The organism is Streptomyces sp. NPDC088762 (assembly GCF_044750905.1).
GTDB lineage: Bacteria > Actinomycetota > Actinomycetes > Streptomycetales > Streptomycetaceae > Streptomyces.
This window is the reverse complement of record NZ_JBIVKT010000002.1, coordinates 1-224,927: the sequence shown is the minus strand read 5'-3', so window position 1 is coordinate 224,927 and position 224,927 is coordinate 1. Positions and strand designations below refer to the sequence as shown.

The window sequence follows — 224,927 nt, the reverse complement described above, 5'->3', positions numbered from 1 at the left end:
TGCCACCTGGCACGGCGCGCCGGTCGGGGTGTGGGTGAAGAACCAGCGGGCCGCGGCCCGCCGCGAGGGGCCGGGGGGACTGTCGGTGGAGCGCCGGGAGGCCCTGGAGGCCATCGACGCGTCCTGGTGTCCCGCGTGGGAGATCTCCTGGCAGCGGGCCTTCCACCTGACGCGGGTCCACCTGGACGGCGGCGGCCGGCTGCCGTCGGGCCCCGGCGAGGTGGTGGTCCAGGGCGAGGACCTCGGCAGGTGGGTCCGCGCGCAGCGGCTGACCTGGGAGCGGCTGTCCTGGGCACAGCGCTGGCTGCTGGAGCACACCCTCGGCGTGACCCCGGCGCCGGAGGCGGAACGCCCGCCGCCGCGCCGGAGCCACGCCGCCGCGTGGGCGGAGCACCTGGAGGCGGCGCGGCGGTTCCACGCCCGCGAGCAGCACCTCAGGGTGCCCCGGACCCATGTCGAGCCGGTCGGCGACCGGGAGCTGCGCCTGGGCGCCTGGATCGCCAACCAGCGCTCCCGGGCGGCCTCCCTCACCCCGGAACGGGTCGCGGCCCTGACGGCCCTGGGAATGCGCTGGTCGGCGCCCCGCGGCTAGGGCCTGTTCTACGGGTCGGGCCCGAGACCTCCCCTAGTGGTGGAAGCCGGGCTGTGGGGTGGCGCTCCGTGCCGGCGGGGGCGCGGCCGTGAGGTGCTCGACGGCGCGGCGCAGGTCCGTGACGAGCAGGGCGATCTGGTCGCGGGTCACGCCGTGCCGGACGAGGACGCGCTGGATGACGGTGTCGTCCCGGTCGGCCGGCAGCGGGTACGAGGGCACCTGCCAGCCGCGCATGCGCAGCCGGTCGGAGAGGTCGTAGAGGCTGAAGCCCGCCGCGGCGGGGTCGGTGAGGGTGTACGACACGGCGGGCAGGGCGCCCCGGCCGTCGTAGAGGAGGGTGAAGGGGCCCATGGTGGCGATCTCGCCGGCCAGGTACTGGGCGGTGTCGGCGCAGGCCTGCTGGACGCGGCGGTAGCCGCCCCGGCCCAGCCGGAGGAACAGGTAGTACTGGGCGATGACTTCGCCGCCGGGGCGGGAGAAGTTCAGGGCGAAGGTCGGCATGTCACCGCCCAGGTAGTCCACGTCGAAGACGAGTTCCGCGGGCAGCAGGTCGGCGGTGCGCCAGACGATCCAGCCGACGCCCAGGGGCGCGAGCCCGTACTTGTGGCCCGAGGTGTTGACGGAGGCCACGCGCGGCAGCCGGAAGTCCCACACCACTCCGGGGTGGAGGAAGGGCGCGACGAAACCGCCGCTGGCCGCGTCGACGTGGACGGGGACGTCCCAGCCCCGCTCGGCCTGGATCCGGTCGAGTGCGGCGGCGATGTCGGCGACGGGCTCGTAGTCGCAGGTGTAGGTGACGCCGAGGATGGCGACGACGCCGATGGTGTTCTCGTCGACGTACGCGGCGAGCTGGTGGGGCAGCAGGCCGGTGGCGCCGGGCTCCAGGGGGATCTGGCGCAGTTCGACGTCGAAGTAGCGGGCGAACTTCTCCCAGCAGATCTGGACGGGGCCGCACACCAGGTTGGGCCGGTCGGCGGGGAGGCCCGCGGCCTGACGGCGGGCGCGCCAGCGCCATTTGAGGGCGAGTCCGCCGAGCATCGCGGCCTCGCTGGAGCCGGTGGTCGAGCAGCCGGTGGCGGCCGTGCCGGCGGGGGCGTTCCACAGGTCGGCCAGGATGTTGACGCAGCGGGCCTCGATCTCGGCGGTCTGCGGGTACTCGTCCTTGTCGATCATGTTCTTGTCGAGGCAGTCGTTCATCAGGCGGTGGACGCCGTCGTCCGACCAGGTGGTGCAGAAGGTGGCGAGGTTCTGCGCGGCGTTGCCGTCCAACAGGAGCTCGTTGCGGAGGAGTTCGTAGACGACCTCGGTCGGCGAGTGGTCTTCCGGCATCCGGTGTTTGGGGAGGATCTGGCCGCTGAGGGCGGACGCGAACACGTCCGACGTGGCGTCCGGGCCGGATACGTCCTTCGTCTCATGAAGAGGCATATCGGGACTATAGGTGACAAGACGTCCGATTCACTCCGGAAACTTCCGGCCGACTCCGGGATGTGACCCCCTCCATAGCGACCCGGCTCCTCCGAAGAAATTACTGTCGAGTAGGCTCACGTCCGCAGATCTTCCCGTTCGGGCCACTGGAGCCGGTCCGGACGGGAAGATCATCCAATTGGTTCTACGGGCAACTTATCCGCACATGTCCGGATACCGGCCAGGCCTCCCTCCCGCCCTGATACCTCTCGGGCCATGAACAAGATCACCCGCCGGCAGGCTTTGGGTACCACTGCCGGTGCTCTCACCGTCCTGGGCCTCACCGCCGCTGCCGCCACGAGCGCGAACGCCACCCCGGCCTCCGCCGCGACCACACCCACCGCCGCCGGCACCGTCGACGAGGTCTACCAGGGCCGCCGCATCCAGATCACCCCGGGCGCGGGCGGCCACCACGGCGGCCACCACTCCCCCGGCCTGCCCACCGTGCGAATAGACGGCCGCGAGCTCCACGTGATGCGCAACGCCGACGGCAGCTGGATCAGCGTCGTCAACCACTACGAGACGTACCCCGACCCCACCTCGCTCGCCCGCGCCGCCGTGCGCGAGCTCCAGGGCGCCACCCTCGCGCCGTTCGCACCGATGGGAGGCGCGGCATGACCGTCCGCAAGAACCAGGCCGCGCTCACGCCCGAGGAGAAGCGGGCCTTCACCGCGGCCCTGCTGGAGCTCAAGCGCAACGGCAGCTACGACCGCTTCGTGACCACCCACAACGGGTTCATCATGAGCGACACCGACTCCGGCGACCGGGTCGGTCACCGCTCCCCCTCCTTCCTGCCCTGGCACCGGCGCTTCCTGCTGGAGTTCGAGGCGGCGCTGCAGAAAGTGGATCCCGCGGTCTCGCTCCCGTACTGGGACTGGACGGCCGACCGCACCCCCCGCTCCTCCCTGTGGGCCGCCGACTTCCTCGGCGGAACCGGACGGGCCCGCGACGGGCAGGTGCTCGACGGGCCGTTCTCGTACGCGGCGGGCAAGTGGAACATAAACGTACGCGTGGACGGGCGCGCCTACCTGCGCCGGGCGCTCGGCACGGGCGTCGCAGAGCTGCCGACCAAGGCCGAGGTGGACGCCGTGCTCGCCATGCCGGTGTACGACATGGCCCCCTGGAACAGCTCCTCGAACGGTTTCCGCAACAACCTGGAGGGCTGGCGCGGAGCCAACCTCCACAACCGGGTGCACGTGTGGGTCGGCGGCCAGATGGCCACCGGGGTCTCCCCCAACGACCCGGTGTTCTGGATGCACCACGCCTTCGTGGACAAGCTGTGGGCCGAGTGGCAGGCCCGCCACCCGCAGTCCACCTACCTGCCGGCCGCCGGCACGCCGAACGTCGTGGACCTGCGCGACACGATGCGGCCGTGGAACGACGTGACCCCGGCCGACATGCTGGACCACCGGAAGTTCTACACCTTCGACACCGAGCCGGCCGGGGCCGTTCCCGCCGCCAGCCAGCGGTAGTGCAGTTCGGGGCGGCCGACCTGGCCGTACCGGGGGGTGCGGTCCGCGCGGCCGGTGTCCACCAGGTGCTCCAGGTAGCGGCGGGCGGTGATCCGGGAGATCCCGGCCGCCCCGGCCGCCCCCGCCGCGGTCAGCCCCTCGGGCGCCGCCCGCAGCAGGGCGGCGACCCGGTCCAGGGTCGGTGCGCTCAACCCCTTGGGGAGGGCGGCCGGCCGCGGTGCGCGCAGGGCTGCCATGGCGCGGTCCACGTCGTCCTGGCCGGCCGCCTCGCCCGCCGTCGCCCGGAACTCGGCATACCGCAGGAGCCGTTCGCGAAGCGTCGGGAAGGCGAACGGCTTCAGCACGTACTGGACCACGCCCAGCGAGACGCTCTCGCGGACCACGGCGAGGTCCCGCGCCGAGGTCACCACGATGACGTCGACGGGGTGTCCGGCGGCCCGCAGCCCGCGCGCGAAGCGCAGGCCGTGCCCGTCGGGCAGGGTCAGGTCGAGCAGCAGCAGGTCCACACGGGTCCGCTCCAGGGCCCGGGTGGCCTCGGCGAGGGAGTGCACGGTCCCGACGGCGGTGAACCCGGGCACCCGGTCGACGTAGAGCGCGTGCGCGTCGGCGGCGACGGGATCGTCCTCGACGATCAGCACCCGCACCTCCGCGGCGCTCACGCCTGACCTCCGACGGTGGGCAACGGGGTGGCATCGAGGCGGGCCGGGGTACGGTCCGCGGCCCCGGCCGAGCCCTCGCCCCCGGGCGCCGTGGGGCTCGGGTCAGGGTGCGGCGCGGCCTGCCCCGCCTCCGGCAGGGAAAGCGGCAAGCGGACCGTGAACTCAGCTCCTCCGGCCCGGCCTTGGCCTGCGCTCACGCTGCCGCCGTGGCGTTGTGCCACCTGGCGGATCAGGGCGAGGCCGAGGCCGCGGCCCTCGCCCTTGCCGGACCAGCCCCTCCGGAAGACGTCCACGCCCTCCGGGAGTCCGGGGCCGTTGTCGGCGACGCGCAGGAGCAGTTCGTCCCCGTCCGGCCTCAGGGTGACCGCGATCCGCGCCCCCTGGACGGCCGCGACCGCGTCCACCGCGTTGTCGATGAGGTTGCCCAGCACCGTGACCAGGTCCCGCGCCGGAGGCAACCGCAGCCCTCCGCCGTCGGAGAGACGGCGGCTGTCGGGGGTGACGACGAGCTCCACGCCCCGCTCGTGCGCCTGGGCGGCCTTGCCGAGCAGCAGGGCCACCAGCACCGGCTCCCCGACGGCCGTGACCACCTCGTCGGTGAGGGCCTGCGCCAGTTCCAGTTCGGCCGTGGCGAATTCCACGGCCTCGTCGGCGCGGCCGAGTTCGATGAGCGAGACCACCGTGTGCAGCCGGTTCGCCGCCTCGTGCGCCTGGGAGCGCAGCGCCTGGGTGAAGCCCCGTTCGTGGTCCAGCTCCCCGGTGAGCGCCTGCAGTTCGGTGTGGTCGCGCAGGGTGACCACGGTGCCCCGTCGCCCGCCGCCCGCGACGGGCGAGCTGTTGACGACGAGCACCCGGTCCGCGGTCAGGTGCACCTCGTCCACCCGGGGCCGGTCGGCGAGCAGGGCGCCGGTGAGCGGCGCGGGCAGCCCCAGGTCCGCCACCCCGGTGCCCGTCATCCCGTCGCGCAGGCCCAGCAGCTCGCGCCCGGCGTCGTTGATCAGGGTGATCCTGCGCTGTCCGTCGAGCATCAGGAGCCCTTCGCGCACCCCGTGCAGGGCCGCCTGGTGGTAGTCGTACATCCGGCTGAGCTCGGCCGCGTTCATGCCGTGGGTGTGGCGGCGCAGCCGGGCGTTGACGATGTACGTGCCCGCGCCGCCGAGGGCCAGGGCCCCGGCCGCGACCCAGGCGAGGGCGGAGAGCTGTTCGGCGAGGCGCGCGCTGACCGCGCGGACGGTGATGCCCGCGCTGACCATGCCGACGACCCGGCCGCCGTCGGTCAGCGGGGTGACGACGCGGATCGAGGGGCCGAGGGTGCCGGTGTAGGTCTCGCTGAAGGTCTCGCCGCGCAGGGCGGGGGCGGTGTTGCCCATGAAGGGCTCGCCGATCCGGCGCGGGTCCGGGTGCGTCCAGCGCCGCCCGGCCGGGTCCATGATCGTCACGAAGTCCACCCCCGAGTCGACGCGCACCCGCTCCGCGTACGGCTGGAGCCGGACCGTGGGGTCGCTCCCGCGCCCGCCGTCCCGTACGGCCTCGCGGACCGACGGGGAGTCGGCGACGGCTCGGGCCACCGCCCCGGCCTGGCGCCGGGCGGCCTCCTCGGCCTGGCCGCGCGCGGTGGCGTACGCGAAGACGGCACATCCCGCGACGACCACGGCGACGAGCAGCACCTGCATGGCGAAGAGCTGGCCGGCGAGGCTGCGCGGCGGCCGGGGCAAACGGAACATGGCGCTCAGTGTGCACCCGGCCGTGAACTCAATGAACGCAAGGGTGACCGGGGTCACAGCGCCGGGTGATGGTCCTCCCGGGACGTATTCACCACAGGAGGCATCGTGGCCGCCAGGCGCGACAGAACGCACTATCTCTACATCGCGGTGATCGCCGCGGTGCTCCTCGGCATCGCCGTCGGCTTCGCCGCACCGGGCGTGGCCGTGGAGCTCAAGCCGCTGGGCACCGGCTTCGTCAACCTCATCAAGATGATGATCTCGCCGGTGATCTTCTGCACGATCGTGCTGGGCATCGGCTCGGTCCGCAAGGCCGCCAAGGTGGGGGCGGTGGGCGGACTCGCCCTCGGCTACTTCATGGTGATGTCCACGGTGGCCCTGGCCATCGGCTTGCTGGTGGGGAACCTGCTGGACCCGGGCAGCGGTCTGCACCTGACGGAGGCCGCGCGGCACGCGGGCGAGGCACAGGCCAAGGCGGGCGGGGCGCAGAGCACCCCGGAGTTCCTGCTCGGCATCATCCCGACCACGTTCGTGTCCGCCTTCACCGGGGGCCAGGTGCTCCAGACCCTGCTGGTGGCGCTGCTCAGCGGGTTCGCCCTCCAGGCCATGGGCGCGGCGGGCGAACCGCTGCTGCGCGGGATCGGGCACGTGCAGAAGCTGGTCTTCCGAGTGCTGGCGATGATCATGTGGGCGGCGCCCGTCGGCGCCTTCGGGGCGATCGCGGCGGTGGTCGGGGCGACCGGCATCGACGCGCTGAAGTCCCTCGCCGTCATCATGATCGGCTTCTACACGACCTGCCTGCTCTTCGTGTTCGTGGTCCTGGGCACGCTCCTGCGGGTGTGTACCGGGGTCAGCGTCTTCGCCCTGCTGCGTTACCTGGGGCGGGAGTTCCTGCTGATCCTGTCCACCTCCTCCTCGGAGTCGGCGCTGCCGCGGCTGATCGCGAAGATGGAGCACCTGGGGGTGTCGCGGCCGGTCACCGGGATCACCGTGCCGACCGGGTACTCCTTCAACCTGGACGGGACCGCGATCTACCTGACGATGTCCTCGCTCTTCGTCGCCGAGGCGATGGGCAAGCCGCTGGCGCTCGGCGAGCAGATCTCGCTGCTGCTGTTCATGATCATCGCCTCGAAGGGCGCCGCCGGGGTGACCGGCGCGGGGCTCGCCACGCTCGCCGGCGGACTCCAGTCGCACCGGCCGGAACTGGTGGACGGAGTCGGTCTGATCGTGGGCATCGACCGGTTCATGAGCGAGGCGCGGGCACTGACGAACTTCGCGGGCAACGCCGTCGCCACGGTGCTCATCGGGACGTGGACCAAGGAGTTCGACCGCGAGCGGGCCGGTGAAGTCCTGGCCGGGCGACTGCCGTTCGACGAGACCACGCTGATCGACGACGGGCACGGCGCGCCGGAGGCCGCCGTACCGGTCCAGTCGGCCGGCGACAAGGACGGCGTACCGGTGTAACCGGGACGCCCGTACGGGCCGGCCGGGCAGGGTTCGCCCCCACGGTGCCCAGCCCGGCCGGTCCCGACTCGTCCCGAGAGGGGCGGTTTTCGGCCACGCCCGGGAGAATGGGCGTGCTGTAAAAGGTACTTCCATATCGGGGCACGCGTCTGACATCTTGCGTCCACCACTCGTTTCGTACGGCCCGGTAGGTGCCACCCGCACCACCGGTCCATCGGAGGACGCATTGATACCCCACATATCCAGCCGACCTCGACGCACCCTGGTGCTGGCCGCCACGCTCGGCGCCGCCCTGGCTTTCGGAGCGCCCGCCGCGCTCGCCGGCACCGCCCCGGTCTCTCCTTCCGGTTCCCCCGCCTCCGCGCCCGCCACGGCGGCGCCCAAGGCCGCGGCCCCGACTTCCCAGAGTGCGACCTGGGTTGCCGGCACCCGCTCCTACCTCGTCATCACGGCCCCCGGTGACAGCACGGCGGTGCGCAACGCCGTCGTCGCCAACGGCGGCACGGTCTTCTCGAACTTCGACGCGATCGGCGTGATCGTCGCCCACTCCTCCTCGGCCGGCTTCGCCGCGACGATGCGCGGGGTCAGCGGGGTCCAGCAGGTCGGCGCCACCCGTACCTCGGACGTACCGGCGGACGCCTACAACCCGGCGCTGCCCGCCAACCCGGCGCAGGCGACCACCCCGGCCGGCGAGCCGGTCCGCGCCGACATGAGCCAGATCAAGGCCGATCAGGCCTGGGCCGTCACCACCGGTTCCCCGACCGTCAAGGTCGGCATCCTGGACACCGGTGTGGACGACCAGCACCAGGACCTGGCGCCGAACTTCAACGCGGCCGACTCGGTCTCCTGCGCCTACGGCAAGCCCGACACCCGTACGGGCGCCTGGCGGGACGTGGACACCCATGGCACGCACGTGGCCGGTACGGTCGCGGCCGCCAAGAACGGCAAGGGCGTCATCGGTGTGGCCCCGGGCGTGAAGATCTCCTCGGTACGGATCGCCGAGCCGAACTCGACGCTCTTCTTCGCGGAGAACACCGTCTGCGGTTTCGTGTGGGCCGGTGACCACGGCTTCAAGGTCACCAACAACAGCTACTACACGGACCCGTGGCAGTTCAACTGCCCGGACAACGCCGACCAGGCCGCGATCATCGAGGGCGTCAAGCGCGCCCAGGAGTACGCGGAGGGCAAGGGCTCGCTCCAGGTCGCCGCGGCGGGCAACGAGAACTACGACCTCGCGCACAAGACGACCGACACGGCGAGCCCGAACGACTCGACCCCGGTCACCCGCACGATCACCAACGCGTGCATGGACATCCCGACCGAGCTCCCCGGCGTGGTCACGGTCGCGGCGAACGGCACCGGCGTCACCAAGGCCTCGTTCTCCAACTTCGGCCAGGGCGTCATCGACGTCGCGGCCCCGGGCAGCAACGTCTACTCCACCGCGCCCGGCGGCGGTTACAGCACCAAGAGCGGCACCTCGATGGCCACCCCGCACGTCGCGGGCGTGGCGGCGCTCATCGCCAGTGCCAACCCGGGCATCACGCCGGCGCAGATCCGCGACAAGCTGGCCACCCAGGCCAACGACATCGCCTGCCCGTCGGACAGCCGCTGCACCGGCACCACGGCCAACAACGCCTTCTTCGGCGAGGGCCAGGTCGACGCCCTCAAGGCCGTCGGCGCCACGCCGCCTCCCGGCAAGTACTTCGAGAACCTCGGGGACTTCGCCATCGGCGACAACACCACCGTGGAGAGCCCGATCACCGTCAGCGGTGTCACCGGCAACGCTCCGGCCACCCTCAAGGTGGGCGTGAACATCGTGCACACCTACATCGGTGACCTGAAGGTCGACCTGGTCGCCCCCGACGGCTCCGTCTACACCGTGCACAACCGGGCCGGCGGCAGCGCCGACAACATCAACACCGTCTACACCGTGAACGCCTCCTCCGAGGTCGCCAACGGCACCTGGAAGCTCCGGGTCAACGACAACGCCGGCGGCGACACCGGCAAGATCGACTCCTGGAACCTCACCTTCTAGGACGGGACCGGCCCCGGGCGGCCATCGGGGAGCAGGCGACTGCGCCCCGGTGGCCGCCGTGCGTCCGGCCTGATCCGCACGACACCCCCTGGCTAGCGGGTGCGCAGCACGCAGTCCCCGCAGAAGCCGCCCCCGGGCACCCGGTAGTACAGGCAGCAGCTGCGCCGTACGAAGGCCACCCCGAGCCCCTCCTCGTGGAGGAAGGTGCCGGTGCCCGCCAGGGCTCCGCCGTCGGCCAGCAGGGCGGCCGCCGCCTCCACGGCAGGGCCGGCCGGCACCCGGTCGATCAGCACGCGCAGGGCCCCGACCAGGCCCGAGGCGGCGTTGCCCCGCAGGACCTTGGACGAGACCCCGAACCGCTCCCGCAGGCCCGCGTCGAGCACGGCCAGGTTCCCCAGGACCGTCTCCCCGAGCGCCTCGGCCGGCAGGTCCGCCGGCTCGGGGAGCCACAGTTCCAGCGATCCCGCGCCGGGCAGCCGCCACCACACCCGGTCGGGGGACAGGTCCGGCACCCGCCCGGCGAGGGCGGCGCAGCCCAGCCCGAGCGACCAGAGCCGCGAGGCGATCCCGAGCTGCGCGGTCGAGGCGGCCACCCGGCCGGGGCCGCTGCCGACGCGCCGCCCCACCTCCGCGACGTACGGCCCGAGTTGCTCCCCGTACAGCACGCTGAGCGGCCGGAATCCGGGCCCGGGCGGCTCCTTCCCGTACGGCACGGTGAAGAAGGGCCCCACGGAGGCGAGTCGCCGCAGTACGTCGTCCACGTCAGGCACGGTATCCACCGGCGGCGCGCCCGTCCGCCCCGGGGCACCCGGGGCGGACGGGCGTCCCGGTTCAGGCGGGGTCCGGGGTCGCTCCTTCGAGGATCTCCAGGTAGTGCGGGTTCTGCATGATCCCCAGCACGTTGCCGAAGGGGTCGGTCACCGAGGCGGTCACGAATCCCGCATCGCCCCAGGAGGTCACCGGCTGGTACTCCTCGGCCCCCAGGTCCAGCAGCCGCTGCCGGACGGCCGCCACGTCGTCCACGTGCCAGTACGCCACCGCCCCCGACGGGGCTGCGGTGGCGGCCCGGGGCGGGGCGTAGGCGGCGTCGATGATGCCGAGCTCGTGCTGCTGGTCGCCGATGCGGAACTCGATGTACCCCGGACGCTCGAAATACGGCGCGAAGCCGAACAGCTCGGTGTACCAGCGCTTGGCGGCGGCCAGGTCTGCCGCCCAGAAGCTGATCGTGGCGAGGCCTCGCAGCATCACGTCTCCCTTGTCAGGTGCATGCATCCACGACGACCGTACGTCGGCCCGGACGGGGCCGCCGCCCGAACGCACCCGACTCCGCCCGCCGCACCGCGGGCCCGCCCGACCGGCCACGGCCCGGGAGGCCCGGAGAGCGGTCAGAGGCCGGCGAGGAACTCCAGCAGCACCCGGTTGAAGGCCTCCGGCTGCTCGACGCCCGGCAGGTGGCCGGCTCCCTCGATCACGGCGAGCACGGAGTGCGGCATCAGGGCGTGCAGGGCCTCGGCCTCCGCGACCGGGGTGTAGACGTCGTCCGCGCCGACCACCACCAGGCAGGGCTCGGCGGCCGCCGCCAGCACGGGCCGGTAGTCGGGGCGCTCGGCCCGGCCGCGCAGCGCGGCGGCCGCGCCCTCGGGAGCGGTCGCGCACATCATGGCGATCACCCGCGCGGCCGCCTCCGGCATGCCGACGACGTTGTACGGCGCCAGCATCTTGTCGATGACCTCTTCGGCATAGGGCCGCATGCCCTCCGAGAGCAGCCGTTCCGCGAGTTCCCGGCGGAACTTCTGCCCCTCCTCGGTCTCCGGCACCGGAGAGGTGTCGGAGAGGACGAGGGCCCGTACCACACCCGGGTGGCGCAGCCGCATCTCCATCGCGATCTGCCCGCCCATGGACACACCGCCGACGACCACGTGTTCGATGTCCAGGCGGGCGAGGAGAGCGGCGATGTCATCGGCGAGATCGGCCAGCAGGGCCTTGCCCGGAACCACCGGACTTTCCCCGTATCCCCGCAGGTCAGGGGTGATCACACGGTAACCGGCGGCCGTCAGGGCGGCCGTCTGCGGGGCCCACATCGTGCGGTTGAACGGATGTCCGTGCACGAGGATCACGGGCGTTCCGCGGCGGGGACCGGAGTCGTCGAAAAAGAGGTTCACGCCATTGCCAAATTGGGGGTTCATGAGAGGACTTTAAGGGGCTACATTGAGCCACTCGCGTTCACCTGACAGCCCGTTGCCTTTCACCCGTGTTTTGCACGGGGGGCGACGTCAGAGACGCAGACTGTGCAACCACCCCACCGCCCAGAAGGACCGAAGGCTCCGTGCCCGTACCCGTACTCCTCGCCGGCCGCTCCGTGCGGCTCGAGCCCCTCGCCCCCCACCACACCGAGGCCTTGGCCCTGGCCGGGGCCGAGGATCGTACGACTTACGCCTTCACCCCCGTACCCCACGGCGTGCAGGCGTCCCACGAGTACATCGACCGCGCCCTCGCCGATCAGGCGGCGGGTCGATCGCTCCCGTTCGCGGTGGTCAGAGCCACCGACGGCCGGGTCGTCGGTTCGACCCGGTTCCTCGAGCTGGACTACTGGCAGGGGCCGCTGGTGTGGCCCGCCGTGCCGGGCGTCCCGTTCGGTGATCCGGCGACGGCGATCCCCGATGCCGCCGAGATCGGCAATACCTGGCTGTCCCCGGGCGCCCAGGGGACCGGCATCAACACCGAGGCGAAGCTGCTCATGCTCCGCCATGCCTTCGAAACCTGGGGCGTCCGGCGGATCTCGCTGCGCGCGGACGCCCGCAACGGGCGCTCGCGGGCCGCGATGGAGCGCCTGGGCTTCACCTGTGAGGGGGTCCGCCGGGCCCATTCGCGGGGGCTCGACGGCGCGGTCCGCAGTACGGCCTTCTACTCGATCCTCGACGAGGAGTGGCCGGCCGTGCGGTCGATCATCGAGCTGAGGCTGTCGGCCGGCACGCCGCGCAAGCGGCGCCGCAAGACCCTCATCCCCGCCTAGGCCGTCTCGTCTCCTCCCGCCCGTCCGGCGTAACGGTCCTTCGCACGTCCTTCGCTCTGTCCTCCCCCGGCCTCCTCGGCCCGCTCATCCGAGGAAGGCCGGGGCGAGGGCCGATGCCATGAGCCGTGCGGGGGCGCCGCTCCCGTCGGCCGGTACGGAGTAGAGGTCGGCCCCGAAGTCCCCGGGCAGGGAGTAGACGACGGTCCGGTCGTCCGTCCACACCACCTGGTCGTCCACGCTGCGCTCCTCGGCGAGCGGGATCTCCGCGCCGGAGGCCAGGTCCAGCGCGTACAGCCGCCACGGTGCCTCGGCCGGCAGGCCGGGCACCCGCTTCTTGAACACGACCCGGGTGCCGTCGGGCGACAGCGACGGGCACTCGACGTTCTCGCGCAGCGTGGTCACGGTCCGCTCGGCCAGGTCCCCGCGGACCAGGTGGGTGCGGCCGCCGGTGGCCAGCGTCGCGTAGAAGGTCCGCTCGTCGGCGGCGAAGGTGACCCCCCAGAAATTCACGTCGGCGCTGCGGTACGGCTTGCCGTCCTTCAGGACCGTGAAGTCCTCCAGCGAGGCGTCGAGCTTCCCGGTGCGCAGGTCGAGCACCGAGGTACGCGTGGAGAAGTCCGTACCGGCGTAACTGTCCCCGCCGACGAAGACCGTCCAGGCGGCGAGGTGCCCGCCCGGCGAAACCCGGGCGCGGGTGGGGATGCCGGCCAGCGGGTGGGCGGAGACCTCCTTCAGGCCCGCGTCGAGGACCACGGCCCGGTACCCGTCCTGGACCCCGCCCTTGTCGGCCTGGAGGCATATCCCGGCGCCCGCCGCCGCGTGGAAGCGCAGGCAGTTCACCCCGGAGGCGGTACGCGCCCCCTCGGGCCCGGCGGCGGGGACGGTGGCGAGCTCGTCGCGGTGCGGACCCCAGGCCATGTTGCGGAACACGATCCGGCGGCCGCCGTCGCCCGGCTTCAGGGACACCTCCCCGCGGGTGATCTGCGGTCCGCCCGCCTGGGCCCGGTTCTTCTCGTCGGCCCGGGAGGAGGCCCGCAGCACGGCGAGCACCCCCACGGCGGCGAGCAGGACGACGGCGGCGGTGAGGATCAGGATCCGGCGCTTCAGGGTCATGGGGGGCCTTTCGGTCGGGCCGGGACGGGGATCAGTCGGCGGCGGGGCTCAGCCGTACGCACACCGCGGCCGCCGCGGCGAGCAGGACCGCGGCAACGGCGAGGGCGGGGCGCGCGCCCCACACGGTCCAGACGGCGCCGAAGCCGAGGGAGGCGGCGAAGCGGGCGAGGGCCTGGCCGGTCTGGACGAGGGCGAGGCCGCCGCCGCGGTGCTCCTCGGGCACGGCTCCGGCGGCCGCGGCCATCAGCACCCCGTCGGTGGCGGCGTAGAAGCAGCCGTGCAGCAGGAGCACCGCGTAAGGCAGGGCCGGATGGTGTCCGCCGGCGAGGAGGAGGCCGTACGCGGCGAGCAGCGCGAGGTGGCCGCCGAGGAAGACGCGGCTGCGCCCGATCCGGTCGGCGAGCCGGCCGAGCGGCAGCGCGAGGAGGAAGAAGGCGGCGGCCGTGCCGAGCGGCAGCAGGGCGAACCATCGGTCGGCGATCCCGGTGGCGCGCTGGAGCAGCAGGAAGAGGAAGCCGTCGCTGACCGTGCACAGTCCGAGGAGCAGCGCGCAGAGGCCGACCCGGCGCAGGTCGGGCCGGCGCAGCAGGCCGAGGGCGGCCCGCAGGGACACGGGCTCGGCGTCCAGGGCCGGCCGGGCGCGGCGGCCGGGGACGAAGAGGACGAGCACCAGCACTCCGAGGGCGGCCACGCAGGCGCTGACGGTGAAGACGGCGTCGTAGCCGTCGGCGGCGCCGCGCAGGATGAGGAAGGCGAGGACCGGCCCGATCAGGGCGCCCGCGGTGTCCATCGCCCGGTGGGCGCCGAACGCGCGGCCGCGCTGCTCGGGGGCGACGGCCAGGGAGATCAGCGCGTCGCGCGGGGCGGTGCGCAGTCCCTTGCCGGTGCGGTCGAGGGCGAGGACCGCGCCGATGGCGGGGAGCGTGTGGGCGAGCAGCAGCAGCGGCTTGCACAGGGCGGAGAGGGCGTAGCCCAGTCCGGCGAGGGCCTTGTGGCGGCCGAAGCGGTCGCCGAGGTGGCCGCCGGTGAGCCGGACGAGGGCGCCGACCCCGTTGTAGAGACCGTCGAGCAGGCCGAATCCGAGCGGGGAGAGCCCGAGTCCGGCGACGAGGTAGAGCGGGAGCACGGCCGTGACCATCTCGGAGGAGATGTCGGTGACGAGGCTGACCGTGCCGAGGGCGAGGACCGTGGGCGCGAGCGCGGCGCGCCGCCCGGGGCTGGTGCCCGGGGCGACGGCCGGCGGCTCGGGGGTCACGGCGGGCGCGGGGGCTGCGCGACTGTCCGCAACGTACATGGTCAGGAGGCCCAGATCCCCGTGATGTCCTTGGCGGTGGCCGCGTTCCCGGCGTGGGTGGTCAGGCCGGCCAGGCCCTCCAGGGTGCGCAGCATGTCGTAGTGGTTGTAGGTGGTGCCGGAGGTGGATCCCGGGGTCACGGGCTGCCCGTAGAGGACGGTCGGGATCTTGTTGCCGGCGAGCCGGTTGTCCTCGTCGAAGGTGACGACGAGCAGGCTGTTGTGGGTCTTCGCCCAGTCCGCGTAGGCCTTGAGGTGGTTCTTGAGCCAGGTGTCGCCGGTGCCGACGGAGCAGTCGTGCATGTCGTTGCAGAGGTTGGGGACGACGAAGGAGACCCTGGGGAGGGTGGTGAAGTCCGCCGGGAACTGGGTCATGGTCTTCGCGGTGCTGGTGGGCACGTTGGAGAAGGCGAACCAGGGGTTGTGCTTGCGGGCGTAGTTCCCGCTGCTGCAGGTGGTGGAGCCCTGGCTGGGCAGGGTTTCGTTGTAGCTGGCCCAGCTCTTGCCGGCGGCCATCAGCTCGGAGGCCAGGTTGGGCGCGGAGCTGAAGCCGGGGGTGTAGCAGCTGTCGCCGGTGACGCCCTGGTTCGAGCCCGAGAAGAGCTGGAGGTAGTTGGGCTGGCTGGGGTGCGTGATCCCGTACGACTGGGTGAGGTTGGCGCCCCCGGACTTCAGGGAGTTGATGTAGGGCGCGCTGGAGCTGCCGATGACCTGGCTGTACGCGTGGTTCTCGAAGACCACGACGACGACGTGGTCGGGGGCGGGCAGGGCGGCCGCGTGCGCGGGCTGGGCGGCGCCGGTTCCCGCCCACAGGGCGGTGCCGGCGGCGGTGAGGCCGAAGGCGGTGGCGAGGGCGGCCTTACGGCGGAACCTTGGCAGGCGCATGCCAAACATGGGGCACCTCCGGTGCGGAGTGGGGGTTCTGGTGGCGGCGCGGACGCACGATACCCAGCGGCATGTGCAGGGGCCAGGGACAGTCGGCGAACAGAACGGGAACTCCCCGGGCCGTTCCGGCTTCGGGCAACGGCCTTCTCCAGATCACCCCAAGAGAAGGAAAAATTCGGAACCCTGGCAGACTTTCGTTCATCCTTCGAACGGAAGGATCATGCAGCCAGACCACCCGCCCCTCTGGGGGCAGCAGCAGCCGGAGAGCCACCGCACATGTCGTACGCACCCGACGGGCAGCAGTACCAGCCGTACCGGCCGGAAGGGCAGCAGCCGCAGCAGCCCCACGGCGACCAGTACGGCCGGCCGTCGTACGGACAGCAGCAGCCGTACGAGTCCCGGGGCGGGTACCAGCCGCCCTACGGACAGCAGCCCCCGTACGGGCAGCAGGATCCGTACGGCCAGGAGCCGGAGCACGAGCCCCGGCGCAGGTCACGCGTCAAGCGCTGGGTCATAGCGGGTGTCTCCGTCCTCGCGCTCGCCGGCATCGCGGCCGGAGTCATGACCTACTACGAGATACCCCCCTTCACCGACAAGGGCGCGGCGGTGTCCTTCGGGAAGCCTCCGGCCGGCGGTGCCAAGAAGGGTGACACCCCCCAACAGCCCGCGAGCTCCAAGATGCTGATGCCGACCGGGCCGGCCGCGGACTTCAAGAATTCGATGACCCTGCCCGACGGGACGCACGTCGCCGTCACCACGCTGGACGGCAAGAAGTCCGGCTTCAAGGGCAAGGTGTGGGTGTGGGCGCCCAAGGAGTACAACGACCCGAAGTTCGCCAAGAGCGGCTTCCCGGTCATGATCGCCCTGCCCGGCGGCGCCGGCTACCCGAGCAACTACTGGATGGGCACCGACCTCGGCCTGCAGACCAGCATCGCCAAGTGGTACACGGAGGGGAAGAGCAAGCCCTTCATCCTGGCCATGCCGGTGCTCAACCCGGAGCCGGACGACAAGGGCATCTACTGGGACGGCTCCGACATCCCCGGCCAGCCCAAGATGGGCACCTGGCTCACCGAGGACGTCCCGGACCTGATGAAGGCGAACTTCCGCACCGTCAAGTCCCGTGACGGCTGGGCCTTCATGGGCTCCTCCACCGGCGGGTTCGCGGGCCTCAAGGCCGTCCTCAAGCACCCGGACAAGTTCAAGGCCGTGATCGCCTCCGGTCCCGACATCGTCCCGGACTCCTCCCTGTGGAAGGGCCACGACAAGGAGAAGGCCGAGAACAACCCGGAGATCCTCGCCAAGCAGCTCATCGACCGCAAGGGTCCGGACGTGTACCTGGCCTTCCAGGTCGGCGACAGCGAGAACAACAAGAAGACCCTGCCGGACGTGCAGAAGTTCATCGCCACCTTCGGCAACAAGGGGCCGGTCCACACCGACCTCAGGATCATCAAGGGCGGCCAGCACAACGCCAAGACCTACGTCCCGAACATGGGCGAGGGACCGATCCAGTTCATCAGCAAGGTCATGGAAGGACCCGTCGAGTAAGCTCCGGCGCCTCCCCCACCTCCTCGCGCTCGCGCTCCGGCCCGCCGAACACCTTCGGCGGGCCGCTGCCGTCCCAGGGCTCCCAGCCCGGCTCCCCCTTCACGGCGAAGCGGACCCAGGCCGCGTGCATCTCGTCGGCCAGCGACTGCGGGGCGTCCGGGCCTGCCAGCCAGGACGCCTCCGGCACCCGGAGCGTGTCGAACACGAAGCCCAGCTCCAGCGCGTGGCAGGCGCCGAGCCCCGGTACGCCGGAGGGCCAGGCGAACTCGTACAAGAAGCTCGGCGCCGCGCGACCAGACCCGGCGAGCCTGCGCAGCGGATCGCGCAGCATCCGGTCGGTGAGCAGCTGCCCGGCGATGTCCGCCGGGCCGGCGCCGGGCAGGGCGGCGCTCAGCTCCCGGACGGCGGCGCGGTCCTTGCCGCTGCGGCGCAGGGCCAGTGCCACGGCCAGCGGGCCCAGCCGGTCCAGCAGCCGCATCCCGCCGCTGGGGGCCAGCCACAGCCGGTACTCCTCGGCGGTCCACCCGAGCAGCAGGGGCACGTCGGCGGCGGCGCAACCGACCGGGTCGGCCGGGACCGTGGCGGGATCGGCGACCAGCCCGAAGGCGGGCCCGCCGAGCAGGGCGTTGGACCTGCGCAGCACGGCGGCCTGGGCGGCCAGCAGGGTGGGCAGGGGAACGGCGGCGAAGGCCCCGGCCGTCGCGGGCACCTTCAGCAGGGAGGCCATCCGCCGGACCATCGTGCGCACCCGGTCCCGGGGCAGCACCTCGGGCGCTCCGCTCTGGAGGACCGCGCGGGCGAAGAGCCCGGCGGCCTTCGGGGCGGCGAGCAGGGCGCCGATGCTGATGGCTCCGGCGGACTCGCCGAAGACGGTGACCCGGGCGGGGTCGCCGCCGAAGGCCTCGATGTTGTCCCGGACCCACTCCAGGGCGGCGATCTGGTCCAGCAGGCCCCGGTTGGCGGGGGCGTCGGGGAAGAGCCCGTACCCGAGGACCCCCAGACGGTAGTTGAAGGAGACGAGCACGACCCCGTCGCGGGCGAAGGCGGAGCCCTCGTACACGGGGACGGCCGAGGAGCCGCGGGTGAGCGCGCCGCCGTGGATCCACACCATGACCGGCAGCCCGGCTCCGGGCGTCGGATCGGGGGTCCAGACATTGACGTTCAGGCAGTCGTCGCCGGGGATCTCCGGGTCGGGCAGGAGCCTCGCGTAGGGGCCGGCGTAGGGGACCTTGGGCGCGGTGGGGCCGTACGCGCCGGCGTCGCGCACACCGTCCCAGGCCGCCGGGGGCGCGGGCGGCGCGAAGCGGAGGGCGCCGACGGGCGGGGCGGCGTACGGGATGCCGCAGAAGACGGCGGTCCCGTGGGCTCCCGTGCGGCCCTCGACCCGGCCGTGCGCGGTCGCGGCCCGCGGGCGGGGCCGGCGGTCGGCGTCCCTCGTACCGCTGCCGTCGGGGTCGCGGCCGCCCTGGCCGCTGCCGCCCGTTGCGCTCATGCGTCCTCCTGGATCCGGTGCTGGGCGCACCGTCGCACAGCCGTCCAACGGGTGACAAGGCGTGACCGTTCCAGGGCCGGGCCGGTGCGGGGCGCGATCACCCGAGTGGGCCCGTCTGTCGTCTCCGTGGTCATTCGTCGTCACCGGGTAGGCCCAGCGGCCGTGACCCCTGGGCCGCCACCGCGTTGTACGCCATGTCAAACGCTGCAGATTCTGTGGCCCCCATATCTCATGAGGAGATCTTGATGTCGCGTCTCGCGAAGGCATTCGCCATCACCGCCGTCACCGGTACCGCCGTGGCAGCCGGTGCGGGTCTGGCCGTCGCCGATGCCGGAGCGCACGGTGCGGCTGTCGGCTCCCCCGGTGTCCTGTCCGGCAACCTGGTCCAGGTTCCGGTCCACGTCCCGGTCAACGTCTGCGGCAACACCGTCAACATCATCGCGCTGCTGAACCCGGCGTTCGGCAACACCTGCGTCAACGCGTCGGGTGAGGGCGGCCACCACACCGAGGGTGGGGACTACGGCCACTGATCGCCTGAGTGACGGAAGGGCCTCCACCGCAGGGTGGGGGCCCTTTCCGTGTGCCCTGCGCGCACCGTACGGTGCGCGCGGGGCGGTCTCACCCGTGTCTCATGCGTAGCGGTAGATGCCCTGGTGGCCGAACATCTCGCGCGGGGTCACGTTCCAGGGCGGCATCGGCTCGTCGAGGGCGAGGACCCGGCCGCGCTGGGCGTCCCCGGGCCCCGGCGGTACGGCGGGCAGGTAGCCGGAGCGGGGGTGCTTCTGCTGCCAGCGGTCCCAGATCAGGTCCACGAAGGCGTGGTGGAGCCAGAACGCCGGGTCATTGGGGGCCGTGCCGCCCGTCATGTGGCCGCCGATCCACTGGTGCACCTTGTTGTGGTTGCGCCAGCGCTCGCTCTTGGGAGCCGCCCAGCCCTCCAGCTTGTTGCGGAAGCCGGCGGCGGTGGAGTCCCAGGGCGAGGCGTCGTAGACCGGCTCGTCGATGGCCCACTGGAGTTCGGCCCGGGTGGGCAGGGAGATGGGGTTCTGCGGTCGGCCGAGGTTGCGGGTGAGGTAGGCGGCCTCCATGACGCCGACCGTCACCGTCCAGTTCCCCTTGTCGTAGGCGAACGGGCCGGTCATCACCCGGCGGTCGCCGGTCCGGCCGGTGCCGCCGAGGAAGTCCTCGGCCCACAGGGAGGAGACCGGGCTGGAGTCGGTGGTCCAGTCCCAGTACGGGACGGACACGCTCGGGTCGATCTCCCGCAGCTCCCTCTCGAACGCCAGCAGATAGCACCGGTGCCACGGGAAGAAGGACGGGGACATGTGGCCGACGCGCAGCCGGCTGTCCCGGTCGGGCACGAAGTACTTGTCGTGGGTGCGCACGAGGCTGTCGTAGGTGCCGTTGCGCTTGAGTTCCAGCACGGCCGCCGTGAACCGCTTCTTCTGCGCGCTGGTCAGGTCCCTCTGGTTCTGCCTGGTGTACAAGGTGCTCCCCCCGTCAGCCGTGGTGGACGGAAGAGGCCGGCGCCAGCTGGCCGGTGCCCAGTTCGTCCACCGCGGCGCGGGCGAGTTCCAGCGGAGTCCCGAAGGACTGGAAGTGGTTGATCCCGCTGAGGTAGCTGCCGTCGGCCCGGCGCATGACGTGCAGCGGGCGGCCGTCGATGCGGACCCCGGCGGAGTCGACGGCGATGTGCCGGCCGCGGTACGTCTCCTCCTCGGCGAGTGGGGCCGGGACGAGGATCTGACGGGGGCGCCGGGCGCGCAGTAGGGGCGCCAGGGCAGCGGCCGTGCCGGCGAACACGGCCGCGGTGAAGGCCGTACGGAGAATCCCGCGGCGGGTCGGAAGTACGGCGGCGGGTGCGTCGGACATGCGGTCTCCCTCGCTCGGTGGCCGGTGACTACGGTCTAACGCGGCGCGGCGGGCGAGGTCACTCTTGTGGGTGCTTGTAGAAGAGGGTGGTGGGGCGCAGGCGGCCGGCCGGGTCGGTGGCGTAGTCGGGGATGGTCCCCACCTCGGTCCAGCCGGCGGAGCGGTAGACGTGCTCGGCGCCGCTGCCGGTCTCCGTGTCGAGGAAGAGCAGCACCACCCCGGCGCGGGCGGCGGCCCTCTCGGCCTCGGCGAGCAGGGCGCGGGCGGTGCCGCGGCCGCGGGCGGCCGGGTGGACCATGAGCTTGCGCAGCTCGGCGCGGTGGCGGCCGTTGGGCTTGGTCTCCCGGTACCAGCTGACGGTGCCGTCGATCCGGCCGTCGTGGCCCCGGGAGGCCCAGAGCGCGAGGGAGCCCTCTTCCACGGCCGGCAGCAGGGAGTCCCACCAGGCGGCGGCCTCTTCATGGCCGAGGCCGGCGAGGAAGCCGAGTGAGGAGCCGCCGTCTACCACGTCGCACAGCAGGGCGGCCAGTTCGTCGCGGTGGGTGCGCAGCCCGGTGGCGGAGAGCGGGGTGATCGTTGGCGTCATGCGGCGAGGATAGGGACCGGCCGGCCGCGCTCCGGGGGCGGGGCGGACGGAGGCCGTGGAAGACCGCGGCCATCCGGAGCGAGACCAGCCCGGCGCAGACGTCGCCGGCGCGGTCGAGCGGGGGCGCGAACGCTTGCGCGCGCCGCGACAAGTAGGGGGTGAGGGCCGCGACGACGCGCGGCCGGGGAGGGGAACGCGCGTGGACGCGGACGACGAAGAACTGTTGACGGGATCGACTCGGGACCCGGAGGCTTTCGAGGCTCTGGTCGTGCGCCTGTCGGGGGTCCTGCACGGCTATCTGGTACGGAGGGCGCCGGACGCGGCGGACGACCTCCTGGCCGAGGTATGGCTGCGGGCGTTCACCGGCCGGGCGGGCTTCGACGCCGGCCGGGGCACGGCGCGGGCCTGGCTCTTCGGCGTGGCCAGGAACGTACTCGCCGAACACTGGCGGCGGATCGCCCAGGAGCGGCCCGACGGGCACCGGCGCACGCCCGACACCAGCGATCCCTGGCAGGCCGTGGACCAGCGGCTGGACGCCGCGGCCCTGGCACCGCGGCTGCGCGACACCCTGGCCGGTCTGCCGGCCGTGGAGCGCGATCTGCTGCTGCTCATCGCCTGGGAGCAGCTCACCCCCACCGAGGCGGCGGACGTGGTCGGGGTACCGGCCGGCACCGCCCGTTCCCGCTTGCACCGCGCCCGCGGCCGGCTGCGGGACGCGCTCGGCACCACCAACCCCCTTCACCTGTCGGGAGAGCTGGCATGACGGACCGTACGACGGACTTCCTGGACTTCCCCGATGCCGACCGGCTGCGCAGGGCGGGTGAGGTGCCCGGGCCGGCCCCGGCGGTCGTGGAGGCCGCCCTGCTGGCCGTACGGGCGGCGGCCTCCGCCGAGCGGAAAGACCCCGCGCCCGTTGCCGCGCCGCGGCGCCTGCGCACCCGCCGGCTCCTGGTCTCGGCCGCGGCGATCGCGGCCATCGCGGCGGGCGTGAGCGTCTACCCGGTCAGCAGCCTGCGGGGCGCGCCGCCGGCGGCCACCGCCGGCGCCGCCGACTTCCTGAGGCAGGTCGCCGCCACGGAGGCGAAGTCGCCCGCCGTGGACGCGCCGTACTGGAAGGTCCACAAGGTGACGAGCAGCTGGGTCGGATTCGCGTCCCCGTACCTCGAGAGTCCGCAGGTCCACGACGAGCGTTCGTGGGTGGGGCCCGACCTCTTGCTCAGCCAGGACGGCGACGGTGAGGTGTTCAAGACCAACTTCCCGTCGCTGAGGTGGCTGCGGGTTCCGGGGCAGTTCGAGGGGTTCACCTGGGAGCAGTTGAAAGGGCTGCCCACGGACGCCGCGGCCTTGAAGGCCTTGCTGGCGCAGTCCTACACGAGGAGCCACGAGTCCGGCGGATTCGGAGATCTGTTCTACCTGCGCGACCTGGAGAGCCTGCTTCAGGACGCGCCCCTGGAACCGCGGCAGCGGGCCGCCGTGTACGAGGCCCTCGCGGACATGCCTGGACTGCGGCTGATCGGACCGGTGAAGGACAGCAAGGAGCGTGCCGGAACGGCCGTCGAGGTGGACACCCCCCACACGCGCGTCCGGCTGATCATCGATCCGCGGACGGGCGGGCTGCTGGAGAAGACCATCCACTTCCTCGACGGCCCGAACGGCGGAAAGATCGCGGAACGCGTAACGGTCCTGTCCTCCGGCCCGGAGCAGAGCCTGCCTCCATACCGGCAGGAGCCGTCGATCCGGCCCCTGCCGGCCGAGAAGCCGAGCATCATCCTGTGGTAGGCCTACGGCGCCGGCAGCTCGGCGAAGTCGGCCACCAGACCCCGGTGGTGGCCGGCCGTGCCGAGGGCCAGGGAGTCGGCCTTGGCCCGCTTGAGGTAGAGGTGGGCCGGGTGTTCCCAGGTCATGCCGATGCCGCCGTGCAGCTGGACGCACTCCTCGGCGGCGCGGACGGCGACGCCCGAGCAGTAGGCCTGGGCGACGGCGACCGTGAGGGGAGCGTCGGGGGCGGAGCCGGCGAGGGCGTCGGCCGCCGCCCTGGCCGCCGCGCGGGCGGAGGCCACGTCGAGCCAGAGTCGCGCGAGGCGGTGCTTGAGGGCCTGGAAGGAGCCGACGGGCCGGTTGAACTGGTGTCGGTCCCGGACGTACCCGACGGTCTGCGTCAGGCACCATTCGGCGATCCCGAGCTGCTCGGAGGCGAGCAGCCCGGCGCCGGAGAGCAGGGCTCCGGCGACGGCCGCCCGGGCCGTGGCGGGGTCGGCGAGCAGGGTGCCGGCGGCGGCGTCGAGGGTGACGGCGGCCAGGGGGCGGGTCAGGTCCAGCGGGACCTGCGCGGTCAGCCGGGCCGAGGCGGCCGGGACGGCGTACAGCCCGGTGTCGGCGAGGACCAGCAGGACATCGGCGGCCACGGCGTCCGCGACGGCGGTGACCCTGCCGGTCAGGACGCCTCCCCCGGAATCCCGGAACGCGGCGGGCAGGGGCGCGCCGGGCGCCAGGGTCAGCGGCACGGCCGGCACGCACACCCGGCGGCCCGAGGCCATCTCCCGCAGCAGCGGGGCGACCTCCGCGCTGTCCGCGGTGTCGCAGCCGAGCAGGATCTCCGTCGCGAGCACCGCGCTCGTCAGGTACGGGACGGGCGCCACGGCCCGGCCCAGCTCCTCCAGGACCACGGCCGCCTCACGGTGGCTCGCGCCCTGGCCGCCCAGCTTCTCCGGTACGAGGAGTCCGGCGGCGCCGATGCCGGAGGCGAGGGTGTTCCAGACGGCCGGGTCGTGCGGACGGCCGGTCTCGGCCCGGGCGAGGACGCCCGCGCTGTCGGAGCGGTCCGCGAGGAGGGACCGTACGGCGGAGCGCAGTTCCTCCTCGGTCTCGGAGTACAGCAGATCGGTCGGTGCCGTCATCGGGCCAGGTCCTTCCAGGCGAGGTCCTTGTCGTCGCGCGGCTCGGGGGGCAGGCCCAGGACGCGTTCGGCGACGATGTTGAGGAGGATTTCGCTGGTGCCGCCCTCGATGCTGTTGCCCTTGGCGCGCAGGTAGCGGTAGCCGGCGTCGCGGCCGGTGAAGTCGACGAGTTCGGGGCGGCGCAGGGTCCAGTCCTCGTACAGGAGGCCCTCTTCGCCGAGGAGTTCCACCTCCAGGCCGCTGATCTCCTGGTTGAGGCGGGCGAAGGTGAGCTTCATGCCGGATCCCTCGGGGCCGGGCTGCCCGGCGGCGAGCTGCTGGCGCAGCCGTTCCCCGGTGAGGCGGGCCACCTCGGCCTCGACCCACAGTTCCAGCAGGCGCTGGTGGAGGGCGTGGGTCCGAAGTTCCGGGCGTTCGCGCCAGGCGGCGGCGACCGGGGCGATCATGCCGCCCTCGCGGGGGATGCGCATGCCGCCGATGGAGACGCGCTCGTTCATCAGGGTGGTGCGGGCGACGGCCCAGCCCTCGCCGATGGCACCGAGGCGGTGGGCGTCGGGGATCCGGACGCCGGTGAGGAACACCTCGTTGAACTCGGCCTCGCCGGTGATCTGGCGCAGTGGCCGGACCTCGACGCCGGGGGCGTGCATGTCGCAGAGGAAGTAGGTGATGCCCTGGTGTTTGGGCAGCGCCGGGTCGGTGCGGGCGATGAGGATGGCCCAGCGGGCGGTGTGCGCACTGGAGGTCCACACCTTCTGGCCGTCGACCACCCATTCGCGGGTGTCCTCGTCGAGGACGGCGCGGGTGCCGAGTGCGGCGAGGTCGGAGCCGGCGCCGGGCTCGCTGAAGAGCTGGCACCAGACCTCCTCGCCGACCCACAGGGGGCGCAGGAAGCGCCGCTTCTGCTCGTCGGTGCCGTAGGCGAGGATGGTGGGGGCGGCCATGCCCAGCCCGATGCCGATGCGGCGGGGGTCGTTGTCGGGGGCTCCGGCTGCCTCCAGTTCGGCGTCGACGACGGCCTGGAGGGTGCGGGGGGCGGCGAGTCCGCCCAGGCCCACGGGGTAGTGGACCCAGGCCAGGCCGGCGTCGAAGCGGGCCCGCAGGAAGTCGGTGCGGGGGGTGGCCGCGGGCGGGTGCGCGGCGAGCAGGTCCCGGGTGCGGGCGACCAGGTCCTCGGCGGTGACCGTCATCGCGAGGCACCTCCGTCCAGGGCCGGTACGACGACCAGGCGGCCGGTGGTGGCCCCGTCGGCGAGGCGCTGGACGGCGTCGGCGGCCGCCGCGAGCGGGACGCGTTCGCTGACCAGCGGTTTCACGGCCCCTTCGGCGGCGAGCCGGGTGAGCTCGGCGTGGCAGGCGAGGATCGCGGCGGGCTCCTTGGTGGCGTACAGGCCCCAGTGCAGGCCGAGGACGGAGTAGTTCTTCACCAGCGCGTGGTTGAGCGCGGGGGTGGGGATGGTGCCGCTCGCGAAGCCGACGACGACGATCCGGCCCTCGAAGGCCACGCATTTGGCGGAGGCGGTGTAGGAGTCCCCGCCGACCGGGTCGTAGACCACGTCGGCTCCGCGCCCGGCGGTGAACTCCTTGACGCGCGAGGCGATGTCCTCGGCGGTGCGGTCGATGACCAGGTCGCAGCCGAGTTCTTCGGCGGTGCGCGCCTTGGCCTTGCCGCCGACGACGCCGATGACCGTGGCCCCGGCGGCCTTGCCGAGCTGGACGGCCGCGCTGCCGACCCCGCCGGCGGCGGCGTGCACGAGGAGGGTCTCGCCCGCCTGGATGCGGGCGCGGCGGTGCAGGCCGAACCAGCCGGTCTGGTAGCCGATGTGCAGGGCGGCCGCCTCGGCGTCGTCGAGGCTGTCCGGGGCGGGCAGCAGGGCGCGGGCGGGCGCGGTGACGTATTCGGCGAAGCCGCCGTGCGGGAGGCTCGGGTTGGCGATGACGCGGCTACCGTCCTCGTTCTCGGCGCAGATCTCGACGCCGGGGGTGAAGGGGAGCGGCGGGCGGATCTGGTACTGGCCGCGGACGAGCAGCGCGTCGGGGAAGTTGACGTTGGCGGCGAGCACCCTGAGCCTCACCTCGCCCTCGCCGGGGACGGGTTCGGGAACCTCTTCGAGGCGCATGGCCTCACGGGGTTCGCCGGGGGTATGTACTCGCCATGCCTGCATCCGGGGCCTCCAGCCGCCGTCGGGGAACCGCGCTCCGCGGGCATACTAAGCGGTCGCTTGCCCTTCTGTGAACCACCGGGACGCGCGGGAAGGGAAGCGGCCCTTCCGGGGCCGCGGGCTTAGCATCAACGGGCAGGTGCCACAGGGCATATGACAGGATCAACGGGGGGACCGTCCGATGAACAGAAGCCGTATGAGAGGCACCACGTCCGCCGCCGCGGCCGCCGCCGTCCTGGCGGGGCTGATCACCGCCGCGGGGCCGGCCTCGGCGGCCGACGCCACGGCCTGCAGCCCGGCCGTCGCGCGGCTGCCCGCCCTGCCCGGGCTGAGCGGGGGCACCGTGACCGGCTTCGGCGGCGGGGGACTCGCGGTCGGCGCGAGCGGCGGCCGGCCCGCCTACTGGACCGGCGCCGAGCACACCGTCCACGCCGTCCCGCTGCCCGCCGGCTTCGACGAGGGCGAGATCAAGGCCGTCAGCGCCACCGGCCTGATGGTGGGCAGCGCCACGCGCACCTCGGACCGCGCCGCGGTCGCCTTCACCCACCAGATGGGGGCCGCGACCTCCGCGGCGCTCACCGCACCCGCCGCCGGGCGGTACGAGGTGCCCGTCGACATCAACGCGGCAGGCCGGGTCGTCGCCGTGGACGACGGCGTCGCCAAGGAGTGGGAGGGCGGCGCGGTCGTGCGCGAACTGCCGGTCCCGGCCGACGCGATCCCCGGCAGCAAGGTCGTCGCGCTGAACGGCATCAACAAGCGCGGCGACATCGTCGGCACGGTCAGCGGCTCGTACTTCGACGCCGACAACGACATCGAGGTCACCAAGACCTTCCCGGTGGTCTGGCCCGCGGGGGGCGGCTACCCGCCCTACAGCCTGGAGGTGTGGAACGGCTACCACCGCTCGTTCGCGACGATCGGCCGGGACATCGACGACCGGGGCCGGGTGGTCGGCCTGGAGGACTACCACTACCGCAACGACCCGAAGCTGACGCCGGCGGTCTGGAAGAAGCCGTACGACGCCCTGCCCACCGACCCGGGCCGGCTGAACGGCTACCACGACCTGGAGCTGTCGGGCAGCAGCCCGACCACGAACGTGGCCGTCGGCACCGCCACCACCTTCGAGGAGAGCTGGCCCAGCTACTTCCAGGCCGTCTACTGGTCCGGCACGGGAGCCCTGAAGGCCCTGCCCTTCCCGGCGGCCGCCCCGGGCGAGGTTCCGCTCACCCGCGCCTTCGCCGCCACCGACGACGACCGGGTCGGCGGCACCGTCGTCGACCGGGAGACCCGGGCGAGCAGCGCCGTGATCTGGACGTGTGCGAGCAAGCAGGCGTACACGCCGCAGAGTTGACCCCGTCGGGGGCATGGTGATCTCGGCGTCCGCGCGCTATCGATGCCCCCATGAAGGACGAGATCCCGCGCGGCCTGCCCGCGCCGCCGCCGCTCGGCTCCGCCGCCCTGCCACCCGGTACGTACGCGGGGCAGGTGGTGCTCGTGACCGGCGGCGGCACCGGGCTGGGCAAGGCCATCGCCGCCGAGTTCGCCCGGCTCGGCGCCGATCTGGTGATCGCCGGCCGGCGCGCCGAGCAGCTCCATGCGGCGCGCGAGGAGCTGGCGGCCGTTCCCGGCGCGGGCCGGGTGACGGCGGCCGTCTGCGACATCCGGGACCCCGAGCGGGTCGCGGAGGTCTTCGACGCGGCGCAGGCGGCGCTCGGCCTGCCGGACGTGCTGGTCAACAACGCGGCCGCCAACTTCCCCTCGCCCGCCGAGGACCTCTCCCCCAACGCCTGGCGGGCGGTGGTCGACATCACCCTGACCGGCACCTGGTTCATGACGCGCGAGTTCGGCCGCCGCCACCTCGCGGCGGGCACACCCGGTTCGATCGTGAACATCGGCGCCTCGTACGCCTGGACCGGCGGACCGGGCTTCGCCCACAGCGCGGCCGCCAAGGCCGGGGTGAAGAACCTGGTGGAGACGCTCGCCGTCGAGTGGGGCCCGTACGGCATCCAGATCAACGGCCTGGTCCCGGGACTGTTCCCGCACGCCGATATGACCGGGGACATCCGCACCGGCCTGGACCGCGCCGCGCCGGACGCCCTCGACGCGCGCCAGCCCGCCCTGCGGGTCGGTGCTCCGCGCGAGCTGGGCTGGGCGGCGACCTTCCTGGCCTCCCCCTACGCCCGGTTCGTCACCGGCCACACCCTGGTGGTGGACGGCGCGAACTGGCAGCGCCGCGCCCTGGTCAACCCGGAGGTCGTGCCGGTACGGGAGCAGCTGGGCCGCGGCCCGTTCAGCGGGTGAGCGGGTGAGCGGTGAGGCCGGGGGTTCATCCGCGGGCGCGGAGGTACGCCTCCAGTTCGGCGGCCCCGGTCAGCAGGGCCCGCCCGCGGGCGGAGAGCCGGGCGTGCCAGTCGCCCAGGGCGGCCTCGAGCGGCTCCAGCCCGCCGGCCGCCCGTACCTGGGTGAGCAGCGGGGCGATCTGCGCCGGCAGGTAGCCGCCCCGCCTCAGCTGGTGGGCCAGCCTGGCGTCCCGTACGTCGGCCTCGTCGTAGACGCGGTACCCGGTCAGCGGGTCGCGGCGCGGGCTGAGCAGCCCTGCGCGCTCCCATTTCCGCAGCGTCGCGGGCCGGATCCCGAGCTCCCCCGCCAGCGGCCCGATGAAGGTGCCGCCGCGCCCGGACGGTTCGGGGGCGGGCAGGGGCGCCAGGTCGCGCAGCGCGTTCTCGACGGCCCGGAGGGTACGCCGGTCGTCGAGCAGCCGGGCGTGGCTCTCGTCGATGAGGCGGAACGCGTCGTCGACCGCGCCCCGGTTCACGTGCTGCATGATCGCCGTCGCCGTCGGGTGGCCGTGCCCGGGCACGAGGGCGAGGAACGCGCCCAGCGCCCGCGCGTGCAGCGGGGTGTAGGTGCGGTATCCGGAGGGGGTGCGGGCGGCGACCGGAAGGATGCCGGCCTCCTCGTAGTTCCTGATGGCCTGGGTGGACAGACCGTGCCCCCGGGCCAGGTCAATCGGCCGGAGCTGTCCCCCGGTTTGAAGGTTTCGCGCCACGGAGCGGACGATATCGCGGAAAAGTTTCCACCGAAGGTTCAACGATAGCGTTGAAGGCATGCCACCTGACATCAAGGACACCGCCCGCGCCGTCGAGGCCGCCGCCGTCATGGAGCTGCTCCCCTCCCGCCCGCGGCTGCTCGCCCTCGGCGAGCCCACCCACGGCGAGGACACCCTGCTCGACGTGCGCAACGACCTGTTCCGGCAGCTCGTCGAGCAGGAGGGCTACCGGACGATCGCGATCGAGAGCGACTGCCTGGGCGGCCTGATCGTGGACGCCTACGTCACCTCGGGTACGGGCACGCTCGACGAGGTCATGGAGCACGGCTTCAGCCACGGCTTCGGAGCGTCCGCCGCCAACCTCGCACTCGTGCGCTGGATGCGGGCGTACAACGACGGCCGGCCCGCGCCCGAGCGGCTGCGCTTCGCCGGTATCGACGGCCCGCTGGAGATCACCGGCGCCGCGAGCCCCCGGCAGGCCCTGACCGCGCTGCACGGCTACCTCTCGGCCCGGGTGGACGCGGCCCTGCTCCCCTGCACCCCGCACACGCTCGACCGTCTGCTGGGCGCCGACGACCGGTGGACCGAACCCGCCGCGATGATGGACCCGGCCCGGTCGGTGGGGCGGTCGGCCGAGGCGGCGGAGCTGCGGCTGCTCGCCGACGAGCTGGAGGCACTGCTCGACGAGCAGACCCCGCACCTGATCGCGGCGACGTCGCGGGACGACTGGGACCGGGCCCGCCTGTACGGGCGCACCGCCCGCGGGCTGCTGCGCTACCACCACTGGATGGCCGACACCTCACCGGCCCGCATGACCCGCCTGCTGGGCGCCCGGAGCCGAATGATGGCCGACAACCTCCTCGCCGTCGCCGCCCGGGGCCCGGCGCTCGTCCACGCCCACAACGCCCATCTCCAGCGGGAGAAGAGCTCGATGCGGATGGGCGGGGCGCCGCTGGAGTGGTGGAGCGCGGGCGCGCTGGTGGACGCCCACCTGGGCGAGGAGTACGCCTTCGTCGCCACGACCCTGGGCACGATCCGGCACCGGGGAGTGGACGCGCCGCCGCCGGACACCGTCGAAGGTCTCCTGTACGCGCTCCCCGAGGACCACTGCCTCGTCGACGCCCGGCAGCTGGCCGCCGCCCTCGGCGACACGCCGCCCGCGCCCCGCGTCTCGCCCTGGTTCGGCTACGCGCCGTTCGACCCGGCCCATCTGGCGGGCACCGACGGGATCGTGTTCGTCAAGGACATGCTCGAACCGCCGTTCAGCCTCCCGTGAAGCGGGGCGGGCGGCGGGCCGCCTTGGCGGTGTAGCCCTCGCGGCAGTCGTCCGAGCTGAGGGTGAGCGCCGCGGTCATCGCGACGCGGTCGAGGGCCGCGGGGAGGGCGGCGTCCGCGTAGGCGTCGACCGCGCGCTTGATGCCCTGGACGGCGAGGGGGGCGTTGGCGGCGATGTCCGCCGCCAGCGCCCTGGCGGCGGAGTCCAGTTCGGGGCCGGGGACCACCAGTTGGACCAGGTTCAGGCGCTGTGCGGTCGCCGCGTCGATGCGGCGGCCCGTCAGAGCCAGGTACTTGGCCCAGCCGGCGCCCGCCTCGCGGGCGATGCGCAGGTCACCGCCCGCGTCCACGGCCACGCCCAGCTGTGCCTCCGGCAGGGCGAAGACGGCGTCCTCGGCGGCCACCCGGATGTCGGCCATCAGCGCCAGTTCGAAGCCGAAGCCGAGGCAGTAGCCCTGGACGGCGGCCACCACCGGTTGCGGGAGGCGGGAGAGGACCGCGAACCGCTCGTGAACCCAGCGGATGCCCTCGTAGTAGTTGCGGGTGCGCTCGGCGGCGGATCCGCCGGTGATCGCGCCGCCGGGGGCGGTGACGTCGATGCCCGCGCAGAAGGCCCGGCCTTCGGCGCGCAGCAGCACGGCCCGTACCGAGGGGTCGAAGCGGATCCGGTCCGCCAGCAGACCCAGCTGGCGGGTGGACTCCCAGCTCCAGCCGTTGAGTTGGTCGGGCCGGCACAGGGTGAGCACCGCGATCCCGTCCGCGACCTCCAGCCGGATCCGCTCCTCCCCCTCCGCGATCTCCGTGGAGATGGTGTCGATCACCCTGTCCGCACCCCCGCCCGATAGCTGACGAGCCGTCAGCTTAGGGGTGGCCGGTCAGCGGGGGAAGAGCTCGAACGCGACCGCCGGGGAGCCGCCGAACCGGGCCGCCACCCGCTGGACGTTGCCGTCGAGGAAGGTGCGTACGTACTCCTCGGGGTCCTGGTCCGTCAGCACCTCGATGTAGGCCTTGTGCTCCAGCAGGGACTTCACCGAACGCTCGAAGCCCGGGCGCGCGTCGGCCGCGTGCGTGGGCGTGCTGGTGCCGGCCACCGCGACCCAGCGCACGCCGTTCCACGGCTCCAGGCCCTGCTCGGAGATGAGTTCGGGGAAGATCCACCGGTTGCCGGCGTCGGCGGCAGCGTCGAGCGTGGCCCGGCCGACGGCTTTGTGGTCGGGGGTGTTCCAGTAGCCGCCGCCCTCGTCCCCGCCCCAGGTGTCACGGTGGTTGAGGGTGATGACGAGCTCGGGGCGGTGCCGGCGGATGGCCGCCGCGATGTCCCGGCGCAGGTCGAGGCCGTATTCGACGATGCCGTCGCGGTGGTCGAGGAACTCCACCCGGGACACGCCGACGACGGCCGCGCTCGCCCGCTGCTCCGCCTCGCGCAGCGGGGCGCATTCGGCGGGGGCGATGGTGTCGATGCCCGCCTCGCCGCGGGTGGCGAGGAGATAGACGACCTCGCGGCCGCCGTCCGTCCAGTCCGCGATCGCGGCCGAGCAGCCGTACTCCAGGTCGTCCGGGTGGGCGACCACGGCGAGGGCGCGCTGCCAGTCGGTGGGCATGGGCTGCAAAGAGGCGCTCTGTTCACGTTGTTCGGTCATGCACCGCACCCTAGGCGAGGACCCGGGCCGGGCGGCGTACCCGGCCCGAGTCGCCCGGGCCGCCGCGGAACGGTGCCGTCTCAGGCCTCGTCGCGGACGAGGGCCAGGAGCCGGTCCAGGACGCGCGGGCCGCCCGCGCGGACGCCGTCGTGCTCGAACTCGTCGGTCACCCAGGTCCGCAGGCCCCGAACCGCGCGGGCGGTGTGCAGGGAGTGGGCGGTGTCGACGTACATGTCGTCGTGGTAGACGGCGGCGGCCACCGGCACCTCGTTCGCCGCGAGCCGCTCCGGGTCGTAGAGCGGTCCCCAGCCCGTGCGGGCGGCCAGGAGATCGGCGGTCTCGCGCAGCGGGGCGAGGGAGGGGTCGGCGGTGAAGTGCCAGGGGTGGATGGTCTCGCCGGTGAAGAGGAGCGGCTCGTCGCCCGCGAGGGTCTTGGCGGCGTCGAAGCGCGGGTGGCGGGCGCGCACCCGTTCGGCGGCCCAGGCGGTGGGTGCGGCAGGGTCCTGGGCGTAGATCGCCTCGTGGACGAGTGCGTAGAGGGGGTGCCCGGCGAAGGAGAGCAGTGCGCGGGCGCCCTCAAGGAAGGCGTCGGAGAGGGCGGGGCCGGCGGGGGTCGGGACGAAGGCGTCCTCCAGCAGGTAGTGCAGCTGGTGGCTGCCGTCCCCGGAGCCGAGGACGAGGCCGAGGGACTGGAAGGCCTCGACGGTGAGGCGGTAGCCGCCGGGGAGTTCGGCCGGGCGCTCGGCGAGGTGGGCCGCGATGCGGCGGGCGCGCTCGACGTCCATCGGGTACCGGGCGTAGTGGGCCAGGTTCTTGCGCTCGATGCGGGGGTACGCGGCCTCGTACACCTCCTCGGCCGTGGCGGTCAGCGAGGGCAGGCCGCCGGTGATCAGGGCGGCGGCGAGGCCCTCGGGGGCGGTGGAGAGGTAGTGGGTGGCGCAGAAGCCGCCGAAGCTCTGGCCGAGCACGGTCCAGGGGGCGCCGCCGGTCAGGCCGGGGCGGATCGCTTCGGCGTCGCGCACGATCGAGTCGGAGCGGAAGTGCGCGAGGTACTCGGCCTGTTGCGCGGGCGTGCCGCGCAGGGGCAGGGTCTGCCGGTTCACCGGGGTGGAGCGGCCGGTTCCGCGCTGGTCGAGCAGGAGGACGCGGTAGTCGGCCAGGGCCCGCTCCAGCCAGGCCTGCCGGCCGATGAACCGCCGGGCCCCGAAGCCGGGGCCGCCCTCCAGGTACAGCAGCCAGGGCAGGGACTGCGGGTCCTTGCCGGAGGCGACGACCTCCCGGGCGTACAGCTCGATCCGTTCGCCGTCCGGGCGCGTGTGGTCGAGCGGGACGGTGAACCGGTGGTCGGTGAGGACCGTACCGGGCTGGCGGTAGCTGTGGGCGATGGTCACGGACGGCCCCTGGGGTACGAGGTGCGGTGACCCGCGCCCCGGCCGGATCGCGGCCGGGGGCGGGTATGGCGGTCCGTCGGAGTCTAGGCCGTCTCCTTCGGATCTCGTACGGGCCCCGGCGCCGGTCCGGGGCTTACGGGAACTCGACCACGGAGCGGAGGACCTCGCCGCGCTCCATGCGGGCGAAGGCGGCCTCGACGCCGTCGAGGGGGATGGTCTCGGAGACGAAGGCGTCGAGGTCGAGCCGGCCCTGGAGGTAGAGGTCGACGAGGAGCGGGAAGTCGCGCTCGGGCAGGCAGTCCCCGTACCAGGAGGACTTCAGGGCCCCGCCCCGGCCGAAGACGTCGAGGAGCGGGAGTTCGAGCTTCATGTCCGGGGTCGGTACGCCGACCAGGACCACGGTCCCCGCCAGGTCGCGGGCGTAGAAGGCCTGACGGTAGGTCTCGGGGCGGCCCACGGCGTCGATGACCACGTCGGCGCCGTTCCCGCCGGTCAGGCCCTGGATGGCCTCGACCACGTCCTCCTTGCGGCCGTTGACGGTGTGGGTGGCGCCCAGGCCGCGCGCCCACTCCAGCTTCCGGTCGTCGAGGTCGACGGCGATGATGCGCGAGGCGCCGGCCAGCCGGGCGCCGGCCACGGCGGCATTGCCCACTCCCCCGCAGCCGATGACGGCGACGGAGTCGCCCCTGCCGACGTTGCCCGTGTTCAGGGCCGCGCCGAGACCGGCCATCACCCCGCACCCGAGGAGTCCGGCGGCGGCCGGGGAGGCCGCCGGATCCACCTTGGTGCACTGGCCGGCCGCGACCAGGGTCTTCTCGGCGAAGGCGCCGATGCCGAGCGCCGGGGAGAGCGGGGTGCCGTCCTCCAGGGTCATGGGCTGGGTGGCGTTGTGCGTGGCGAAGCAGTACCAGGGGCGGCCGCGCCGGCAGGCCCGGCAGGTCCCGCACACGGCACGCCAGTTGAGGATGACGAAGTCGCCGGGGGCCACGGAGGTGACGTCCGCGCCGACGGATTCGACGATCCCGGCGGCCTCGTGGCCGAGCAGGAAGGGGAACGCGTCGTTGATGCCGCCCTCGCGGTAGTGCAGGTCGGTGTGGCAGACCCCGCAGGCCTGGACCCGGACGAGCGCCTCGCCCGGTCCCGGGTCGGGCACGAGGATCGTCGTGGTCTCCACCGGCGCGCCCTTGCTCCGGGCGATGACCCCTCGTACGCGATGCGTCACGTTCGTTCTACCCCGCTCTCGTTGAGTTCCGTCCGAACGTACACGGGCTTCGTGCAGTACGGGAGTTGCCTCACTCCGCGGCGTGCGATCTGGCCAAGTCGGACGGTACGGAGGCACGCAGGGCCGCACCGAAGGCGGCCACGGCGGGGTGGCGGGCGGCTCCGCTGCGGAAGGCGAGTTGCGTCCGGCGCTGCATGCGCAGGCGGGTGAGGCGTACGGCCGGTTCGGCGGGGCCGGTGATGCCGAGCTGGGGAACGACGGCCACGCCCTGACCGGCGGCGACCAGCGCGAGGACCGTGGCGAACTCGTCGACCTGGTGGCGGATCCGGGGCGTGAAACCGGCGGCCTGGCAGGCCCGTACGGTCATGGCGTGGCAGAGGGTGCCGGGGGTGGCGGTGATCCAGGGGTCGTCGGCGTGGCGGCGGAGGACGGTGCCCTGATCGGGGGCCGTGCCCTTGTCGGGGAACGTGCCCTCGTCGGGCGCCTTGCCCTCGTCGGGCGCCGTGGCTCCGCCGGGGAACGTGCCCTCGTCGGAGGCCGCGCCCCCGTCGACGGCCGGACCCGGCGCAGGGACCCGGCCCGGGGCGGCGGTCCGCTGCGGGGCCCGTCCCGCGGGCGCGGCCAGGTACATCGCCTCCCCGTACAGCGGCTCGGTGGCGAGCCCCGGCTCGCGGGCGGCGGGCACCAGGTCGTAGGCGTGGACCAGCGCCACGTCCAGGTCTCCGGAGCGCAGGGCGTGCGCGACCGCCGCCGGGTCGGTCTCGCAGACCATGGGCTCCAGCCCGGGGTGGCGCCGGGCGAGGGCGACGAGGGCCGCGGGGACGATGGCCCGGGTGGCGGTCGGGAAGGCCCCGATGCGCAGGGCGCCGGCCAGGCCGCCGCGGGCCTCGGCGAGGTCGGCATCGGCCTGCTCCAGCCGTTCGAGGACGGCTTCGGCGTGGCGGACCAGGTTCTGCCCTGCCGGGGTGAGCCGGACCCGGCGGCCGGTGCGCTCCAGCAAGGGCAGTCCGGCTTCCCTTTCGAGGACGCCCAGTTGCTGGGACACCGCCGAAGGGCTGAATGCGAGGGCCTCGGCCACGGCGGCGATGGTTCCGCGGCGGGCCAGTTCGCGCAGCAGGCGCAGGCGTCGTACGTCGAGCATCGGCTCAGCTTACGAGTCGGGTAAGAAATGCGAACTGGATTCGGGCCTCGGGGCAGGTGACGCTCGAAGGCATGACACAGGACATCGCACGCGGACGCATCACCACCGAGCTCATCACACCGGGGGCCGTCCCCGCGGAGCCCCTCACCGCGGAGCCCCCCGCGGCGGGCCTCCCGCTCCACGGCATCCACGTGCCGCTGGTCACCCCCTTCACCCGCGGCGGGGACATCGCCGCCGAGGCCCTGGAGGCGCTCGCCCACGAGGTGCTCGACGCGGGCGCCACCGGGATCGTCGCCCTCGGCACCACCGCCGAGACGGCCGCTCTGGACGAGGCGGAGCGGGACCTCGTCACCGACGTGTGCGCCCGGGTCTGTGGTGAGCGGGGCGCACTGCTGACCGTGGGGGCCGGGGCGAGCGGGACCCGGGCCGCGGAGGCCTCGCTGGCCCGGCTGTCCCGGTGGCCGCAGGCGCGGGCGGCGCTGGTGACGGTGCCCTCGTTCGTGCGGCCTTCGGCGGCGGGGGTGTCGGCGCACTTCGCGCGGCTGGCCGAGGTGAGCCCCGTACCGCTGATCGTCTATCACATCCCGTACCGGACCGGGCAGCCGCTGGACGCCGCCGCGCTGCGGGGGCTCGGGGCGCTCGCGGGGGTGGCGGCGGTGAAGTACGCGGGCGGCGGCATCGACCAGGACACGGTGGAGCTGCTCGGCGACCTGCCGGAGGGGTTCGCGGTACTGGCCGGGGACGACGCGTACCTGTCGCCGCTGCTGGCGCTGGGTGCGGCGGGCGGGATCCTGGCCTCGGCGCACCTGGCGACGGCCCGCTTCGCGGAGCTGGCCGCCGCCTGGCGGGCGGGCGACGTGGGGCGGGCGCGGCCGCTGGGGCACGCGCTGGCCCGGATCTCGGCGGCGGCCTTCGCCGAGCCCAATCCGGCGGTGGTCAAGGGCGTGCTGCACGCCCAGGGGCGGATCCCGGATCCGGGCGTACGGCTTCCCCTGCTGCCGGCGTCGCGGGAGGCGGTGGCGGCCACGCTGGAGCGGCTCGCGGAGCTCTGAGGCGGGGTGGCGGGAGGGACGGAAAGGGACGGGAGGGGACGGGAGGGGCAGCGGGGGCTCTGGAATGTCGGAATGAGTCCGTGATGGGCGATTCGCAACCAACGGGTGGCTCGCCCGAATGCGGCATAGGGAGAGCGGACTTGTCCGTCTGTCCGCCCGCCCCACGGCGGGCCCTTCAAACCGTGATGTGAGTCACTCGGGAGCGTCAACATCATTTCCCCGCGTGGGCCGGATTCCCTTTTCCCGGAAAGAAAGTTGACCGGTGCGCAAAGGTGCCGCCAAGGTCATTTTCGGGGCGGAAGGCAGGAAGTCGATCTACCGGTGTAATTCGGGCCTTGTTCCGGCCCCGCGGGCTCGCCTACGGTCACCCTCACTCCCGGTGGACAGCTGCCGAATACGGCCACCTCCGGGCTCTCCCGTCCCCCCACGTGAGGAAGTCCGCCATGCCCGCAAAGGGTAAGCACCGTCGGCCGAAGCACCACCCGATCGCCCGCAAGCTGGCTCTCGCCGGCACCGGTGGCGCGGCCCTCACCCTTCCGCTGATCAGCGCGACCACCGCCGGGGCGGTGGAGAAGACCACCGCTCCCGCCGCCACCGCCGCTGCCACGACCTATTCCGTGGTCGCCGGCGACACCCTTTCGGAGATCGCCGCGGAGCATTCCGTGGCCGGCGGCTGGAAGTCCCTCTACGAGGCGAACCGGAGCGTCATCGGCGCGAATCCGGCGATCATCCGGCCCGGCATCAAACTGAAGCTCGGCACCAAGGCGGAGGCCCCCCGCGCGAGCCGGTCCGGCGCCCGGCCGACCACCCTCTACCCGAACAATCTCGACGGCTGGATCCGCGAGTCCCTGGACGTCATGGCCAAGCACGGAATTCCCGGCACCTACAACGGCATCTACCGCAATGTGATGCGCGAGTCCTCCGGCAATCCCCTCGCCATCAACAACTGGGACATCAACGCGCAGAACGGCATCCCGTCCAAGGGCCTGCTCCAGGTCATCGACCCGACGTTCCGCACCTACCACGTGCCCGGCACCTCGCAGGACTCCTACGACCCGGTCGCCAACATCACCGCCGCCTGCAACTACGCGGCCGCCCGGTACGGATCCATCGACAACGTCAACGGCCCCTACTAGGCAAGAAGACGGGCCTTCTGGGGGGGAGGGCTCAGAGCCGGCCCGTGCGCGGGCGGTGCGTGCGGGCGCGCAGGAGGATGCGCAGCGGGGCGACCAGACCGTAGCCGGTGTCCCGGCGGACGGCGGTGATGCCGGCGCGCTCCACGGCGTTCAGCTGCTGCGCCATGAGCTGCAGCATGGTCGCGACGACCGGGCGCAGGCCCGGTGCGGCCAGGCCGAGGTGGCCGTCGGTGGCGTCGAGTGCGGTGCGGGCGCGGCGGGTTTCGTCGGCGAGGAGGGCGCGCACCGCCGGGGTGTCGCGGCCCTGTTCGAGGTCGGCGCGGGTCACGGAGTGCTCGGCGAGCCGGTCGCGGGGGATGCAGAGCCGCCCGTCCGCGAGGTCACCGGCGAGGTCGGCGAGGAAGTCGACGCGCTGGGCGGCGTCGACGAACCGCCGCCAGCCCGCTGCCTGTTCCGGGTCGGGACCGCCCTGGTACTGCAGGCCGGTGAAGACCAGGACGCCGGGCCAGGCGTAGGCGTCGAGGTAGGCCTGGAAGTCCTCCTCGCCGGCGAAGCCGTCGAAACCGGCCTCGGCCGTGGCGGCACCTTCCAGGAACCGGGAGACCCAGTGCGGGGGCAGGGCGCGGGCCTGCACGGCGTGGGCGTAGGCCCGCAGCACCGGGTCGGGGCTGTCGCCCGACTTCAGCGCCGCCTCGACCTGCTCCGTCAACGCGGCCAGGGCGGCGGCGCGTTGCTGCGGGCTGCCGGTTTCGGCCACGTCGTCGACGAGGTTCATGAAGGCGAGACCGGCGGCCAGCCAGGGCACCAGCGGCGGGTCGGCGAGCAGGCGCAGCGTCAGGTAGGGGGCGGATTCCCGGCGGAGCACCCGGCGTGCGGCATGTGTGTAGTCCTCCCGCAGCCGGGTGCCGGAGATCCCGGCCGCCGTGAGCGTGGTGCGCCAGCTCGGCATGGTGGTGGTGCTCCCCTCGAAACGTTTCTCCCCGCCCGTACGAGGATCGGGAGCCAGGATGTCAGGAGCGGGTGTCAGCAGCGACGGCGGTCCGCGGTGACCGTGCCCTGGACCGCGGACACCGTGCGGTCGTAGCAGCCGCCCGGCGCTCCGGAGCCGTGCACCCGGTGGCGGACGGTGGTGGTGGCGACCGCGTGCCGCTGGTCGCGCGGGACGTTCGCGGTGTAGGTGGCGTCACCGGTGTACCGGTCGTCGAGCCGGGTGGTGTCGACGCTCCGGCCGCCGCGCAGGGTGACGGTGTCCGCGCGGTCTCCGAGGGAGAGGACGGTGCGCAGCCGGTCCCCGGCGCCGAGGGTGGTCTCGCCGTCCATCGTGTAGGTGCGTGCGGTGCGGGTGGCGGTGGCCCCTCGGGTCACGGTCTCCTCGTCGGTCCAGGTGGCGCTGAGCGCGTCACGGTCCTCGCCGTCGGTCCAGCGGTGGACGGAGGTGCCCCGCACGGCCCGGGTGACGGTGGTGGTGACCCGGCCGTGGGAGGTGTCGAGGTGTCCGGTGACGGTCAGCCGGTGGGCGCCCTCGGTGTCGAGGCGGTGTTCGGCTCCGGGCGTGCCCGGTGTGGCGGGCGTCCAGCGGGAGGAGTTGGCCGGATCGCTCTGCTCGTGCCGGGTCAGGGCTCCGGTGACGACCTCGCGGGCCTCGTCCTGCCAGAGCAGCAGGTTGGTGGGGGTGCTCCAGCCGCTCTGCCCGGCCGGCACGCCGGCGACGGTCACCTCGATGCGGTGCGGGCGGCCGTCGTTGAGGAGGGCGGCGTAGGGGGTGAGGTCGTAGAGGACGGGCTGGACGTCGAAGGCTCGGGGGCCGGGGGTGACGTACCAGAGGAAGGGGTTGGACCAGCCGCCGGTCCAGACGGTGGGGAAGGGCGCGGCGATGCCCGCGAGCCGGCCGTCGACCGAGATCCGGACTTCGCGGTGGGGGCCGTCGGCGGCCTTGCAGGAGTACGGGGCCGCGTCGGGGGTGGTCATGTACCAGTACTCCTCGCAGCCGCCGCCCGACCCCGTGGCGTAGACCTCGGCGAGGAGGCGCTCGGTGTTGCGCGGGGTGCTGACGGCCGGGGAGGTGAGCGGCAGGACGCGGTCGGGGGTGTCGGGGGCGGCGGCAGAGCGCTCGGCGGCGTAGAAGGTGAGGGTGACCTTGACGTCGATGACGCCGGTGTAGGTGTCGTTGACGACGTTGCCGATGAGCATCTCGACGGGCTGGGGGCGGGTGAGGGTGTCCCGGTAGCGGGTGACGTCCTTCTCGACGGACCAGGTGATGCCGTCGGGCGAAGGCTGCGGGGTGGAGGTGCGGAGGATCTCGACGCCGCCGAGGGAGAGGTGTCCGAGCCGGTCGTACTGGCGGCCCTTGACCTTGCCGTCGAGGCGGAGCACCACCTTGGCCCAGTGGTCGGCGCCACAGGCCCGGGGCGGCGCATAGCTGCCCCGGTAGGGGGTGAAGTCGCGGAACTGCGCTTCGGCGAGGGTCACTTCGCAGGACCGGGTCGCGGGCCGGGTGACGGGCGGGGCGGCGGTGAGCGGGTCGTGCCAGTCGGTGCCGAACTCGGCGGGCGGGTCACCTGCGGCTGTGGTGGCGGCCGGCTGTGCGCTCGCGGGGTACGCGGCCGCGGCCGGCGCGGTCGTGGCGTGCGCGGGTCCCGCGCCCGCCAGGGTGGCGGCGGCCAGCGCGATCGCGCCGAGCACGCCCATGGTCCTGTGTCGTCTCATGGGCCCGCAGTGAAACCCGGCCCGCCCGGCCCGCGCCAGGGCCGGTGTGCCGAACGTGGCGCGATTTCGCCCCCGCGGCCGGACGGCAGGAGCCGGCCCTGGCACCGGCTCCGGCTCAGGCCGGCAGGACCACGATGCCGTCGTCGTCCGCGTGGACCGTGTCCCCGGGGCGGAAGGTGGCGCCGCCGATCGTGACGGGCACGTCCACCTCGCCCGCGCCGGTCTTCCCGCTCTTACGGGGAACCGTGCCCAGCGCCTTGACGCCGAGGTCGAGCCCGCCGAGGGCCACGCTGTCGCGGACCGCGCCGTTGATGATCAGGCCCGCCCAGCCGTTGCGTGCGGCCGCGCCCGCGATGAGGTCGCCCACCAGGGCGGTGCGCAGCGAGCCGCCTCCGTCCACGACGAGGACGGCGCCTTCGCCCGGTCCGTGGACGAGTTCGCGCAGCAGCGCGTTGTCCTCGTGGCAGGACAGGGTCCGCACCGGGCCGGCGAACAGCCGGCGGCCGCCCAGCTGCCGGAACGGGGCGCCGCAGATGCCGAGGTCCTCGCCGTGCTCGTCGTACATGTCGGCCGTGGGGACTGGGGTGACGCTCATCTCGCTGAAACTTCCTCGCTGCTCGTTCTCGCTCGTACGTCGCGCCGTGCGGCCAGCGTAATGGGCAACCCGGGACCCTGCGGCGGGCCCGGGACCCCGCGGCGGGGCCGGGATCTGCGGCGGCCCGGGTCAGTCGCGGGAGTTGCCGAAGAGGATCCGGTAGCCGATGAGCAGGACCAGCGAGCCCGCGATGGCGGAGCCCCAGGTGGCCAGGTCGAAGAACTGGGTCTGGACCGGCCGGTCCAGGAACCGCGCCGAGAGCCAGCCGCCGATGAAGGCGCCGGCGACGCCGATGAGGGTGGTGCCGATCAGGCCGCCCGGGTCCCGGCCGGGCAACAGGAGCTTGGCGATGCCTCCGGCCAGCAGTCCCAGGATGATCCAGCCGACGATCCCCATGCCCGTTCACTCCGTTTCGGTGGTCCGGTGTTCACCGGGGAGGACGCGGCCGGGGCCGAAACGGTTCTCCGGGCGCCGGGCCGGACGTGCGGCTCAGGCCGCCACGCGGTTGACCGGCCCGGTCGACCCGGTCTGCGTGGTCGGCGCCCCCGGCAGGTCCGGCGCGGCCGGCAGGGCCCGGGCGGTGGGCGGCGCGGGCGTACGGGTCAGCAGGAGCACGCCGCGCGCCGCGGCGAAGGCCCCCGCCACCGCGAGCAGCACTCCCAGGGCGCCGCCCTGGAGGCGTTGGCCGAGCAGGACCATGCCGATGGCGGCCGCGGCGAGCGGGTTGGCCAGGTTCACCACGGCGAGGGGGGCGCCGAGCCCGCCCCGGTAGGCCCGCTGCGACAGGAGCAGCCCGCCGACCGCGAACACCACGACGAGCAGGGCCACCCCGATGACCCGCACGCTGAGGAGGGATCCCCCGCGCCCGCCCGCCACGGCCACGGTCTGGGTCAGGGCGGAGGCGGCCGCGGAGGCCAGCCCGGAGGCCGTGGCGTGCCGCAGGCCGGAGCGCGGGTCCTTGACGGCGGTGAGCAGCAGGATCACCGCGGCCGTGGCCCCGGACACGGCGAGCGCCTCGGCCAGGGTGAGGGTGTCGTCGGGGGCCGGTCCGGAGGCGGGGAGCAGCAGCAGGCCGAGTCCGGCGACGGTGGCCAGGGTGCCCCGCCACTCGGTGGTCGCCACCCGGCGCCCCGCTCCGCGCGCACCGAGCGGGACGGCGGCCACGAGGGTGAGCGCGCCGAGCGGCTGGACCAGGGTGAGGGGACCGTAGCGCAGGGCGGCGGCGTGCAGCAGCGCGGCGGCCGCGTTCAGCCCGGCCGACCACCACCAGGCGCTGTTGCCGAGCAGGGCCCCGGCGGTGCGGGCGACGGCGGCCCGGGCGAGCCGCTCCTGGGCGACGGCGGCGGACGCGTAGGCCACGGCCGAGGCGAGGCAGAGGCCGACGGCGAGGGCGGTGGCGTTCATCGCCCGGCCCCCACGACCTCGGCGGCGCGCCGCGGGGCGGGCGGCTGCTGCTGCACCACCGCTCCCGGAGGTGCGCCCGCGTCGGCGCCCGGGTCACTCGGGTGGCCGGCGGCGCCACTCCGCGCCGGCCGCGGGATCAGCAGGAGGGCCGCCCCGAGCAGGACGGTCGCCACGATGGCGTCGAGCCAGTAGTGGTTGGCCGTGCCGACGACGACCAGCAGGGTCAGCAGGGGGTGCAGCAGCCACAGCCCACGCCACGCGGACCGGGTGGCGGCGATCATGCCGAGCGCGAGCATGAGCGCCCAGCCGAAGTGCAAGGAGGGCATCGCGGCGAACTGGTTGGCCATCGTGTCGGTGGCCGGCGCGGCCCCGTAGACGGTGGGCCCGTAGACCCGGCCGGTGTCGATCAGGTCCGCCTCGCCGAGCATCCGCGGCGGCGCGAGGGGGAAGGCGAGGTGCAGGGCGAGGGCGGCGCCGGTGAGGACGGCGAGGACGCGGCGGGTCCACAGGTAGTGGTGGGGGCGACGCAGGTAGAGCCAGACCAGGAAGAGCGCCGTCGCGGGGAAGTGGACGGCCGCGTAGTAGGTGTTCGCGCCGTGGACGAGGGCGTCCCCGTGCAGCAGCAGCCGCTGGACCGCACCCTCGCCGGGCAGGTGCAGGGCGCTTTCGGCGTCCCGGATCCGGGCGGCGTTGCGGAAGGCCTCGTCCGTGCGCCCCGTGGAGAGCATCCGGCCGGCTTTGTAGACGGTGAACAGCCCGGCGACGAGCAGCAGCTCGCGTATGAGGCGGCGGCGCGCGGCTCTCGGTCCGGCTGCCGGATCGGCAGGTGTGGTGTGGGAGGTCATCCCCCGGTCTCTCTTCCTGTACGCGCACATCGACACGGCACATATCGACACGCCAGTGTATCGATACATTCGCGTATCGATACGACCGTGTACCGATACGCTCGCGTTCCGCTACACTCGTACTCGAACCCACACCCCCGGCGCCCCCGAGGAGAGCCGCACCCCGATGACGTCGACTCCCACCCCCGCGCGCCGCTCCAAGATCACACCGGAGCGGGAGCAGGAGTTCTACGAGGCCGTCCTGGACCAGCTGCGCGAGCACGGCTACGAGGCCCTGACGATGGAGGGCGTCGCGGCCCGGGCGAGCTGCGGCAAGTCCACGCTGTACCGGCAGTGGAAGACCAAGCCCCAGCTCGTCGCCGCCGCCCTGCGGGCGAACCGGCAGGGCACCCTGGTGGCGGTGGACACCGGGACGCTGGCGGGCGACCTGCGCGAGGCGGCCCGGATCGCGGGCTGCGGCTCGGGACGCGACACCCGGCTCATGCAGGCCCTCGGGCACGCCGTGCTCAGCGACGAGGAGCTCCAGGCCGCGCTGCGCGAGGCCCTGGTCGAGCCGGAGCTGGCGGCGTTCGACGCCATGGTGGAGCGGGCCGTGGCGCGGGGCGAGATCGCCGCGGACCACCCGGCCGTGGAGTTCATGCCCGCGCAGCTGATGGGCGTGCTCCGCATCCGGCCGGTGCTGGAGGGGCGGTACGCCGACGCCGACTACCTGGTGCGGTTCGTCGACGCGGTCATGCTCCCCTCCCTGGGTCTGGCAGCACCCGGGACCCCCTGAACCGGCGGGCCGCCGTCCCGATGACCGGACGGCGACCTGCCCGCGCTGCCTCGTGGGGACGGCGGCAGCGCGCCACCCGGACCGGGCGGCGGGCACTCACACGCGCAGTGCCCGCCGCCCGGTCTGTGCGGTCGCCCCGGGTCGCCTCAGCGGACGGCGCCCATGGTGCGGGTGAACTCCTCCGGGCCCGCGTCGAAGCCGCGCAGGCCCGCGTCGAGTGACCAGATGCCCGAGTCCTCCCGGGTGAACTCCGCGACCGTGGCCGCGGTGGCCGCCGGGACGGAATCGAAGCCGCCCTGGGCGAGGTCGGTGTACCCCTCGCGGATACGGACGCCCGTGCCGGGGATGTCGGCGAAGGTCTTCCGGGGACCGCCGCCAGTGTCCTGGATGATCACGCCGACCACCACCCGGCGCAACTCCGGTGCCATCCGGTCGAGTTCGAGGGTCATGACCTCGTCGTAGCCGAATCCCTGGCCCGTTTGGCTGTCCCGGTTCAGGGTGATGGTTCCGTCGGGCGACCGGCTGCCGAAGTGGACCAGGTGGAGGGGCACCCCGTGGAGGTCGGCCGCGCCGTAGACCGCGGCCACCAGGTCGAGGTCGTGCGGGGGCGTGCCGGCGGGGCTGGGGTCCCACCGCAGCCCGACCTCCACCTTGGCCAGACCCTTGCGTACACCGGTCACCGAACTCCCCCTCCTCTGAACGGTTGTGGCCCCGTCATGTTCCCACGCGGCCGCCGCCCGGGCCGAACGGCCGTACGTTCCCGGCCACTTCGCAGGGGGCCGGCCGGCCACCGTGTCCCGCCGGCCGTGGCCGGCCGCCCGCACCCGCCGCGTGACCTCCCCCTACCAGTCCCCGTCCTGTACCGGCTTGCCCGGCCTCGGGGCGTTGCCGAGCGGCTTGACCTGACCCGGGCCCGGCTCCGCCCAGGGGGTGTGGTCGTCGCCGAGCCACTCCCCCACCGGCTTGACCCCTTCCAGGGCCCCGGCCGGGGCGAGGTCGGCGGCCGTCTCGTCGTAGTAGTCGAACCAGGGCAGCCCGGCCTTGGTGTAGGCGGCACGGTCGACCGGCGAGGGCGGTGCCTCCTCCCCGGTGATACGGCGCCACGCGGGCGGGGTCACCAGGTGGACGAAGACCCGCGCGGCCGGCTCCCCGGCCCAGGCGGAGAGCGGCCGTTCGTCCCGGTAGACCTCCTGGCGCATGGCGCCGCCGACACCGAGCCCCATCGCCGGGGCCGCGGGCGCGGCCGCCCTCGGGGCGGCGCCGGGTGCGGCCGCCGCCATCGGCATCGGCACGGCGCCCCCGAAACCACCGGGCGCCGGCGGCGGGGGCGGAGCCCCGTAGAGGCCACCGCCACCGCGCGCCGCGCCCGCCGCCCGCGCCCGCTCGGCCAGCCGCCACTCGGCCAGCGCCTCCGGCCCCAGCGGGAACGCCTGGAGCTGCACCCCGCCGGTGGTCTCCTCGCCGGTCACCTGGCCCTCGACGGTGGCACCGAGCCCCAGCGGTACGGCGACGAACTGGCGCACCGTCCCGTCACCCGAGTTGATCCCGTCCAGCCACGGCTGCCGGGGCAGCACCACGTAGTTCTGCGGATCGCGGGCGAGACGGCCCGTCCAGCGCTCGCCGGAGACGGCGCACACCTTGCCGACCCCGACCTGGAGCGCGGCGGGCTCCCGGGTGCCGCCGAAGCTCAGCCACATCGCCTCGCGCAGGTACACGGGCAGCATCACGCCGCCCTTGGCCAGCCATTCCGGCGGCACCGTGTCCGGGTGGTCCTCCACCCGCCGGAGCGGAAACTCCCCCAGCCCCGGGGGCAGCGCGTGCGTGCCCGATTCCGGCAGGCACAATGTCCGCATGAAGCGGATCTGCACCCCTTCTCCCAAGTGCAGCGCATTACCGTCGAGCCGTACCGAATCAGGTCCCATGTCCGCCCCTTTTTCCCGTTCCGACCATGATCGACCACACGATCTGCGGCCGTTCCGGATCGTTATCCTCAAGTTTTCCTCAGATCTAGTGACGCTGCGGCCGTCCCCTTCCTAGCTTCCTCGTACACGTGTCTCGACGTTCCCCCGCGTCACCGCGGTTCCCGCGCGCCCGGCGATCCCGGCGCACGGCCCGCGTTCCCAGGAAAGAGTGCAGCATGAAGGTTCCCCAGGCCGGAGCGGTCGCCGCAGTGATCGCCCTCGTCCTCACCACCTCCGGGTGCGGCGGTGACGACGAGCCCAAGGGGAAGCTCGCCATCGGCATCAAGTTCGACCAGCCGGGCATCGGGATGCGCGAGCCCGACGGCACCTTCTCCGGTTTCGACGTGGACGTCGCCACCTACGTGGCCAAGGAGCTCGGCTACAAGCCGGACCGGATCGACTTCAAGCAGGTCTACAGCAACGACCGCGAGCTGCTGCTCCAGTACAACGAGGTGGAGTTCGTCGCCGCGAGCTACTCGATCAGCGACAAGCGCAAGGAGAAGGTCGACTTCGCCGGCCCGTACTTCGTCGCCCACCAGGACCTGCTCGTCCGGGCCGGCGATACGAGCATCACCAAGGCCGAGGACCTCAACAACAAGACCCTGTGCTCGGTCATCGGCTCCACTTCGGCGGAGAACATCAAGAAGAACCTCGCCCCGAAGGCGAGCCTGCTGGAGCAGGAGGGCTACTCGGAGTGCCTCGTCGCCCTCCGTGACGGCCAGGTCGACGCCATGACCACCGACAACTCGATCCTGGCCGGGTACACCGCCAGGAAGGGCAACGAGGGCAAGTTCAAGATGGTCGGGCTGAGCCTGAGCAACGAGAGCTACGGCATCGGCGTCAAGAAGGGCGACAAGGAGCTCCGGAGCAAGATCAACGCCGCTCTGAAGAAGATGGTCGAAGACGGCTCCTGGGAAGCGGCCGTGAAGAAGAACTTCGGCGCGGCCGACTACAAGTACGAGCCTGCCCCGCAGGTCACGTCGGGCCTCACAGCGGGCAGCTGACGATCGTCGAGGCGGTGGCCGGGTCCGACCAGTCGGCGTCGAAGCGGGCGTTGACGACGTAGAGCCGGCCGCCGTACACCGCCGCGGTCGTCGGCTCGTCGAAGCGCGGGTCGGTGATCTGCTTCACGAACCGCGCCCGGCGGCCGTCCGCGCTCAGGGTGAACACGTCGACGGCGTAGGCCCAGTTGCGTACGACGTACAGCGTGCGGCCGTGCACCACGAGCCCGTCGCCGTTGCCCACCGATCCGCCGTCGAGCACGGTGCGGGTGGCGTCACCGGTGCGCGGGTCGACGCGGTACAGCGCCTCGGCGGTGTCGTGCACCACCAGCAGGGCCCGGCCGTCGGGGGTCCGCTCGATGCCGTTGGCGCCCCAGTACTGGCCGCCGGGCGGGACCGGCGCCCACTCCCCGCGCAGCCGCAGCGTGCGCGGAGCCGCGCCGGCGCCGGTGAGTTCGCGGCCGGCGGGCAGGAAGTACAGGACGTCGTTGAACGAATCGGTGAACCAGGCGCCGCCGCACCCGACGACGACGTCATTGACGAAGGCGGTGCCGGTGGCGGCCTGGTGGGTGGCCAGCACCCGGCCGTCGCCGGCGTGGATCACCCGGATCTGGCCGCTGTCGCCGCCCGCGACGAGCAGCCTGCCGTACGTGTCGAGCTTGAGGCCGACCGACATCGGGCCCTGGCCGCGGGTGAGGATCCGGCCGGTCCCGTCGGCGAGGTCGGCGCGGTAGACCGAGCCGTCGAGCAGCGAGCCCGTGTAGGCCACGCCACGGCCGGAGACCGCTATGCCCTCCGGCTGGAAGCCGGGCGGGGTCGCGAGGGTGTCGGGCCGCCGGAGCGCGGCGGATGCGGCGGGCCCGGCCCCGGCGGGCCGGGCCTGGGCGAGCGGGGCGAGCGGACCTGCGAGCGCCGCGCCGCCCAGCGCCGCGGCCGCACCGAGGAAACTGCGCCGTCCCAGGGGTCCAGTCACGATGGTGTCCCTTCAACTGCCTTGGCGGGTAGGTCATTTGAGGTCTCCACCTCAGCACACCTCCCGTGTCCCGGCAGTCCCGGAGCACGACACTTCACAAGGGAATGAGGAGCCTCCCCTTCGCGGCCGGCGGCACGGGCGGCGGGTCAGGTCACGGGGGCCTTGCTCCGCAGCACGGTCAGGAACTCCCGCATCCAGCGCGAGTGGTCGGGCCAGGCCCTCGCCGAGACGAGCGTGCCGTCCACCACCGTCTCGGAGTCCTCGAACTCGGCGCCCGCCGCCTTCATGTCCGGCTCCAGCGCCGGATAGGCGGTCACCCGGCGGCCCGCCAGGCCCCCCGCAGCGGCGGTGATCAGCGGGCCGTGACAGATCTGGGCGATCGGCTTGTCGGAGCCGGCGAACGCGTCGAGGATCCGCCGCACCTCTGGGTCGTTGCGCAGGTACTCGGGCGCCCGTCCGCCGGGGACGACCAGGGCCGCGTAGTCGTCGGTGACGACATCGGCGAAGGCCAGGTCGGCCGGCCAGGTGTAGCCGGGCTTCTCGGTGTAGGTGTCGAAGCCGTCCTCGAAGTCGTGGACCACGAACCGCAGTTTCTTCACCGACGGCGCCGCGATGTGGACCTCGTACCCCTCCTCGCGCAGACGCTGGTACGGATACAGGACCTCCAGCGACTCCGCGGCGTCTCCGGTCACGATGAGGATCTTCGCTGCCATGTGCTGCTCCCGTCACGGCTGTTCACGGTCGGCCCGGACCCCGCCCGGGCCACCGCTACCCTGCCCGCGCCGGACGCCCGGCACACCCCAAGGTGTGCACGCCCGACACATGGTTTTTACCTGTACGGCACATGACAATGTGAGCCTCGCTCTGCCACCTGATGTCCCGCCAATTCCCCGGGCGGGAACGGTTCTTCCGGAGAGGTACCCCCACGTGAAGAGAATCCCTCGCCTGACCCCCTGGGCGGCCGGTCTCGCGGCCGTCGCCCTGTTCGCCGTGCCCGCCGCGGCCGCCGCCGGCCAGCAGCGGACGGCGGTCTCCCCGCAGGCCGTGTCCGCCGGCTCCGCGGGCACCTCCGCGACGTCCGTCGACGCCTATTACGCCGCAGCCGAGGGCAAGACCGGCGCCGCGCTGAAGACCGCGCTGCACGAGATCATCAAGACCCAGTCCAAGGTGACCTACGACGGCGTGTGGAACGCGCTGAAGGTGACCGACCAGGACCCGGCGAACCCGAACAACGTCATCCTGGTCTACTCCGGCCGCTCGCAGTCCAAGTCCACCAACGGCGGCGACCCCAACGACTGGAACCGCGAGCACGTCTGGGCCAAGAGTCACGGCGACTTCGGCACCGCGACCGGCCCGGGCACCGACCTGCACCACCTGCGCCCCGAGGACGTCACGGTCAACAGCACCCGCGGGAACAAGGACTTCGACATGGGCGGCAGCCCGGTCTCGGAGGCGCCCGGCAGCTACACCGACGCCGACTCCTTCGAGCCGCGCGACGCGGTCAAGGGCGACGTGGCGCGGATGCTGCTGTACATGGCGGTGCGCTACGACGGTGGCGACGGCTTCGCGGACCTGGAGATGAACGACAAGGTCAACAACGGAACCGCCCCCCTCTTCGGCCGGATCAGCCTGCTGAAGCAGTGGAACGAGCTGGACCCGCCGGACGCCTTCGAGCAGCGCCGCAACCAGGTCATATTCGACAGCTTCCAGCACAACCGCAACCCCTTCATCGACCACCCGGAGTGGGTCAACTCCATCTGGTGACGGGAGCGGCAGTCCTGGACCACTCCGGGGATTGGGCCGCGCCCGGCCGGGTATTCGCAGGTCAGAGGCTGCGGTCCGCGCCGGGCGGGGCAGCCGACGGAGGTACGTGGTCATGGACGGAGCCGGACTCTCGGACCGCGAGCAGCGCGCCCTTTCGGCGATCGAAGCCCATCTCAGGAGGGACCGGTCGCTGGACCGGCTGCTGCGGTCCGCGCATCTGCGTCACCGCACCGCTGCGGCCTGTCTGCTCGGTGCGGTGACGGTGGCGCTGCTCGTCGCGGCGTCGATCACCGTGTCCCAGCCGCTGATCTGGGCTTTCGCCGCCGCCTGGATGCTGACCGTGGTCACCGCGCTGCCCCTGGTCGGCGGGTGGGTCCGCCGCCGCTGGCAGCGCCGTGAGCGCACGGCGCGGCCGCAGGCGCCGGACGCCCCTTGAGCCGGAACCGCTAGGCCGTTTCCTTCGGATCATCGGATCGCTGGTCTGGAGTGTCGTTGACTGATGCCCAGTGGGCGAGATCGAGCCGTTGCTGCCGGACCGGACACCTCGGCGGGGTGGGCGGTGGCGTGATCACCGACAGGTGATCGACGCGATCGCGTTCAAGTACCACACGGGCACGCCGTGGATGGACCTGCCCGAGCACTTCGGGTCGTGGAAGGGCGCTCACAACCGGCTGCGGAAGTGGGCGGCCGACGGCACCTGGGAGAAGGTCTTCACCGCCCTGCTCTCCCAGGCCGACGCCGAAGGCGACCTCGACTGGGTCGTTTCGGTCGACTCCACGAGCGTCCGGGCACATCAGCACGCCGCCAGGGCCGGTCAAAAGGGGCTCCGGCTGGCGAGCCGGACAATCATGCCCTCGGACGGTCCCGCGGCGGACTGACCACGAAGATCCACCTCGGCGGCCGTCCGCCGGCCTTCCGACCGCGAGGCCGACAAGCAGCGCAACACCGTCGAGCGGTGCATCAACAGGCTCAAGCAATGGCGCGGCCTGGCCACCCATTACGACAAGACCGCCACCATCTACCTCGCCGGACTCCACATTGCCGCCATCTTCGTCTGGTCGGCGAGGTGATCCGTAAGAGGCGGCCTTAGCTGCAGTCCCACATGAACCGGCCTTCAAGGTAGTCGGAGCTGAGGAAGAGGAAACCACTCCCGTAGCCGAAATTGAGGAAGAATGGGTCTGACTCCGCCTCGCCCCGGTCCTCGAACTGGCAGAGGAAAAGCCAAGAGGAATCGATGCCGAAGGCCCGGTCGTTTGGGTAAAGGGCCTCGCCCCCCAGGAAGTCCTTGGGTCGCTCCTCGTAGGGGTATTCGACCTCTGGTCCCTCGCTTCGCAGCCACCGGGACCAGGCAGCGGCCTGGTTCGCCGCCTCGTCGAGTTCCGATGGCATCGGCGTCAGGTCTGTCAGCCATTCGACGGGAACCTCCGTATCGTCCGGACCCCAACGCCACAGGGTTCGCCCCTGGGTGCTGCGGGACCCGATCGACGCGAAGGACGGTATCCGCCCGCCCGGCTGGACCAGAACGACGGCCTCGCCGTCCTCCGCTGCGTTGCCGCCCATGTCCATGCCCTCCTCGTGCAGGAACAAGTAGGCGAGGCGTACCTCGTTCCCTGGCACTCGGAACTGGCCGATGAACACCAGCGGCTCACCCGTACGCGGATGCACCGGCCACGCCGGACCGTCCAACCAGACCGGCTGCCCGCCGAACTTCGACACCGGGTCCGTGACCGGCCCAGGTGCAGCCCGCAAGGACATGCGCAGCCGCGGCAGGAAGGCTGCATCGTAGGGGCCCTCGGCCTGGCTCGTCGGCTTGGAGATCACGCTGCCGACGCTACGGCACCCCACCGACAGGGCCCTGTTTGGGCCGTCATCTTTGAATGCTGCCTGACCCACAAGATCCGGAAGAGACTGCCTAGTCGGACAGGTAGATCTCGTCCAGGGTGTCGATCGCTCCGTCGGCACCGAGGTGGTAGCGGAAGGGCAGCCCGGAGTCGGGGTGGGCGCTCACCCAGGAGATGAGTTCGTGGAGGGTGATCGGCTTGGGCTCCAGGCCCGTGACGATCGGGGCGGTGGCCGTGATCTTGGCGGTTTCCGCGATCGGGATGAAGGTCTCCTTGCCCACCGGCTCGAAGGTGGCGCCCTCCGTGTCCTTGCTGCCGCAGCTCCAGTTCCCGTGCTGGACGATCAGGTTGTGGGAACCGCCCTCGGGTGTGTAGCGGCGCAGCGCGAGCAGGTCCGGTGCGATGGGCATGACGTGGTCGCACGTCGCGGTCGGAGCCGGGGAGGCCGGCTTCTTCGCCGCCGTGGCGGTCCCGGTGGGCTTCGGGGCCGCCTTGGAGGCCGAGGGCTTCGGGGCCTTCGAGGCCGTCGCCGTGCCGGAGGGCGCGGTGGGGCCGCCGGGCTTCGCGCCGGGCAGGCCCGCGTCCTCGTCCCCCTGACAGGCCGTGAGCGCGAGGAGCCCGCACAACGCCAGGGCGGCCAGTGCCGCCTGCCTGTGAGCCCGTCTGCCGTTGCGTGCGGCCCTCATGGTCGTCTCCCTCTGCCGGGTTGAAGCGTGGCGTCAACGTAGCGCGCGGGATTCGGCCAGGACGATGGCCGGATGTCGTTCGTCACCGGCCCGAGATCACGTTGTTGCGGAGTACGGAACTCCGTCACCTAGCGGAGCCGGTCCGCGAGGGCGCTGAAGGCGGGCCAGGTCAGTTGGGGCGGCCGGGAGTCCCACACCTTCTGGGAGAGCGCGGCCAGCGGCAGTCTGATGCCGGCCGCCACCTGGGCCTGGGTCTGGGCCCCGGAGAGGTCGCACCAGACGGCGAGGCGCGCGCCCAGGATCTGGCCGGCGTACCGGGCCGGGACGGCGGTGGTGCCGCGCAGGACCAGCGGGGTCCACTGCTCGTAGATCCGCCGCCCGGTGGGATAGGTGAACTGGTTCGGCTCGCCCAGGACGTAGTACAGGTACTCGTCGTTGAGGTTCACCACTTTGCGGCCGGCGCTCAGATAGTCCAGCGGCGGGCGGGCGCCGATCTCCTTGCCGGTCCAGTACTCCACCTGGAGGTCCTTGGCCGGGACGGCGACCCCGCCGGCGAAGAAGCCGTCGTTCCACGCCTTGAGCGCCTTGCCCGACGGGCGCACGGTGTCCGCGCGGTCGTCGAGCCAGCCCGTCGCGAGGTCCTGCACCCGGGCGGTGGGCCCGTACCGCTGCTGTGCGGCGCGCGCGAGCTGCGGGAAGGAGGCCTCCGGGTTGCGGACGACCAGTGCCTGGTACTCGTCGGCGCCCAGGTGCCAGGCCCCGCCGGGGAACAACGGCAGGTACTCGCGCAGGAGTTCGTCGATCAGCTTGGCGGCCGCCGGGTCGGATATGTCCACGGCACCCTTCACCGGATTGCCCTGTACGTCGCGCAGTTGCAGGCCGGGGTGGGCGCGCAGCACGGCGCCGAGGTGGCCGGGCGAGTCGATCTCCGGGACGACGGTGATGTGCAGGCGGGCGGCGAGCGCCGTGATGTCGCGGACCTGCACCTTGGTGAGGTGCGGGGTGGAGACGATCTCCGGGTGGGTGTCCGACTGGATGCGGAAGGCCTGGTCGTCGGAGAAGTGCAGGCCGAGCTGGTTCAGCTTCATGTCGGCCATCTCGCGCAGCCTGTCCTCGATCCAGTCGGGGGTGAAGTGCTTGCGCGCGATGTCGAGGTTGAGGCCGCGCTGCGGCTTGGCCGGACCGTCGCGCACGGTGCCCTCGGGGGCCGAACCGGCTGTGCGCACCGCCTGCTTGAGGGTGCGGGTGCCGTAGAAGACCCCGGCCTCGTCGGGGCCGGCGATCCGGACCCGGCCGTCCTTGACGGTGAGGGTGTACGACTCGGGTGACCCGGAGTCCTCGGCCCCCAGGGCGAGTTCCACGTCGCCGGGGCGCGGGGCAGCCGACTGCGCGTATCCCATGCGCAGTTCACCGGCGAGGAGTCTGCCCTCGTCGGCGAGGGCGGCCTCGTCCTTCTGTGCGACGACGACGCGCGCGGCGGGGGCGGGCTTCCAGCCGGGGCCGCGGGCGGGTTCGTGTTCCCGTACGGCCGGGATGGTGCGCGGGGCGGTGGACAGCGGGTAGGACGGCGTCGGGGTGGGCGTGGGGGCGGCCTCGCCGGTGCCCTGCGGGGTCGGGGGCGGCGCGCTGGTGCCGGCCGTCGGGGCGGCGGGGGCGCCGGCCCCGTCGGAGGCGGCGGTGCAGCCCGGGAGGGCGAGTACGGCCAGCGCGGCGGCAGTGGCCGTCGCGCCTATGTGGACTCTCCCGTACTGCCTCGGCTTCCGCATCATCGTGCACCCTTGTCCCCCGTACCAACGTGGCACGGGGGACACGGGCGCGCGACCCGGCGGCCTCAGACCAGGGCGTCGAGCGCGGCGGCGGCGAAGCCGTGGTCCTGGTCGGGGGCGGCGCCCCCGACGCCGATGGCGCCGATGAGACGGCCGTCGCGGTGGACGGGGAGCCCGCCGGCGATGAAGAGCAGCGGCCGGTCGAGGGCGGTGGGCAGCGTGTGGAAGGGGCCGCCGGGCCGGACGGCGTCCACGAGGTCGGCGGTGGGGGCGTTCAGCTGGAGGGCGGTGTAGGCCTTGCGGGTGCTGGTCTCGCCGGAGATCAGCACGGCCCGGTCGTCGCGCCGGAAGGCGAGCAGGTGCCCGCCGGCGTCGAGGACGGTGACGCTGACCGTGGCTCCGGCCGCTTCGGCGGCGGTCCGGGCGGCAGCGACGAGCAGGTCGGCGTCGTCCGTGCTCAGGGGGGCGACGGCGGTGCGGAGGGTGCTGGACATGCGCGGGTTCTCCTGGGATGTCGTACGAGGGGTCGTGGATCAGTGGTGGACGGGGACGGCCGCGGGGGCTCCGGCGGCGACGACCCTGGCCGGGCCACCGGCCGGGCGGGACGCCGTACGGCGCTCCAGGACACCGGAGACGAGGGCCAGGACCAGGGCGGAGGCGGCCAGTGCGGCACCGACCCAGTTCGGGGCGGTCCAGCCGAGTCCGGCGGCGATCACGAGGCCGCCGAGCCAGGCGGCTAGGGCGTTGCCGAGGTTGAAGGCGCCGATGTTGACGGCGGAGGCCAGGGTGGGCGCGCCGGCGGCCTGGTCGAGGACCCGCTTCTGCAGCGGCGGCACGGTCGCGAAGCCGAGGGCGCCGATGAGCAGGATGGTGACGGCGGCGCCGGCCTTGGTGTGGGCGGTGAGGGTGAAGGCGGCCAGCGTGAGAGTCAGCGCGCCCAGGGACACGTACAGCATCGGCATGAGCGCCCGGTCGGCGAAGCGGCCGCCGATGAGGTTGCCCGCGACCATGCCGAGGCCGAGGAGGACCAGGAGCCAGGTGACGGAGGAGTCCGCGAAGCCGGCGACGTGGGTCATCATCGGGGTGATGTAGGTGATCGCGGCGAAGACCCCGCCGAAACCGAGGACGGTCATCCCCATCGCGAGCAGCACCTGGACGTTGCGGAAGGCCGCCAACTCGCCGCGGATCCGCACGCCGCCGGCGGGCCGGGGCAGCTCGGGTACCAGGCGGGCGATGCCGAGCAGGCCGAGGACGCCGAGCGCGGCGACGATCAGGAAGGTGACGCGCCAGCCGAGGGTCTGCCCGACGAGGGTGCCGAGCGGGACGCCGACGACGTTGGCCACGGTCAGGCCCGTGAACATCATGGCGATGGCGCCGGCCTTCTTCTCGGGGGCGACGAGTTCGGCGGCGACGACCGCGCCGATGCCGAAAAAGGCTCCGTGGGCGAGGGAGGCGACCACGCGGCCGGTGAGCATGACGCCGAAGGCGGGAGCGAGTGCGGAGAGCACGTTGCCCGCGACGAAGAGGCCCATGAGCAGCATCAGCATGCGCTTGCGGGGGATGCGGGTGCCCAGGATGGTCATGATCGGCGCGCCGAGGACCACGCCGAGGGCATAGCCGGTGACGAGGAAGCCCGCGGTGGGGATCGAGACGCCGTAGTCGGCGGCGACCTCGGGGAGCAGGCCCATGATCACGAACTCGGTGGTGCCGATCCCGAAGGCCCCGATGGCGAGGGCGAGGAGTGCGAGTGGCATGAGGGGAGATGCCCTTCAGGGGGTGGTGGGTGGTGCGGCGCCGGGCCGCCGGCGCTCGCGGCACATGGATGCTGCCGCTGCTTACGTGCGTCCACATTAATTGCAGACGCGGGATATTTGCAAGCGCGGGCTATTTCGGAAGTCACCTATCCTGGGGGCACACGGACGAAGGAGGAGCCCATGACGGCGACGGACGGCGCGCTCACCGCCCTTTCCCAGGGCTGGTGCGCCCTCTCCCTCCTGCACGGGCGGATCGAGGCGCACATCGAGCGGGCACTGCAGGCGGGACACGGCCTCAGCGTGCGCGAGTACTCGCTGCTGGACGTGCTCAGCCGCCAGCACAACGGACCGGGCGGGCACCTGCGGATGCACCAGGTGGCGGACTCGGTGGTGCTCAGCCAGAGCGCGACGACGCGTCTGGTCAGCCGGCTGGAGGACCGCGGCCTGCTGAGCCGCTACCTCTGCGACACCGACCGCCGGGGCATCTACACCGATGTGAGCGAGGCCGGGCTGGCGCTGCTGGCCGAGGCCCGGCCCACGAACGACGCCGCCCTGCGCGAGGCGCTGGACGAGGCCGCCCGCAAGCCGGAACTCGCCCCGCTGGTCGCGGCGGTGGAGAACCTCCGGCCGGCCGGGCCGGACACTAGGGAGTAGCGGAGGCGGAGGGCGTCGGCGGCCGGGACGCCGAAGGGGAGCTCGGCGGGAGCGGGGGCACCGTCCGGCTCGTGCTCGCACTCGGGCTCGCAGGGGTACTCGGGCTCCGGCTCGCGCCCGTACCGGCGCTGACGCTCGCGCCCGGCGAGCGCTCCGGGCCCGACGCGGACGACGACGGCCGTGGCGCGGGCGTGTGCGGGGATTCCGGGGCCGGGCCGGGGGCCGTGATCCTCGGCGGGGTGGCGGGCGGCGCCGGGGCGGGGGCCGGGTCGGGTGCGAGCAGCAGGTAGCCGACCCCGGCGGCCGCGGCCGCCGCCAGGCCGCCGAGGGGCACCGCGAAACGCCTGAGCCGTGCGACCGGCAGGCGTCCGGCGCGGGGCCGGGGCGGATCCGCGGGGCGCAGCAGGCGCAGGTCGATGGAGTCGGCGCGGGCGTCGAGGGCTTGGCGCAGCCGGCGCTCGACGGGGCGTTCGCCCTCACGCGTCGTACGCGTCATATCCGTCCCTCCAGGATCCGTTCCAGCGCGTCCAGGCCGCGGCTCGCGTTCGACTTCACCGCTCCGCGGCTGATGCCGAGGGTGGTCGCTATCTCCGCCTCGCTGAGGTCGGCCCAGTAGCGCAGCACCAGGACCTGGCGACGGCGCGGCGTCAGCCGGCCCAGTGCGGCCAGCACTTCGCGGTGCGCCTCCTCGAGGACCACGGACGACTCCGCCGAGGGCACGCCGACCGCCGGGGGCGGCGTCCAGGCCCGGACGGTCCGCCGGCGGCGCAGCACGGAGCGCGAGGTGTTGACGACGGCGGTCCGCAGGTAGCCGAGCGCGTTGTCGACCTCGGTGATCTCCTCCCCGTGACGGCGGTAGAGGGCCGTGAAGGCGTCCTGGACGACGTCCTCGGCGGTGGCCAGGTCGTCGACCAGCAGCACCGCCAGCCGGACCATCCGCAGCCGGTGCGCGTGGTAGAGCTCGGTGACGGTGGGTGGCCGCGGATCGCCGTGGCCCGCCGCACCGTACGCCTGCCCGTACGGATCCCCGTGCGCGGAGCCGTACGGATGCCGGGACGCCGGCGGGGCGGAACGCTCCCGGCGGAGCAACGACCACAGGCCCCGCCACGCCCGGCCGGAGCCGGGCGCGAGGGGGCCGACGGGTGGAGCCAGGTGGAGCACGGGATTCCTCAGCTGTTCGTGCGGCGCCGCACGGCGTACAGGGCTCCGGCTCCGGCGAGGATCAGTCCGGTGGCCCCTGCCCCCATGGCGACGGTGGTCGCCGACGAGCCAGTATGCGCGAGCTCGGAATCCGCAGGTGAGGTGGGTACGGCCGAGGGCTCGGCCGGGGCCGGGCTGGGCTTCGCACTCGCCGCCGCGGGTGCGGTCGCGGACACGGACGGGCTGGGCTTCGCGCCCGAGCCGCTGGTGGGGGTGCTCACCGAGGGAACGGGTGCGGCCGGCGTCGGAACCGCGGACGGGCTCGCGCTCCGCGGGACGGTGGGGGAAGGGGAGGGCGCGGCCGAGCTCCCGCTCGCGGCGAGGGCCGGCCCGGCGAGCAGGACGACGGTCCCGGCAGCGGCAGCGGCAGCGGCGACGGCCGTTCGGCGGACGGCCAGGGGGACGCGCTCGAGGTTCTTCACGGTGGTTCTCCACGGTCGGGTCGAGGACGCGGTACCGCGCCCTCCACCCCCTCACGACGTGCGACCCCCGGGGAGGTTGCCGCCGGATCCGAAAAACTTTCCGGCCGTCGCCCCGAGCGCCGCAGCACCTGCTGCAGGGCGCTGCCGAGCGTGGGCGTGGTGATCGCCGGGCCGGCCGCGGGCCTTCGGCCGGCGCGCCCCGCACCCGCCGGGGCGGCGGTCCCGGCTGCCGCCTCGCCGTGAGCGGGAGGTGCCGGCCCCGGCTGCCGCCCCCGCCGTGAGCCGGAGGTGCCTGTCCCGACTGCCGCCTCCCTTGAGCGCGCCCGGCCCCGTGGATCACAATCCGCAGATGGCGACGCCCCCGTACAGCAGTTGGATGCGGTACTTCTCCCCCACCGCCAACCACCGCAGACTCGGCCTGGTCTGCCTCGGGGTGGGGGTGCAGGAGGGCGGACTGCCGGTCGTGGGGCCGCGCGTACTCGATCACCATGTGGCCGTGGTCGTCACGCGCGGCCGGGGCTGGTTCAGCCACGGCGGCCGGCCGGCCCAGCCGGTGACCGCGCCCGCGCTGCTGTGGCTGGTGCCCGGAGTGGAGCACCACTACGGGCCCGATCCGCGGAGCGGCTGGGACGAGTGCTTCGTCGATTTCGCGGGCCTCGGCGTCGAGGCGTACACCGACCTCGGCTACATCACCCCGGACCGACCGCTCGTGCCGCTGAGCGGGACGGCCGGGGTGCGGCACGTGGTCGACGGGATCGTCCGGGCCGCCCGGCGCGGCGGCCCGCTGCTGGAGGTGGAGGCCGCGGCCGCCGTGCACGGACTGCTGGTGGCCCTGCGCTACGCCCGCGCCGAGGTGTCCCGGCACGGGGACGCCGTGATGGACACCCTGGCGCGGGACGCCCTGCTGCCGATCTCGGTGGCCGAGCACGCCGCCCGGCTCGGGATGCCGCTGCGCCGACTGCGCCGGGCGGTGCGGCACAGTACCGGCGAGGGGGTCAAGGAGTACCTCCTCGGGATCCGGCTGAGCCGGGCGAAGGAGCTGCTGGCCCGCACCGACCTGCCGGTCGCCGGGGTCGCCCGGCGGGTCGGTTACGAGGACCCGGCCTACTTCAGCCGGCTGTTCAGCCGCCGGGTGGGGATGGCCCCCGTACGGTTCCGCGCGCAGCAGTCGGTACGGGGGCCGTCGCGGTGAACGTCAGGGCCGGTGGCCGACGTTCAGTTCCGCCACCGAGGTCCACGGGTTGCCGCCCACCTCGCTGGTGGCCTTGAGCCTGACGTAGCGCGCGGTCCGCGGGGTGAACGAGGCGTCCTGCCGGTCCGTGCCGTCGGTGAAGGTGCCGGTGGCCGCCGCCGTTCCCCAGGTGACCCCGTCGGGCGAGGTGAACACCTGGTAGTCGGCGATGCGTCCGTTGCTCTGCGTCTGCCGGGGCAGGTAGTGCAGCGCCGAGACGTTGTACGGGGCGCCGAGGTCCAGGGTGACCTCGTGCGGCATCGGCGCGGTGGCGGCGTACCACTGGGTGTGCCAGATCGTGGCGGCGTCCCCGTCCAGGACGTTCGCGGCGTTGCCGTTCTCGCCCGCGGTCTCCTGGCTGTCGACGGCCTTCACGCTCATCGCGCTCTGCGGTACGAGGAGTTCGCCGCCGGCCGGGCCGAGGTCGTCCACGGTCAGGTCGTCGAGGACGAGGTCGGCTTCGTTGTGCGAACTCTCGGGGGTCACCTTCCGTACGCCGATCCAGGCGTCGGTGCCGGCGGTGAAGGTCCGGGTGAAGGTGGTGGGGGTACGGGCCTGGCCCAGCGCGGTGGCGGTCTCGGTGGAGCCGGCGCCGGTGATGAACTGGTAGTCGCCGGCGAAGCCGTTCTCGTAGGTGAAGGTCACCTTGTACGTGCGGCCCTGGGTCAGCCGCAGGGTCTGGGGCAGGGTGCGGTAGACGAGCCCGGTCCGCTCCTCGTGCGACTTGAGGGAGTTCTGCCCGTTGATCACGTCGTCGACCAGCTTCCCGTTCCATCCGGCCTGGGTGTACGGGGCGTTGCGCTGGGCGATGTGCGTGCGCGGGTCGGTGGCTGAGCCTCCGGCGCCGCCGAAGGCGAAGGGACCCCAGCCGGCGTCGACGTTCTCGAAGTCCTCGGCGAAGAAGTGACCGGCGAGGGAGGTGCGGGCCGAGCGGACCACTCGTACGTCGTCCAGGTAGACGGTGCCGGCGCCGGATCCGGCGGTCGCGGACAGCCTGATCGTGGCGGCGGACTGCCCCGCCGGGACGTCGAAGAGCACCTTCATGCGCTGCATCCTGGTGCCGTTCTTCTCGCTGCCGCCCAGGCTGTTCGTCAGCGGTGAGGAGTCGGCGTACACGGAGGCCGCGGCGCCACCGGCCGGGGTGGCGGTCAGGGTCACGGCGCGTCCGGCCGGGGTGGAGACCCATACGGAGGCGGCGTAGGTGCCGGGGGCGAGAGCGGTGAGCTGCTGGGAGACGGCGGGGGCGGTGCCGGGGGCGAAGGTGAGCTCGCTCTGGCCCTGGGCGTTGCGCGTGACGGCGGCTCCGGTTCCGGTGACGGTCCAGGCGTTCAGGTTCCCGGCGTAGAAGGAGGGGTCCTTGACCGGGGTGGCCTCGCCCCACTTCGGGTCGGCCGGGGCGGGCGCGGCGCCGTTGGTGACGACGTAGGCGGTGCGGGCGGCCGCGTTGACGGTGATCCGGCCCTGGCTCACGGCGAGGTCGCCGACCGACTGGCGGCCGGTGTCGGTGAGTTTCCAGAGCTTGGGCGCGGTCCAGCCGGCGGGCAGGGTCCAGGTGGTGGAGCCCCCCTTGTCGTTCCAGTGGTAGAGCTTGCCGTCGCGGGGCAGCAGGTAGGCGTCCCCGGACAGGACCGTGCGGCCGGCGGTGGTGATCTGGCGCTTGTTCCCGGCGGTGGTGACGGTGGTGCCGTCGGCCAGGGTGACCGTGTCGGCGGTCCACTTCACGATCGGGGATCCCTGGAGGTACTTGGTCGGCAGGTTGACGGCGAAGGTGGTGTTCAGGAAGGCGGTGTAGTCCTTCTTGCCCTGCCAGCCCTCGTAGGCGGTGACCTCGGCGCCGCCGAGCAGCGGGTCGCGGGCGATCCAGTCGTCCTTGGTGTGGTTGGCGATGAAACGGGCGATGGTGGAGTTGATGCCCTTCAGGTCGCTGCCGCCGTAGTCGACGTCGGCCGCCCAGTGGTGCCAGAGGGACTGCTCCGTGAGGGTGTTGGGGAATTCCGTCGCCAGCTGGAAGCCCAGGGCGCCGATCTCGCGCTGGAGCTTGCGCGATACGTAGCCGTCGCCGTACCAGACGTCCACGTAGAGGAAGTCCAGCCCGGGGGCGGCGGTCTTGAGGTCCTGGAGCCGCTTGAGGCGCTCCCCGGACTGGCCGTCCTTGCGAGTGTCCACGTAGTACGACTGGTCGAGCCAGTCCCAGCCGAGGCCGCCGCTCTGGTGGGCCGGGTCGAAGGTGGCCGAGACGGGGTACTCCTCGGTGGCGTTGACGTGCACGCCGAAGTCGGCGTTGTAGGCGTGTCCCGCGGTGGTGAGGGTGTTCAGGTCGACGGCGCCGCCCAGCTTCGAGCCGATGTTCTTGTAGTCCATGTGCGCGGAGTCGTGGCCTTCGGAGGCGTACCCCTTGAGGAGGACGAACTGTCCGAGGCCGTCCGTGGCGAGCGAGACCCGCTTGGTCTCGTCGAGGGTCTGCGCGAAGGGGTGGGTGGCCTGGGAGGCGAAGTTGAAGGGGATCCGCTGCACGACCCGGTCGGCGGTCCGCTGCCAGCCGGTGGGCGGGGTCCAGATGTCCCGGTGGGCGATCGCGGCGTCCTGCCAGTCGACGACCGAGTCCGCGTTGCGGTCGGCCGTGATCGCGATACGGGCGTACGGCAGCGGCTCGGTGTCGCCGTCGGCCGCGCCCGCGGCCCGGTGGAGCCAGGCTCCGCTCCACAGTCCGGCGCGGCGGTAGGAGCCCTTGTCGGTGACGCGCTTGGCCGTACGGCCGTTCTCCCGTGCCGTGCCGCCGGAGGGGGTGTCGTACAGGGAGTTGGAATCGATGGCGGCGGCCAGCCTGCCCGTGTTGACCAGGCCGTACATGACGGTGGTCGCGGCGGGGTCGACGGGGGTGCTGCCGGTGATCGGGGTGAAGGTGTCCCCGCTGCCGGTGGTGGCGGTGTGCATCGTGGCCGTGGAGAGCGCGGCGCCCGGCTGGTCGCTGCGGACGCTGACGAGGTGGTGCTCGGGTATCGCGAGGCTGCGGACGCGCAGGGCGGCGGTGTCCTCGATCGCGGTCACCTTGAACTCCACCACCGAACCGGCCACCGAGATGCGGGATCTGATGGTCACTCCGGAGAAGGTGAGCGCGTAGTCCACGGCGGAGGCGGAGGGGGTCGAGGTCACGGTGGGGGTGTAGGCGGTCCCGTTGACCAGCACGGTGCTCAGCGGGTCCTCGTTGCCGTGCAGGACGTCGCCGGTGGCGCGGCGGGTGTAGCCCATGACGCGGGGGAAGCCGCTGTCCACGCTGACGGACAGCTCGGACGAGGTGATCGTCACGGGTGGGGCCGCCGCGGCGGGGGCGGCGGGCGCTGCCACGACCAGGGTGGCGACCAGGCCGGCCACCGCGGCTGCGGCCGGCCAGAGGGGGGTTCGCATCGGACCTCCGGGAGTCGGCTCTTCCTCGGCGGAAGACCGCTCGGCACGCAGGCCCGAGCGGTCCGCTCACTGACCTGACAGCTTGCGGACCGCGGGGCGCGAAGGCCCATGGACAAAGCGGAGCGCCGTCCTGGACTTACGTGCCCGGAAGGGGCCGGAGGGGCGCGGGGGCACGGGGCCGGGGCCCGGGGGTCACGGGACCGGGGAGCGCGGCGAGGTCGTCAGGTGGCTGCGGAGGCGAGGACGACGGCCGTCCCGTAGGCGCACACCTCGGTCCCGACGCTGCCGGCGTCCGTCACGTCGAAGCGCATCATCAGGACGGCGTTCGCGCCGCGCGACTTCGCCTGGTCGATGAGCCGCTCCATGGCCTGGTTACGGGTCTCCACCAGGGTCTTGGTCAGCCCCTTCAGCTCGCCGCCGATCACCGACTTCAGGCCCGCGCCGATCTGGCTGCCCAGGTTGCGGGAGCGCACGGTGAGGCCGAAGACCTCTCCGATGACCTGTTCCACCCGGTAGCCGGGGACGTCGTTGGTCGTCACGACCAGGACGCCGGTCTGCTCGGCGCCGGGGCCGCCGCCGTAGTCTTCGATACCCATGGCAGTCACTCTCCCCCGGCCCGTCGCCGCCCGCATCCGGAGGCGGCCCCGCTCAGGGCATCCGGACGGCGAGACCGAACTCGTGGGCGAGGACGACGGCCTGGGCGCGGCTGGACAGCTCCAGCTTGCTCATGCAGCGGTGCACGTGGGTCTTGACCGTGGCGGCGCTGAGGACGAGACGTGCCGCGATGTCGGCGTTGGACAGGCCCGCCCCGACCAGGCCGAGCACCTCGCGCTCGCGCGGGGTCAGCGCGGCCAGCCCCGGGTGGGGGGCGCGGGCGGCCGGGGCGGCGTAGGTGTCGACGAGTCCGCGCAGGGCCCGGGGGCTGAACAGCATGTCGCCGGCGTGCACGGTGGCGATGGCGGCGAGCAGGCGGTCGGGCGGGGTGTCCTTCAGGAGGAAGCCGCTGGCCCCGACCCGCAGGGCGCGGAAGACGTACTCGTCGGAGTCGAAGGTGGTGAGCACCAGCACCTTCGGGCCGTCGGCCCGGTCCGCGTCGCGCCCGGCCAGGATCCGCTCGGTGGCGGTGATGCCGTCCGTGCCGGGCATCCGGATGTCCATGAGGACCACGTCGGGGCGGGTCTCGGCGGCCAGCCGGACCGCCTCGTCGCCGTCCGCGGCCTCGCCCACGACCTCGTAGCCGGGCGCGGCGGTGAGCAGCGCGGTCAGCCCGGACCGGATCAGGAACTGGTCATCGACGACGAGTACGGACGGCATCCGCTTCATCCCCTCCCGTTCGGGGCACGGGGACCCGCAGACTGACCTCGAAACCGCCCCCGGGGGCGGGCCCGGCGGTCACCGTGCCGTGATAGATGGTCGCCCGCTCGCGCATGCCGATGAGGCCGTGGCCGGCGGCGCGCTGCGCGCCCGTCGCGGTGCGGACCGGTGCGCGCCCGCTGCCGTCATCCTTGACGCGTACGCGGATCTCGTCCGCACCGTAGTCGACGCGTACGGTCGTGCGGGCCTCGGGGGCGTGCTTGATCACGTTGGTGAGCGCCTCCTGGACGACGCGGTACGCGCACAGGTCGATCCCGGGCGGCAGCGCGTACGCCGTCCCCGTGATCCGTACCTCGACCGGTACGCCGGCCTCCCCGACCCGGGTGACCAGCTCGTCGAGGTGCCCGAGCCCGGGGACCCCGCGGGGGTCGGCGGCGGATGCGGGGCCGGTGGCGGTGGCCGGGCCGGGGCCCTCCTCGCGGAGCACCTCCAGCATCCGGCGCATCTCGGCGAGGGCCTCGCGGGCGCTGTCCCCGACGGTGTCCAGGGCCCGGCGAGCGGTCGGCGGGTCGGCGGTGAACACGTAGGCGGCGAGGCCGGTCTGGACGGAGATCACCGAGACGTGGTGGGCGATGACGTCGTGCAGCTCGCGGGCGATCCGGATGCGCTCCTCCGTCACGGCCCGGCGGGCCTTCTCCTCCTGCTCCAGGCGGAGCCGCCGGGTGAGTTCGCGCAGCCTGCGCGCGCCGTCGCCGACGACCCAGCAGACGAGGGTGGCCACCGTCACGAAGGCGACGCTGAGCGCGCCGATCCCCGGCTCGGCGAGCCGGGTGCCCCAGAGGAACACCACCAGCGAAGCGGCCGCGCACCGCACCGACACCCGGCGGGGCCGCAGGGAGGCCACGGTGTAGAGCGCGGTGGCGAGCCCGCACACGGCGACGACGTGGTAATAGCCGAGGGTGAGGTACGTGGCGACGCAGAGCCCGGTGCTGCACAGGACGGCGACGGGGAACCGGCGGCGCAGCACGAGCGGCAGGTAGATCGCGGCGAGCAGGCCGTAGGCGAACGCGTCGGGGGTGCGCCAGTAGCCGTGGGGGTCGGGCCAGTTGTCAAGCAGCGTGGACGAGATCCAGAGCGAGCCGGCCGCCCACCCGATCTCGGCGACGACCGGCAGGCCGGCTCGGAGCCGGACCGTCGCCGGATGTGTGGCAAAGTGCACGTCAACCCCCCTGTGTACACCCCTGGTTGTACAGGGTGCACTCCACAGGGGGTAGGCACGTTTCAACCCGTGGATGGGCGCAGCCGGTGCCGGGCCGCCCGTAGATTTTCCTCCGCCGGTCCACCGGCCGGCACCGGCCCTGCCCCCCGGGGCCCTCGCCGCGCGGCCGTGCCCGTTCGGGGGCGGGCACGGCCCCGCGTACGCGCGGGGCCGGTGCGGACCCCGCCACCTCGCGTCGAGCCGCGTCAAATATTGGGCATATCGGGCTAATCGACGGTGAGTCAGCAGGGCTGCGCGCCCCTCCCTCGTCATAGTCGTCCCTGGCAACCGCCTGGTTGCCACCCCGCGCCGCACGTCGCGGCCGGGCGGACGTCTTCGTAGAGGAGCCGGCTCATGCTGAAGCCCCCCAGGTCCATCCTCGCCCTCGCCGCCGGAAGCCTGGTGCTCGGCCTGGTCGGGGCCGGGGCCGCCGTCGCCGACGACGACGAGGGCCGATCGGCCGCCGCCACTCCCCCGGGGCAGACGGTCATCATCGACGACGAGGCCCCTCGGGCCGACGGCTGGGAGCGCTACCCCCTCGGCAAGGTCGTCTCCAAGGGCCCGCTGAAGGTCCGCAGCAAGCCGACGACCCGTTCGCAAGCCGTCAACCAGGTGTACCCGCACCGCAAGATCGAGATCGAGTGCAAGACGCACGGCGAGTCGGTCGACGGCAACAGCCTCTGGTACCGCCTGCACCGGTCGTACGGCGCCGGCTCGGAGGACAAGGCGTACGGCAAGGAGCACTGGGTCACCGCACGCTACGTCGAGAACCTCTCCCACGTGAAGTACTGCCACTGACCGCTCGCCCGGTCCGCAGGTCGGCTACGGCCTAGAAGTCGCCGTAGTTGACCTGCCAGGTGGGCAGCCCCATCCGGCGCCAGACCGCCACCACCCGGTCCCGGTCGTCGAGCGACACCCGTACCGCGTAGCGGTGGCGCACGTGCGTGTCGAACAGCTCCGCCTTCACCACGTCGTCGCGGCGCGTGTCGCCGGCCGCCCGCATCCACAGTTCGTCGTACGGCACTTCGTGGCGCCGCAGCCAGGCCTCGGTCTGCGGCCGGTGCTCCTCGCCGCGCCCCGACAGCAGGACGATCGTGTCCCCGTCGGCGCGCCGGAAGGCGTCGAGCGCGTGCCGCACCGACTCGTTGAGCAGGTCGAGCTCGCAGCGCGAGAAGTCGTACGGCCCCCGGTCTCCGGTCAGCGCGAGGGTGCCGTCGATGTCGCACATCACCGCGGTGGGCAGCGCCGGGTCGGGTACGTACCGGGTCACGGGCGGCGCGGCCACCGCGCCGGAGCCGCCGTTCATCCACTCCGCCGTCAGCCGCCATCCGCCCTTGCGGGCCTTGCGGTGCTTATCGTCGAGTATGCGGATGATCTCCTCGCCGACCCCGTTCTCCCGGGCGGCGTCCCGGCGCAGGCACTCCTCCAGCGGGACGTCGGTGAAGTCGTGCACGACGAAGGTGGCGAGTCCGCCGACCGCCGCCTTGAGGCGCTTCGGAATGTGTTTGGTCAGGTGCGTGTTGTCGACGACCACGTCGAAACCGCCGTCGACGGCCGCGCGGACCGCCGCGTCCTGTACGGCCAGTACGGTCTGCTCGTGCGCCCAGGACCGGCCCCGCTCGGGGTCCGGCAGGTCGAGCATGCTCCGCAGGTCGTCCAGGTTGACGCGGCGCATCCGGCCGCCCGCCTGCGCCTGGAGGGCGCGCGCCGCGGTCGTCTTGCCGGAGGCCGGCAGCCCCGTCATGACGTGCACGACGGGCAGTGGGGCCTCGTCGGGCACGGCCTCGGGCACTACGGGCACTTCTTCGGGCACGGCTCAGTTCTCCTCGTCGGTGGTGTACGGGTCGGCGGTCTGCGGGCGCACGTGGCGCCAGGTGGTGAGCTCGGTGGACCTGCCGTCCAGCCGCAGGAACATCGCGGGGCGGACGCCGCGGTCGGGCAGTTCCCGGACGGCGCGGGCGAAGGCTCCCCGGTCGGCGGCCAGGTGGGCGAGGCCCGCGTAGGCCTCGTCGATGGCGCGCTCGTGCCGCTCGGCCTCGGCCTCCAGCCGGGCGATCACCTCGCGCACCCACGTGTCGAACTCGTCGGGCACCTGCTCGAGCAGCGCGTCGAGGGGCTTGCCGCCCGAGGCCTCGATGTCGGCGACCGTGCAGTTCAGCCCCTGGGCCAGCTGCTTGGCGGGCAGCGCGGCGAAGCGCTGGACGCCGTGGCTGCGCCAGATGTCCCGCTCGGTGACGCCGGTGAGGACCTTGTGGAGCCGTACGTACTCGGACAGCTTGGCCTTCGCGCGCACGCCGGAGGCGAAGCGCAGGACGAAGCCCTCGGCATCGACGCCGGTCGCCGAGGCGCCGCCGGGCAGGGTGTTGGACTCGGTCAGCGCGATCAGCTCGTCGAGGGGCATGGCGGGCCAGACCCTGACGACGGAGCCGATCCCCTCCCAGTGGGGCGCGGCCTCGGCGAGCGGAACCTCCGTGCCGTCCCGGCCGAAGGCGGCGAGGAGGACGAGGTCCCGGCGGTCGCCGTAGTCGACGACGATGCGGTTCTGCGGGTACAGGATCTCCGCGAGGTACGTCGTGCCCGGCCGCAGGGCCGAGGTGTCCTTCGCGTCGAGGCGGCGCTGGGCCCAGGTGGCCTGGGCGCTGGTGAAGGAGCCCTTGGAGGCGACCCGCCAGCGGTCCGCGTAGTGGAAGACGACGGCGAGGCTGCCGTCGACCTTGTCGTAGACCTCGAAGGGCTCGTCCGGGAGGACGGGGGCGTAGGGCTGACCCGATTCGTGCTCGCCGACGTTGAAGAACTTCGGGAGCGGCAGCGCCACCACGGCGCCGGTGGTGTCGTCGGCGACGAGACCGCGGCAGCGCGTGGTGACCTGGTTCCAGACGCGCTCGTACTGGGCCGTCCTCGTGTACGTGTAGATCGACAGCGGCAGTTCGGGGTGCGGCTTGCGCGTCACGTACCCCGCGTCGATCGAGTCGGCCAGCGCCTGTGCGGGCATCAGGTCATGCAGAGTCAGGTGGTCCTGGCTCATGGGTTCCTCCCGGTTTGAGATGGCTCATTCTCACGTGCGGGAGGGACTGCCCGGTACCCAATTATCAGGTGGTCGGTTATCCGGTATTCACTCAAGACCCGTCGGCGCCCGTTCCCGCGCCGCCCGGCGGGGGAGGCGGGAGGTGACGAGCGCGGCGCAGGTGAACAGGCAGGCGGCGACGGCGATCCAGAGCAGGACCTCGCCCAGCGGGCGCAGCCAGGCCACCTGGGTCGGCTCCGCCGCGGAGAGGCAGGCGGTGGCCGTCATGCCGAGCGGGAAGACGGTGGACCAGCGCCTGATGTCGTAACGCGGCCGGGGGTGGCGCAGTTCGGCGGTGAGCAGGGCCGCGTACCAGGCGAGGGAGAGCCCGAGCGCCGCGAGGGTGGCGGTGCGCAGGGCCGTGTGCGCCGAACCGGTCCACACGGGCGAGGCCGTGAGCTTGGAGCCGGCCAGGGCACAGATGGACAGGGCCCCGCCCGCCACCCAGTGGTCGCCCGCTCCGCCCACCACTTCGCGGAGGTCGAAGCGGGCCAGGGCGGCCGTGTAGAGCAGCAACCCGAGGCAAAAACCGGCCAGCGCCGCCCACGCGAGCCAGTCGCGGTGCGCGGCGGCGGCGAGGACGGCCGCGAGGACCGCGAGTCCCTGGGTGGCGACGCAGACGAGGAAGGCCACGCCGGGCATGCGCCGCCGCCAGTGCCGTACGACGGAGAGCAGCAGCCCGGGCCAGAGCACGGCGGCCAGTACCAGCAGGGCGGCGGCCACAGCGTGCAGTCCGAGCGCGGAGAGGCGGGTGCCGAGGACGGTGGTGGCGGCGACGGCGGTCAGGGCGGCGGGGGTGTCGGCCTCGGCCCGGAACCGCCCGCGGTCGCCGAACAGCCGGGCCGTGAAATCGGCGGCAAGGACCAGCCACAGCGCCCCGGCGAGCACCAGCGCGGCGAGGGACAGCGCCTCGCGCCCGGTCAGGTGCAGGCCGATCGAGATGACTCCGAGGGCCATGACGGCGGCTCCCGCGGCCGGCGGGAGTCCGGCCCACCAGCCGCGGCCGGGAAGAGGGCTCACCCCTCCAGCGGACCGCACGGTCAGTCGGCCCGCCACCGGACGGCACCGGCCGCCGTCCCGACGGGGGCCGCCACCGCCCGGCCGGCGCCGCCGGGGACGGTCAGGGCGGGGCCGGCCTCGGAGGGAGGTCCCGGATCGTGCCCTGGTCGGCGACCAGCGCCCTCAGGCCCGGCTCCCTGAGGGGAACCGGGCCTGAGGGGGGACTCGGCGCGGATCAGGAACGCGGGTCGCGGGCCCGCTCGGCGGCCCGCGCCGCGGTCTCGGCCTGCTTCTCCTTGATGCGGACCGCTTCCTTGCGGACCTCGGCCTGGGTGGCGCGCTCCTTCTGCAGCCACTCGGGAGCTTCCTGCTTCAGCGCCTCGATCTGCTCGGTGGTGAGGGGCTCGGTGACTCCGCCGCGGGCGAGGCCGGCGATGGAGACGCCGAGCTTGGCCGCGACCACCGGGCGGGGGTGCGGGCCGTTGCGCCGCAGTTCCTGGAGCCACTGGGGCGGGTCGGCCTGCAGCGCACTCAATTCACTGCGCGAGACGACACCCTCCTGGAACTCTGCGGGGGTGGCCTCGAGGTACACGCCCAGCTTCTTCGCCGCGGTCGCGGGCTTCATCGTCTGGGTGTTCTGGTGCGACGTCATGCTGTCAAGAGTATCGAGCGTGTGCGCTACCTCCGACCACGACCGGTAACCTGGCGGGGTGACAGGCTCGGAAGTACCCCATTCGTTCCGGCTCGCTTACGTCCCCGGCGTGACCCCCACCAAGTGGATCCGGATCTGGAACGAGCGGCTGCCCGACGTCCCGCTGACCCTGGTCGCGGTATCGCCCGCCGAGGCCTTCGGCGTGCTGCGCGACGGCGGCGCCGACGCGGGGTTCGTCCGGCTGCCGGTGGACCGCGACGACCTCAGCGCGATCCCCCTGTACACCGAGACCACCGTCGTGGTGATCCCCAAGGACCACCTCGTCGCGGCGGTCGAGGAGGTGTCGACGGAGGACCTGGCCGAGGAGATCGTGCTGCACCCCCTCGACGACACCCTGGACTGGGAGCGCCTGCCGGGGAAGCCTGCGATCGAGCGTCCCGCCACGACGGCGGACGCCATCGAGCTGGTGGCCGCCGGCGTGGGCGTCCTCGTCGTCCCCCAGTCGCTCGCCCGCCTGCACCACCGCAAGGACCTCACCTACCGGCCGGTCTCGGACGCCCCCGAGTCGCGCGTCGCGCTGTCCTGGCCGCAGGAGGAGACCACCGAGCTGGTGGAGCAGTTCATCGGCATCGTCCGCGGCCGGACCGTCAACAGCACCCGGGGCCGCCCGCAGACCCCGGCGCAGCCGAAGGCCACCGCCAAGGCCAAGGCGAAGGCGAAGCGCCCGGAGGCGGGCGGCGCACAGCGCAAGCCGGGATCCGGCAAGGCCGCCGGCAAGCCGGCGGGCAAGAACCCGCGCGGCGGCTCCGGCGGCCCCAAGGGCGGCAAGAGCGGCAAGCCGCGCCGCCGCCCGTAGGCCGTCCCGGTCGGATCTCCCGGGGGCGGCGGAGCCGACGGGGAGAACGGCGGCCGTCGGCGGCGGGGGCTGGGGGCACCCGATCGCGTCGCGGTGTATGCAGGAGGGATGGACCTCCGCCCGCTGCGTACGTCTCGCCCACGGTCCCGGCAGGTGCGCTACGCACAGCTGGCGGTTCCCTTCGCGTTGATCGCTCTGGTGACGGTGGTCGACGTCCTCGCTCCGCCCGACGTGCACCTCGGTCCGTTCCTGGTGGCCGCGCCGGCCGTGACCGCCTCGTTCGCCGGGCCGCGGATGACCGGCTTCATGGGCCTGGTCGCCGTGGTGGCCCAGGCGGTGGTCGCGGCGGCCCGCACCACGCTGACCGATCTGAACCACACCTTCCAGATCGGCGCGCTGGTCATGATCTCGGTGTTCGTCACCTTCTTCGCCCACCTGCGCGAGGTGCACGAGAAGGAGCTGGTGCAGCTCCGCTCCGTGGCCGAGACCGCGCAGGAGGTGGTCCTGCGGCCGCTGCGCGACCGGATCGGTCCGCTGGGCGTCGCCTCCGTGTACCTGGCGGCCGCGGCCGAGGCCCAGATCGGCGGCGACCTGTACGCGGCCGCCCGGAGGGGCCGGAGCTCCCGGCTGATCATCGGCGATGTCCGCGGCAAGGGCCTGGACGCGGTCGGGGACGCCGCCCTCGTCCTCGGCACCTTCCGGGCGGCCGCACACCGGGAGGCCGGGCTGCCCGGGCTGGTGGACTACCTGGACGGCGCGGTCTCCCCCGACCTGGACGACGGTGTGGACCGGGACGAAAGCTTCATCACCGCGGCCGTTCTGGACATCCCCGACGACGAGCCGGTGGTGCACCTGGTCAGCTGCGGGCATCCGCCACCGCTGGTGCTGCGCCGCGGCGGGCGGGTCGACGCGCTCGACGTGGCGCAGCCGGCGCCGCCGCTGGGTCTGGCGGGGCTGCTGGAATGCTCCGTCACGGCGCAGACGTTCGCCTTCGCGGAGGGCGATGTCCTGCTCCTCTACACGGACGGCGTTCTGGAGGCGCGCGACCGCTCGGGGGCCTTCTACCCGCTCGCGGAGCGCGCGGCCGCCTGGTCGGGTCTGGCGCCCCGCGTCCTGCTGGACCGGCTGTGCGAGGACCTGCTGGCGCACGTGACCGGCAGCACCCTGGGCGATGACGCGGCGATGGTGGCGATCGAGCGGCTCGGGTAGCGCGGGCTGCTCCAGGGTGGTTCCGGGGGCGCTGGGGACTTCGTGGCCTGCGTGACGGACTGCGGGGCCTGCGTGATGAACTCCGGGGTCGGCGCGGCGCGTTCGGCCCTTTGCCAGAATGCGGATCATGCTGAGCATCGGAACGATCGTGATGGGCGCCGCCGACGTGCGGCGGGCGGCGGATTTCTGGGGCCGGGCCTTGGGCTACGTCCCCCGCGACGGCGAGGTCGACGACGACTGGACCGTCCTGGTTCCGGCCGGGGGCTCCGGGCCCGGGCTGGCCCTCGGCCGCAGCACCACGCCCGTACAGAAACACCCGCGCGTCCACCTGGACCTGTACGCCGCGGACGCGGCCGAGCAGGAGGCGGAGGTGGCGCGCCTGCTGTCGCTGGGGGCCGTGCGGGTCGACTGGGATTCCTACCCCGAGGACCCGGACTTCGTGGTGCTGGCCGACCCCGAGGGCAACCGCTTCTGCGTCATCGACACCGCCCACGGCTGACCGCCCGGGCCGGCTTAACGGCCGCCGATGCCTTCCTTAAGCGGAACCTAAGTTCTCGACCGCCGCCCCGAAGCGAACGAATGTCCGTTTCGGGGCGGCTAGCGTGCTGCCGCAACCCCAACTCCCCGGTAACACAAAGGCAGGCATGCGATGGGCAGCAGCACGGGCGGGCACCGGCGCAGGACGAGCCGTACGGCGAAGGTCACGGGCGCGATCGTGGCGGCGGCGGTGATCGGTGGCGCGGCCTTCGCGTTCACCGGCACCGCCCAGGCCAGCTCCGTCGGAGCCGTGTACACCAAGTCCAGTTCCTGGAGCGGTGGTTACACCGGCCAGTACGTCATCACGAACAACACCGGCGCGAGCCGGTCGGACTGGACCCTGCAGTTCGAGCTCCCCGCCGGCACGAAGATCGACTCGCTGTGGAACGGGACCCACACGGTCGACGGGCGGCGCGTCACCGTCAAGCCCGCGAGCTGGAACCGGGAGCTGGCGGCTGGGGCCTCGGTCACCGTCGGCTTCGTGACGAGCGCGGCCGGCACCCCCGGCGACCCGACCGCCTGCCGCATCGACGGGCTGAAGTGCTCGGTGGACCAGGGCGCGACGGCCGGTCCGAGCGGGCGGCCCACCGCCCGGCCCACGCCCACGGCCACGGTGACCTCCCCCGCGTCACCCGCCCCGACCTCCGCGCAGCCCACCCGCACCCCGTCGGCCACCCCCACCTCGACTCCCCGGCCGCCCGCTCCGGGGGCGGGCGCGCGCTTCGCGCCGTACGTGGACACCTCGCTGTACCCGGCGTACGACCTGCTCGACACGGCGGCCACCACCGGCGTGAAGGAGTTCCACCTCGCCTTCATCACCTCGGGCGGCGGCTGCGCTCCGCTGTGGGGCGGGGTCACGGACCTGGCGAGCGACCGGGTCGCCGCCCAGATCGGCGCGCTGCGCGCCAAGGGCGGCGACGTCCGGGTCTCCTTCGGCGGGGCCGCCGGGCACGAGCTGGCGCTGAACTGCGCCACCGCCGACGCGCTGGCCGCCGCCTACGGCAAGGTGATCGACCAGTACCGGCTCACCAAGGTCGACTTCGACATCGAGGGCGCGGCCCTGCCGGACACCGCCGCGAACACTCGCCGCGCCCAGGCCATCGCCCTCCTCCAGAAGTCCCACCCGGGCCTGGACGTGGCGTTCACCCTGCCGGTGATGCCGGAAGGGCTCACCCAGCCGGGAGTGGCGCTGCTGGCCGACGCGCGCAAGAACGGCGTGCGGGTCGATGCCGTCAACATCATGGCGATGGACTACGGGCCGGCGTACAGCGGGGACATGGGCCTGTACGCGATCCAGGCGGCGACGGCCACCCAGGCCCAGATCAAGGGGGTGCTGGGACTGTCCGACGCGGCGGCCTGGAAGGCGGTCGCCGTCACGCCGATGATCGGGGTGAACGACGTGGCGAGCGAGGTCTTCACGGTCGCGGACGCCGCTCAGCTCGTGGACTTCGCGGCGGCCAAGGGCATCGGCCGGCTCGCCATGTGGTCCTCGGCCCGGGACCGGCAGTGCGCGGCCGGGGCCGTCGGCTACGCGGACGCCACGTGCAGCTCGATCCTCCAGCAGCCGCTGGCCTTCACGAAGGCCTTCTCGGCCCTCAAGTGACCGCTGGGCAGGGGGTGTCCGGCGGTCCCTGCGGACACCCCCTGCCCGACCGGGGCACCCGGTGGTGCGGTCAGGCGTCCAGGCTGATGGCGTTCTTGGCCCGTTCCACCGACTCCTCGGAGGCGGGTCCGCCCGCGTTCTCGAGGGCCAGGGCCTGGTTGAGCTCGACGTACGGCCGCATGCGCTCCTCGTACCGGGCGAAGGCGGCGCGGTGGTCCGCCCCCGGCCGGGCCAGCTCCTCCGCGAGGACGTGCGCCCCCACCAGGGCCAGGCTCGTGCCCTGGCCCGACAGCGGGGACGGGCAGTAGCCCGCGTCGCCGAGCAGTACGACCCGGCCGCGCGACCAGTGGTCCATGCGGATCTGCGCCATGGCGTCGCAGTAGAAGTCGGGTGCCTCGGCGGCGGCCTTGGCCAGCCTCTCCCCCTCCCAGCGCAGTCCGGCGGCCTTCTCGACGATCAGCTCGCGCAGCCGCTCGGGGTCGCGCTGACCGGCGTCGAGCGGCCCCGATGCGAAGCCGAAGGCGATCCTCAGCTCGGTGTTGTCGCGGACCGGCATGATCCCGAAGCCCGCTTCACCGTCGTTGAGCCACATCTGCCAGTTGTCCAGCCCGAGGAAGTTGTCCGCGCCGAACACCGAGAGGTAGCTCCCGAGATGGTGGGAGAACTGCTCCTCGGCTCCGAAGACCAGCCGGCGTACCGAGGAGTGCAGGCCGTCGGCCGCGACCACCAGGTCGAAGGTGCGGGAGGGGCCGTGCGCGAAGTCGACCCGCACGCCGCCGCCTTCTTCGGCCGCGGCCGCGGCCGTGTCCTCGTGCTGCTTGAGCGCCGCGATGCTGTCCCCGAAGAGGTACTCGACGCCTTCGCGCGTGTGGTCGTGCAGCAGCGCGACCAGGTCGTCGCGCAGCACCTCGATGTCGGCGCTGTCGAGCCGGCCGCTGCTGAAGGTCGCCTCGGTGGACCGGTGGATCTCCTTGCCGTCGGCGTCGAGGACCGACATCCCGCGCATCCGGGTGCGTACCTCGCGCGCCCGTTCCAGCAGGCCCATGCGGTCGACGACGTCGAGGGCGACCCCCCGGATGTCGACGGCCTGCCCGCCCCGGCGCGGGCCGGGGGCGCGCTCCACGACCGTGGGGACGAAGCCCCGGTCGCGCAGCGGACCGGCGAGTGCGGATCCGGCGATTCCGCCGCCCGATATCAGGACCGTCTTCAAGGTAACCCTCCCGTGGATACGATGTACGCAGCTGGTACGCATCTGAATGTACGGCGTACTCACGGGCCCGCCAACAGCATTTTTCGGCACCTGTACTAGGGCAGAAGGCGGGTCCGGCAGTATCTGCGCTGACAGAACCTGTACTAGTACAGGATGTGACGTGCCTGAAAAAATTCGGGAAGAGATCCAGGACCGGAAAGGGATACCTCGTGACCGAGACGTCCGAACCGCCCTACCTGCGCATCGCGGCCGACATCCGGCGCCGCATCCTGGCCGGCGAACTCGCCCCGGGCGACCCGGTCCCCTCGACCCGCCGGATCTGCCGGGACTGGGGCGTCGCCCTGGCCACCGCCACCAAGGCGCTGACCACGCTGCGCTCGGAGGGGCTCGTCATCACGCGCCCGCGCGCCGCCACGGTGGTCGCCGGGCGCGCGGAACCAGCACCGCCGCCGGCACGACCGCCGGCCTCGGCACCGGCACCGGCGCCGGAGCCGAGGGCCCCGAAGCCGGGCGCCCCGGCCGCGGCCGCCGACCGCGAGCTGACCCGCGAGGGGATCGTCCGCGCGGCCATCGACATCGCCGACGGCGAGGGGCTCGCGGCGCTGACCATGCGCGGAGTCGCCGCCCGGCTGGGGGTGGCGGCGATGTCCCCGTACCGCCACGTCGGTGGCAAGGAGGAACTCGTCCTGCTGATGGCCGACGAGGCCTTCGGTGAGCTGACCTATCCCGACCCGGCGCCCGAGGACTGGCGGGCCCGCCTGGAACTGGGCAGCCGCACCATGTGGCGGCTGTACCGCAGGCACCCCTGGCTGGCGCAGCTCCACCCGCTCAGCCGGCCCCTGATGCTGCCCCAGCTCATGGTGCACGCCGAGTGGATGCTCAGCGCGCTCGACGGCCACGGCCTCGACCCGGTGACCATGTTCGACCTGCACCTGCTGCTGTACAGCTACGTCCAGGGCATCGCCGTCAACCTGGAGCGGGAGACCCAGGCCCAGGCCGCCACGGGCCTCACCGACGACCAGTGGCTGGACCGCCAGGCCGCCTCGATGCGGGCCATCACCACATCGGACCGCTATCCCGTGTTCACCCGGACGGTCACATCTTTCTCCGACGGCTACGACCTGGACCTCGACGACCTGTTCGAGTTCGGCCTGCGCCCCCTGCTCGACGGCATCGCCGACATCGTCGAAGGCCGGCGGGAGCCGCGGAACACGCCGTAGGCGCGCGCCCGTCGGCCTGTGGATCTTCCGTAGGGTCGGTACCCCTGCCCGGTATCTCCCGCTGAGTCGAGGATCCGCATGCCCCTCCCCCTGCCCCTGCCGCCGTCCCCGAACCGACGGCTGGCCCTCTGCGCCGCCCTGCTGGCCGTGGTGGCCGGCGTGGCACCGCTCACGCTCACCGTCACCCCGGCCGCCGCCGCCCACGCCGCCGAGGCGCCGGCCGCCGATCTCCCGGCGCTGGAACGGGCGTTGCGGGACACGACCGGTGCCGGAGCCCCGGGTGCGATGGCCCGTGTCACCGGCCCCGGCGGCGTCCGGACCCGGGCGGTGGGCGTACGCGACCGGAGCACGGGCGCGGCCATGGACCCGCGGGCCCGCTTCCGGATCGGCAGCGTCACGAAGACGTTCTCCGCCGTCGTGGTGCTGCAGCTCGTCTCGGAGGGGCGGATCGGGCTCGACGATCCCGTCGGCCGGCACCTGCCGGGCCTGCTGCCCGACGGCCGGATCACCGTGCGCCATCTGCTGAACCACCGCAGCGGGCTGGCCGATTACACGGACGCCATGTTCGCCCGGACCGTTCCGGGCTTCGAGGCCGTACGGAACAAGGTGTTCGGCTACCGGGACCTCGTGGCGCTCTCGCTCCGGGAACCGAGGACCACCGAGCCGGGCGCCTCGTACCAGTACTCGAACACCAACTTCGTCGTCCTCGGCATGCTCATCGAGAAGACCACGGGGCACCCCGTGGCGCAGGAGTACGGCCGCCGCATCATCGGGCCCCTGGGGCTGCGGAACACCTCGTACGTGCATCCCGGCAAGAAGATCGAGGGGCTGCACGTCCGCGGATACCTCCACCCGGACGAGGCCGGCCGGCCCCTGGTCGACTCCACCGAACAGACGGTGTCCTGGGCGCAGTCCGCCGGCGCGATGATCTCGGACGCGGCCGATCTGAACACCTTCACCTCCGCGCTGCTCGGCGGCCGCCTGCTGCCCGCGCGGACGCTGGACCTGATGCTCACCATGAGCCCGACCGACGCCACGGGCACCCGCTCCTACGGGCTGGGGCTGCGCCGGTACGACCTTTCGTGCGGCACCTCGGTCTACGGCCACACGGGCACGGTGCAGGGGTTCTACACCTACGCCTTCGCCACCCGCGACGGCCGGCGCAGCCTCGCCGCCATGGCGAACACCTCGAACCGGGGCACCGCGAACACGGCCCTAGGCGGGACCCTCGAAGCGGCGTTCTGCGGCGGGCGCCCGGCGTCGGCCGGCCCGCGCGGCTTCACGCGGACCCCGGCCGAGGTGGACCTCCCCGAACGCCACGCGCGCTAAGCCCACGCGGCCACGGTGGCAGTGGGGCGGTACAGGACGCAGACGAGTTCTCGGGAGAGGTCTTCGTTCGAGACCCCTCGGGCGCGAAGTCCGGGGACATGCCAGAGCTCCCGTTCGCCGTAGCTGCGAACGGACGTCAGTCGGAGCGAGGAGCCGTCCGGCATCATGCGGACGGCCGAGACGGCTGAGCCCTCGGGCAGAGCGGCGATGAGCTCCGCGGAGATGTGCGAGTAGGACAGGTGGTAGTCAGTGACGGGCAGGTCGAGCAGGTAGCCAGTCGATGTCACGGATTGCGACCTCCTTCGAGAGGCCGAGGCAGCGCACGGCTACGCCTCGGCGTGATGATGGGAGATCGCGCGTACCGTTCGCGCTCGGGGTGCCTTCGGCTTCCCCTGCCAGCCCCTCGGGATGGCGGACTCTCGCGGAGTGTCCAGCTCAACCGCCGTCGAGCGGCGGGATCTACGGTGTCCGCCCTTGATCGGGCGGAAGAAGGTTCCTACATGATCGGGTGGCGCGTAGTCAACTCCGGGCATCATGCGACGCGGACCGGAACCGCACGCCGACCGACGGCGTTGTCAGCCAGGGAAGAGCCCTACCGGCTCGATTCACAGCCCGAGGGGGGCCCGTGGCAGAGAAGAAGATGAACCCTGTGACCCGCAAATGGGAGATCGACGGAGTCCCGGTCACGTACCGAGTGACGTGGAAGCACGTAGACACCGACAAGGATCACGTCCACGTCAGGGAGTTCGACGACGTGGACCAGGGTTACGACTTCTACCAAGACGTGCAGCGCGACGCGTACTGCTACAAGGTGACGTGGGATCACGTCCCCTGGTGAACGGTCACGCTCGGTCGGCGCCCGGCTGAACCCCGACGGCATCCGCCCGCAGGCCAAGTGCGAGCGGATCGCCGTCGACGAGTTCACCCCCTACGACCGGTCATCCGCCGACGGCGGCACCGTCGCGGGCGGCATCGACGAAGAACGCGCATCGGGCACCTGGCCTGCGCGATCACCTGCCGACGGCGCTCCGGACGGCCCGTGAGGTGGGGGCGTCATGGTGTTGCCGTCCGGGGGCGTCGTGTCGTCGTCCTCGAACTTGAACGCGGCGATGACCCCGAGACTGAGGAACAGCCCAGAGCTCAGCACAGCACCCGCGATCGCGAGACTGTTCAGCCCGGATGTGCCGTTGACGTAGAACACGGCCCACGCGATGAGCGAAATGACGGTGGACAGCAGGGTGCCGTACCCAAGGACAATGAGCTTCTTCTTGTTGGCGCTCACCAGCACTCCCTCCCTGTAATCGGGTGCTGGCGAACGCGCGACGGCCTCGACCAGTCACCCGCGCTTGCAAGTGACATGACTTCCTTCGGTTCGCGTCACTGGACGCGCCTCCAGAGGAGTCGGTCGAGCCCTGTCGCCCCAGTCCGGCGTCGGTACTCGGTACTACACGGACACACTGTGTCCGTTTGCCACCCCAAAGAGGGGCTGGTTGCCACCCCAGAGCGGGGATGGCCTGGTCCCTTGTCTCCTTCGACCTGCTGGGGACTGGCACCAACAAGCCTGTCCGGTTCGGCAAGTTCCGTTCCGGTATTGGTAACGTAACACAAGGTACTCGGGTGATTACAAATATTTGGTGACCCGGCAGGCTCGGGGGTGGCCAAGACACCAGCAGCCCGGACACCCCTGATGGGTGAGCGAAGTGGCGCCTTCGGCGGGCGCCCGGTACGTCAAGTGGGAAATGTACGAACGTCACCCGGCACGCGGTCGACGACGCGGCCGGGGTCGTCAGGCGTTGCGTGCCGTCTCGCGGACGTACCGGTCGCGGGCCATGTGGCGCAGCAGGGCACCGGAGTACGGGACTCCTCGGCCGACAGGCTTCGCGGGGAACAGGACGTTGACGCCGACGCGAGCGAGGGTGAAGACCTCGACGAGGAGGGCGAGGTACAGGGCGGCGATGGCGACGGTCATGGGGCGTGCTCCTTCGGGACCGGCGATCCACGGTGGACCGCTCAGCACCGCCCCCGAGGCGGACGAACGCTCCCGCGGCCTCTACGGAGCCCCGCGGATCCATGCCGCCCTCGGGCGTGAGGGACTGTCCTGCGGAAGGCGCCGGGTCGCCCGCCTGATGCGGGCCGCCGGTCTCGCGGGCCGGCACCGCAGGCGCGGGCAACGCACCACTGTCCCGGACCCGAACGCAGTCACCCGCCCTGACCTGATCCAACGCGACTTCCAGCCGAGCCCGGCCGCTATCGACACCCGCTGGTGCGGCGACATCACCTACATTCCGACCGGTCAGGGCTGGCTCTACCTGGCCACAGTGATCGACATCGCCTCCCGCCGCGTTGTCGGCTGGTCGACCTCCGACCACCTGGGCACCTCTCTGGCCGCTGACGCCCTCAAAGCCGCCTGCCACCAGCGCCGGCCCGAAGGGCCGGTCGTCTTCCACTCCGACCGCGGCAGCTAGTACACCAGCCACGCCTTCGCCACCCTCGCCGCCGCCCACAACATCCGGCTCTCCGTCGGACGGACGGGGGTGTGCTGGGACAACGCCCTCGCGGAATCGTTCTTCGCCACCCTCAAGAACGAGCTGGTCAGCCAGCGCAACTGGCACAGCCGGTCCGTCGCCCGATCCGCGATCTTCGAATGCATCGAGGGCTGGTACAACACCCGACGCCTCCACAGCAGCCTCGGCTACCAAACCCCAGCCGAGTACGAAAACCACGCAGCCTGACCAACACAAACAACCTGTCCGCCAAACCGGAACAACCTCAGGCCGTTGAAGCGACCGAGGCGCTACGGGCGGCCCTCGCCTCCCTCGGCGCCCCAGAGAAGGACCGTGCGCCCTGTCGTCACCCACAAGGGCACGGCGTACGTACACGTAGGCATGGTGCGTGCGGACGTGGCCGAGCGGATGGCCGAGGCGATGAGAGCCCGAGAGGGCGCGCACTGACCCGCTCTGTCCTGCGGTACGTGAAGCACCGGATCGCCCAGCAGCCGGATACGTGCATGACGTTCGGGGCCGAGTGCATGACATGCGAGTGGAAGGCGAAGCCGTCGACAGACGGCGCGACGGTTGACGTCGAGTGCATGAGCCACACCGGCCGGGTAGGGCATGCGAGGTTCCGTCGGTTGTGTACGTCGCTCGCTCTCGTCGAGCGAGCCGAGTAACCGAACGCAGAGAACCCGGCGGCCGCGATGGACTGACGGGGTCTTGATTACTCAGGGGCGACGACTGGCTGAATGGAAAGTGGTCGGAAGGCTCAGGCGATGTGCTCAGCAGCGAGGTAGCCCGCATGGTCTTGCCGGTGAGTATCTCCACCTCTTACTGCGCCAAAGCTGTTCGGGACCGAGCGGAGGCGAAACCGCTCGTCTGGGCCCGGAACAAGCTCGCCGACCTCCGCCTACTCCTCCTCCAGGAGGCCGGCCGCCTGGAGAGCGGTCACCACAACTGACAGCCGAAAGCCCCGGCACCCCCTAACGCGGGTCGCCGGGGCTTCGTCGTACCTGCTTCTCGCTTACGTTCCGCCACTCGATCGTGACGTGATCATCGACAGACATGGAGGACATGTGTCGGCCGTTCGCCGGCTTCAGGGTGACGATGACGCAGAAGTCCACCCAGGCCCGCCGAGTCGGGAGCGGCAGAGTGGGCCACCCCTGGATCAGGCCAGCCACGCCCTTCACCGGGTCGAGCGGGGGGATGCCGGCCGAGCTGACCATCTCCGACTCGATGGCTTCGAGCTTCTTCTGGAGCGCAGCCGACCCAGCGGTCATCTGAGACAAGCTGATCGAGCCCTCTGCGTAGGCCAGGGCCAGCCCGTCGAGGCGCTGCCGCAGTTCCTGGGTCTGACTTTGGAGCTGAGCCCCCGAGGCGCCGTCCTGGGCGTTCTGGGCCTCCAGGATCTGGCCCAGGAAGTCGGGGAACATCAGCCGGGCCAGAGTCGCCTTGCTCGCACGGTCGTCAGCGATGCTCCGAGGGGTACGCGTGTGCGTAGCCGTGCAGCCGTACACCGGCACGCCACGGTAGCCGCGACCTCCTACCGTGTCGGTGCAGCCGCCGTATCCGCACAGCCCGATGCCCGAGAGCAGATTGTCCGGCGTCCGACCAGTCCGCTTGCCGCCCGAGAACCGCTCCGGGTTGTTCAGGATGGCCACGACCCCGTAGTGGATTTCTGGATCAAGGATCGGGGGCCACTGCCCCTCGCCCATCACCTCGCCGTGGTACGTGGACTGCCCGATGTAGCGCGGGGACATGAGCACTTTCTTCACTCCGCGCAGGGTCCATGCCTGCGCGCCTGCGGCCTTGCTGCGAGGGGACAAGAGCTTGGCCTCCGTCCATTTGCGCGCGACGGCCGACAGGGACTCCCCGGCGAGGATCATCTGCGCACCCTCGACGATGGCCGCAGCCTCCTGCGCCATGATCGTCATGTGGTCGTCCGCGTACCCGAAGGGTCGGATGCCCGCCGTGTACGGGCGGCCCTGCTGCGCGGCCTGCTGGTTAGCCAGTTTCTGGCGGATCGCCTTCTGTTCGCCCTCGTACGTGGCCCAGGCTGTCACCGTGCGGGCGACAGCCCGACCGGCCGGCGTGGACAGATCCAGGTGGCCGGCCTCGACCGCGTAGACGTTCACGCCGAGCTCAATCACTCGCTCCAGATCCCGCGTTACGCGGATGAGACGGTCGGTGTGCCAGCACACGATCGCCTGCGGCTTGCTCTGGAGCATGGCCTCGAAGTCGGGCCGGATGACGTTCTTTTTCGTGGCGCTCAGATCGTTGTCGACCCAGACGTGCCGGACCTTCAGCCCGAGCTGAGCGCAAAGTGCCCGGCAGCGCTCCTCCTGCCGCTGGACGCCCTGTTCTTCGCCCGTAACATCCTGGCTGATGCGGACGTAGATATCGCACTCGACCTTCTGCCCTGACCCGCGACGTTGCATGAACGGCATGGTACCCCCAAGATGTACCGATCGTTCTGCATGGTGATGGGCAACCTCGCCTGCACGAGCCACGGCGCGGCCATGGTGATCCCGGCTCCCGCATTCGACCCGGCGGCCACGCTGGCCGCGGTCGAGGCGGAGTCGTGCACCTCGCTCTACGGAGTCCCCACCATGTTCATCGCCGAACTGGCGGATCCGGGCTTCGACGCGTACGACCTGTCCAGCCTGCGGACGGGAATCATGGCGGGTTCGCCCTGCCCGGTCGAGGTGATGAAGGAAGTCATCGACCGGATGGGCATGGCCGAGGTGTCCATTTGCTACGGCATGACGGAAACCTCTCCGGTGTCCACGCAGACCCGCGCGGACGATTCGGTCGAGCGCCGGGTGTCGACCGTGGGACGGGTCGGGCCGCACCTGGAGGTGAAGGTGGTCGACCCGCAGTCGGGCCGGACCGTGCCCCGGGGGGAGCCGGGCGAGCTGTGCACCCGCGGCTACTCGGTCATGCTCGGCTACTGGGGCGAGCCGGAGCGGACGGCCGAGGCCGTCGACGCGGCCCGCTGGATGCACACGGGCGACCTGGCGGTCATGGACGACGACGGCTACCTGAGCATCACGGGCCGGATCAAGGACATGGTGATCCGCGGCGGCGAGAACATCTACCCGCGCGAGATCGAGGAATTCCTGCACACGCACCCGGACGTCCTGGACGTCCAGGTCATCGGTGTTCCCGACCCGAAGTACGGGGAGGAGCTCATGGCGTGGGTGCGGATGCGCGAGGGGGCCGAGCCGCTGACCGCCGCCGCCGTGCGCGCGTACTGCGACGGCCGTCTCGCGCACTTCAAGATCCCGCGCTACGTCCACGTCGTGGAGGAGTTCCCCATGACCGTCACCGGGAAGATCCGCAAGGTCGAGATGCGTGAGGCGGCGCTGCGCCTTCTGGACCTGCCGCCCGCGTGACGCGAGGAGCGGCAGACCGCCCGGATCGTGAGACCCTTTCGTCCGCATTCGGCCCGCACCCCATCGGATCGCGCCATTGTGGCCTGGGAGCAACTGCGTTCTCCATGGGCCGGGTTACGGTCCCGGCATGCATTCGAACAGACGAACCCCTGCCGTTTCTCAGTCCAGCCGCCGCGCCCTGCTGCGCACCGCCGTGGCGGGCACGGCGGTCGCCGGGGCAGGACTCGCCCTGGGGTCCGCCTTTCCCGCCTCCGCCGCCACCGCGGAGCCGGACGGCGCGCCCCGTCCGACCACTCCGGCGCAGGCACTGCGCCGCCTGGCCGCCGGAAACGAGCGCTGGCGCACCCTGCGCCAGGAGCACCCGCACGAGTCGGCGTACCTGCGCCGCCAACTCACCCAGGGGCAGCAGCCGTTCGCGCTCGTGCTCGGGTGCATCGATTCGCGGGTGCCGCCCGAACTCGTCTTCGACCAGGGGCTGGGCGATCTGATGACCGTCCGGTCCGGGGGCGAGGTGCTCGACGAGGCGGTCCTGGGGAGCGTCGCGTACGGGGTCCTCGAACTGGACATACCGCTGGTGCTCGTCCTGGCCCACCAGTCGTGCGGCGCCGTCGGCGCCGCGGTCCACGCGGAGGAGACCGGAGAGCCGCTGCCCGCGCACATCCAGTACCTCGCCGACCAGATACGCCCCTCCATCGACCACGGCCAGCAGGGGCAGGCCCGCGTCGATGCCACGATCAACGCGCACGCGCGCTCCGTACGCGACCGGCTGGCCGCCGAGGCGGACCTGGCGGGCAGGGTGGCCTCGGGCCGGCTGGCCGTGGTCGCCGCCCGCTACGAGCTGCGCGACCAGCGCGTACGCACCCTGTCCTGAGGGCGGTGGCGGCGCCCCGCGACGCACGCCGGGGCGTCCGGAAGGGCCCGTCCGGTAAGGCCCGCCGGCCCGTCAGCCGGAGCGGAGCCGGCCGGCCGCCTCGCGGGCGGCGTCGATGGCGCCGGCCCGGGCGGCCTGACGGTCGTCATCGCTCCGTGCGTAGGTCAGCCAGAGCACCAGGTTGCTGCGCCGGAAGCAGAGCTGCGCCGAGACGGGATCACCCGGCGAGGTCTTCCGGAAGCGCAGGAACGCCTCCTCCCCGATGCCGGGCACGTCCTCGACGGTGTCCGTCTCCCAGCCGGACGCGTCGGCGCGGTCCTCGCGCATGTCCTCACGGGCCAGGTCGACGGTCAGCCGGAAGGGCCGCAGGTGGACGTTGGAGCGGTACGTGCCCTGCACGCGCGGGGCGGCCCAGGTGCACGCGCCGGCATCTTCCCGGCCGCCGAGCGCGGTCGGCACCAGCCGGTGGATCGTCTGCGGGGTCACCAGCTCGCAGGAGTGCGGATCGGCCGTGAACTCCCCGGCGCGCGCCCTCTCCCACCACCTCCACGCTCCGAGGCCCGCCGCCGGGACGAGGATCAGCAGGACGAGCACGACCAGCCCGGCGCGCGGGTACTTGGGAGTTGCGGAGGGTGTGGGCACCGCCGCAGCATAGGCGGCCGCGCGCTCGGCTGGGCCGGGAGGGGCGACCGTATCGCCGGGGCAGGCACCGGGCAGGGAAGCCGCCGCTCTGCGTCACCGCAGCGGCCCCCGAGGAGATCTTGGAGGTTTCTCCGATACGGCCAGGTGGCGCGGGGTTTTCCCGTGCACCGGACGCTCGCGGTGGCAGGCGCGGCCGGCGCCGCGCTGTAGGACCACGGCTCCCGAGAGACGATGGGGGTAGCCCCGCGAGGCTCGTCCGCCACAGGTCCCACCGGCGCCGGGCCGACGGCCGGAAGGAGCCATCGCATGGATGCAGCCGATGCGCCGAGGGCTGACGTCGACCGCGCGGTGGCCGGTCTCGTCCCGCCCAGCGGACTGCTCGACGTCCTCAACGTGGCCGCGGTCGTCCTGGACGAACAGGGGCGCATCGCCCTGTGGAGCCCGCAGGCCGAGCAGCTGTTCGGCTGGACCGCCGAGGAGGCGCTGGGCCGCCCGGCCGCCAAGCTGCTGGCTTCCCGGGACCACGTGGACCTGGTCCTGGAGCTGTTCGCCCGGGTGATGGGCGGGGCGGGCGACTGGGCGGGGGCCTTCCCCGTACGGCACAAGGACGGCAGCTCCACGCTCGTGGAGTTCCGCAACATGCGGCTGCTGGACGAGCGCGGGGACCGGTACGCCCTGGGCATCGCGACCGACCGGGCCCGGCTGCGGCACCTGGAGCGGGACCTCGCCCTCTCGGCGCGCCTGGTGGCGCAGTCGCCGATCGGGCTGGCGGTGCTGGACACCGACCTGCGGTACGTGCTGGTCAACCCGATGCTGGAGCGCATCAACGGGCTGCCGGCCGCCGCGCACATCGGCCGCCGGGTCCGGGACGCGCTGTCGTTCCTGGACGACGCGGAGGCCGTCGAGGCCGCGATGCGGCAGGTGCTGGCCACCGGTACCCCGCTCCTGGAGCAGTTCACCGCCGGCCACACCCACGCCGACCGGCGCGCCGAGCACGCCTGGTCGGTGTCGTACTACCGGCTGGAGGACGCCGCCGGCAGCGTGCTGGGCGTGGCCACCTCGGTCGTGGACGTCACCCAGAGTCACCAGGCGGCCAAGGAGATCGGCCACAGCCGCCGCCGGCTCGCCATGATCGCGGACGCCACGGTCCGCATCGGCACCACCCTAGACCTGGACCAGACGGCCCGTGAGCTGGCCGATGTCGTCGTGCCGGAGCTGGCCGACGTGGCGGCCGTGGACATCCTGGACTCGGTCCTGGAGGGCCGTCCCAGCGTGGCCCAGACGGCCCGCGGGCCGGCCGTGTTCCGGGCGCTGGCCGTGGCGGCCGCCTACCCCAGCGAGGCCGTGCGCGCCGCGGACCCGCCGGGCGACATCGCCCGCTACGAGGCGGACCGGCTGGTCACGCAGTCCGTGACGACCGGGCACCCGGTGCTCGTGGCGCACGTACACGCCCGGGACCTGTCGCGCATCGCCCGCAACGACGACGCGGCCGCCCTCCTGGCCCGCGCCGGCCTGCGCTCCTACCTGGCCGTGCCGCTGATCGCCCGCGGCGAGGTCCTCGGGGCGCTCGACCTCAAGCGGACGCGCAACCCGCTGCCCTTCGACGACGACGACATCATCCTGGCGGGCGAGCTGGCCGCACGCGCCGCCGTGTGCATCGACAACGCCCGCTGGTACCGCAACGCGCACCACACCGCGCTCGCCCTCCAGCACCACCTCCTGCCGCACAACCCGCCGGCCACCCCGGGCCTCGAAGTCGCCTACCGGTACCAGCCCGCGGCGGCCACCAGCGAGATCGGCGGCGACTGGTTCGACGCCATCGCGCAACCGAACGACATGACCGCCATCGTCATCGGCGACGTCATGGGCAGCGGCATCAACGCCGCCGCCAGCATGGGCCAGCTGCGCACGGCAACCCGTACGCTCGCCGAGCTGGGTCTGGACCCCGCCCAGGTGCTCCAGCACCTCGACAGCACCACCGCCGGGCTGGACGAGACGATCGCGACCTGCATCTACGCCGTCTACGACCCGCACCGCGCCGAGTGCCGGATAGCCGTCGCCGGACACCTGCCGCCCGTCCTCATCCGCAGGGGCCGGGCACCCCGGCTGCTCGACCTGCCCACGGGCACACCGCTGGGCGTGGGCGGGATCCCCTTCGAGGCGACCACGGTCCCGATGAAGCCCGACGACCAGCTGGTCCTGTACACGGACGGCCTGGTCGAGACCCGCGACCGGCCCATCGACGACCGCCTCTCCCTGATGCTGGAGCTCCTCGCCGGCACCGGCCGGACGCTGGAGGAGACGTGCGACCGGCTCCTGGACTCCCTGCGCCACCCGGACGACCACGACGACGTGGCCCTGGTCATCGCCCGGGTCCGCCCCTACGAGACGCAGTAGACGGTCCCGGGCCCGCAGGGCCGGGAGGGGCCGTTTACGATGCGGGGTATGAGTCGGCAGGTGCAGCGAGTGGTGGTGCGCTTCGGGCTGCTCTCCTGCCTGTTGCTCGTGCCGGCCGTGCTGTTCGGGCTCGTCGCGATGCACGGCCTGGGCCCTGGGGGCGTCCCCGCGGCCGCACACACCTCCGCCGGCGGGCACCACGGTGCCGGGGCCGCGGCGGCGCACGACGGGCACCACGGTGCCGGGGCCGCTGCCGCGCACGACGGGTGCGTCCACGCCGGTGATCCGTCGGACGGCGGGAGCGGCGGCGGGCATGCCGAGCACGCCGATGCGACCTGCGCCGCCGCCGGCGTCGCGGGTTCTCCCGTCCTGCCCGTACCGGCCGCACTGCCCGGTACGGTCCACGGTCCGACGACGCCCGGGCGCGGGCTCGTTCCCGATGCCGCCTTCGGCGGACGCGCTCCACCGTCTCTGAGCGAACTGCAGCTCCTGCGCATATAGGGCGGCCGCCCCTCCCTTCGGCCCACGCCCTCTCTCCGGCGCGCCCGCGTGGCGTGCCCTCACACCAGGAGCAGCATCAGCATGACCGTCAAGCGTTCTCTCGTCCGTCGCGCCACTGCCGTGGCCGCGTCCGCCACCGCCGCTCTCGTCCTCGCCGCCTGCGGCGGAAGCGGCACCGGCGACAACGGGTCGGCCCACGGCGGCGGGCACAACGCCTCCGCCTCGCCGTCCGCCCCTTCCGCCGCCTCCGCCGCGCCGCAGGGCGCGCACAACGCGGCCGACACCGCCTTCGCGCAGGGCATGATCCCGCACCACCGGCAGGCCGTGGAGATGGCCGACCTCGCCGCGACCCGTGCCGAATCGGCCGAGGTCAAGTCGCTCGCCGACGAGATCAAGAAGGCCCAGGACCCGGAGATCACGACCCTGACCGGCTGGCTGACCGCGTGGGGCGAGCAGGTCCCCGCCGGAGGCGGCGGACACGGCGGGCACGGCGGCGGGCACGACACCTCGGGCATGATGACGGCCGAGGAGATGGGCGGCCTGGAGAAGACCTCCGGCAAGGCCTTCGACACGGCGTTCCTCCGGCTGATGGTCAAGCACCACGAGGGCGCCGTCGCGATGGCGAAGGCCGAGCAGTCCGGCGGCTCGTACCAGCCCGCCAAGGACATGGCCGGCGCCATCGTCACCTCCCAGAGCGCCGAGATCACCCGTATGAACACGCTCCTCGGCAAGGGCTGAGCACCGCCGGCCCGGGGGAACGCCCTCGGGCCGGCCCCCGCCCGTCAGTACGGGCGCGGCGACATGATGTGGGGCTCGGCCCCCGGCGTCTCGAGGAGACAGCGCGGCACGCCGGGGCCGGGCGTCACGCGTACGGCGACCGCCGTCGGCGGATCGGTCGGCAGCTCCACCCGCACCGTCACGGGGTGCTCGTCGGGGGTCGTGGCGTATCCGGTCTCCTTGCCGTCGACGAGGATCTCCACGACCGCGGTGTGGCCGGTCTCGACGGTGGCGCTGACGGAGTGCCCGGCGTGCTCGATGTGGAAGTGATGGCGTGATCTCATCGGTGCCGCCTCCCTGTGCCCGGTTCCAGCGTAGTCACGGCCCCCGCGCGGGGCCTGCCCGCCGGCGAGGGGCGGGAGACCGGAGACCGGATGAGGTACGCCGTCCCGGCGCCGGGCGTTCCGGTGTGCGCAGGGGCGGCCCCCGCCGTAGGTTTCTCCAAGTGGGTTGGTGCGCGCCTGAGTTGTTCGCCCCTACTTCTCGCGAGTAGCCCCGGCTTCCCACCGGACGCCGTAGGATCACGGCGTGGTTACAGCCCGGTCGCGTCCGGGTGGCCGGCCGATCCGCCCGTCCGCGGGTCGGCTGGTGGTCCCCACGCCGGCCGTGCTGCTCCTGGGCTTCTGTGCCCGCCGGCGTCCCTGCCGGCGAAGACCACCACGGCCCTTCGCGCGACTGTGCGCCGCTCGCGCCGTAGCCGGTGCCGGTACCCGACGCGGCCACGCCGCGCACCGCTCCCGCCCTTCACGCGATGCCCGGCGTTCCTTTCCCTCCGGTACCGGGGAACGATCTACCTACCGAGACCCCGGGCAACTAGCCTGTGGGCCCACGGGAGGGGAATCGAGACATGGAACGACTGGGTGCCGCCGATCCGTTACGGGTCGGGCCGTACTCCCTGGCCGGACGGCTGGGCGCGGGCGGCATGGGGGAGGTGTACCTCGGCCGGTCGGCCGGCGGCCGGACGGTGGCGGTGAAGGTCGTACGGCCCGACCTGGCGCGGGACACGGCCTTCCGGGACCGGTTCAGGCGGGAGGTCGCGGCGGCGCGGCGCGTGTCGGGGGCGTTCACGGCCCCCGTGGTGGACGCCGATACGGACGCCGAAGTGCCGTGGATGGCGACCTCGTTCGTCGTCGGCCTTTCGCTGCACAAGGCGGTGGCGGCCCACGGCCCGCTGCCCGAGGACGCGTTGCGGATGCTGACGGCCGGCCTCGCCGAGGCCCTGGTCTCGGTGCACGGAGCCGGGGTGATCCACCGCGACCTGAAGCCCGCGAACGTCCTGCTGGCCCTGGACGGCCCGCACGTGATCGACTTCGGCATCGCCCACGCCGCCGACGGGACCGCGCTCACCTCCACCGGGTCCGTGATCGGCTCCGCGCCCTACATGTCGCCGGAGCAGGCGCTGGGGCAGCACCTCACCCCGGCGAGCGACCTGTTCTCCCTCGGCTCCACGGTCGCCTTCGCCGCGAGCGGCGCCAGCCCCTTCGGGGACGGCGCGGGGGCCGCGGTCCTGTTCCGGGTGGTCCACACCGAACCGAACCTGGCCGCCCTGCCGGCAGGTCTGCGGCCGCTCGTCGAGCGCTGCCTCGCGAAGGACCCCGGCGAACGGCCCACCCCGCGCGAGGTGATCGCGTACGTCGAGCGGGAGGAGCGCCCCCGCCCCTCGGCGGGCTGGCTCCCCGGGCCGGTCGCGGCGGACGTCCTCGCCCTGCGGGCAGTGCTCACGGCGCTGCCCGGGCCGGACCCCTCGGAGGCGCCCACCGCCGCCCTCCCGCCCCCGGCGGCGACCATGCCGCTCACCGGCCCGACGCAGGTCCTGCCCGGCGGGTCCGGGACTCCTGCGGGCCGGGCGGCAGGGGACCGCGGTCCGAGCCGCCGCAAGCTGCTGCTCGGCCTGGCCGGCGGAACCCTCGCCGTGGCCGGGGGCGGGGCCGTGTGGGCGCTGGACCCCGGCACGTCCGGGGCGGCCGGCTCGGCCCGCCCCTCGGGCAACGACGTTCCCGAGGCGAAGCTGGCGTGGCAGGCGCCGGTCGCCGGCAGCACGCAGGTGCTGTCCGCGAACGGGATCGTCGCGTGCGTGTCCCTGGGCCAGATCACGGGACTCGACGACCAGGGCCACGCCAAGTGGACCGTCAAGGCCGACGACCACGGCCTCGCCTTCTCCGTCACGGGGCCCCACCCGAGGAATGTCGCCGGGGTCGACGGCGGCCGCCTCCACGTGGGCGGGACCACCGGCGTGCGACTCTCCGATCCGAAGGCCCCTCCCAGGACCGCCGTCCTCGCGATGGGCATGGCCGACGGAAAGGACGCCTGGAAGGCGACGCTGAACGAGGTGGGCGGCATGGGGGTGTCCGGCTTCTGCGGCATCCGCGACGGGCGCGCCTGCCTGATGTCCATGACGTACCAGGAAGGCAGCCCGTCCACGGGATTCGGGATGTGGGCGCTGGACCTCGCCACCCACGGCACCGCCTGGTACCACACCGCGGAGACGATGCCCGTCCTCTGGGCGCTGCCCCACACCGGCGGCGGCGCGCTGTACGCCGGTGTGGACAAGCTGGTCGCGCTGGACGCGAAGGGCGCCGTCGCCTGGACGAAGGGCTTCAAGCCCTTGACGGTCGCCGCCGCGGGTCGGTACTTCGTCGTCGTCGACAGCGAGGGCAGGATGTACGCCCTCGAACCCGCGACGGGCCGGCAGGCGTGGCAGGTCGCGGACGCCGTCGGCGCGTCCGTACGGGGCGACGGCATCGCCACCGATGAACAGGGCGGCGTCCTGTTCGCGCTCCGGCGGGACAAGGACGGCGGCTTCTCACTGGCCGCGTTGGAGTCCGCGACGGGCAAGACCAAGTGGAGGACACCGGTCCCGGCCGATGCCAAGGGCTCGCCCTACCTGGGCGCCCGGCTGTTGTACGCCGACGGGAACGTGTACCGGATGGGGGCGGACTGCGTGCTGTGGGCCTTCGACGCCTCGAACGGCAGGTTCCGCTGGAAGTTCACCGACTGGAAGGGGACCGACCCCCTGGGCCTGGCCTGGGGCGCCGGCGACGGCCGGCTCGCCCTGTCGAACCCGAGCACGACGACGGTCGCCGCCCTGCACGCGAACGGAGCCTGAGGATGCAGTCGCCGGAGCCGCAGGAGCCACGAGAGTCTCAAGAGCCGCAGGAGTCGCACAAGTCGGAAGAGCCACGGGAGCCGCGGGGCTCACGGGAGTCGCCGGTGCCGCACGCACCGCTGGAACCGCTGACTCCCGCCGACCCGTCCCGCATCGGCCCGTACGCGCTGCTCGGCCGCCTCGGCTCCGGGGGCATGGGCACGGTGTACCTGGGGCGTTCGGCCGGCGGCCGCACGGTCGCCGTGAAACTCGTACGGCCGGAGCTGGCGGCCGACGCGGGCTTCCGTACCAGGTTCCGCGCCGAGGTGACCGCGGCACGCGCCGTGTCCGGCGCCTTCACCGCCCCGGTCGTCGACGCGGACCCTGACGGCCCGGTGCCGTGGATGGCGACGGCGTTCGTCCCGGGAGTCTCCCTGGGACGGGCGGTGGCGATCGGCGGCCCGCTGCCGGAGCCGGCCCTGGGCGCGCTCGCGGCCGGGATCGCCGAAGCCCTGGAGTCCATCCACGCGGCGGGCCTGACCCACCGGGACCTCAAGCCGGGCAACGTCCTGCTCGCCCTGGACGGCCCGCACGTCATCGACTTCGGGATCGCGCGGGCCACGGACGGCACCGCCCTGACGGCCACCGGGATCATCCTCGGCACCCCCTCGTACATGTCGCCGGAGCAGGCCACGGCCGGTCCGGTCGGCCCGGCGAGCGACGTCTTCTCGCTGGGGTCGACCCTCGCGTTCGCCGCGCGCGGCTCGGGGGTGTTCGACGGCGGCCGGCCCGTGGACGTCCTCAAGCGGGTCGTCCGGCAGGAGCCGGACCTGTCGGCCGTACCGGACTCCCTGCGGGTCCTGGTCTCCGCGTGCCTGGCGAAGGCGCCCGGTGACCGGCCCACCCCGCGCCAGATCGTCGAGTACGTGGAGCGGGTGGCGGCCCCGCGGCCCGCCGGGGCATGGCTGCCGCCCGCCCTGATCACCGCGATCGAGGAGGCGGCGGCGGTGATGGCGCCCTCGGTGACCGCGTCCGCTCCCCCGCCGGGCCCACTCGGCACGGCCGCTCCGGCGGACGCCGTCCCGCCGCCCCCTCCGCCCGCGTACGCGCCGCAGTCCGCGGAGCAGCCCAAACCGGCGGGCGGCGGTCCCAGCCGGCGCCGCCTGCTGCTCGGGATCGCGGGCGGGACGGTGGCGCTGGCGGGCGGCGGCACGGGGCTCGGGCTGTGGCTCACCCGCGGCGGTTCCGGGTCGTCCGACGGCACGTCCTCCGCGTTCGCCCTCACCGACCCGAAGCGCCCGCTCGGCACCGAGGTCACCGCGACCCCGCTCTGGACGGCGCCGGTCTCCGAGCCCCTCGTACAGATCGCGGGCGAGGGCGAGACGGTCCTCGCGTTCAGCGCCAAGAACATCTGGGCCGTGGGCCGGACCGGGCTCCCCCTCTGGGGCCCGCTGGCCAGAACCGGCGAATCGCAGCTCAACCTCACCGGCATCGTCGCGGCCGTAGGCGACGGCCTGGCCTACACCGTCACGACCAACGGCACGACCATGACCGACCGGACCCTGCGGGCCATCCGCCTGGACACCGGCGCCGACGCGTGGACCCTGCCGCTGCCCAAGCTGGTGGCGTACGACGTGTCGGTGCTCGGCGCGCTCGGCGGCCGGCTCTACATCACCGGCAACGGGACCTCGACCACCTTCGACCCCAACGCCGCCGACCCGAAGGACAGGTTCACGTCCCGCAGCGGACCGTTCCTCTGGGCCGTGGACCCGGCTCAGCGCAAGCTCGTCTGGGCGGTGAACCTCACGGACCCGGACACCAAGTTCCCCAAGGGCACCATGTTCCTGCCGTCCTCCGGCAACCGTCTGATGTGGGTGAGCGCCAACACCGACGGCAGCGCGTCCAAGATCACGGGCATCGAAGTCGGCGGCCAGGGGAAGATCGCCTGGGAGCAGCCGTCTCCCGGTGCGGGAGGAAGCACGTTCGAGGCCTTGATGCAGGGCTCCCGCGGCCCTTGGAACGACGGCCCGCACTCCTCGGCCGGCGGCTTCTTCCTCCACGTCACCGACGGCGTCTACGCCATCGACCCGGCCAACGGCCAAGTCGCCTGGCGCTCGCCCAGGTTTCCCTTCAAGGCAGTGGTGGCGAGCCCCGACGGCAAGACCGTCTACGCCGCCGGACGCCCCACCACCGCCCTCGCGATCAGCGTCTACGCCTTCGACGCGGCCACCGGTGAGGTGCGCTGGGCGGGCTCCATCGAAGGGCTGACGATCGGCGGGCTCGCCCTCCAGAGCGCCGACGACACCGTGTACCTGGCGTCGGGCGGCCGGATCTGGGCCCTGGCCGCCCGGGACGGGAAGGCCCGCTGGACGCACGAGCTGAACGGGACCGTGACGTACAGCCAGATTCCGATCTGGGCGGGCGGCGGACGGGTGTACGGCATGGGCACGAAGGGACTGGTGGCGATCAGCTCCACGGGCACGACGACGTCCTGAGAGCGTGCAGCGATCTCCGGGGTACGCGTGCGGGCGGTCGGGCCGGTCGGGCCGGTCAAACCTCAGTCGGCCGCTTTTCCCTCTGATGGCCTACCCCGGGTAGCCCTTCGGGACGGACGGGCCTCTCATGAACTGGGGGCAGGTCCCGACCCCGTCACTCGCAGAAGGGCACGCCCATGTACGAGATGCGCGCCGAATCCACCGACGACCGATGCGAACTGATCTGGCACGTCGTTGCCAAGGACACGATCGCCGGCACCCTCTGCGGAGGCCACCTTGCGCCCCGTGCGACACCGGACGAGCCTGCCGTCACGGCGGCAACCGAGCGCTACTGCGACCCCTGCATGGCCGCCTTCGGAACGGCCCTGCAGGCGTGGGCCGACACGAGCCGCCCCAAGGACCCCGCGTAGCGCGCGGCCGGGGCCGCGCAGCGCGGCCCCGGCCGGCAGGCACTCCGGCGGGTGGCGTCAGCAGATCCTCGGCAGCTGCTCCCCGATCGGCAGGTCGACCACTCGGGTGCCGCCGAGGCCGGTACGGGCGACGACCAGACCGGGGTGGGCCTCGACCGCCTCGCCGATCACCGAGGCGCGCCGGCCCAGCGGGTGGGCGCGCATCGCGTCGAGTACGGCTTCGGCGTGTTCCCGGGGTACGAACGCCACCAGCTTGCCCTCGTTGGCCACGTAGAAGGGATCGAGGCCGAGGATGGCGCAGGCGTTGGCCACGGCGTCGGGGACCGGCACCCGGCTCTCCTGGACCACGACCCCGGTGCCGGAGGCGGCCGCGATCTCGTTCAGGGAGGCGGCCAGGCCCCCTCGGGTGGGATCGCGCAGCACGTGGAGGTCCGGGGTGACGGCGAGCATCGCCTGGACGAGCCCGCCCAGCGGCGCGCAGTCGCTCTCGATCTCCACGCCGAAGCCGAGTCCCTCGCGGACGCTCATGATGGCCACGCCGTGCAGCCCGATCTCCCCGCTGACGATGACGACGTCGCCCGGTACGACGCGCTGGGGGCGCAGGTCCACCCCGTCGGGGATCAGACCGATTCCGGAGGTGTTGACGTAGATGCCGTCCCCGTGGCCGGCTTCCACGACCTTGGTGTCACCGGTCGCCACCTCGACGCCGGCGCTGCGGGCGGCCGCGCCGAGGGCTTCGGCGACCCTGGCCACCACCGAGATCTCGACGCCTTCCTCCAGGATGAATCCGCAGGAGAGGTAGGCGGCCCGGGCTCCGCTCATGGCCAGGTCGTTGACCGTGCCGTTGACCGCGAGGTCCCCGATGCTGCCGCCGGGGAAGAACAGCGGCCGCACCACGTACGAGTCGGTGGAGAAGGCCAGCCGGGCCCCGCCGAGGGTGAGCGCGGCCGAGTCACCGAGCCCGGCGAGCACTTCGCCGCCGAAGGCCGGGGCGAAGAGGTGCTGGACGAGCTCGGCGGAGAGCGCGCCGCCCCCTCCGTGGCCCATCACCACGCGGGGCCGGTCGCGCAACGGGGCCGGGCAGGTCCACCCGGTGACGTCCAGTACGGAATCGGCGTCCAGTGCGGTCTCAGACAACGGGGCTCGCCTCCAGCGGTGCCTTCGTGGCGGTGGGGATGTCCAGGCGCCGGTAGAGGTAGTACGCGGCGCACGCGCCCTCGCTGGAGACCATGGTGGCGCCGAGCGGGGTGCGCGGGGTGCAGGTGGTGCCGAAGGCCTCGCACTGGTGCGGCTTGAGCAGGCCCTGGAGCACCTCTCCGCTGCGGCACTCGGCCGGCTCCCGCGTGGTGATCCCGGACACGGAGAAGCGGTGCTCGGCGTCGAATTCCCGGTACCGGTCGGACAGCCGCCACCCGCTCTGCGGGATAACTCCGATCCCCCGCCAGGCGCGGTCGGTGACCTCGAAGACGTCCTCCAGCATGGCGAGGGCGGCCGGGTTCCCCTCGGAGCGGACGGCGCGCGCGTAGGCGTTGTCGACGGTGTGCTCGCCCCGCTCCAGCTGGTGCACGGCCCGGCGTACGCCTTCCAGGATGTCGAGCGGCTCGAAGCCGGTCACCACGATCGGCACGCGGTGGCGCTCGGCCAGTTCGGGGTACTCGGCGGTGCCCATCACGCTGCACACGTGCCCGGCGGCCAGGAAGGCCTGGACCCGGCAGCTCGGCGAGGTCATGATCGCCTCGATCGCCGGGGGTACCCGGACGTGGGAGACGAGGAGGCTGAAGTTCGGGATGCCGAGCCGCTTGGCCTGATGGACCGTCATCGCGTTGGGAGGCGCGGTCGTCTCGAAACCGATGCCGAAGAAGACCACCTCGCGGTCCGGGTTCTGCCGGGCGATCCGCAGGGCGTCGAGCGGGGAGTAGACGACCCGTACGTCGCCGCCCTCGCTGCGCACCTGGAAGAGGTCGCGGCCGGTCCCGGGGACGCGGAGCATGTCGCCGAAGGAGCAGAAGATCACCCCGGGGCGGGAGGCGATCTCCAGCGCCTTGTCGATGACCTCGAGCGGGGTCACGCACACCGGGCAGCCGGGTCCGTGGATCAACTCCACCTGTTCGGGCAGCAGTTGATCGATGCCGTGACGGATGATGGTGTGCGTCTGGCCCCCGCAGACCTCCATCAGCGCCCAGGGCCGGGTCACGGTGGCGTGGATGTCGTCGAGCAGCCGGCGGGCGAGGGCCGGGTCCTGGAACTCCTCGATGTACTTCACTGCTGCGCCGCCTCCTGCGGGACGTCTTCCGGATCGTCGGTGAAGGGCCACGGGGCGCCTCCGGCCTGGGCGGCGAGCTCCCAGGGATCCCCGAACTCCTCCTGGAGCATGCCGAGCTGGGCGAAGAGTTCGAGGGTCTGCAGCGCGGACTCCTCGTCGAGGCGCTGGAGGGCGAACCCGACGTGCACGATGGCGTACTCGCCGACCCGGAGGTCCGGCAGGTATTCCAGGCACACCTCCTTGAGCACGCCGCCGAAGTCGACGGTGGCCATGCGGGTGCCGTCCTGCTCCGCGATGTCAATCACTTTGCCGGGTACCGCCAGGCACATGGGCCTCTCCTTGCTGTGGGTGTTCGGTGGCGGGGGCCGCGGCCGCCACCATGAGCTGACCGAGTGCGAGTCCCCCGTCGTTCGGGGGGACGCGGTGGTGGCGCAGTACGGTGAAGCCGTGCTCCGTCAGCAGCCGGTGGCAGGCCGATGAGAGCCGGGTGTTGGCGAAGACGCCGCCGGTCAGCGCCACGGTGCCCAGCCCCTGCCGTTCGCGCGCCGCGACGCAGAGCGCCCCGACGAGGGCGGCGACCGCGGTGTGGAACCGGGCGGCGATCAGCGCCGGCGCGGTGCCCGCGCGTACGTCTTCCACCACGGCGGCCAGCAGGGGGCCCGGATCGGCGGTGGCCGGATCACCGGTGCCGGGGTCCGGGTGGCGCACGGCGAACCGGTACGCAGCATCCGGGGGCCCCGCGGGCCCGGCGAGAGCGGCCGCCTCCAGTTCGACGGCGGCCTGGGCCTCGTACCCGGAGTGGTGGCAGACACCGGCCAGGGAGGAGACGGCGTCGAAGAGGCGCCCCATGCCCGACGTGGGCACGCAGTTCAGGTTCCGTTCCAGCTGGCGCCGCAGTACGCGCAGTTCGTCGGGCGGGCAGGCCGCCACGGGCGGCAGGTCCGGGGTCCAGTCGATGCCCGCCGCCCACAGGTGCGCCAGGGCCATGCGGTACGGGCGCCGCACGGCGGCGTCACCGCCCGGGAGGGGCACGTACGCGAGGTGCGCGAAGCGGGAGTACCCGGCGTAGTCGGCCAGCAGGACCTCTCCGCCCCACACCGCGCCGTCGTCGCCGTACCCGGTGCCGTCGAAGGCGATCCCGATCACCGGGCGGGTTCCGTCCAGCCCGTGTTCGGCCATCGCGGACGCGATGTGCGCGTGGTGGTGCTGGACGCGGACCAGCGGCCGGGTGCCCGCGTGCCGCCCGGCCCACTGCGCGGAGCGGTAGCCGGGATGCCGGTCGGCGGCGAGCAGCCCGGGGGCCACGCCGGTGATCGACTCCAGCTGCCGCTCGGCCCGTTCGAAGACCTCCTGTGTGGCCAGGTCGTCCATGTCGCCGATGTGCGCGGACAGCCAGGCCTTGCGGCCCTCGCCGAGACAGAAGGCGTTCTTCAGGTCTCCACCGGCCGCGAGCGTCGCCGGTACGGGCCGTGGCAGCGTCAGGGGCAGCGGTGCGTGGCCCCGCGAGCGCCGCACGGTCAGCGGTTCGCCGTCGCAGACGCGCACCACGGAGTCGTCGCAGGGCACGTGGATGGGGCGGTCGTGCGTGAGCCAGGCGTCGGCGAGCCGGCCGAGGCGTTCCAGGGCTTCGGCGTCGTCGGTGACGATGGGTTCGCCGGACAGGTTGCCGCTGGTCATCACGAGCAGGCGGGGGCCGGGCGGGTCGCCGGGGAGGCCCAGCAGCAGGTGGTGCACGGGCGTGTACGGGAGCATCACGCCGAGGTCGGGGCAGCGCGGGGCGACCCCGTCCGCGATGACCACGGCCGTCGGGCCGGCGGGCTGCGGGCGGCGGCGGAGCAGCACGATCGGCCGGACCGGGCCGGTGAGCAGGGCCCGTTCGGCCGGGTCGAGGTGGACGAGGGGCTCGATGTCGCTGAGGGCGCGGACCATCAGGGCGAAGGGCTTGTCCCCGCGGGCCTTGCGCCGGCGCAGCTCGGCCACGGCCGCCGGCCGGGTGGCGTCGCAGGCCAGGTGGTAGCCGCCGAGGCCCTTGACGGCGAGGATCGCCCCCTCGGCCAGGAGCCGGCGGGCCCGCGCCACCGGGTCCGGGCCGGCCACCTCGCGCGGCGGCGACCCCGCGAGGAGCCGCAGCCGGGGCCCGCAGGCCGGGCAGGCCACCGGCTGGGCGTGGAAGCGCCGGTCGGCCGGGTCGGCGTACTCCCGGGCGCAGTCGGGGCACATCGGGAACCGGGCCATCGTGGTGTGGGCCCGGTCGTACGGCAGCCCGGTGACGATCGTGAAGCGGGGCCCGCAGTGGGTGCAGGTGATGAAGGGGTGCCGGTGGCGCCGGTCGGCCGGGTCCGCCAGCTCGGCGAGACAGTCGGCGCAGGTGGCCACGTCCGGGGAGACGAGCGTGCGCGCGGGCCCGCCGGAGCGGGAGGCGACGATGGTGAAGCCCGCCCCGCCCGCGACCGGGACCTCGCAGTGGTCGACGGCGTCCACGACGGCCAGCGGCGGGGCGTCCGCCGCGAGGCGCTCGCAGAAGGCGGATACGGCGGCGGGCGCGCCCTCGACCTCGGCGACGACGCCCTCGGGGGTGTTGGTGACGTGCCCGGCGAGGCCGAGTCCGGTCGCGCGGGTGTACACGTACGGGCGGAAACCCACGCCCTGCACCACCCCGCGGACGAGGATCCGGCGGCGCTGGACGGCCTCCATCAACGGGCCTGTGCCACGGCGGGATCCGGGTGAGGATGCGGATGCGGATGCGGATGCGGATGTGCGTGGTCCGGGTGGTGATAGTGCGCGTTCGGGTGGGGCTGCCCGGCCATGACGGGCGCGTGCACCGCACCGCCGGAGCCGACCGCCAGCGCCCGGTTCAGCAGCGCGCCCACGCCCTCGCCCGCACGGGCCGAGGTCAGCACCACCTCGACCCCCGGGTTGACCCGCTGGACGTGCGCGCGGAAGGCGGCCTCGTCGAATTCCACCGCGCGGGCGATGTCCGTCTTGGTCACCACCACCAGGTGCGCCAGTCCGAAGGCCGTCGGGTACTTCAGCGGTTTGTCCTCGCCCTCGGTCACCGAGGCCAGCACGACGCGCAGGGACTCCCCCAGGTCGTAGGAGGCCGGGCAGACGAGATTGCCCACGTTCTCGACGAACAGCAGCCGGGTGCCGGCCGGCAGCCAGCCGTCCAGGTGTCGGCCCAGCATGCCGGCCTCGAGGTGGCAGAGGCCGTCGGTGAGCACCTGCTTGACCGGGACGCCCGAGCGTGCCAGCCGTACGGCGTCGTTCTCGGTGGCCAGGTCGGCGGTCAGCGCGGCGACGGGCACTCCCCGCTGCCGGGCGAGCAGCAGTTCGCGCTCCAGGAGTTCCGTCTTTCCGCTCCCCGGGCTGGAGAGCAGGTTGACGACGGTCGTTCCGCGGGCGGCGAGTTCGGCGCGCAGCACCTGCGCCGCCTCCTCGTTCTTCGCCAGCACCGCCTGCTGCAGGTCGACCACTCGGCACATGGTTCAGGCCTCCTCGGGGATCGGTTCGCGTACGGGGCGGCGGGCGGGGCCGTCCTCCCAGCGGACGCTGAGGATCCGCAGCTCGCGGCCCGTGAGCAGTTCCACCGCGGTGGCCTTGCCGCATCCGGGACAGCACAGGTCGGGGGGCATCCCGACGGCCCATTCGCCCGTGCAGGAGCCGCACCGCGCACGGGCGGTGACGGATTCGGTGGTGAGCTCGGCGCCCTCGAGGAGCGTTCCGGCACAGGCCAGTTCGAAGCAGAAGTCGAGGGCGTCGGGGACCACCCCCGCCAGCTCTCCGATCTGCAGCCGTACGGAGGTCACGGCCCCCGCCCCGCCGTCCCGCGCCGCCTCTTCCACCTGGCCCACGACGGCCATGGCGATCGACATCTCGTGCATCGGACTCCGTCCTGCCGGGGCTCATTACACCGGCGGGACCGGGGCGCCGGGGGCGGGCGCGCCGACACCGCGACCGCCCCGTACGCCATTCGGACGCCCGGGCGGGCGGCCCCTCACATGCGGACCATCCGCAGGTAGCGCCTGACGTCGGGGAAGATCTGGATCAGCACGCACGCCAGCGCGGTGGCGGTCACCCCGCCGATGAGGGCCTTCTTCATGGGGTTCTCCTGAGTTCGCGGTGAGGCCCGGGGTGTTCGGTCCCGGGCGTGATCAGGTCCAGGACCATGCGTACGGCCCGCGGCACGGCCGCGGCCACGGGCGGGCTCAGGCCGATGCCCTCCTCGACGCAGGCGGGTTCGCAGCCCACGACCAGGGTGCGCCGGGGCGGGGTGGTGCCGGTGCCGGCGCACAGGGTGCCCAGCAGCGCCAGGACGGCGTCGGGGGACATGTGGTGCCCGTCGAGGACGGCGGCGCCGGGTCCGGCGGCCTCCGCCGGCCCGTGGCCCTCGGCGCCCGCACCGGCGTCGGTGTCGGCATCGATGAGGTAGAGCGTTCCCGGGTCGCCGCCCCGGGCCGTGGCGTCCACGAGGACGAGCGTGTCGTAGCCGTCGAGGAGCTGGTAGGCGAGGTGGACCCCGCGCACGCCGAAGTCCACCACCTCCACACCGTCCGGCAGGGGGTGCGCGCCCACGGCGCGCACCGTCTCGACTCCGAAGCCGTCGTCACCGAGGAAGACGTTGCCGATGCCCGCGACGAGGATCCCGGCCCTCACGTGTCCTCCAGGGGGGTGACCTCGTCGGGCTGGAAGTACAGGAACCGGCCCTGCTCCCGGCGGATGTCGGCCCCGGGGTCGCCGTCGACGGTGACCGCGAGGTGCACTCCCCCGTCGACGTCGTGGAGGACGCCCTCGACCTGTGCGGTGCGGCCGTGGAGGAACAGGTCCTGGGCATCGGTGCGCCGCAGGCCCGGACGCAGCAGGACGCGGCTGCCCGCGCCCACGGAGGCGCCGTCGATCAGGATCCGGTCGCGGGCCGGGTCGGCGGGGTCCGCGTGCGCGGGGTCCCACCAGGGGGTCTCCGGCCGGAACACGGCCTCGTCGGCGAGGGATCCGGGGGCTGCGGGCGGCCCGTCGGGGGCGCCCGGGTGGGTGATCTCCCGCAGGGCCCGGACGGCGCCGTGCAGGCGTTCCAGTACCTCGGGGGGCATGGAGTCGGCCAGGTCGATCACGGCGGCGGCGCGGGCGTCCGTCCCGCGCGCCTCGCGCTTCTCCCGGTCGGTCAGGGCGGCCGTGCGCAGGGCGAGGATCTCGTCGATCTCGGTGGCGTCGTACATCGCCCCCGCGCTCTCGGGGGCGATGGCGGCGTGGTCCTCCAGGATGATCGGGGAGGAGAGGACCACGTCCGCGCGGCCGGGTTCCCCGGCGAGGACGGGCCAGGTGTGCCGGTTCTCGCAGGCCGCGACGGCAGCTCGGGCCCACTCGGGCGGGTCGGTCATCGACAGGAAGGAACCGGAGTCGAGGCCCAGCAGCAGGTGGACGGCGACCAGCGACCGCGGCAGGGCCTCGTCGCGGTCGGCGCCGTCCGCCTCCGGGGTCCAGGCGCTGGTGTTCTCCACGACGGCGGTGAGCTTGAACGCGCGGTAGGGCACGTCCAGTTCCTCGGCGCGCAGGCGCAGCACCCCGTCGATCCGCTCGGCGCGGCGGACGAGGCGGCCCCGCTCGCGGCCGTCGGGGCCGAGGACGGGCTCGGTCTCCGTCCGGGCCGGCCGGGCGAAGGCGAGGGTGACCTCCCCCGCGGTCAACTCGGCGACGGAGACGGTCATGTCCACCTGCTCCTCGGTCCCCTCGTCCCAGGGGACCAGGACCCGGTCGGGCAGGTGCAGCTCGGGCACGGCCTCGTAACTGCCGTCGCCGCGGGCCTCTTCGACCGTACGCCGCTGCGCGTGCAGGAAGCGCAGCTCGACGGCGAGGGTCGCGGCCCCTCTGGGCTCCATCACCAGCTCGGTCCGCTGGAAGGAGTGCTCGGCGTGCGCGGTGCCCCACACGGGCGGGACCAGGACGCCGAACTGCCAGCGCAGCCGGTTCTTGGCCGCCGAGGCCCGGTAGGGATACAGGACGTACCCCTCGAACAGGACGGCGTCGGCCACCTGCCGGGCGGCGGCGAAGCGGGAGTCCGGCGCGGCCGTCGTGGTCATGTCGCCGTCCTCTCGCTGACGCGGGGCCCCGCGGGGCCGAGCCGGCGGGGTGGCGGCGGTGGGGCGGCCGCTTCGAGCAAGGCTCGTACGGTCGACTCCCAGGAGGCGAGCGCGTGCCGCGACCGGTAGGCGAGCAGCTCCGCCATGGTGTCGCGCGGCAGGCGCAGCCAGCCGGTGCCCGGGAAGTGCTGCTCGATCATCTCCCGCCACACGGTCACGGGCATCCGGCAGGAGGCCTCGCGGTCCCAGGGCACGGGCTCCACGTGGAAACCCCCCGCTCCGGTGAAGGCGGTGCCGGAGAACAGCATCAGCAGAGGCGCTTCTCCGTCCTCAAGGGCGTCGAAGTAGCGGGTCGCCGCGATGTCCATGTCGTAGGTGCAGGGCACGACCAGATCGGTCTCGGTCTCCCCGGTGAACCCGGGCACCATGAGGGCGACCTGGGCGAACTGCACGGGCTGGAGGGTGCTGCCCCAGCGGCTCCGCTCGCCGAACAGGTCGGCGAGGCCTTCGGCCTCCGCCGGGCCGTAGCCCCGCCGGGCCGGTTCGATACGGATCTGGCAGCGCAGGGCGAGGGCGTGCACCCGTGTGCCGTCGCCCGCGGTGATCCGCAGCCTGAAGACCAGGGTGGGACCGGCCGCGTAGGCGTCGGCGCGCACGCCGGTGCAGGTGAAGGCGAGGTCTGTCATCGGACCCCTTCCGCCGCCACGACCCGGGCCCGCCGCTCCACTTGCGCGAAGAAGGCGTCCAGCGCTGCCCGGGCCTCGGCTCCGCCGTCGAAGCCCTGCCACAGCAGCCGCATCCGCCCCACCAGCTCGTAGCAGATGTCGATCGGCACCAGATGGCACGTGGTGTGCCCCTCCGAGCGGCGCAACAGCAGCGCCTCCACGTCGGGTTCCAGGAGCGCGGACAGCCGGCTCGCTCCCAGTACGGATTCCCAGGTCGCGGGGTCGAGTTCGCTTTCGGTGGCTCCGGCCGGGCTCGGGTAGAGGGCGACGAGCCGGTCGAGGGCGGCGTTGCGGAAGAGGAACGCCACGGCGACCGGGATCTGGAGCCGTTCCCAGGCACCCTCGTCGAGCCGGTGCCCCGGGTCGGCGAGGTAGCGGTCCGGGACCGCGCGGAACCGGCCCGCGCCCGCGCCCGGCCGGTCGAACAGCAGGGCGCAGCCGGTGCAGGCGCAGACGAGGGAACGCTTCTCGGTCTCCACGAGGTGGCGGTGCGCGTCCTCGGCCACCGCGACCCCGCACAGCTCGCAGCTCTCGGGGCGCGGCTCGCGGGGCCCGGTGAATCGGCGCAGGCCGCGCGCGGGTGCGAGGCCCAAGTGGGGCGCGCTCACGAAACCCGCGCCGGGGGCTTGGGCCGGGTGCCGATCTGGAGCAGCGCCGGCTGCGGGGCGGCGGGCTCCACCTCCACGGAGGTGACCTCGGGTGCGAAGGCGGCCACGGCGTCCTCGACCTGCTGCCGGACGGCGTCGGCGGTGCTCCCGCAGCCGCAGCCGCCCCCGCCCGCGGCGGTGGACCGCAGCCGCAGGGTGGCGGTGGCCTCTTCGAAGCCGACCAGCTCCACCGGCTGCGCCGCGGCGTCCAGGGCGCGGGCGATCCGGGTGTGCACGTCCTCGGGGTGCAGGTCGTGCAGGGCGAGCAGGCTCGACACCAGCTGGTCGTCCAGCAGGGCGGACAGCGCCCCGTCGCCGAGCCGCTCCACGATCCGGGCCAGCCCGGCCCCGTAGAAGTCCATGAGCACGCGCACGAGTTCCTCGGCGGCGGCGCAGGCCGCCCGGTCGCCGGTGGCGGCCAGCCCGTCGAGTACCTCCTCGACCCGCTGCCCGGCCAGCCGGGCGTCGACGGCCGCGCTCATCCGCCCAGTCCGCTCAGGCCGGTGGGGACGTGCATCGACTTCACCGTCTTGCCGCCGCCGACGTACATGTGGACGCCGCAGGGCAGACAGGGGTCGAAGCTGCGCACGGCGCGCATGATGTCGATGCCCTTGAAGTTCTCCGGGGGGTTCTCCTCGAAGATCGGGGTGTTCTGGACGGCGTCCTCGTACGGTCCGGGCGTGCCGAAGGTGTCGCGGGTGCTCGCGTTCCACGGGGTCGGCGGGTAGGGGTGGTAGTTGGCGATCTTGCCGTCGCGGATGACCATGTGGTGCGAGAGCACGCCGCGGACCGCCTCGGTGAAGCCGACTCCGATGGACTCGTCGGGCACCTCGAACTTCTCCCAGGTCTGGGTGCGTCCGGCGCGGACCTCGGCCAGCCCCTGCTCCGCGCAGTGCAGCGCGATGGCGGCCGCGTAGGCCTGGAAGTACGTGCGGGCGCGGTTGCGCTCCAGCGCGTTGCTCCACTGCGGGATCTTCCACTCGAAGCGCGTCTCGGGCTTGGTCATCGTCTTCGGCAGGTTGATGACGACGCTGTGCCCGGTGGCCTTGACGTAGCCGACGTCGACGAGCCCGGACAGGGCGGTGGACCACAGGCGCGCGATGGGCCCGCCGCCGGTGTCCAGGGCGAGGTGGTCCTTGCCGTCGAACCAGCGCGGCGACATCACCCAGCTGTACTTGTCGTCGAAGTTCCGCTTCTGCGGGGCGGGGATGGTGTGCTGGTTCCAGGGGTGGCGGGCGTCGACCGGGTTGCCCAGCGGGTCGTGGGTGACGAACTTCTCCTGGCCCGCCCAGTCGTCGTAGTAGGAGCTGCCCAGCAGGATGCGGATGCCGAGGTTGATCTGGGTGAGGTCGTTGGTGACCAGCTTGCCGTCCACGACCACACCGGGGGTGACGAACATCTTCCGTCCCCAGTCGGTCATGTTGGCGTACGTGAAGTCGCAGTACTCGGGGTCGTTGAGCGCGCCCCAGCAGCCGAGCAGCACACGGCGCCGGCCGACCTCCTCGTAGCCGGGCAGGGCCTCGTAGAAGAAGTCGAAGAGGTCGTCGTGGAGCGGGACGACGCGCTTCATGAACTCCACGTACCGCATGAGGCGGCTCAGGTAGTCGGTGAAGAGCTGCACGGAGGCGATGGTGCCGACGCCGCCCGGGTAGAGGGTGGAGGGGTGCACGTGGCGGCCCTCCATCAGGCAGAACATCTCGCGGGTGTAGCGGCTGACCTGGAGGGCCTCGCGGTAGAACTCGCCCTCGATGGGGTTGAGCGAGCGCATGATGTCGGCGATGGTGCGGTAGCCGTGGTCTCCGGCGTGCGGGGCCTCGGTGCGCTCGGCCAGTTCGAGGACGCCCGGGTTCGTCTCGCGGACCATCTTCTCGCAGTAGTCGACCCCGACCAGGTTCTCCTGGAAGATGTTGTGGTCGAACATGTACTCCGCCGCCTCGCCCAGGTTGATGATCCACTCGGCGAGGTGGGGCGGCTTCACCCCGTAGGCCATGTTCTGCGTGTACACGGAGCAGGTGGCGTGGTTGTCGCCGCAGATCCCGCAGATGCGGCTGGTGATGAAGTGCGCGTCGCGGGGATCCTTGCCGCGCATGAAGACGCTGTAGCCGCGGAAGACCGACGAGGTGCTGTAGCACTCCGCGACCCGCTTCTGCTTGAAGTCGATCTTGGTGTGGATGCCGAGGCTGCCCACGATCCGCGTGATCGGATCCCAGGCCATCTCCACCAGGCCGCTGCCGTCACCGGCCGCCTTCGTGTTGGGTGTCATCGTGTGTGCCGTGGCCCTTCTTGGAAGCGGGTGCGGGGTACGTGGGGCGGGCGGGCGGCGGTTCGCGGACCGGGCCGGCGGGCGGGGGTCACCACGGCGGGCGGTAGCCGGTGGTCAGTTTCCGGCCCGTGTGGCGCCACTTGGGCTCCTTGTCCACGGTGTGGGTGGTGAGGGAGCGGAGTTTGCGGATCACGACGCCGTAGGTGCCGCTCGCCGTCGCGGACACCCTGGCGCCGGGGGGCTCGTCCATGAACGGCATGAACTTGTCGGGGAAACCGGGCATCGTGCAGGCGATGCAGATGCCTCCGACGTTCGGGCAGCCGCCGATCCCGTTCATCCAGCCGCGCTTGGGGACGTTGCACTTGACCACGGGACCCCAGCAGCCGACCTTGACCAGGCATTTCGGGGAGTCGTAGGTCTCGGCGAACTGGCCCTGCTCGTAGTAGCCGGCGCGGTCGCACCCTTCGTGCACGGTGGCGCCGAACAGCCAGGTCGGGCGGAGTTTGTCGTCGAGCGGGATCATCGGCGCGGAGCCGGCCGCCTGGTAGAGCAGATAGGTGAGCGTCTCGGCGAAGTTGTCCGGCTGGATCGGGCAGCCCGGCACGCAGACGATCGGGATACCGGCCTTGGAGGTCCAGTCCCATCCCAGGTAGTCGGGGACGCCCATGGCTCCCGTGGGGTTGCCCTCCATCGCGTGGATGCCGCCGTACGTGGCGCAGGTGCCGATCGCCACCACGGCGAGGGCCTTGGGCGCGAGCCGGTCGATCCACTCGCTGGTGGTGATGGGCTGGCCGGTCTCGGGGTTGTCGCCGAAGCCACACCAGTAACCCTCGGGTTTGATCTTCTCGTTGGGGATCGAGCCTTCGACGACGAGCACGAAGGGGTCGATCTCGCCGCGCTCCCCCTTGAAGAACCATTCGATGAAGGTGTCGGCGCCGCCGACCGGGCCGCATTCGAAGTCGATCAGCGGCCAGTGCACGGCGACCTTGGGCAGGCCGGGCAGCGTGCCCGTGACGATGTCCTCGATGCTGGGCTGCATCGCTGCCGTCAGGGACACCGAGTCGCCGTCGCAGCTCAGTCCCGCGTTGATCCAGAGGATGTGGATCGGCGGGTCCTCTACGGTACTGGGCGTTGCTGCATCCATGGGGATCTCCTTGGGGAGGGATGCGGAGGGGTGGGGGCCGGGTGGGGCCGGGCGTGCGGCGGAGGCGGAGCTTTTTCCGTCCGCCTCCACCCTTCTTGCTAGCAGCCCCCGGGGCCCGTTGCCCTGTCGTGCTGGGCCGGTCCGGTGACGGCGGGCCGCCGGGCGGGGAGCGGGGCGGTGCGCCGGCCGGGCACGAACCGCGCCAGGTGCGGGGGCGTCCGGTCGGGTGGCTCCTTGCGTACGAAGGCGCGGCGCAGCGCGTGGTAGGGGGCCTGCGGGTCGAAGAAGGTCTCGCGCATCCGGGCCAGCTCCGCCTCCCGGTAGGCGGAGAGCGGCCGGACCGCCTCCTCGTGCCCCCGCCGGTCCTTCTTCCGGGCGATCGCGGCCTGCGTGGCGGGTGAGGCCGCCAGGCGGGCCGCGAGCCGGGCGGTCTCGGCCGCGAAGGCCTGCGGGCCGCAGGTGAGGGTGCGGTCGGTCAGCCCGAGCCGGCGGGCGGCGTCGGCGCTGAGCGGCAGGGCCTCGGTGGTGAGACGCTCCGCCACGCCCGTACCGACGCGGCGGGGCAGGGTGTACGTCCAGTACTCCGAGCCGTAGAGCCCCATCAGCCGGTAGTGCGGGTTGAGGACCGCTCCCGCCCTGCACCAGACCTCGTCGGCGGCGAGGGCGAGCATGGCCCCGCCGGCCGCCGCGTTGCCGCCGAGGGCGGCCACGACGAGGCGGTCGGTGGTGGTCAGCACGGCCTCGACCAGGTCGTCCATGGCGTTGATGTTGGCCCAGGACTCGGCGGCCGGGTCGTCGGCCGCTTCGATGACGCCCAGGTGGATGCCGTTGGAGAAGAAGTCGCGGCCACCGCCGAGGACGATGACGGAGGTGGGACGGGAACAGGCCGTACGGTACGCCGCCAGCAGGCGCCGGCACTGGCCGGTGCTCATCGCGCCGCCGGGGAAGGAGAACGACAGGAAGCCGGCGCCGCCCTGCTCCCGGTACCGGATGTCGGTCCACGTCCGCGCCGGAGGGTCGGCGTCCGGCGGGGCGGGGATCTCGGGCAGCGACGGGAGCCGGTCCCCGAGGGCGAGCACGGCGGGCAGTTTGACGGGTGCGGGCTCTCCCGGCACGCGCCGGGCCCGCAGTTCGGGGATCCACACCGCTCCGTCGGCCGTGGCCCGGCAGACCGCACCCGTCCTGGTGGCCAGGAGCTCTCCGGGGCGGCCGTGCAGCCGCCCCTCCGGATGGCCGCCGTGGAGGTACCACTGGCTGCCGAGCAGGTCGTCCAGGACCCCGGGCTGCGAGTCCGCGGCGCGCAGGGCGCGTACGACGCTCTCCGTGGTGTCCTGGGCCCAGTCGATCCGGCGGTGCTCCTGGCGCAGGTACGGCCGCGCGCGGCCGGAGCGCTGCGGCCGCGGGACGTAGGTGCCGGACGCGAAGCGGTCGACGGCCAGGAGGACGGCGGCGAGCGCCGCGTCGGCGATCTCGCCGCGGTAGGCGTCGCTCTTGCCGACGGGCGGCAGCGGGCAGTCGACGGACGCCCAGACGTCGCCGGCGTCCATCTCCTCGCCGGCCTGCAGGACGGTGACGCCCCATCGGGTGGCGTCCTCGGTGATGGCCCGGTCGAGCGAGGAGGGACCCCGGTCGCCGACGGGCCCCGGATGGACGATCAGACAGGTGTGCGCGGACCAGACCTCGCGGGGGACGGCCGTCTTCAGCATCGGCGCCAGGATGAGGTCCGGCCGGTGGCGGCGGACGGCCTCGGGCAGGGAGTCGCCGGTCAGGGCGAGTGCGACCGCGACGTGGTGGCCGTGGTCCCTCAGCTCGGCGTGGACACGCTGGGTGAGGCTGTTGAAGGCGCTGGCGGCGAGCAGGATGTGCACGTGATCTCCCAAGCGTCCGGACTTCGGTGATCGCCGGCCGGAACGTACGGCCGCTGGCGATCGTCGGTCCCGGCCGCCCGCCGGATGCGGAGGCCTAGCGTGGGAGTCACTCGGAAGGGGGTGCGGGGGCCGCCACCTGGTGGATGCGCGCCGGCTCGGGTGCGGGTGGAGGTGCGGGGGCGTGGAAAAGGGCCGGGCCCGTCGGGTGACGGGCCCGGCCCCTGGGTCGCCGGTCTTGAACCGCCGGTCTTGAACCGCCGGTCTTGTGCGCCGGTCGGTCAGACGCGGTCGGCCGCGATCAGGACGTACTGGAAGGAGCCGTCCTTGTAGGAGTTGATGAACGCCTCCTCGATGCCGGTGACCAGTGAAGACGTGGCGCGCAGCTCCCAGTAGGGCAGGGTCTCGGGCGTCAGGTCGATGACCGCCTGCGGTACGAGGCGGTTGTCCGCCATGGCGCGCAGGTACTCGCGGCGGGAGTGGATGTTGCACTCGAAGTGCGCGTTGATCTGCGAGACCCACTTCGAGGGCTGGCCGTACCGCGGGTTCCAGCAGCCGGTGATGGTCACGTAACGGCCGCCGACCGCGAGGACGCGGGAGTGCTCGGCGAAGAGGTCGTGCAGGTCGACGTACATGCTCGACTCGTTGTTCCACGAGGCCGCGGCCTGCCCGGTCTCGAACGGCGTGCTGAGCATGTTGCAGACGCGGGCGCGGACGTGGTCCTGGATGCCGAGTTCGCGGGCCCGCTGGTTGGCGAAGTCGGCCTGCTTGGCCGACAGCGTGACGCCCTCGACCTTGCATCCGAAGCGCTGGTGGGCCATGACCATCGAGCCGCCGCGGCCGCAGCCGGCGTCGACGAGGGTGTCGTCGCGTCCGATGGGGCCGAGGTGGTCCAGGAGGACCTCGGCCTGCGCCGATTCCAGCCGGTGGAGCTCGGCCACCAGCTTCTTCTCGTACTCGCTGTCATCGGTGTCGCCGAGGGCGGCGTGGTCGACGTCGCCGATGCCGTAGTGGTGGTGGTAAAGGCCGTCGACATCGCCGAGCCGCAGGTTCACGGGCCTGGCCTCGTTGTTCCAGTAACGGGCGATGTCCCCCTGGTAGGGCGTCGCCGGGGAGGGGATCATCACGGGGGTGTCGGCAGAGGTGCCGGCGGTGGTGGTGAGATCGGTGCTAGTCACGGATAAGTCCATCCTTACCAGAAGTCGGGCAGGCTGTAGCGATAGGTGTTGGTCTGGTGCCAGTAGTGGTTGCCGTCGACCCACACGGCCACTCCCCGCAGGAAGCGCAGCACGCTCGGGACGGGGCAGGCGGCGGCCAGGGCGGCGGCTTCGGCTTCGAAGTCGTGCATGAGGTCGTTGTGGACCTCGACCGCCTTCAGGTAGGCCTCCTGGTCGGAGATGCCCTCACGTTCGGCGAGCACCACGGGCAGGTTGAGGTGGTGGCCGGGGCTGGCGAGTTCCTTGGTGTACGAGTACAGGTCGTTGACGATGGTGGTGGCGTTGCCGGCCAGCGCGATGACCCGCTGCATCTCGGGCCGGGCGTGCAGGTCCGCCGGCAGTTCGTAGCCGCCGACCGAGTCGGTGATGGTGGGGCAGGGGCGGAAGTTGTTGAACTGCCGCATCGCCAGGTACTCCCACACCTCGGGGACGTAGTCCGTCTGGGCCCACGCCGCCTCGGCGAGGTACCCCATGTGCAGACGGGCCATGTCGTGCCGGTAGCGGTCGGCCTGGGAGGGGCTGGCCTGCCGGACGAAGTACTCCATGGCGGAGCGGTAGGCGCGCCGGGGCGCGTCCGATTGGAGCGAATCGGCCCACTCCGGCTGGTACTCCTTCGTCGTGTGCAGGGGGTCGAGGGCGGTGTGCGCCAGCAGGAGGCGTCCGCCGAGGCCGATGGGCGAGCCGCCGTGGTCCTCGCAGTAGCAGTCGTCGACCGCGTTCTCGGCGACCATCAGCCGGGTCGCGAGCATCAGGTGGTCGACGGTGGGGGCGTCCGGATGGCAGGCGACCATGTAGCGACCGACGTGGAAGCCGTCGAACTGGTCCTCCCAGTCCTCGGGATACAGCTCGACCTCGTCCAGCGCCCAGGCCTTGATCCTGCGGCTGACCTCCTCCACCCGCACCGGGTCGGGCTCCGGCACGGGGTGGTGGTAGAGGCCCGGGATGGGATGTCCCGGCGCCGGCGCCCCGCCCGGCTGCGGCGGTGCCGCGGGCTCCACGGTGCGGCCCCAGTGCAGGCTCTCCGTACCCAGACCGCTGGGACCGCGCAGGATCCGCGCGAGGGCGGGGCCGGGCTGCCGTACGGCGGCAGGAACCTCCTGCTGCGGTACGGGCGCGGCCCCTGCGGCGGGGGCGGGGGCGGAGGCGGGCACGAAGGGCAGGGAGGGCCCGGAAGGCAGGACGGACGAGACGGGCGGGGCGGGGGCGACTGACGGGACGGGCAGGGCGTCGGCTACGGATTCGGCACCGGCGGCCTGGGCGGTGGCGAGGACGTGGGCCCCGAAGCGGGCCGCAGCGGCAGGCAGGCTCGACTGCAGAGGGGAGGGCCCGGGATCGGGCATCCGTGGCTCCTTGATGAGGTGGGTGGTCTGTTCCGGATCCCGGGCATGCTCGGTGGACCCGGGAAGGTCCGGGCTGTCGGGGCCGTCGGGGCGATAGGGCGGTGGGGCGGTCAGTCGCGCCTGCGGGCGATCTGTACGTTCTCCAGCACGCCGAGCGCGTCGGGCACCAGGATCGCGGCGGAGTAGTAGGTGGTGACCAGGTAGGAGATGATCGCCTGTTCGTTGATGCCCATGAAGCGCACCGACAGGCCGGGTTCGTACTCCTCCGGCAGACCTGTCTGGCGCAGACCGATCACGCCCTGGTTGTCCTCGCCGGTTCGCATGGCGATGACCGAGCTGGTGTTGTCCTTGGAGATCGGGATCTTGTTGCAGGGCAGGATCGGGACCCCGCGCCAGGCCGGGACCTGCTGTCCGCCGACGTCGACGTGGTCCGGGTAGAGCCCGCGGGCGTTCAGCTCCCGCCCGATCGCGGCGATCGTCCGGGGGTGGGCGAGGAAGAGCTTGGTGCCGCGGCGGCGGCAGAGCAGCTCGTCGAGGTCGTCGGGGGTGGGCGGGCCGGAGTGGGTCTGGATCCGCTGCTTGAAGGCGGCGTTCGGCAGCAGGCCGAACTCCCGGTTGTTGACCAGTTCGTGTTCCTGGCGCTCGCGCAGGGCCTCGATGGTGAGCCGGAGCTGTTCCTCGGTCTGGTTGTGCGGGCCGTTGTAGAGGTCGGCGACCCTCGTGTGGATCCGCAGCACGGTCTGCGCGATGGAGAGCTCGTACTCGCGGGGCTTGAGCTCGTAGTCGACGAAGGCACCGGGCAGTTCGGCCTCGCCCGTGTGGCCGGCCGACATCGCGATCTCGGCCTCGCCGTGCTTGTTCTGCCGCTGGTGGGGAAGCGAGCTGAACCGCTGGATGTGGGCCTGGAGGCTCGGCGCAGTGGACATCACGGCGGCGAACTCGGCGCGGGACAGGGTGAGCAGGGTGCCGGGGGTCTCGGCGGTGGCGGTGTAGTCCCACGTGGCGTCGGCGTCCAGGAGGGCGTTCTCGCCGAACTGCTCTCCGTCGGCGAGTACGGCGACGGCGACCGCGTCGCCGTACTTGCCGACGGAGGTCTGGCTGATCCGGCCGTGGGCGATCAGGTGGATCTGGTCGGCCGGGGTACCGCGCTCGACCAGCACCTCGCCGGCCCGGAAGTCGCGCTGGACGCACCGGCCGGCGAGCGCGGTCAGCACCTCCTCGTCGTCGAACCCTCGCAGCAGGGCCATTTCACCGAGCTCGCGGGGGATCACCCGGACGTCGCCGCCGTCCTGGATGAACTCGATCCGTCCGTCACCGACGGTGTAGCTCAGCCGGCGGTTCACCCGGTAGGTGCCGCCCTTGGTCTCCACCCAGGGGAGCATCCGCAGCAGCCACCGGGAGGTGATCTCCTGCATCTGCGGGGCGGACTTGGTCGTGCTGGCAAGGTTGCGGGCAGCCGCCGTGCTGAGGCTGGACTGCTGCGGCGGCTCCAGCTGAGCTTCCGGGCTGGTGTCAACGGTCATCGGGCGAGCGCTCCTTCGTCAGGGCGGTGATGGGCAGGGGTGTGCTTCACCGGGTGAAAGAGGGAAAAGGGGGAGGACATCCGCGGATCCATCAAGATCCCGGGGAACACTAATGGCCTCCAACGCCCATAGACCTCAAAAAGCCCCTGCCATTACCTCAATGCAGTGATCTTGTCCGGCGTGGCGTTTACCGGGGCAATCGGCCACATTCGGCCAGGTCAACAGCACCGCGCCCACCACGCCCGCACGGCCGACACGCACGACACACCCACAGCCGCCCCGGACGGCCGCACCACAGGGGTCCGCGAGTCGCAGCGCCCCCGGCACGGTGCCAGACTCGTCGTGAGGGCCGGAGGCTGCCATGGGGTTCTACGCCGAGCACATCGTCCCGCGGATCATCAACGTCGCCTGCGCCATGGGCGAGGCCAAGGACCTGCGGCGCCGGGTCTGCCGGGGGCTGGCGGGTGAGGTCCTGGAGATCGGGTTCGGCTCCGGGCACAACGTCCCCTACTACCCGGCGGCCGTCACGCGGGTGGCCGCCGTCGATCCCTCGGGCGTGGGCTGGAAGCTGGCCGCCAAGCGCCTGAGCGCGAGCACCGTCCCGGTCGAGCGCTCGGGGCTGGACGGCCAGTCGCTGCCGTTCGCGGACGCGAGTTTCGACGCCGCCCTGTCGACGTGGACGCTCTGCACCATCCCGGATGCCGGTACCGCCCTGCGGGAGGTGCGGCGGGTCCTCAAGCCCGGCGCGGCCTTCCACTTCGTGGAGCACGGTCTGGCCCCGGAGGAGCGGGTGCGCCGCTGGCAACGCCGCCTCGACCCGTTGCAGCAGCGCCTCTTCGCCGGATGCCACCTCACCCGGCCGATCGTCGACCTGCTCACCGCCGCCGGGTTCACCCTCGCCGAGCTGGACGTCTTCTACGAGAAGGGCGCCCCGAAGTTCCTGGCCGCCGACTCCCTCGGCATCGCGGTGTCCCGCTGACCGGCGACCACGTCGTCCGGTCGGACCTCTCCTTCACCTTCCGAGGCCACCCATGAAGGTCGACGTCCTGACCGAGATCGTGATCGCCGCCCCGTGCGAGCGGGTCGCCGCCTACGCGGCCGACCCCTCGCACGCACCCGAGTGGTACGAGAACATCGTGTCGGTCGAGTGGCGGACCCCGGCGCCCGCCACGGTCGGCTCGCGGATGGCGTTCACCGCCCGCTTCCTCGGCCGGCGGCTCTCCTACACGTACGAGATCACCGCCTACGAGCCCGGGCGCCGCCTGGTGATGCGGACCGGCGAGGGCCCCTTCCCCATGGAGACCTCCTACACCTGGGAGCCGCACGGGGAGGCCGGGAACCACACCCGCATGACCCTGCGCAATCGCGGCGAGCCCAGCGGCTTCGCCTCCGTCGGCGCGCGCGTGCTGACAGCCGCCATGCGGCGGGCCCAGCGCAAGGACCTCGCGCGGCTCAAGGCACTGCTGGAGCGGGGGCCCGCCGCCGCGGGGTGACGGCCGTCGGTTCTTACCGATCCGTGACGTGCGGCCCGGCGATCGCGTCGCCGGGCCGCACGCGGCATAGCGTCGGACCATGCGCGTACTTGTGACTGGAGGAGCGGGCTTCATCGGCTCGCACGTCGTCGCCGAGCTGACCGCACGCGGGCACGACCCGGTGGTCTTCGACCTGGCCGAGGACGGGCGGGACGTACGGGATCCCGGGGCCGTGCGGGAGGCGCTCGCGGGCGTGGAGGCGGTCTGCCACCAGGCGGCCAAGGTCGGCCTGGGCAAGGACTTCGGGGACGCGCCCGGCTACGTGTCGGCCAACGACCTGGGCACCGCGGTGCTACTGGCCCAGATGGCGGAGGCGGGCGTACGGCACCTCCTGCTCGCCGGGTCGATGGTCGTCTACGGCGAGGGGCGCTACGAGTGCGCCGCGCACGGCGTGGTCCGGCCCGGGCCGCGCGAGGAGGCCGATCTGGCGGCGGGCCGGTTCGAGCCGCGCTGCCCGTCCTGCGGCGCCGGCCTCTCCCCCGGGCTCGTCACCGAGGACGCGCCGATGGACCCGAGGAACGTCTACGCCACCACCAAGCTCGCCCAGGAACACCTGGCGGCCTCGTGGGCGCGGGCCACCGGCGGGCGCGCCGTCTCGCTGCGCTACCACAACGTCTACGGGCCGGGGATGCCCCGCGACACCCCGTACGCGGGGGTGGCCGCGCTGTTCCGTTCCTGCCTCGCGCGGGGTGAGGCGCCGCGGGTCTTCGAGGACGGCGGTCAGCGCCGGGACTTCGTACACGTGCGGGACGTGGCCGGGGCCAACGCGGTGGCGCTGGAGGCACTGGCGCAGGCGCCGCCGGGCTTCACGGCGTACAACGTGGGCAGCGGCGATCCCCGGACCGTCGGCGACATGGCCCGGGCGCTGGCGGCCGCGTGCGCGGGCCCGGCCCCCGTCGTCACCGGCGAGTACCGGCTGGGCGACGTCCGGCACATCACCGCCGACTCGGCGCGGCTGCGCCGCGAACTGGGCTGGCTCCCGGCGGTGCCCTTCGCCGTGGGCATGGCCGAGCTGGCCGCCGGGGCCGGATCCCGCGCCCGCGAGAAGACGGAACTCGTCCGGCGCCCTTAGGGCTGTGTACGGATCAGGCCGGGCTCGTCCTTCAGGACGCGGTCTGGACCGCAGCCGCCGGGAGGGTCACTTCGAAGCGGCAGCCGCCGGAGACGTTGCGGACGTGGGCGTGACCCGCGTGGGCCTCGACGATGCCCCGGACGATGGCCAGGCCGAGGCCCGCGCCCGAGGGAGGGGTGCGGGCCGGGGTGCCGCGCCAGCCCGTGTCGAAGACGCGCGGGAGGTCCTCCTCGGGGATGCCTCCGCACGCGTCGGTGACGGAGAGCACCACCGAGTCCGCCCGGCGCTCGGCGGCGATGGCGACCGTCCCGTCGGCCGGGGTGTGGCGGATGGCGTTGACCAGGAGGTTGGAGAGCACCCGGGTCATCTCCTTGCCGTCCACCTCCACCGGGAGCGGTGCGACGTCCTCCCCGGCCAGCCGGACCCCGTGTTCCCGGGCGAGGGCGTCGGTGCCGGCCAGGGCGTCGCCCACCAGGTCGTAGAGGGACATCCGGGTGGGGCTGAGGGACAGCGCGCCCGCGTGGATGCGGGAGAGCTCGAAGAGGTCGCCGACCATGGAGTTCAGCCGGTCGACCTCGGTGCGCATCTGCCGGTGGTAGCGGGCGGGGTCGGCGGCCATGCCGTCCTCCAGCGCCTCCGACATGGCGCGCAGCCCGGCCAGCGGGGTGCGCAGATCGTGCGAGATCCAGGCCACGAGCTCCCGCCGGGAGCTCTCCAGGGCCCGCTCGCGTTCACGGGAGGCGGCCAGCCGTTCGCCGGTGAGGGCCAGCTCGCGGCTCAGGGCCGTCAGTTCGGCGGGGGCGGGCAGGAGCGGCGCCGTGAAGGTGCCCTCCTCCCCGAAGGTGCGGGCCGCGCTCGCCAGTTCCCGGCAGCGCCGTACGACCTGGCGGCCCAGCAGCAGTGCGGTGGCCATCGAAACGGCTGCGGCCATCGCGACGACCAGGGTCACCACGGCCAGGTCGTGGGAGGACAGGAACATGGCCCAGGCCACCGTCAGCGTCCCGGCGAGCATCGCGGACACGGCGACGGCGGCGACGATGGCGAGGGAGACGGCGACGCTGCGCCGGCGCAGTACCCGCAGCGCCACGGCCCCCAGCAGCCCGGCGGCGCCGGCTCCGAGGAGGGCGTAGAGGGCGATCAGCAGGAGGTCGTTCACGGCTGTCCTCCGCCGGTCCGGACGGCGGGGGCGGCCCCTGCGCCGGGGGCCGCTTCGAAGCGGTATCCGGCGCCCCACACGGTCCGGATCAGTTGCGGGTTCGCCGGATCGTCCTCGACCTTTCCGCGCAGCCGCCGGACGTGGACGGTGACCGTGGAGAGGTCGCCGAAGTCCCAGCCCCACACCTCACGCAGCAGCCGCTCCCGGTCGCAGACCTGGCCGGGGTGCCGCAGGAAGTAGGCGAGGAGGTCGAACTCCCGCAGGGTCAGGGCGAGTTCGCGGCCGTCCTTGTGGACCCGGCGGGCCGCCGGATCCAGGGCCAGGCCGGCCGCGGCGAGGCGCGGCCCGGCGGCGGCCGGGTCGCCCGGCGGCGAGGCGGCGGTCGCCCGGCGCAGCACCGACTGCACCCGCAGGACGAGTTCGCGCGGGCTGAAGGGCTTGGTGACGTAGTCGTCCGCGCCCACCTCCAGGCCGAGGATCCGGTCGTCCTCGTCCCCGCGCGCGGTGAGCATGATCACCGGGACGGGCGGGGCGCCGTCCTCCCGTGCCCGCAGCCGGCGGCAGACCTCCAGGCCGTCCATGCCGGGGAGCATCAGGTCGAGGACCATCAGGTCGGGGCGCCGCTCCTCGGCGGCGCGCAGGGCGGCCGGGCCGTCGGCCGCCCGCCGCACGGCGAAACCGGCCCGCTCCAGGTACCCGGCCACGACCTCCGAGACGGTCGGATCGTCGTCCACGACCAGGACGCCGCCCGCCGCGCCGGCCTCCCCGGTGCCGTCGGCACGCCGTTCCTCGTTCGCGCTCTCCGCTGTGCTCACTGCCATGGGTCCAGGCTGTCACCCGTCCGGGCCCGCGGGTACCGGGCACCCCCTCGTCCGGGATGCCGTCCGCGTTTCGTAAGGTCTGCAAGCCCCTCATCCCGGCTCGCGGTTCCTACGGTGTCGAGGGTGACTCCCTCTCCTCGTACTCCGCTCCGCGCGGACCTCGTACTGCCGTGCCTCGACGAGGCGCGGGCGCTCCCCTGGGTGCTGGCGCGCGTGCCGGCCGGGTGGCGGGCCATCGTCGTCGACAACGGGTCGACCGACGGCTCGGCGGAGATCGCCCGGAGCCTCGGTGCCACCGTCGTGCACGAGAGCCGGCGCGGTTTCGGTGCGGCCTGCCACGCGGGTCTCCTCGCCGCGCACGCCGACCTGGTCTGCTTCTGCGACTGCGACGCCTCCCTGGATCCCGGGCTGCTCGCCCCCATGGCCGCGCGCGTCGCGGCCGGTGAGGCCGACCTGCTGCTCGGCCGGCGCCGCCCGCAGGGGCGCGGCGCCTGGCCCGCGCACGCCCGCGCCGGGAACCTCGCGCTGGCGCGGATGCTGCGCCGCCGCACCGGGCTGCGGCTGCACGACCTGGGACCGATGCGGGTCGCGCACCGTGAGGCGCTGCTCGGCCTGGGGCTCACCGACCGGCGCAGCGGCTACCCGCTGCAGATGGTCGTCCGGGCCGCCGACGCCGGCTGGCGGGTCGCCGAGACGGACGTCCCGTACCTGCCCCGTTCCGGGAGGTCCAAGGTCACCGGCACCTGGCGGGGCACCTGGCAGGCCGTACGGGACATGCGCCGGGTGCTCGCCGAGCCGCCTCCGGGCGTCCGGTCGGCGCCGGCCGGCGGGGTCCGCGCATGAGCACCCTCCTCGTCATCGCCAAGGCCCCGCTCGCAGGCCGGGTCAAGACCCGCCTCACCCCGTACTTCACCCCCGAGCAGGCCGCCGCTCTGGCCGGCGCCGCGCTGCAGGACACCCTCGACGCCGTGCTCGCCACCCCGGCCCGGCGGCGGGTCCTGGTCCTCGACGGGCAGCCGGGGCCCTGGCTGCCCCGGGGCATCGAGGTCGTCCCGCAGTGCGCGGGCGGGCTCGACGTCCGGCTGGCCGCGGCCTTCGCGCAGAGCGACGGACCGGCCCTGCTGATCGGTATGGACACCCCCCAGGTCACCCCGGAACTCCTCGCCCGGGGTCTCGACTTCGGGGAGACCGACGCCTGGTTCGGCCCCGCCGACGACGGCGGCTTCTGGGCGCTCGGCCTGGCCGAACCCGACCCCGCCCTGCTCCTCGGCGTCCCCATGTCCCTGCCGGCCACGGGTGAGGTGCAGCGCGGACGGCTGACCGCCTCCGGGCGGGCCGTACGGGACCTGCCCGAGCTGTGCGACGTGGACACCCCCGCCGACGCGGCGCGGGTCGCGGCCGCCGTACCCGGCACCCGCTTCGCCGCCCTGCACGCCGGCCTCCGCGCGGTGACACCGTGACCGCCCAGCTCACCGAGCCCGGCCTGGCCTGGCGGGCCGACCCGTACACCGACGCGCTGCGCGCCGGCCGGGGCCCGCTCTACCTGCGGCGCTCGGACGGCCGGCTGCTGCCGCTGGACGTGGAACGCTGGTGCGCCGGCCCCGACGCGGCCGACGCCACGGTCCTGGCCCGCTGCACCGGGCCCGTCCTGGACATCGGCTGCGGCCCCGGCCGCCTGGTCGCGGCCCTCGCCGCACGCGGGCACCGGGCACTGGGGGTCGACGTCACCCCGGAGGCGGTGGCCCGTACCAGGCGCGCCGGCGGCAGCGCGCTGTGCCGGTCGGTCTTCGATCCACTGCCCGGCGAAGGCCGCTGGGGCACGGTCCTGCTCATCGACGGCAACATCGGCATCGGGGGCGACCCGGCCGCCCTGCTGCGCCGCGCCGCCGAACTCGCCTCGCCGACAGGGTTCCTGCTGGCCGAGGTGGCCACCGCCGACCTCGACGAACGCGACGAGGTCCACGTCGCCGACGGCCGCGGCGGCCGCGGAGCGCCCTTCCGGTGGGCCCGCCTCGGCACCCGCGCGCTCTGCGGCGAAGCCGCGGGCGCGGGCTGGACCCGGTCCGGGACGTGGCGGTCCGCGGGCCGCAGCTTCGTGGCCCTGCGGCGCTGACGCGGCATGCGCCCCGACACACCCGAGGCTCTCGAGCGGGCGGGTGGAACACCTTACGGAACGGGGACATGCGGGAGCGCGGGCCGCCTTCCGGAGCCCGTTCCTGGAACGCTGCGGACGTGAACCCGCCCACCGCTCGCACCGCCACGGGCCTGGCCGCCACGGGCCTGGCCGCCCTCACCGCCGTCCTCGTCCTCACCCTCCGGTACGAGGGTCACTCCACCGACCCCGCCGGGCTGTTCCGCTGGTACGCGGCCTGCTGGGCGCTGTTCGCCCTCTTGCCGGCGGCGCTGCGCCGGATCCCGGCCGCCCACGTCGTCCCCCTGCTCCTGGCGGGGGCGGTCGCCGTGACGGCGACCGGGCTGGTGGCGCCGCCCCGGACCAGCACCGACTCCTATCGCTACGCCTGGGACGGCCGCGTCCAGTCGGCCGGCCTCTCCCCGTACGACCACGCCCCTCAGGACCCGGAGCCGGCCCGCCTGCGCGACCCCTGGCTGTTCCCGACGGGCGCCGCCTGCGCGGGGCCGGATCTGGCCCGCATCCCCGGCGACGGCCCCGTCGCGCACTGCACACGGATCAACCGGCCCGCCGTGCACACCATCTACCCGCCCGTCGCCGAGGCGTACTTCCTGGCCGTCGACAGGCTCTCCCCGCAGGGAGCCCGGCACAAGCCGCTCCAGGTCGGAGCCGGCCTGATCTCCCTCGGCGTGACCGGCGCGCTCCTGCTGATCCTGCGCCGCCGCGGCCTGGACCCGCGCAGGGCCGCTTGCTGGGCATGGTGTCCCGCCGTACCGATCGAGGCGGTGAACAACGCGCACGTGGACGCGCTGGGGGCACTGCTCGCCGTCACCGGCCTCGGACTGGTCGCGGCGCGCGGGCCCGGCCGCCGGGTGGCCGGGGGCCTGGCCCTGGGCGCCGCCATCGCCACCAAGCTCGTACCCGCCGTCGTCGTGCCCGGCGCGCTGTCCGGGGTGCGCCGGTGGCGCGACGCGGCCGCCCTCCTGGTCCCGGCGGCGGCGTTCACCCTGCTCGGCTACCTCCCCTACGTCCTCCTCTCGCACGGCTCCGTCTTCGGCTACCTCGGCGGCTACGTGGACGAGGAGGGATACGACGACCCCTCCGCCGGCTCCCGCTACGCCCTGCTCCGGCTCCTCCTGCCCGACAGCTGGGCGGTCCCCGTGCTCGTCGCCGCCATGGCGGGCGTGTCCCTCCACGTGATGTGGCGCGGCAACCCGCAACGCCCCTGGAGCGGCGCCCTCCTGGTCACCGGCTGGGCCTTCGCCCTCCTCACCCCCGGCTACTCCTGGTACGCCCTGCTGCTGATCGCCCTCGCGGCCCTGGACGGGCGCCCGGAGTGGCTGGGCGTCGCCCTCGCCGGGGCGGCCGTCTACGTCCTCGGCCCGGTCTTCGGCTTCCGGGCGGCGCTGACCGCGACCGCCTACGGCGCCGCCGTCCTCCTGGTCCTCCTGGCCTCGGCGGTCCGGCGGTGGCGCGGGCCGGACCGCCCCTCCCTCACGGGGGCGTCGGCCTCGGCCCGAGGCACGTCCGCAGCAGCAGGACGGCCGCCGAGGCGATGAACAGGCATGCCGTGACGAGCAGCCAGCGCCCGAGGAACACGTCCGCCGGCAGGCCGGTGGCCGCCGTGTAGTGGCCGACCCGGCGCAGGATCAGCGGCCACCAGACCAGGAGCAGCAGACCCGAGAGGAAGGCCGGAACGCGCACGTGGTTGATGCTCGGGCTGCCCGGGACCAGGCGTTGCACGGCGCGGTCGGCCACCGCGTAGAGCGGCAGCAGGACCAGGTCGTGGAGCACGGCCGCGCCGACGAACCACAGGACCACGCCGAGGGTGTTCCCCGTCAGCAGGCGCACACCCGCGTAGCCGGCCAGGGCGAAGGAGGCGAGCAGGAGGAGCAGGTGGAGCGCGGAGGCTCCGTACCATCGGCGCAGCCGGCTCATGCCCGTCATGCCGGCTCTCCGAAGGTGAGGCGGGTGACCCACTTGGTGTTGAGGACGCCCGGAGCGCCGGGGACGATGACGCGGGCCGGGTAGCCGTGGTCGGGGGACAGGACGGCGCCGTTGACGCGTACGGCGAGCAGGGCACGACGGTCGCGTACCTGGTTGTCGCGCAGGGCGGCGGAGCCGAACGGGCCGCCCCGCTGGACGGATTCCACCAGGACGTGCGGAACGTCCCCGTCGGGCCCGCCCAGTCCCACGAGGGCGGCGAGGTCGGTGAGCCGTACTCCGCTCCACAGCTGGTCCGGCGTGGACCAGCCCTCCACGCAGGCGATGGGCAGGGCCGCCTCGTGCTGGGGCATGGCCAGCAGCTGCTCGCGGGTGAGGACGGCCTGGCGCCCCGCGCCGCGTACGGTCAGCCGCCAGGCGGGGCCGGTGTCGCTCGGGCGGATGCCGACCGATCCGGCGGTCTTGTTGATCTGGAAGCCGTTGGGGCCGGCCCCCGGGTCCCGGCCGCCGTGCGGGGCGAGCAGCGCGGTCCGGCGCCACCGGCCGCCCACGCTCTGCCCGGCCGTCACCGCGAACAGCGCCAGCGACCCCAGGCCGACCAGGCCGACGGCGCCCCGGCGGGAGAGGGTCGGCTGCGCGGGCCGCGGCGAGACCAGCCCGGCCGCCTCCTCGCTGCCGGCGGCGGGCTGCGCGGCGTGGCCGGCGCGTACGGCGCGGATCGCGCGCGGCAGCCGGAGGGACACGTGCACCACGAACGCGCCGATGAACACCCAGGCCCCGTAGAAGTGCAGGGTGTAGAAGGAGCCCGGGAAGACGTAGTGCAGCTGGATGTTGAGGATGCCGGTGGCGAACTCGAAGCCCGCCCCGCCGACCAGGAGCAGCAGGGACAGGCGCTCGATGCCCTGGCCGGGCGACCGTACGGGCGGCCATGCGAACAGCTTGGGGATGACGGACCAGAGCTTGGCGAGGAGCACGGGCACGAGCACCACGCCGAGGACGACGTGCACGCCCTGGGTGAGCCGGTAGAGCCAGTACGGCGAGGTCGGCCAGGAGAAGAGGTAGAAGCCGAGCCACCCCTTGCCGGGCGTCTGGTCGTTGACCGGCGCGAGATCCGGGTTGTACGCGGCGTACGACAGCAGCCCGGTCGCGAACAGGACCGTCACGCCGAACAGCAGGAGCAGGCCGAACACGGCGGTCAGCCACGGTCCCCGCAGCGGACTGCGCCAGAACTCGGGACGCGCCGGACCGGGCGGGGGCGTCGCGGGCGCCGGGGGCGAGGGAGGCGGCGGAGGCCCGGGCGGCCCGGCTTTCCGGGGCGACGGTGGCATCGGGGTCACAGGTTCACACTCCATTGAATGATGATCGGAAAAGGGCACCTTTTTCCGAGTCGTATTGGGTTCTTGTTACCCGGGGACGCCTCTGCGTGTTCTCGTGGCGCAGCGGTCTGCGGTGCGCGACCATACGGACGCCGACACAGGCACCATCATCGGCGTCGAGCGTGAGAAACGGCCTCGCCGGCCGCCAGAAACACCGAAACAGGAAGAAGGACGACGTGTCCGGCAGCGAAAGCGAGAACCCGGCAATCCCCTCCCCGACCACCACGCCGACTCGTCCCCGGACGAACCGCGACTGGTGGCCGAACCAGCTGGACCTGCAGGTGCTCCACCAGCACTCGTCCCGGTCCAACCCGATGGGCGAGGACTTCATCTACGCGGACGAGTTCACGAACCTCGACGTCGACGCCCTGAAGCGGGACCTGTTCGAGGTGATGACGACGTCCCAGGACTGGTGGCCCGCCGACTACGGCCACTACGGGCCGCTCTTCATCCGCATGAGCTGGCACGCCGCGGGCACCTACCGCATCGCCGACGGACGGGGCGGTGGCGGCTCCGGCGCTCAGCGCTTCGCCCCCCTCAACAGCTGGCCCGACAATGCGAGCCTCGACAAGGCCCGCCGTTTGCTCTGGCCGGTCAAGCAGAAGTACGGCCGGAAAATCTCATGGGCCGATCTTCTGGTTTTCGCCGGCAACTGCGCCATGGAATCCATGGGGTTCAAAACGTTCGGGTTCGGATTCGGGCGAGAGGACATCTGGGAACCCGAGGAAATCTTCTGGGGACCCGAGGACACCTGGCTCGGAGACGAGCGTTACAGCGGCGACCGGGAACTCACCGGTCCTTTCGGCGCCGTGCAGATGGGCCTCATCTACGTCAATCCGGAGGGGCCCAACGGCAATCCGGATCCGCTGGCCGCCGCCCGGGACATTCGCGAGACGTTCGGGCGCATGGCGATGAACGACGAGGAGACGGTCGCGCTCATCATCGGCGGCCATACCTTCGGCAAGTGCCACGGTGCGGTCGACCCCTCCTACATCGGCCCGGAACCCGAGGCCTGTCCCCTCGAACAGCAGGGCCTGGGCTGGGCCAACACGTACGGCACCGGCAAGGGCGCCGACACGCTCACCAGTGGGCTCGAGGGCGCGTGGACCAACGAGCCGACGAAGTGGGACAACGGGTACCTGGACAACCTGTTCCGGTACGACTGGGAGCTGACCACGAGCCCCGCCGGTGCGCACCAGTGGACCCCCACGGATCCGTCGGCCGCGAACACGGTGCCCGATGCCCACGATCCGTCGAAGCGGCACGCTCCCATGATGCTGACCACGGACCTCTCGCTGAAGCTGGATCCGGTCTACGGGCCGATCTCGAAGAGATTCCACGAGAACCCCGACCAGCTCGCGGAGGCCTTCGCCAAGGCGTGGTACAAGCTGTTGCACCGCGACATGGGACCCCTCTCGCGCTACCTCGGCCCGTGGATCCCCGAGCCGCAGCTGTGGCAGGACCCCGTCCCCGCGGTCGATCACCCCCTGGTCTCCGACGAGGACATCGCGGCCCTCAAGGGCCGGATCCTCGACTCCGGACTGTCCGTCTCCCAGCTGGTCACCACCGCCTGGGCGGCGGCGGCGAGCTTCCGCGGCACCGACAAGCGCGGCGGGGCCAACGGGGCACGGATCCGGCTCGCACCGCAGAAAGACTGGGAGGTCAACGACCTGCCCGAGGTGGCCGAGGTGCTGCGGACGCTGGAGGGGGTCCAAAGGGACTTCAACGGCTCACAGGCCGGCGGAACGAAGATTTCGCTCGCCGACCTGATCGTCCTGGGCGGGTGCGCGGCCGTCGAGCGGGCCGCGAAGAACGCCGGCCACGACATCACGGTCCCGTTCGCACCCGGGCGCACGGACGCCTCGCAGGAGCAGACCGATGTGGAGTCGTTCTCCGTGCTCGAACCGAGGGCGGACGGGTTTCGCAACTACCTCCGGGCGGGTGAGAAGTTGTCGCCGGAGACCCTCCTCCTGGACCGGGCCAACCTGCTGACGCTGACCGCCCCGGAGATGACGGTCCTGGTCGGCGGGATGCGCGCCCTGAACACCGGTTTCAAGTCGTCCGCGCACGGCGTCTTCACCCACCGGCCGGAGGCGTTGACCACCGACTTCTTCGTCAACCTGCTCGACATGGGCACGGAGTGGAAGGCGTCGACCTCGACCGAGAACGTGTTCGAAGGCCGGGACCGCACGACGAACGAGGTCAAGTGGACCGCCACCGCCGTCGACCTCATCTTCGGCTCGCATTCCCAGCTGCGAGCCGTCTCGGAGGTGTACGCGGCCGAGGACGCGGGAGCGAAGTTCGTGCGTGACTTCGTGGCCGCGTGGGACAAGGTGATGAACCTCGACCGGTTCGACCTCGTCTGAACCCGGCGCCCCCGGTCCGCCGCTCCTCGCGGCCGGCCGGGGGCGCCCTCGCGTGCGGGTCCGGGCACATGCCCGGCCGGCACGCGGGTAGCCGCACACCGCGGGATTGGTCGCATCCCGTCCGAAGGCAGGTGACCGCGTCATGCCCGTACTCGTGGGCACGTCCGGCTGGCAGTACCGGGACTGGCGGGGGGTCTTCTACCCGGAAGGACTGCCCCAGCGGCTCTGGCTGGAGGAGTACGCGCAGCAGTTCCTCACGGTGGAGAGCAACAACGCGTTCTACCGGCTGCCGAGCCCGGAGACGTTCGCGGCCTGGCGGGACCGGACTCCCGGCGGTTTCGTCATGGCGGTGAAGGCCAGCCGCTTCCTGACCCACATCAAACGCCTGCGCGAGCCGGAAGAGCCGGTCCGCCGCCTCATGGAGCACAGCGGCGCGCTGGGCGACCGGCTGGGGCCGGTGCTGCTCCAACTGCCGCCGACCCTGCGCGTGGATCCGGAGGCGCTGGACGCCTGCCTCGCCTGCTTCCCGCAGGGGACCCGGGTGGCCGTCGAACCGCGCCACGCCTCCTGGTGGATCCCCGAGGTGCGGGCGGTGCTGGAGGGGCGCGGGGCCGCCCTCTGCTGGGCGGACCGGGGCTCCCGTCCCGTGACGCCGCTGTGGCGGACCGCCGACTGGGGTTACGTGCGCTTCCACGAAGGCCGGGCCGCGCCCGCCCCGCGGTACGGCCGGACGGCCTTGAAGACCTGGGCGGGACGCGTCGGCGAGGCCTGGCCCGCCGAGGCCGACGTGTTCGTCTACTTCAACAACGACCCGGGCGGGGCCGCCGTCGTCGACGCCAGGGCCTTCCGGCGTCTCGTGGGCGGGCGGTGAGCGTCACGGCGCCGCCGGGGGGTCACCGCGCCGACGAGCGGGGCTGGTGGGAGTGGCGCAGCCGCGCTTCGACGTGTCCGTCGGTGATGCGCGTGTCGAAGGCGGGCTGGGGAGCGGTGGCCGGGCCCTCGACGTTCCAGCCGTCCGAGAGGCGGAACAGGCTGCCGTGCCACGGGCACCGGACGCAGCCGTCGACGAGCTCCCCTTCCGACAGCGGCCCGGCCATGTGGGCGCAGCGGTCGGCCAGGACGCGGACGGGGCCACCGCTCTCGCGTACGACGACCACGTCGACACCGTCCACGACGGCGCGGACCGCCCGGCCCACGGGGAAGTCGGACAACGGCCCCACGCGGTGCCAGCCCTCGCCCACGAGGTGCGTCACCTGTTCGGCGTGGTTGGCCCCGGCCGCCTGCCGGTAGGCGAGGTGCCCGCCCAGCGCCCCGCCGGCGCCCACGGCGGCCAGACCGGCCAGGGCCAGCGCCTTGCCGCGCCCGGCGCGGCCCCGCGTCCGGGCGATGAAGGAACCCGCGTAGAGCAGCACTCCCGCGCTGTTGGCCAGGGCGTGGACGAGTCCGGTGCGGGCCTGTTCGGGTGGGAGCTCCGCCCAGTCGGCCCAGCCCGCCGCCGCGGCGGGCGCCGCCGCGGCCAGCCCGGTCCCGACCAGGACGTGGGCGGCGCGGCGCTGGCCGGGCAGCAGGTCCAGGACCGCCGCGGAGAGCCAGGTCCCGAGCGGAACCTGTACGAGCAGGGGATGGGCCGGATGTCCCAGGGGCCGGCCGTGCAGGACGTCGCGGACGGGTCCCAGCGGTACGGCGCGCACGGCCCGGCGGACGACGCGGATCAGGGGGTCGGGGAACGACGCCTGCTCCAGGCGTTCCACGGCCCCCAGCAGGGGCCCGGGCCCGGTGCCGCCCACGGCACGATCCAAGCGGAGTGTGTCCATGGGCCGCGCCTACCCGTGGCCGAGGGGCGTATGTGCGTTTTCACCGCCTCGCCCCCTCTGCGGCCCTCAGCGCGGCGAGGCGCCGGCCGGCCGCGTGCAGGGAGCGGCCGCGGGGCGCGTCGTGCCACGGGTCGTCCTGGAGCAGGCCGCCGGCGGTGGTGAGCGTCCAGCGCCGTGCGGTCAGGTCCGGGTCGTCCAGGTCGGTCCACCGCAGCGGGGCGGCGATCGGGGCTCCCGGCCGGGCGCGCACCGCGTACGGGGCCACGGCGGTCTGGGCGTATCCGTTGCGCTGGACGTCCAGGTACAGGCGGCCCCGGCGGGCGTTCTTCCTGGCCTCGGTGGTGAGCCGGTCCGGATGGCGGGCGGCCAGCACCCCGGCGGCGTCCCGGGCGAAGGCCCTGACCTCGTCGAACGGCGCGCGGCGGTCGAGCGCCACCACGACGTGCAGCCCGCGGGAGCCGGTGGCCATGAGGAGGGAGGGCAGTCCGAGTTCGTCCAGCAGGTCACGCGTCCGGCCGGCGGCCTCGCGTACGGCCTCGAAGTCCTCGCCCGGCGGGTCGAGGTCGAACACCAGCCGGTCCGGGTGGTCGGGCCGGTCCGCCCTGGACAGCCAGCGGTGCGGTGTGATGCAGGCCTGTCCGGCCAGGTAGGCGAGGGTGGAGGCGTTCTCGCACAGCGCGTGGGTGACCGTGCCGTTCTCCTTGGGGAGTTCGGCCCGGGCCACCCAGTCGGGGAAGTGCTCCGGAACGTCCTTCTGCATGAACCCCGGGTCCTGTACGCCGTCGGGGTGGCGTTCCAGCATCAGCGGCCGGCCCCGCAGGTGGGGCAGCATCCGCGGGGCGACCAGGCGGTAGTAGCCGACCAGATCGGCCTTGGTGATGCCGTCCTCGGGGAACAGCACCTTGTCCGGCCGGCTGATGTCGAGGGACCGCCCGCCGATCCGGACGTTCTTCTTCGGGGTCATCGGGATCCGGTCCGCCCGGCCGGGGAGGCGGCCTCGGCCGCGACCTGCCCGAGGGTGTGCCCGCTGCGGGCCGAGCGGGCCCGGCGCGGGTCGGGGGTGCCGCTGCTGCCGGCGCGTGCGTCGGCGTGTTTGACGAGCAGCCAGGCCTCGCGCGCGCCGGCGTCGTCGCGGGGCGTGCGGATGCGGGTGAGCGAGTAGCCGCCGTGCAGTTTGCGGCCGTTCAGCCAGAACGAGGCGTGGCCGCGCTCCAGCGCCTCGGCGAAGGGGGTTTCGTGTCCCGTGCGGTCGGTCGTGAGATTGCGGTAGGTGCCCTCGTCCCAGACGATGACGGTGCCGGCGCCGTAGGTGCCCTCGCCGATGACGCCCTCGAAGTCCCGGTACGCCAGCGGATGGTCCTCGGTGGGCATCGCCAGGCGCCGGTCGTGCGGGTCGTCGGACGGGCCCTTGGGGACCGCCCACGACTTCAGCACCCCGTCGACCTCCAGCCGGAAGTCGAAGTGCATGGCGGTGGCGTCGTGGATCTGTACGACGAACACCGGACGGCCCTCGGCCCCGGCGCGGTCGTCGTCGCCTTTCGGCTCGGCCGTCCGGGAGAAGTCGCGCCGGCGGTGGTATTCGGCCAGCGGGTGAGCCGGTGCGGTCGGTTCCATGCCCTCCTCTTTCAGATGGCCTTCAGCGCCTTCAGAAGGCGCCGCGGGGCAGCGCATGGCCCCTGGCGCGGCGGGCGCGGCCCGAGCGGCCCTCCCCGCCGGGCCCGAGGGCCCGTACGGCGCACCGGGTACGCAGTTCCTCGAGCGTCTCGGCCTGTTCCTCCGCCCGTTCCAGGAGCCGCGCGAGCCGCGCGGTGTCGATGCGGTCGTCCGTCTCGGCGAGGGCGCGCAGGGTGAGCCAGCCGGACCGCTTGCCCTGGACGCCCAGCCGCAGGGCCTCCATTTCGAGGACGTCGCTGAGCGGGGAACGGGAGAAGAGGTGTCCGTTGAGCTTGAGGCGTCCCGCCTTCTCCGCCAGCCGGCCCAGGGCGGCCCGGGAGCGGCGTTCGGGCACGTCCAGGGTCCGCATGATCTCCTTCAGGGATTCGCGGTCCTCTCCGGCCTCCCGCGCCAGGCGTTCCAGCTGGTGGCCGATGGGGCTGCCCCGGTGGCTCTTCGCCGCCCGTTTCAGGAGCTCGACGCCGGCGTAGGCGCCCGCCAGGTGGTCGTTGAGGTAGATGCCGAGCAGGCGCTGGGCCTCGTGCCGGGCATCGTGTGCCGATGGCGTGCGCATGGCCTCACCTCCGTGGTCGGGCGCCCGGATGCGGCGGTCTTCTGCGCCTACCCCCGACCGGCCGCCCCACGCGCGCCCGCCGCCGCGCCGGCGGCCGTGCGGGCCGGGAACGACACGGCGAAACCGCTGCGCGGGCGGGTGGGGATGCGGTGGATCGGGATGCCGAGGTCCTGCTCCGGGACGTCGAAGTCCAGCTCTGCCAGCGCGGTGGCGAGCTCGGCCAGCACCGTGACCGTGATGTCCTCGCCGGGACACCGGTGCCCCGTCCGCGCGTCGCCGCCGCCCTGCGGGATGAGGTCGCCGGCCCCGGGCTCGCGGCCGAGGAAGCGCCGTGGGTCAAAACGGTAGGGGTCGGGCCAGAGCGCGGGGTCGTGGTGGTGCCCGTAGACGTCGAGGAGCACAAGGCTTCCCGCCCGGATCGTTTCGTCACCGAAGTCCACGTCCCGTGCGGCGAGCCCTCCGACGAACGGAACGAAGGGGTAGAAGCGCCGCACTTCATGGGCGAAGGCGCGGGCGTAGGGGCCCGGGTCCGCGCGGAGGGCGGCCCGCTGCCCGGGGTCGCGGTGGAGGGCGTGCGCGGCGAACACGGCGAACCAGGCGATGGCGACGGTCGGGCGGATGACGTTGAGCAGTTCGACGGCCGCGGTGCGGGCGTCGAGCAGCCTCCCGTCGGCGTCCCGGTGCCGGCTCACCGTCTCCAGCACGCTGCGGGCCCCGGCGGTGTCGCCGGGGTGGGCGGCCGCGCCCAGGTGGGCCACTCCCCCGCGCTCCTCCTCGACGGTGCGGGCCAGCCGCCGCTCCTGGCGGCGCCGGGCGCCGCGGGCCTTCCAGTGGCGGGGGCCGGCGGTCGCGAAGCCGTCGACCATGGCCAGGCAGTCGGCGGCGAGCTCATGGGCCTGCGCCTCGGACACGGGCACCCCGGTCCAGTCGCAGACCGCCCGGGCCAGCACACGGGCCGTCTCGTCGAAGAGGACCACCTCGCGCCCCGGCCAGCTCTCGACGGCCCGGCCCCAGTGCTCCCGTACCCGGCTGAGCAGGGCTTCGATGCCCTGGTCCGCCATGAGCAGGGACACGAACATGTCCTTGCGGACGCGGTGGACGTCCCCGTCGAGGGTGTGCACGGCGCCCCGGCCGAACAGCGTGTCCAGGACGGGCGCGGGAAGCGCGCCGTGCCGGAGCACGTGACGCTCGTCGTAGAAGAACGCGACCGCCTCGGGGCCGTGCAGCGCCACGGCGCGGCGGCCGGCGTAGCGCGTACGCACGACGGTGTCACCGCCGCGCCGTCGGCGCAGGTCGGGGAGCCATGCGTAGCCCTGGGCCAGCAGCGGAAGGGTGCTGTCGATCACTGGAAGCATGGGGGGCGCCTGCCCGTTGCCGCCGCGCGGCATTCCTCCGGGGGCCGGGCGGCCCCCTTTCAGCCGCATCCTTGAGCCGCTCGGTTCCGGGGAGGCGGCGCCGGTGCGGCCCTGGTGCGTAAGGGTGCCGCTCGCACTCTGTCGGGTGTTCCGCCGCCGCGCCGCCGCGGCGCGGACAGGACCGGGCACCAGGATGGGCCCCGACCTGCACCACCGACTGGAGGCTTCCGTGCTGGAACGCGAGCGACGCGAGGACCGTACCGAGATCACCTTCGTCCTTCCGGCCGATACCCCGCCCGGTCCGGTCAGCGTGGTCGGTGACTTCAACGACTGGCAGCCCGGCGCCCACGAACTGCGGAGCAGGAAGGACGGCAGCAGGGCGGTGACCGTGGCCCTGCCCGGCGAGAGCACGCACGCCTTCCGCTACCTGGCGGCCGGCGACTACTGGTTCAACGACGACAGCGCCGACAGCCAGGACGGCGTGAACAGCCGCCTCCACACCTGATGTAGAGCGCCGTCCCAGAGAGCGGAGCACGACCTTTGGCGATTTCGACGCGGGACGTCTTCGGCGCGCCGTGCTGGGTCAGCCTGCTGGTCAGGGACCTCCAGACGGCGCAGCAGTTCTACGCGGCCGTGCTGGGCTGGGAGTTCACGCCCGGCCGACTCGGGGAGGCGTTCACCGTGGCGAGGGCGGAGGGTGTCCCGGTCGCGGGCATCGGTGCGCTGGCCGGGGATCTGGGGGTGGCGGTCGCGTGGACGGTGTACTTCGCCGTCGAGGACGCCGATGTGGCGGTCGGCCGCATCCGCGAGCGCAGCGGCACGATCGCCGTCGGCCCGCTCTCGTTCGCCGCCGGCGGCCGCGGTGCCCTCGTCGCCGACCCCGACGGCGCGGCGTTCGGGATCTGGGAAGGGCCGGTCTCCGCCGACTGGCGGGTGGGCAAGGGTCAGGCCCCCGCCTGGCTGGAGTTGCGTACCAGGAACGCGTTCGACGCCGCGATCTTCTACGGCGGGGTGCTGGAATGGGCCAGCGGCCGGGCGGGGTGCTGCGAGGTCTCCTACGAGAACGACGAGGTGGTCCTGCGGCAGGGCGAGGACCCCGTCGCCCGGCTGGGCAGCGGCCCCGTCGAGACGGCCGCCCACGCCTCGCACACCCGGCCCCGCTGGCGCGTCCATTTCCGCGTGCCCGCACTGGAACCGGCGATCGAGGTGGCCACGTCGCTCGGCGGGCGCCCCGTCTCGGGCATCACCTCGAACGGCACCGAGCACTGGGTGGCCCTCCGCGACCCGGACGGGGGGCTGTTCACCCTCAACGCGGTCATTCCGCCCGGTTCGGCGTGACCGGACCGGCGTTCATGGCGCTCGGGGTGAATCGAACGCTCCTCATCCGCTGTTAGGGTGACGTGCGCCCGTCAAGTTGGGCGCTCTCACTTCCAGACATTTCAACGGGGTTTGACGTGAAGCTTCGCCATGTCCGCGCGGTCGCCGTCTTCGGTATCGCCGTCTTCGCACTCACCGGAGCCCGTGGTTCCCACGGCGCCAGCTGCGGCGGCGGCAGCCACAGTTCCGGATCGGGCTCCAGCGGGGGTACCACGGGCGGCAGCCACAACAGCGACAGCAGCACCACCGGTGGCAGCACCAGCAGTGGCAGCTCGGGCGGTACGTCCGTCCCCGGCGGCAGCAGCAGCAACAACAAGGCCGAGCGCGACATCAAGATCGACACGTGCAAGCTGGACGACTCGGGCAAGAACCTGGTCGCCAGGCTCACCGTCACCAACAGCGGCTCGGTGGACTACAAGTACAACATCACCATGAAGTTCCGCGGGGACGCCACCTCCAGCGCGACCCAGGTCCAGGCCAGGGTCAGCGGTCTCACGGTCAAGGCGGGTGCGTCCCAGCAGACCGAGGCCACGACCCCGTACACCGGCAAGGGCGACGGCAGCGAGTACAAGGAATGCGTCGTCGCGAGCGCGTCGAAGAACGTGCTCTGACGCCTCCCCTCATCGCGTTTGCGGTGGCGCCCCCTCTCCCGGCCGACGGGAGCGGGGGCGCCGCCGTTTCCGGCCGACGGGGGCGGGGATTGCCGCCGTTTCCGGGTCCGCCGCTCCGTTGCGGCGTGTCGGTGGTGGCCGGGACGCCTCTGGTCCGGCACGGTGGGCGCGGTCGGAGGCCGTCGCGTGCGACGGTCGCGCAGCGCGCGGGAGAGGTTCGCATGACCGAGAACGGCAGTTCCCCGACCAGCCGCCGGGCGCTCCTGCTGGCCGCCGGATCGGCCGGGGTCGCGGCCCTCACGGCGGCCTGCTCCGGACCGGCGGGCACCGGAGGTGCGGCACGGGAGCCGTCGGCTCCGGCGTCCCCGGCAGCGCCGTCCGCGTCACCGTCACCCGGCGGCAGCACCCCCTCCTGCGTCCTCACCGTCGAAGCGGGGGCCGGGCCGTACTACCTCGGCCTGGACCGGGTCCGGTCCGACATCAGGGAAGACCGGGACGGTGTGCCGTTCCGGCTGGACCTGACGGTGGTACGGGCCGGTTCGGGCTGCCGGCCGGTCGCGGGCGCGGCCGTCGACGTGTGGCACGCCGACGCCTCGGGCACCTACTCCACCGGCGGCGCCGCCTTCCTGCGCGGTACGCAGGTCACCGACGGGGCCGGCCGCTGCGCGTTCCGGACCGTCGTGCCCGGCTGGTACGCGGGGCTGGCCCCGCACATCCACTTCAAGGTGCGCCCGGACAGCCGGAGGGAAACGACCTCGCAGCTCTTCTTCCCCGAGGACCTCCTGCTGACGGTGTACGCCCGCCCGCCGTACGACCGGCGCCGCGCACCCGAGCACCCCAACGCCCGCGACGACCGCTACCGGGCCTCCGGCGCCGCGATGACACTGGCCCCCGTCCCCGACGGCGGCGGCTACCGCGCCGCCTACACCGTGGGACTCGCCTGAGTCCGCGCCATCCGCCGCGTGCCCCGGTGCGCCGAACGCCGGGGCCGCCGCAACCCCCTCAGGTGCGACGGCCCCGGCGCGTTCACGGGCGGCGGTGCCTACTGCGCGGAGACCTTCAGCAGCTTGTTCGGGGTGCCGCTGCTCGGGTTGGTGATCTTGCCCGGGGTCGCCGCCGCGGTCAGGGCCTGCGCGACCTGCGCGGGCGAGGCGTCCTTGTGTCCGGCGAGGTAGAGGGCGGCCGCTCCCACCACGTGCGGGGTCGCCATCGAGGTGCCGGAGATGGTCTTCGTACCGCTGTCGCTGTCGTTCCAGTCGGAGGTGATCTCCGAGCCCGGGGCGTAGAGGTCCACGACCGAGCCGAAGTTGGAGAAGGAGGACTGGGAGTCGTCGGCCGCACTGGAAGCCACGGTGATGGCCTCGGTGACCCGGGAGGGAGAGCCCTGACCCGCATCGGAGGATTCGTTGCCGGCCGCGACGGCGAAGGTGACACCGGCGGCTATCGACCGGCGCACCGCCTCGTCGAGCGCCTCGTCGGCGCCGCCGCCGAGGCTCATGTTGGCCACCGAGGGGCCGGTGTGATGCTTCGTCACCCAGTCGATGCCGGCCACCACCTGCTCGGTGGTGCCCGACCCGTTGTCGTCGAGCACCCGGACGGCAACGATCTTGGCCTGCTTGGCCACCCCGTGGGAGGTGCCCGCGATGGTCCCGGCGACGTGCGTACCGTGCCCGTTGCCGTCGTCGGCGGTCTCGTCGTTGTCCACGGCGTCGAAGCCGTGCGCGGCCCGGCCGCCGAAGTCCTTGTGGCTGATCCGCACGCCGGTGTCGATGACGTAGGCCGTGACGCCCTCCCCTCCCGCGTCGGGGTAGGTGTACTTCTTGTCTGCTGCGGTCGCCGTCTGGTCGATGCGGTCGAGGCCCCACGAAGGGGGGTTTTCCTGGGTGCGGTTGATGGAGAACTTCTTGTTCTGGACGACCTTGCGGACGGCCGGGTCGGCGGCGAGGCGCTTGGCGCCGGTCTCCGAAAGCCCCGCCGCCGAGAAGCCGTTGACGGCGGACGTGTAGGTGCGCTTCAGCTCGCCGCCGTACTTCTTGGCGAGCGCCTGCCGGTCCGCTTCCTTGTCGAGGATGACGATGTAGCTGCCGCTCAGCGCTCCGGGTGCGCCGAGCCCGTACACCGTTCCCTCGGCCGGAGTGTCGGCTCCGGCCAGGGGGGACAACAGCATGCAGACACCGGTTGCAGTGGCGACTCCCGTGGCTACTGCAAGGACACGGAAGCCTCGCGAACGGGTGCGTGCGTGCTTGTGAGTTGACATGAAGAGAGTGCTCCTCGTGTTGACGTGTGGGGCGTCAAAGCGTGTTGCGCCGCCCCTCCGGAGCCGAAAGATCTCCGGAGCGACCTTCGAAACCCTGACCGATTGGCGGAGTTGATTCAAGGCCGCCCGGCGCCCGACCGTTCTTCAACAAGGTTTCTGAAAGAGACCTCCCCGGGGGCCCCTCGGAATGACCACACTCTTCGAACCGCCCACACATACACGACACTTCACGGTGCATTCGCGAACATGCGTGAACGAACGCCTGAGCAGCGCCCGTTCGCCGGCCGGCTCCCACGAGCGCGGCGGGACAGGGGTTCACGAGGTGCGGGAGATGCGTACGCGACGGGGGGTTTGCGTGAGGACGTCCGGCAGAGCCCAACAGCGCCTTGACTCACCGCAGATGAACGTTTCGGCCCGCACGCGCGACGTGGCGTGACCGGAGGGCGCGAGCCGGTACCCGTCGAGGCGCCGGGCCGTTCAGCGGTGCAGTCGGCGCGTCCAGTCCTGCGGTACCCGGCCGGCCGGTCCCGGCGCCGGCTGGTCCGCCGGGTGGCTGCCGGGCGGCGTCAGCTCGGGCCCCGACTCGTACAGGGCACCGGTGTCGTAGTCCCAGAACCACTCCTCGCCCGGCTCGAAACTCTGCACCAGGGGATGGCCGCTGGCCTTCCAGTGGGCGGTGGCGTGCTGGGCCGGGGAGGAGTCGCAGCAGCCGATGTGACCGCACTGGGCGCAGCGCCGCAGGTGGAACCACCAGCCGCCCACCGCGTCGCAATCGGCGCAGCCGGTGCCGGCGGGCGGGACGCTCGGGTCGATCGCGTTGATGTCACTCATGCCGGCTCCTCGGCGGTCGCTGACTCGCTCTTGGTCCTGGTCTCGTTTCCGGTCTCGTTCTCGGTCTCGTTCTCGGTCTCGTTTTCGGGCGCGGCCCCCGGTTCGGGGTCGGTCAGCGGCAGCAGCACCTGGAACCGGGTGTCGCCCGGCACGGACTCGACGTGGAGGCTGCCGTGGTGCTTGTTGACGACGATGCGCCAGGAGATGTCGAGGCCGAGGCCGGTGCCCTCGCCGACCGGCTTGGTGGTGAAGAAGGGATCGAAGATGCGGTCGCGGATGTCCGCCGGGACGCCGGGGCCGGTGTCGCGGAACTCCACGAGCAGCCGCTCCCCCTCCAGTGCCGTGCGGACCGTCAGCGTGCCGTCGCGGCCGGTGCTCCCGATGGCGGAGACGGCGTTGTCGATGAGGTTGGTCCACACCTGGTTGAGCTCCGCCGGGTAGGCGGGCACGGCCGGCAGGGAGCGGTCGTAGTCCTTGACCACCCGGATCCGGGGGCCGATCTTGCCCGACAGCATCAGCAGGGTGCTGTCGAGGAGTTCGTGGACGTCGACGACCCGGTGCGGTGCGCGGTCGAGCTGCGCGTACTGCTTCGCCGCGTCCACGAGGTGGGAGATGCGGGTGGTCGAGTCGTCGATCTCGTCCATCAGCAGTTCGGTCTCGACCGTGTAGTTGAGCCAGCCCACGGCCGCCGGCAGGATGTCCTCGGCCACGGCCACCGCGACCTGTTCCAGCCAGTCCGTGTCCAGTCCGGCCTGCACGAAGGTCGGCGCGATCCGCCAGCCCTCCGGGATGCCGTGGTCCTCGAGCCAGTCGGCGAGTTCGTCCTCCCGGTCCGACGCCTCCAGCGGGCTGAGCGCCGTCGCCTTGGCGACCCGTTCGACGGTGCGCTCCTGGATCTCGATGAGGTCGGCGATCGCCTCGCGGGAGTAGTTGCCCTGGGCGATGTGGGCCAGCTTGTGCCGCATCTTCCCGACCCGTTCGCGCAGCGTCGCGGTGGCCCTGACGGCCGCCGCCGCCGGATTGTTCAGCTCGTGCGTGAGCCCGGCCGACAAGGATCCGAGGGCCAGCAGCCGTTCGCGCTGGCCGATGGCCCGCTGGGTGTTCTTCGAGCCGAAGAACAGCCCCTCCAGCAGGTGCGCGGCCATCGGGAACCATTCCCGCATGATGTCCGCGAACGACTGCGCGGGCAGGACGAAGAACCGCGTCGGCTCGGTCACCCGCATCGAGTTGGTGTACGTCTGCGGCACCTGCTCGCCCAGGTAGGCCTGCATGGCCCCCGCGTACACGCCGCGCTGCGAGGTGCGGCTCACTTCCACGTCGTCGCCGCCGACCCGGCGGGACAGGACGACGGTGCCCTCGATCATCACGTAGAAGCAGGTGGCCGGTTCGCCTTCGGTGTAGACCGGGCCGGTCTCGAACCGCTCGACCCGCCCCTGCGCGCACAGCCGCCCGAGCTGCTCCGGGGTCAGCTTCTCGAACAGGAACAGGGAGGCGATCTCCTGCGGGGCGCAGGGCATGACCTGTCCGCTCATGACTGCTCCAGGTACCGGTGGACGAGCATCACGGCCATGGCCCCCTCTCCGACGGCGGAGGCGACGCGCTTCGCGGACTGGGCGCGCGCGTCACCCGCCACGAACACGCCGGGGATGTTGGTCTCCAGGTGGTAGGGCGGCCGGTCCAGCTCCCAGTCGGCCGGCGGGCGCCCGTCCGGCGTGAGGTCGGGCCCGGCCAGGATGAAGCCGTGCTCGTCGCGCAGCACCGTACCGTCCAGCCAGTCGGTCAGCGGGGCCGCGCCGATGAAGACGAACATCCAGTGGGCGTCGACGAGTTCCGTCGTGCCGCTGTCCACGTCGCGCAGCGTCAGCTGTTCCAGGTGCTCCTCGCCGTGCGCCGCCTCGACGACGGTCCGGGTCCGCACCGTGATGTTCTGCGCTTCCTCGATCTGCTGGATCAGGTAGTACGACATCGACGCCGTCAGGGACTCCCCGCGTACCAGCAGGGTCACCGACTTCGCGCCGCGGGCCAGGTACATCGCTGCCTGTCCGGCGGAGTTGGCGCCGCCCACGATGTACACGTCGTGCCCCTGGCAGGAGGACGCCTCGGTGAGCGAGGAGCCGTAGTACACCCCGCGGCCGATCAGGTCGTCACAGCCCGGTGCCCGCAGGTGCCGGTACGACACGCCGGTGGCCAGGATGACGCTCTGCGCGGCGACCGCCGAGCCGTCGGAGAAGCGGACGGTGCGCGCCGCGCCGTTGACCTCCAGCCCCGTCACCTCGCGCGCGGTGAGGATCTCGGCGCCGAAGCGGCCGGCCTGGCGGCGGGCGCGTTCCGTGAGCTGTGCGCCCGACACGCCGTCCGGGAAGCCGAGGTAGTTCTCGATGCGGGAGCTCTGCCCGGCCTGTCCGCCGGTCGCCGACCGCTCGACCAGGACGGTCCGCAGTCCCTCGGAGGCCCCGTACACCGCGGCGCCGAGCCCGGCCGGGCCGCCGCCGATCACCACGAGGTCGTAGAAGTCGGCGGCCGGTGTCGTGGCGAGCCCCACGTGGGCGGCCAGGTCGGGCGCCGCCGGCTCGATCAGCACGGTGCCCTCCGGTGTGATCACCACGGGCAGCCGCTGCCCGTCGGCCCCGGCCGCCTCCAGCAGGCGCCGTCCCTCGGGCTCGTCGGAGGAGTACCAGCGGTACGGCACCTGGTTGCGGGCCAGGAACTCCCGCGCGTGCGAGGTCCGCGCCGACCAGCGGTGCCCGATCAGCTTGGTGGCGGGTACGGGCCGGTGGTCGCTGGAGCGCCAGGCCGCGAGCAGGTCGTCCACGACCGGGTAGAGCTTCTCCTCGGGCGGGTCCCACGGCTTGAGGAGGTAGTGGTCAAGGTCGACGACGTTGATCGCGTCGATGGCGGCGTTGGTGTCGGCGTAGGCGGTGAGCAGCACGCGCCGCGCGCCCGGGTACACGCTCAGGGCCTGTTCGAGGAACTCAATCCCGTTCATCTGCGGCATCCGGTAGTCGGCGAGGATCACGGCCACCAGGTCGCCCCGCAGCTTCAGCTCGCGCAGCGCCTCCAGCGCGGACTCCCCGGACTCGGCGCGCACGATCCGGTAGCCGGCACCGTAGCGGCGCCGCAGGTCGCGGGCGACGGCGCGGGAGACTCCGGGATCGTCGTCGACGGTCAGGATGACGGTCCGTGCGGTGTCGGCGGCCTGTGCCATACGTCTCCCACGAGCGGGCTGGGCCGGCGGCGGGACGAGCCGCCGCGCCGGTTCCCGCCCATCGTACGTTCGCGGGCTAGGGCCTGTCGTCAAACTCCCGTCTGCCCCGCGACGCCTGGCACGCGCTCTCGCCGCACCGGGCGGAATCCCGAGTACGTCCAGTACGAGGGCTTCCCCCCGGCACACCGAGAGCACGCACCAGACGCCGCGTGGCCGCCCTCCGGGCGACGACGGGAGTTTGACGACAGGCCCTAGCAGCCGCCCGGGGCCGTGGGCGGAGTCTCACACTCCGTGCCCGCGCGGGTGACCTCCGCCCACAGGGCGGTTTCGACCTTGCCCAGGAGGCGGGCCAGTTCCGCGCGTTCCGGGGCGTCCAGGCCGTCCAGGGTCTGGAGTTCGAGCTCGCCCCACGCCCTGCGGACGTCGATCAGGAGCCCGCAGCTGGCCTCCGTGGCCTCGACCAGGGAGGCCCGCCGGTCCGAGGGGTCGGGGCGGCGCCGGACGTGGCCCGACTGCTCCAGGCGCTGGAGCATCTTGGTCACCGTGGAGGGGTCGAGGCCGAGGGTTTTGATCAGCTCGGACTGGCGCACCGCGCCGCTGTCCCAGAGGTGCATCATCAGGAACTCCTGCCCCGGGTGCAGCCCCAGGTCCCGCAGGAGCCGCCCGGCGGCGATCCGGTGGAGCCGGGCGACGCGGCTGATCGCATGACTCACCGGCCCGTCCAGCACGGCGCTGGGCACCGCCGCGCACTGCGGGGTGGTGTGCGCCTCCCGCACGGATTCCGCGGTCATGGGAGTGCTCCTCCTGGTCGGTCCGGCAGATCCCTGGTGGGTTGATCCTACCTGCCGCCCTCATTTTATCTTGGTCGGCCAAGTAATGGGGTACGCTGCTTCCCGCAGCAAATCATTGGCCGACCAACCATCTTCTGCGAGGCAGTCATGACCAGCGCTTTCGACCCCGTCCACCTCGCCGGCGCCACGCTCTCCAACCGGATCGCCCTGGCGCCGATGACGCGCAGCCGCGCGGGCGAGGGCGGCGTCGCCACCCGCCTCGTCGCCGAGTACTACACCCAGCGGGCCTCCGCGGGCCTGATCATCAGCGAGGGGATCCAGCCCTCCGCCGTCGGCCAGGGCTACCCCTTCACCCCCGGCCTGCACAGCGCCGAGCAGGTCGCGTCCTGGCGCGAGGTCACCGACTCCGTCCACGCGGCGGGCGGCCGGATCTTCGCCCAGCTGATGCACGCGGGCCGGATCGGCCACCCGACGCTGCTGCCCGACGGCCTCGTACCCGTCGCCCCGTCGGCGGTCGCCGCCCGGGGACAGCTCTTCACCGGCGACGGCATGAAGGATCTCGTGACCCCGCGCGAGCTGACCGGAGCCGAGGTGCGGCAGACCATCGCCGACTACGCGGCGGCCGCCCGGAACGCGATGGAGGCCGGTTTCGACGGGGTGGAGCTGCACGGCGCCAACGGTTACCTGATCCACCAGTTCCTGGCCCCCGGCTCGAACCTGCGCACCGACGAGTGGGGCGGGCCGGTGGAGAACCGGATCCGCTTCGCGGTGGAGGTGGTCAAGGCGGTGGCCTCGGCGATCGGCGCCGGGCGCACGGCGCTGCGCGTCTCGCCCGGGAACCCGTACAACGACATCTCCGAGCCGGAGCCGCAGGCCGCCTACGAGGCGCTGGTCAAGGAGATCGACGGCCTCGGCCTGGCCTACCTGCACGTCCTGGAGCACGGCCCCGAGGCACGGGAGGCCACCCTCGCCCTCCGCAAGCAGTTCAGCGGCCCGCTCGTGCTGAACCCGGCCACGGAAGGCCCCACCGACCACCGCGCCCTCACGCTGATCGAGGACGGCACGGCCGACCTGCTCGCCTTCGGCGCGCTCTTCCTGGCCAACCCCGACCTGCCCGAGCGACTGCGCACGGAAGGCCCGTACAACGCCCCGGACCCGGCCACCTTCTTCGGTGGAGACGCCCGCGGTTACACGGACTACCCCGCCCTCGGGGCCGCCTAGCGCGGCACCTCCCGCGGCCCAACGGGGGCCGATCGGATGAGGAGATTCCGCTTCCGCTTGCCCTAGCCTGTACCGGCAACGCAGACCGGGGGGCCGAGCGCAAAGGAAGAGCGCGTCCATGGGCATCAGCAGCAGTTCCGTACGTCGCCTGCGGGCGGGCTCCGCCGTGGCGGCCGCCGTCCTCGGCCTGGTGGCGGCTGCCGGCGCGCCGGCCCTGGCCGCCGCGGGCGGCCCGGCGGACCGGTCCTCGGCCACGGGTCCCGCCGGGGCCGCCCAGGGCCCCGCCCGGGTCCCGCTGGGCATATCCCGGCTGGCGCAGACCTCGGGCTCGGGCCGCGACATCGCCATCACCATCGACGACGGCCCGGACCCGCGCTGGACCCCGGAGGTCCTGCGCGTGCTGAGGGAGAACCACGTCAAGGCCACCTTCTGCATGATCGGGACCCGCGCGCAGGAGTACCCGGCCCTGGTGCGCTCGGTCGCCGCCGAGGGCCACCGGCTGTGCGACCACTCGGTCGACCACGACGTGACCATGGACCACAAGCCCGTCGCGTTCCAGAGGCAGCAGATCCTCGACGGCAAGGCCATGATCGAGAAGGCCGCGCCGGGGGTCCCCGTCACCTACTACCGTGCGCCGGGCGGTGCCTTCACCCCCGCGAGCCGCGCGATCGCCGCCGCGAGCGGGATGCGGCCCCTGGGCTGGAGCGTGGACCCCAAGGACTGGAGCCGGCCCGGCCTGCCGGCCATCGTCGCCGTCGTGGAGGGCGAGCTGCCCCCGCAGCCGACCGTCCTCTTCCACGACGGGGGCGGGGACCGCAGCGAGACCGTCGCGGCGCTGAAGGAGTACCTGCCCTGGCTCACCGCGCGGGGCTACACCTTCACCTTCCCCGCCCGCGCCACCCCGTAAGGGCCTGCGGCACCGTTTCCGTGCGTGCCCGGGGGCACGGCGCCCCCGGCGGGCGGCCGTCAGCGCTCCCGCGCCGACGCATGCGGGACGTCACGTGGGACGTGCGGCGTCGGAGGTCAGTCGCCGCCTCCGCCGCAGCCTCCCCCGCCTCCGCAGGAGGAACCGCCGCCGCAGGACGAGCTGCCGCAACCGCCCCCGCCGCCGTCGCCCCACGAGCCACCGCGCCTGCCCTTGCGCGACGGCCCGCCGCTTCCCCCCGCCTTGGCCACGACCACCACGATGAGGATGAACCCCAGGATCACCAGGATTGTCATGTGCCCTGCCCCCGTTCCCCGTACGGTCCCGTCCGGTCCGTGTCAGGGGGATCCCCCGCCCGGTGGCCGGACCAACCCCACTTGAGGAACTCCAGAGCTTGGACGTCGTGCGCCGGGCACGGGCCGCCGGTCCGAGTCGGTGGCCATCTCCCGGGCCACCGGGGTCAGTTGGGCGGCAGGAGGATCAGCGGCGCCGTGCGCAGGTCCAGGCCCCCATGCCCTGGATCTTGGCGAGTCTCCTCGCCGTCGCGATCTGCTGCGCCTTCGTGGCGAGGTCGGCACGTCGTGCGTACCTGCGGCCTCCGGCCGCGTTCCAGCTCGACTGGGTGAACTGCAATCCGCCGTAATGGCCGTTGCCGGTGTTCGCACGCCAGTTGCCGCCGGATTCACAGCGGGCGATGGCATTCCAGTCGGGCTTCGGTTTGGAGTGGACCGAGGCCGCATGAGCCCCGGAGACATCCAGCAGGGCTACGGTCAACAAGACCGTGGCGGCCAGCAGTTGACCGATCGTGTTCCGGCTTCGCCGGTCCTTGCGGTGGCGCGACATCAGTCCTCCTTCGCTGTTGGGGCGGACCTGCCGCAAACAGCGGGCGGGCCCGCGTACGGCCGTGTTCGGGCCGTGGCCACAGCACAGCACGGACCTGAGGGATTACAGCGGCACTTGAGGTCGGCGCAGGCCGGACGCCACCCGAACGGACGCTCTAAGTGCGTGCGGTGGCAGGCGCGCAGCGGTCCCCCGACGTGGCGGCAGCGCCTCTGCGGCACGGGGCAGCCGCCTCCGTTTCCGGCCCGGCCGCGGGGGTAGGCGCGCCTTGCGCCGCAGGGGCCCGCAGGGTCGGTCGCTGCGGCGTTTTCACGTGACAGGAGGCCAGGTCGACGCCGTTGGAGGAGTCATGGACCATTCCCACGCACCCGTACTCGATGCGTTGGAGGAGTTTCGGCGCCGGGGGGACATCGCCTACGGGCCGCCCGGTCACAAGCAGGGTCGCGGGGTGGATCCCAGGGTGGCCGACGTGGTGGGCCTCGATGTGTTCCGGTCGGACGTGCTGACGCTCAACGGCCTGGACGACCGGCGTGAGTCCCAAGGAGTGCTGAGCCGGGCACAGGAACTGATGGCCGACGCGGTCGGCGCGGAGCAGGCGTTCTTCTCGACCTGCGGAAGCTCGTTGTCGGTGCGGACCGCGATGCTGGCCGTGGCCGGGCCCGGCGAGAAGCTGCTGCTGTCACGGAACGCGCACAAGTCGGTGATCGCGGCGGTGGTGGTGAACGGCGTGGAGCCGATCTGGGTCCACCCGAAGTTCGACTCCGAACGGCACCTGGCGCACCCGCCCGAGCCCGACGACGTACGCCGGCGGCTGGAGGAGCACCCCGACGCCAAGGGGATGCTGCTGATCACCCCGACGAACTGGGGCACCTGCGCCGACATCCGGGGCGTGGCCGACGTCTGCCATTCCTTCGACGTGCCGCTGATCGTCGACGAGGCGTGGGGGGCGCACCTGCCCTTCCACCCGGACCTGCCGGCCTGGGGCATCGACGCGGGCGCGGACCTGGTGGTCACCAGCGTGCACAAGATGGGTGGCGCCATCGAGCAGAGTTCGGTCTTCCACCTGCAGTACGACCGGGTTTCGCCGGACGTGCTCAAGCAGCGCGAGGACCTGCTGGGGACGACCAGTGCGTCCTCGCTCGTGTACGCGACGCTCGACGGCTGGCGGCGGCAGATGGTGGAGCACGGACGGGACCTGCTGGACGGCGCGCTGCGGCGGGCGTACCGGGTGCGCGAGGCCGTCGCCGGCACGTCCGGCCTGCGGCTGATGGACCGCGAGGTCGTCGAGGCCGGGCTCGCCGCCGAGCTGGATCCGCTCAAGATCGTGATCGATGTACAGGACCTCGGGATCAGCGGCATGCAGGCGGCGGAGTGGCTGCGGACGGAGTGCCAGGTCGACGTGGGAGGATCCGACACCTTCCGGATCAACGCGTCGATCACCCATGCGGATGACGACGACACCGAGAAGGTCCTCGTCGATGCCCTGCGCAAGCTGGTGGACGGGGCCGGCTCGATCGAACGGCAGCCCGCGGTGCACCTGCCCCCGCCGCGGTCGCTGGAGCTGGAGCAGGCGCGTCTTCCGCGCGAGGCCTTCTTCGGCGAGGCGGAGCAGGTGGCGTCGAAGGACGCGGTCGGCCGGATCGCCGCCGAGACCATCAGCCCGTACCCGCCGGGCGTGCCCGTGGTGGCACCCGGCGAGGTGATCAACTCCGAGGTGGTGGACTACCTGCGCAGCGGCGCCGACCACGGAATGCTCCTCCCGGACGCGGCGGACCCGTCCGCGAAGACGTTCCGGGTGGTGGCCCGCGGCCGGTGAGGACAGGCCGTCCGGGGGTCAGCGGCGGGCGGTGGCCGCGTCCGGATCGTGACGCAGCACCGCCTGCACCGCCTCCAGCACCTCGTCCACGGTGATCCGCAGGAGCCGGGCGTCGGGCAGCGGCCCGTGGGCGTCCCCGGGGCGCAGCGGGTCCTCGCCGGGCCGCGGTCGCCACAGCACGCGGTGCGCCGGGTGCTGTGGCGGGCCCCACAAGCGCGGCGCCACCGGCCCGAACAGCACGACCGACGGGGTGCCCAGGGCCGTGGCCAGGTGGGCCAGCCCGGTGTCTCCGACCACGACGCAGCGGGCGTCGGCCACCAGGGCGCAGAGCTGCGGGAACGGTACGTCGTCCGCGCCGCCCAGCACCGCTTCCGCCGGCAGCCCGGCTTCGGCCGCCACGCGGCGGCCCAGCCGTCCCTCCCCCACCCCCGCCGTGACGACGACCCGGTGACCCGCGCGGTCCAGGGCCCGCGCCACGGCCGCGAACCGCTGCGCCGGCCAGCGGCGGGCGCCCGAGTCGGCGCCCGGGTGGACCACGACGGCGCCGGGAGCGGGAGACGGGCACGCGGGGCGCGGGATGGCGAGGTCGGTGGGGTCGGCCTCGATCCCGTACCAGCGCAGCAGCCGGCACCAGCGGTCGCGCTCGTGCTCGTCCGGGCGCCAGTGGGGCCCGGCGATGTCGGGCGTGCCGCTGTGCCTGAAGGCGAGGAGCCGGCCCGGCCGCAGCCGCTGGAGGAGGAGGTGGCTCGGTGGGCCGTTTCCGTGCAGGTCCACCGCCACGTCGGGAGCCGGGCCTGCCCAGCCGAGCCCCGCGGGCACGGCGCGGCCGGGTGCGCCGACGGGCAGGAGCCGGTCGACCAGACCCGTCGCCCTCACGGCGGCGGACAGGCGGCCGGGGGCGGCCAGCACGATGTCGCTGTCCTGCATGCTCCGGCGCAGCGCCCGCAGGCAGGGCACCACCGTCAGCAGGTCGCCGAGCCCCAAGGCGCGCAGCACCAGCACCTGGGGCCGGGCGGCGCGGGGCGCACCGGTTGACCCGCTCACGGCCAGGACGGTTCCCGGCGGGGTACCACCACCAGTTCCCCGAGGGCGCTTCCGCTCGGCACGGACAGGGCGTACACGACGGTGTCGGCGACGATCTCCGGGCTCTGCAGCATGGAGACGTCGGCGTCAGGGAAGCGCTCCAGGATGAAGGCGGTCTCCATCCCGCCGGCGATGACCCCCGTCACCCCGATGCCCTCGCAGTCGCGCTGTGCCTCCTTGAAGAGGGTGTGCGTGAAGGCGCGCAGCCCCGATTTGCTCGCCGCGTAGGGGCCGGCCTCCGTCCACGTCCGGTTCGCGGCCGTCGAGAGGATGTTGACGATGTGGCCGCCGCCCTGGGCCACCATGCGGCGGTACGCCTCCAGGCACAGGTACATCGGCCCGAGGAGGTTGGTGTTCACCACTCGGGTGACCTCGTCCGCCGTGAGGTGCTCGGCCGACTTCGAGACGTCCACGGCGGCGTTGTTGACGAGGATGTCCACCCGCTGACCGGCCTCGTCGACGTCACGGAAGACATCGGCCACCGCGCCCGGGTCGCAGACGTCCAGGCCCACGGAACGGGCCCGCCACCCCTGGGCGATGAGGTCCTCGCACAGTTCCTTCGCCAGGTCCTGCCGTACGTCCGCCACGAGGACCGAGGCCCCGGCGGCGGCCAGTCGGCGGGAGATGGCGGCTCCCAGTCCGCGGGCGCCTCCGGTCACCAATGCCTGTTTGCCCTGCAGGTCCACGTACGTCGCGTTGCTCATCCGCCCTGCCCTCCGTCGTCGGCTGCCGGCCGCCGGGAACCCGTGTGTCCGCGCCGCTCGGCCGCTCTGGTCTCCACTGTCACCAGCGCGGCCGTCTCCGGCACGCCGGGTTAGGCCGCAGGGTGGCGCGGCGCCCGGTCCGGCGCGCCCCGGCGGCGGGGCGGGCGCCTGCCCCCGGTGGCGTGTGAGCAAGCACACGGGCACCCCCGCATCCCTGGTGGCCCAAGGGCGGGGTCAGGAGCCGGGTGGCCGGGTCCGGCCGGTCCGGGACGCAGGTCACAGCGGGGGCGGGAGAGCGTCTGCCACCATGACCGGCGGGTTCGTGCCTCCCCCTCCACTCCACCTGTCGAGCGCCGGTGTGCGTGTCGACGGTGCGGAGCGCCCGTTCCCCGCCTTCCTTTTCCGTCCTCCGCGCTTCGCGCTCCGTCCCCGGTGCCTCTGTGTCTGTGTCTGTGCCTGTGCCTTCTGCCGCCCCGTCCGCGACCTCGACCCCTGCCCCCGCCCCCGCCCCTGGCGACCGCTCGCCGTGGCGGTCCCTGCGCTACCGCAGCATGCGCTGGTGGGCCGTCGCCAACTTCGTGTCCAACGCCGGTACGTGGATGCAGCTGACGGTGCAGAACCTGCTCGTGCTGCAGATCACCGGGTCGGCCGCCGCGACGGGGCTGTCCGTGTCCATCCAGGTGGCGCCGGGTCTGCTGCTCGGCCTCGCCGGCGGTGCCGCCGTCGACCGCTGGCCCCGCAAGCTGACGGCGGCCGCGGGCCAGGCCCTGCTCGGCCTGGTGGCCCTGGTGACGGCGGTGCTCGTCGCGCTGGGCCGCCTGGACCTGCCGGTCCTGCTCGCGCTGTCGGCCGTCACCGGCCTGATCGCCACCGTCGACGGCCCGGCCTGCGCGCTGCTCGGCAACGACCTCGTCCGTACGGAGGACGTGCCCTCCGCCATCGGCGTCGGCTCGCTCGTCCACAGCGCCGGACGGCTCGCGGGCGCGGCGCTCGCCGGCGTCGCCGTCGCCGTCGTGGGCACGGCGGCGGCCTACGCGGCGAACGGCGTGTCGTTCCTGTTCGTGGCCTGCGTGATCCCCTTCCTGAAGGCGGCGCGGCCCGCGCAACCGCGTGCCGAGGCGGTCACGGCGCCCGGGGCGGACCCGGCGTCCGAGCCGGTCGAGGAGCAGAAGACGAGCGCCCGGGACGGGCTCGCCTTCTTCATGCGGCGGCCCCGGCTGGTGGCCCTCGCCGCGCTGAACGGGATCAGCGCGATGTTCGGCCGCAATTACTCGCTCACCCTGGTGGTGCTGGTCACCGGCCCGCTGGCGGGCGACGCCGGCTCGTTCAGCAAGGTCTCCACGGTCCTTGCCGTGGGCGGGATCATCGGCGCCGTCCTGGGTGCGCGGCTGCACCGGCCCAGCGTCCGCCTGGTGGGGATGCTGACCTTCGCCGGGGCGCTGCTCCAGGTGCTGGCCGGCCTGTCCCCGTCGCTCGCGCTGCTCCTCGTTCTGGTCCTGCCCATGGCCGTGGCGGAGTCCGTCGGGGACACCGCCCAGTCCACGGTGCTCCAGACGGACCCGCCGGCCAGGATGCGGGGCCGTGTGCTCGGTGCCTGGTCCAGCATCCGCACCGTGTGGAGTCTCGCGGCGCCGCCGATGCTGGGGCTGCTGATGGAGTTCGCCGGTGTCCGCGCCACGCTCGTGGCCGGCGGGCTCGTCATCGCCGGGGCGGTGGCGGCGGGCTACCTGCTGCGCGGCCGCAGGGTCCGCCCGGTGGCGCCCGCCCGGGTGTCCGAGGCGGTCCTGCCCGCCCGTACGAGCCTGGGCACCGCGGCCTGAGCCCTCCTTCCGGCTCGCTGGCCCGGACCGGCTCAGGGAGCGGGGTCCCGGGCCGGCTCCGGACCCGAGGCGGCGCGTGCCGCCCGGTGGGCGAGGCCGGTGGTGGAGCGGCCGTCGAGGTACGGCAGGACGACGGTCTGGCCGCCCCAGGCGCGCAGTGCCTCCGCCTCCGGCAGCGCGTCGGCCGAGTAGTCGCCGCCCTTGACCCAGACGTCCGGCCGCAGCGCGTGCAGCAGGGCCTGGGGGGTGTCCTCCTCGAAGGCGACGACGGCATCGACGCTGGCGAGCGCCGACAGGACCCGCACGCGGTCCTCCAGGGGGGTGAGCGGACGGCCCGGCCCTTTCAGACGCCGCAGGGACGCGTCGGTGTTCACGCAGACGATCAGGCAGTCGCCGATGCGCCGCGCGCTGTCGAGCAGGCCCACGTGTCCGGCGTGCAGCAGGTCGAAGCAGCCGCCCGTGGCCACCACGGTGCCGCCGGCCGCGCGCACGCTCTCGGCCAGCGCGAACGCGTCCGCCGGGGCGGGGGCGCCGGCCGCCGCCTCACCGCCCTCCCGCCACAGGCGGGGGTCGGAGGCGCCGCCCGCCGCGACGAACGCGGCCGCGCCGGCCACCGCGCGCTGCACGGCCTCCTCCGGCAGGGCGCCCTCCGCGAGCGCGACCGCGGCGAGGGCGGCGAAACAGTCGCCGGCGCCGCACGGATCGCCGACGGCCGGGTAGGGGGCCGGCACGAGCATCGGCGCCGCCGAGCGCGGGCTGGTCAGCAGCGCGCCGCGGTCCCCGAGGGTCACCGCGACCGAGACGGCGTCCCAGCGTTCGGCCAGGGCGGCGCCCCGCCACGCGTGCGCCCCCAGCGAATGTCCCTCGCCCTGGCACAGGGCGGCCGCCTCGGCGGCGTTCGGCGTCACCAGGCGGGCTCCCGGAACCGGCGGGCCGCCGCGCGGGTGCGGGTCCCACACCAGCGGCACGCGGCGCGCCACACCGGCCAGCAGCGGCCGCACGGCGTCCGCCGTGCCCCTGCCGTAGTCCGCGACCAGGACGGCGTGCGCCCCGGCGAGTGCTGCGCGTACGGCGTCGGTGACCGGGCCGACCTCACCGCCGCCCTGGTCCACGCGGACCAGGGGCCGGCCACCTGCCAGCACCCGTGTCTTCACCGGCAGGGTGCCGTCCAGCGCGAGCTCCACCAGCCGTACCCGACCGCGCAGCGCCTCGCGCACGCGTTCGCTGGCCCGGTCCTCGCCGAGCGCGGTGACCAGGACGACGTCACGGCCGGCCCGCGCGGCCAGGATCGCGGCCAGTCCGGCTCCCCCCGGGCGCGAGAGGTCGGCGGTCACGTCGACGACGGGCACCGGCGCGTCGGGGGCGAGCCGGTCCACGACGCCCTGGACGTCGCGGTCGAGGAGGGCGTCACCGACCACGACCAGGGGCCCGCCGGCGTTCACGACGTCCTCCGGAGGGCGGCGGCCGCCGGCCGCGGTGCTCTGCGGCCCGCGGCCCGTCCCGCCCGTCCCGCGGCGCGGGTGGCGGCGGGCGCGTCGGCGAGCGCGGCGTCGAACGACTCGCACAGCAGGTGCACGGCCACCAGGTGGGCCTCCTGCACGGTCGCCGTCGTGTCCGCGTCGATGCACAGGGCCTGGTCGGCGGCTTCGGCGAGCGGGTTCGGGGAGGCGCCGGTCAGCGCCCAGACCTCCACTCCCGCCGCGCGGGCCGTCATCGCGGCCGCCAGCAGGTTCGTGCTGCGCCCGGAGGTCGACAGCAGGATGAGGACGTCACCGTCCCGGCCGTGGGCCGCCACTTGACGGGCGAAGACGTGCTCGAATCCGTAGTCGTTGCCGATGGCCGTCACGCTGGAGCTCTCCGCGTGCAGGGCGATGGCCGAGTACGCGGCGCGTTCCTCGCGGTACCGGCCGACGAGTTCCGCGGTCAGGTGCTGTGCCTGGGCCGCGCTGCCCCCGTTGCCGGCGGCGAGCAGCCGACCGCCCGCGGGCAGGACCGCGGCGAGCCGGTGGCCCCAGTGGGCGAGTTGGTCCAGGCCGTGGACGCGCAGCCGTTGCAGGGCGTCTTCGAGCGACTGGCAGTGCTGGTGGGCTCCTGCGTGTGCGGGGGTCTGGCTCATGGCGTCGGGCCGGCCCGCTCGCGTGAGCGGTCCGGGCCCCACCTCCTTCAGGCTTCGAAGCTGCGCGGGACGGGCCGCCGGTCCGCCGGGACGGGGCGGGCGGGCGGTGGGGTCGGACGGGCGCTCGCCCGCGGGATCACGGGGCCCCGGCGGCGGTGAGGCGCCCGGTGAGCGCCGAGCGGTAGGCCCGCTCCGTGGCCGAGGCGACGTGCGCCCAGCCGTACCGGCTCGTCACCCGCCGGCGGCCGGCGTTCCCGTAGGCCTCGCGCAGGGGGGCGTCGGCCAGGAGTTCGGCCACGGCGCCGGCCAGCGCGCCGGGGTCCCCCGGCGGTACCAGCCGTCCGGTCCCCCGGTCGACGACGGTGTCGAGCTGGCCGCCGACGGCACTCGCCACGACGGGGCGGCCGCAGGCCATGGCCTCGAGCGGCACGATGCCGAACGGCTCGTAGTCCGCGGGGCACAGCACCACGTCGGCACTGCGCATCACGGCGGGGACCTCGGCGCACGGCACCGCGCCGAGGAAGCGCACGCGGTCGGCGACCCCGGCGCCGCGGGCGATGTCGCGCAGGCGGCGCACCTCCGGATCGCGGTCCAGGCAGGCGGCGTCGGGACCGCCCGCTATGACGAGTTCCGCCTCCGGCAGGCGGGCGAGCGCGGCGATGGACACGGCCGCCCCCTTGCGGGGGACCAGCCTGCCGATCTGGAGCAGCCGGTAGCGGTGCCGCGTCCCGCGTTCGGCGACGGGACCGTCCGGGCGGAACCGGTCGGTGTCGACGCCGCAGGGGACCACATCGGCCTTGTCCGCGGGGATGCCCATCCGTTCGAGTTCGGCGACTTCGTCCCGGCAGGTGGCCACCACCCGGTCGCAGCCCAGGCCGACCTCCCGTTCGCAGCCGATGCGCGACGGCGGACTGGTGTCGGCGGCGCCCTGGTGCCTCCTCTTGACCGTTCCGAGCGCGTGGTAGGTGTGCAGCATCGGCAGCCGCAGCTCCCGTGCCGCCGTGAGGGAGGCGAGACCCGACATCCAGAAGTGCGAATGGATCAGGTCGGGGGGCTGGTCGTGCCGCCAGCGGTCCATCAGGTAGTACGAGAACTCGCGCATGTGCGGCAGCAGTTCGTCCTTGGGCAGGTGCTCCGCCGGGCCGGCCGGGACGTGGTGCACGGTGACGCCGGCGCGCATGTGGGTGCGTTCGGGCAGATCACGCGCGTCGCGGCGGGTGTAGACCGTCACCCGGTGGCCGCGGTCGGCCAGGGCTGCGGCCAGGCAGGCCACGTGTACGTTCTGTCCGCCCGCGTCGACGCCGCCCAGGGTGGCGAGCGGGCTGGCGTGTTCGGAGACCAGCGCCACGGACAGGGACCGCCTCGGTGTGGCCGGGAGGGCGGACCGGCGGGCGGACGTCATGACCGCACCTCCGCCATCAGCCGCTCCCAGTCATCCAGGAAGCGTTTGAGGCCGTGGCGTTCGAGGGCCGCCTGCCGGGCCCGGGCGCCGTCCTCGGCCGCTGCCTCCGGTTCGGCGAGGTAGTGGCGGGCCGCGCGGGCCAGTACCTCGGGCCGGGTGGACAGGACACCGGTGCCGGGCGGCACGGCCTCCACGGCCTCCGTCGCGGCGAGGACGACGACGGGCATGCCCAGGTGCATGGCCTCCAGGAGGGACAGGCCCAGGGACGTCCAGCGCATGGGATGCAGGTAGAGGCGGCGTTCCGCCATGGCGGCGTGCAGGTCCCGCTGGGGGAGCTCGTGCGCGCGGCACCGCTCGGCGGGCAGGCCCAGGTGCTCGGCGAGCCCTTCGGTGCGCATGCCGAACACGTCCAGGGGCGCGGACCGTGCCAGTGCGGGCAGCAGGTCCGTGCCGGTGTGGCGGCCGCGGCGGACCGGTTCGTTGACGACCACGGCGGCGCGGGGCAGGGCGCCGGTGTAGAGGTGCCCCGGATCGACGATGCCGTGCTCGATGACCTCGGCGCGGGTGCTGCCGCTGTCCCAGTACAGCCGGTTGAAGTGGGTCACGTGCACCAGCGTCAGGTCGTCGCGGTCGGCGCACGGATGTCGGGTCAGCGGCACCGCTCCGTCCGGGGCGTTGTGCTCCAGGTAGACGGCGGGGATGTCCCTGCCCGGGCGGCGGCGGAGCCAGCGCTCGGCCAGTTCCGCCTCGTGGGGCCGTTGCAGTACGACGAGGTCGACCCGCGTGTCGGCGAGTTCCGCCGGAGTGACCTCGCGGACCGATTCCGGCCAGTCGAAGGTACGGGCCCGCCCCAGTCCGTCGGGCCCCCGGTCGGGCGTGACGGGCACCAGGTAGGTGTGCGGTCCCTGGACGAAAGCGGTCGTCCAGGAACCGTGTACGTGCCACAGCAGGATGTTCATACGCTGGCTCCTCGATCGCTCTCGCTGAGGTCCGGCAGGCGGGCAGGGTGCCCGTTCACCGGTCGATGGCCCAGGAGTCCGGCCACGGCGGCCAGGACCTCTGCATCGCTGACGGAGTCCAGACAGGGGTGTCCCGGAAGCGGGCACTCCCGGGCCCTGCTGCCGGCGCAGGCGGCGGCGTGGTCGCCGAGCAGGACGTGCGGCACGCCGTGGGGGCGCCAGCGTTCCGCCGGCACGACCGGGGCGAAGAGGCAGACGACGGGGGTGCCGACGGCGCAGGCGAGGTGCATGGGGCCGGTGTTGCCGGTCACCACGACCCGCGCGCCGGCCAGGACGCCCGCCAGTTCGTGCAGGTCGGCGGTGGCACCGCCGAGGTCGAGACCGTGATGTCCGGCCACCTCGGCGGTCAGGTCCTTCTCCGCAGGGCTGCCGGTGACCACCACGCGGTGGCCCGCCGTGTGCAGCGCCGCGGCGGCCCGGGCCGCGCGACCGGCGGTCCATCGGCGGGCGGCGACGGCGGCCCCGGGATGCAGGACCACGTACGGTTCCGGACCCGTCAGCCGCGTGGTGTCGGGGGGCGGGAGCACCGCGAGCCTGCCGTCGTCCCCGGGCGGCGGGCGGAACCCGAAGGCGCGCACCAGGTCCAGCGCGGCCTCGGCCTCGTGCCGTCCGGGCAGCCGGTGGTGCCGCAGGCTCAGCAGGGAGCCGGGGTACTCCTCGCAGTCGGCGGCGACCCGCTCCACGCCCGCGAGCGCGAGCAGCAGGGCGGTCGGCAGCGGACTCTGGTGGTACGAGACGAGGACCACGCCGCGGTCGAAGCGGCCGGCGGACAGGGCGTCGACCAGCAGGCCGCATTCCTCCCGGGAGGTCCTGCCTGGCTCCAGGCCCACCCACGGCGCGTCGTAGACGAGCACCTGGTCCACGCCGGGCAGCAGCCGCGCCGCCGGAACGCCCAGGGGCCCGCACAGCAGGGTGGTGTGGGAGGAACCGGCCGCCACCGCCCGCACGGCGGGTCCGGCCAGCAGGACGTCCCCGGCGCTGTCGAGGCGTACGACGAGGCTGCGCGGGAGGTTCATCGGGTACCGCCGGGTTCGGGCGCCGGCCCGGCCGCGTCCAGGATCAGGCGGACCGCGGCCAGCAGGTCAGGCGCGGTCCGCTCCGCGGACGCGACCTCCTCGGGCCGGGTGACCGGTGTCGGTACCAGCACGCTCCGTGCCCCGGCCGCTCGCGCGGCCCCCACGTCGGCGCCGATGTCTCCGACGACCACCGTGCGGCGGGGTGCGACGCCGAGCCGTTCGCACGCGGCGAGGACCAGTCCGGGCGAGGGCTTGCGGCAGCCGCATCCGTCCTCGGGCCGGTGCGGGCAGACCGCCCACACGGCGAACGGGCCGAACAGGTCGTCCACGCGCAGCCGTACGGACTGCACCTGGTCCCGTGTCAGCAGTCCGCGGCCGACTCCGGACTGGTTGCTCACCACGCCGGTCGGGATGCCGCGGTCCCGCAGGGCGGCTATCGCGGCCCGGGCGGACGGCATCGGAACGACGCGGGCCGGGTCGCCGTTGTACGGGACGTCGACGACGAGGGTGCCGTCACGGTCGAAGAGGACGGCCTCGGGCAGGGCGTCCCGTGCGGGGGACCGGTCCCGGGGCCGGCCGGCGGCACGTGCGTCGCCCCACAGCCAGGGGCCTGCGGACGGCGGCTCGCCACGCTGCCCGCCCGCGGCGGAGGGGCGCGTCATGACCGGACCGGTTCGGCCGGTGACTCCTGCGGGGCCGCCGGGCCGGCCACCGGCGGCCGCGCGGCTCCCAGGGGGCGGGCGGCGCGGTGCAGGGCGTGGCCCCGCAGCCAGTGCCAGGCGGCGACGGGCGGGATGAGGACGCTCGTGACGAGCATGGTGGCGGTCTCGGCCCGGGTCCGTGGTCCGGGGGCGATCCGGGCCGCGGCGAACTCGGCCGTCCCGGCCAGCCACCCGCCGGCGCACACGGCGGCGGCTCCGCCCCGGCCGGCCAGCGCGCAGCCCACGGCGGCGGCCGCCGCCGCGCTGACCGCGAGGTGGCGCGGCAGCCGGCCGCGCGGTGCGGCGGCCCGTGCCCACCAGTCGTGTCCGTGCAGGCGGGTCATCAGCACGTCGTCCGCGTTGCCCGCCTGCACCCGTACGGACACCCAGCGGTCGGCGGGGCGGACCGGATGGGTGGTGCGGCGGGTGCCGGGGGCCAGGGTCCATCCGCCGTCGAGCAGGCGCAGGGCGAGGTCGGCGTCCTCCCGGAAGGCGCGCCGGAACCGTTCGTCGAAGCCGCCCGCCGCCTCCAGCGCCTCGCGCCGGAAGGCCATGTCGGCGGTGATCCAGCGGGCGGTGGAGAGCCCCGCCGTATTGCGCTCCCAGTCCGTGGGACGGCGGCCGGCCGGGAGCGGGACGTCGACGCGGGCGGTGACGGCGGCGGTGTCGCGCGCCGCTGACGCCAGGTCACGGGCCAGGTCACGGCCCCAGGTGGGTCCCGGCACCACGTCGTCGTCCAGGAAGACGATCCACGGCGCCGTGCCCGCGGCGCGGGCGCCGGTGTTGCGGGCCGCGGCGGGTCCGCGTCCGCCGCCGGCCACGACGGTGGTGAGCGGGCGCAGCGCCTGCGGCACGTCCAGGGCGGGCGGCGTGGCGCCGCTGTCGGTGCGGTCGTGGACGAGGACGACCCTGGCCGGTCCGGTGCCGTCGGCCGTGGCGGCCGCGAGGGCCTCCAGGCAGGTCCGCAGACTCGGCCTGCCGAGTGTGGGGACGACCACGGCGTACGGTTCGGCCGTCGCTCGCTGCGTCATCGGGCTCACGCTCCCTCTCCGTCCCGGAAGAGCCCGCCCCGCCGTACGGCGTACGGTCCGATCGCGAGCAGGTCCACGGGCGACGAGCCGAAGCACTCCAGCGCGTCCCGGGGGTCGTCCACCATCGGCCGGCCGGCGGTGTTCAGGCTGGTGTTGACGACCACCGGCAGCCCGGTCCGCCGTTCGAACTCGGTGAGCATGCGTGCCACGAGCGGCTCGGTACGCGGGTCCACGGTCTGGATGCGGGCCGTTCCGTCCACGTGGACGACGGCGGGGATCCGCTCGCGCCAGTCGGCGGCCACGTCGTGGACGAAGAGCATGTACGGGCTGGGCAGCGGCCCGTCGAAGATGTCCGGCGCGCGCTCGGCGAGCACCATGGGCGCCACCGGCCGGAACTGTTCGCGGCCCTTGACGTCGTTGAGCCGTTCCAGATTTCCCGCGTGGCCGGGATGGGCCAGGAGGGAACGGTGCCCCAGGGCTCGGGGCCCGTATTCGGAACGGCCTTGGAACCAGGCGACGATGGCGTTGTCGGCGAGGGCTTCGGCGACGGTGGCGGCGATGTCCGAAGGACGTTCGAAGGGCACGCCGGCCGTCTTGAGCCAGGCGCCGAGCTCCGCATCGGACCAGTCACGGCCCAGGTCCGCGCCGGCCATCGGTTCGGGGTCGTCTCCGGCTCCGGCGGCGAGGAGCAGCGCCGAGCCGAGGGCCGTGCCGGCGTCGCCGGCCGCGGGCTGCACCCAGACGCGGGAGAAGGGGCCCTCGCGGGCGATGCGGGAGTTGGCGACGCAGTTGAGGGCGACTCCCCCGGCCAGCGTGAGGACCCGGTCGTGGGTACGGCCGTGCAGCCAGCGCACCAGGTCGAGCAGTGTCTCCTCCAGCACGGCCTGGGCGCTCGCGGCGACGTCCGCGTGGGCGGCGGTCCACGGCTCGTCGGCGCCCCGGGGCGGGCAGAACTCGTCCCAGGGGACGCCGGTGGCATGGAAGCCCCCGTCACCGGTCGGGTAGACGTAGCGCCTCAGTTCGGACAGCATGCGCGGCGTGCCGTGGGACGCGAGGGCCATCACCTTGAACTCGTCCGAGGAACGCAGGAAGCCGAGATGGCCGGTGAGTTCCTCGTACACGAGCCCGAGCGAGTGCGGGAGGTCCTGCGCGTACAGCGGCTCCAGCCGGCTGCCCGTCCGGCGCGCCGCGAGGTGCGAGGCGCGCTCGCCACGGCCGTCGAGGACCAGGACGGAACTGTTGTCCGCGCCGTCGGCGGCGAACGCCCCGGAGGCGGCGTGCGCCATGTGGTGGGGCACGAAGCGGACGAGGTCCGGGTCGAGGCCGGGGAGCGCGGCTGCCAGGAAGCCCGGGGCCTGGCGGGCGTACGTCTGGCGCAGGTGGTCCCACGGGTCGTGCAGTCCCATGGCGTCGGCGGGCAGGGCCAGGGCCGGATCGTAGGAATAGGCGACGGCGTCCAGGTCCTGGGGCCGCAGTCCGGCGCGGCGCAGGCACCACGCAGCGGCCTGTTCCGGCAGCTCCCAGGCGGAGAACGGCACCGGCCGCTTGCCGTGCTTGCGGCGCGAGAAGCGTTCCTCCTCGGTGGCGGCGACGGTGCGGCCGTCGATGACGAGCGCGGCGGCGGGGTCGTGGAAGAGCGCGTTGATTCCCAGAATGCGCATGGAGGTACGGCCTTTCGGCTGTGGGGTGGTTGCCGGCGGTCAGTTGTCGGCGTGTGCGCGGAACCAGTCGATGGTGCGGCGCAACCCTTCGTCGGCCGTCACGAGCGGCTCCCACTGCAGCTTGTCCCGGGCGAGCGTGATGTCGGGGCACCGCACGGCCGGATCGTCCGTCGGCCGCTCCACGAAGGTGATCTCCGAGCGGGACCCGGTCAGTTCGATGATCCATTGGGCCAGTTCCAGCATGGTGAGCTCGGCGGGGTTGCCGATGTTCACGGGGCCGGACATGCCGTGGGCGGCCGCCCTGAGGATCCCGGAGACGGTGTCGTCGACGTAGCACAGGGAACGCGTCTGCAGGCCGTCGCCCGTGACCGTCAGGGGGGCGCCGGCCAGGGCCTGGCGGATGAAGGTGGGGACGGCGCGTCCGTCGTACCCCCGCATGCGCGGGCCGTAGGTGTTGAACAGCCGCACGACGCAGGTGTCGGTTCCCAGCGCGGAGCCGTGCGCCGTGGTGAGGGCCTCGCCGAAACGCTTGGCCTCGTCGTACACGCTCCGCGGGCCGACGGGGTTGACGTGACCCCAGTACCGCTCGTTCTGCGGGTGCTCCTCCGGATCGCCGTACACCTCGGAGGTGGAGGCCAGGAGGAAGCGGGCCCCGCTGCGGCGAGCGAGGTCCAGCGCGTTGCGGGTACCGAGGCTGCCGGCTTCCAGCGTGTGCACCGGCAGCCGGAGATAGTCGGCGGGAGAGGCCGGCGAGGCGAGGTGGAGGACGAGATCGGGGGTGCGCGGCACCGTGAAGGGCCGCGAGACGTTCGCCTCCTGGAGGGTGAAGCCGGGCCGGTCGACCAGATGGGCCACGTTCTCTAGCCGTCCGGTGCTGAAGTCGTCGACGCAGGTGACCGCGGTGCCCGCAGCCATCAGTGCCGAGCACAGGTGCGAGCCGACGAAGCCGGCGCCTCCGGTGACGACGGCGTGCTCCCAGGTCGGTGCCGCGACAGAGCCCATGATGGTCTCCTCTCGGAAAGGCGGAGAGCGCGGGACGCCGGGTTCGCCGGGCGGCGGCTGCCGCCCCCACCTGGCACCACCCCGCAGGGATCACCTCAGCCTGACCCAGCGCCGTGGATGTCGCCCGGGAGAGGGGGCATTCGGATGATAACCGTGTGTAACGACGTAGTGACATCAGATGTGAGGCCCTCCCCCGTGGCCGGGTGGAGGGCCTGACATCTGGCATGGAGCTCTTACCGGGTCACCCCTCCACACCGGTCGAGGTGTGGGCGGCGCCGACGGGCTTGGACTCCGGTGAGCCCCGCTGGCGCAGGTAGACGGAGAGGATCACCATGGCGGCCACCGCCAGGAGCTCGGACTGCCAGTTCTGCAGGGTCCGGTTCCAGAAATCCGGCAGTGCCAGATAGGCGCCCCATCCGACGGGGTCCTGGAGCTCTCGCAGCTGCTGCTCGTTGTAGGCCGCCACGCCGGAAATCGACTGGGCAAGCCAGGAGCCGATGAACAGACAGCCCATGACGAGACCCAGCGAGCGCGAGTACAGCCCCTGCCGCCAGTCCTTGGTGCCGGCCCAGCGGGGCGAGTCGCTCCGGGCGTGGTCGCCCAGGCGCTGCTCCTGATCCGACTCCGTACCGGCCTTGTGCAGCTCTTTGGACTCGGGGGACCCCCGCTGGACGAGCCAGACCGTTCCGAAGATGTAGAGGAAGAACTGAAGGAATTCCGACTGCCAGTTCTCGCTGACGTCCACGGCGAAGTCGGAGGTGGTCATGTACTGGCCCAGAGTGAGCTGCTGGAGACCGTCGACGCGGAGTTGCTCGTTGAACTCGGCATGGCCGGCGAGTGCCTGCCCGAGCAGGACCAGCAGGAATCCGGTCCCGAAGGCCAGGGTCAGGCTGTTGTCCCGCCAGAACCGGCCGCGCCGTCGGTCCCCCTCTTGGGTGTCGGTATCGCTGCTCATCGGTGCATCGCCCCGATCGCGATGAAGTACCCGAGCCCGCCCACCACCACGACGAGGCAGGTCACGAACAGGAAGCGCATCCTCAGCCGCCCTTCAGCACGCACTGGTAGGGCCGCTCCCCCCGCGGGGTGCAGCCGGCCGCCACGACCTTCCACCCGTCACCGAAGTGCGACAGGAACAGCGTGTCACCGTCGAGGCGCAGCATTGCCTGCCGGCCGTAGACCTCGGTGGCGCGCACCGCCTCCGCTTTCGGAAGCTCCTCCCCGGCCAGTGCCTGGGCGCACGCCTTCTCCTCGTCCTGCTCCAGCTGTCCCAGCGTCTCGGGTGCCAGCAGCCGGCAGGCCGCCTCGTGGTTCCCTGCGGCCAGGGCCTGCTCGAACCCCTCCCCCGCAGCCCGCGCCCCGTCCAGCCGGGCCGCGGACGCCCCGCACCCGGCGACCAGCGCGGCGACCGCACCGGTGCACAGGACCGCACGCAGGGCCCGCGCCCTTGCCGGTCTCACGGGCGACGCCTCACTCCGGACAGTACGATCACGCGCGTCTCCCAGGTCCGGTCCGTCACAACACCATGCCCTCCTATGCCCCCTGTCGTCGCCCGGATCCCCCTCGGCCCTCGCCCACCACCCGAGCGGCCTACGGACACCCCCCGCCATCGGGGCCCACACGCCTTTCGGATCATCCTCCAAGCGCTGGACGAGACGAGGACCGTGCTGTCGGCGTGGACACCGGTTCCGGCGCGGACGCAGCGTGAGTCGGGACCGCCATCGGGCCCTCCGAGCCGGTGCGGGGCGCTCGCCGCTCCGCCCGCACGCCCCCGGACCGCGCCAGACGCGCTCCATCCTGGAGGTTTGCCCGATTGATTCGGGCATCGCATTAGTGGCTTCACACAAGGCATTATTCGAGCCGATCCGACAAGCCCGAGTACCTGCGCCCCGGCCGTCAACTGGTCGATGCAACAGATTCCGGGTGCACTGATTTGACCTGCGGGCTTCGGCCCCTGACGGCATTCCGGATGGACATAACCAAGCGCCGCTCGAAGGCTTGACCGAGGGACCTGCGGCACCGTAGCTTCGAGGCACCGACTCGTGAGCTGATGGAAGGAGGCGAAGTCGGATGTCGACCATCTCCGAACTGTCTCGCCTCGCCCACCAGGTCGCCTGGACTCCGGGTCGTGTAGCACACGGCTGCTGAGCAGCCCCCTATCCGGCGCGCCGATCGCGGCCCCGGCATCTTTCGATTTTTGTCACCCGCCTTCGGCGTATCGTTGTGTGCCGATTTGCGCTCCGAGTTCTCGAGCTGTGCCTCCGGGTTCTCAGGCTGCGCCACCGAAATAGAAAGCTCCTGAAATGGCGACTAGGACAATCAGGTCCACCGTGCACGGAAATGAGGATGTGCCATGGTAGAGGCACGTATCACGGTCAACGGGAAAGAAACACCGCTTTCACCGGCTGCCCCTCACACCACAGTGCTGGATTTCCTGCGCGAGCGTGGCCTGACCGGCACGAAGGAGGGCTGTGCCGAGGGTGAGTGCGGCGCCTGTTCGGTGCTGGTGGCACGTCCTGGCGTGAACAAGGCCACCGACTGGGTGGCGGTCAACGCCTGCCTGATCCCGGCCGCCTCGCTGGACGGCCAGGAAGTCATCACCTCCGAGGGTCTCGCCACGGCCGGCGAGGCCGGGGCGCAGCCCACGCTGCACCCGGTGCAGGAGGAGATGGCGGTCCGCGGCGGCTCCCAGTGCGGTTACTGCACTCCGGGATTCATCTGCAGCATGGCGTCCGAGTACTACCGGCCCGACCGCTGCGCCCACGCGGCGTCGGACGCGGAGTCGGACTCGGCCGAGCACACCGACGCCGAGCACGGTCCGAACGGTTTCGACCTGCACTCGCTGAGCGGAAACCTGTGCCGCTGTACCGGCTACCGCCCGATCCGCGATGCCGCGTTCGCCGTCGGTGCGCCCACCGAGGAAGACCCGCTGGCGCAGCGTCGCGAGCAGCCCGCGCCCGAGCCGGCTGCCACCGTGTACACGCGGGACGGCAGCACGTTCGTGCGGCCGCGCACCCTGGCCGAGGCGACGCAGCTGCTGCGCGAGCGCCCCGAGGCCGTGGTGGTCGCCGGCAGCACCGACTACGGCGTCGAGGTGAACATCCGCTCCCGCCGGGACGAGTACGTGGTCGCCATCGACCGCCTGCCCGAGCTGCGTGAGCTGCGTGTCGAGTCCGACCACATCGAGATCGGTGCGGCGGTGACGCTCACCGAGATCGAGCGCCGCCTCGACGGCAGCGTCCCGCTGCTGGCGGAGCTGTTCCCGCAGTTCGCCTCCCGGCTCATCCGCAACAGCGGCACCCTCGGCGGCAACCTGGGTACCGGCTCCCCCATCGGTGACAGCCCGCCGGTGCTGCTCGCGCTGGAGGCGTCGCTGGTGCTCGCCGACGCCGACGGTGAGCGCGTGGTCCCGCTGTCGGAGTACTTCACCGGTTACCGGCAGAGCGTGCGCCGTCGCGACGAGCTGATCCGCGCGGTCCGCATCCCGCTTCCGCTGTCGCCTGTCGCGGCCTTCCACAAGATCGCCAAGCGTCGCTTCGACGACATCTCCAGTGTTGCCGTCGCCTTCGCGCTCGACATCCAGGACGGCATCGTCGCCAAGGCCCGCATCGGCCTGGGCGGCGTGGCGGCCACCCCGATCCGCGCCCTCTCCACCGAGGCCGCCCTCGAGGGCAAGCCGTGGTCGGCGGAGACGGTCGAGGCAGCGGCCCAGCTGCTGCAGGCCGAGGGCACGCCGATGAACGATCACCGTGCCAGCGCCGAATACCGCTCCGCGATGCTCGGCCAGAGCCTGTTGAAGCTGCACGCAGAGACCCCTGAGGCGGTGTCGTCATGAGCCATCTGTCCGAGATCCCCGAGAAGCCCGTCGTCGGCGTTTCCATGCCGCACGAGAGCGCGAACCTGCACGTCACCGGTGCCGCGCTCTACACGGACGACCTGGTGTACCGCACCAAGGACGTGCTGCACGCGTACCCGGTCCAGGTCATGAAGGCCCGTGCCAAGGTCACCGCGCTGCGCACCGAGGCCGCGCTCGCCGTGCCCGGTGTGGTCCGTGTGCTGACCGTCGCCGACGTGCCCGGCGTCAACGACGCCGGCATGAAGCACGACGAGCCGCTGTTCCCGGACGAGGTCCAGTACTACGGCCACTCGGTCGCCTGGGTGCTCGGCGAGACCCTGGAGGCGGCCCGGCTCGGTGCGGCAGCCGTCGAGGTGGAGCTCGAAGAGCTGCCCTCGATCATGACGCTGAAGGAGGCCATCGCGGCCGAGGCCTTCCACGGCGCCCGGCCCCTGATGGTGACCGGCGACATCGACGCCGGCTTCGAGGAATCCGCCCACGTGTTCGAGGGCGAGTTCCAGTTCTCCGACCAGGAGCACTTCTACCTCGAGACCCACGCGGCGCTGGCCCAGATCGACGAGAACGGGCAGCTGTTCATCCAGAGCAGCACCCAGCACCCCTCGGAGACGCAGGAAATCGTCGCGCACGTGCTCGGCATCCACAGCCACGAAGTGACCGTGCAGTGCCTGCGCATGGGTGGCGGCTTCGGTGGCAAGGAGATGCAGCCGCACGGCTTCGCGGCCATCGCCGCGCTCGGCGCCAAGCTGACCGGCCGTCCGGTCCGGCTGCGGCTCAACCGCACCCAGGACCTGACCATGTCGGGCAAGCGCCACGGCTTCCACGCCAAGTGGAAGATCGGCTTCGACGCCGAGGGCCGCATCCAGGCCCTGGACGCCACGCTGACCTCCGACGGCGGCTGGAGCCTGGACCTGTCCGAGCCCGTGACCGCCCGCGCGCTGTGCCACATCGACAACACGTACTGGATCCCCAACGCGCGTGTCGCCGGTCGCATCGCCAAGACCAACAAGGTCTCCAACACCGCCTTCCGCGGCTTCGGCGGCCCCCAGGGCATGCTGGTGATGGAGGACATCCTCGGCCGCTGCGCGCCGCAGCTCGGTCTGGACCCGATGGAGCTGCGCGAGCGCAACTTCTACCAGCCGGGCCAGGGCCAGACGACGCCGTACGGGCAGCCGGTCACGCAGGCCGAGCGGATCTCCCTCATCTGGGACAAGATCCAGAGCGACGCCGGCATCGCCGACCGCAAGCGCGAGATCGCGGCCTTCAATGCCGCGCACCCGCACACCAAGCGGGCCCTCGCGATCACCAACATCAAGTTCGGCATCTCGTTCAACCTCACCGCCTTCAACCAGGGCGGCGCGCTCGTGCTGATCTACAAGGACGGCTCCGTCCTGATCAACCACGGTGGCACCGAGATGGGCCAGGGCCTGCACACCAAGATGATGCAGGTGGCCGCGACCACGCTGGGCATCCCGCTGCACAAGGTGCGGCTGGCCCCGACGCGGACCGACAAGGTGCCCAACACCTCCGCCACCGCCGCCAGCTCCGGCGCGGACCTCAACGGCGGGGCGATCAAGAACGCCTGTGAGCAGCTGCGCGAGCGCCTGGTCCAGGTGGCCGCCGGCCAGCTGGGCGGCAACGCCTCGGACGTGCGCATCGTCGAGGGCGTCGCACGCGTCCTCGGCAGCGACAAGGAGCTGGCCTGGGACGACCTGGTCCACACCGCGTACTTCCAGCGCGTCCAGCTCTCGGCGGCCGGTTACTACCGCACCGAGGGTCTGCACTGGAACGCGCAGACTTTCCGGGGCTCGCCGTTCAAGTACTTCTCCTACGGCGCCGCGGCAGCCGAGGTCGAGGTGGACGGCTTCACCGGCAAGTACCGCATCCGGCGCGTGGACATCATCCACGATGTCGGCGACAGCCTCTCCCCGATGATCGACATCGGTCAGGTCGAGGGCGGCTTCGTGCAGGGCGCGGGCTGGCTGACCCTCGAGGACATGCGCTGGGACACCACTGACGGCCCGAACCGCGGTCGTCTGCTGACCCAGGCAGCGAGCACCTACAAGCTGCCGAGCTTCTCGGAGATGCCCGAGGAGTTCAACGTCCACCTGCTGCAGAACGCCACCGAAGAGGGTGCGGTCTACGGCTCCAAGGCGGTCGGTGAGCCTCCGCTGATGCTGGCCTTCTCGGTCCGCGAGGCGCTGCGGCAGGCCGCCGCTGCGTTCGGGCCGGCCGGACTCAGCCTGGAGCTCGGCGCCCCCGCGACGCCGGAGGCCGTGTACTGGGCGATCGAAGCGGCACGTCGAGCCGACGTGAAGTCCGACGACAGCGAGTTCCTCGCCGTCCCGACCGCTTTGAGCAATGCCTGACATGACGTGGGTGGCCGCGGTCGCGCGGTTGCGGGCACGCCGGGAACCCGGCGTGCTCGTGACCGTCGCGACCGTGCGCGGTCACGCACCCCGCAAGGCCGGTGCCAAGCTCGTCGTGGGACAGACCGAGACCTGGGGTTCCATCGGCGGCGGCAACATCGAGGCCGTCGCCATCGACCGGGCGCGCCAGCTGAACGGCTCGCCCGACGCGGAGCCCGAGCTGATGGAGTTCGCCCTCAACGACAAGGTCACCGGCCCGCACGGCGTGCAGTGCTGCGGCGGAGCCGTCAGCGTCCTGCTCGAACCGCTGCCGGTGGTCGAAGCGGTGGCCGTCTTCGGCGTCGGGCACGTCGGGCTGGAGCTGGCACGCATCCTGGCCCGCCACAACGTGGATCTGCACCTGATCGACACCCGCCCCGAGATGCTCGCCGACGAACGGCTCGGTGTGCTCTCGGACGCGGTGGCGCAGATCCACGTGCACCACACCCTGCTGCTTCCGGAGGAGGTGCTCGCGGAGCTGCCGCCCGGCACCCACGTGCTGATCATGACCCATGATCACGCCGAGGACGCCGCGCTGTGCGACGCCGCCTTGCGCACGTCCGGTCTCGGCTCGATCGGCCTGATCGGCTCGGCGGCCAAGTGGGCGCGGTTCCGGCAGCGCCTGGCCAACGAGGGCGGCCACGACACGGCCACCATCGACCGGATCAAGACGCCGATCGGACTGTCCGAGATCACCGGCAAGGAACCCGCCACGATCGCGGTGAGCGTCGCGGCGGACCTGATCCGGACCTTCGAACAGGACCGCCAGGGCCCGCAGGCGCCGAACACGGTCGCCCCGGTCCCCGTACGCTCCGGCAGCCGCTAGCGAAAGACCCCGCACCCCCTGAGAGGACGGTGCGGGGCTCATACACGTGCCGGCGGGTGCGCGCTCGGCGCACTCGTCCAGGTCACCTCGCTCGACGACGGTGGCCTCCGGCTCGACCATCTGCCCGGGTACGGCCGGTCACGCCACCCCGGGCATCGTGGTGCCCGGGGGTCATCCCACGGGTCGTGGCAGCCCCATGCGCACCGGTCCCACCCCCGGCGACGTATGGACGAGCGGTTCGCTCCCGGGGTCGGGGAGCTTCGCGCTACGGGTGAGGGTCTGGCTCAGTTCCAGGATCGTGCCCCGGTACAGGGGCCACGGCTCGTGCTCCACCGGAGTGAGCCACAGACGCCCGGCGCGGCGGGAGAACGCCGCCCACCGGTGGGTGAGCCAGTCGTCGAGGGGGTCCGGTTCCACCACGCGCGCGCCGCCGCGGACCCGCAGCCGGTAGGAGGCGTCGCCAAGGCGGCGGCGCCCCGAGTAGCCGACCTCGTGCCCCCGGGACTCCACCGACAAGGCGGCCACGTGGTACGGGATCCCGACAGCGCGGGCCGCGAGCATCAGCGGGTTGACGACGTCGAGCGAGAAGAACCACAGGCCGCGGCGGCCGTCGGGCAGGCGCGCGTAGGTCCGCAGGTTCGTCTCCGGGAAGTCGGGAGGCGGCAGGGGCGCCCGCAGCACTCGGACCGACCGCATGACGAGGGGGGTGAGGCTGACCCACGCGGCCTCGTCGAACACGTCGGCGAACAGCCCGGGGGGCAGCAGGGCCTGCACGGCTTCGGGCGGGTAGCGCCAGTGCACCATGGTCTGCTGCCGCCAGTGCATGGTCAGCACCGCGGGAGCGACGTGCGGAGCCTCGTACCGGGGCTCACGCACGGGCGTTGCGGGGCCGGATCGGCGCCGTGGTGGTCATGGGACCACCATGGACCGGCGGCCGGGCACCGGCGCCCGCGACACACCAGGGTGCTTTTGCGCCGACGCCACCCGGGGTACACGTGACTCGCCGACCAGCACCGAAAGACGGAGGTGCCTGATGGAGACGTCCGTGGACCGGATCGCTCAGCCCTGGGGCGGGCGTACCGCCTACGGGCCCGGCGACGCCTGGCCGGCCCGTGTGGACACGCACCTGGCCGAAGGCATCACCCCGGACGACGTCGAGAGGTGGGTGCAGTCGGCCTCGGTGCTCCACTCGAACGGCGATGCGATGGACATCGCGGTGAGGGCTGGCCGGATCGTCGGAGTCCGCGGAAGGGCCGCCGACCGGGTGAACCGCGGCCGCCTGGGCCCGAAGGACCTGTCCGGCTGGCAGGCCAACCACGCACCGACCGGCTGCGCAGCCCGCTGGTGCGCGAGGGCGGCCGGCTGGTCGAGTGCGACTGGGACACGGCCATGACGCGCGTCGTGGAACGCTCCCGCGAGCTCCTCGCCGCGCACGGGCCGGGAGCGATCGGGTTCTACACCACCGGGCAGCTGTTCCTGGAGGAGTACTACACCCTCGCGGTCCTGGCCCGCGCCGGGATCGGCACCAACCACCTCGACGGCAACACCCGCCTGTGCACCTCCACCGCGGCCGAGGCGCTCAAGGAGTCCTTCGGCTGCGACGGCCAGCCAGGCTCCTACACGGACGTGGACCACGCGGACACGATCGCCCTCTTCGGCCACAACATGGCCGAGACCCAGCCGGTCCTGTGGATGCGGGTGCTGGACCGGCTGGAGGGTGAGCGGCCGCCGCGCCTGGTGTGCGTGGACCCCCGCCCCACCCCGGTGGCCCGGCGCGCCGACGTCCACCTGGCGCCCCACGTCGGTACACGGCCGAGCGCCACCGCACCGAACACGAGGTCCACCACGTCGCCACCGACCTCGCCCGCTGGTCCGACGAGCACGCCGAGCGCATCGCGGAGGCCTCACGGGCCTGCGGGCTCGACCTGCGCGGCGGTACCGGCGACCGCCCGGGCGAGGGCCTGCTGACCGCCGTACGGGAGAAGACCGCCGAGATGCTCGGCCACCGGCCCGAACCCGGCCTGCTGCTCCTGCGCGACCTGCGTTCGCTGCATCTGGCGGCGGCGGGGAACTCCGTGTACTGGGAGATGCTCGCCCAGTACGCCCAGGCCGCCCGGGACGACCGGCTCCTGGCCCTCTCCTCCGCCTGCCATCCCCGGACCCTGCGGCAGATGCGCTGGACCAACACCATGATCAAAACCCTGTCACCGCAGGTCCTCACCAGCCTCCGAGGACTCTGGCTCCCACGGCCTCGTGGACGCCCCTAGGGCAAGGTGAAGAGGACTTTGTCCTCGTCCGCGGCGGGGTCCGCCCGCTTGAGCCTGGCCCTGATGCTGGATCCGAGCTGGAGGTCCAGGCCGTTGGTCGAGACGACCTTGGCCAGCACGGCGGGGTCGGCCAGGAACACCTTGCCCTCGCGCGGCCTGCCCCGCTCCGCGTCGGTGTCGATGACCGCGGCGTCGAACACCTCGCCCACGCGGTCCTTGAGCACCGCGGCCTCGGCCAGGTCCACGGTCTGCCGGTCCGCCAGGCCGCTCTTGCTCCGTGCCGTGTCGCAGGGGATGCAGTACAGGGCGTCGAGCACCCAGTTCGGCGGGGCCTTGTCCGCGCACGCCATCACGCACAGCTCACCGGTGTACCGGTCGACCAGGCGCCGCAGCGGAGCCGTGCAGTGCGTGTACGGGGCCGCGATCGCCGCGTGCATCGTGTACGCCGGCTTCTGGTTGTCGCGGAAGACGGTGTACTCCGCCTTGAGCATCGTGCTCGTGGCCTCGCTGAGGAAGGCCATGTGCTGCTGGTTCCGGGGATCGAGCTTGCGGACCAGCGTGGCGTACGACGTGCCGGGCCGCCAGACGATGCCCAGGGCCTTGGCGATGTCGTGCAGGCGCTTGACCACGTTCTGATCGGCCTGCTCCCTCTGGGTCCGCAGGATGCCGGTACCGGTGTCGAGCATGATCTGGGCCGCGGACATCCCGGTCATGAGGGAGATCTGCTCGTTCCAGCCCTCGACCGGCAGCGTCGCCACGTAGCGCAGCCGGAACGATCCGTCCTCGAGGGTGACCTCCTGGTCCGGCAGGTTCACCGAAATGCCGCCGCGCGCGACTTCGACGGCCTCCCGCAGCTCCCCGATCTCGCGCAGCAGGGCGAGGGACTCCTCCGCCGTGCCGTTGTCGATGGCCTGCTGGGCGCCCGCGTAGTCGAGCTGGGCCCGGCTGCGGATCACGGCCCGGCTCACGGACGAGTCGGTCAGGTTGCCGTGGGCGTCGAGGTCGTGCTGCCAGAGCAGCGCGGGGCGGTCCTTGTTCGGCAGCAGGCTGGCCGCGCCCTCGGAGAGGGCGGGCGGGTGCAGGGGCACCTTGAGGTCGGGGAAGTACAGCGTCTCGATCCGGTCGTGCGCCTCGATGTCCAGAGGGCTGCCCGCCCGGACGAAGGTCGCCACGTCCGCGATGGCGTAGTACACGCGATAGCCGCCACCGGGCCGCCGTTCCAGGTGCATGGCCTGGTCGAGGTCCTTCGACTTCGGCGGGTCGATCGTGAAGAACGGCAGGTGGGTGGCGTCCTTGTCGGGCATGCGTGCCTCGGCCACGGCCTTGTCGGCCGCTTTCAGTACGCGCTTGGGGAAGCTCAGGGGGACCTTCAGCTCCGCACGGAGTTCCTCCAGCGCGGTGCGCAGGGCGGCCTGGGCCTCGGCAGACATGTGCATCGGGCGGCGTCGCATGCCCCGAGCGTAGGGCGGCGATCACGGACCCGCGCGGTGGGCGGGGCCGGACGGCGGAGCGGACGGGGGCCACGGCGGGTGCGCCGGGAGGGGGCCTCGCCGGAGGGCCCAAGGGCTGGTCCGCACGGTCACGGGAGCCCGCCGCACCTGGTCGGCGGCGGGCATGACGTGAGGGTCGTTCAGGAGCAGAGTGCACCGTTGAGCGTGTAGCGCGTCGGGATCGCGTTGATACCCGAGTACGTCGCCTGGAAGCCGAAGCTCGCGCCGGCGCCGGGTGCCAGCGTGCCGTTCCATCCGGCGTCCCGGGCGGTGACCGTGTGGCCCGACTGGCTCACCGTGGCGTTCCAGGCGTTGCCGATCCGCTGGTCACCCGCGAAGCTCCAGCCGAGGGTCCAGCCGGAGATCGCCGAGGTTCCGGTGTTCCTCACGGTCACGGTCGCCGTGAAGCCGCTCCCCCAGGCGTTGTCGATCCGGTACGCCACCGTGCAGGAAGCCGCCGACGCGTCGTCGTCCGCCTCCGTCGCCGTGAACGTCGCGGGCTGCACGCCGGGGCCACCGACCGTGAAGGTCGCACTGCCCGGCAATGCGTCGGCATCCTGCGCGGCGAAGACCGAAACCTGCTGCGCCGATGCCCAGTTGGCCGGGGTGAACACCAGGGTCGCGGCCGCCGACAGGTCCTCGTCGCCGGAGTTCCGGGCCACCGTCACCGTGACGTTCTGCGCGGGCGCGGCCGAGAGCCGTACGGTCACCGGCGCCGAACCGCCCTCCGCGACCGTCACGGCCGCCGGTGCCGCCTGGACCACGGGCACCGGCGGGGCGCTGCGCCGCTCAGCCGCAAAGGCTGCCAGCCAGGCCAGCGAGGCGTTCCAGTTGATGGCCACCTCGTTCGTGGAGTAGGAGCCGATGTCGTCCACGTAGCACGCCGCCGGAGCGCAGCCCGCGAGCTTCTCCTTGGCCACCGGGTCCTCCAGTCCCGCGTTCGGCCCGCCCGCGAAGGAACCGGCCGGCGGGTGCGGCAGCGAGGCCTCGTTCTGGTGCGCCCAGAACCGGTGGTGCTGGTTCTCGGAATAGCGGTCGCCGTAGCCGGTGACGTAGGAGAGGTCGAGCGCGTTGCGGCCCAGCAGGTAGTCCAAGGACTCCAGCGCGCCGAATCGGTAACGCTGTTGACCGGTGAGCTCGTACGCCACGGCCAGCACCATCGCATGGTTGGTGACGGCACTGTTGGAGCCCCACCCGTACCCGGTGGCGGGGAGCGGCACCGCGTAGCCCTGTCCGGCCATGGTGGACAGGTGGCCGTCGGCGGCCGCGGTCAGCAGGCCGCGCAGCCGGGCCACGTCGTCGGCGGGCAGGGTCACGCCGGGGACGGTGGCGAGGGTGATGCGGCCGAGCGTCGCGGTGCCGCCCCACCAGAACGCGTCGGCGGGCTTGGTGTGGTGCGGGGAGGAGGTGACGGCGTCCCGGTACGGTGACTCACCGGTGGTGGCCAGGAGTTCCGCCGCTGCCCAGTAGAACTCGTCGGAGACGTCGGCGTCCTCGTACGCACCGCCGCCGGTGTTGTCGGTCGCCGGGGCGAGCACGTTCGGGTTGGCCTTGGCGGCCGCCCAGGCGCGGCGGGCCGCGTCCAGGCAGCGCGCGGCGAACGCGGCGTCGTACGGCGCGTACACCCGGGCACACTGCGCTGCCGAGGCCGCCAGGTTCAGCGTCGCGGCGGTCGACGGCTTGTGCAACTCGCGCTGCTCGGAGTCGAGTTCGGGGCGGGTCGGCAGGCCGGTCCACTTGGCGTCGTGCACCTTGTGGAAGGCCATCCCGGCCATCGGTTTCCCGGCCGGGACCTGCATCCGCAGCAGGAACTCCAACTCCCAGCGCGCCTCGTCCAGCACGTCCGGCATTCCGTTGCCACGCTCCGGGATGCGCAGCGTCGCGTCGCCGAGGGCCGCATCGCCGCCCGAACGGTGCGCCCGCTCGAAGGAGTTGGCCATCTCCCAGACGGAGATGCCGCCGTTGACCACGTACTTGCCGTGGTCGCCCGCGTCGTACCAGCCGCCACGCACGTCCAGTTGGTAGTCGCAGACCCCGGCCTGGCAGGGGACACCGCTGTCGCCCTTGTTGGGGGCTACGCCCAGGTGCCCGGCGGGGCGGGCGTAGGCGGGGCCGCCCGCCAGGGCGGCGTCGATCGCAATACCGCTGCGCTGCTGGTGGAAGAACGACATGCTGTCGGCGCGCAATCCGTCGTACAGCGCGGCGGAGATGTCGAAGGGGTGGCTGGTCCGGCCGTCGACGACCAGGGTGAAGCCGGTGCCGTTGCCTGTGTACGCGCCGAAGTCCACCAAGTGCGTGGACTGACCGGACGCCTGGTCGGCGCCGTGCACCGTGGTGGTGCCCGAGGCGGCCACCGCGCCTGAGCCGTCGCGCAGTTGCCAGGCGAGCGGGGCGGTCGCGGAGCTCGCCACGGTGGCCCGCTTGGGGCCGTCGGGCAGGTAGCCGAGCTGGTTGACCCGGACGGGCGTTCCGGCAGCGGCGGCCACGGTGGCGGCGGCCGCGACCGGAACGGCCAGGGCGGTCGTGGGCAGGACGCCGACGGCCAGCGCCAGGCCGGCGAGCACGGCGGCCGCGCGACGTGGCACGCCGCGGGAGGAAGTGACAGGAGGCACGGGCGGAGCCTTCCTTGGTGGGCGGGAGACACATGTGGGAGCGCTCCCAATCAAGCCAGCCACCGGACGGACCCGTCAAGTCTTGTGGTGGTACGGGCAGTTGACCGGCCTCGGTCCGACGAGGCCGGCCGCCGGCCGAGCTGGCGCCGCCGGACCTCGCGCCGCCGAGCGCGCGGGAGGTCCCGCCGTCTTCCGAGCCGCGGCTGTCGGACGGTCCGACCTCAGGTGCCCCGGGAGTGAGGGACGTTGCCGTAATAGGCGTCCGGTCCGTGCTTGCGGGTGAAGTGCCGCTCCAGCAGATGCCTCGGCGGCTCGGAGGTGTCCCCGAGGCGGGACCCCAGCGCCAGCGTGTGCAGTGCCATCTCCGCCACGGCCTCGCAGACGATGGCGTTCTCCAGCGCAGCCTTCGCGGTGGCGCCCCAGGTGAAGGGGCCGTGCCGCGAGACGAGCGCTCCGGGGACCTCGTCGGCCCGACGGGGGTCGCCGTCCAGCCGGGCAACGATCACCTGTCCGGTGTTGTACTCGTAGTCCCGCGCGCACTGCTCGGCGGTGAGGTCCGCCGTCACGGGGACGGGGCCGTTGAAGGTGTCGGCGTGTGTCGTACCGAGCACGGGGATCGGGCGGCGCGCCTGGGCGAAGGCGACCGCATGCGCCGAGTGCGTGTGGGTGACCCCGCCGATGGAGGGGAAGGCCCGGTAGAGGCACCGATGGGTTTCGGTGTCGGTGGACGGCCTGAGGTGCCCGTCGACGACCCGCCCGTCCTCCAGCGCCACCGTCACGAGGTCCTCCTCGGTGAGGTCGGCGTAGGAGACCCCGGACGGCTTGATGACGAAGACGCCGGCGTCTCGATCGACTCCGCTGACGTTTCCCCAGGTGAGGGTGGCCAGGCCGGCCTCCGGGATCCGCAGGTTGGCCGCGAGTACCTCGCGACGGAGGTCCTTGAGGCTGGTCTGGCTCACTAACTGTCTCCGTCTCTCCGACATGTGCGGCGGTTTCCCGTACCGGCGTCCGGCAGACCCCGCAGTCGCCCCCGAGTGGGCCGGACTGAGCGGGGGCCGCACCAGGCATCGTGGCTGCGCACCCCGGCAGCCCTCCGAATTGTGAGCGCTAACACGCCAACATTTCAAGAGGTGCGCGCAGTTTCCTGCCAGCACCGTGCGGGAAACGCGGCATAATGTGAACGCCAACATCGATACAAGTCGACCATCTCCCGGTCGGTCCGAGACGTGTGCGGGCCGCGGCTGGTTCGGTACCGTGAGGAAGGCCGCTCGATGAGGAAAGGAAGAGAGTTGACCCAGCTCCCAGACGTCTCGCGCGCGCCCACGATGACGGACGTCGCCCGCGTCGCCGGCGTGTCCCATCAGACCGTTTCACGGGTGCTCAGCGACCACCCGAACGTCAGCGCCAAGACCCGCGCCGCGGTGACCCAGGTCATCGAGCAGCTGGGGTACCGCCGCAACTCGGCGGCCCGGGCTCTGGCCACGCGCCGGACCCACACACTGGGCGTCATCGCGGTGAACACCACTCTGCACGGGCCGGCCAGCACCGTGGCGGGAGTTCAGGAGGCGGCTCGGGACCGGGGCTATCTGACGTCCGCCGTCACGCTCCGGACGGCCACGCAGACGGCCCTCTCCGAGGCCATGCAGCACCTCGCCGGGTGGGGCGTGGAGGGGATCGTCGCCGTCACTCCCCAGCGCGCCGCGGTGAGGGCCCTGGCGGCATTGGCGGCACCGTGCCCGGTGGTCACCGTGGAAGGCGGTCACACCCTGGACCTGCCGGGGGTGTCACTGGACCAGAACCTCGGCGCTCGCCTGATCACGGAACACCTCCTCGCCTCGGGCCACTCCACCGTGTGGCATGTCGCAGGCCCTCCCGACTGGCTCGAGAGCGAGGCCCGCACGCAGGGGTGGGAGGAAGCGCTGCGCGATGCCGGCGCCGAGGTGCCACCCCTGCTGCGCGGCGACTGGAGTCCCCTGTCCGGATACCAGGCCGGCCAGCAGCTCGCGGGCCGGGTACGGGCGTCACGAGGGCAGGGAGCGGGCCTCACCGCGGTGTTCGTCGCCAACGATCAGATGGCCCTCGGTGTCCTGAGGGCCTTGCGGGAAGCGGGCCTGCGCACGCCCGAGGACGTAGCGGTGGCCGGCTTCGACGACATCCCCGAGGCGGAGTTCTTCCCACCTCCGCTGACGACGATCCGTCAGGATTTCGCCTCGCTCGGCCGCGACAGCATCGGCTTGCTCCTGGACCACATCGAAGGCCGGACCAACGAGTCGACACACCTGGTGGTGGCGCCCGAGCTCATCGTGCGCGCCAGTACGGCCCGCAGGATCGCTCCGCCCGGCGCATGACCCCCACCGGTACGGCCCGCCCGGGCGCGGGAGGGCCGTCGGGTCGGCGGACCCTCCGCGGACAGGCGCGGTCCGACCGGGCCCGGAGGCCTGGTCGGCGGAAAGCCGTGCGGGCAGCACGCGCGCGCAGTGGCACGGGCTGACCGGCCGCGGAGCCGGAGTCAGTCGGCGGCGGGGCGGCGGCCGCCCATCAGACGTTGCAGCACGATGAACACGAGCAGCAGGGCGCCGATGACGATCCGGGTCCACCAGGAGCTGAGCGTGCCCTGGAAGTTGACGACCGTCTGGATCATGCCGAGGACGAGCACGCCGAGGGCGGTGCCCAGGACGAAGCCGGAACCTCCGGTCAGCAGCGTACCTCCGATCACGGTGGCGGCGATCGCGTCGAGTTCCATGCCCATGGCGTGGAGGGCGTAGCCGGAGAGCATGTAGAAGGTCAGCAACAGGCCGCCGAGAGCGGAGCACAGGCCGCTGACAGCGTATACGGCGATCTTGGTGGAGCCCACCGGAAGACCCATCAGGCGCGCGGAGGACTCGTTGCCGCCCAGCGCGTACACGGTGCGGCCGAAGCCCGTGTGGTGCAGTACGACGAAGGCGATCACCAGCACGGCCAGGGCGATGACCACCGGGATCGAGACGAACAGTCCCCCCGGGCCGTACAGGCGGGTCTGTGCGATTCCCGCCGTGGTGGGGTCGCTGATCGTGAGGGATTCGGTGCTGATCGTGTAGCAGAGCCCCCGGGCGAGGAACATGCCGGCCAGGGTGACGATGAACGGCTGTATCTCGAAGGTGTGGATGATCCAGCCCATGAGCGTCCCGCTCGCGGCGCCGACCAGCAGGACCAGTGGAATGACGGTGGCCAGGGGCCAGCCGTGCGACTCGACCAGCCAGGCGGTGAGCGTGGTCGACAGGGCCACCATGGAGCCGACGGACAGATCGATGCCGCCGGTGAGGATGACGAAGGTCGCCCCGACCGCGACGACCAGGAGGAATCCGTTGTCGATCAGCAGGTTCAGCACGACCTGCGCGGAGAGGAAGCCCTCGTAGCGCACCGACCCGACGCTGAACATGACGACCAGCAGGACGGCCGTGACGATCAGTGGGATACGGGTGCGGGTGCGCGGGGACACGGTCGCCAGGGGGCGGGTGAGCCCAGCGGCGGCGCTCGCGATGCCGGTACTCATGCGCGTACCTCCTGCTGCTGCGGGGCGGCGCCCGCCGTGGTGTGGGCTCGGGGAGTGGTCGTCCTGCGGCGGCGCAGGACCTTGGCCCGGAAGACCGGGGACTGGACGAGGCAGACGACGATGACGACGCAGGCCTTGAAGACGAGCGTCGTCTCGGGTGGGACGCCGAGGGTGTAGACGGTGGTGGACAGGGTCTGGATGATCAGGGCGCCCAGGACGGTGCCGCCGAGGGAGAAGCGTCCTCCGGTCAGGGCGGTGCCGCCGACGACGACGGCGAGGATCGCGTCGAGTTCGATCCACAGGCCCGCGTTGTTGCCGTCGGCGCTGGAGACGTTGGAACTGATCATCAGCCCGGCGACGGCGGCGCACAGCGCGCTGAAGACGTAGACCAGGGCGAGCAGACCGCCGGCGCGGATGCCGACCAGGCGGCTGGCGGCGGGGTTGCCGCCTACGGACTCGATCAGCATGCCGAGTGCGCTGCGACGGGTGGCGAAGCCGGTGAGCGCGACGAGGGCGCTGGCCAGGAGCACGGCGAACGGGAAGGTCAGCCAGTAGCCGCCGCCGATCGTCTTGTAGGGCGCGCTGGTCACCGTGATGATCTGGCCGCCGGTGATCAGCTGGGCGACGCCGCGGCCCGCGACCATGAGGATCAGCGTGGCCACGATGGGCTGCACTCCCAGCCCGGACACCAGGAAGCCGTTGGCGAGGCCCAGGACGAGGGCGACGCCGAGCGCGAGGGCGACCGCCGTGAGCATGGTGGCGACACTGCCGGGACGTGCGGCGGTGGAGATGTGCCCGCAGGCGAGGGCGCCGGCGATGGCGACGGTGGAGCCCACCGAGAGGTCGATGCCGCGGGTGGCGATGACGAGGGTCATGCCGAGCGCCACGAGGGTGAGGGGCGCCCCGAACTGGAGGATGTCGATGAGGCTGCCGTAGAGGTGACCGTCGCGTACGCGGACGGAGAAGAAGTCGTGGTGGAACGCGAGGTTGCCGAGGAGCAGCGCGAGCAGGATGAGCGTGGGCCACAGCAGGCGGTGGCCGGCCAGGCGTCTCCCGATTCCGCCGACCGCCTCGGGCTTGGCAGGCTGGGTGGTCATGAGTCCGCTCCGGTGGCGATGGTCGTGAGGAGGCGTTCGGGCGTGACGGTGTCGTCGTTCGTGAGGGTGGCCACCATGCGGTGGTCGCGGAGCACGGCGATGCGGTGGCTCAGGCGCAGGACCTCTTCCAGTTCCGCCGAGATGAATAGCACGGCCGTGCCTTCGGCCGCCTGACGGGCCACCAGTTTCTGGATCTCCGCCTTGGCCCCGATGTCGATGCCCCGGGTGGGTTCGTCGAGGATCAGGAGCCGGGGTGCGGTCAGCAGCCAACGCGCGAGGAGGACCTTCTGCTGGTTGCCTCCGCTGAGGTGGCGCACCTGCGCTTCGGGGTCGGCGGGGCGGATGTCCAGGGCTTCGATCCAGCGCCGTGCCAGTTCGTCCTGTTTCGCACGGGCCAGCGGCCTGGTCCAACCGCGGGCGGCCTGCAGCGCGAGGACGATGTTCTCGCGGACCGTGAGCTCGCCCACCAGCCCCTCGGACTTGCGGTTCTCGGAGCAGAACGCGATGCCCCGGGCGATGGCGTGGCGGGGAGTGCGCAGGACTGCCTTCCTGCCCTCGATGCTCACTTCTCCGGCGTCCGCGCTGTCCGCGCCGAACAGGAGGCGCGCCACTTCGGTGCGGCCCGAGCCCAGCAGGCCGGCCAGTCCGATGACCTCGCCGGCATGGATGTCGAGGTCGTACGGTTCGATCGAGCCCGCGCGGGTCAGCTGTCGTGCCCGGAGGAACGGCTCGCTCGTCGCCCGTCCGGCCGCTTCCTCGTGGGCACGGACGGACAGCTGGTCGAGGGTGGCCAGTTCGCCGCCGATCATGCGCTGTACCAGCGTCACCGGAGTGAGTTCGCCGATGGGGTACTCGCCTTCCAGGCGGCCGTTGCGCAGGATGGTGACGCGGTCGCAGAGATCGAAGACCTGGTCGAGGAAGTGCGTGACGAACAGGATGGCCACGCCGCGGTCACGCAGGCGCCGCACCAGGGTGAAGAGCTGGGCGACCTCCTCGCGATCCAGGCTGGAGGTGGGTTCGTCCAGCACCAGCACCTTCGCCGAGACGTCCACCGCCCGGACGATCGCGACCAGTTGCTGCACGGCCAGGGAGTGCGAACCGAGCAGACCGGTGACGTCCAGGTCGAGGTCCAGTTCCGTCAGCAGCTCCGCCGCCCGCTGCCGCATCGCGGACCAGTGGATGAGGCCGAACCGGCGCGGTTCGCGCCCGATGAGGATGTTCTCGGCGACCGAGATGTTCGGGCAGAGGTTGACCTCCTGGTAGACGGTGCTGATTCCGGCCTGCTGCGCCTGGAGGGGGTCCGCGAACGCGTGGGGCCGGCCGTCGACGAGGATGGTGCCGCCGTCGGCGGGGTGGACACCGGTGAGCACCTTGATCAAGGTGGACTTCCCGGCGCCGTTCTCGCCCATCAGGGCGTGCACCTCACCGGGGAAGAGCCGCAGGGCGACTCCGTCGAGGGCGAGCACGCCCGGGAACTGCTTGCGGATGCCCTGGGCTTCCAGGACCGGCTGCGGGTCGCCGCCGTCCGTGCGCCGCGGGGTGGACGGGGATGCCATCCGCCCTCCTCTCATGGGTGGGGTGGTGGAGCGGACTGCGGTGCCGGGCTTCGCGGGCCCCGCAAGATCCTGAGGAGGACCCGGGCCGGGCTTCCTGCGGCACCGGCTGCCGCGTCAGTAGTTCCGCGAAGGCAGCGCGGCCGCGGCCTTGTCCTGCGGGAAGACGCCCTCCTGGGTCTCGACCCGGGGCGGCACGCTCTCGCCCGCGACGACCTTCTTGGCCAGGTCCATCAGCTGGTCGCCGAGCAGGGGGTTGCACTCCACCACGACGTTGATCTTGCCCTCGGTCATCGCGACGAAGGCGTCCTTGATTCCGTCCACCGAGATCACCTTGATGTCCGTACCGGGCTTCTTGCCGGACTCCTCGATGGCCTGGATGGCGCCGAGGGCCATGTCGTCGTTGTGGGCGTAGAGGACGTCGATGTCCTTCTGCGACTTCAGGAACGCCTGCATGACCTCCTTGCCCTTGGCGCGGGTGAAGTCACCCGACTGCGAGGCCACGATCTTGAACTTGCCGTCGGTGCGGATGACGTCGGCGAAGCCGGCCTTGCGGTCGTTGGCGGGTGCGGAACCCGTGGTGCCCTGGAGCTCGACGATGTTGACCGGACCCTGCTCGTTGGCGTACGTGCTGGTCAGCCACTCCCCCGCGGACTTGCCCTCCTTGACGAAGTCCGAACCCAGGAAGGTCTTGTAGAGGGAGGTGTCCTTGGTGTCCACGGCGCGGTCGGTGAGGATGACCGGGATCCCCGCGTCCTTGGCCTCCTTCAGCACCGTGTCCCAGCCGGACTCCACGACCGGCGAGAAGGCGATCACATCGACCTTCTGCTGGATGAAGGTGCGGATCGCCTTGATCTGGTTCTCCTGCTTCTGCTGCGCGTCGGAGAACTTGAGGTCGATCCCGGCCTTCTTCGCCGCCTCCTGGACGGACTTGGTGTTGGCGGTGCGCCAACCGCTTTCGGCGCCGACCTGGGCGAAGCCCATGGTGATCGTGCCGCCGGAGTCCGCCTTGCCCCCGGAGGCCGGGCCGGAGGCCGGGCCCTCGGTCGAGCAGGCGGTCAACGCCGAGGAGGCGAGGAGGGCGGCGGTGAGGACGAGAACTGCTCTGCGAGCCATGACGGGTGTCCTTTCGGGGTGTACGGAAGAGCTCCGCACGGCCCGGGCCGGGCTGTGCCGGGCGCAGGGGCGTGGCGGGGCCCGGTCGGAGCCGAGCTCGGAGCCGGGGTCGACAGGAGACGGATGGTCTTGGGAGGGGCGCCGTCGCATTGTGAGCGCTAACAAGCCGGGTTCTCAACCCCCTTGTGCGCGTTACCTGTCCGTTACCGCGCACGTGCAACAACGCGACCGACTCCACCCGTTCGGCGAGACCGTCCACTCCGCCTTCGGATCGGACACCTCAACCAGCGGTGGATCAACACCAGATCGAGCCGAGCCCTCGCACACGGAGGCCGCCACACCGAGGCAGCGGTCTCCACGTGATCCACGCAGGCCTCTTGCCTATCGACATTGTTAGCGCTCACACTGCAGGGCATCGGACCCTCCGCCGACCGCCCGGCACCGCCAGGACTGCCGGGACGGCATCTCCGGCTGCCGTGGCGCGCCGCCCGCCGCCCCACGGCGACTTCGAAAGGCACTGTGTTGACGTCACCCCATCCCCTCGCGCCCACCCCGCCTTCCGAGGAGTCGGAGCAGTACACGGTCGGCGTCGACTTCGGCACCCTGTCGGGCCGCGCCGTGGTGGTGCGGGTACGCGACGGTCAGGAGCTGGCCGCAGCGGTCCACGCCTACCGGCACGGCGTCATCGACCGGCACCTGCCCCACGGCGGCGCGCCGTTGCCTCCGGACTGGGCCCTGCAGCACCCCGAGGACTGGCGGGACGTACTGCGTCAGGCCGTCCCGGAGGCGGTGGCGGCGGCCCGGATCGATCCCGCCTCGGTGATCGGTATCGCCACCGACTTCACCGCCTGCACCGTCCTGCCCACGCTGGCCGACGGGACTCCTCTCGCCGAGACCGAGCTCGCCGGACGGCCGCACGCGTGGCCCAAACTGTGGAAGCACCACGCGGCCCAGCCGCATGCCGACCGCATCAACCAACTCGCCCACGCCCGCGGGGAAGAATGGATCACCCGCTACGGCGGCCGGATCTCCGCGGAGTGGCAGTTCGCCAAGGCCCTCCAGGTCCTGGAGGAGGATCCGCTCGTCTACGAAGCCTGCGCGCGGTGGATCGAGGCCGCCGACTGGATCGTGTGGCAGCTCACCGGAACCGAGTCCCGCAACGCATGCACGGCCGGATACAAGGGCATCCACCAGGACGGCGCCTACCCGAGCGAGGAGTACCTGGCCGCGCTGAACCCCCGGTTCGCCGACTTCGCACGGACCCGCCTCGCGTTCCCCCTCTCCGCACTGGGTTCACGCGTGGGCTCGCTCAGTACGGAGGCGGCAGCCTGGACGGGGCTGCGCCCCGGCATCGCGGTGGCCGCGGGCAACGTCGACGCCCATGTCACCGCAGCGGCGGCCCAGGCCGTCGAGGACGGCCACCTGCTCGCCATCATGGGCACCTCCACCTGCCACGTCGTGAACGCCCCCGTCCTCGCCGATGTCCCCGGCATTTGCGGTGTCGTCCACGGCGGGATCGTCGAGGGAGCCTACGGATACGAGGCCGGCCAGAGCGCGGTCGGCGACGTCTTCGCCTGGGTACTGGACCAGGGCGTCCCGCCGGACTACCTCGCCGAGGCCGCCGACCGCGGCGAGGACCTCCACACCCTGCTGACCCGGAAAGCCGCCCTGCAGCCGGTCGGCGGCCACGGACTGGTCGCCCTCGACTGGCTGAACGGCAACCGCTCCGTCCTCGTCGACCACCACCTCTCCGGAGTCATCGTCGGGCTCACCCTCGCGACCCGCCCCGAGGACGTCTACCGTGCGCTGCTCGAGGCCACCGCGTTCGGCACCCGCGTCATCGTGGAGGCCCTCGAGAAGGGCGGTGTACCGGTGCACGAGTTCATCGTCGCGGGCGGACTGGCCAGGAACGACCTGCTGATGCAGATCTACTCCGACGTGCTGCGCCGCCCCGTTTCCCTGGCCGCGTCCGACCAGGGACCCGCCCTCGGGTCGGCCATCCATGCCGCCGTGGCGGCCGGCGCGCACCCCGACGTGCGCACGGCCACGGCCGCCATGGGCCGCCGACGGCCTGCCGTCTACACGCCCGACGCCTCCCGGGCCGACGCCTACGACGCCCTCTACGCCGAGTACCGGCTCCTGCACGACCATTTCGGCACCGGCGGCCTGCTGCACCGCCTGAGGCGCATCCGCGATACGGCCCGCACCACGGGCTGACCCCCCGCTCTTCCTTCCCGCTCCCCCGCCCGCCCGCCGCCGCGGGACGTCACCTTCAGGAGTCGATGTGCCCAGCCGAACACCTCCCGTCCGGGAAATCTGGTTCCTCACCGGAAGCCAAGACCTGTACGGGGAGGGGACGCTGAAGCAGGTCGCCGACCAGTCGCGGCAGATCGCCGCCGTGCTGGCCGACACCTCCGGCATTCCCGCGCGCGTGGTGTGGAAGCCGGTACTGACCGGTGCCGATGCCATCCGTCGGGTATGCCTCGACGCGAACGCCGACGACCGGTGCACCGGGCTCATCGCCTGGATGCACACCTTCTCGCCGGCCAAGATGTGGATCGCCGGACTGGACGCGCTGCGCAAGCCGTTGCTGCACCTCCACACCCAGTCGAACGTGGCCCTGCCCTGGGACACCATCGACATGGACTTCATGAACCTGAACCAAGCGGCCCACGGGGACCGCGAGTTCGCGCACGTCCAGGCCCGCCTCGGCGTCCCCCGCAAAACCGTGGCCGGCCACGTCACCGATCCGGTGACGAGCGGACGCGTCGCGATCTGGGCGCGGTCGGCCACCGCACGATCCGAACTGGCCACCCTCAAGGTCGCCCGCTTCGGCGACAACATGCGCGACGTGGCCGTCACCGAGGGCGACAAGGTCGAGGCCCAGCTGCGCTTCGGCGTCTCCGTCAACACCTACGGCGTCAACGACCTGGTGGAGGTCGTCGACAGCGCGGACGAGACCGAGGTGGCTTCCCTCCTCGAGGCGTACCAGGACCTGTACCACCTGACTCCGGAACTGCGACCGGGAGGCGACCGGCACGACGCACTGCGCTACGCGGCCCGCATCGAAGCCGGCCTGCGCACCTTCCTCGAAACGGGCGGCTTCGGGGCCTTCACCACCAACTTCGAGGACCTGGGCGGCCTGCGCCAGCTGCCCGGCATCGCGGTCCAGCGGCTCATGGCCCAGGGATACGGCTTCGGAGGAGAGGGCGACTGGAAGACCGCCGTCCTGCTGCGCGCCCTCAAGGTCGCCGCCGCCGGCCTCCCGGGCGGCACCTCCTTCATGGAGGACTACACCTACGACCTGACACCCGGCAACGAGCTCATCCTCGGCGCGCACATGCTCGAGGTCTGTCCCACCCTCGCGTCCGCCAGGCCGAGGTGCGAGATCCATCCCCTCGGCATCGGCGGGCGGGAGGACCCGGTGCGCCTGGTGTTCGACGCCGCCCCCGGTCCGGCCGTGGTGGTCGGCCTCGCCGACCTCGGCGACCGCTTCCGCCTGATCGCCAATGACATCGACGTGGTGGCACCTCCCCACCCGCTGCCCGCCCTGCCCGTTGCCCGCGCCGTCTGGCGGCCCCACCCCGACCTGCGGACCTCCACCGAATCCTGGCTGACGGCCGGAGGACCACACCATACCGTCCTCAGTACCGCCCTCACCTCCGACCACCTCGACGACCTGGCGGAGATGCTCCGCATGGAACTCGCCCTCATCGACGAGACCACCACCCCGAAGCAGTTCCGGCGCGATCTCCGCTGGAACCAGGCGTACCACCGGCTGGCCCAGGGACTGTGAACCGCTCGGAGGCCGGGCAGGTCCTCGCGGACCGCCCGGCCTCGTCGTACGCGGAGCCCTCCTCCGGGCGGGGCGGGCCGTTACTCCAGCAGCTCCGCGTACGAGCCCATGGCCAGGGCGATGTCCGCCTGGGCCCAGAACCGGTGGTACGTGAAGACGGGCGCGGCTCCGCCCGCGAGGTAGGCCTCGACCTTCGGCCAGGCCGGGTCGTCCTGGTAGAAGGTACGGATCGAAGCGAAGGTGGACGAGGAGTTCACCGCGTCGCCGTTCGGCATCCTTCCGGTCCACGCGCCGGGCACGTACACCGGGTCGTCGAACCGGTTGTAGTCGGTCCGCGTCTCCTCGACGCTGACGCCCAGCGGGTCCCGGTGGTGGGCCCACATGCCGTCGAGGAGGGCTTTGGCGACCCGCTTGGCCTCGGCGCTCCCGGACTTCGCGGCGTAGTAGGTCAGGGTCTTGGCGTAGGCGGCGGCCACGCCCACGTCGTCGGTGTAGTCGGCGACGGTGACGTGCAAACCCGTGTTGGCGCCGGGAGCCGACGCGTTCCAGGTGTCGGGGGCGCCGGACCACGTGAGGGTGGAGGGGATGCGGTAGGTGCCGTCGGGGTTGATCGTGGTCTTCGACAGGGCCCAGCCGACCCACTTGTCGAGCAGCGCCTTGGCACCGGCGTCGCCCGTCTGCTGGTAGAGCTCGGCGACCCGCTCCATGGACCAGGCCTGGAAGCCGAACCACTGGTTGGACGGCGGGTCGTGGTAGACCGGCTTCTCGTCGTAGAACAGGCCGTGGAAGGTGGGGGTGCCGGCCGGGGGCTGTGCGTAGCGCCCCTGCCGGCTGTTGGTGGCGCCGCCCGCGATGGCGCCCTCGTCGGACTGGAGCCACCGGTAGAACTCCAGCTGCCGGTCGAGGCTGGTGGCCCAGTCCGTGGCGCCGGTCGGCGACTTGGGCTTCAGCGGGGCGTACTCGCTGAGCGCGTAGGCGGCGAGGGGGTTCTGGTAACCGCTGTGCGCGTGGCTGGAGCCGATCCGCCAGGACCAGCCGGCGCTGGTGTCGGTGGCGCCGCCCCAGGCGTAGTACCAGGACATCAGGTAGTGCGCGCTGTCCTTGCCGGTGCCGGCGGGGCAGACGGTCGGGCCGACGCAGTTCCCGGCCTTCTTGAAGTACTTGTCGAACAGGGAGTACCGCAGGTAGTCGCCCATCTTGGCCGCCTTGGAGACGGTCGCGGTGACCTGGCTTCCCTTGCCCTGCTCCTTCGCCCAGACGTCGGCCCAGTAGGCGGCCTGCACGGCACGCGCGTCGGCGTCCGGGGCGTCGGTGAACTTCCACTGCCTGGCGTAGGAGGAGTCCCCGGTGAAGAGGTCGAGGTAGCCGTTCTTGCCACCGAAGGTGAAGTTGTCGCAGGTGGGGTGCGGCACGGTCTCCCAGACCGATTCCTGGGGCCCGCGCTGGAAGGTGTTGATGTACGAAGGTCCGGTCGCGGTCGGTCCGGCGGAGCACTTCCCGGGCCCGTTGCCGTAGCCGTAGACGTTGTCGACGTCCTGGAGCCAGTGCATGCCGTAGATGTCGTCCGTGCCGTACGCGTTCTTCAGCTCGCCGGCGATCGGGTCCGCACCGGCGGCGACTCCCCCGTCGAGCGCGGCCGGGTACTGCGAGGGGAGGTCGTGCTCGGGGGCGTAGGTGGCGGGCTTGGAGGCGTTGTACGAGCCGGTCGTCGGCTGGTCGGCATGGGTGGGGATCATGAACTTCTCCATGGTCTCCCACGCGCCGTTGAACTTGGACCAGTCCCCGGTGATCTTCCCGTACATGGCCTGCAGCCAGATCAGGTAGCTGTACGCCTCCGAGGTCGTCTCGTGCCCGTGGTCAGGGGCCTCCACGATCAGCGTCTCGACGGAGTGGTACGGGATGCCCTCGGGCGAGAAGTAGCCGTTCGCCGGGTTGGTGATCTTCCCGTGGAGGTCGAGGAAGCGGGCGTCGTACGTCGAGTCGGCGGCCAACTCGGTCACCGTCACCTCGGCCTTCGCGTGGCCCGGGGCGGTCGCGGTGAAGACGGCGGAGCCGCTGCCGGTGGACCCGGCGGTGACGGTCACCTTCTGGGCGGTGTTCCAGTTCGCCGGGGTGAAGGTGAGCGAGGCGGGCGTCGCGGCGAGGTCGGTGTTGCCCGACGTGCGGGCCACGCCCACCATGACGTTCGCGGTCGGCTGCCCGGACAGCTTCAGCTCGAAGGTACCGGTCTCCCCCCGGCGTACGGAGAGCTGGGCCGGACCGGCGACGAGCGCGGGGCCGGCGGCGACCGTGATGCCCACGGGGGCCGACTCGGCGGAGGCGGCGAGGCTGTCGTAGGCCTTGGCGTAGAGGGAGTGGGAACCGGCGGTGAGGCCGGCGGCATCCAGGGTGAAGGGTGCCGTGGTGTCCGTGCCCAGGAGCGTGGTGCCGCTGTAGAACTCGACCTTGGCGATGGTGGCGCCGTCGGCCGCGGCGGCGGTGGCGGCGAGCGGGACGGGGATGCCCGCCGTGTAGACGGCGCCTGCGGTGGGGTTGGTCAGGACGGCGACCGGGGGTTGGTGAGCTCCGGTGCACGGGGTGCCGTTGACGGCGAAGGAGGTGGGGGTGGCGTTGGTCCCGCTGTAGGAGAACTGTGCGCCGGTGGTGACGGCCGCGCCGGCGGCGACGGTCTTGTTCCAGTCCGGCGCCGCGACGCGGACGCTCTTGCCGGACTGGGTCCAGGTGCCGTTCCAGCCGTTGGCCAGCTGCTGGTTGCCGGAGTGGTCGTAGGTCAGGGTCCAGCCGTCGAGTGCGGTCGCGGACCGGTTGGTGAGGGTGAGCTCGGCGGTGAAGCCAGAGCCCCAGTCGTTGGTCTTGTAGTCGACGCTGCACCGCACGGCCGCGGCCGCGGCGTTGGTGGCGCCGACGGCCGTGAGGCCGAGGGGGAGGGACAGCGAGACGGCCACGGCCGATGCGGTCAGCAGCCTGCGTCGGACGTGCGGTCTGGGTGGGGGATGCGCCGACATGCGGATGGTTCTCCTCGCGACTCGGGGAGACGGGGACGGAAGAACGATTGCGCACGAGCTCCGACCAGTGGGAGCGCTCCCACTGTGCAGAGGTGGCGTGGTGGCGTCAAGACGCGTGAAGAGCCGAAAGCAATCTGCGAGGGATTTGCACAACCCCTCTTTTCCTTGGCGACAGTTGGCGCTACGGTCTGGCCCCAACCAGTGGGAGCGGTTCCACCAGTCGGCGCACCGTCAGGGCGCACCCGTGCTGCAAGGACTCGCTCATTGCCATCCCCGCGCCTGTCGGCGCTGCTCGGCGGAGCAGCGCCCGCCTTGCGCGACGGCGGTCCCTGCCGGCATCGGCCACGAGGTCGCCGACAGGCAGGACCTGGCGGAGGCCGTGCATGCGACCGGGACCCGCAGTCTCCCGCCGGTCCCCGGGCTCGCCTGCACGACCCGAAGCCAGTGGCTCACCGATCCCCCACCCTCACCTCGGTCGCGGACCGGGTGCCCCGGTCACGGGCGAGAGCGGCGAGCACACCCGCGGACGCTCGCTCTTCGCCCGCGCCACGGCCCGGTTCCGCTCGACCGCACCCGCTCCGCACGACGGCACCCCTCCGCACGACGGCACCCCTCCGCACCACGGCACTCACCGCATTCGGCACCGGGCAGCGCGACCGCCTGCGCACCCTCGACTGAGAGGCAACCCACGACATGAGCCGCACCATCCCCCGCACCGCGTTACTGGCAGCCCTGAGCCTCGTCACGGCCGCCGGCGCCACCGCCACCGTGTTCGGTACCTCCGCCGGCGCCGCCACCGCGGGCTGCAAGGTCGAATACCAGATCACCAACCAGTGGAACACCGGGTTCGGCGCGAACGTGATCGTCACCAACACCGGTGACCCGGTCGCCTCCTGGACCCTGGAATGGTCCTACGCGAACGGCCAGCAGGTCACCCAGGGCTGGAACGCCACCCTCACCCAGTCCGGGGCCGCGGTCACCGCGAAGAGCATGTCCTACAACGGGTCGCTGGCCACGGGCGGTTCGGCGTCCTTCGGCTTCAACGGTTCGCACACCGGCACGAACGCCGTCCCGGCGGCGTTCAAGCTCAACGGCGTCACGTGCAACGGCGCCACCGATCCGACCCAGCCCCCGACCACTCCCCCGACAACACCGCCCACCACACCGCCCACGACGCCGCCGACCACCCCTCCGTCACCCGGCGGCAAGGTCGACAACCCCTACGCCGGCGCCAAGATGTACGTGAACCCCGAGTGGTCCGCCCATGCCGCCGCCGAACCGGGCGGCAGCAGGGTCGCCAACCAGCCCACCGCCGTCTGGCTCGACCGCATCGCCCTGGTCACCGGCACGAGCGGCACGATGGGGCTGCGCGACCACCTGGACGCCGCCCTGACGCAGAAGGGCAGCGGCGAACTCGTCGTCCAGCTGGTGATCTACAACCTGCCCGGCCGGGACTGCTCCGCGCTCGCCTCCAACGGCGAACTGGGCCCGACCGAGATCGACAAGTACAAGACGCAGTACATCGACCCGATCGCCGCGATCCTCGCCGACCCCAAGTACGCGGCACTGCGAATCGTCACGACCGTCGAGATCGACTCGCTGCCGAACCTGGTCACCAACGTCTCCGGGCGCCCGACGGCCACCGCCAACTGCGATGTGATGAAGGCCAACGGCAACTACGTGAAGGGGGTCGGCTACGCCCTGAACAAGCTGGGTTCGATCGCCAACGTCTACAACTACGTGGACGCGGGCCACCACGGCTGGCTCGGCTGGGACGACAACTTCGGCGCCTCCGCCGAGATGTTCAGGCAGGCGGCCACGGCCGAGGGCTCCACGCTCTCCCGCGTGCACGGCTTCATCGTGAACACGGCCAACTACAGCGCCCTCAAGGAGGACCACTTCACGATCGGGGACTCCGTGAACGGCACCTCCGTACGCCAGTCGAAGTGGGTCGACTGGAACCGCTACACGGACGAGTTGTCCTACGCCCAGGCCATGCGGAGCAAGCTGGTGTCGCTGGGCTTCGACGCGAACATCGGCATGCTGATCGACACCTCCCGCAACGGCTGGGGCGGCGCGGCCCGGCCCACCGGACCCGGGGCGCTGACCAGCGTGGACACGTACGTCAACGGCGGCCGCTACGACCGGCGCATCCACCTCGGCAACTGGTGCAACCAGTCGGGCGCCGGACTCGGCGAACGACCCAAGGCCGCCCCCGCCGCGGGCATCGACGCCTACGTGTGGATCAAGCCGCCGGGCGAGTCGGACGGCGCCAGCAAGGAGATCCCGAACAACGAGGGCAAGGGCTTCGACCGGATGTGCGACCCCACCTACACGGGCAATGCGCGCAACGGCAACAGCATGTCGGGCTCGCTCCCGGACGCGCCGCTCGCCGGACAGTGGTTCTCCGCCCAGTTCCAGGAGCTCATGAAGAACGCCTACCCGGCCCTGTGACACACCGCCGGTGAAGCAGCCGGAGCCGTACGGAACCGTCTGGATTCCGTACGGCTCCGGCCGTACCGCACTCGGGCCCCAGCAGCAAGCGGAGTCAGCTCGGGGCTTTCACCCCTCAGGAGGAATCCCGCACGATCAGCTCCGTGGGAAGGACCCGCCGCTGCTCCTCACCCGCCGCAGGACCGGCTCCGGGACCCTCCGCGACCTTCTGGAGCAGCAGCCGGGTCATCGTGCGGCCCATCTCCTCGATCGGCTGGCGCACGCTCGTCAGGGGCGGGTCCATGAGGCGGGCCACCGCGGAGTCGTCCACCCCTACGAGGGCGACGTCCTCGGGGATCCGCCGCCCGGCCTCCCGCAGCACCCCGCGCGCCCCGGCCGCCATCACGTCGGAGGCGGCGAAGACCGCGTCCAGGCCCGGTGTGCGCTCCAGGAGCTCGCGCATCGCCCGCCGGCCGCCCTCCTCGGTGAAGTCCGCGGTCGCAACCAGCGACTCGTCGGGCGCGATGCCGGCCTCGGCGAGACCCGCGCGGTAGCCGCCCAGACGCGCGCGGGCCACGTACATGTCCAGCGGCCCGCTGATGGTGGCGATCCGGCTCCGGCCCCGCCCCGCGAGGTGGGCCACGGCCGCCCGGCCGGCGCCGATGTTGTCGGAGTCCACGTAGGCGACGGGTTCGGCCTCGGAACGGCGGCCGTTCATGACGACGGGCAGCCCCAGCTCCGCGATCCGGTCGGGCAGCGGGTCGTCCCCGTGCACGGATGCCAGCAGTACGCCGTCGACCCGCTGGGCGGCCAGATAGTGCTCGAAGCGCTGCCGCTCCGCCTCGGTGCGGACCAGGGTGAGCAGCAGTTGTTTGTCCGCCTCGGCGAGTTCGGCGCTGACCCCGCGGATGAGATCGAGGAAGTACGGCTCCGAGAACACCCTGGCCTCGGTCTCCGGGATCACGAGGGCCACCGCGTCGGTCCGGCTGCCGGCCAGGGCCCTGGCCGCCTGGTTGGGCACGTACCCCAGCTCGGCGACGGCCCGGGCGACCGCATCCCTGGCCTGCTCGCTCACCCTCGGCGAGCCGTTGATCACCCGCGACACCGTGCCCCGGCCGACGCCGGCCAGGGCCGCGACCTCCTCCAGGGTGGGCCTGTCGTTCCGCCGTCCGCTCACGACCCTCGAACTCCCCTCGTGCATCGCACTCCGCGCCGGACCGGCCGGCTGATCCGGTGCATCAGGCAAGATGATGGACCCCCACCGCCTCGCGCGGCACTCGTTACGCCGAAGAACCCGGTGGGAGCGCTCCCACACTACGCGCGAATCCGTGAACTCGCCACGTCCGCGTTCACCACCCGCCGAGCCGTGCCCGAGACGTGGGGGAAGGCACACGCCGAAGACCCCTGCGTAATGAATTCGGGTGCGTCTCTTGACACTTCGACCCGGCAGGCAGCAACCTTCCGGCAACGACGTGGGAGCGCTCCCATTCGGGGGTGCGACAACGGTTTCACATCAGGTCCGGGCGGGCCCTGGCCGAGCCGCGAACAGCCCGCCGGCCCCCATGGCGCACGACGAGCAGCACCTTGGACGAGGAGAGTGGAATGCGTACTTCCAGCAGCAGACGCGGACGCGGACGCCGCACCGTGATCAAGGTCGTCGCCGCGGTCGCCGTGGTGTCGGCCGGTACGGCCCTGCTCACCGGCTGCGGCGGTGACAGCGACAACGGCAAGGGCGACGGCGCGGCCGGCGGCGAGCAGATCACGCTGCGGATCGGTACCTTCGGTTCCTTCGGCTACGACGACGCGACCGGGGCCAAGCTCTACGCCGAGTACACGAAGACCCACCCGAACATCAAGATCGAAGAATCGAACGTCGCGGACGGCCAGAAGTACTGGGACACGCTCAAGCTGCGCCTCTCCCGCGGCAGCGGTCTCGCGGACATCCAGGCCCTCGAGGTGGGGTACATCGCCGAGGCGACCGGCCCCGCGATGGCGGACAAGTGGGCCGACCTGGGCAAGACGGGCGGCGCGGACCTCGGCGCGTTCCTCGACTGGAAGGTCAAGCAGGCCACCACGGCCGACGGCAAGGTCATCGGCCTCGGCACGGACATCGGGCCGATGGCCATCTGCTACAACAAGGACCTCTTCGCGCAGGCCAAGCTGCCGACCGATCGCGCCGAGGTCTCCGCGCTCTGGGCGGGCGACTGGTCGAAGTTCATGGCGGCCGGTGAGACGTACAAGAAGAACGCCCCGGCCGGGACCGCCTTCCACGACTCCGCCAGCGGGCTGTTCAACGCCGTGATCTCCAGCGAGCCCGTCCAGTACGCCAACGCCAAGGGCGAGCTGGACTACGAGAACAGCCCGGGCGTGAAGAAGGCCTGGGACACCGCCGTCGCGGCCGCGAAGGGCGAACTGACCGCGGGGCTCCGCCAGTTCGACGAGAAGGGCACCTGGAACGCGGCCTTCAAGAACTCGAAGTTCGCCACCGTCGCCTGTCCCAGCTGGATGACGGGCATCATCAAGGAGCAGGCGGGCCCGGAGAACCAGGGGAAGTGGGACATCGCCGCTCCGCCCGTCGCCGGGAACTGGGGCGGCTCCTTCCTCGCCGTGCCGAAGTCGGGCAAGCACGCCAAGGAGGCGGCCGAGCTCGCCGCGTGGCTCACCGCTCCGGCCCAGCACGCGAAGGTTTTCGCGGTGAACGGCAACATCCCCTCCTCCAAGGACACGCTCGCCTCCCCGGCGGTTCAGAACGCCAAGCTGCCGTACTTCGGCGACACCCCGGTCGGCAGGATCTACTCGCAGGCCGCAGCCGGTATCACGCCCGCCCCGATCAGCCGCTGGGACGGCCAGGTGAAGACCTTCCTCACCGACAACGGCATCCTCGACATCGAGCAGCGCGGCACCGACCCGGCGAAGGCCTGGGAGAACGTCAAGAAGCTGGTCGACGACAAGATCGCCCGGTAGCGGGAGGCCGTGACGGCCCGCCGCCACCCGCGGGTGAGGCGGGCCCCGCTCGTCCGCACCACCGCATCACCGCACCACCGCTTCACTGCACGCATCGACCTGGAAGGAAGCCCCCGTGGCCACCTCCGTACGGGCGACGGGCGGCGGCTCCGCGCCCCCCGCCGCACAAGCCCCGGGCTCCAGCGCCGGCCCCGGCCCCGGCCCCCACAGGCAGCGGCCCTCCGGCCTGAGCGGCTGGCGCAGCACGCTCTACCGCCTCGATCTGAAGGCGGTCCCGTACGTCTTCATCGCTCCCTTCTTCCTCACCTTCGCGGCCTTCGGTCTCTTTCCCCTGATCTACACGGGGTGGCTCTCGCTCCACCGGGTCGAACTCGGGGGCAGCGCACAGTGGAGGGGACTGGGGAACTACAGCGCGCTGGCGACCAGCGAGTTCTTCTGGAACGCTCTCGCCAACACCTTCACCATCGGTGTGATCTCGACCGTCCCCCAGCTGCTGATGGCGCTCGGCCTGGCCCATCTGCTCAACTACAGACTCCGCGGCCGGGGCTTCTTCCGCGTAGCCGTCCTCGCCCCGTACGCCACCTCCATCGCGGCCGCGACGCTCGTCTTCGCCCAGCTCTTCAACACCGACTACGGTCTGATCAACACGGTGCTCGGCTGGCTGGGCTTCGACCCGGTCGCCTGGGAGTCCTCCAAGTGGCCCGCGCAGATCGCGATTTCGGTGATCGTGACGTGGCGCTGGACGGGCTACAACGCGCTCATCTACCTGGCGGCGATGCAGGCCGTACCGCAGGACCTCTACGAGGCCGCAGCGCTGGACGGGGCGTCGCGGCTGCGGCAGTTCCTCAGCGTCACCATCCCCTCCATCCGGCCGACGATCCTCTTCACCGTCGTCGTCTCCACCATCGGCGCCACCCAGCTCTTCGGCGAGCCGATGCTCTTCGGCGGCAGCGTCGGCATCAGCGGCGGCAGCGGGAACCAGTTCCAGACCCTGAGCCTGCTCATGTACGAGAAGGGCTGGGTCACCGGCGCGCTGGGCCAGGCCTCCGCCATCGCCTGGGTCATGCTCCTGCTCCTCCTGATCATCGGCGGGATCCAGGCCCTGATCTCCCGCTCGAACCGCAGCCGCAGCCGCGCCCGCAACCGCAACCGACGCACGAAGGCGGGGAGCTGACCTCATGGCCCGCACACTCGACCCCACGCCCCCCGCCGCGACGTCTCGCGCCAGGCGTCTTCGCCCGTCGGCCGGCCGTCAGCACCACGCGGGACCGCTGACCTACGTCCTGCTCGGCCTGGCCGCCCTCATCTCCCTCTTCCCGCTGTACTGGAACCTCGTCGCCGCCTCCCATTCGGGCGAGCGCGTGGTCGAGGCCCCGGCCCCGCTCCTGCCCGGACCCCGGCTTCTCGACAACCTCTCCTTCGCCTGGAACCAGGTCGACATGGGCGAGGCGCTGGTCAACACGACGATCGTGGCCGGGCTCGTGTCCCTGTCCACCGTCGTGTTCTCCACCCTGGCCGGCTTCGCCTTCGCCAAGCTGCCCTTCAAGGGCCGCGGCGCCCTGCTGGCGCTCGTGGTGGCCACCATGACGATCCCGCCGCAGCTCAGCGTGATCCCGCTTTACCAGATCATCACCGACCTCGGCTGGGTCGACCAGCTCCAGTCGGTCGTCCTGCCCTCGCTCGTCGCCGCCTTCGGCGTGTTCTTCATGCGCCAGTACCTCATCGAGGCACTCCCCGCAGAACTCGTGGAGGCGGCCAGGATGGACGGGGCGCACAGCCTGCGCGTCATCTGGCACGTGGTGTTCCCCGTAGCACGGCCCGCGATGGCGGTCCTCGGCATGCTGGTCTTCGTCCAGGCCTGGAACGACTTCTTCTGGCCCTTCATCGCACTGACCCCCGACGGCAACCCCACTCTCCAGGTCGCCCTGGCCGGCCTCGGCGCGGGGAATCACACCGTCGACCAGGCCGTCGTACTGACCGGCGCGCTCATCTCCACGCTGCCGCTGCTCCTGGTCTTCGCCGTACTCGGCAAGCACGTCGTGGGCGGCATCACCGCCGGCGCCGTCAAGAACTGACGCGCCGTACACCGCGGAACGCGCCGTTCGCCGCGGAACGGCCGACACCCGGTCGGCCTGTTCGCGCCCACCTTCGGCACCGTGTCCTTCCGGTGCGCTTCACCCGGCACGACTTCATCCGGCACCCCTCTATTCAAACCTGCGTTGGGAGCGCTCCCCTATGACCGCGTCCGAGACCCGGCCACTCACCGCCACCCGCACCTTCCCGCCCGGTTTCCTGTGGGGCACGGCCACGGCCGCGTACCAGATCGAGGGCGCCGCCCGCGAGGACGGCCGGACCCCGTCCATCTGGGACACCTTCTCGCACACGCCCGGCAAGGTCTTCGAGGGCCATACCGGGGACGTGGCGGTGGACCACTACCACCGGTATGCCGAGGACGTCCGGCTCATGTCCGGACTCGGCCTGAACGCCTACCGGTTCTCCGTCTCCTGGTCACGCGTGCAGCCCACCGGCCGGGGACCCGCCGTCCAGAAGGGCCTGGACTTCTACCGACGGCTCGTCGACGAACTGCTCACTGCCGGCATCGCCCCGGCGTTGACCCTCTACCACTGGGACCTGCCCCAGGACCTGGAGGACGCGGGAGGCTGGCCGGAACGCCCGACCGCCGAGCGGTTCGCCGAGTACGCGACCCTCGTCGCCGACGCCCTCGGAGACCGGGTCAAGCGCTGGATCACGCTGAACGAGCCCTGGTGCAGCGCGTTCCTCGGCTACGCGTCCGGCGTCCACGCCCCGGGCCGCACCGACCCGGTCGCCGCCCTCCGTGCCGCCCACCACCTCAACCTCGGCCACGGCCTCGCCGTCCAGGCGCTGCGGTCCGCCCTGCCCGCGGACGCTCAACTCGCGGTCTCCCTCAACCTTCACGAGGTCCGCCCGCTGAGCCCTTCGCCGGAGGACCGGGAAGCGGCGCGCCGCATCGACGCCGTGGGCAACCGGATCTGGCTGGGCCCGATGCTGGAGGGCGCCTACCCCGAGGACCTCCTCGCCGACACCGCGCACCTGACCGACTGGGCCTTCGTGAGGGAGGGCGACACCGCCGCGATCCACCAGCCGCTGGACCTGCTGGCCGTCAACTACTACACCCCGACGGTGGTTTCGCACGTCGCGAAGGGCGCGGCCCGGCCGCAGGACGACGGCCACGGCAACAGCGAGCACTCCCCCTGGCCGGGCGCGGACGAGGTCGCCTTCCACCGTGCCCCGGGCGAACGCACCGCGATGGGCTGGCCGGTTGACCCGGGCGCGCTCTACGACCTGCTCACCCGCACCACCGCCCGGTATCCGGGCCTGCCGCTCGTCATCAGCGAGAACGGCGCCGCGTACGAGGACGAGATCGGGCCGGACGGCACGGTCCACGACCCGCAGCGCGCCGCCTACGTCCACGCGCACCTCGACGCCGTGCATCGGGCGATCAGGGACGGGGCGGACGTGCGCGGCTACTTCCTGTGGTCGCTGCTCGACAACTTCGAGTGGGCGTACGGCTACGCGAAACGGTTCGGCGCCGTCCACGTCGACTACGACACCCTCAAGCGCACACCCAAATCGAGCGCGCGCTGGTACTCCCGCGTGGCACGGACGGGAGAACTGCACGCTCCCGGCAACGCGTAACCCGCGGCTCCCAGGAAGCCTCGGTCGGCGCCGTTGTCGACCCGACGGTGATCCGAACAGACCCTTGACGGCGCACTTGTTAGCGTTAACACTCAGGTATCGCCAGGCCGGAGCCGCTGCAATCCGAATGCGCACAGCTTGAGAAGAGGACTCCCGGCCGCCCCCGTTCGACCGCTTCCGGTCACCCAGCCGGGTCGCACTGTGCCGGTCGCGGAACATCACTGGAGGAACTGTGCGGAAGCTTTCAGCGGGCCTTGTCGCCGTGGGTCTCGCGCTGTCGCTGGCGGCCTGCGGCCAGAGCGCCAACGGGGCGGGCTACGGCAGGGCCGGCGCAGACGCCAAGGGGGGCCTCATCGGCATCGCGATGCCGACCAAGTCGTCGGAGCGCTGGATCAACGACGGCACCAACATGGTCAAGGAGTTCCAGGCCAAGGGTTACAAGACCGATCTGCAGTACGGCGACAACGTCGTGGAGAACCAGGTCGCCCAGGTGGAGAACATGATCACCAAGGGGGCCAAGCTGCTGGTGATCGCCGCCATCGACGGTTCTTCGCTCACCAACGTGCTGCAGAGGGCCGCCGACGCCCACGTTCCCGTCATCTCCTACGACCGGCTGATCCGCGGCACCGCGAACGTCGACTACTACGCGACCTTCGACAACTACAAGGTCGGCGTGCTCCAAGGCAGTTACATCGTCGACAAACTCGGCCTCAAGGACGGCAAGGGCCCCTTCAACATCGAGCTGTTCGCCGGCTCACCGGACGACAACAACGCCACGTTCTTCTTCAACGGTGCGATGAGTGTCCTCAAGCCGTACATCGACGGCAAGAAGCTGGTCGTGCAGAGCGGCCAGACTTCGTTCAACCAGATCGCCACACTGCGCTGGGACGGCGGCCTCGCCCAGTCCCGGATGGACAACCTGCTGAGCAAGTCGTACACCGGCGCCCGCGTCGACGCCGTGCTCTCGCCGTACGACGGCATCTCGATCGGCATCATCTCCTCGCTCAAGGGCGTCGGCTACGGCGCCGGTCAGCCACTGCCCGTCGTCACGGGCCAGGACGGCGAGCTGGCCTCGGTGAAGTCGATCATCGCGGGCGAGCAGACCCAGACCGTCTACAAGGACACCCGCCAACTGGCCAAGGCCGCCGTCCAGATGGGCGACGCGCTGCTGTCCGGCGGCAAGCCCGAGATCAATGACACCGGACAGTACGACAACGGTGTCAAGACCGTACCGGCGCAGCTGCTCCAGCCGGTCAGCGTCGACAAGGAGAACTACCGGAAGGTCCTGGTGGACAGCGGCCAGTACACCGCGGACCAGCTCAAGTAGCCCACGGAGCCCGGCCGACGGGTCCGGCGACGCCGAACCGGCGGTGCGGCGCCCGGGAGACCGCCCGGCACCGCACCGCCCCGACGATACGGAAGCACAACCATGGCCCGACCCGTTCTCGAGATGCGGTCGATCAGCAAGACGTTTCCCGGTGTCAAGGCCCTCTCCGAGGTCAACCTGACCGTCGGCAGAGGGGAGGTGCACGCCGTCTGCGGTGAGAACGGCGCCGGCAAGTCCACACTGATGAAGGTACTCAGCGGGGTCCACCCGCACGGCAGCTACGAAGGCGAGATCCGCTTCGAGGGCGAACCCTGCCGGTTCCGGGACATCCGGGCCAGCGAGCAGCGCGGCATCGTCATCATCCACCAGGAACTCGCGCTGGTGCCCTACCTGTCCATCGCCGAGAACATCTTCCTCGGCAACGAGCACGCCACCCGGGGTGTCATCAGCTGGCACCGGACGCTGACGCACGCCGCCGCACTGATCCGGCAGGTCGGACTCGACGAGAGCCCGCACACCAGGATCGCCGATCTCGGCGTGGGCAAGCAGCAGTTGGTCGAGATCGCCAAGGCGCTCGCCAAGAAGGTCAAGCTGCTCATCCTGGACGAGCCGACGGCCGCCCTGAACGACGAGGACAGCCGCAAGCTGCTCGACCTGATCCTCGAACTCAAGGCGCAGGGCATCTCCTGCATCCTCATCTCGCACAAGCTGAACGAGATCGCCCGGGTGGCCGATGCCGTCACCATCCTGCGCGACGGGCGGACCATCGAGACCATCGCGATCGGTTCCGAGGGCATCTCCGAGGAGCGGATCATCCGTGGCATGGTCGGCCGCGACCTGGAACACCGCTACCCCGAGCGCACCCCGGTGATCGGCGAGGTCGCCTTCGAGATCGAGGACTGGAGCGTCCTGCACCCGATCGACCACCGCCGGAGGGTGGTCGACGGCGCCTCGTTGAACGTCCGCCGAGGCGAGATCGTCGGCGTAGCCGGTCTCATGGGCGCCGGCCGCACCGAACTGGCCATGAGCGTCTTCGGCCGCTCGTACGGGAGGTGGGCCGGGGGCCGGGTGCGGCTGCACGGCCGGGAGGTCCGTACCCGGACGGTACCGGAGGCGATCGGGCACGGCATCGCGTACGTGACCGAGGACCGCAAGCAGTTCGGCCTCGACCTCGGCGACGACATCAGCCGGAACATCTCGCTGAGCGCCCTCGGCAAGGTCGCCCGGCGGGGCTGGGTCGACCGGCACGAGGAGGCGCGGACCGCCGAATCGTTCCGGCGGACCATGAACATCAAGGCCCCCTCGGTGTTCGCGCAGACCGGCAAGCTCAGCGGCGGCAACCAGCAGAAGGTCGTCCTCAGCAAGTGGATCTTCGCCGAGCCGGAGGTGCTGATCCTCGACGAACCCACCCGGGGCATCGACATCGGTGCCAAGGCGGAGATCTACACCGTCATCGCCGAACTCGCGGCCCAGGGAAAGACGGTCCTCGTCATCTCCTCCGAGCTCCCCGAGCTTCTGGGCCTGTGCGACCGGATCTACACCATGGCCGAAGGCCGGATCACCGGTGAGGTGCCCCGCGCCGAGGCCACCCAGGAATCCCTCATGCGGCTCATGACCATGAGCGCGGCATACCCCGACAAGCAGGTGTGAGGCATGGCCCAGATCGAGACCACCCCGAAGACCTCGCCCAGCACCCAGGAAACCGGCCCACGACCGTCGGCCGGTGCCGTACTGGCCCGGGCGCTGCGCGGCAACCTGCGCCAGTACGGGATGCTGGTCGCGCTGGCGCTGATCGTGCTGCTGTTCCAGTTCTGGACGGACGGCATCCTGCTCCAGCCGCTCAACATCACCAACCTGATCCAGCAGAACGGCTACATCCTCATCCTGGCCATCGGCATGATGATCGTCATCATCGCCGGGCACATCGACCTGTCGGTCGGGTCGCTCGCCGCCTTCGTCGGGGCGGCCGCGGCGGTGATGATGGTCGAGCACACGATGCCGTGGCCGGTGGCGCTGGCGGCCGCGCTGCTGATCGGGGCTCTCGCCGGAGCCTGGCAGGGGTTCTGGATCGCCTACCTCGGGATCCCCTCGTTCATCGTCACTCTGGCCGGCATGCTGCTCTTCCGCGGTGGGACCCAGATCCTGCTGCAGGGCCAGTCGGTGGCGCCGTTCCCCAAGGGCTTCCAGGACATCAGCAGCGGCTTCCTCCCCGCGGTCGGCCCGCACACCGACTACCACAACCTCACCCTGCTGCTGGGCCTGTCGGTTCTGGCGGTAGCGATCCTGCAGGAGGTGCGCGGACGGCGGCGGGCCGCCTCGTACGGGCTGGAACCGCTTCCGGCCGGGCTGTTCCTGGTGAAGCTCGGCGCGATCACCGCGGCCGTGGTGACCTTCACGCTGCTGCTGGCCAGCTACCACGGGGTGCCGATCGTCCTGCTGATCCTCGGCGTCCTGCTGGTCGGCTTCGGATACGTGATGCGCAACTCGATCCTCGGCCGGCACACCTACGCCATCGGCGGCAACGAGGCGGCGGCGAGGCTGTCCGGGGTGAAGAGCAAGCGGGTCGTCTTCCTCGCCTTCGTGAACATGGGCGTCCTCGCGGCCCTGGCCGGACTGGTCTTCGCCGCGCGGCTCAACGCCGGTACGCCGCAGGCCGGCATCAACTTCGAACTGGAGGCGATCGCCGCCGCGTTCATCGGCGGCGCCTCCGCGAGCGGCGGGGTGGGGACCGTCCTCGGTGCGCTCACCGGCGGTCTGGTGCTGGGCGTGCTGAACAACGGCATGTCGCTGGTCGGCGTGGGCACCGACTACCAACAGGTGATCAAGGGCCTGGTCCTGCTGACGGCCGTCGGCTTCGACGTCTACAACAAGCGCAAGGCCGGAGGCTGACCTCGCCCGTCCCCGCTCGGCGCGACCGCCCGGACGACCTTTTTCGCCCCGGACCCACAGTGCCCGGATCACTCCTGTGGGGTCGAGCGTCATCCCTGACATCTCGTCAGCATTGCCTTCACTTCCCATCATTGCAACGTACCGTTGCATTTTGCCGCAGACCATTGCATCAATTAATAGGCTCTCACCTGCAGTTATGGAAGCTCGCGATTGACCGCTCAATGAACGCAACGTAGCGTTCAAGCATCAGCAAACACGTCATATCGCGAGATGGGGAATGGCCATGAGCGAGTCCGTCCACACCGTCACGACGCTGCCGACGGAGCGTCGGAGCGGCTGCCCCTTCGACCCGCCGGCGGAGCTGCTCGACGCCCGCCGGCACGGCCCCATCAGCCGCTACACGCACCCCGGCGGGAAGCCCGGCTGGATGATCACCGGATACGACATGGTGCGATCGGTCCTGGCGGACCCGCGGTTCAGCTCGCGCAAGGACCTCATGAACGTCGTCGACTTCGAGCTTCCGCCCGCGCCGCCGGGTGAGTTCCTTCTCATGGACGACCCGGAGCACAGCCGCTACCGGAAGCCCCTGGTGGGCAAGTTCACCGTGCGGCGGATGCGGATGCTCACCGAGCGGATCGAGCAGATCACCGCCGACTGCCTGGACGCCATGGAGAAGGCGGGCCCGCCGACGGACCTGGTGACCGCGTTCGCCAAGCCCATCCCCACCATCGTGATCTGCGAGATCCTGGGCGTGCCCTACGAGGACCGGGCGTCCTTCCAGGAGCAGATCGACGCGTTCATGGGCGGTGAGGTGAGCGACGAGGAGCTGATCGCGGCCTATACCGCGACCCAGGAGTACCTCGCCCGGCTGGTGGCCGCGAAGCGCGCCCACCCCACCGACGACGTCCTCAGCGAACTCACCGAGAGCGACCTGACCGACGAGGAGCTGAAGGGAATCAGCCTCATCCTCCTGGCGGCAGGGTTCGACACCACCGCGAACATGCTGTCCCTCGGCACCTTCGCGCTGCTGCAGAACCCGGACCAACTGGCCGCGCTGCGCGCCGATTCCACACTCGTCGACGGGGCCGTGGAGGAACTGCTGCGGTATCTGAGCGTCGCCAAGACGTTCCACCGCACGGCGCTGGAAGACGTCGAGCTGGGCGGACAGACCATCAAGGCCGGCACCACGGTCGTCCTCTCCTACAACACCGCCAACCGCGACCCCGACCGCTTCACCGACCCGCACACGCTCGACATCCGGCGACAGGCCGCCGGGCACCTGGCCTTCAGCCACGGCATCCACCAGTGTCTGGGGCAGCAGCTGGCCCGCGTCGAAATGCGGGTCGCCTTCCGCGCGCTGGTCGACCGCTTCCCCACACTGCGCCTGGCCGTGCCTGCCGCAGAGGTCGCCCTGCGCCCGGAGACCGCGGACATCTTCGGGGTGAAGAGCCTCCCGGTCACCTGGGACAGGACGTGAGCGCGCCGCACCTGGGCGTCGACCGTGAGCTCTGCATGGGCGCCGGATGACACCACGTGCCGCCGGCCGTCAGCAGTCCGTATGAACTGCGCCGGTCGTCGTCAGGATCCCGTCAGGGGCAGGCCGCAAGGGCGCTGGTGCGGGGATAGCTTTCACGTGCCGCCCCGGACCGCCTGCTCGCACCCGGGGCACCGCCTTTCGTTCACGGCTCCCCCAGGAGGGTCCCATGTGCTTGTTCCAGTACGACGACGATCCCGAGCCCGAAGAACGGGTCCCGGCCGAACTCCTCTGCGTCCCGGTCCGGCCGGGAACACCCGAGATGGTGGTACGCATGTTCCGCACCCCGCTGGGCGCGCGTACCGCGGTCGCATTCACCGGCCCGGACCGGCTGGCCGGCACGCTGGGCGCGGACCAGCCGTGGATCCGGCTCTCCGAGGCCGCGCTGCGGGCCATGGCCGAGCCGCTCGGGGCCGGGGTGCTGACCGTCGACCCGACCCTCACGGCCCCCGCGGTCACCGAGGCCGCCACGGCCGGCTCGCCCGGGGCCGGCCCCGCCGCGGCCCCGGCCGCGCACCGCGCCTCCTCGGCTTCCGCCGGGGACTCAGGGGACATGGCTCGGCACCCGGCTCAGGTTCCGGGGAGGATACGGCGCGTTTCGTAGGCCCACATCGCGATCTCGACCCGGTTGCGGGCGCCGAGTTTGGCCATCAGGCTGGCGAGATGCGTCTTCACCGTGCTGAGGCTGATGTGCAGTGCATCGGCGATCTCGGTGTTGGTCAGCCCGCGGGCGACGGCGAGGAGCACCTGCTCCTCGCGGGCGGTGACGGGGGAGACCGGCTGGGCCACGGGCCGGCCGGCGGGCAGGTCCGCGAATGCCTGGAGCAGACGGACGGTGACGCTGGGCGCGATGAGCGCCTCACCGTCGGACGCCGACCGTACGGCCTGCGCCAGGAGGTCCGGCCCCGTGTCCTTGAGGAGGAATCCGCGGGCGCCCGCCCGCAGTGAGCCGTAGACGTACTCGTCGAGGTCGAACGTGGTGATGACGACCACGGCCAGCGGGTCGGCGACGCCCGGGCCGGCGACCAGCCGGGTGGCCTCGAGCCCGTCGAGCACGGGCATGCGGATGTCGAACAGGCAGACGTCGGGGCGTAGTTCGCGGGCCAGACGTACCGCTTCCCGCCCGTCGGCGGCCTCGCCGACCACCTCGATGCCGGGCTGGGCGTTCAGGATGATCCGCAACCCGGTGCGGATGATCGTCTGGTCGTCAGCGACGAGGACCCGAATGGACACCGCTCTCGCTCCTCGCTCCCGGCAGTTCGGCTTCGACGTGCCAGCCCCGGTCGGTACCCGGGCCGGCTCGTAGTGTGCCGCCGAGCAGGGTCGCGCGCTCGCGCAGTCCGGTAAGTCCGTATCCGTCGCGACCCCGGCCGGTGCGCCGGCCGTTGTCGCGCACGCTCACCCGTACCGTGTGCCGTTCCGCGGCGACCCGAACGACGAGCTCGGTCGCGTCGACCGCATGGCGCAGCGCGTTGGTCACCGACTCCTGCACGATCCGGTAGACGGCCGCGTCCACCGCCGGTGGCAGCGCGTCCAGTTCGCCGTCGAGCCCCAGGTCGACCCTGAGGCGACCACCCGGGGTGCGCACCAGGCGCTCCAGATCCGCGACTCCGGCAGGGGGCGCCAGCTCGGCGCCGACCCCGCGGTCGCGCAGCGCGGCGACCATGGCGCGCATTTCCTCCAGCGTGCGCGCCCCTTCCTCCTCGACCCCCTCCAGCGCCTCGACGGCGGCGGACGGGTCGGTGCGCGCGAGCACCCGGCCCGCCTGGGCGATGATCACCATGGCCGACACGTGGTGGGCCACCGTGTCGTGCAGTTCCCGGGCGAGCTGCTCGCGCTCGCGGGAGCGCACCTGGTCCAACTGCCGCTCGCGAGCGGTCACCCGGAACCGCACGGCAGCCCCGACCACGCCGGGCAGCAGCAGGAAGACGAGGCCCACGACCTTTTCGACGACCGGGGTCTCGTCCGTGACGACACACAGCGCGCCGACCGCGAGGATCACCGCGCCGCCCAGCACGATCTCGCGTCCCGATCCCCACCGGGGCAGCGCGTACACCAGCACGAGCACGACCGCGCCGGTGTACAGGCCGACGGGCTCGCGCGGTGCGGCGACGAGCGAGGCCACCGGAAGCAGGCTCACCGAGCCGAACGCCAGTGTCACCATCGCCAGCGGGCGGGTCCGGCGCCACAGGGGCAACAGGCACAGCCACACGGCGATTACCACCGCCACCGGCCGCCACACGACGTTCTCGCGCAGGGTGGCCTCCAGCGCCACACCGGCAAGGCCCGCGGCGATCAGCGCCCAGTCCCGCCGCACCCGGGCGGGCGCACCGGGCGGCCGGGGTTCGGTCCACAGCGTTCGCAGGTCGTCTCGGAGCACGGTTCTCAGCGTAGGGACCGCGGCGCGGCGCGCATCGGCCGAAAGGACGGGGATTCACTCCGACTTGGGGCCGACGGATCCGCGGCCCGCGAGCCGATGCCGCGGAGCGCCGTGGCGAGGAGCCTCGGCATCGGCGGCCGTACAAGGACGGCCGCCGAGGTGGTTGGAGGACCCGATGCTCTCGAAAACCCTGTTGCGCCTGGGCGGGGGCGCCGCCCGCCATCCCTGGCGGGTGATCGCGGCATGGCTGATCGCCGCCACGCTCGCCGTCCTCGCCGCCGTCGCCTTCGGCGGGCGGACCGCGGATTCGATGACCGCTCCGGGACTGGACTCCCAGCGGGCCGCGGAACTGATCGAGCGGGCGGGCACCGGCCAGGAGGGGATGACCGCCCAAGTGGTCGTCACCCCGCGCGCCGACGGTGCGACGTTCTTCGACGACGCCGGCGCGCGCACCGCTCTTACGCGGCTACGGGCCGAGGTGAAGCGGCTGCCGCACGTGCTCGCCGCGAGCGACCCGGCGGGGGCGCTCGACGCGGGCGGGGACACCGCAGTGCGCGGCGGCCTCGTTTCGGCCGACGGGCGGATCGCGGTCGTCCGGGTGCAGTACCCCGACCAGAGCCGGCTGTCGGCCGAAGACCTCGACGCCCTCGTCGATCTCGGCGACCGGCTGCGCGCCGAACTGCCCCTGCGCATCGAGATGGGCGGGAGCCTCTTCTACGCCTTCTCCGACCCCGACGGCGGCGCGAGCGAGCTGATCGGCCTCCTCGCCGCGGCCGCGATCCTGTTCCTGGCGTTCGGTTCGCTCGTCGCCGCCGCGCTGCCGATCGGCATGGCGGTCTTCGGACTGACCGTCGGGGTCGCCACGATGACGGTACTGGCGGGGGTGACGGACGTCCCCACCTTCGCACCGGTCCTGGGCAGCATGGTCGGGCTCGGAGTGGGCATCGACTACGCGCTGTTCGTGCTCGCCAGGCACCGGGAGTACCTTGCGCGCGGGCTCGATCCGCACGAGGCGGCCGGACGAGCGGTGGCCACGGCGGGGCGGCCGGTGGTCTTCGCCGGCGGCACCGTCGTCGTGTCGATCCTCGGCATGGCGGTCGCGAACGTGCCGTTCATGACGGTGGGCGGGGTTGCCGTCTCGACCGTCGTCCTGACCATGGTGCTCGCGTCGGTGACGCTGCTGCCGGCCTTCCTCGGCGCGGCCGGCCCGCGTCTGGGGCGGGCGGGCCGGATCGGCCGGGCTCTGCAGAGCAGGAAGCCGGGCCGCATCGCACGGCGGCGGGACCCGGCGGCAGACGCCGCCCACGCCGCCGGGTGGCGTCGCTGGATCGGGCACGTCAGCCGGCACCCGGTGCCGTACGCGGTCGGCGCGGCGGGGCTGCTGCTGACGGCGACGCTGCCCGTGCTCGGCCTGCGCGTCGGCCTGCCCGACGACGGCTCACTGCCTCAGAGCCGGACCGAGCGCCGCGCGTACGACCTCGTCGCCGAGGGGTTCGGCCCGGGCACCAACGGTCCCCTCGTCATCGCCACGGACCCCACCGGCGATCCGGGAGTGCTGGACCGACTCGTCGGGGCGGTCGCGGCGGATCCGGGCATCGCATCCGTCGCGCCGACGCACGTCGATCAAGCCACCGGCATCGCGACCCTCGTGGTGTTCCCGACCACCAGCCCTCAGGACAAGGCCACGGCCGACACCATCGCCCGGCTGCGCACCGACGTGCTGCCCACGGCGATCGGGCACGGCCCGGCCAGGGCCCACGTCGGCGGCGCCGCCGCGAGCCTGTCCGATGTGGGCCGACGCACCAGCCAACGCCTGCCGGTGTTCGTCGCCGCGGTGCTGGCGATGTCGTTCCTGCTGCTGATGCTGGTCTTCCGCTCGATACTCGTACCGCTCAAGGCGGTACTGCTGAATCTGCTGAGCATCGGCGCGGCCTACGGCATCATGGTCGCGGTCTTCCAGTGGGGCTGGGGAGGCGCACTCATCGGGCTGGAAGCAACGGTTCCGATCGTGTCGTTCATCCCGATGTTCCTCTTCGCCATCCTGTTCGGCCTGTCGATGGACTACGAGGTGTTCCTCCTCTCCCGGGTACGCGAGGAGTACCTGCGCACCGGCGACGACGGCACGGCGATCGTCGAGGGCGTCTCGGGCACCGCCCGGATCATCACCTCGGCCGCCCTCATCATGGTGGCGGTCTTCCTGTCCTTCGCGGTCGCCGAGGACCCCTCCGCCAAAATGTTCGGGCTCGGCCTGGCCACCGCGATCTTCATCGACGCCACGGTCGTACGCATGGTGCTGGTACCGGCGACCATGACACTCCTCGGCCGGACCAACTGGTGGCTGCCGAAGTGGCTGGACCGCATGCTCCCCCGCGGCCCGGTCGGCACTGACGACACCGACGACACCGACGACACCGACGCGGAATCCACGAGTGAGGCCCCGCGTCCACGGCTTGCTTGACCGTTGACTCGACACCTCCGGCCGGAGAGCGCCTCGCTCACCGCGTCTCCGCCTTGGCTCACTGGCCGCCCGGCCCGGTGGGTCGGGCCCCGTCCGGGCGCCGGAGCATCGCCAGGCGGCTCGCCGTTCGGTCCAGGTCGCGCGTGAGGGCCTGGCCGGCGGGGAGGGCGGTCAGCGGGTCGGAGCCGATGAGGACCAGCCGCACGTCCCGGTCGCAGGCGACGTCCACCAGGTTCGCGAACCGCTGCCGTCCGTCCGCGGAGGCCTCCGCCAGCGGGGGTACGCCGTCCAGGACGAGGGTGGTGAACCGTTCGGCGAGTGCCAGGTAATCGGGCACCGCCGTCGCGGTCTCGCACAGCGCGTCGAAGCCGAACCAGACGAGTTCACCGCGCACCGCGCGGGCCGGCAACTGCCTCAGGTGGGCCTGGACTCCGGTGGCCTCCGTCGGCGCGGGGACGGTGAGGGCGAGCTCCTCCAGGGCGGTGGCCCCGGGGGCCAGGCACAGGCCCGTCGCGAACCGGCGGCCGCCGCCGCTCGCCGGCTGCGACGCCGCGACCCGGCGGAAGTCCACCGGACCGGTGACGTCCAGTACGTCCATCCGCTCCTCTATGAGCTGGATGGTCGGCTCGAACAAGTGGTGGTAGAGCGGGTCCGGCATCAGCCCGGCAGGCGGATAGTTGGAGGTGGTGACCAGGGTGATCCTGCGGTCCAACAGCGTGCGGAAGAGGCGTGCGATCAGCATGGCGTCACCCGCGTCGTGGGCGTGGAACTCGTCGAAGACCAGGACCCTGCTGTTCCCGATCAGGTCGTCGAGGGCGCTGTCGACGGCGCTCTGCCCGTCGCGGCGGGCAGCCGGACCGGTCACTCCGTCGTGCAGCCGCCGGAAGAAGTCGTGGAAGTGCAGGCGGCGTTTGCGCCCGGTGGGCAGCCCTTCGTAGAAGGTGTCCACCAGCCAGCTCTTGCCGCGGCCCACCGGACCCCAGACGTACAGGTCACGGGGCCGCCTGGGGAACGTCCAGGCCGGCCGGGCGAGTTCGGCCGCAAGACGGGCCAGCCGCTCGACGGCGGCCTCCTGTGCGGGGGCGACCGAGAATCCGCGCTGCGCCGCGGCCTCGTGGAAATGGCGGCGCATGGCCTGGTCGTGCTGGTACACCGGGCAGCTCATCCGTTCGTATGCTCGGGTTCGTCAGGATGTCGGCGGAACGATCAGGCGGGCTCGGAGGCCGCGGCCACCGCCTCCAGGACGTCCACCGTTCCGCGGCCGCCGTCCACCCGGATCCTGTCCCCCGTGCGGATCCGCGTCGTCGCGTTGCCGCATCCGACCACCGCCGGAATGCCGAGCTCGCGCGCCACGATCGAGGCGTGCGAGAGGTTCGCGCCGACGTCCGTCACGATCGCCGAGATCCGCGTGAACAGCGGTGTCCAGCCGATGTTGGTCACCGTGGTCACCAGGATCTCGCCCGGCCGGATGGCCTCGCCCTCCTCGACGGTGGCGATGACCCGGGCGATGCCCTCCACCACGCCGCCGGACGCGGGCGAACCCGTGACCGTGTCCGTGGCGGGCGTCGTGTTCTGCGCGTCGAACAGGTCGGCCCGCCGGTTCGGGTCGGCGGCCCAGGCGGCCGGCTCGAACTCGCCCCGGATCAGGGTCGGGTAGGTGGGCAGCGAGCGGTAGCCCTCGTACGCGGCGCGGCGGGCCGGCACCGCGGCCAGCGGGGCCAGGTCGCCGCCAAGCACGGCGAGGATCTCCTGGTGGGACAGGAAGAACAGGTCCTCTCCTCCCCCGGTGACCTCACCGGCGCGCAGTACGAACGTGCGCAGCAGCCAGAAGACGCGGGCGACCTCGGTACGGGCGGCCTCCCGAAGGCGCGCCGAGGCCGCCCAGGCGTCCACCGCGGCGCGCATCCGCCTCACTCGCCGGGGGTGTGCGGCGGCCAGCCGGTCCCATGCCGCCGCGCGTGCGGTGGTCTGCCGTGCGAGCCGAAGTGCCGCGTCCTCCTCGACCGTGCCGAGTGCGGCGAGCTGCCGGTCGATCCACTGTGCGTCCTCGGCGGGCCGCGGGAGGGACACCTCGAACTCGTGCGGGCCTCGGTGGCCGTACGTACGGGTGTAGGTGTCGCGGTCGGTCTCGCCGCGGGCGAGCCGTTCCAGGCCGAGCAGCGGTCCCATGCTGGCCAGCCGGCCCTCGTCGCCGAGGCCGGTGGTCATCAGGTCGGCGTCCGCTTCGCCCACCAGGGACTCCAGGGTGCCGCGTACCTTGACGAGGGAGTCGCCGCCCTGGCGGGTGGCGGCCTGGAGCATGTGGCAGCAGCGGCGGAAGTAAGGTGCCACGTCCGCTTCCCACAGGGCCGAAAGCTCCCCCGCGGTCGCCGCGGCGGTGACGCGGGCCCGCAGTTCCTCGCAGCGGCCGGGCGCCTCCTCCAGGAACGCCGGCAGCTGCTTTCCGTTCGCGCGGATGCGGCTCATCACCGCGAACGCCTCGCCGATGGTGTCCCGCCAGACCCTCGCCCTGGACGCGGGCAGCAGCGGAACGGCCATGCCCGCCGGAAGGCGCCCGAACACCAGCTCGTTGGCCCGGGCGAACTTCCGGCCCTGCCCGAACGCGGCCGCCAGGGTGGCCGTGACACTGAGGTTCATGTAGAAGCGGCCGCCGATGTTCCCGTACATCGGGCGGCCCTCCAGGGTCGCCCCGACCATGACGTCGCCCATGAACGCCTTGACGAACGACCAGGTCGCGGGCGTCATCACATCCGGGACGGCCTCGCCGAGGTTGGCGCTCGTCCACAGGGAGTCGGTGCCGGTGCTGTCGTTCCACACCTCGGGCCCGGGCTCCGCGACCGTGGTGATCGGCCGTGCCTGGAGGATGCGGAAGGAACCCGCCTCGCGCGCCCACTCGACGTCGCGCGGCTCTCCGTACAGCTCCTCGATCGCACGTCCCAGCCGGGCCAGTTCGCCGGCCTCCGCCGTGGTAAGGACCGGGGCTTCGCGCAGGCCGGCGGGGACCGGCCGTTCGGCGGTGCCGTCCGCGGTCGGTACGGTCATCACCTCCTTCGCGGCGATGCGTTCCTCCACCACGGCCAGGCTCGCCCGGTCGACGACCAGGGTGTCCGGGGTGACCAGCCCGCTGACGACGGCTTCTCCCAGTCCCCAGGCCGCATTGACCACGAGCCGGTCGGTACGTCCGCCGAGCGGGTCGACCGTGAACATCACTCCGGCGGCGTCGGCGGCCACCAGCTCCTGCACCACCACGGCCAGCGAGACGTCCTCGTGCGCGATGCCCGCCCTGGCCCGGTACGCGAGGGCGCGGTCGGTCCACAGGGAGCCCCAGCAGCGCCGGACTGCGGCCAGCAGGGCGCTCTCACCGGTGATGTTCAGGTACGTGTCCTGCTGGCCGGCGAAGGACAGGTCGGGCAGGTCCTCGGCCGTGGCCGACGAGCGTACGGCGACCGTGCGCGCGCCGTCGCCGAGTTCCGCGTACGCCTTCGCGATGGCCTGTTCGAGGGCGGAGGGCAGCGGGACCTCCTCGAAGAATGCCCGGATGCGGGCGCCCGCCCCCGTGGCCGGATCGCCGTCCGGTCCGGACGCGGCGGTGAGCTCGGCGCGGATGCGGTCGGCCACACCGGTGGAGGTGACGAACTCCTGGTACGCGGCGGTCGTCACATGGAACCCGCCCGGCACCGGCAGCCCGGCTCGCACGAGCTCGGACAGAGCCGCTCCCTTGCCCCCCGCCGTCTCCAGCGTCGCGGCGACAGCGTCCAACGACAGCACGAAGTCCATGCCCTGGTCCCCCAACTCGGCGCCCTGGAAAAGATCATGATCGCACCGGGACGACCGCGTGAACAGATGCGTCACCCGGCGAACGACAGCCGGGCAGCGAGCGCCGCCCCCGGCTGTCGAGCATCTGGGCCCGACGGCCCGCGCCCTGGGCCACGGTGACGCCGCGGCCGCGCCGGAACTCCGGCATTCCCTCGTCCCGCAGGGCTCGCAGGCCGCGAAGAACGGTGTTTGCGTTCACGCCCGCGCCCGGGAGTGATCACCGCCGGGGGCAGCCGCTCCCCTGCCACGCACTCCCGCCGGCGCCTGTCTCCTTGACGAAGAACCCTCCCGCCGAACGGAAAATCCGGCGACCCGAGGAGACCGCTCGACTAAGGTCGCGCGGGGAGGTAGACGCGTGTCCTGGCCATCTGTGATCATCCTTGTCTCCGCGGAGCGACGTCCGTCGCTTGAAGGGCGACTCCGTTCCCTTGACCTCGTGCCGAACCCCGTGACGGGCGACGAAAGGCTGCACCAGCACGGGTACTCGTACTACATCGACCTCTCCGGCGGGATCCTGGCGGACTACGAGCCGGAGGAGCTCGAAGAGGTGAGGTCCCGGATCGGCGAACCGTACGCGGTCTATGTGTCGTGTCAGTCCATGGACGCGGCCCGGGACTTCGTCCGCGATGTCCTGCCTGGAGTGGACGGTCTTGTCGACACCAACCACCACGAGATCTTGCAGGCGAGCGAGTTCCTCAGGCTGGTGGACCGTCACCCCGGATGGGACTGGCGTCGCCAACCGAGCACAGACCTCCCGTAGACCGGCTCGCGTCGCAGGCACAGCAGTTGCCAAGTGTGACCCGCCACATGGCACCACATGACACCTGGTGACGCCGCTTGGCACCGCTTGGTGCCAATCCGACGCCATTCCAGCCCCGAGGAAAGCCCCCAGCGACACCACCCGCCACCGCCCGTTGAAAGCGTGGCACCGTCGTCACCCTCCTGACCTGCAGCGATGTGCCGACCTGCCGCACCGGGACCTCGGCAACGCCACCCATGGCGCCATCCGGCTTGCAAATGGCACCACCATGGTGCCACTATTGCGTCATGGACCTCACGCCGTACGTCGAAACACTCCGCAGGGAACTGGCCGTGGCCGCCGAAGCCGGGGGCTCCGAAGCCCGCGAGCTCGCCGAGCGGCTGACCGCGCCGCTGGAGTCGGCCACCCGCCTGACCCTGCTCAATGTGCTGTCCGCCGCCATGGACGAGGTCACCCGTGAACTCGCCCCCGGCTCGGTCGACGTACGACTGCGTGGCCTCGACCCCGACTTCGTGGTGGTGCTGCCGCAGCGCGAGGACCGGACCGAACCGCTGGACGCGCCGACGCTCGCCCCGGCCCCCGCGCCGGCCGACACGGACGAGGGCGGCACCGCCCGCGTCAATTTGCGCCTGCCGGCCCACCTCAAGGCCCGGGCCGAGGAGGCGGCGGGCCGCGAGGGCCTGTCGGTCAACGCATGGCTGGTCCGGGCGGTGTCGGCCGCGCTCGACGGCGGCACGCGGCCGCGGTCGACGGAGAAGAGCCAGGCCATCGGACAGACCTTCACGGGCTGGGTGCGCTAGCCGCGCCCTGGTCCGCACCACTTCACCCCCACCACGTCCCACCAGCCGGGACGGCCCAAGACCCAAGAGGACGGGACAGCCATGCCTTCTTTCGACACTCCAGAAGCGATCTCGGTCACCGCACGCGTGGAGGCCGGTTCCATCCAGTTCACCGCGGGCGCCCGCCCCGACACCGTGGTCGAGGTGCGGCCCCGCGACCCGAAGAAGGACCTGGACGTGCGGACGTCCGACCAGACCGAGGTCACGTACGCGAGCGGCGCGCTGACCGTCAGGACGCCCAAGTCCAGCCTGTTCGGCCGCACCGGCGTCGTCGACGTGACGGTCGAACTGCCCACGGGCTCGAGCATCGATGTGACCGGCGCCTGGACCCAGGTGCTCGGCGAGGGCCGGCTCGGCGAGGTCCGCGTGAAGACCTCGTCAGGCGACGTCCGCCTCGATGCGACCGGCCCGCTGAAGCTGACCGCGTCGCACGGCTCCATCACGGTGGACCGCATCGAGGGCATGGCCGAGATCACCACCAGCTCCGGCAGCCTGCGCGTCGGCACCGTCGACGGCCCCGCCGTCCTGAAGAACTCGCACGGCACCACGACCGTCGGCGCCGCGACCGGCGAGCTGCGGGTGAGTGGCGCCCACGGCGACATCGAGATCCGGCGCGCCGGGGACTCGGTCACCGCCACCACCGCCCACGGCACCCTGCGGGTGGGCGAAGTGGCCCGCGGCACCGCCCAGTTGGAGACCTCGTACGGAGCCATCGAGGTCGGCGTTCGCGAGGGCACGGCCGCCTGGCTCGACGTCAACGCCGGCTCCGGCCAGGTGCGCAACACGCTCACCGCGTCCGAGACCCCGGGGGAGACCGAGGACACCGTCAAGATCCGCGCCCGCACCCGGCACGGGAACATCGACGTCCGCCGCGCCACGGCCTGAACACGGACCCGAACCCCGCCAATTCGCCGAGCCCCTGCCGCTTCAGCCTTCGAAAGGGAGGGCCACATGCCTTCATCTGTCATGTCCACGTCCAGGCGAGGCGGCGGCCAGGAATCGCCCGCCGCCGTCTCCGCCGTCGGCCTGCGCAAGTCGTACGGCGACAAGCGCGTCCTCGACGGGATCGACCTGCACATCCCGGCAGGCACCGTCTTCGCGCTGCTCGGTCCGAACGGCGCCGGCAAGACCACCGCCGTCAAGATCCTCTCCACCCTGATCTCCGCCGACTCCGCCTCCGGTGAGATCCGCGTCGCCGGCCACGACCTCGCCGGCGACCCGCAGTCGGTCCGCGCCGCGATCGGTGTCACCGGGCAGTTCTCCGCCGTCGACGGCCTGATCACCGGTGAGGAGAACATGCTCCTCATGGCGGACCTGCACCACCTGTCCAAGCGCGAGGGACGGCGCGTCGCGGCCCAGCTGTTGGAGCGCTTCGACCTGGTCGAGGCGGCGAAGAAGCCGGCCTCCACCTACTCCGGCGGTATGCGGCGCCGGCTCGACATCGCGATGACGCTGGTCGGAAACCCGCGGATCATCTTCCTCGACGAGCCGACCACCGGCCTGGACCCGCGCTCCCGCCACACCATGTGGCAGATCATCCGCGAGCTGGTCTCCGACGGCGTCACCGTCTTCCTCACCACCCAGTACCTGGAGGAGGCCGACGAACTCGCCGACCGCATCGCCGTGCTCAACGACGGCAAGATCGCCGCCCACGGCACCGCGGAGGAGCTCAAGCGGCTGATCCCCGGCGGCCACGTCCGGCTCCGCTTCACCGACCCGGTCGCCTACCAGTCCGCCGCCCTCGCCCTGCGCGAGGCAACCCGCGACGACGAATCCCTCGCCCTCCAGATCCCCAGCGACGGCAGCCAGCGCGAACTGCGCTCCCTCCTCGACTGGCTGGACGCGGCCGCCATCGAGGCCGACGAGCTGACCGTGCACACCCCCGACCTCGACGACGTGTTCTTCGCCCTGACCAGCGGCATCCACGTTCCCAACGCGCCCAAGGAGACCGGCCGATGAGCTCCCTGTCCCTCGCCGTACGCGATTCGTCGACGATGCTGCGCCGCAACCTCCTGCACGCCCGGCGCTACCCGTCGCTCACCCTGAACCTGCTGCTCACGCCCATCATGCTGCTCCTGCTCTTCGTTTACATCTTCGGTGGCGCGATGAGCGGCGGCATCGGCGGCGGCGACCGTTCCGACTACATCGCCTACGTCGTCCCGGGCATCCTGCTGATGACCGTCGGCAGCACCGTCATCGGGGCCGCGGTCTCCGTCGCCACCGACATGAACGAGGGCATCATCGCCCGCTTCCGCACGATGGCCATCCACCCGGGTTCCGTGCTCATCGGGCGCGTCGTCGGCAGCGTCCTGCAGACGGTCGCCAGCGTGGTCCTCGTCGGTGCCGTCGGCGTGGCCATCGGCTTCCGCTCCACCGATGCCACCGTCCTGGAGTGGCTCGCCGCCTTCGGCCTGGTCGCGCTCTACGCCCTGGCGCTCACCTGGATCGCGGTGGGGATGGGCATGGCCAGCCCGAACGCCGAGGCCGCCAGCAACAGCGCCACACCGCTGATCCTCCTGCCGCTCATCTCCAGCGCGTTCACCCCGATCGACTCGATGCCGGGCTGGTTTCAGCCGATCGCCGAGTACCAGCCGTTCACCCCGGCCATCGAGACCTTGCGCGGGCTGCTGCTCGGCACCGAGATCGGCCACAACGGATGGCTCGCCATCGCCTGGTCCCTCGCCCTGGCCGCACTCGGCTACCGCTGGTCGACCGCATCCTTCAAGCGGGACCCGAAGTAGGCGACGCGAGCGCGCGGGTCGCCTCCCGCAGCGCGTCCCGCCCGAGGGGCGGCGCACTCCGACACCACGTCGGGGCGCGCCGCCCCATCCCGTCCATCTGCCGCGGGGCAAATCAGTGCCCGGTCAGGGCCTTGAGCGCGATGTTGAGCTCGAGGACGTTGACGCGGGGTTCGCCCATGAAGCCGAGGGTGCGGCCCTCGGTGTGGTCGCTGACGAGCTTCTCCACCTGCTTGACCTCGAGCTTGTTCTGCTCGGCGACCCGGTGTACCTGGAGCTCGGCGTAGGCCGGGGAGATGTGCGGGTCCAGGCCGGAGCCGGAGGAGGTGACGGCGTCGGCGGGCACGTCCTCGGGCTTGACCTCGTAGGTCGCGGTGGAGTTGTCCGCGACGACGGCTTCCTTGGCGGTGATGACCTGGGCGCAGAGGGTGCCCTCCTCGGCGTCCTCGGTGCACTGGCCGTCCACGGCACCGTTGTCGCCGGAGCGGTTGGTGGCGCCGGACAGGATCAGCGAGTACCGGGTGTTGACGCTGTTGGCGCCCAGTCCGTTGGAGGGGCGCGGCTGGAACCACTTGAGGTCTGGCCTGGCGGCCTCTTCGGCGTCGTTCGGGTTGCTCTTGGGCAGGTCGTAGGTCTGTCCGATGAGGGAGGAGCCGACGACCTTGCCGCTCGCGTCCTTGATCTCGGAGCCGTTGGCCTTGTCGTTGAACAGGCCTTGGGCGATCCCGGTGACGGCGAGCGGGTAGAGCACGCCGCACATGACGGTGAGGACCAGCAGGGCGCGCAGTCCCGCGCCGATCAGGCGCGCTGTGTTGGCGACGGTGTTGTTCATGGTCGTGTCTCAGCCGATTCCGGGGATGAGGGAGATGAGCAGGTCGATGAGCTTGATGCCGATGAACGGGGCGATCAGGCCGCCGAGTCCGTAGAGGCCCAGGTTGCGGCGCAGCATCTTGTCGGCGCTGGTCGGCTTGTACCGCACGCCCTTCAGGGCGAGCGGCACCAGCGCGATGATGATCAGCGCGTTGAAGATGACGGCGGACAGGATCGCGGACTCGGGCGAGGCCAGGCCCATGATGTTGAGCTTGTCCAGACCCGGGTAGGCGACCGCGAACATCGCCGGGATGATGGCGAAGTACTTCGCCACGTCGTTGGCGATCGAGAAGGTCGTCAGCGCGCCACGGGTGATCAGGAGCTGTTTGCCGATCTCCACGATTTCGATGAGCTTGGTCGGGTTGGAGTCCAGGTCCACCATGTTCCCGGCCTCCTTGGCAGCCGAGGTGCCCGTGTTCATGGCCACGCCGACATCCGCCTGCGCCAGGGCGGGTGCGTCGTTCGTGCCGTCGCCCGTCATCGCGACCAGCTTCCCGCCGGCCTGTTCGCGCTTGATGAGGGCCATCTTGTCCTCGGGAGTGGCCTCGGCGAGGAAGTCGTCGACGCCCGCCTCCTCGGCGATCGCCTTGGCGGTCAGCGGGTTGTCACCCGTGATCATGACCGTCTTGATGCCCATGCGGCGCAGCTCCTCGAACCGCTCCCGCATGCCCTCCTTGACCACGTCCTTCAGGTGGACCACACCCAGGACCCGAGCCCCGTTCTCGTCCTCCACGGCCACCAGCAGTGGTGTGCCGCCCGCCTGCGAGATCGTGTCGGCCAGGGACCCCGCCTCGCCGGTGATCAGGCCACCGCGCTCCTTCACCCAGGCGATGACGGAGCCGGCGGCACCCTTACGGATCTTCCTGCCGTCGACGTCCACACCCGACATGCGGGTCTGGGCGGTGAACGCGATCCACTCCGCGTGCGCCGGCTCGCCCTGGTGCCGCTCGCACAGCCCGTACTCCTCTTTCGCCAGCACGACGATGGAGCGGCCCTCCGGGGTCTCGTCCGCGAGGGAGGACAGCTGGGCGGCGTCGGCGAGCTCGGCCTTCGTGGTGCCCTTGACCGGGACGAACTCGGCCGCCTGCCGGTTGCCGAGGGTGATGGTGCCGGTCTTGTCCAGCAGCAGCGTGGACACGTCACCGGCGGCCTCGACAGCCCGGCCGGACATCGCCAGAACGTTGCGCTGGACGAGCCGGTCCATGCCCGCGATGCCGATGGCGGACAGCAGCGCCCCGATGGTGGTCGGGATCAGGCAGACCAGCAGCGCGGTCAGCACGATCATCGAGGTCTGCTCGTCGGCGCCCGCGTAGATCGCGAACGGCTTCAGTGTGAAGACCGCGAGCAGGAAGACGATCGTGAGGGACGCCAGCAGGATGTTGAGGGCGATCTCGTTCGGCGTCTTCTGCCGGGCCGCGCCTTCGACCAGGTTGATCATCCGGTCGATGAAGGTCTCGCCGGGCTTGGTCGTGATCTTGATGACGATCCGGTCGGAGAGCACCTTCGTGCCCCCCGTGACGGCCGAGCGGTCACCGCCGGACTCCCGAATCACCGGAGCGGACTCCCCCGTGATCGCGGACTCGTCCACCGAGGCGACACCCTCGACGACGTCGCCGTCGCCGGGGATGATGTCGCCGGACTCGCAGACCACCAAGTCACCGATCCTGAGCTCGGTGCCGGGTACGGCCTCTTCGCCGCCGTCCTTGGTCAGGCGGCGGGCCACCGTGTCGGTCTTGGCCTTGCGCAGGGTGTCGGCCTGGGCCTTGCCGCGGCCCTCGGCCACCGCCTCCGCGAGGTTGGCGAAGATCGTGGTCAGCCACAGCCAGAGCGTGATCGCCCACCCGAACCAGTCCGTCGGGTCCTTCACCGCCAGCACGGTGGTGACCACCGAGCCGACGAGGACCACGAACATGACCGGCGACTTGATCATCACGCGCGGGTCGAGCTTGCGGATCGCGTCCGGGAAGGACGTGACCAGCTGTTTGGGGTCGAAGAGGCCGCCGCCCACCCGTCCGGCGGGCTCGTTCCCGGTGGGGATGTCGTCGTGCGGTGCACGGGTCGGAGTCATGGTGCTCATGAGGCGAGTCCTTCAGCGAGCGGACCCAGCGCGAGGGCGGGGAAGTAGGTCAGGCCGGTGACGATGAGGATGGTTCCGACGAGCAGCCCGGCGTAGAGGGGCTTGTCGGTGCGCAGCGTGCCCGCCGTCTCCGGTACGGGCTTCTGCTCGGCGAGGGACCCGGCCAGGGCGAGGACGAACACCATGGGCAGGAAGCGGCCCAGCAGCATGGCGATGCCGATGGTGCTGTTGAACCACTGCGTGTCGGCGTTCAGGCCCGCGAAGGCGGATCCGTTGTTGTTGGCGCCCGAGGTGTAGGCGTAGAGAATCTCGGAGAAGCCGTGCGCGCCGGTGTTCGTCATCGAGTTCACCGGGGTGGGCAGCGCCATGGCGGCGGCGGTGAAGCCGAGGACCAGCGCGGGCGTGACGAGGATGTAGCAGGCCGCGAACTTGATCTCGCGGGTGCCGATCTTCTTGCCCAGGTACTCCGGCGTCCGGCCGACCATCAGGCCCGCGATGAACACCGCGATGATCGCCATGACCAGCATGCCGTAGAGCCCGGAGCCGACGCCGCCGGGCGCGATCTCACCCAGCTGCATGCCCAGCAGCTGGATCCCGCCGCCGAAGCCCGTGTACGAGGAGTGGAAGGAGTTCACCGCACCGGTCGAGGTCAGCGTGGTCGCGACCGAGAAGATCGACGAGGCGCCGATGCCGAACCGGGTCTCCTTGCCCTCCATCGCCCCGCCCGCGATCTCGAAAGCGGGACCCTTGCCTGCGAATTCGGTCCACATCATCAGGGCGGTGAAGCCGATCCAGACGACCGCCATGGTCGCGAGGATCGCGTAGCCCTGCTTCACGCTGCCGACGAGCTTGCCGAAGCTCCGGGTCAGCGAGAACGGGATGACCAGGATCAGGAACACTTCGAAGAGGTTCGAGAACGGGTTCGGGTTCTCGAAGGGGTGGGCCGAATTGGCGTTGAAGTAGCCGCCGCCGTTCGTCCCCAGCTCCTTGATGACCTCCTGCGAGGCCACCGCCCCGCCGTTCCACTGCTGTGTCCCGCCCATGCCGTGCTCACTCGAAAACTGCCCGACCTCATGGATCCCGGCGAAGTTCTGGATCGCACCGCAGGCGACCAGGACGAGCGCGCCGAGCACGGCGATGGGCAGCAGGATGCGGACGGTGCCGCGCACCAGGTCGGCCCAGAAGTTGCCGAGCTCACCGGTGCGGGAGCGCGCGAAGCCCCGCACGAGGGCCACCGCGACGGCCATGCCGACCGCGGCCGAGACGAAGTTCTGCACCGCCAGGCCGCCGGTCTGCACGACGTGGCCCATGGCCTGCTCACCGGAGTACGACTGCCAGTTGGTGTTCGCCACGAAGGAGGCGGCGGTGTTGAAGGCCTGGTCCGGGTCGATCGAGGCGAAACCGAGCGAGCCGGGCAGGGAACCCTGCAGGCGCTGCAGACCGTAGAGGAAAAGGACGCTCACCGCCGAGAAGGCCAGGACACCGCGCAGGTAGGCGGGCCAGCGCATCTCGGTGGACGGGTTGGCGCCGATGACCTTGTAGATCCACTTCTCCGGCTTGTACTGCTTCTCGGAGGAGTAGACCCGGGCCATGTAGTCGCCCAGCGGGCGGTGGACGAGGGCGAGGGCGGCGATCAGGGCCAGCAGCTGGAGCACGCCGGCGATCTGGGGACCCATCTGCTCAGAACCTCTCCGGCTTGACGAGGGCGAGGACGAGGTACCCCAGCAGGGCGACGGCGACCGCGAGGCCGACGATGTTCTCGACGGTCACAGCTTTGCCACCCCTCGGGCGACGACTGCCACCAGCGCGAAGACCGCGAGGGTGGTGGCGACGAAGGCCAGATCGGCCATCGTGAGCTCCTGGAATGAAGTGATGAAATGGATTCGGCCGTGTGGCCGGAGCCCATCTCACCCCTCGGCTCCCCCGCGTTGAGCGTCCTTGACGAGCTCCATACGGCCGCCCGGGCGCCTTTAACGGCTCCCATACGCCGGGGGCCCCGGCCCGGCGGCGCCGGAGAGCGAGCTGCCCCGACGAATCAGGCCTGCCCGGAGGTGGTGAACGCGGTTCAGAGCACAGCACGTGGCGGCCCTCGCCCCAGGGCGTAAGTGATCAGCGGACATGGTTGGGGAAGGGCAGCGTCCGAACCAGACGTGAGTGACGGCGCTGACGTAACGGGCGCCGCACCGGTCGGTGGGGACGGCGAGTTGCGCTCCGGCTTCGTCCAGGCCGCTCCCGTCGAGGCGGGTGGCGAGGAGTACCGGGGTGTCGCCGAAGTCGCCGTCGAGACGGCCCACGCCGGCACGGTGTGGTGGCCGTCCGCTCGCGGGGGCACCACGGATGTTCCTATGGAGGAGTACGAGGACGCCACCCACCACCCGCCGGCTCAGGCCGCGGTGTGGGCCGCCGCCGCGTGGCGGGCCGTCTTGACCGCCGAGAGAAGCAGGATCACTGCGAGCGCCGGGATGATGACCGTGTCCGGAAGGGCGCCGAGGAGGAGCCCGCCCAGGAGTGCGCCGGCGATGGAGCCCGCCGCGAGGACCAGGGTGAAGCGGAGGTTGGCCCGCAGCACGGCAAAGCTGCCGTCGCGGCTGTACCGGGCGAAGGCGACCAGCATGGTCGGCAGCGACACCAGCAGGGACAGGCTGCCCGCGATCTTGATGTCGACGCCGTACAGCAGCACGATCGTCGGGATCAGCAACTCGCCGCCGGCGACGCCCATGATCGCGGCGACCACTCCGATCCCGAAGCCGGCCACCGCCCCCACCACGGCCAGCAACGGTCCGGTGAGGCCGAGTCCGCTCAGGTCGGCGGTGTGCGTGAAGACCAGGGCGCCGGCCATCACCACCATCAGCACCGCGAGGACCTTGTAGAGGCTGCCGGAGCGCATCCGCACCGCCCAGGACGCGCCTGCCCAGGCCCCCAGGAGGCTCCCGGCGAGCAGGTTGACCGCGATGGTCCCGTGCGAGCCGAGCTCGGCGAAGGGCACTGCGGCCAGCCGGGCCGGCAGCGCCGTCAGCACGACGATGAGGCTCATCGCCTTGTTCAGGATCACCGCGGACAGGGCCGCGAACCCGAACACGCTGATCAACAACGGCAGGCGGAACTCCGCCCCACCCAGACCGATCATGCCGCCCAGCACCCCGACGGCTGCCCCGCATACGAACGTCAACGGCACCGAGCGGCCGGCCCGGCCGGGCAGGACATCAGATCTGGCACTCACGAACGGAACCCTTGCTGTCACGGCCGCCCGGAACGCGCGACTCGCGGACCATCATCTCCGGCTCCCACCCCACCAGCCCACCCCTTCCGGCACGGATCTCAGGTTCCTCCGACGCCGGCACCCGGAAGGTCGGCGGTTCCACCAAGCCTTCGGCGCAGAGAGGCGCATGAGGCCCACCGTCACATGGTCTTCATGCCCCGTGCATGGTCCAGGTCTGGTTCCCCGACCCATGATCGGCTGAACGTCCACTGCCGCATCGAGGAGCATTCATCCATGTCCAACCGCCGTACCTTCCTGGCCGGTTCGACCGCCGTGCTCGGTCTGACCGCCCTCACTGCCACCGTCACCGGGTCAGAGCAGGCGGCGGCCTCGGTGGCGCTCCCGGAGACGGGGGACGGCCAGGTCAGCAGGCCACCGAACTTCGTCGTCGTCCTTGCCGACGACCTCGGCTACGGCGAGCTCGGTGCCTACGGCCAGAAGCTGATCACCACACCCCGCCTGGACCGGCTCGCCGCCGAGGGACTGCGCTTCACCGACGCGTACTCCACCGCCGCCGTGTGCGCACCCTCCCGCTGCTCCCTGCTGACCGGACTGCACACCGGCCACTCCACCGTGCGCGCCAACCCCTCGTCGGGTGGCCAGGGCTCGCTCACCGCCGCCGACACCACCTTCGCCCAGGTGCTCCGGGCGCGCGGCTACCGGACCGCCGTGATCGGCAAGTGGGGCTTCGGACCCGAGACGGCCGGCCAGGAGAGCCATCCGGCCGCCCGCGGGTTCGAGGAGTTCTACGGCTACATCACCCACAGCCACGCCCACGAGTACTACCCCGAGTACCTCTGGCACAACGACGCCAGGCAACCCATCCCGGCCAACGCCGGCGGCGTCAAGGCCGTGTACGCCCCCGACCTGCTGGAGCAGCACGCCCTGGAGTACATCGACGCCCACGCTGACGAGCCGTTCCTGCTGCTGCTCACCCCGAACGTGCCGCACGCACCGAGTGACGTACCCGACACCAGTGCGTACGCCGACCGCGGCTGGACGGCCGCGAACAAGGGGCACGCGGCCCAGGTCAGCTACTTCGACACGCTCGTCGGCAAGGTGGTCGACCGGCTGCGCGCCCGCGGGCTGGAGCAGGACACCGTCGTCCTCGTCACCAGCGACAACGGCCCCCACGAGGAGGGAGGGGTCAACCCCGACCTGTTCGACGCGAACGGCCCGCTGCGCGGCTACAAGCGCAACCTCTACGAGGGCGGCGTACGGATCCCGCTCATTGCCTGGGGCCCCGGCCTCGTCAGGCAGGGCACCAGCGACCGGCCGACGCCGCTGACCGACGTGCTCCCCACCCTGGCCGAGCTCGGTGGCGCGCCCTCCCCCACCGATGTGGACGGTCTGTCCGCCGCTCCCCTGCTCGCCGGCAGCGCCGACTCGGCCCGCCACGGACACCTGTACTGGTTCCGCGACGAGTGGGGCGTCACCAGCCGGGCCAACGCGCAGGACAACAAGCGCGCCACGTGGCTGGCCGAGGCGGTCCGCCGGGACAACTGGAAGGCCGTCCGCTTCGCCCCCGAGCGGGACCACAACCTCCCCGACGACAAGTGGCAGGTGGAGCTCTACGACCTGGCCACCGATCCCGGCGAGACCCGTAACGTCATCGACAAGCACGCGGCGAAGGCCGGCGAACTCGTGGCGCTGATGCGCTCCTCCTGGAAGGACACCTATCCCCGCAAACCCTTCGGGACGACGCTGACCCTGCCCACTCTGGCCGTCCCCGGTGAGCCGTTCACCGTGACCGCCACGCTGGACAACGGCTCCGCACGGCCCTGGACCAACGCCGCGCTCGCCCTGCGCGCCCCCACCGACTGGACCGTGACCCCCGCCTCCCCCGCCACGACGGACCAGCTCGCCGCGGGCGGTCGCCTCACCACCTCCTGGCAGGTGACCCCGCCCGCGAACGCCACCCCCGCGACCGCGTGGGCGCTCGCCGCGGAAGGCACCGCCGACACGCCGTCCGGACCGGTCCGCTACCCGGCAGCGGGCACCGTCCCGACCCCGCCGGCCGCTCCCGTCCGCGACTCGTACCTGTCCGACCTCCCCTGGATCAGCGCCACCAACGGCTGGGGACCGGTGGAGCGCGACACCTCCAACGGCAAGAACGCGGCCGGCGACGGCCCGCTGATCTCCTTCGGCGGTACGACGTACCCCAAGGGCCTCGGCGTCCACGCGCCCAGCGACATCGCCTACCACCTCGGCGCCGCCGCCGTCCGGTTCACCGCTCTCGTCGGCATCGACGACTTCTCCGCCAAGCAGAGCAGCGTCGGTGCCACCCGGGCCAAGGTCTACGGCGACGACCGCCTGCTGCTGACCACCCCCACGCTCACCGCGGCCACCGGCCCGGTCCGCGTCGACCTGGACGTCCGCGGGGTACGTGTCCTGCGCCTCGTGGTCGAGGACGCCAACAACCGCACGTCCTTCGACCACACCTCATGGGCCCTGGCCCACGTCACAGTGGAGTGAACCTTCCGGCCCACAGGCCGGAGAGGCCGTTCCGGAGCGTCGCTCACGGAACGGCCTCTCCGGCATGCGTGGGACCGTCGGACCGGATTACGCGGGGTGGGCGGCCACCCGGAACCCGATGTTGCCGGTCGAACTGTCGGGCGTATTGGAACTGCGCGCGGCCACCCGGTAACGGTTGCAGTAGGAGTCGTGGCACAAGTACGAACCGCCGCGCATCGCCCGTGCGGTCTCCTCGCCCGGTGTGAACCAGTCCGCGCACCACTCCCAGACATTGCCGACGGTGTTGTACAGCCCGAAGCCGTTGGGCCGGAACGACTTCACCGGCGCCGTGCCCGCGTACCCGTCGGCGGCGGTGTTGAGCACCGGGAAGTCGCCCTGCCAGATGTTGCACATGTGGCGGCCGCCGGGCATGAGCTCGTCTCCCCACGGGTAACGGCACTGCTCCAAACCACCGCGGGCGGCGTACTCCCACTCGGCCTCGGTGGGCAGGCGGGTCCCGGACCAGTCGCAGTAGGCCTGGGCGTCGTGCCAGGACACGTGGACGACGGGGTGGTTCTGCCGGTCGGTGACGTGCGAGCCCGGCCCTTCGGGGTGGCGCCAGCTGGCCCCTTCCACCGCCCGCCACCACGGGACGGCCGCCACGGGCGGGGAGACCGCGGCGACCTCCTCGGCGAGGAACGCCCCGAAGGTGAAGGAGAAGCCGAAGCGCTCGGCCTCGGTGGTGTGGCCGGTGGCCTTGACGAAGGTGGCGAACTGGGCGTTGGTCACGGCCGTGGCCGCGATGCGGAAGGGCTCCACGACCACCTCGCGGACCGGCCCCTCGGCATCCGCGGGGAAGCCCTCCGGGTCGTCGGTACCCATGAGGAAGCTGCCGCCGGGCAGGCTGAGCAGCTGCCGGGCCACGCGGGAGGGCGGGGGCGTCGGGGGCGCAGGCGCGAGGGTGAGCGTCGGGGCGTGGGTGTGGCCGGGGGTGCAGCATGCGGGCATGACGGCTCCGTCGGGACGGCGGGCGGCCGGGGGGCCCGGGCGCGGGGTGAGTCGGGGCGGGGGGGGGGTGACGGCGTCGGGACGGTGCGGCACCTGGCCTCGCGGATCGGGGGGTCGGCGCAGGAGTGCCGGGCCGTGAACGTG

At 72.5% G+C, this 224,927-nt stretch carries 199 protein-coding genes and 7 pseudogenes (1 of these 206 running past the window's edge); 83 read left to right on the top strand and 123 right to left on the bottom strand.

Going from position 1 to position 224,927, the window contains the following annotated elements; all coding sequences use genetic code 11:
- On the top strand, window positions 1-592 hold the end of the coding sequence (locus tag ACIP5M_RS05770; RefSeq protein ID WP_401192358.1) for a Helicase associated domain protein. 1,844 nt of this gene lie to the left of the window's left edge; the window shows 592 of its 2,436 coding nt (coding positions 1,845-2,436); the start codon falls outside the window, past its left edge; it ends in the stop codon at window positions 590-592.
- Window positions 593-625: 33 nt separating this feature from the next.
- Here ACIP5M_RS05770 and ACIP5M_RS05765 read toward each other — a convergent pair whose 3' ends face one another.
- Window positions 626-2,017 carry a glutamate decarboxylase gene (locus ACIP5M_RS05765; RefSeq protein WP_401192355.1) on the bottom strand — a complete coding sequence of 464 codons (1,392 nt, stop codon included), beginning with the start codon at window positions 2,015-2,017 and terminating at the stop codon, window positions 626-628.
- Window positions 2,018-2,272: 255 nt separating this feature from the next.
- Here ACIP5M_RS05765 and ACIP5M_RS05760 point away from each other — a divergent pair, with 255 nt between their 5' ends.
- Together ACIP5M_RS05760 and ACIP5M_RS05755 are read left to right on the top strand one after the other, a co-directional pair.
- A complete protein-coding gene (locus ACIP5M_RS05760; RefSeq protein WP_401192352.1) occupies window positions 2,273-2,674 on the top strand; it encodes a tyrosinase cofactor in 402 nt (133 codons plus the stop codon).
- The gene (locus ACIP5M_RS05755; RefSeq protein WP_401192349.1) at window positions 2,671-3,528 is read left to right on the top strand and encodes a tyrosinase family protein; all 858 of its coding nucleotides are present in this window, start codon (window positions 2,671-2,673) and stop codon (window positions 3,526-3,528) included. The genes ACIP5M_RS05760 and ACIP5M_RS05755 overlap by 4 nt, the downstream gene beginning before the upstream one ends.
- Here ACIP5M_RS05755 and ACIP5M_RS05750 read toward each other — a convergent pair.
- On the bottom strand, window positions 3,474-4,187 hold the full coding sequence (locus ACIP5M_RS05750) for a response regulator (RefSeq protein ID WP_401192346.1): 714 nt from the start codon (window positions 4,185-4,187) through the stop codon (window positions 3,474-3,476). The two genes, ACIP5M_RS05755 and ACIP5M_RS05750, sit on opposite strands and share 55 nt — an antisense overlap.
- A complete protein-coding gene (locus ACIP5M_RS05745; protein ID WP_401192343.1) occupies window positions 4,184-5,911 on the bottom strand; it encodes an ATP-binding protein in 1,728 nt (575 codons plus the stop codon). The genes ACIP5M_RS05750 and ACIP5M_RS05745 overlap by 4 nt, the downstream gene beginning before the upstream one ends.
- A gap of 102 nt (window positions 5,912-6,013) precedes the next feature.
- On the opposite strand from ACIP5M_RS05745, the gene ACIP5M_RS05740 reads away from it, so the two are divergent.
- Together ACIP5M_RS05740 and ACIP5M_RS05735 are read left to right on the top strand one after the other, a co-directional pair.
- Window positions 6,014-7,372 (top strand): cation:dicarboxylate symporter family transporter, encoded by a 1,359-nt coding sequence (locus tag ACIP5M_RS05740; RefSeq protein ID WP_401193520.1) that lies wholly within the window; start codon window positions 6,014-6,016, stop codon window positions 7,370-7,372.
- Between the two features lie 265 nt (window positions 7,373-7,637).
- Complete coding sequence (locus ACIP5M_RS05735) at window positions 7,638-9,407, top strand: S8 family peptidase (RefSeq protein ID WP_401193517.1); 1,770 nt, start codon at window positions 7,638-7,640, stop codon at window positions 9,405-9,407.
- Window positions 9,408-9,499: 92 nt separating this feature from the next.
- Here ACIP5M_RS05735 and ACIP5M_RS05730 read toward each other — a convergent pair whose 3' ends face one another.
- The 3 genes from ACIP5M_RS05730 to ACIP5M_RS05720 all read right to left on the bottom strand — a co-directional run bounded on the left by ACIP5M_RS05730 (window position 9,500) and on the right by ACIP5M_RS05720 (window position 11,593).
- Window positions 9,500-10,168 carry a (2Fe-2S)-binding protein gene (locus ACIP5M_RS05730; RefSeq protein ID WP_401192341.1) on the bottom strand — a complete coding sequence of 223 codons (669 nt, stop codon included), beginning with the start codon at window positions 10,166-10,168 and terminating at the stop codon, window positions 9,500-9,502.
- Window positions 10,169-10,238: 70 nt separating this feature from the next.
- Window positions 10,239-10,679, bottom strand: a complete 441-nt coding sequence (locus ACIP5M_RS05725; RefSeq protein ID WP_401192339.1) for a VOC family protein — start codon at window positions 10,677-10,679, stop codon at window positions 10,239-10,241.
- A 113-nt stretch (window positions 10,680-10,792) separates the two neighbouring features.
- Complete coding sequence (locus ACIP5M_RS05720; RefSeq protein WP_401192336.1) at window positions 10,793-11,593, bottom strand: alpha/beta fold hydrolase; 801 nt, start codon at window positions 11,591-11,593, stop codon at window positions 10,793-10,795.
- Window positions 11,594-11,733: 140 nt separating this feature from the next.
- Here ACIP5M_RS05720 and ACIP5M_RS05715 point away from each other — a divergent pair, with 140 nt between their 5' ends.
- A complete protein-coding gene (locus ACIP5M_RS05715; RefSeq protein ID WP_401192334.1) occupies window positions 11,734-12,420 on the top strand; it encodes a GNAT family N-acetyltransferase in 687 nt (228 codons plus the stop codon).
- An 84-nt stretch (window positions 12,421-12,504) separates the two neighbouring features.
- Here ACIP5M_RS05715 and ACIP5M_RS05710 read toward each other — a convergent pair whose 3' ends face one another.
- Genes ACIP5M_RS05710 through ACIP5M_RS05700 form a run of 3 tightly spaced genes read right to left on the bottom strand, consistent with a single transcriptional unit; the run spans window position 12,505 to window position 15,720 of the window.
- Window positions 12,505-13,533, bottom strand: coding sequence for a TolB family protein (locus tag ACIP5M_RS05710; protein WP_401192332.1), 1,029 nt, complete (start codon window positions 13,531-13,533; stop codon window positions 12,505-12,507).
- Between the two features lie 31 nt (window positions 13,534-13,564).
- Complete coding sequence (locus ACIP5M_RS05705; protein WP_401192329.1) at window positions 13,565-14,827, bottom strand: MFS transporter; 1,263 nt, start codon at window positions 14,825-14,827, stop codon at window positions 13,565-13,567.
- Window positions 14,828-14,829: 2 nt separating this feature from the next.
- Window positions 14,830-15,720 carry an alkaline phosphatase family protein gene (locus tag ACIP5M_RS05700; RefSeq protein ID WP_401192326.1) on the bottom strand — a complete coding sequence of 297 codons (891 nt, stop codon included), beginning with the start codon at window positions 15,718-15,720 and terminating at the stop codon, window positions 14,830-14,832.
- A 267-nt stretch (window positions 15,721-15,987) separates the two neighbouring features.
- Here ACIP5M_RS05700 and ACIP5M_RS05695 point away from each other — a divergent pair, with 267 nt between their 5' ends.
- Window positions 15,988-17,256, top strand: a complete 1,269-nt coding sequence (locus tag ACIP5M_RS05695; RefSeq protein WP_401192323.1) for an alpha/beta hydrolase-fold protein — start codon at window positions 15,988-15,990, stop codon at window positions 17,254-17,256.
- Here the strand turns inward: ACIP5M_RS05695 and ACIP5M_RS05690 are convergent.
- Window positions 17,234-18,748, bottom strand: a complete 1,515-nt coding sequence (locus ACIP5M_RS05690; RefSeq protein WP_401192320.1) for a carboxylesterase/lipase family protein — start codon at window positions 18,746-18,748, stop codon at window positions 17,234-17,236. The two genes, ACIP5M_RS05695 and ACIP5M_RS05690, sit on opposite strands and share 23 nt — an antisense overlap.
- Before the next feature lie 245 nt (window positions 18,749-18,993).
- On the opposite strand from ACIP5M_RS05690, the gene ACIP5M_RS05685 reads away from it, so the two are divergent.
- A complete protein-coding gene (locus tag ACIP5M_RS05685; RefSeq protein ID WP_401192317.1) occupies window positions 18,994-19,278 on the top strand; it encodes a chaplin in 285 nt (94 codons plus the stop codon).
- A 99-nt stretch (window positions 19,279-19,377) separates the two neighbouring features.
- Here ACIP5M_RS05685 and ACIP5M_RS05680 read toward each other — a convergent pair whose 3' ends face one another.
- From ACIP5M_RS05680 to ACIP5M_RS05670, 3 genes are read right to left on the bottom strand one after another with little or no spacing between them, the layout of a single operon-like run.
- Window positions 19,378-20,235 carry a tyrosinase family protein gene (locus ACIP5M_RS05680; protein WP_401192314.1) on the bottom strand — a complete coding sequence of 286 codons (858 nt, stop codon included), beginning with the start codon at window positions 20,233-20,235 and terminating at the stop codon, window positions 19,378-19,380.
- A 13-nt stretch (window positions 20,236-20,248) separates the two neighbouring features.
- Window positions 20,249-20,620, bottom strand: coding sequence for a tyrosinase family oxidase copper chaperone (locus ACIP5M_RS05675; RefSeq protein WP_401192312.1), 372 nt, complete (start codon window positions 20,618-20,620; stop codon window positions 20,249-20,251).
- Window positions 20,621-20,678: 58 nt separating this feature from the next.
- Window positions 20,679-21,206: a GNAT family N-acetyltransferase gene (locus ACIP5M_RS05670; protein ID WP_401192309.1), complete on the bottom strand. Its 528-nt coding sequence runs from the start codon at window positions 21,204-21,206 to the stop codon at window positions 20,679-20,681.
- Window positions 21,207-21,405: 199 nt separating this feature from the next.
- On the opposite strand from ACIP5M_RS05670, the gene ACIP5M_RS05665 reads away from it, so the two are divergent.
- Both ACIP5M_RS05665 and ACIP5M_RS05660 read left to right on the top strand, forming a co-directional pair.
- Window positions 21,406-21,969, top strand: coding sequence for an RNA polymerase sigma factor (locus tag ACIP5M_RS05665; protein ID WP_401192306.1), 564 nt, complete (start codon window positions 21,406-21,408; stop codon window positions 21,967-21,969).
- Window positions 21,966-22,985 carry a CU044_5270 family protein gene (locus ACIP5M_RS05660; RefSeq protein ID WP_401192304.1) on the top strand — a complete coding sequence of 340 codons (1,020 nt, stop codon included), beginning with the start codon at window positions 21,966-21,968 and terminating at the stop codon, window positions 22,983-22,985. Before ACIP5M_RS05665 ends, ACIP5M_RS05660 begins: the two co-directional genes overlap by 4 nt.
- Window positions 22,986-22,987: 2 nt before the next feature.
- Here the strand turns inward: ACIP5M_RS05660 and ACIP5M_RS05655 are convergent, their stop codons facing one another.
- The 3 genes from ACIP5M_RS05655 to ACIP5M_RS05645 are packed head-to-tail and all read right to left on the bottom strand — an operon-like array spanning window position 22,988 to window position 26,264.
- The gene (locus tag ACIP5M_RS05655; RefSeq protein WP_401192301.1) at window positions 22,988-24,103 is read right to left on the bottom strand and encodes an acyl-CoA dehydrogenase family protein; all 1,116 of its coding nucleotides are present in this window, start codon (window positions 24,101-24,103) and stop codon (window positions 22,988-22,990) included.
- Complete coding sequence (locus ACIP5M_RS05650) at window positions 24,100-25,290, bottom strand: acyl-CoA dehydrogenase family protein (protein ID WP_401192298.1); 1,191 nt, start codon at window positions 25,288-25,290, stop codon at window positions 24,100-24,102. Before ACIP5M_RS05650 ends, ACIP5M_RS05655 begins: the two co-directional genes overlap by 4 nt.
- Window positions 25,287-26,264 (bottom strand): NADPH:quinone oxidoreductase family protein, encoded by a 978-nt coding sequence (locus ACIP5M_RS05645; RefSeq protein WP_401192295.1) that lies wholly within the window; start codon window positions 26,262-26,264, stop codon window positions 25,287-25,289. The genes ACIP5M_RS05650 and ACIP5M_RS05645 overlap by 4 nt, the downstream gene beginning before the upstream one ends.
- A 193-nt stretch (window positions 26,265-26,457) precedes the next feature.
- On the opposite strand from ACIP5M_RS05645, the gene ACIP5M_RS05640 reads away from it, so the two are divergent.
- A complete protein-coding gene (locus ACIP5M_RS05640) occupies window positions 26,458-27,609 on the top strand; it encodes a hypothetical protein (protein WP_401192292.1) in 1,152 nt (383 codons plus the stop codon).
- Window positions 27,610-27,659: 50 nt separating this feature from the next.
- Entirely contained in the window at window positions 27,660-28,559 is a 900-nt protein-coding gene (locus tag ACIP5M_RS05635; protein WP_401192289.1) for an SDR family oxidoreductase, read from the top strand.
- 25 nt (window positions 28,560-28,584) lie between these two features.
- On the opposite strand, the gene ACIP5M_RS05630 is transcribed toward ACIP5M_RS05635, so the two are convergent.
- Window positions 28,585-29,307 carry a TioE family transcriptional regulator gene (locus ACIP5M_RS05630; protein ID WP_401192286.1) on the bottom strand — a complete coding sequence of 241 codons (723 nt, stop codon included), beginning with the start codon at window positions 29,305-29,307 and terminating at the stop codon, window positions 28,585-28,587.
- Window positions 29,308-29,365: 58 nt separating this feature from the next.
- Here ACIP5M_RS05630 and ACIP5M_RS05625 point away from each other — a divergent pair, with 58 nt between their 5' ends.
- Window positions 29,366-30,583, top strand: coding sequence for an erythromycin esterase family protein (locus ACIP5M_RS05625; RefSeq protein ID WP_401192282.1), 1,218 nt, complete (start codon window positions 29,366-29,368; stop codon window positions 30,581-30,583).
- Here the strand turns inward: ACIP5M_RS05625 and ACIP5M_RS05620 are convergent.
- The 5 genes from ACIP5M_RS05620 to ACIP5M_RS05600 all read right to left on the bottom strand — a co-directional run bounded on the left by ACIP5M_RS05620 (window position 30,570) and on the right by ACIP5M_RS05600 (window position 35,976).
- Window positions 30,570-31,403: an enoyl-CoA hydratase/isomerase family protein gene (locus tag ACIP5M_RS05620; protein ID WP_401192279.1), complete on the bottom strand. Its 834-nt coding sequence runs from the start codon at window positions 31,401-31,403 to the stop codon at window positions 30,570-30,572. The genes ACIP5M_RS05625 and ACIP5M_RS05620 overlap by 14 nt on opposite strands.
- A 54-nt stretch (window positions 31,404-31,457) precedes the next feature.
- Complete coding sequence (locus ACIP5M_RS05615; protein ID WP_401192276.1) at window positions 31,458-32,222, bottom strand: PIG-L deacetylase family protein; 765 nt, start codon at window positions 32,220-32,222, stop codon at window positions 31,458-31,460.
- 80 nt (window positions 32,223-32,302) lie between these two features.
- On the bottom strand, window positions 32,303-33,607 hold the full coding sequence (locus ACIP5M_RS05610; protein WP_401193515.1) for an alpha/beta fold hydrolase: 1,305 nt from the start codon (window positions 33,605-33,607) through the stop codon (window positions 32,303-32,305).
- 139 nt (window positions 33,608-33,746) lie between these two features.
- Window positions 33,747-34,835 (bottom strand): S-(hydroxymethyl)mycothiol dehydrogenase, encoded by a 1,089-nt coding sequence (locus tag ACIP5M_RS05605; RefSeq protein ID WP_401192273.1) that lies wholly within the window; start codon window positions 34,833-34,835, stop codon window positions 33,747-33,749.
- A 70-nt stretch (window positions 34,836-34,905) separates the two neighbouring features.
- Entirely contained in the window at window positions 34,906-35,976 is a 1,071-nt protein-coding gene (locus tag ACIP5M_RS05600; RefSeq protein ID WP_401192271.1) for a LysR substrate-binding domain-containing protein, read from the bottom strand.
- 71 nt (window positions 35,977-36,047) lie between these two features.
- Here ACIP5M_RS05600 and ACIP5M_RS05595 point away from each other — a divergent pair, with 71 nt between their 5' ends.
- Window positions 36,048-37,028, top strand: a complete 981-nt coding sequence (locus tag ACIP5M_RS05595; protein WP_401192268.1) for a dihydrodipicolinate synthase family protein — start codon at window positions 36,048-36,050, stop codon at window positions 37,026-37,028.
- 443 nt (window positions 37,029-37,471) lie between these two features.
- Window positions 37,472-38,164: a transglycosylase SLT domain-containing protein gene (locus tag ACIP5M_RS05590; RefSeq protein WP_401192265.1), complete on the top strand. Its 693-nt coding sequence runs from the start codon at window positions 37,472-37,474 to the stop codon at window positions 38,162-38,164.
- A 31-nt stretch (window positions 38,165-38,195) separates the two neighbouring features.
- On the opposite strand, the gene ACIP5M_RS05585 is transcribed toward ACIP5M_RS05590, so the two are convergent.
- The 6 genes from ACIP5M_RS05585 to ACIP5M_RS05560 form a co-directional block, all read right to left on the bottom strand.
- Window positions 38,196-39,113, bottom strand: a complete 918-nt coding sequence (locus tag ACIP5M_RS05585; protein ID WP_401192262.1) for a phytoene/squalene synthase family protein — start codon at window positions 39,111-39,113, stop codon at window positions 38,196-38,198.
- 74 nt (window positions 39,114-39,187) lie between these two features.
- On the bottom strand, window positions 39,188-40,870 hold the full coding sequence (locus tag ACIP5M_RS05580; protein WP_401192259.1) for a peptide-N4-asparagine amidase: 1,683 nt from the start codon (window positions 40,868-40,870) through the stop codon (window positions 39,188-39,190).
- Window positions 40,871-40,985: 115 nt separating this feature from the next.
- Window positions 40,986-41,465 (bottom strand): ribonuclease E activity regulator RraA, encoded by a 480-nt coding sequence (gene rraA / locus ACIP5M_RS05575; protein WP_401192256.1) that lies wholly within the window; start codon window positions 41,463-41,465, stop codon window positions 40,986-40,988.
- Between the two features lie 129 nt (window positions 41,466-41,594).
- A complete protein-coding gene (locus ACIP5M_RS05570; RefSeq protein WP_401192254.1) occupies window positions 41,595-41,861 on the bottom strand; it encodes a GlsB/YeaQ/YmgE family stress response membrane protein in 267 nt (88 codons plus the stop codon).
- A 93-nt stretch (window positions 41,862-41,954) separates the two neighbouring features.
- Window positions 41,955-42,869 (bottom strand): hypothetical protein, encoded by a 915-nt coding sequence (locus ACIP5M_RS05565; protein WP_401192251.1) that lies wholly within the window; start codon window positions 42,867-42,869, stop codon window positions 41,955-41,957.
- A complete protein-coding gene (locus ACIP5M_RS05560) occupies window positions 42,866-43,714 on the bottom strand; it encodes a phosphatase PAP2 family protein (RefSeq protein WP_401192249.1) in 849 nt (282 codons plus the stop codon). The genes ACIP5M_RS05565 and ACIP5M_RS05560 overlap by 4 nt, the downstream gene beginning before the upstream one ends.
- Before the next feature lie 166 nt (window positions 43,715-43,880).
- Here ACIP5M_RS05560 and ACIP5M_RS05555 point away from each other — a divergent pair, with 166 nt between their 5' ends.
- Window positions 43,881-44,489, top strand: a complete 609-nt coding sequence (locus ACIP5M_RS05555; RefSeq protein ID WP_401192246.1) for a TetR/AcrR family transcriptional regulator — start codon at window positions 43,881-43,883, stop codon at window positions 44,487-44,489.
- A gap of 146 nt (window positions 44,490-44,635) precedes the next feature.
- Here the strand turns inward: ACIP5M_RS05555 and ACIP5M_RS05550 are convergent, their stop codons facing one another.
- The gene (locus ACIP5M_RS05550; protein ID WP_401192243.1) at window positions 44,636-45,169 is read right to left on the bottom strand and encodes a TerD family protein; all 534 of its coding nucleotides are present in this window, start codon (window positions 45,167-45,169) and stop codon (window positions 44,636-44,638) included.
- A gap of 162 nt (window positions 45,170-45,331) precedes the next feature.
- Window positions 45,332-46,411: a hypothetical protein gene (locus ACIP5M_RS05545; protein WP_401192241.1), complete on the bottom strand. Its 1,080-nt coding sequence runs from the start codon at window positions 46,409-46,411 to the stop codon at window positions 45,332-45,334.
- A gap of 215 nt (window positions 46,412-46,626) precedes the next feature.
- Between ACIP5M_RS05545 and ACIP5M_RS05540 the strand changes: the two genes are divergently transcribed.
- On the top strand, window positions 46,627-47,454 hold the full coding sequence (locus ACIP5M_RS05540; RefSeq protein WP_401192239.1) for a glutamate ABC transporter substrate-binding protein: 828 nt from the start codon (window positions 46,627-46,629) through the stop codon (window positions 47,452-47,454).
- On the opposite strand, the gene ACIP5M_RS05535 is transcribed toward ACIP5M_RS05540, so the two are convergent.
- Entirely contained in the window at window positions 47,438-48,424 is a 987-nt protein-coding gene (locus ACIP5M_RS05535) for an SMP-30/gluconolactonase/LRE family protein (protein ID WP_401192236.1), read from the bottom strand. The two genes, ACIP5M_RS05540 and ACIP5M_RS05535, sit on opposite strands and share 17 nt — an antisense overlap.
- Before the next feature lie 146 nt (window positions 48,425-48,570).
- Window positions 48,571-49,137 carry a DJ-1/PfpI family protein gene (locus ACIP5M_RS05530; RefSeq protein WP_401192233.1) on the bottom strand — a complete coding sequence of 189 codons (567 nt, stop codon included), beginning with the start codon at window positions 49,135-49,137 and terminating at the stop codon, window positions 48,571-48,573.
- Between the two features lie 214 nt (window positions 49,138-49,351).
- Here ACIP5M_RS05530 and ACIP5M_RS05525 point away from each other — a divergent pair, with 214 nt between their 5' ends.
- The 3 genes and pseudogenes from ACIP5M_RS05525 (at window position 49,352) to ACIP5M_RS05515 (ending at window position 51,258) form a co-directional block, all read left to right on the top strand.
- Window positions 49,352-50,188, top strand: coding sequence for an endonuclease I family protein (locus ACIP5M_RS05525; protein ID WP_401192230.1), 837 nt, complete (start codon window positions 49,352-49,354; stop codon window positions 50,186-50,188).
- A 112-nt stretch (window positions 50,189-50,300) separates the two neighbouring features.
- Window positions 50,301-50,624, top strand: coding sequence for a DUF3040 domain-containing protein (locus ACIP5M_RS05520; protein WP_401192228.1), 324 nt, complete (start codon window positions 50,301-50,303; stop codon window positions 50,622-50,624).
- A gap of 50 nt (window positions 50,625-50,674) precedes the next feature.
- Window positions 50,675-51,258: pseudogene (locus ACIP5M_RS05515) on the top strand (IS5 family transposase).
- Window positions 51,259-51,274: 16 nt separating this feature from the next.
- Here the strand turns inward: ACIP5M_RS05515 and ACIP5M_RS05510 are convergent.
- The 5 genes from ACIP5M_RS05510 to ACIP5M_RS05490 form a co-directional block, all read right to left on the bottom strand.
- Window positions 51,275-52,009 (bottom strand): hypothetical protein, encoded by a 735-nt coding sequence (locus tag ACIP5M_RS05510; protein ID WP_401192225.1) that lies wholly within the window; start codon window positions 52,007-52,009, stop codon window positions 51,275-51,277.
- A gap of 91 nt (window positions 52,010-52,100) precedes the next feature.
- A complete protein-coding gene (locus ACIP5M_RS05505) occupies window positions 52,101-52,715 on the bottom strand; it encodes a hypothetical protein (RefSeq protein WP_401192223.1) in 615 nt (204 codons plus the stop codon).
- Window positions 52,716-52,843: 128 nt separating this feature from the next.
- Window positions 52,844-54,484: a glycoside hydrolase family 20 protein gene (locus ACIP5M_RS05500; protein ID WP_401192222.1), complete on the bottom strand. Its 1,641-nt coding sequence runs from the start codon at window positions 54,482-54,484 to the stop codon at window positions 52,844-52,846.
- 62 nt (window positions 54,485-54,546) lie between these two features.
- Window positions 54,547-54,975, bottom strand: a complete 429-nt coding sequence (locus tag ACIP5M_RS05495; RefSeq protein ID WP_401192220.1) for a heme-binding protein — start codon at window positions 54,973-54,975, stop codon at window positions 54,547-54,549.
- A gap of 39 nt (window positions 54,976-55,014) precedes the next feature.
- A complete protein-coding gene (locus ACIP5M_RS05490) occupies window positions 55,015-56,235 on the bottom strand; it encodes an MFS transporter (protein WP_401192218.1) in 1,221 nt (406 codons plus the stop codon).
- Window positions 56,236-56,415: 180 nt separating this feature from the next.
- On the opposite strand from ACIP5M_RS05490, the gene ACIP5M_RS05485 reads away from it, so the two are divergent.
- Window positions 56,416-56,889 (top strand): MarR family winged helix-turn-helix transcriptional regulator, encoded by a 474-nt coding sequence (locus tag ACIP5M_RS05485; protein WP_401192216.1) that lies wholly within the window; start codon window positions 56,416-56,418, stop codon window positions 56,887-56,889.
- Here ACIP5M_RS05485 and ACIP5M_RS05480 read toward each other — a convergent pair.
- The 3 genes from ACIP5M_RS05480 to ACIP5M_RS05470 are packed head-to-tail and all read right to left on the bottom strand — an operon-like array spanning window position 56,879 to window position 58,511.
- On the bottom strand, window positions 56,879-57,385 hold the full coding sequence (locus tag ACIP5M_RS05480; protein WP_401192213.1) for a hypothetical protein: 507 nt from the start codon (window positions 57,383-57,385) through the stop codon (window positions 56,879-56,881). The genes ACIP5M_RS05485 and ACIP5M_RS05480 overlap by 11 nt on opposite strands.
- Window positions 57,382-58,050, bottom strand: a complete 669-nt coding sequence (locus ACIP5M_RS05475; protein WP_401192210.1) for an RNA polymerase sigma factor — start codon at window positions 58,048-58,050, stop codon at window positions 57,382-57,384. Before ACIP5M_RS05475 ends, ACIP5M_RS05480 begins: the two co-directional genes overlap by 4 nt.
- 8 nt (window positions 58,051-58,058) lie before the next feature.
- Window positions 58,059-58,511, bottom strand: coding sequence for an LPXTG cell wall anchor domain-containing protein (locus ACIP5M_RS05470; RefSeq protein ID WP_401192207.1), 453 nt, complete (start codon window positions 58,509-58,511; stop codon window positions 58,059-58,061).
- 349 nt (window positions 58,512-58,860) lie between these two features.
- Between ACIP5M_RS05470 and ACIP5M_RS05465 the strand changes: the two genes are divergently transcribed.
- Entirely contained in the window at window positions 58,861-59,703 is an 843-nt protein-coding gene (locus ACIP5M_RS05465; protein WP_401192204.1) for a helix-turn-helix domain-containing protein, read from the top strand.
- 3 nt (window positions 59,704-59,706) lie between these two features.
- On the opposite strand, the gene ACIP5M_RS05460 is transcribed toward ACIP5M_RS05465, so the two are convergent.
- The 4 genes from ACIP5M_RS05460 to ACIP5M_RS05445 form a co-directional block, all read right to left on the bottom strand.
- Window positions 59,707-63,147: an endo-alpha-N-acetylgalactosaminidase family protein gene (locus tag ACIP5M_RS05460; RefSeq protein WP_401192202.1), complete on the bottom strand. Its 3,441-nt coding sequence runs from the start codon at window positions 63,145-63,147 to the stop codon at window positions 59,707-59,709.
- Window positions 63,148-63,368: 221 nt separating this feature from the next.
- Window positions 63,369-63,743 carry a YbjQ family protein gene (locus ACIP5M_RS05455; protein WP_401192199.1) on the bottom strand — a complete coding sequence of 125 codons (375 nt, stop codon included), beginning with the start codon at window positions 63,741-63,743 and terminating at the stop codon, window positions 63,369-63,371.
- Window positions 63,744-63,795: 52 nt separating this feature from the next.
- Window positions 63,796-64,461: a response regulator gene (locus ACIP5M_RS05450; RefSeq protein WP_401192196.1), complete on the bottom strand. Its 666-nt coding sequence runs from the start codon at window positions 64,459-64,461 to the stop codon at window positions 63,796-63,798.
- Window positions 64,436-65,680 carry a sensor histidine kinase gene (locus ACIP5M_RS05445; RefSeq protein ID WP_401192193.1) on the bottom strand — a complete coding sequence of 415 codons (1,245 nt, stop codon included), beginning with the start codon at window positions 65,678-65,680 and terminating at the stop codon, window positions 64,436-64,438. The genes ACIP5M_RS05450 and ACIP5M_RS05445 overlap by 26 nt, the downstream gene beginning before the upstream one ends.
- Before the next feature lie 393 nt (window positions 65,681-66,073).
- On the opposite strand from ACIP5M_RS05445, the gene ACIP5M_RS05440 reads away from it, so the two are divergent.
- A complete protein-coding gene (locus tag ACIP5M_RS05440; RefSeq protein WP_401192191.1) occupies window positions 66,074-66,517 on the top strand; it encodes an SH3 domain-containing protein in 444 nt (147 codons plus the stop codon).
- 31 nt (window positions 66,518-66,548) lie between these two features.
- Here ACIP5M_RS05440 and ACIP5M_RS05435 read toward each other — a convergent pair whose 3' ends face one another.
- The 4 genes from ACIP5M_RS05435 to ACIP5M_RS05420 all read right to left on the bottom strand — a co-directional run bounded on the left by ACIP5M_RS05435 (window position 66,549) and on the right by ACIP5M_RS05420 (window position 70,434).
- Window positions 66,549-67,532, bottom strand: coding sequence for an AAA family ATPase (locus ACIP5M_RS05435; protein WP_401192188.1), 984 nt, complete (start codon window positions 67,530-67,532; stop codon window positions 66,549-66,551).
- A 3-nt stretch (window positions 67,533-67,535) separates the two neighbouring features.
- Window positions 67,536-68,744 (bottom strand): RNA ligase, encoded by a 1,209-nt coding sequence (locus ACIP5M_RS05430; protein WP_401192186.1) that lies wholly within the window; start codon window positions 68,742-68,744, stop codon window positions 67,536-67,538.
- A gap of 87 nt (window positions 68,745-68,831) precedes the next feature.
- A complete protein-coding gene (locus tag ACIP5M_RS05425) occupies window positions 68,832-69,803 on the bottom strand; it encodes a tellurite resistance/C4-dicarboxylate transporter family protein (RefSeq protein ID WP_401192183.1) in 972 nt (323 codons plus the stop codon).
- Window positions 69,804-70,017: 214 nt separating this feature from the next.
- Complete coding sequence (locus ACIP5M_RS05420; RefSeq protein ID WP_401192180.1) at window positions 70,018-70,434, bottom strand: DUF5997 family protein; 417 nt, start codon at window positions 70,432-70,434, stop codon at window positions 70,018-70,020.
- A gap of 58 nt (window positions 70,435-70,492) precedes the next feature.
- On the opposite strand from ACIP5M_RS05420, the gene ACIP5M_RS05415 reads away from it, so the two are divergent.
- From ACIP5M_RS05415 to ACIP5M_RS05400, 4 genes are all read left to right on the top strand, one after another.
- Window positions 70,493-71,290: a LysR substrate-binding domain-containing protein gene (locus ACIP5M_RS05415; RefSeq protein ID WP_401192178.1), complete on the top strand. Its 798-nt coding sequence runs from the start codon at window positions 70,493-70,495 to the stop codon at window positions 71,288-71,290.
- 108 nt (window positions 71,291-71,398) lie between these two features.
- On the top strand, window positions 71,399-72,499 hold the full coding sequence (locus tag ACIP5M_RS05410) for a PP2C family protein-serine/threonine phosphatase (protein WP_401192175.1): 1,101 nt from the start codon (window positions 71,399-71,401) through the stop codon (window positions 72,497-72,499).
- Window positions 72,500-72,626: 127 nt separating this feature from the next.
- Window positions 72,627-72,998, top strand: coding sequence for a VOC family protein (locus ACIP5M_RS05405; RefSeq protein ID WP_401192172.1), 372 nt, complete (start codon window positions 72,627-72,629; stop codon window positions 72,996-72,998).
- Between the two features lie 150 nt (window positions 72,999-73,148).
- Window positions 73,149-74,639, top strand: a complete 1,491-nt coding sequence (locus ACIP5M_RS05400) for a cellulose binding domain-containing protein (RefSeq protein WP_401192170.1) — start codon at window positions 73,149-73,151, stop codon at window positions 74,637-74,639.
- A 70-nt stretch (window positions 74,640-74,709) separates the two neighbouring features.
- Here the strand turns inward: ACIP5M_RS05400 and ACIP5M_RS05395 are convergent, their stop codons facing one another.
- Window positions 74,710-75,849 (bottom strand): FAD-dependent monooxygenase, encoded by a 1,140-nt coding sequence (locus ACIP5M_RS05395; RefSeq protein ID WP_401192167.1) that lies wholly within the window; start codon window positions 75,847-75,849, stop codon window positions 74,710-74,712.
- A 209-nt stretch (window positions 75,850-76,058) separates the two neighbouring features.
- Here ACIP5M_RS05395 and ACIP5M_RS05390 point away from each other — a divergent pair, with 209 nt between their 5' ends.
- Window positions 76,059-77,069, top strand: a complete 1,011-nt coding sequence (locus tag ACIP5M_RS05390) for a TetR/AcrR family transcriptional regulator C-terminal domain-containing protein (protein ID WP_401192165.1) — start codon at window positions 76,059-76,061, stop codon at window positions 77,067-77,069.
- A gap of 78 nt (window positions 77,070-77,147) precedes the next feature.
- A complete protein-coding gene (locus ACIP5M_RS05385; RefSeq protein WP_401192163.1) occupies window positions 77,148-78,398 on the top strand; it encodes a serine hydrolase domain-containing protein in 1,251 nt (416 codons plus the stop codon).
- Here ACIP5M_RS05385 and ACIP5M_RS05380 read toward each other — a convergent pair.
- A complete protein-coding gene (locus ACIP5M_RS05380; RefSeq protein ID WP_401192161.1) occupies window positions 78,395-78,685 on the bottom strand; it encodes a hypothetical protein in 291 nt (96 codons plus the stop codon). The two genes, ACIP5M_RS05385 and ACIP5M_RS05380, sit on opposite strands and share 4 nt — an antisense overlap.
- Window positions 78,686-79,038: 353 nt before the next feature.
- Between ACIP5M_RS05380 and ACIP5M_RS05375 the strand changes: the two genes are divergently transcribed.
- On the top strand, window positions 79,039-79,236 hold the full coding sequence (locus ACIP5M_RS05375) for a hypothetical protein (RefSeq protein WP_401192158.1): 198 nt from the start codon (window positions 79,039-79,041) through the stop codon (window positions 79,234-79,236).
- Window positions 79,237-79,326: 90 nt separating this feature from the next.
- Here ACIP5M_RS05375 and ACIP5M_RS05370 read toward each other — a convergent pair whose 3' ends face one another.
- The gene (locus ACIP5M_RS05370) at window positions 79,327-79,680 is read right to left on the bottom strand and encodes a hypothetical protein (protein WP_401192156.1); all 354 of its coding nucleotides are present in this window, start codon (window positions 79,678-79,680) and stop codon (window positions 79,327-79,329) included.
- A 504-nt stretch (window positions 79,681-80,184) separates the two neighbouring features.
- The gene (locus ACIP5M_RS05365; RefSeq protein WP_401192154.1) at window positions 80,185-80,367 is read right to left on the bottom strand and encodes a hypothetical protein; all 183 of its coding nucleotides are present in this window, start codon (window positions 80,365-80,367) and stop codon (window positions 80,185-80,187) included.
- Here ACIP5M_RS05365 and ACIP5M_RS05360 point away from each other — a divergent pair.
- The 3 genes from ACIP5M_RS05360 to ACIP5M_RS05350 all read left to right on the top strand — a co-directional run bounded on the left by ACIP5M_RS05360 (window position 80,366) and on the right by ACIP5M_RS05350 (window position 81,851).
- Complete coding sequence (locus ACIP5M_RS05360) at window positions 80,366-80,863, top strand: DDE-type integrase/transposase/recombinase (RefSeq protein ID WP_401192151.1); 498 nt, start codon at window positions 80,366-80,368, stop codon at window positions 80,861-80,863. The genes ACIP5M_RS05365 and ACIP5M_RS05360 overlap by 2 nt on opposite strands.
- 42 nt (window positions 80,864-80,905) lie before the next feature.
- The gene (locus ACIP5M_RS05355) at window positions 80,906-81,130 is read left to right on the top strand and encodes a transposase (RefSeq protein WP_401193513.1); all 225 of its coding nucleotides are present in this window, start codon (window positions 80,906-80,908) and stop codon (window positions 81,128-81,130) included.
- A gap of 574 nt (window positions 81,131-81,704) precedes the next feature.
- Entirely contained in the window at window positions 81,705-81,851 is a 147-nt protein-coding gene (locus ACIP5M_RS05350; protein ID WP_401192150.1) for a hypothetical protein, read from the top strand.
- Window positions 81,852-81,873: 22 nt separating this feature from the next.
- Here ACIP5M_RS05350 and ACIP5M_RS05345 read toward each other — a convergent pair whose 3' ends face one another.
- On the bottom strand, window positions 81,874-83,328 hold the full coding sequence (locus tag ACIP5M_RS05345; protein ID WP_401192148.1) for a recombinase family protein: 1,455 nt from the start codon (window positions 83,326-83,328) through the stop codon (window positions 81,874-81,876).
- A 24-nt stretch (window positions 83,329-83,352) separates the two neighbouring features.
- Here ACIP5M_RS05345 and ACIP5M_RS05340 point away from each other — a divergent pair.
- Together ACIP5M_RS05340 and ACIP5M_RS05335 are read left to right on the top strand one after the other, a co-directional pair.
- Window positions 83,353-84,285, top strand: a pseudogene (locus tag ACIP5M_RS05340) (AMP-binding protein); the annotation flags it as partial.
- 127 nt (window positions 84,286-84,412) lie between these two features.
- A complete protein-coding gene (locus ACIP5M_RS05335) occupies window positions 84,413-85,156 on the top strand; it encodes a carbonic anhydrase (protein WP_401192146.1) in 744 nt (247 codons plus the stop codon).
- A gap of 72 nt (window positions 85,157-85,228) precedes the next feature.
- On the opposite strand, the gene ACIP5M_RS05330 is transcribed toward ACIP5M_RS05335, so the two are convergent.
- Entirely contained in the window at window positions 85,229-85,798 is a 570-nt protein-coding gene (locus ACIP5M_RS05330) for a hypothetical protein (RefSeq protein WP_401192144.1), read from the bottom strand.
- A gap of 306 nt (window positions 85,799-86,104) precedes the next feature.
- Between ACIP5M_RS05330 and ACIP5M_RS05325 the strand changes: the two genes are divergently transcribed.
- The 3 genes from ACIP5M_RS05325 to ACIP5M_RS05315 all read left to right on the top strand — a co-directional run bounded on the left by ACIP5M_RS05325 (window position 86,105) and on the right by ACIP5M_RS05315 (window position 89,434).
- Complete coding sequence (locus ACIP5M_RS05325; RefSeq protein ID WP_401192143.1) at window positions 86,105-88,195, top strand: SpoIIE family protein phosphatase; 2,091 nt, start codon at window positions 86,105-86,107, stop codon at window positions 88,193-88,195.
- Between the two features lie 48 nt (window positions 88,196-88,243).
- Window positions 88,244-88,696, top strand: a complete 453-nt coding sequence (locus ACIP5M_RS05320) for a DUF6153 family protein (RefSeq protein WP_401192140.1) — start codon at window positions 88,244-88,246, stop codon at window positions 88,694-88,696.
- 81 nt (window positions 88,697-88,777) lie between these two features.
- Window positions 88,778-89,434 (top strand): DUF305 domain-containing protein, encoded by a 657-nt coding sequence (locus tag ACIP5M_RS05315; protein WP_401192138.1) that lies wholly within the window; start codon window positions 88,778-88,780, stop codon window positions 89,432-89,434.
- A gap of 44 nt (window positions 89,435-89,478) precedes the next feature.
- On the opposite strand, the gene ACIP5M_RS05310 is transcribed toward ACIP5M_RS05315, so the two are convergent.
- Window positions 89,479-89,757, bottom strand: coding sequence for a hypothetical protein (locus ACIP5M_RS05310; protein WP_401192136.1), 279 nt, complete (start codon window positions 89,755-89,757; stop codon window positions 89,479-89,481).
- A gap of 563 nt (window positions 89,758-90,320) precedes the next feature.
- Here ACIP5M_RS05310 and ACIP5M_RS05305 point away from each other — a divergent pair.
- The 3 genes from ACIP5M_RS05305 to ACIP5M_RS05295 all read left to right on the top strand — a co-directional run bounded on the left by ACIP5M_RS05305 (window position 90,321) and on the right by ACIP5M_RS05295 (window position 95,463).
- Window positions 90,321-92,579, top strand: coding sequence for a protein kinase (locus tag ACIP5M_RS05305; protein ID WP_401192133.1), 2,259 nt, complete (start codon window positions 90,321-90,323; stop codon window positions 92,577-92,579).
- A gap of 104 nt (window positions 92,580-92,683) precedes the next feature.
- The gene (locus ACIP5M_RS05300) at window positions 92,684-95,053 is read left to right on the top strand and encodes a PQQ-binding-like beta-propeller repeat protein (RefSeq protein WP_401192131.1); all 2,370 of its coding nucleotides are present in this window, start codon (window positions 92,684-92,686) and stop codon (window positions 95,051-95,053) included.
- Window positions 95,054-95,229: 176 nt separating this feature from the next.
- A complete protein-coding gene (locus ACIP5M_RS05295) occupies window positions 95,230-95,463 on the top strand; it encodes a hypothetical protein (protein ID WP_401192129.1) in 234 nt (77 codons plus the stop codon).
- A 57-nt stretch (window positions 95,464-95,520) separates the two neighbouring features.
- Here ACIP5M_RS05295 and hypE read toward each other — a convergent pair whose 3' ends face one another.
- From hypE to ACIP5M_RS05205, 18 genes are all read right to left on the bottom strand, one after another.
- Window positions 95,521-96,510, bottom strand: a complete 990-nt coding sequence (gene hypE / locus ACIP5M_RS05290; RefSeq protein ID WP_401193510.1) for a hydrogenase expression/formation protein HypE — start codon at window positions 96,508-96,510, stop codon at window positions 95,521-95,523.
- 82 nt (window positions 96,511-96,592) lie between these two features.
- On the bottom strand, window positions 96,593-97,726 hold the full coding sequence (hypD, locus tag ACIP5M_RS05285; protein ID WP_401192127.1) for a hydrogenase formation protein HypD: 1,134 nt from the start codon (window positions 97,724-97,726) through the stop codon (window positions 96,593-96,595).
- Window positions 97,723-98,055, bottom strand: coding sequence for a HypC/HybG/HupF family hydrogenase formation chaperone (locus ACIP5M_RS05280; protein WP_401192125.1), 333 nt, complete (start codon window positions 98,053-98,055; stop codon window positions 97,723-97,725). The genes hypD and ACIP5M_RS05280 overlap by 4 nt, the downstream gene beginning before the upstream one ends.
- Window positions 98,024-100,420 carry a carbamoyltransferase HypF gene (gene hypF / locus ACIP5M_RS05275; RefSeq protein ID WP_401192123.1) on the bottom strand — a complete coding sequence of 799 codons (2,397 nt, stop codon included), beginning with the start codon at window positions 100,418-100,420 and terminating at the stop codon, window positions 98,024-98,026. The genes ACIP5M_RS05280 and hypF overlap by 32 nt, the downstream gene beginning before the upstream one ends.
- A complete protein-coding gene (gene hypB / locus ACIP5M_RS05270) occupies window positions 100,420-101,208 on the bottom strand; it encodes a hydrogenase nickel incorporation protein HypB (protein WP_401192120.1) in 789 nt (262 codons plus the stop codon). Before hypB ends, hypF begins: the two co-directional genes overlap by 1 nt.
- A 3-nt stretch (window positions 101,209-101,211) precedes the next feature.
- Window positions 101,212-101,607, bottom strand: a complete 396-nt coding sequence (locus tag ACIP5M_RS05265; RefSeq protein ID WP_401192119.1) for a hydrogenase maturation nickel metallochaperone HypA — start codon at window positions 101,605-101,607, stop codon at window positions 101,212-101,214.
- A gap of 113 nt (window positions 101,608-101,720) precedes the next feature.
- Window positions 101,721-101,825: a DUF6893 family small protein gene (locus tag ACIP5M_RS05260; RefSeq protein ID WP_401192116.1), complete on the bottom strand. Its 105-nt coding sequence runs from the start codon at window positions 101,823-101,825 to the stop codon at window positions 101,721-101,723.
- Window positions 101,822-102,379: a hydrogenase maturation protease gene (locus ACIP5M_RS05255; RefSeq protein ID WP_401192114.1), complete on the bottom strand. Its 558-nt coding sequence runs from the start codon at window positions 102,377-102,379 to the stop codon at window positions 101,822-101,824. The genes ACIP5M_RS05260 and ACIP5M_RS05255 overlap by 4 nt, the downstream gene beginning before the upstream one ends.
- Window positions 102,376-103,800, bottom strand: coding sequence for a hypothetical protein (locus ACIP5M_RS05250; RefSeq protein ID WP_401192112.1), 1,425 nt, complete (start codon window positions 103,798-103,800; stop codon window positions 102,376-102,378). Before ACIP5M_RS05250 ends, ACIP5M_RS05255 begins: the two co-directional genes overlap by 4 nt.
- Window positions 103,797-104,486 carry a DUF6084 family protein gene (locus ACIP5M_RS05245; RefSeq protein ID WP_401192111.1) on the bottom strand — a complete coding sequence of 230 codons (690 nt, stop codon included), beginning with the start codon at window positions 104,484-104,486 and terminating at the stop codon, window positions 103,797-103,799. The genes ACIP5M_RS05250 and ACIP5M_RS05245 overlap by 4 nt, the downstream gene beginning before the upstream one ends.
- Window positions 104,483-105,118, bottom strand: coding sequence for a DUF5947 family protein (locus ACIP5M_RS05240; RefSeq protein WP_401192108.1), 636 nt, complete (start codon window positions 105,116-105,118; stop codon window positions 104,483-104,485). The genes ACIP5M_RS05245 and ACIP5M_RS05240 overlap by 4 nt, the downstream gene beginning before the upstream one ends.
- An 11-nt stretch (window positions 105,119-105,129) precedes the next feature.
- On the bottom strand, window positions 105,130-105,654 hold the full coding sequence (locus ACIP5M_RS05235; RefSeq protein ID WP_401192106.1) for a hypothetical protein: 525 nt from the start codon (window positions 105,652-105,654) through the stop codon (window positions 105,130-105,132).
- Entirely contained in the window at window positions 105,651-107,435 is a 1,785-nt protein-coding gene (locus ACIP5M_RS05230; RefSeq protein ID WP_401192104.1) for a nickel-dependent hydrogenase large subunit, read from the bottom strand. Before ACIP5M_RS05230 ends, ACIP5M_RS05235 begins: the two co-directional genes overlap by 4 nt.
- A gap of 88 nt (window positions 107,436-107,523) precedes the next feature.
- The gene (locus tag ACIP5M_RS05225) at window positions 107,524-108,579 is read right to left on the bottom strand and encodes a hydrogenase expression protein HypE (protein ID WP_401192101.1); all 1,056 of its coding nucleotides are present in this window, start codon (window positions 108,577-108,579) and stop codon (window positions 107,524-107,526) included.
- A gap of 98 nt (window positions 108,580-108,677) precedes the next feature.
- On the bottom strand, window positions 108,678-110,447 hold the full coding sequence (locus tag ACIP5M_RS05220; RefSeq protein ID WP_401192100.1) for a hydrogenase maturation protein: 1,770 nt from the start codon (window positions 110,445-110,447) through the stop codon (window positions 108,678-108,680).
- Window positions 110,448-110,725: 278 nt separating this feature from the next.
- Window positions 110,726-111,634, bottom strand: coding sequence for a geranyl diphosphate 2-C-methyltransferase (locus ACIP5M_RS05215; protein ID WP_401192098.1), 909 nt, complete (start codon window positions 111,632-111,634; stop codon window positions 110,726-110,728).
- A gap of 2 nt (window positions 111,635-111,636) precedes the next feature.
- Complete coding sequence (locus ACIP5M_RS05210) at window positions 111,637-113,001, bottom strand: family 2 encapsulin nanocompartment cargo protein terpene cyclase (protein ID WP_401192096.1); 1,365 nt, start codon at window positions 112,999-113,001, stop codon at window positions 111,637-111,639.
- Window positions 113,002-113,111: 110 nt separating this feature from the next.
- The gene (locus ACIP5M_RS05205; protein WP_401192093.1) at window positions 113,112-114,524 is read right to left on the bottom strand and encodes a family 2B encapsulin nanocompartment shell protein; all 1,413 of its coding nucleotides are present in this window, start codon (window positions 114,522-114,524) and stop codon (window positions 113,112-113,114) included.
- 361 nt (window positions 114,525-114,885) lie between these two features.
- Between ACIP5M_RS05205 and ACIP5M_RS05200 the strand changes: the two genes are divergently transcribed.
- The 3 genes from ACIP5M_RS05200 (at window position 114,886) to ACIP5M_RS05190 (ending at window position 117,128) form a co-directional block, all read left to right on the top strand.
- Window positions 114,886-115,503: a class I SAM-dependent methyltransferase gene (locus tag ACIP5M_RS05200; RefSeq protein ID WP_401192091.1), complete on the top strand. Its 618-nt coding sequence runs from the start codon at window positions 114,886-114,888 to the stop codon at window positions 115,501-115,503.
- 52 nt (window positions 115,504-115,555) lie between these two features.
- The gene (locus tag ACIP5M_RS05195) at window positions 115,556-116,017 is read left to right on the top strand and encodes an SRPBCC family protein (protein WP_401192089.1); all 462 of its coding nucleotides are present in this window, start codon (window positions 115,556-115,558) and stop codon (window positions 116,015-116,017) included.
- Window positions 116,018-116,096: 79 nt separating this feature from the next.
- A complete protein-coding gene (locus tag ACIP5M_RS05190) occupies window positions 116,097-117,128 on the top strand; it encodes an NAD-dependent epimerase/dehydratase family protein (protein WP_401192086.1) in 1,032 nt (343 codons plus the stop codon).
- A 31-nt stretch (window positions 117,129-117,159) separates the two neighbouring features.
- Here the strand turns inward: ACIP5M_RS05190 and ACIP5M_RS05185 are convergent, their stop codons facing one another.
- Together ACIP5M_RS05185 and ACIP5M_RS05180 are read right to left on the bottom strand one after the other, a co-directional pair.
- A complete protein-coding gene (locus ACIP5M_RS05185) occupies window positions 117,160-118,284 on the bottom strand; it encodes a sensor histidine kinase (RefSeq protein ID WP_401192084.1) in 1,125 nt (374 codons plus the stop codon).
- On the bottom strand, window positions 118,281-119,105 hold the full coding sequence (locus ACIP5M_RS05180) for a response regulator transcription factor (protein ID WP_401192081.1): 825 nt from the start codon (window positions 119,103-119,105) through the stop codon (window positions 118,281-118,283). The genes ACIP5M_RS05185 and ACIP5M_RS05180 overlap by 4 nt, the downstream gene beginning before the upstream one ends.
- 114 nt (window positions 119,106-119,219) lie before the next feature.
- Here ACIP5M_RS05180 and ACIP5M_RS05175 point away from each other — a divergent pair, with 114 nt between their 5' ends.
- From ACIP5M_RS05175 to ACIP5M_RS05160, 4 genes are all read left to right on the top strand, one after another.
- Window positions 119,220-119,948 (top strand): glycosyltransferase family 2 protein, encoded by a 729-nt coding sequence (locus ACIP5M_RS05175; RefSeq protein ID WP_401192079.1) that lies wholly within the window; start codon window positions 119,220-119,222, stop codon window positions 119,946-119,948.
- A complete protein-coding gene (locus ACIP5M_RS05170; protein WP_401192077.1) occupies window positions 119,945-120,565 on the top strand; it encodes a DUF2064 domain-containing protein in 621 nt (206 codons plus the stop codon). The genes ACIP5M_RS05175 and ACIP5M_RS05170 overlap by 4 nt, the downstream gene beginning before the upstream one ends.
- Complete coding sequence (locus ACIP5M_RS05165) at window positions 120,562-121,218, top strand: class I SAM-dependent methyltransferase (protein ID WP_401192074.1); 657 nt, start codon at window positions 120,562-120,564, stop codon at window positions 121,216-121,218. The genes ACIP5M_RS05170 and ACIP5M_RS05165 overlap by 4 nt, the downstream gene beginning before the upstream one ends.
- A 119-nt stretch (window positions 121,219-121,337) precedes the next feature.
- On the top strand, window positions 121,338-122,795 hold the full coding sequence (locus tag ACIP5M_RS05160; protein ID WP_401192072.1) for a glycosyltransferase 87 family protein: 1,458 nt from the start codon (window positions 121,338-121,340) through the stop codon (window positions 122,793-122,795).
- Here ACIP5M_RS05160 and ACIP5M_RS05155 read toward each other — a convergent pair.
- Both ACIP5M_RS05155 and ACIP5M_RS05150 read right to left on the bottom strand, forming a co-directional pair.
- Window positions 122,731-123,174: a hypothetical protein gene (locus tag ACIP5M_RS05155; RefSeq protein WP_401193508.1), complete on the bottom strand. Its 444-nt coding sequence runs from the start codon at window positions 123,172-123,174 to the stop codon at window positions 122,731-122,733. The genes ACIP5M_RS05160 and ACIP5M_RS05155 overlap by 65 nt on opposite strands.
- 5 nt (window positions 123,175-123,179) lie before the next feature.
- Window positions 123,180-124,508 (bottom strand): molybdopterin-dependent oxidoreductase, encoded by a 1,329-nt coding sequence (locus ACIP5M_RS05150; RefSeq protein WP_401193505.1) that lies wholly within the window; start codon window positions 124,506-124,508, stop codon window positions 123,180-123,182.
- Window positions 124,509-124,732: 224 nt separating this feature from the next.
- Here ACIP5M_RS05150 and katG point away from each other — a divergent pair, with 224 nt between their 5' ends.
- Complete coding sequence (katG, locus tag ACIP5M_RS05145) at window positions 124,733-126,922, top strand: catalase/peroxidase HPI (RefSeq protein WP_401192070.1); 2,190 nt, start codon at window positions 124,733-124,735, stop codon at window positions 126,920-126,922.
- A gap of 142 nt (window positions 126,923-127,064) precedes the next feature.
- Window positions 127,065-127,793 (top strand): DUF72 domain-containing protein, encoded by a 729-nt coding sequence (locus ACIP5M_RS05140; protein WP_401192069.1) that lies wholly within the window; start codon window positions 127,065-127,067, stop codon window positions 127,791-127,793.
- Between the two features lie 22 nt (window positions 127,794-127,815).
- Here the strand turns inward: ACIP5M_RS05140 and ACIP5M_RS05135 are convergent, their stop codons facing one another.
- From ACIP5M_RS05135 to ACIP5M_RS05115, 5 genes are read right to left on the bottom strand one after another with little or no spacing between them, the layout of a single operon-like run.
- The gene (locus ACIP5M_RS05135) at window positions 127,816-128,721 is read right to left on the bottom strand and encodes a Rieske 2Fe-2S domain-containing protein (protein ID WP_401192066.1); all 906 of its coding nucleotides are present in this window, start codon (window positions 128,719-128,721) and stop codon (window positions 127,816-127,818) included.
- Between the two features lie 55 nt (window positions 128,722-128,776).
- Entirely contained in the window at window positions 128,777-129,700 is a 924-nt protein-coding gene (gene ligD / locus ACIP5M_RS05130) for a non-homologous end-joining DNA ligase (protein WP_401192064.1), read from the bottom strand.
- Window positions 129,697-130,350, bottom strand: a complete 654-nt coding sequence (locus ACIP5M_RS05125) for a DNA polymerase ligase N-terminal domain-containing protein (protein WP_401192061.1) — start codon at window positions 130,348-130,350, stop codon at window positions 129,697-129,699. The genes ligD and ACIP5M_RS05125 overlap by 4 nt, the downstream gene beginning before the upstream one ends.
- A 31-nt stretch (window positions 130,351-130,381) precedes the next feature.
- Window positions 130,382-130,963: a hypothetical protein gene (locus ACIP5M_RS05120; protein ID WP_401192059.1), complete on the bottom strand. Its 582-nt coding sequence runs from the start codon at window positions 130,961-130,963 to the stop codon at window positions 130,382-130,384.
- A gap of 47 nt (window positions 130,964-131,010) precedes the next feature.
- Window positions 131,011-132,318 carry a cytochrome P450 gene (locus ACIP5M_RS05115; protein WP_401192057.1) on the bottom strand — a complete coding sequence of 436 codons (1,308 nt, stop codon included), beginning with the start codon at window positions 132,316-132,318 and terminating at the stop codon, window positions 131,011-131,013.
- Between the two features lie 193 nt (window positions 132,319-132,511).
- Here ACIP5M_RS05115 and ACIP5M_RS05110 point away from each other — a divergent pair, with 193 nt between their 5' ends.
- The 4 genes from ACIP5M_RS05110 (at window position 132,512) to ACIP5M_RS05095 (ending at window position 135,250) form a co-directional block, all read left to right on the top strand.
- Window positions 132,512-132,823 (top strand): isoamylase early set domain-containing protein, encoded by a 312-nt coding sequence (locus ACIP5M_RS05110; RefSeq protein ID WP_401192054.1) that lies wholly within the window; start codon window positions 132,512-132,514, stop codon window positions 132,821-132,823.
- A 35-nt stretch (window positions 132,824-132,858) separates the two neighbouring features.
- Entirely contained in the window at window positions 132,859-133,656 is a 798-nt protein-coding gene (locus tag ACIP5M_RS05105; RefSeq protein ID WP_401192052.1) for a VOC family protein, read from the top strand.
- Window positions 133,657-133,772: 116 nt separating this feature from the next.
- Window positions 133,773-134,306 carry a hypothetical protein gene (locus tag ACIP5M_RS05100; RefSeq protein WP_401192049.1) on the top strand — a complete coding sequence of 178 codons (534 nt, stop codon included), beginning with the start codon at window positions 133,773-133,775 and terminating at the stop codon, window positions 134,304-134,306.
- 221 nt (window positions 134,307-134,527) lie between these two features.
- The gene (locus ACIP5M_RS05095; RefSeq protein WP_401192047.1) at window positions 134,528-135,250 is read left to right on the top strand and encodes an intradiol ring-cleavage dioxygenase; all 723 of its coding nucleotides are present in this window, start codon (window positions 134,528-134,530) and stop codon (window positions 135,248-135,250) included.
- 98 nt (window positions 135,251-135,348) lie between these two features.
- Here ACIP5M_RS05095 and ACIP5M_RS05090 read toward each other — a convergent pair whose 3' ends face one another.
- The 5 genes from ACIP5M_RS05090 to ACIP5M_RS05070 all read right to left on the bottom strand — a co-directional run bounded on the left by ACIP5M_RS05090 (window position 135,349) and on the right by ACIP5M_RS05070 (window position 141,390).
- Complete coding sequence (locus ACIP5M_RS05090; RefSeq protein WP_401192045.1) at window positions 135,349-136,563, bottom strand: S8 family serine peptidase; 1,215 nt, start codon at window positions 136,561-136,563, stop codon at window positions 135,349-135,351.
- 477 nt (window positions 136,564-137,040) lie between these two features.
- On the bottom strand, window positions 137,041-137,394 hold the full coding sequence (locus tag ACIP5M_RS05085; RefSeq protein WP_401192044.1) for a UBP-type zinc finger domain-containing protein: 354 nt from the start codon (window positions 137,392-137,394) through the stop codon (window positions 137,041-137,043).
- Window positions 137,391-138,926 (bottom strand): ATP-binding protein, encoded by a 1,536-nt coding sequence (locus ACIP5M_RS05080; RefSeq protein WP_401192041.1) that lies wholly within the window; start codon window positions 138,924-138,926, stop codon window positions 137,391-137,393. Before ACIP5M_RS05080 ends, ACIP5M_RS05085 begins: the two co-directional genes overlap by 4 nt.
- Window positions 138,923-140,599, bottom strand: coding sequence for an FAD-dependent oxidoreductase (locus tag ACIP5M_RS05075; RefSeq protein WP_401192039.1), 1,677 nt, complete (start codon window positions 140,597-140,599; stop codon window positions 138,923-138,925). The genes ACIP5M_RS05080 and ACIP5M_RS05075 overlap by 4 nt, the downstream gene beginning before the upstream one ends.
- 251 nt (window positions 140,600-140,850) lie before the next feature.
- Window positions 140,851-141,390, bottom strand: a complete 540-nt coding sequence (locus ACIP5M_RS05070; protein ID WP_401192036.1) for a MarR family winged helix-turn-helix transcriptional regulator — start codon at window positions 141,388-141,390, stop codon at window positions 140,851-140,853.
- Between the two features lie 147 nt (window positions 141,391-141,537).
- Here ACIP5M_RS05070 and ACIP5M_RS05065 point away from each other — a divergent pair, with 147 nt between their 5' ends.
- Window positions 141,538-142,611, top strand: coding sequence for an alkene reductase (locus tag ACIP5M_RS05065; protein WP_401192033.1), 1,074 nt, complete (start codon window positions 141,538-141,540; stop codon window positions 142,609-142,611).
- 118 nt (window positions 142,612-142,729) lie between these two features.
- The gene (locus ACIP5M_RS05060) at window positions 142,730-143,518 is read left to right on the top strand and encodes a polysaccharide deacetylase family protein (RefSeq protein ID WP_401192032.1); all 789 of its coding nucleotides are present in this window, start codon (window positions 142,730-142,732) and stop codon (window positions 143,516-143,518) included.
- 498 nt (window positions 143,519-144,016) lie between these two features.
- Here the strand turns inward: ACIP5M_RS05060 and ACIP5M_RS05055 are convergent, their stop codons facing one another.
- Window positions 144,017-144,379 carry a transglycosylase family protein gene (locus ACIP5M_RS05055; protein ID WP_401192029.1) on the bottom strand — a complete coding sequence of 121 codons (363 nt, stop codon included), beginning with the start codon at window positions 144,377-144,379 and terminating at the stop codon, window positions 144,017-144,019.
- Between the two features lie 346 nt (window positions 144,380-144,725).
- Here ACIP5M_RS05055 and ACIP5M_RS05050 point away from each other — a divergent pair, with 346 nt between their 5' ends.
- Window positions 144,726-146,192: an aminotransferase class I/II-fold pyridoxal phosphate-dependent enzyme gene (locus ACIP5M_RS05050; protein WP_401192027.1), complete on the top strand. Its 1,467-nt coding sequence runs from the start codon at window positions 144,726-144,728 to the stop codon at window positions 146,190-146,192.
- A gap of 18 nt (window positions 146,193-146,210) precedes the next feature.
- Here ACIP5M_RS05050 and ACIP5M_RS05045 read toward each other — a convergent pair whose 3' ends face one another.
- Window positions 146,211-147,236, bottom strand: a complete 1,026-nt coding sequence (locus ACIP5M_RS05045; RefSeq protein ID WP_401192024.1) for a glycosyltransferase family 9 protein — start codon at window positions 147,234-147,236, stop codon at window positions 146,211-146,213.
- Entirely contained in the window at window positions 147,233-147,979 is a 747-nt protein-coding gene (locus ACIP5M_RS05040) for an SDR family oxidoreductase (RefSeq protein WP_401192021.1), read from the bottom strand. The genes ACIP5M_RS05045 and ACIP5M_RS05040 overlap by 4 nt, the downstream gene beginning before the upstream one ends.
- A 551-nt stretch (window positions 147,980-148,530) precedes the next feature.
- Between ACIP5M_RS05040 and ACIP5M_RS05035 the strand changes: the two genes are divergently transcribed.
- Entirely contained in the window at window positions 148,531-149,799 is a 1,269-nt protein-coding gene (locus tag ACIP5M_RS05035; RefSeq protein WP_401193503.1) for an MFS transporter, read from the top strand.
- A gap of 32 nt (window positions 149,800-149,831) precedes the next feature.
- On the opposite strand, the gene rfaE2 is transcribed toward ACIP5M_RS05035, so the two are convergent.
- The 11 genes from rfaE2 to ACIP5M_RS04980 all read right to left on the bottom strand — a co-directional run bounded on the left by rfaE2 (window position 149,832) and on the right by ACIP5M_RS04980 (window position 161,204).
- Window positions 149,832-151,241: a D-glycero-beta-D-manno-heptose 1-phosphate adenylyltransferase gene (rfaE2, locus tag ACIP5M_RS05030; protein ID WP_401192018.1), complete on the bottom strand. Its 1,410-nt coding sequence runs from the start codon at window positions 151,239-151,241 to the stop codon at window positions 149,832-149,834.
- Window positions 151,238-151,915: an SIS domain-containing protein gene (locus tag ACIP5M_RS05025; protein WP_401192015.1), complete on the bottom strand. Its 678-nt coding sequence runs from the start codon at window positions 151,913-151,915 to the stop codon at window positions 151,238-151,240. The genes rfaE2 and ACIP5M_RS05025 overlap by 4 nt, the downstream gene beginning before the upstream one ends.
- Before the next feature lie 136 nt (window positions 151,916-152,051).
- The gene (locus tag ACIP5M_RS05020) at window positions 152,052-153,317 is read right to left on the bottom strand and encodes a glycosyltransferase (RefSeq protein WP_401192013.1); all 1,266 of its coding nucleotides are present in this window, start codon (window positions 153,315-153,317) and stop codon (window positions 152,052-152,054) included.
- Window positions 153,314-154,276 carry a glycosyltransferase gene (locus tag ACIP5M_RS05015; protein ID WP_401192010.1) on the bottom strand — a complete coding sequence of 321 codons (963 nt, stop codon included), beginning with the start codon at window positions 154,274-154,276 and terminating at the stop codon, window positions 153,314-153,316. The genes ACIP5M_RS05020 and ACIP5M_RS05015 overlap by 4 nt, the downstream gene beginning before the upstream one ends.
- Entirely contained in the window at window positions 154,273-155,352 is a 1,080-nt protein-coding gene (locus ACIP5M_RS05010; RefSeq protein ID WP_401192008.1) for a glycosyltransferase family 9 protein, read from the bottom strand. Before ACIP5M_RS05010 ends, ACIP5M_RS05015 begins: the two co-directional genes overlap by 4 nt.
- A complete protein-coding gene (locus ACIP5M_RS05005; RefSeq protein ID WP_401192005.1) occupies window positions 155,349-156,014 on the bottom strand; it encodes a D-glycero-alpha-D-manno-heptose-1,7-bisphosphate 7-phosphatase in 666 nt (221 codons plus the stop codon). The genes ACIP5M_RS05010 and ACIP5M_RS05005 overlap by 4 nt, the downstream gene beginning before the upstream one ends.
- The gene (locus ACIP5M_RS05000; RefSeq protein ID WP_401192002.1) at window positions 156,011-157,084 is read right to left on the bottom strand and encodes a glycosyltransferase family 2 protein; all 1,074 of its coding nucleotides are present in this window, start codon (window positions 157,082-157,084) and stop codon (window positions 156,011-156,013) included. The genes ACIP5M_RS05005 and ACIP5M_RS05000 overlap by 4 nt, the downstream gene beginning before the upstream one ends.
- 5 nt (window positions 157,085-157,089) lie before the next feature.
- Entirely contained in the window at window positions 157,090-158,745 is a 1,656-nt protein-coding gene (locus ACIP5M_RS04995; RefSeq protein WP_401191999.1) for a carbamoyltransferase, read from the bottom strand.
- Between the two features lie 39 nt (window positions 158,746-158,784).
- Entirely contained in the window at window positions 158,785-159,747 is a 963-nt protein-coding gene (locus ACIP5M_RS04990) for a UDP-glucuronic acid decarboxylase family protein (RefSeq protein ID WP_401191997.1), read from the bottom strand.
- A gap of 241 nt (window positions 159,748-159,988) precedes the next feature.
- The gene (locus tag ACIP5M_RS04985) at window positions 159,989-160,702 is read right to left on the bottom strand and encodes a DUF6766 family protein (RefSeq protein WP_401191996.1); all 714 of its coding nucleotides are present in this window, start codon (window positions 160,700-160,702) and stop codon (window positions 159,989-159,991) included.
- An 82-nt stretch (window positions 160,703-160,784) separates the two neighbouring features.
- Window positions 160,785-161,204, bottom strand: coding sequence for a hypothetical protein (locus ACIP5M_RS04980; protein WP_401191993.1), 420 nt, complete (start codon window positions 161,202-161,204; stop codon window positions 160,785-160,787).
- Between the two features lie 893 nt (window positions 161,205-162,097).
- Here ACIP5M_RS04980 and ACIP5M_RS04975 point away from each other — a divergent pair.
- From ACIP5M_RS04975 to xdhC, 3 genes are read left to right on the top strand one after another with little or no spacing between them, the layout of a single operon-like run.
- Window positions 162,098-163,579: a xanthine dehydrogenase small subunit gene (locus ACIP5M_RS04975; RefSeq protein WP_401191991.1), complete on the top strand. Its 1,482-nt coding sequence runs from the start codon at window positions 162,098-162,100 to the stop codon at window positions 163,577-163,579.
- Window positions 163,576-165,966, top strand: a complete 2,391-nt coding sequence (xdhB, locus tag ACIP5M_RS04970; RefSeq protein WP_401191989.1) for a xanthine dehydrogenase molybdopterin binding subunit — start codon at window positions 163,576-163,578, stop codon at window positions 165,964-165,966. The genes ACIP5M_RS04975 and xdhB overlap by 4 nt, the downstream gene beginning before the upstream one ends.
- A 1-nt stretch (window position 165,967) precedes the next feature.
- Window positions 165,968-166,831, top strand: a complete 864-nt coding sequence (xdhC, locus tag ACIP5M_RS04965) for a xanthine dehydrogenase accessory protein XdhC (RefSeq protein WP_401193501.1) — start codon at window positions 165,968-165,970, stop codon at window positions 166,829-166,831.
- 171 nt (window positions 166,832-167,002) lie between these two features.
- On the opposite strand, the gene ACIP5M_RS04960 is transcribed toward xdhC, so the two are convergent.
- On the bottom strand, window positions 167,003-167,707 hold the full coding sequence (locus ACIP5M_RS04960; RefSeq protein WP_401191987.1) for a YqjF family protein: 705 nt from the start codon (window positions 167,705-167,707) through the stop codon (window positions 167,003-167,005).
- A 157-nt stretch (window positions 167,708-167,864) separates the two neighbouring features.
- On the opposite strand from ACIP5M_RS04960, the pseudogene ACIP5M_RS04955 reads away from it, so the two are divergent.
- Window positions 167,865-168,640, top strand: a pseudogene (locus ACIP5M_RS04955) (molybdopterin-dependent oxidoreductase); the annotation flags it as partial.
- Window positions 168,641-168,642: 2 nt separating this feature from the next.
- Window positions 168,643-169,098, top strand: a pseudogene (locus ACIP5M_RS04950) (hypothetical protein); the annotation flags it as partial.
- Here the strand turns inward: ACIP5M_RS04950 and ACIP5M_RS04945 are convergent.
- The 3 genes from ACIP5M_RS04945 to araD all read right to left on the bottom strand — a co-directional run bounded on the left by ACIP5M_RS04945 (window position 169,095) and on the right by araD (window position 174,183).
- A complete protein-coding gene (locus tag ACIP5M_RS04945) occupies window positions 169,095-170,549 on the bottom strand; it encodes an RNB domain-containing ribonuclease (RefSeq protein ID WP_401191985.1) in 1,455 nt (484 codons plus the stop codon). The pseudogene ACIP5M_RS04950 and the gene ACIP5M_RS04945 overlap by 4 nt on opposite strands.
- A 179-nt stretch (window positions 170,550-170,728) precedes the next feature.
- Window positions 170,729-173,200: a glycoside hydrolase family 9 protein gene (locus tag ACIP5M_RS04940; protein WP_401191982.1), complete on the bottom strand. Its 2,472-nt coding sequence runs from the start codon at window positions 173,198-173,200 to the stop codon at window positions 170,729-170,731.
- Between the two features lie 221 nt (window positions 173,201-173,421).
- Complete coding sequence (gene araD, locus ACIP5M_RS04935) at window positions 173,422-174,183, bottom strand: L-ribulose-5-phosphate 4-epimerase AraD (RefSeq protein ID WP_401191979.1); 762 nt, start codon at window positions 174,181-174,183, stop codon at window positions 173,422-173,424.
- A 342-nt stretch (window positions 174,184-174,525) separates the two neighbouring features.
- Here araD and ACIP5M_RS04930 point away from each other — a divergent pair, with 342 nt between their 5' ends.
- Entirely contained in the window at window positions 174,526-175,548 is a 1,023-nt protein-coding gene (locus ACIP5M_RS04930; protein ID WP_401193499.1) for a LacI family DNA-binding transcriptional regulator, read from the top strand.
- 161 nt (window positions 175,549-175,709) lie between these two features.
- Here the strand turns inward: ACIP5M_RS04930 and yjfF are convergent, their stop codons facing one another.
- From yjfF to ACIP5M_RS04910, 4 genes are all read right to left on the bottom strand, one after another.
- A complete protein-coding gene (gene yjfF / locus ACIP5M_RS04925; protein WP_401191976.1) occupies window positions 175,710-176,732 on the bottom strand; it encodes a galactofuranose ABC transporter, permease protein YjfF in 1,023 nt (340 codons plus the stop codon).
- Entirely contained in the window at window positions 176,729-177,829 is a 1,101-nt protein-coding gene (locus tag ACIP5M_RS04920; protein ID WP_401191974.1) for an ABC transporter permease, read from the bottom strand. The genes yjfF and ACIP5M_RS04920 overlap by 4 nt, the downstream gene beginning before the upstream one ends.
- Window positions 177,826-179,385 carry a sugar ABC transporter ATP-binding protein gene (locus tag ACIP5M_RS04915; RefSeq protein WP_401191972.1) on the bottom strand — a complete coding sequence of 520 codons (1,560 nt, stop codon included), beginning with the start codon at window positions 179,383-179,385 and terminating at the stop codon, window positions 177,826-177,828. The genes ACIP5M_RS04920 and ACIP5M_RS04915 overlap by 4 nt, the downstream gene beginning before the upstream one ends.
- 114 nt (window positions 179,386-179,499) lie before the next feature.
- The gene (locus tag ACIP5M_RS04910) at window positions 179,500-180,498 is read right to left on the bottom strand and encodes a substrate-binding domain-containing protein (protein WP_401191970.1); all 999 of its coding nucleotides are present in this window, start codon (window positions 180,496-180,498) and stop codon (window positions 179,500-179,502) included.
- 522 nt (window positions 180,499-181,020) lie between these two features.
- Here ACIP5M_RS04910 and araB point away from each other — a divergent pair.
- On the top strand, window positions 181,021-182,715 hold the full coding sequence (gene araB / locus ACIP5M_RS04905; RefSeq protein ID WP_401191968.1) for a ribulokinase: 1,695 nt from the start codon (window positions 181,021-181,023) through the stop codon (window positions 182,713-182,715).
- A gap of 67 nt (window positions 182,716-182,782) precedes the next feature.
- A complete protein-coding gene (araA, locus tag ACIP5M_RS04900; RefSeq protein ID WP_401191966.1) occupies window positions 182,783-184,294 on the top strand; it encodes an L-arabinose isomerase in 1,512 nt (503 codons plus the stop codon).
- A gap of 80 nt (window positions 184,295-184,374) precedes the next feature.
- Here araA and ACIP5M_RS04895 read toward each other — a convergent pair whose 3' ends face one another.
- Window positions 184,375-187,299, bottom strand: a complete 2,925-nt coding sequence (locus ACIP5M_RS04895; RefSeq protein WP_401191964.1) for a glycoside hydrolase family 48 protein — start codon at window positions 187,297-187,299, stop codon at window positions 184,375-184,377.
- A gap of 693 nt (window positions 187,300-187,992) precedes the next feature.
- Between ACIP5M_RS04895 and ACIP5M_RS04890 the strand changes: the two genes are divergently transcribed.
- Window positions 187,993-189,753, top strand: a complete 1,761-nt coding sequence (locus ACIP5M_RS04890; protein ID WP_401191962.1) for a glycoside hydrolase family 6 protein — start codon at window positions 187,993-187,995, stop codon at window positions 189,751-189,753.
- 115 nt (window positions 189,754-189,868) lie between these two features.
- Here the strand turns inward: ACIP5M_RS04890 and ACIP5M_RS04885 are convergent, their stop codons facing one another.
- Window positions 189,869-190,933, bottom strand: coding sequence for a LacI family DNA-binding transcriptional regulator (locus ACIP5M_RS04885; RefSeq protein ID WP_401191960.1), 1,065 nt, complete (start codon window positions 190,931-190,933; stop codon window positions 189,869-189,871).
- A gap of 401 nt (window positions 190,934-191,334) precedes the next feature.
- Between ACIP5M_RS04885 and ACIP5M_RS04880 the strand changes: the two genes are divergently transcribed.
- The 9 genes and pseudogenes from ACIP5M_RS04880 to ACIP5M_RS04840 all read left to right on the top strand — a co-directional run.
- Window positions 191,335-192,696: an ABC transporter substrate-binding protein gene (locus ACIP5M_RS04880; protein WP_401191958.1), complete on the top strand. Its 1,362-nt coding sequence runs from the start codon at window positions 191,335-191,337 to the stop codon at window positions 192,694-192,696.
- A gap of 115 nt (window positions 192,697-192,811) precedes the next feature.
- Complete coding sequence (locus ACIP5M_RS04875; protein WP_401191956.1) at window positions 192,812-193,870, top strand: carbohydrate ABC transporter permease; 1,059 nt, start codon at window positions 192,812-192,814, stop codon at window positions 193,868-193,870.
- 4 nt (window positions 193,871-193,874) lie between these two features.
- A complete protein-coding gene (locus ACIP5M_RS04870; RefSeq protein WP_401191953.1) occupies window positions 193,875-194,771 on the top strand; it encodes a carbohydrate ABC transporter permease in 897 nt (298 codons plus the stop codon).
- A 160-nt stretch (window positions 194,772-194,931) separates the two neighbouring features.
- Window positions 194,932-196,374: a GH1 family beta-glucosidase gene (locus ACIP5M_RS04865; protein WP_401191951.1), complete on the top strand. Its 1,443-nt coding sequence runs from the start codon at window positions 194,932-194,934 to the stop codon at window positions 196,372-196,374.
- 232 nt (window positions 196,375-196,606) lie between these two features.
- Entirely contained in the window at window positions 196,607-197,701 is a 1,095-nt protein-coding gene (gene chvE, locus ACIP5M_RS04860; protein ID WP_401191949.1) for a multiple monosaccharide ABC transporter substrate-binding protein, read from the top strand.
- Between the two features lie 102 nt (window positions 197,702-197,803).
- Window positions 197,804-199,351, top strand: coding sequence for a multiple monosaccharide ABC transporter ATP-binding protein (gene mmsA, locus ACIP5M_RS04855; RefSeq protein ID WP_401191947.1), 1,548 nt, complete (start codon window positions 197,804-197,806; stop codon window positions 199,349-199,351).
- A 3-nt stretch (window positions 199,352-199,354) separates the two neighbouring features.
- Window positions 199,355-200,590, top strand: a complete 1,236-nt coding sequence (gene mmsB, locus ACIP5M_RS04850; protein WP_401191944.1) for a multiple monosaccharide ABC transporter permease — start codon at window positions 199,355-199,357, stop codon at window positions 200,588-200,590.
- A 283-nt stretch (window positions 200,591-200,873) separates the two neighbouring features.
- Entirely contained in the window at window positions 200,874-202,067 is a 1,194-nt protein-coding gene (locus ACIP5M_RS04845) for a cytochrome P450 (protein ID WP_401191941.1), read from the top strand.
- Between the two features lie 226 nt (window positions 202,068-202,293).
- A pseudogene (locus ACIP5M_RS04840) lies at window positions 202,294-202,584 on the top strand (SAV_915 family protein); the annotation flags it as partial.
- 110 nt (window positions 202,585-202,694) lie between these two features.
- Here the strand turns inward: ACIP5M_RS04840 and ACIP5M_RS04835 are convergent.
- On the bottom strand, window positions 202,695-203,357 hold the full coding sequence (locus ACIP5M_RS04835) for a response regulator transcription factor (protein ID WP_267088103.1): 663 nt from the start codon (window positions 203,355-203,357) through the stop codon (window positions 202,695-202,697).
- Window positions 203,332-204,504: a sensor histidine kinase gene (locus ACIP5M_RS04830; RefSeq protein ID WP_401191938.1), complete on the bottom strand. Its 1,173-nt coding sequence runs from the start codon at window positions 204,502-204,504 to the stop codon at window positions 203,332-203,334. Before ACIP5M_RS04830 ends, ACIP5M_RS04835 begins: the two co-directional genes overlap by 26 nt.
- 175 nt (window positions 204,505-204,679) lie before the next feature.
- On the opposite strand from ACIP5M_RS04830, the gene ACIP5M_RS04825 reads away from it, so the two are divergent.
- The gene (locus ACIP5M_RS04825; RefSeq protein WP_401191936.1) at window positions 204,680-206,962 is read left to right on the top strand and encodes an MMPL family transporter; all 2,283 of its coding nucleotides are present in this window, start codon (window positions 204,680-204,682) and stop codon (window positions 206,960-206,962) included.
- Window positions 206,963-207,020: 58 nt separating this feature from the next.
- Here the strand turns inward: ACIP5M_RS04825 and zapE are convergent, their stop codons facing one another.
- The 3 genes and pseudogenes from zapE to ACIP5M_RS04810 form a co-directional block, all read right to left on the bottom strand.
- A complete protein-coding gene (zapE, locus tag ACIP5M_RS04820) occupies window positions 207,021-208,127 on the bottom strand; it encodes a cell division protein ZapE (protein WP_401191933.1) in 1,107 nt (368 codons plus the stop codon).
- 41 nt (window positions 208,128-208,168) lie between these two features.
- Window positions 208,169-210,739: a PEP/pyruvate-binding domain-containing protein gene (locus ACIP5M_RS04815; RefSeq protein WP_401191931.1), complete on the bottom strand. Its 2,571-nt coding sequence runs from the start codon at window positions 210,737-210,739 to the stop codon at window positions 208,169-208,171.
- A 115-nt stretch (window positions 210,740-210,854) separates the two neighbouring features.
- A pseudogene (locus ACIP5M_RS04810) lies at window positions 210,855-211,032 on the bottom strand (GntR family transcriptional regulator); the annotation flags it as partial.
- 182 nt (window positions 211,033-211,214) lie between these two features.
- Between ACIP5M_RS04810 and ACIP5M_RS04805 the strand changes: the two are divergent.
- The 5 genes from ACIP5M_RS04805 to ACIP5M_RS04785 all read left to right on the top strand — a co-directional run bounded on the left by ACIP5M_RS04805 (window position 211,215) and on the right by ACIP5M_RS04785 (window position 215,118).
- Window positions 211,215-211,538 carry a hypothetical protein gene (locus ACIP5M_RS04805; protein WP_401191928.1) on the top strand — a complete coding sequence of 108 codons (324 nt, stop codon included), beginning with the start codon at window positions 211,215-211,217 and terminating at the stop codon, window positions 211,536-211,538.
- Window positions 211,539-211,825: 287 nt separating this feature from the next.
- Window positions 211,826-212,338 carry a hypothetical protein gene (locus ACIP5M_RS04800; RefSeq protein ID WP_401191926.1) on the top strand — a complete coding sequence of 171 codons (513 nt, stop codon included), beginning with the start codon at window positions 211,826-211,828 and terminating at the stop codon, window positions 212,336-212,338.
- 81 nt (window positions 212,339-212,419) lie between these two features.
- The gene (locus ACIP5M_RS04795; protein ID WP_401191924.1) at window positions 212,420-213,262 is read left to right on the top strand and encodes a DUF4097 family beta strand repeat-containing protein; all 843 of its coding nucleotides are present in this window, start codon (window positions 212,420-212,422) and stop codon (window positions 213,260-213,262) included.
- Between the two features lie 66 nt (window positions 213,263-213,328).
- The gene (locus tag ACIP5M_RS04790) at window positions 213,329-214,336 is read left to right on the top strand and encodes an ATP-binding cassette domain-containing protein (protein WP_401191918.1); all 1,008 of its coding nucleotides are present in this window, start codon (window positions 213,329-213,331) and stop codon (window positions 214,334-214,336) included.
- Window positions 214,333-215,118, top strand: coding sequence for an ABC transporter permease (locus ACIP5M_RS04785; protein WP_401191915.1), 786 nt, complete (start codon window positions 214,333-214,335; stop codon window positions 215,116-215,118). Before ACIP5M_RS04790 ends, ACIP5M_RS04785 begins: the two co-directional genes overlap by 4 nt.
- Before the next feature lie 112 nt (window positions 215,119-215,230).
- Here the strand turns inward: ACIP5M_RS04785 and ACIP5M_RS04780 are convergent, their stop codons facing one another.
- The 6 genes and pseudogenes from ACIP5M_RS04780 to ACIP5M_RS04755 form a co-directional block, all read right to left on the bottom strand.
- The gene (locus tag ACIP5M_RS04780; RefSeq protein ID WP_401191913.1) at window positions 215,231-215,947 is read right to left on the bottom strand and encodes a potassium-transporting ATPase subunit C; all 717 of its coding nucleotides are present in this window, start codon (window positions 215,945-215,947) and stop codon (window positions 215,231-215,233) included.
- Window positions 215,948-215,956: 9 nt separating this feature from the next.
- Window positions 215,957-218,062, bottom strand: coding sequence for a potassium-transporting ATPase subunit KdpB (kdpB, locus tag ACIP5M_RS04775; RefSeq protein ID WP_401191911.1), 2,106 nt, complete (start codon window positions 218,060-218,062; stop codon window positions 215,957-215,959).
- A complete protein-coding gene (kdpA, locus tag ACIP5M_RS04770; protein ID WP_401191909.1) occupies window positions 218,059-219,738 on the bottom strand; it encodes a potassium-transporting ATPase subunit KdpA in 1,680 nt (559 codons plus the stop codon). The genes kdpB and kdpA overlap by 4 nt, the downstream gene beginning before the upstream one ends.
- 4 nt (window positions 219,739-219,742) lie before the next feature.
- Window positions 219,743-219,832: a K(+)-transporting ATPase subunit F gene (gene kdpF / locus ACIP5M_RS04765; RefSeq protein ID WP_401191907.1), complete on the bottom strand. Its 90-nt coding sequence runs from the start codon at window positions 219,830-219,832 to the stop codon at window positions 219,743-219,745.
- A gap of 359 nt (window positions 219,833-220,191) precedes the next feature.
- Window positions 220,192-220,379, bottom strand: a pseudogene (locus tag ACIP5M_RS04760) (molybdopterin-dependent oxidoreductase); the annotation flags it as partial.
- Between the two features lie 66 nt (window positions 220,380-220,445).
- Window positions 220,446-221,282, bottom strand: a complete 837-nt coding sequence (locus ACIP5M_RS04755; protein WP_401191904.1) for a sulfite exporter TauE/SafE family protein — start codon at window positions 221,280-221,282, stop codon at window positions 220,446-220,448.
- A gap of 273 nt (window positions 221,283-221,555) precedes the next feature.
- On the opposite strand from ACIP5M_RS04755, the gene ACIP5M_RS04750 reads away from it, so the two are divergent.
- The gene (locus ACIP5M_RS04750) at window positions 221,556-223,796 is read left to right on the top strand and encodes a sulfatase-like hydrolase/transferase (protein WP_401191901.1); all 2,241 of its coding nucleotides are present in this window, start codon (window positions 221,556-221,558) and stop codon (window positions 223,794-223,796) included.
- An 87-nt stretch (window positions 223,797-223,883) separates the two neighbouring features.
- On the opposite strand, the gene ACIP5M_RS04745 is transcribed toward ACIP5M_RS04750, so the two are convergent.
- Entirely contained in the window at window positions 223,884-224,783 is a 900-nt protein-coding gene (locus ACIP5M_RS04745; RefSeq protein ID WP_401191898.1) for a formylglycine-generating enzyme family protein, read from the bottom strand.
- Between the last annotated feature and the right edge of the window lie 144 nt (window positions 224,784-224,927).

What these genes read in the sequence shown, in the direction of transcription:
- ACIP5M_RS05235 (WP_401192106.1), bottom strand. Translation starts at nt 105,654, where the DNA reads ATGAGCGCGGCCGTCGACGCCCGGCTGGCCGGGCAGCGGGTCGAGGAG.
- hypE (WP_401193510.1), bottom strand. Translation starts at nt 96,510, where the DNA reads ATGGGCCACGGAGGGGGCGGCGCGCTCTCCGCCGAGCTCGTCCAGCAC.
- ACIP5M_RS05070 (WP_401192036.1), bottom strand. Translation starts at nt 141,390, where the DNA reads ATGACCGCGGAATCCGTGCGGGAGGCGCACACCACCCCGCAGTGCGCG.
- ACIP5M_RS05545 (WP_401192241.1), bottom strand. Translation starts at nt 46,411, where the DNA reads ATGGGACCTGATTCGGTACGGCTCGACGGTAATGCGCTGCACTTGGGA.
- ACIP5M_RS05050 (WP_401192027.1), top strand. Translation starts at nt 144,726, where the DNA reads ATGGACCATTCCCACGCACCCGTACTCGATGCGTTGGAGGAGTTTCGG.
- ACIP5M_RS05335 (WP_401192146.1), top strand. Translation starts at nt 84,413, where the DNA reads ATGCATTCGAACAGACGAACCCCTGCCGTTTCTCAGTCCAGCCGCCGC.
- ACIP5M_RS05685 (WP_401192317.1), top strand. Translation starts at nt 18,994, where the DNA reads ATGTCGCGTCTCGCGAAGGCATTCGCCATCACCGCCGTCACCGGTACC.
- ACIP5M_RS04930 (WP_401193499.1), top strand. Translation starts at nt 174,526, where the DNA reads ATGACGGACGTCGCCCGCGTCGCCGGCGTGTCCCATCAGACCGTTTCA.
- xdhC (WP_401193501.1), top strand. Translation starts at nt 165,968, where the DNA reads ATGACGTGGGTGGCCGCGGTCGCGCGGTTGCGGGCACGCCGGGAACCC.
- ACIP5M_RS05015 (WP_401192010.1), bottom strand. Translation starts at nt 154,276, where the DNA reads ATGAACATCCTGCTGTGGCACGTACACGGTTCCTGGACGACCGCTTTC.
- kdpA (WP_401191909.1), bottom strand. Translation starts at nt 219,738, where the DNA reads ATGGGTCCCCAGATCGCCGGCGTGCTCCAGCTGCTGGCCCTGATCGCC.
- ACIP5M_RS04800 (WP_401191926.1), top strand. Translation starts at nt 211,826, where the DNA reads ATGGACCTCACGCCGTACGTCGAAACACTCCGCAGGGAACTGGCCGTG.
- ACIP5M_RS05065 (WP_401192033.1), top strand. Translation starts at nt 141,538, where the DNA reads ATGACCAGCGCTTTCGACCCCGTCCACCTCGCCGGCGCCACGCTCTCC.
- ACIP5M_RS05225 (WP_401192101.1), bottom strand. Translation starts at nt 108,579, where the DNA reads ATGGATGCAGCAACGCCCAGTACCGTAGAGGACCCGCCGATCCACATC.
- ACIP5M_RS05625 (WP_401192282.1), top strand. Translation starts at nt 29,366, where the DNA reads ATGCCACCTGACATCAAGGACACCGCCCGCGCCGTCGAGGCCGCCGCC.
- ACIP5M_RS04945 (WP_401191985.1), bottom strand. Translation starts at nt 170,549, where the DNA reads ATGCGACGCCGCCCGATGCACATGTCTGCCGAGGCCCAGGCCGCCCTG.
- mmsB (WP_401191944.1), top strand. Translation starts at nt 199,355, where the DNA reads ATGGCCCAGATCGAGACCACCCCGAAGACCTCGCCCAGCACCCAGGAA.
- zapE (WP_401191933.1), bottom strand. Translation starts at nt 208,127, where the DNA reads ATGAGCTGCCCGGTGTACCAGCACGACCAGGCCATGCGCCGCCATTTC.
- xdhB (WP_401191989.1), top strand. Translation starts at nt 163,576, where the DNA reads ATGAGCCATCTGTCCGAGATCCCCGAGAAGCCCGTCGTCGGCGTTTCC.
- ACIP5M_RS05480 (WP_401192213.1), bottom strand. Translation starts at nt 57,385, where the DNA reads ATGACGCGTACGACGCGTGAGGGCGAACGCCCCGTCGAGCGCCGGCTG.
- ACIP5M_RS05035 (WP_401193503.1), top strand. Translation starts at nt 148,531, where the DNA reads ATGCGCTGGTGGGCCGTCGCCAACTTCGTGTCCAACGCCGGTACGTGG.
- ACIP5M_RS05245 (WP_401192111.1), bottom strand. Translation starts at nt 104,486, where the DNA reads ATGACAGACCTCGCCTTCACCTGCACCGGCGTGCGCGCCGACGCCTAC.
- ACIP5M_RS05745 (WP_401192343.1), bottom strand. Translation starts at nt 5,911, where the DNA reads ATGTTCCGTTTGCCCCGGCCGCCGCGCAGCCTCGCCGGCCAGCTCTTC.
- ACIP5M_RS05375 (WP_401192158.1), top strand. Translation starts at nt 79,039, where the DNA reads ATGAACCCTGTGACCCGCAAATGGGAGATCGACGGAGTCCCGGTCACG.
- ACIP5M_RS05555 (WP_401192246.1), top strand. Translation starts at nt 43,881, where the DNA reads ATGACGTCGACTCCCACCCCCGCGCGCCGCTCCAAGATCACACCGGAG.
- ACIP5M_RS05660 (WP_401192304.1), top strand. Translation starts at nt 21,966, where the DNA reads ATGACGGACCGTACGACGGACTTCCTGGACTTCCCCGATGCCGACCGG.
- ACIP5M_RS05725 (WP_401192339.1), bottom strand. Translation starts at nt 10,679, where the DNA reads ATGCATGCACCTGACAAGGGAGACGTGATGCTGCGAGGCCTCGCCACG.
- ACIP5M_RS05180 (WP_401192081.1), bottom strand. Translation starts at nt 119,105, where the DNA reads ATGGCAGTGAGCACAGCGGAGAGCGCGAACGAGGAACGGCGTGCCGAC.
- ACIP5M_RS05700 (WP_401192326.1), bottom strand. Translation starts at nt 15,720, where the DNA reads ATGTTTGGCATGCGCCTGCCAAGGTTCCGCCGTAAGGCCGCCCTCGCC.
- ACIP5M_RS05440 (WP_401192191.1), top strand. Translation starts at nt 66,074, where the DNA reads ATGCTGAAGCCCCCCAGGTCCATCCTCGCCCTCGCCGCCGGAAGCCTG.
- ACIP5M_RS05315 (WP_401192138.1), top strand. Translation starts at nt 88,778, where the DNA reads ATGACCGTCAAGCGTTCTCTCGTCCGTCGCGCCACTGCCGTGGCCGCG.
- ACIP5M_RS05010 (WP_401192008.1), bottom strand. Translation starts at nt 155,352, where the DNA reads ATGAACCTCCCGCGCAGCCTCGTCGTACGCCTCGACAGCGCCGGGGAC.
- ACIP5M_RS04885 (WP_401191960.1), bottom strand. Translation starts at nt 190,933, where the DNA reads ATGCACGAGGGGAGTTCGAGGGTCGTGAGCGGACGGCGGAACGACAGG.
- ACIP5M_RS04975 (WP_401191991.1), top strand. Translation starts at nt 162,098, where the DNA reads ATGGTAGAGGCACGTATCACGGTCAACGGGAAAGAAACACCGCTTTCA.
- yjfF (WP_401191976.1), bottom strand. Translation starts at nt 176,732, where the DNA reads ATGAGTACCGGCATCGCGAGCGCCGCCGCTGGGCTCACCCGCCCCCTG.
- ACIP5M_RS04795 (WP_401191924.1), top strand. Translation starts at nt 212,420, where the DNA reads ATGCCTTCTTTCGACACTCCAGAAGCGATCTCGGTCACCGCACGCGTG.
- ACIP5M_RS05495 (WP_401192220.1), bottom strand. Translation starts at nt 54,975, where the DNA reads ATGTCCAGCACCCTCCGCACCGCCGTCGCCCCCCTGAGCACGGACGAC.
- ACIP5M_RS05055 (WP_401192029.1), bottom strand. Translation starts at nt 144,379, where the DNA reads ATGTCGCGCCACCGCAAGGACCGGCGAAGCCGGAACACGATCGGTCAA.
- ACIP5M_RS05120 (WP_401192059.1), bottom strand. Translation starts at nt 130,963, where the DNA reads ATGCGCACGCCATCGGCACACGATGCCCGGCACGAGGCCCAGCGCCTG.
- ACIP5M_RS05695 (WP_401192323.1), top strand. Translation starts at nt 15,988, where the DNA reads ATGTCGTACGCACCCGACGGGCAGCAGTACCAGCCGTACCGGCCGGAA.
- ACIP5M_RS05080 (WP_401192041.1), bottom strand. Translation starts at nt 138,926, where the DNA reads ATGAGCGGACAGGTCATGCCCTGCGCCCCGCAGGAGATCGCCTCCCTG.
- ACIP5M_RS05655 (WP_401192301.1), bottom strand. Translation starts at nt 24,103, where the DNA reads ATGACGGCACCGACCGATCTGCTGTACTCCGAGACCGAGGAGGAACTG.
- ACIP5M_RS05000 (WP_401192002.1), bottom strand. Translation starts at nt 157,084, where the DNA reads ATGACGCAGCGAGCGACGGCCGAACCGTACGCCGTGGTCGTCCCCACA.
- ACIP5M_RS04995 (WP_401191999.1), bottom strand. Translation starts at nt 158,745, where the DNA reads ATGCGCATTCTGGGAATCAACGCGCTCTTCCACGACCCCGCCGCCGCG.
- ACIP5M_RS05190 (WP_401192086.1), top strand. Translation starts at nt 116,097, where the DNA reads ATGCGCGTACTTGTGACTGGAGGAGCGGGCTTCATCGGCTCGCACGTC.
- ACIP5M_RS05215 (WP_401192098.1), bottom strand. Translation starts at nt 111,634, where the DNA reads ATGGACTTATCCGTGACTAGCACCGATCTCACCACCACCGCCGGCACC.
- hypF (WP_401192123.1), bottom strand. Translation starts at nt 100,420, where the DNA reads ATGGAGGCCGTCCAGCGCCGCCGGATCCTCGTCCGCGGGGTGGTGCAG.
- ACIP5M_RS05505 (WP_401192223.1), bottom strand. Translation starts at nt 52,715, where the DNA reads ATGAGGGCCGCACGCAACGGCAGACGGGCTCACAGGCAGGCGGCACTG.
- ACIP5M_RS05200 (WP_401192091.1), top strand. Translation starts at nt 114,886, where the DNA reads ATGGGGTTCTACGCCGAGCACATCGTCCCGCGGATCATCAACGTCGCC.
- ACIP5M_RS05615 (WP_401192276.1), bottom strand. Translation starts at nt 32,222, where the DNA reads ATGACCGAACAACGTGAACAGAGCGCCTCTTTGCAGCCCATGCCCACC.
- ACIP5M_RS05310 (WP_401192136.1), bottom strand. Translation starts at nt 89,757, where the DNA reads ATGAGATCACGCCATCACTTCCACATCGAGCACGCCGGGCACTCCGTC.
- ACIP5M_RS05020 (WP_401192013.1), bottom strand. Translation starts at nt 153,317, where the DNA reads ATGACGTCCGCCCGCCGGTCCGCCCTCCCGGCCACACCGAGGCGGTCC.
- ACIP5M_RS05230 (WP_401192104.1), bottom strand. Translation starts at nt 107,435, where the DNA reads ATGACACCCAACACGAAGGCGGCCGGTGACGGCAGCGGCCTGGTGGAG.
- ACIP5M_RS05075 (WP_401192039.1), bottom strand. Translation starts at nt 140,599, where the DNA reads ATGGCACAGGCCGCCGACACCGCACGGACCGTCATCCTGACCGTCGAC.
- ACIP5M_RS05455 (WP_401192199.1), bottom strand. Translation starts at nt 63,743, where the DNA reads ATGGGTATCGAAGACTACGGCGGCGGCCCCGGCGCCGAGCAGACCGGC.
- ACIP5M_RS05060 (WP_401192032.1), top strand. Translation starts at nt 142,730, where the DNA reads ATGGGCATCAGCAGCAGTTCCGTACGTCGCCTGCGGGCGGGCTCCGCC.
- ACIP5M_RS05590 (WP_401192265.1), top strand. Translation starts at nt 37,472, where the DNA reads ATGCCCGCAAAGGGTAAGCACCGTCGGCCGAAGCACCACCCGATCGCC.
- ACIP5M_RS05410 (WP_401192175.1), top strand. Translation starts at nt 71,399, where the DNA reads ATGGACCTCCGCCCGCTGCGTACGTCTCGCCCACGGTCCCGGCAGGTG.
- ACIP5M_RS04890 (WP_401191962.1), top strand. Translation starts at nt 187,993, where the DNA reads ATGAGCCGCACCATCCCCCGCACCGCGTTACTGGCAGCCCTGAGCCTC.
- ACIP5M_RS05305 (WP_401192133.1), top strand. Translation starts at nt 90,321, where the DNA reads ATGGAACGACTGGGTGCCGCCGATCCGTTACGGGTCGGGCCGTACTCC.
- hypB (WP_401192120.1), bottom strand. Translation starts at nt 101,208, where the DNA reads ATGTGCCGAGTGGTCGACCTGCAGCAGGCGGTGCTGGCGAAGAACGAG.
- ACIP5M_RS04780 (WP_401191913.1), bottom strand. Translation starts at nt 215,947, where the DNA reads ATGAACAACACCGTCGCCAACACAGCGCGCCTGATCGGCGCGGGACTG.
- ACIP5M_RS05205 (WP_401192093.1), bottom strand. Translation starts at nt 114,524, where the DNA reads ATGACCGTTGACACCAGCCCGGAAGCTCAGCTGGAGCCGCCGCAGCAG.
- ACIP5M_RS04790 (WP_401191918.1), top strand. Translation starts at nt 213,329, where the DNA reads ATGCCTTCATCTGTCATGTCCACGTCCAGGCGAGGCGGCGGCCAGGAA.
- kdpB (WP_401191911.1), bottom strand. Translation starts at nt 218,062, where the DNA reads ATGAGCACCATGACTCCGACCCGTGCACCGCACGACGACATCCCCACC.
- ACIP5M_RS05705 (WP_401192329.1), bottom strand. Translation starts at nt 14,827, where the DNA reads ATGTACGTTGCGGACAGTCGCGCAGCCCCCGCGCCCGCCGTGACCCCC.
- ACIP5M_RS05265 (WP_401192119.1), bottom strand. Translation starts at nt 101,607, where the DNA reads ATGCACGAGATGTCGATCGCCATGGCCGTCGTGGGCCAGGTGGAAGAG.
- ACIP5M_RS05765 (WP_401192355.1), bottom strand. Translation starts at nt 2,017, where the DNA reads ATGCCTCTTCATGAGACGAAGGACGTATCCGGCCCGGACGCCACGTCG.
- ACIP5M_RS05110 (WP_401192054.1), top strand. Translation starts at nt 132,512, where the DNA reads ATGGGCCCCGACCTGCACCACCGACTGGAGGCTTCCGTGCTGGAACGC.
- ACIP5M_RS05040 (WP_401192021.1), bottom strand. Translation starts at nt 147,979, where the DNA reads ATGAGCAACGCGACGTACGTGGACCTGCAGGGCAAACAGGCATTGGTG.
- ACIP5M_RS05485 (WP_401192216.1), top strand. Translation starts at nt 56,416, where the DNA reads ATGACGGCGACGGACGGCGCGCTCACCGCCCTTTCCCAGGGCTGGTGC.
- ACIP5M_RS05450 (WP_401192196.1), bottom strand. Translation starts at nt 64,461, where the DNA reads ATGCCGTCCGTACTCGTCGTCGATGACCAGTTCCTGATCCGGTCCGGG.
- ACIP5M_RS05760 (WP_401192352.1), top strand. Translation starts at nt 2,273, where the DNA reads ATGAACAAGATCACCCGCCGGCAGGCTTTGGGTACCACTGCCGGTGCT.
- mmsA (WP_401191947.1), top strand. Translation starts at nt 197,804, where the DNA reads ATGGCCCGACCCGTTCTCGAGATGCGGTCGATCAGCAAGACGTTTCCC.
- ACIP5M_RS05170 (WP_401192077.1), top strand. Translation starts at nt 119,945, where the DNA reads ATGAGCACCCTCCTCGTCATCGCCAAGGCCCCGCTCGCAGGCCGGGTC.
- ACIP5M_RS05260 (WP_401192116.1), bottom strand. Translation starts at nt 101,825, where the DNA reads ATGAAGAAGGCCCTCATCGGCGGGGTGACCGCCACCGCGCTGGCGTGC.
- ACIP5M_RS05490 (WP_401192218.1), bottom strand. Translation starts at nt 56,235, where the DNA reads ATGCCACTCGCACTCCTCGCCCTCGCCATCGGGGCCTTCGGGATCGGC.
- ligD (WP_401192064.1), bottom strand. Translation starts at nt 129,700, where the DNA reads ATGACCCCGAAGAAGAACGTCCGGATCGGCGGGCGGTCCCTCGACATC.
- ACIP5M_RS04745 (WP_401191898.1), bottom strand. Translation starts at nt 224,783, where the DNA reads ATGCCCGCATGCTGCACCCCCGGCCACACCCACGCCCCGACGCTCACC.
- ACIP5M_RS05540 (WP_401192239.1), top strand. Translation starts at nt 46,627, where the DNA reads ATGAAGGTTCCCCAGGCCGGAGCGGTCGCCGCAGTGATCGCCCTCGTC.
- ACIP5M_RS05210 (WP_401192096.1), bottom strand. Translation starts at nt 113,001, where the DNA reads ATGCCCGATCCCGGGCCCTCCCCTCTGCAGTCGAGCCTGCCTGCCGCT.
- ACIP5M_RS05365 (WP_401192154.1), bottom strand. Translation starts at nt 80,367, where the DNA reads ATGACCGTCGCCATCGCCGCCCTGTACCTCGCCCTCCTCGTCGAGGTC.
- ACIP5M_RS05420 (WP_401192180.1), bottom strand. Translation starts at nt 70,434, where the DNA reads ATGACGTCGCACCAGAACACCCAGACGATGAAGCCCGCGACCGCGGCG.
- ACIP5M_RS05710 (WP_401192332.1), bottom strand. Translation starts at nt 13,533, where the DNA reads ATGACCCTGAAGCGCCGGATCCTGATCCTCACCGCCGCCGTCGTCCTG.
- ACIP5M_RS05600 (WP_401192271.1), bottom strand. Translation starts at nt 35,976, where the DNA reads ATGCTCGACGTACGACGCCTGCGCCTGCTGCGCGAACTGGCCCGCCGC.
- ACIP5M_RS05570 (WP_401192254.1), bottom strand. Translation starts at nt 41,861, where the DNA reads ATGGGGATCGTCGGCTGGATCATCCTGGGACTGCTGGCCGGAGGCATC.
- ACIP5M_RS05150 (WP_401193505.1), bottom strand. Translation starts at nt 124,508, where the DNA reads ATGCCACCGTCGCCCCGGAAAGCCGGGCCGCCCGGGCCTCCGCCGCCT.
- ACIP5M_RS04865 (WP_401191951.1), top strand. Translation starts at nt 194,932, where the DNA reads ATGACCGCGTCCGAGACCCGGCCACTCACCGCCACCCGCACCTTCCCG.
- ACIP5M_RS04895 (WP_401191964.1), bottom strand. Translation starts at nt 187,299, where the DNA reads ATGTCGGCGCATCCCCCACCCAGACCGCACGTCCGACGCAGGCTGCTG.
- ACIP5M_RS05125 (WP_401192061.1), bottom strand. Translation starts at nt 130,350, where the DNA reads ATGGAACCGACCGCACCGGCTCACCCGCTGGCCGAATACCACCGCCGG.
- ACIP5M_RS05325 (WP_401192143.1), top strand. Translation starts at nt 86,105, where the DNA reads ATGGATGCAGCCGATGCGCCGAGGGCTGACGTCGACCGCGCGGTGGCC.
- ACIP5M_RS05195 (WP_401192089.1), top strand. Translation starts at nt 115,556, where the DNA reads ATGAAGGTCGACGTCCTGACCGAGATCGTGATCGCCGCCCCGTGCGAG.
- ACIP5M_RS05720 (WP_401192336.1), bottom strand. Translation starts at nt 11,593, where the DNA reads ATGAACCCCCAATTTGGCAATGGCGTGAACCTCTTTTTCGACGACTCC.
- rraA (WP_401192256.1), bottom strand. Translation starts at nt 41,465, where the DNA reads ATGAGCGTCACCCCAGTCCCCACGGCCGACATGTACGACGAGCACGGC.
- ACIP5M_RS05635 (WP_401192289.1), top strand. Translation starts at nt 27,660, where the DNA reads ATGAAGGACGAGATCCCGCGCGGCCTGCCCGCGCCGCCGCCGCTCGGC.
- ACIP5M_RS05675 (WP_401192312.1), bottom strand. Translation starts at nt 20,620, where the DNA reads ATGTCCGACGCACCCGCCGCCGTACTTCCGACCCGCCGCGGGATTCTC.
- ACIP5M_RS05460 (WP_401192202.1), bottom strand. Translation starts at nt 63,147, where the DNA reads ATGCGAACCCCCCTCTGGCCGGCCGCAGCCGCGGTGGCCGGCCTGGTC.
- ACIP5M_RS05565 (WP_401192251.1), bottom strand. Translation starts at nt 42,869, where the DNA reads ATGAACGCCACCGCCCTCGCCGTCGGCCTCTGCCTCGCCTCGGCCGTG.
- ACIP5M_RS05465 (WP_401192204.1), top strand. Translation starts at nt 58,861, where the DNA reads ATGGCGACGCCCCCGTACAGCAGTTGGATGCGGTACTTCTCCCCCACC.
- araD (WP_401191979.1), bottom strand. Translation starts at nt 174,183, where the DNA reads ATGTCGGAGAGACGGAGACAGTTAGTGAGCCAGACCAGCCTCAAGGAC.
- ACIP5M_RS05650 (WP_401192298.1), bottom strand. Translation starts at nt 25,290, where the DNA reads ATGACGGTCACCGCCGAGGACCTGGTCGCCCGCACCCGGGACCTGCTC.
- ACIP5M_RS05560 (WP_401192249.1), bottom strand. Translation starts at nt 43,714, where the DNA reads ATGACCTCCCACACCACACCTGCCGATCCGGCAGCCGGACCGAGAGCC.
- ACIP5M_RS05690 (WP_401192320.1), bottom strand. Translation starts at nt 18,748, where the DNA reads ATGAGCGCAACGGGCGGCAGCGGCCAGGGCGGCCGCGACCCCGACGGC.
- ACIP5M_RS04750 (WP_401191901.1), top strand. Translation starts at nt 221,556, where the DNA reads ATGTCCAACCGCCGTACCTTCCTGGCCGGTTCGACCGCCGTGCTCGGT.
- ACIP5M_RS05250 (WP_401192112.1), bottom strand. Translation starts at nt 103,800, where the DNA reads ATGACCACGACGGCCGCGCCGGACTCCCGCTTCGCCGCCGCCCGGCAG.
- ACIP5M_RS04915 (WP_401191972.1), bottom strand. Translation starts at nt 179,385, where the DNA reads ATGGCATCCCCGTCCACCCCGCGGCGCACGGACGGCGGCGACCCGCAG.
- ACIP5M_RS05320 (WP_401192140.1), top strand. Translation starts at nt 88,244, where the DNA reads ATGAGTCGGCAGGTGCAGCGAGTGGTGGTGCGCTTCGGGCTGCTCTCC.
- ACIP5M_RS05085 (WP_401192044.1), bottom strand. Translation starts at nt 137,394, where the DNA reads ATGAGTGACATCAACGCGATCGACCCGAGCGTCCCGCCCGCCGGCACC.
- ACIP5M_RS05640 (WP_401192292.1), top strand. Translation starts at nt 26,458, where the DNA reads ATGAGAGGCACCACGTCCGCCGCCGCGGCCGCCGCCGTCCTGGCGGGG.
- ACIP5M_RS05430 (WP_401192186.1), bottom strand. Translation starts at nt 68,744, where the DNA reads ATGAGCCAGGACCACCTGACTCTGCATGACCTGATGCCCGCACAGGCG.
- ACIP5M_RS05595 (WP_401192268.1), top strand. Translation starts at nt 36,048, where the DNA reads ATGACACAGGACATCGCACGCGGACGCATCACCACCGAGCTCATCACA.
- ACIP5M_RS05670 (WP_401192309.1), bottom strand. Translation starts at nt 21,206, where the DNA reads ATGACGCCAACGATCACCCCGCTCTCCGCCACCGGGCTGCGCACCCAC.
- ACIP5M_RS05585 (WP_401192262.1), bottom strand. Translation starts at nt 39,113, where the DNA reads ATGCCGAGCTGGCGCACCACGCTCACGGCGGCCGGGATCTCCGGCACC.
- ACIP5M_RS04880 (WP_401191958.1), top strand. Translation starts at nt 191,335, where the DNA reads ATGCGTACTTCCAGCAGCAGACGCGGACGCGGACGCCGCACCGTGATC.
- ACIP5M_RS04845 (WP_401191941.1), top strand. Translation starts at nt 200,874, where the DNA reads ATGAGCGAGTCCGTCCACACCGTCACGACGCTGCCGACGGAGCGTCGG.
- ACIP5M_RS05385 (WP_401192163.1), top strand. Translation starts at nt 77,148, where the DNA reads ATGCCCCTCCCCCTGCCCCTGCCGCCGTCCCCGAACCGACGGCTGGCC.
- ACIP5M_RS05345 (WP_401192148.1), bottom strand. Translation starts at nt 83,328, where the DNA reads ATGCAACGTCGCGGGTCAGGGCAGAAGGTCGAGTGCGATATCTACGTC.
- ACIP5M_RS05115 (WP_401192057.1), bottom strand. Translation starts at nt 132,318, where the DNA reads ATGCTTCCAGTGATCGACAGCACCCTTCCGCTGCTGGCCCAGGGCTAC.
- ACIP5M_RS05295 (WP_401192129.1), top strand. Translation starts at nt 95,230, where the DNA reads ATGTACGAGATGCGCGCCGAATCCACCGACGACCGATGCGAACTGATC.
- ACIP5M_RS05025 (WP_401192015.1), bottom strand. Translation starts at nt 151,915, where the DNA reads ATGAGCCAGACCCCCGCACACGCAGGAGCCCACCAGCACTGCCAGTCG.
- ACIP5M_RS05530 (WP_401192233.1), bottom strand. Translation starts at nt 49,137, where the DNA reads ATGGCAGCGAAGATCCTCATCGTGACCGGAGACGCCGCGGAGTCGCTG.
- ACIP5M_RS05095 (WP_401192047.1), top strand. Translation starts at nt 134,528, where the DNA reads ATGACCGAGAACGGCAGTTCCCCGACCAGCCGCCGGGCGCTCCTGCTG.
- ACIP5M_RS05520 (WP_401192228.1), top strand. Translation starts at nt 50,301, where the DNA reads ATGGACGGAGCCGGACTCTCGGACCGCGAGCAGCGCGCCCTTTCGGCG.
- ACIP5M_RS05645 (WP_401192295.1), bottom strand. Translation starts at nt 26,264, where the DNA reads ATGCAGGCATGGCGAGTACATACCCCCGGCGAACCCCGTGAGGCCATG.
- ACIP5M_RS04870 (WP_401191953.1), top strand. Translation starts at nt 193,875, where the DNA reads ATGGCCCGCACACTCGACCCCACGCCCCCCGCCGCGACGTCTCGCGCC.
- ACIP5M_RS04785 (WP_401191915.1), top strand. Translation starts at nt 214,333, where the DNA reads ATGAGCTCCCTGTCCCTCGCCGTACGCGATTCGTCGACGATGCTGCGC.
- ACIP5M_RS04920 (WP_401191974.1), bottom strand. Translation starts at nt 177,829, where the DNA reads ATGACCACCCAGCCTGCCAAGCCCGAGGCGGTCGGCGGAATCGGGAGA.
- ACIP5M_RS05755 (WP_401192349.1), top strand. Translation starts at nt 2,671, where the DNA reads ATGACCGTCCGCAAGAACCAGGCCGCGCTCACGCCCGAGGAGAAGCGG.
- ACIP5M_RS04825 (WP_401191936.1), top strand. Translation starts at nt 204,680, where the DNA reads ATGCTCTCGAAAACCCTGTTGCGCCTGGGCGGGGGCGCCGCCCGCCAT.
- ACIP5M_RS05400 (WP_401192170.1), top strand. Translation starts at nt 73,149, where the DNA reads ATGGGCAGCAGCACGGGCGGGCACCGGCGCAGGACGAGCCGTACGGCG.
- ACIP5M_RS05280 (WP_401192125.1), bottom strand. Translation starts at nt 98,055, where the DNA reads ATGTGCCTGGCGGTACCCGGCAAAGTGATTGACATCGCGGAGCAGGAC.
- ACIP5M_RS04910 (WP_401191970.1), bottom strand. Translation starts at nt 180,498, where the DNA reads ATGGCTCGCAGAGCAGTTCTCGTCCTCACCGCCGCCCTCCTCGCCTCC.
- ACIP5M_RS05155 (WP_401193508.1), bottom strand. Translation starts at nt 123,174, where the DNA reads ATGAGCCGGCTGCGCCGATGGTACGGAGCCTCCGCGCTCCACCTGCTC.
- ACIP5M_RS05090 (WP_401192045.1), bottom strand. Translation starts at nt 136,563, where the DNA reads ATGTCAACTCACAAGCACGCACGCACCCGTTCGCGAGGCTTCCGTGTC.
- ACIP5M_RS04985 (WP_401191996.1), bottom strand. Translation starts at nt 160,702, where the DNA reads ATGAGCAGCGATACCGACACCCAAGAGGGGGACCGACGGCGCGGCCGG.
- ACIP5M_RS04990 (WP_401191997.1), bottom strand. Translation starts at nt 159,747, where the DNA reads ATGGGCTCTGTCGCGGCACCGACCTGGGAGCACGCCGTCGTCACCGGA.
- ACIP5M_RS05005 (WP_401192005.1), bottom strand. Translation starts at nt 156,014, where the DNA reads ATGACGCGCCCCTCCGCCGCGGGCGGGCAGCGTGGCGAGCCGCCGTCC.
- ACIP5M_RS04815 (WP_401191931.1), bottom strand. Translation starts at nt 210,739, where the DNA reads ATGGACTTCGTGCTGTCGTTGGACGCTGTCGCCGCGACGCTGGAGACG.
- ACIP5M_RS05140 (WP_401192069.1), top strand. Translation starts at nt 127,065, where the DNA reads ATGCCCGTACTCGTGGGCACGTCCGGCTGGCAGTACCGGGACTGGCGG.
- ACIP5M_RS05405 (WP_401192172.1), top strand. Translation starts at nt 72,627, where the DNA reads ATGCTGAGCATCGGAACGATCGTGATGGGCGCCGCCGACGTGCGGCGG.
- ACIP5M_RS05360 (WP_401192151.1), top strand. Translation starts at nt 80,366, where the DNA reads ATGGGGCGTGCTCCTTCGGGACCGGCGATCCACGGTGGACCGCTCAGC.
- ACIP5M_RS05580 (WP_401192259.1), bottom strand. Translation starts at nt 40,870, where the DNA reads ATGAGACGACACAGGACCATGGGCGTGCTCGGCGCGATCGCGCTGGCC.
- ACIP5M_RS05500 (WP_401192222.1), bottom strand. Translation starts at nt 54,484, where the DNA reads ATGATGCGGAAGCCGAGGCAGTACGGGAGAGTCCACATAGGCGCGACG.